This is a genomic window from Streptosporangium pseudovulgare (assembly GCF_014648055.1).
Lineage (GTDB): Bacteria > Actinomycetota > Actinomycetes > Streptosporangiales > Streptosporangiaceae > Streptosporangium > Streptosporangium pseudovulgare.
Window position 1 is genome coordinate 115,344 of sequence record NZ_BMQJ01000001.1, and the last position, 228,923, is coordinate 344,266.

Consider the following 228,923-nt stretch of genomic DNA (forward strand, 5'->3'; position numbering starts at 1 on the left):
GTCGCCGGCCCGCTCGCGGACCAGCGTGTAGGCGCCCGACAGCCACCGCTGGAAGCGCGGCAGCACGATCATCAGGGGCAGGAAGCAGGCCCACACCAGCAGGGTGAGCTGCCAGGAGTAGACCGCCATCAGGACGGTCGCGACCAGGAGCTGCCCCATCGAGATGATGATCATCAGGCCGCCCCACTGCATGAACGTGCTGATCTGGTCCACGTCGCCGGTGACGCGGGAGACCAGGGCGCCGCGGCGCTCGGAGTTCTGGGTGAGCACCGACAGGTCGTGCACATGGCGGAAGCCGCGCACCCGCAACGTGGCCAGGGACGCCTCGGTGACCCGGTAGAGGCGGACGTTCATCAGGTACGCGCACAGCGCGGTGAGCACCACGGCCACCGCGCACAGCAGCACGGCGGAGCGGATGTAGGGCACGTCCGGGACCGACCCCTTGAGCCCCCGGTCGATGGTCTGCTGGACGGCGATCGGCACGATCACCTTGCCGACCGTCGCGACCACGGCCAGGGCGAGCGTCCCGGCCAGGCCCTTGCGGAACTCGGGCGTGAGCGACAGCCCGTGGCGTACGGTGGCCAGCGCCGAGCGCTCGGTCCCCTGAAGCGAACTCACGCTCTGACCTCCTCTTCTTCCGTTTCCTCCGTGACGGCCCCGGTCGCGGCCCCGGGGGTCCCCGTCCCGGCCTCGTCCAGCGCCTCGCGCTCGGCCTCCTCGCGCTCGTAGGCGGTGACGAGGTTCCGGTAGCCCTCGCAGCGGCCGATCAGCTCCTCGTGCGGGCCCCGGTCGACGACGCGGCCGTGTTCCAGGTAGACCACCTCGTCGGCCAGGGCGATGGTGGCCATCCGGTAGGCCACGACGACCACGGTCGAGGCGCGGGCCGCGTCGCGCAGGCCGTACAGGATCTTGGCCTCCACCTGCGGGTCGACGCTGGAGGTGGCGTCGTCCAGGACGAGCAGCCGGGGGTGGCGGACCAGCGCGCGGGCCAGGGCCAGGCGCTGGCGCTGTCCGCCGGACAGGGACGCGCCGCGCTCGCCGAGCCTGGTGTCGAGCCCGTCGGGCAGCGCGCCGACGAAGCCGTCGGCCTGGGCCAGGCGCAGCGCCTCCCGGACCTCCTCGTCGGTGACCGGCAGGCCGAGGGTGACGTTGCCGCGCACGGTGTCGTCGAACAGGAACGTCTGCTGCGGCACCAGCGCGACCGCGGCGCTGACCTCGCCGCGGGCGGCCTCGCGCAGGTCCGTCCCGTCGATCAGGACGGCGCCCTCCGCCGGGTCCACCAGGCGGACGAAGGTCTGCGCGAGCGTGGACTTGCCCGAGCCGGTGGGCCCGACCAGCGCCACGGTGCGGCCGGGCTCGACGGTGAGGTCCACCCCGTGCAGCACCTCGGCGTCGCCGTAGGCGTAGCGGAGGCCGCGGATCTCCAACCTGGCCGGCGCCTCGCCGCGCAACTCGGCGTGGCCGTGGGCCATGGAGCCCGTCGCGGACAGCACGGCCTGGACCCGCTCGTAGCCGACGACCGCGCGGGGCAGCTCGGCCAGCACCCAGCCCAGCGCCCGGATCGGCCAGGACAGCAGGGTGAACAGGTAGGCCACCTCGACGAGGGTCCCCGGGGTGACCGCGCCGCTCTCCAGGCGCATCGAGCCGATCAGCAGCACGGCGAGCACGCCGAGGGTGGGCAGCGCCTCCAGCAGCGGGTCGAACAGGCCGCGGACCCGGCCGACGGCGACGTTGGCGTCGCGCAGCTCCCCGGCGCGGGCGCGGAACCGCGCGGTCTCCTCGTCCTCGCGGCCGAGGGTCTTGACGACCAGGGCGCCGTCGAAGCTCTCGTGCGCGATCTCGCTGACCTCGGCGCGGAGCTGCTGGGCGCGGGTGGCCAGGGGGCTGAGCCGGCGCTGGTAGACCAGGTTCAGCACGGCGATCGCGGGGAAGATCAGGAAGCCGACGAGCGCGAGGACCGGGTCGGTGAGGACCATCGAGACGGCCGCGGTGACCAGCATGACGACCACGCCGACCGCCATCGGCAGCGGCGCCAGCGGCGCCCAGGCGGCCTCGGCGTCGGAGCTCGCGTTGGACAGCAGCTGCCCGGTGGGGTGGCGGTGGTGCCACGCCAGGGGCAGCCTCAGGTACTGGCGGGTGACGCCGCGCCGGGAGGCGGCCTGCATCCGGTACTGCATGACGCCGGCGAAGTAACGTCGTCCGGCCACGCCGAACGCCTTGAGCACCGACACGCCGACGATCAGGGTGGCGCCGAGGGCGAGCGCGCCGCCGCCGACCCCTCCCTGCCGGAACGAGGCGAGCACCACGTGCTCGGTCGCCCAGCCCAGCGCCCACGCCGACGCGACCGTCATCACGCCGTACAGGGCGCTGGCCAGGACGGCGGCCGTGAAGACCGCCTTCTCGGCCCGGATGGCCACCCCGAGGACGCGGAGCCCTTTACGCATGACCGCCGAGGTCACCTTGCTCGCCACTCGGGAGGTGTCCTTTCAGAGAGGAGAAGCGGGGGGTACGTTTCCACGTAAGTCACTATCACGCCAGATCATGTCCTTATTCCCGCCGGGCCTCCTCCGGGCCTTCTCCGGAGCGCCCGTCACCGGCGAAATCGTCCGGGCCCGGGGGGTTGTTAGGATCGCCGAATGACCCACGCCCGCGCCGAACGCGCCGCGCTGAGCGACCTGTTCCTCCAGGTCGGCCCGGACGCCCCCACCCTGTGCGAGGGGTGGACGGCCTTCGACCTGGCGGCCCACCTCGTGCTGCGCGAACGCCGCCCGGACGCCGCGGGCGGCATCGCGATCCGGCGGCTGGCCGGCCGCACCGCCGCGGTGCAGGAGTCCCTCAAGGCCCGGCACGGCTACGCCGGCCTGGTGGAGCTGGTCCGCTCCGGCCCGGCGGGACTGTACGGCCTCGTCCCCGGCCTGGACCGCGCGGTCAACGCCGTGGAGCTGTTCGTCCACCACGAGGACGTACGGCGGGCGCAGCCGGGCTGGGAGCCGCGGGAGCTGTCCCCGGGCTTCGAGGAACTGCTGTGGAAGCGGCTGCGCGGCCTCGGCCGCCTGCTGCTGCGCAGGTCGCCGGTGGGCGTGGTGCTGCGCCGCACCGGCGGCCCGGCCGGCGGGGGCTCCCGCGACGTGCTGCTCGGCGGGCCCCGGGGCGGCGCGCGGGTGGAGGTGTCGGGCCGGCCCGGTGAGCTGGTGCTGTTCTGTTTCGGCCGTCAGCCGTACGCCAGGGTCGAGCCGGCCGGTTCCCCGGAGGCGGTGGCGCGCCTGCGGGACGCCTCCCTGGGGGTCTAGCCGGCCGGACCGTCTGGACCGGCCGGTCCGCTCAGCCGTCCCCGCCTCCGGAGCCGTCCCGGCCCCGCGAACCGTCCCGGGGCCCTGAGCCGTCACCGCCCCGCGGGTCGTCACCGCCCTGGGGACCGCCACCGCCCTTCGGGCAGCGGGGCCCCTCCGAGTCGTCGCCGAACAGGCGGGCCGAGGCCTCGGCCTGGGCGATCCGCCGCAGCGCGGCGACCAGCGCGTCGCCGAGGGAGGTCCCGACCACGACCAGCTCGACCATGCCCTCCAGGTCCGTCCGCTCGGCCACGGCCGCGACGTCGGCCCGCGCGATCAGCTCCGCCGCCCGGGCGTACTCGTCGAGACGGTCCAGCATGCCGTCGTAGCCCAGTCCCGCCGCGGTGAGCAGCACGCCGGTGACGGCCTGCATCGCGGGGCTGTCGGACTCCTCCTCCCAGCCGTGGCGCTCGATCAGCTCCCTGGCCCGGCGCTCGGCCCTGTCCCACTCCTCGCCCTCACCGGGCTCCCTGCGGGGGGTGACCGCCTTCTGCGCGACGCCGAGCTGGTCGTGCAGGCTGCGGCCGGGCTCGCCGAGATGGGCGAGCAGCTCGCGGATGTCGGCGATGGACAGCCCGGCGTAGTCGGCCAGGGCCCGCACCAGCATGATGCGGCGCACGTGCCGCTGATCGTATCTGGCCTGGTTGGGGCTGGTCCGCTCCCCGCTGGGGAGCAGCCCCTCCCGCAGATAGAACTTGATCATCGGCACGGAGACGCCCGTCGTCCGACTCAGCTCCGCCATCCGCACAGCGTCCTCCTCTTGTGGTCCCCTCCGAGTTTAGCTATAGATAATAGATATATCTGTTATCCGTTCGGAAGGACGCCCCGTGCCGCGCCCGCACCGCCCCCTGCTGTTCATGTCCGCCGTCATGGCCGCCCTCGCGGTCGTCGCGACGGGCGGCCTCCTCCTCGACGACCGCACCCTGGACGGCACGCCCGTCTGGGCCAAGCCGCTGAAGTTCGCCCTCTCGCTCGGGATCTACGGGGTCACCTGGTCATGGCTGCTCTCCCTCGTCCCCCCGGCGACGCGGGCCGCCCGATGGAGCCGGTGGCTGGGCACCGCCCTGGCCGCCGCCGCGCTGGCCGAGATGGCGGTCATCGTCATCCAGGCGGCCCGGGGGCGGCGCAGCCACTTCAACGTCTCCACCCCGCTGGACTCCGCCCTGTACTCCGCCATGGGCACCACCATCATCGTGCTGATGGTCGCCAACGTCCTGGCGGCGGTCCTGGTGGCGCGTGGACGGCGGGTGGAGGCGGCGGACACCTGGGCGGTCCGCATCGGGCTGGCCGTCTCCGCCGCGGGCATGGCCCTGGGCTACCTGATGGTCCGGCCCAGCGCCGCCCAGCTCGCCGCCCCCGTGGTCACCGCCGTCGGCGCGCACGGCGTCGGCGTCGCCGACGGCGGGCCGGGCCTGCCCCTCCTGGGGTGGAGCACCACCGGCGGCGACCTGCGCGTCCCGCACTTCGTCGGCATGCACGCCCTGCAGGCCCTGCCGCTGCTCGCCCTCGCCGCCCGCCGCGTCGCCGACCGGACGGCCCGGCTGCGCCTGGTCGCCGCCGGCGGCCTCGGCTACGCCGGGCTGACCGCCCTGGTGACCTGGCAGGCGCTGCGCGGCCAGCCGCTGCTGCGGCCCGACGGCCCGACCCTGGCCGCCGCCGGGCTGCTCCTGGCCGTCACCGCGGCCGTCGCCCTCCCCGCCCTGCCGTTCCTGTCCGCGCCCGCCGCCCGGCGGGCCGTGGCCGCGACCCCCGCCGAGGTGAAGCCGTGACCGAGACCCTCTTCCAGCTCAGCTTCCTGGCCGCCGCGCCCTTCTGGGCCCTGATGATCGTCGCGCCGGCGTGGTCGCGCACCCGGCGGGTCATCGGCTCGCCGCTGATCGTGCTGCCCTCGCTCGCGGTGTGCCTGACGCTGCTCGTCCCCCTGCTGGCGGACTTCTGGCCCGTGGTGACCCGCCCCACCCTGTCCGGCCTCGTCGCGCTGACCCGCGACCCGCAGGCGCTGGCCGCCCTGTGGGCGCAGATCATCTCGTGGGACCTGCTCGTGGGCCGGTGGATCTATCTCGACAGCCGGGAGAGGGGGATCCATCCGCTGGTGACGGCGCCGATCCTGATCTCCGCGATCCTGCTGTCCCCCCTATCCCTACCGGTATATCTGACCCTGAGGGGTTGGACATCGCGGCGTCCCGACCGCACGATAGCGAAGGCGCGTCATGCCGAACCCGTGAAACCGCAATGGCCGGTCGAAGCGGGACAGGTATGATGATCAAAATCCGGGAGCCACTCGGGCCGAAGATGCCAAAGATCATTAAAATCCGGGTATATACGGCTGGGACGGGAACTGCAGGAGGCCCCCAATGCAGGTCAAGAAGATCCTCACCTATGTGGCGATAGCCTTCGTGGCCTTTTATCTCTTCACCAAACCGGCCCAGGCGGCGGAGGCGGTGAACGGCGTCTTCGACGGGATCATCAGGGGGGCCGACCAACTCGCCGTGTTCTTCACACGTGTGCTGACCTAGCCCGGCGGGTCCGCCCCGACCTTCCCAGGCGCTCCCGCCGACCCCGCGGGAGCGCACGGCATCCCGGCACCGCGTCCACCATGACGCCATCGTGACGCCTCCGGCGTCCCCTCAGGCGCCCCCGGGACCACCGGAACGACGCGGGGACACCGCGGAGACGCCGCCGGAGACCCCCGGTGAGTCCACGACGGCCCCATGGCGTCACCGGCGCCGCCCCGATGTGCTTCCGCCGTACCGCCGGACGTGTTACGCACGAGACATGGCAGATCGTCACAGCGTGACCGGAACCCACCCGCTCGACCCGGACGAGCGGCGCGTCCTCGAACGCGCCGAGACCGAGGGCATCGAACTGGTCCGCTTCCTGTACGCCGACCACGGAGGCGTCATCCGCGGCAAGGCCGCCTCCCGCTCCCGGCTCGCCGAGCGGCTCGGCTCGGGCATCGGCCACACCGTGGCGATGATGGCGATGAACATGCTCGACCAGCTCCAGAAGGTCGAGCACCTCGGCCCGGTCGGCGAGGTGCGCATCGTCCCCGACCCGGCCACCTTCGTCGCCCTCCCCTACGCCCCCGGCGCCGCCGCCATGGTGTCGGACCTGCGCCGCCCCGACGGCTCCCCCTGGGAGGCCTGCCCGCGCACCTTCCTGCGGGAGGCGATCGACGCCCTGGCCGCCGAGGGTCACACCCTGGTCGCCGCCTACGAGCCGGAGTTCACCCTCGGCCGCCGCGTGCCGCCCCCGTCCGGCGGCCTCGACCGGCTGGTCCCCGTCGACGACAGCCTGTGCTACGCCACCCCCGGCTTCAACCAGGCCCACGACTACACGATGCGGCTGGTGCGCGCCCTGCAGGGCCAGGGGCTGCACGTCGAGCACTACCACCCCGAGCTGGGCCACGGCCAGCAGGAGCTGTCGATCCGCCACGCCCCCGCGCTGCGCGCCGCCGACAACCACGTGACCTACCGCGAGACCGTCCGCGGCGTGGCCTCCGCCATGGGACTGTGGGCCTCCCTGGCCCCCAAGCCGCTGGCCGACCAGGCCGGCAACGGCGCCCACCTGCACCTTTCCCTGTGGGACCGGGACCTGCGGGTCAACGCCTTCGGTGACGCCGGCGACCGCTACGGCCTCTCGCCCCTCGCCTACCGCTTCATCGGCGGCCTCCTCGCCCACCTGCCCGCCCTGACCGCGCTGACCTGCGGCTCGGTCAACGGCTTCCGGCGGCTGACGCCCGGGATGTGGTCGAGCGCCCACGTCTGCTACGGCATGGACAACCGGGAGGCCGCGGTGCGGATCTGCTCCCCCGTGGGCGGCGACGCCGAGGCGGCGGCCAACCTGGAGTTCAAACCCTCCGACTCCTCGGCCAACCCCTACCTGTCGCTGGGCGCCGTCATCCACGCCGGCCTGGACGGCATCCGCCGCGGCCTCGACCCCGGCGACCCGGTCGACGTCGACCCCGCCACCCTCCCCGAGGGGAGCGTGCCCCGGCTGCCCGCGACGCTCGCGGAGGCCCTGGACGCGCTGGAGGCCGACGAGCTCCTCATGAACGCCCTCGGCCCGCTGCGCGCCACGGCCTACCTGGCCGTCAAACGCTCCGAGGCCCGCGCCTTCGCCCTCCAGGACGCCGACTACGAACTCTTCCACCACTTCCGCGTCTTCTGATCCGCCGGGGCACACCGGTGGCCGCGGGCAGCCCCTCCCACCCATGCGGGTGATCTCCAGCATGGGCATGCCGGAGGCGTCATCGCCGCCGACACGTCGTGGTTTCCGCCCCCGCCGCGGCATATGCCGCGAACCTCATGGTCAACGCGTTGCCCGACTCGTCTCATCTCACTGTGAGACGCCCGGGAATCTCGATACCGTGGCAGGTATGAGCGTTGCACACGAGTCCGAACCCCACGGAGCGCTTCCCTGGGCTCCGCGGTACTGGACCGCGGACGAGTTCATGACCCATGACTTCGGCGACATCGGCCGCCGCTTCGAGCTTGAGGACGGCTGCATCGTCATGACCCCCGCCCTCTCGATCCGCCACCAGCGCATCGCCCGCCGGCTCATCAACGCCATCGAGGCGTGCCTGCGGGACGGCGATCTGGACCTGGACGTGGAGGGACCGGTCAACTACCGCCTCAACGCCGACACCGTGTTCGCTCCCGACATCGCCGTCTTCCGCCGGGACACGGACAGCGACCTCTACGTGGAACCGCACGAGATCGAGATCCTCGCGGAGGTCACATCCACCAACTCCAACCGCGATCGCCTGACCAAGATGAACCGCTACGCGCGGACCAAATGCGAGTGGTACTGGATCATCGACCAGAACACGCTGGTCATCGATGTCCATCGGATCGAGGGTGACATCTACCGGCAGGTGGCCTCCCTCACACCTGGCACCGCCGCCACCCTGCCCGGTCCCGTCCCCCTGACGATCGACCCCGGCACCCTGGTTTGATCGTCCCCCCTCATGAGCCGGCGGACGACGGCCGCCGGCTCTTCCATCGCCTCCGCGCCTTCTGACCCGCCGGAACCCCTCCTCGGGGCACACCGGCGGCGGCCGCGGAAATCTCCTCCCCCGCCCGTCCCCGTAGTGATCGCCCCGCTTCCGTTCGCACGTTCCCGTGGCCGCTCCCTCCCCGCTCGCAGCGCGGCGGACGGCACCGTCCCGGTGATTCCGGGCGGCGCTTTTCCGGGGTTTCACGCCGTAATTCGCAGCGGATTGTCAGAAGGGGGGCGTATGGTGCGCGAATGCACTCTCCGCAGTACCCCGGCCAGTCACCGCAGCCCGACCGGCCCGCACAACCCGGTCAGTGGCCCGGGCAGCACCCGCAGCAACCCGGACAGCAGCCTGGGCAGTGGGCCAACGGACCCGGCGGGCCGGGTGGATCAGACGGACCGCAGCCGCACCGGCAGTCCGGCCAGTGGCCCGGCGCTCCCGGGCAGCCCGGGCCCGCGCAGCAGCCCGGCGGCCAGTGGCCGGGACAGGCCGGTGGCCGGCCCGATGGTCAGTGGCCGGAGCAGGCCGGTGGACAACCCGGCGGTCAGTGGCCGGGGCAGGGCGGCGGACAGCCCGGCGGCCAGTGGCCGGGACAGCAGCCGCAGCCCCCGCAGCAGCCGTACGGCTCGCCGGCCCCGCCGTACGGCCCGCAGGGGCGGCACCCGTACCCGCCCCAGTCCCAGCCGCAGATGCACCCGCCCCGGCAGGACGGCCCGCAGGGCTGGCAGCACCCGCAGCCGAACCCGGCGGCGTGGGCGCCGCCGAGCTGGCAGCCCGGAGCGCAGCCTCCCAGGAAGGGCGGCGGCCGGAAGGCGGCGCTGCTCGCGGCCGGCGGCGTGCTGGTCCTGGCGGCCGCGATCGGCGGTGTGGTGGTCTTCACCGGCGACGACGACCCCGTGGCGGCCCAACCGGCGGTGACCACCGTGCCGCGGGAGGAGCCGACGGGGCGGCCGCGGGCGACCGAGGAGCCTGAGCCCAGCTCGAGGCCGACCTCGGAGCCGGAGTCCAGCTCGGGCGGCGGGCAGCAGGCGGAGAACGAGGAGATCTTCCTGACGACCGTGCGGCAGCGGCCCGCGCTGAAGCAGGCCGACTCGGCCACGCTCCTGCGGCTCGGCCGGTCGATGTGCAAGGCCCTGGACGACGGCAAGAGCCTCACCGACGTCGCGACCGGCAACTCCGACCGCTACGGGCTGGAGACCTCGGCGTTCATGACGGGCGCGGCCATCGTGGCGCTGTGCCCCCGCCACCGCAGCCTGGTCCCGAGCTGAGCCCCCGTCCGCCTGCCGGCGCCCGGGCCGGCCAGGCGGGACCCGCCGGAAGGCGGGAGCGCGGGCCGATGTCTCCGTGCGCCACACATACCGCCATGCCGGACACCGCGAAAACGGTCGCGCGCTTCCGGCGTGAGAAGCGATCCGGGGCCGCCCCGCGGGGCGGCCCCGGCGGCCTCAGCGGACGGGGTGACCCGCCGCGCGCAGGGTGTCCTTCACCTCGCCGATCTTGAGCTGGCCGAAGTGGAACACCGACGCCGCCAGCACCGCGTCGGCCCCGGCCTCCACCGCAGGAGGGAAGTCCGCCAGCTTCCCCGCGCCACCGCTGGCGATCACCGGGATCGACACGACCGCCCGCACCGCCCGGATCATCTCCAGGTCGTAGCCGTCGCGGGTGCCGTCGCCGTCCATGGAGTTGAGCAGGATCTCCCCCGCCCCCAGCTCCTCACCGCGCCGGGCCCACTCCACCGCGTCAATGCCCGTGCCGCGGCGACCGCCGTGCGTGGTCACCTCGAAACCGGACGGCGTCGGCGGCCCGTCCACCACCCGGCGGGCGTCCACCGACAGCACCACGCACTGCGCGCCGTACCGCCGCGACGCCTCCGTCAGCAGCTCCGGCCGGGCGATGGCCGCGGTGTTCAGGCCCACCTTGTCCGCACCGGCCCGCAGCAGCCGGTCGACGTCCTCCACCGAACGCACTCCCCCGCCGACCGTCAGCGGGATGAAGACCTGCTCGGCCGTACGGCGCACCACGTCGTACATCGTCGAACGGTCGGAACTGGAGGCCGTGATGTCGAGGAACGTCAGCTCGTCGGCCCCCTCGGCGTCGTAGCGGCGGGCCAGCTCGACCGGGTCCCCCGCGTCGCGCAGGTTCTCGAAGTTGACGCCCTTGACCACCCGCCCGGCGTCCACGTCCAGGCAGGGGATCACTCGCACCGCGACGGTCATCTCAATCTCCTTGTATCACGCGGGCACTCGTCACGAGCGCCTCGCGGTAGGCGTCGACCTCCACCTCGACCAGCATGCGCGGGTCGATCAGGCCCGCCACCCGCACCCCGGTGCAGGCGGGCCGCACGCCGCCGAACAGCTCGGCGTGCGCCCGGCCGACCTCGTCGTAGTGGTCGTCGTCGACCACGAAGTAGCGGACCCGCACCACGTCGCGGCGCGACAGGCCCGCCTGCTCGATCGCGTCGAGCGCGACGCCGAAGGCGGTCAGCGCCTGCCGGTAGGCGTCGCCGACGTGCCGCACCTCGCCCTCGACGGCGGCCGTGCAGCCCGAGACGATCACCCACGGCCCGGCCACCACCGCGCGGGCGTAGCCGTACCGTTCCTCCCAGACGCCGCCGCTGAACACCCGCGTGCCCGAGCGGCGGCTCGTCGTGTGCCCCCCGATGTGCCGCATCGTCAGGATCTCACCGCCGCCAGCGCGTCCTCCAGGGAGAACGCCTGCGCGTACAGGGCCTTGCCCACGATCGCGCCCTCGACGCCGATCGGCGTCAGCGCGGCCAGGGCCCGCAGGTCGTCCAGCGACGACACGCCGCCGCTGGCCACCACCGGCCTGTCGGTGCGGGCGCAGATCTCCCGCAGCAGGTCGAGGTTGGGGCCGCGCAGCGTGCCGTCCTTGGTCACGTCGGTCACCACGTAGCGGGGGCAGCCGTCGGCCTCCAGACGCTCCAGCACCTCCCACAGGTCGCCGCCCTCCTTGGTCCATCCCCGGCCGGCCAGGGTGGTGCCCCGGACGTCGAGGCCGACCGCGATCCGCTCGCCGTAGCGGGCGATGGCCTTGGCGCACCAGGTCGGGTTCTCCAGGGCGGCGGTGCCGATGTTCACCCGGCGGCAGCCGGTGGCCAGCGCGGCCTCCAGGGAGGCGTCGTCGCGAATGCCGCCGGACAGCTCGACCTTGACGTCGAGCGCGCCCACGACGGTGGCGACCAACTCGCGGTTGGAGCCCCGGCCGAAGGCGGCGTCCAGATCGACCAGATGGACCCACTCCGCGCCGGCCTCCTGCCAGGCGAGCGCCGCCGAGAGGGGGTCGCCGTAGGAGGTCTCGGTGCCCGCCTCCCCCTGGACCAGGCGGACCGCCTGCCCGTCGGCGACGTCCACGGCGGGCAGCAACTCTAGCGACATCTGATCAGGACCTCCGGTCGAAGACAAGGATGACGAAAAGCGGCGCGAACAGCGCCGAAAGCACCAGCACGCCCAGCCGCGCGGCCCACGAGGACCACAGCAGCCAGGCGATCACCTGCACGACGAGGAACAGGACCGCGACCACGCCGTTCTGCGCCCGGCGACGGCGTGCCCGGATGCCGCCCTGCGCGGCGATCCGGACGGGCCTGCGGCGCAGCGGGGCGGTGACCCTGCCGATCCGCCGGCGCCGCCGGGCCAGCCGGGCCTCCCGCTCCGCGCGGAGCGCCGCCTGGCGGGCCTGCTCGGCCTCCCGCTCGGCCCTGCGCCGGGCGCGTTCCCTGCTCACCGCGGCCCGCCCCGGCCCACCGGCCCCGCAGCGGAGCCCGGGGGCCACGCGGAAGACCGCGAGGACCGCACGGGAGGCCGCGGGAGCCCCGCGGAACCGGGAGTGACGGGCCGCGACTCGCCGTGACCGACTCTACCCGCGGCCACCGGCCGCCCACTGCGGTTCGCGGCGGACATCCGCCCCGCCTGCCCGGCCGCTCACCCGAGACTGCCGAGCCAGTTGGCCAGCAGCTCGGCACCGGCGTCACCGGACTTCTCCGGGTGGAACTGGGTCGCCGACAGCGGGCCGTTCTCCACCGCCGCGACGAACGGCGTGCCGTGCTCGGCCCAGGTGACCAGGGGCGGGGTGAAGCCGTCGCCCACCGGCATGTCCCAGGACCGCACGCCGTAGGAGTGGACGAAGTAGAACCGGGTGCCGGGGTCGATCCCGCCGAACAGCACGCTGCCCTCCGGCGCCGCGACCGTGTTCCACCCCATGTGCGGCAGGACCGGCGCCGCGAGGCGCTCGACCGTGCCCGGCCACTCGCCGCAGCCCTCGGTGACCACCCCGTGCTCGACGCCCGTGCCGAACAGGATCTGCATGCCGACGCAGATGCCCAGCACCGGCCGGCCCGCGGCCAGCCGCCGGTCGATGATCTGGTCGCCCCGCACCCCGCGCAGCCCCGCCATGCAGGCGGCGAACGCGCCGACGCCCGGGACGACGAGGCCGTCGGCCTCCATCGCCGCGGTGTAGTCGGACGTCACCGTCACCTCGGCGCCGACGCGGGCCAGCGCCCGCTCGGCCGAACGCAGGTTGCCCGATCCGTAGTCCAGGACCGTTACCTTCTTCACCACCACAGCACCGCCGCCGTCGTCGCCATCGCCGCCAGGACGGCCAGCAGCAGCGCGCCCTTCTTCAGCCCCTGCTTGTAGAACGAGACGATCCCGCCGACCAGGAACAGCGCCACGAAGGCCATGGCGACGGCCGTCCAGTTGTCGCTCACGAGCCCTCCCCCGCGCCCGCGGGGCCCGCGAGGATCACAGGACACCCTTGGTGCTCGGCACCCCGCTGGCGCGCGGGTCGAACTCCGACGCCTCGCGCAGCGCCCGGGCCAGCGCCTTGAACTGCGCCTCCACGATGTGGTGGGCGTTGCGGCCGTAGGGGACGTGGACGTGCAGGCAGATCGCGGCCTGCGCGACGAACGACTCCAGGATGTGCCGGGTCATCGTCGTGTCGTAGTCGGGGCCGATCATCGGGGCCATGCCCGCGGGCTCGGTGTGCACGAGGTACGGGCGCCCCGACAGGTCGACCGTGACCTGCGCCAGCGCCTCGTCCAGCGGGCACGACGCGCTGCCGAACCGCCGGATACCCGACTTGTCGCCCAGGGCCTCGCGGAACGCCGCGCCCAGCGCGATCGAGGTGTCCTCGATCGTGTGATGGGAGTCGATGTGCAGGTCGCCCTCGGTCTTCACGGTCAGGTCGAACAGGCCGTGCTTGCCGAGCTGGTTCAGCATGTGGTCGTAGAACCCCACGCCCGTGGACACCTCGACCTGCCCGGTGCCGTCCAGGTTGACCTCCACCAGCACCGAGGTCTCCTTGGTGCCGCGCTCCACCCGGCCGCGGCGCTCCGGGACGTCTCCGGCGGGACTGCTCACAGGATCTCCTCCAGGGCGGCGCGGAACGCCGCCATCTCCTCGCTCGTACCGATCGAAACCCGCAGCCACCCGGGCGGGCCCACCTCCCGGATCAGCACCCCCCGGTCCAGGAGGGCCTGCCAGGCCGCGTGCCGGTCGTCGAACCGGCCGAACAACACGAAGTTGGCGTCCGAGTCGGCGACCGCGAGGCCCCTGCCGCGCAGCCACGTCACCGTGGCGTCGCGCTCGGCCCGCAGCGCGTCGACCGTGCCGAGCAGCTCGCGGCCGTGGGACAGCGCCACTCGCGCCGCCGCCTGGGTGAGCGTCGACAGGTGGTACGGCAGGCGCACCAGCAGCAGCGCCTCGATCACCGCCGGGTCCGCCGCGAGATAACCCAGCCGGGTCCCCGCCATCGCGAACGCCTTCGACATCGTCCGCGTGACGATGAGCCTGGGGTGGTCCGGCAGCAGGGTCAGCGCCGACGGGGTGCCGGTCCGGGCGAACTCGAAGTACGCCTCGTCCACCACCACCATGCCCGGCGCCGCCCGCACGACCCGCGCGACCACCTCCGGGTCCAGCGCGGTGCCGGTCGGGTTGTTCGGCGAGGTCAGGAACACGATGGCGGGCCGGTGCTCCTCGATCGCCGCCACGGCCTTGTCCGGGTCGATCCCGAAGTCGTCCTCGCGCGCCGCCGGGACCCACTCGGTCGAGGCGCCCAGGGCCAGGAGCCGGTGCACCGAGTAGGAGGGCTCGAAGCCCATCGCGGTGCGGCCCGGCCCGCCGAAGGCCAGCAGGATCTGCTGGATCACCTCGTTGGAGCCGTTGGCCGCCCACACCCGCTCACCGGTCAGGCCGTGCCCGAGATAGGCGGCCAGGTCCGCGCGCAGCGCCGTCGCGTCGCGGTCGGGGTAGCGGTTGAGCTCGCCCGCGCCGCGCCGTACCGCCTCGGCCAGATCGGCGACCAGCGCCTCCGACGGGCCGTAGGGGTTCTCGTTGGTGTTGAGCCGGACCGGGACGTCGATCTGCGGGGCGCCGTACGGCGACAGCCCCCGCAGGTCGTCGCGGATCGGCAGGTCTTCGAGCCTCATGAGGGGATCTCCCAGTCGAACCGGGCACGGACCGCCGCGCCGTGCGCGGGGAGGTCCTCGGCGTCGGCCAGCACGCACACGTGCGCGGCGGACTCGGCGAGGGCCTCGCGGCTGTAGTCCACGACGTGGACGCCGCGCAGGAAGGTCTGCACCGACAGGCCCGACGAGTGGCAGGCGCAGCCGCCGGTGGGCAGCACGTGGTTGGACCCAGCGAGGTAGTCGCCGAGCGAGACCGGGGCGTAGGGGCCGATGAAGATCGCACCGGCGTTGCGGACCCGCGCGGCCAGCGCCGCGGCGTCGGCCGTCTGGATCTCCAGGTGCTCGGCGGCGTAGGCGTCCACCACCCGCAGGCCCGCCTCCATGTCGTCCACCAGGAGGATCCCCGACTGCCGGCCCGCCAGCGCCTCGGTGATCCGCTCGGAGTGCTTGGTCGCGGCGACCTGCCGGGGCAGCTCGCGCTCCACCGCGTCGGCCAGCTCCGCCGAGTCGGTGACCAGCACCGCCGCGGCGATCGTGTCGTGCTCGGCCTGGCTGATCAGGTCGGCCGCGACGTGCACCGGGTCGGCCGTGCGGTCGGCGAGGATCGCGATCTCGGTGGGACCGGCCTCGGAGTCGATGCCGATGCGGCCCTTGAGCAGCCGCTTGGCCGCCGCCACCCAGATGTTGCCCGGACCGGTGACCATGGTGGCCGGCCGGCACTCCTCGGTGCCGTAGGCGAACATCGCCACCGCCTGCGCGCCGCCCACGGCGTACACCTCGTCCACCCCGAGCAGCGCGCACGCGGCCAGGATCGTGGGGTGCGGCAGGCCGCCGAACTCCCGCTGCGCGGGCGAGGTGACCGCCAGCGAGGCCACCCCGGCCTCCTGCGCGGGCACCACGTTCATCACCACGCTGGAGGGGTACACCGCCCGGCCGCCCGGCACGTAGAGGCCCACGCGGTCGACCGGCACCCAGCGCTCGGTCACCGTGCCGCCGGGCACCACCCGCGTGGTGACGTCGGAGCGCCGCTGGTCGCGGTGGACCAGCCGGGCGCGGCGGATCGACTCCTCCAGCGCCTGGCGGACCCGCGGGTCCAGCGACTCCAGCGCGGCGGCGATCGCCTCGGCCGGGACGCGGGTGGACGTGAGCTCGACGCCGTCGAACCTCGCGGTCAGCTCCCGCACCGCCTCGGCCCCGCGATGATGCACGTCCTCGCAGATCGGCCGCACCTTCTCCAGGGCGGCTTCGACGTCGAGCTCGGCACGGGGCAGCACGTCTCGCAGGTCCTCCGGGAGGACTCCGCGCAGGTCGGTACGGGAAATCACCCGTCCAGTCTACGGATGCCCGCCACCGGCCGGGGTTCCGTCCGGCATCCGGACATCGCCTTTACGATGTAGATTTCTACCAGACACTAGACTCCGCCCGTGAGCAAGAGCAGGAACAAGGGCGGCCAGGGCACCCCGGCGACGGTCGCGCTGGCCAAGGCGGGGATCGGCTTCACCCTCCACCCCTACGAGCACGACGCGAACGCCCAGGCCTACGGCGAGGAGGCGGCCGACGCGCTCGGCGTGCCGTACGAGCGGATCTTCAAGACGCTCGTGGCCGAGGTCGAGGGCGGCCTGGCGGTCGCGGTGGTGCCGGTGGCGGGCAAACTCGACCTCAAGGCGTTCGCCGCGGCGCTGGGGAGCAAGCGGGCCGCGATGGCCGACGCCGCCAAGGTCGAGCGCGTCACCGGCTACGTCGTGGGCGGGATCAGCCCGCTGGGCCAGCGCAGGCCGCTGCCGACGGTGGTCGACGCCTCGGCGCTGGGTTTCGAGACGATCTACTTCTCGGCCGGGCGGCGCGGGCTGCAGATCGAGACGGCCCCCGCGGAGCTGGTCCGCCTGACCGCGGCGGTCACCGCGCCCATCGGCAAGACGGGCTGACCCGGGCGGCCACCGCGCCCACCGGCGAGACGGGCCGGCGCCCGGTCCCGCGCGTTGTCGAGGGTTGCCGGTGCCCTCGGCGGTCCCCCCGGGCCAGACTCCGGGCGGGACCGCACACGATCGGGGGAGAAAATGATCTACCTGACCGCCGTCGAGATGGCCCGGCTGCTGCGCGCCCGCGAGATCAGCGCGGTGGAGCTGCTGGAGGTGCACCTGCGCCGGATCGAGGAGGTCGGCCCGCGCGTCAACGCGATCGTCACGCTGGTGGCCGAGCGCGCCCTGCGGGAGGCCGGGGAGGCCGACCGCGACCTGGCGCGCGGCCACTGGCGCGGGCCGCTGCACGGCCTGCCCGTCGCGCACAAGGACCTCGCCGACACCGCCGGGATCCGCACCACGTACGGCTCGCCGCTGTTCGCCGGCCACGTCCCCACCGCCGACGCGCCCATCGTGCGCCGGATGCGCGCGGCCGGGGCGATCACGGTCGGCAAGACCAACACCCCGGAGTTCGGCACCGGCTCGCACACCGTGAACGCGCTGTTCGGCGCCACCCGCAACCCGTACGACCTGTCGAGGTCGGCGGGCGGCAGCAGCGGCGGCGCGGCGGCGGCCCTGGCGAGCGGGATGGTCGCCCTGGCCGACGGCTCCGACATGGGCGGCTCGCTGCGCAACCCGGCCTCGTTCTGCAACGTGGTGGGGCTGCGGCCCACGCCGGGGCGGGTGCCGTCCACCTCGGACACCGCGGCGTGGTTCACCCTCGGCGTGCCCGGCCCGATGGCCCGCACCGTGGACGACCTCGCGCTGATGATGAGCGCGGTGGCCGGGTTCGACCCCGCCTCCCCGCTGTCGATCGCCGAGAGCGGCGCGGTCTTCGCGGGCCCCTGGGGCGAGGAGGACCTGTCCGGGGTGCGGATCGCCTGGAGCCCCGACCTGGGCGGCCTGCCGGTGGACCCGGAGACGGCGAAGGTCACCGCGGAGGCGCCGCGGGTGCTGGAGGGCCTGGGCGCCCGGGTGGAACAGGTGGACCTGGACCTCTCCGACGCGGAGGACGCCTTCCGGACCTACCGGGCCTGGTACTACGCGCTGTCCTACGGCGACCTGCCGCCCGGCGGCCTCGGGGAGAACGTCCGCTGGAACGTCGAACGGGGCCGCGAGGTGACCGGCGCCGACCTGGCCAGGGCCGAGCGGCTGCGCAGCGGCCTGTACCGGCGGATGAGCGACTTCTTCGAGACCTACGACCTCCTGGTCGCGCCGGTCAGCCAGGTGCCGCCGTTCCCGGTGGAGCAGCCGTACGTCTCGGAGGTCGCCGGGCAGGCGATGCCCGACTACCTGGCGTGGATGCGCTCGGCCTACTGGATCAGCGTGCTGCACGCCCCGGCCGCGTCGGTGCCGTGCGGCTTCACCTCCGGCGGGCTGCCGGTGGGCGTGCAGTTCGTCGGGCGGCCCTTCGCCGACCTGCGGGTGCTGCGGCTGGCCCGCGCCTTCGAACAGGCCACCGGCCACGGCCTGCGCCGCCCGCCCTGCCGCTGACGCGGGGGCCGGCGGTCCAGCGGGGCGTAGCAGGGTAGGGGGTCAGCGGTCCAGCGGGCCGTAGCCGGGCAGCGGGCCGTACGGTTCCTCGCCGCCGAAGGGGCGGCGCAGCGGCGAGTCGCGGTAGCCGGCGATGGCCTCCAGCGCGAAGAACAGGCCGGCGGCGAGCGTCGGCCAGACGTAGAGCACGCCGTGGGCGGTGAGGTTCAGCGGCCCCGGCACCAGCTGCACCCCCGCCGGCGCGGAGCCGACGACGTCCGCCGCGCCGAGGTTCAGCGCCCGGCCGGCCGCCAGAGCCAGGTGGGAGCCGAGCAGGCCGCCCGCGGCCAGGCCGAGCACCACCGCGACCGGGCGTCGCCGGCGCGACAGCGCGTATCCGGCGACGCCGCAGGCCACGCCCAGGACGCCGGTGACGACGGCGAACCAGCCGTCGGCCGCGATGAGGGCCTGGGTGGTGGGGTCGGCCAGGACCCTGCCCTGTCCGGTCACCGCGTACGGCGGGCGGGGGGCCAGCAGCGACCACACCGCACCGGCCGCCACGCCCAGCGCCGCGAGCGCCAGCACGGTGACGGCGAAGTCACGCACGTGTCGCAATGTGGTTCCCCTCACCCTCTGTACTGATGCGCCCGATGTTACCCATGACCCGCCCGGTGCTCCCGGTGAGCGGGGGTGAATCCCGTTACGCTGTCCGGGTGAGCGAAGAGGTATGGCTGATCGAACCCTCCGGACCGCTACGGGGCGACGTCGAGGTCCGCGGGTCGAAGAACGGCGTTTCCAAGCACATGGTCGCCGCGATGCTCGGCATCGGGGAGAGCACGATCCACAACGCCCCCGAGGTGGGCGAGGTGGAGATCACCGCGAGGATGCTGCGGGCGCTGGGCATCGACGTGGAGATCACCTCCCGGGCGATCACCATCGCCCAGGGGGAGCAGATCAACCCGCACGTCCCGGCGGCGTTCACCGGTCTGAACCGGATCCCCATCCTGATGCTGGGCCCCCTGCTGCACCTGGCGGGTGAGGCGTTCGTGCCGCTGGTCGGCGGCGACCCGATCGGGCGGCGGCCCGTCGACTACCACGTCGAGGCGCTGCGCGCGATGGGCGCCGAGGTCGAGGTGAGCGACACCGGGGTGTACGCCAAGGCCAAGCGGCTGCGCGGCACCCGGCTGGAGCTCCCGTACCCGAGCGTGGGCGCGACGGAGACGATCCTGATGTCGGCGGTGCTGGCCGAGGGCAAGACCGTCCTCAAGGGCGCGGCCATGGAGCCCGAGGTCGTCGAGCTCGCCCTGTTCCTGCAGCGCATGGGCGCGCGCATCGAGCTCAGCCCGGACCGGCGCATCGTGATCGAGGGCGTGGAGCGGCTGCGCGGCGCGTCCACCTGGCTGAACGGCGACCGGATCGAGGCGTTCTCCTACCTCGCGGCCGGGCTCATCACCGGCGGCGAGGTGCGGGTGCACGGCTGCCCCCAGGACCGCCTGGTCACCGCGATCACCACCCTGGCGCGGATGGGCGCCGAACTGGACATCACCGACGACTACGTGTCGGCCTCGGCCCCGGACGGCCTGCGGGCGGCGGCGGTGCAGACCGACACCCACCCGGGGTTCATGACCGACTGGCAGACGCCGCTGATGGTGCTGTTCACCCAGGCCCAGGGCATGTCCGTGCTGCACGAGACGGTGTTCGAGAACCGCCTGGTCTACGTGCCGGCGCTGCAGAAGATGGGCTGCGAGATCGAGGTCTTCGACGTGTGCCTGGGCGGCCCCGCGTGCCGCTACCACGACACCAACGCCAAGCACTCGGCGGTCGTGCGCGGCGTGTCGAAGCTGCGCGGCGCCGACGTGACGCTGCCCGACATCCGGGCGGGCTTCTCGGCGGTGCTGGCGGGCGCGGCGGCGGAGGGCACCTCCACGCTGCGCGGGGTGCACCACATCGAGCGGGGATACCACCGCCCGTTCGAGCAGTTCGCCTCCCTCGGGCTGAAGATCAGCAGGGAGAACGCCCCCGAACGTTGACTTCCTCCCGGCCCTGAAGGACCGGGATTCCCCGTGCCGCCGGCGCGGCATACTGCCGCGCTCGTGGCCGAGGTGGTTGACGCTTCACAGACCGGGTGGCCCCGAGGTCTCCACGCCCTGACACGGCATGCCCTGCCGCCTTGATGTTCTTGGCCGCGTTCACATCGGCGTGCTCGCGATGGCCGCAGGAGGTGCAGGCGAACCGCGCTTGGCTCTCACGCGATGCCGTATCCACCACCTTGCACGCCGAGCACGTCTGGGACGTGTACGCCGCCGGGACCTTGATTATCTTCGTGCCCGTGTAGCGGGAGGCCGAGGTGACGGCGAGTTCGAGCCCGTACCAGCCCTTATCCAAGATCGCCCGATTGAGGCCGGACTTTTGGGCGACCCCCGATGCGGGCTGCTCGACGGTGCCCTTCGCGGACATCGTCATGTTCCGCGTCCGCAGGTCTTCCAGCACGACCGTGCCGTACCGGCTGGTGAGCGTCGCGGCGAGCTGTGCGTTGAAGTCCGCGCGGCGGGATCGGACCCGCCGCATGACCGTGCCGATCTTCGCGACCACCGTCCTGCGCCGGTTGGAGCCCCTGCGCGTGCGGGCGAGTTGCTGCTGCAAGCGGCGATACCGCTGCGCTTCACCGGAGGTGATGAACGGCCGGTCGTGGAAGTCGCCGTCGCTCGTGGTGGCGGCGACCACAACTCCCCGGTCGACACCCACCGCCGGGCCAGGGTGCGCCTCGGGGGTGGCCAGCCCGTCTTCGACGAGGAAGACGACCGGTCAGCACGTGCCGCCCCCTTCCTGATCAACTCCCCGAATCGAACACATTATCGTCTGGTCCATGGCCAACGCCGCCGAATACCGTCGCGGGCGACACATTGTTTCCGCGCTCCACGCCCATCTGGTCTTTGTCACCAAATACCGGTGGAACGTGTTCGACGACGCGATGCTCCGCCGCTGCGAAGACATCATGGTCGAGGTGTGCGACAGCTTCGCGGCCGAACTGCGCGAGTTCAATGGCGAAGACGACCATGTGCACCTCCTCTTGCGCTGCCCGCCCAAGGTCTCCATCAGCAGACCGGTCCACTCCCTCAAAGGCGTCTCCTCGCACTACCTGCGAAAAGAGTTCACTGGGCGGGTCAACCGGGCCATCATGCACGGCCACTTCTGGTCGCCGTCCTACTTCGCCGCGTCCTGCGGCGGCGCACCATTGACCATCATCAAGGCCTGCATCGAACAACAGCGCCGACCGGCCTGAGGTCACCAATCCGCGCTTCGCGCTCCGATCCGTCCCGGCTCCGCCGGGCCATCCCCCACCGGGGACCGGATTCATCCCCGGCCTGAAGGTCGAGGCTTTCTCCGGATTCCCGGTAAATTCTTCCGGCCGGACGTTTGGCTTTGATCAACCGGACGCACGTTACTATGCGTGACATCGCCACCACCGGAGGTGAGACGAAGCCTCATCGCCTGCCTGCGGGGCCTGCTCATCTGCGGTGTGCTCGGCGGGTTGCTGTCCGCCGTCGCGGTGCTGCCGCTGGCGGGCGGCGCCGGTCTGGCCAGCAACGAGGTGGCCGCCACGCTGCTCGACCTGCCGCCCAGCCCGCACGAGGAGCCGCTCCCCCAGCGGACGGTCCTCCTGGACCGCAACGGCCGCAAGTTCGCGCAGTTCTACACGGAGAACCGCACGATCGTGCCGCTGGAGCGGGTCGCGCCGGTCATGCGGCAGGCGATCGTGGCGATCGAGGACGCGCGCTTCTACGAGCACGCGGGCCTGGACGTCAAGGGGACGCTGCGCGCGCTGATCGCCAACACCCAGGCCGGCGGGGTACGGCAGGGCGGCTCCTCGCTCACCCAGCAGCTCGTCAAGAACATCCTGGTGGAGAACGCCGAGACCGACGCCGAGCGCGACCAGGCCAGGGCGCCGAACCTCAAACGGAAGATCATCGAGCTGCGGTACGCGCTGGCGATGGAGAAGAAGTACAGCAAGGCCGAGATCCTGGAGCGCTATCTCAACATCGCCTACTTCGGCGCGGGGGCGTTCGGGGTGGAGGCGGCGGCCCAGCGGTTCTTCTCGGTCCCGGCCTCGAAGCTGAACCTGCGGCAGGCCGCGACGCTGGCCGGGGCGGTGCGCACGCCGTACGCCACCGACCCGTCGCTGGGCAGGCAGCGGCGGATGCGGCTGCGTGAGCGCCGGAACATCGTGCTGGACCGGATGGCCCAGCTCGGCATGGTCTCCCGGGCGGAGGCCGAGGAGGCCAAGCGGTCCTCGCTGCGGATCCGGCTGAAGTCCGAGCCGGGCGGGTGCGCGGGCAGCGACTACCCGTACTTCTGCCTGTACGTGCACCGGGAGCTTCTGAACAACCCCGTCTTCGGCGCCGGCCGCGCCGAGCGGGAACGCCGCCTGGCCAGGGGCGGCATCGTGCTGCGCACCACGCTGGACCCGGTCGCCCAGCGGGCCGCGCAGCGGGCGATCTCCGCGCGGGTCGGGGCCAGGGACACCGAGGTCGCGGCCGAGGCCATGGTGGAGCCGGGGACGGGGCGGATCCGGGCGATGGCGGCCAGCAAGAAGTACGGCCGCAACTCCGGCAACGCCAACGACGGCCCCCGCACCACCTACAACCTGCCGGCCGACGTGGCGCACGGCGGCGGCCTGGGCTTCCAGGCCGGGTCGACCTTCAAGGCGTTCACCCTGGCCACCGCGCTGAAGCAGGGCTGGCGGTTCGACGACGGCTTCGACACCCCGGGCAGCTTCACCCCCGACCACGGTTTCGTCGACTGCCGGGGCCGCAAGGTCAACGACCCCGGCGCCGAGATCCTCAACGCCAGCGGGGAGGGCACCGGCGGGCCGTACAGCATCTCCACAGGCACGTGGAAGTCGGTGAACATCTTCTACATGATGCTGGAGCAGCGGGTCGGGCTGTGCAACGTGGTCACGACGGCCAAGTCGCTCGGCGTCGCCCGCGCGGACGGCAAACCCCTGCGCGAGGTGCCGACCTTCACCCTCGGGGTGAACGAGATGGACCCGGTGACGGTCGCGGCGTCGTTCGCCGCGTTCGCCGCCCGGGGCCGCTACTGCCACCCGATGGCGATCACCGAGATCGCCGAGCAGGGGGGCCGGCGCATCGAGGTGCCGCCGAGCTGCGGCCGGGCCATCGAGCCCTACCTGGCCGACGCGGTCAACCACGTGCTGTCGGGGGTGTTCACCAAGGGCACCATGACGGGGCAGGGCATCGGCCGGGACGCGGCGGGCAAGACCGGCACCAACAACGGCTACACCTCGGCGTGGTTCGCCGGCTACACCCCCGACCTGGCCGCGGCGGTCAGCCTGGGCGACATCCGCGGCTCCTACCGCTACCCGCTGCGCGACGTGACGATCGGCGGCGAGTACTACGGCCAGGTCCAGGGCGCCTCCCTGCCGGGCCCCATCTGGGTGGCCTCCATGGAGGCCGCGCTGCGCGGCGTCCCCGAGCGGCACTTCCACGCCCCCGACATGCGGCGCTTCGGCGGCGGGCACACCCCGGGCCTGGAGAAGGCCGAGGAGGCCGAGAAGAAGCGGCGTGAGGAGGCCGGCCGGGGCGGCGGGTGGCGCGACGGCGAGCGGGAGCCCATCGGCCGCCGGGAGGGCCGGTGGCGGCGCGGCCACCGGGACCGGTTCTCGGCCGAGCGCGCCTACCGGGTGTGGCGGGAGGAGTGGCGCCGCTGGCGGCGCGACCACGGCTGAGCCCGTACGGCGCCGCGCCCGGCAGCCGCCCCGGCCTGGACGGCGGGAGGCCCTTACCGCTTGACGAGGACCCGGTCGACCGGGAACGGGGTGAAGGGCCGTTCGCCCGCCGCGAGCGTCGTGCCGGAGCCGCACAGCGCCTGGAGCAGGTGGGCTCCGAGCGCGGCGTTGATCGGGTGCGGCTGCGGGACGCCGTTCTCGTCGAAGCGCTCGTACTTCATCAGGTTGAGCCCGGCGGAGACCTGGCGGCGGCCGTCGGGGCTGGACAGGCTGAACGTCCCCATGCCCCAGACGGCCCCGTCGTGGCCCCAGAACCGGCCGCACGGCAGGTCCTGGGCGTAGATGCCGAGGCCGTAGTGCATCACGGTCCGGCCCTGGCCGTCGAGGACCGGCACCGTGGTGCGCATCTGGGCGAGCTGGGCGGGGGCGAGGAGACCGCCGCCCAGCAGGACCCGGTAGAACCGGTCGAGGTCGTCCATCGTCGAGACGATCGCGCCCGCCGTGCCCGCCCAGGACATGTCGTAGACGCTGTAGTCGCGCGGCGGGTCGATGAGGCCGTAGAACGACTCGTAGGCCCCCGAGTGCGGCCCGGGGATCCGCGGGGTGCCCGGGAAGGACGTGTCGCGCAGGCCGGCGGCGCGGATCACGTGCCGGGTGATGTACTCCTCGGCGCCGGTGCCGGTCACCTTCTCCAGGAGCAGGCCGGCGATGACGTAGTTGGTGTTGGAGTAGGACCACCTCTGTCCCGGCTCCCCGGTGGGCGGCGCCTGCAGGCCGTAGGACACCAGTTCCTCCGGGCGGAACCGGCGGAACCGGTTGTCGTCCAGGCTGGCGGTGGACCCCTGGAGGAGGGAGGGGAAGGCGCCGGCGACGTGGTCGCCGATGCCGCTGGTGTGGTTGAGGAGCATGCGCACGGTGATCTTCCGGCCGCGCTCCCCGGGGATCAGGCCGGGCAGGTAGCGGGCGACCGGCGTGTCCAGGTCGATCCGTCCCCGCCCGGCCTGCTGGAGGATCGCCACCGCGGTGAAGGTCTTGGTGATGCTGCCGACCCGGTGGAGCATCCGCGGGTCGGCCGGGCGGCCGGTACGGACGTCGGCGAGCCCGGCCGCGCCGCTCCAGCGCGCGCCGCCGTCCCGCACGGCGGAGTAGAGGCCGTACATCCCGGCTTCGCGGACCGCGTCGAGACTGCGCCGGAGCGCCTCGCGGTCGAGCGCGTCCCGCGTCCCGGCGGGGGTCGTGGCCGGCGGCGCGTCCGGCGCCGCGGCGGGGGTCGTGACGGGCCCGGCCGCCGCGGCGGCCGGGGTCTCCCGGACCGCCTGGACCGCCGCGGCGGGTACGGCGGGCACGGCGGCCCAGGTCAGGAACGCCGCGCTCAGCCCGGCGGTCATCGCTCGTCCACGGCGGGGGGATCGTCCGGAGGTCATCCGTGTGGCTCCTCGTTACGGGGGATGCGACGTTCCGATCATCACACCCCCGATCCCGCCTTTCCTCCCGTTTCCGGATGATCCTGCGGTCATCCGCCGGGACGACGCCTCGCCCCCGCCGGGACGGCGGTCTCAGGCACCCAGGCAGGCCGGGCCGAGGAGTTGCTTCAGGTCGCCCATCAGGGCCGGGGACAGGGCGACGCGCAGGCGGTCGTCGAGCCGCATGACGGTCGTCCGGGGGCCGTTGTGGACCTGCAGGTGGACCTCGGTGGTGCCCGGGTGGGTGGTCAGGACCTCCTTCAGCCGCCCCACCACGGGCGGGGTGCAGCGGGTGAGCGGCATGCTGACGACCAGGGGGCCGCCGCCCTCGACCGAGAGGTCGGGGGCGGTCACCTCCATCGCGATGATCTTGCCGACGTCCTCGCGCTTGTCCAGGCGGCCCTTGACGAAGACGATCGCGTCCTCGGCGAGGATCGTCGAGCAGAGCTGGTACGTCGAGGGGAAGACCATCACCTCGATGGCGCCCGCCAGGTCCTCCAGCGTGGTCAGGACCCAGGTGTCGCCCTTCTTGGTGACCTTGCGCTGCACGCCGCTCAGGATGCCGCCGACGGTGACGATCTGCCCGTCCGGGCGGTTCTCGTCCTGGAGCGCGGCGACCGAGCAGTCCGCGCCGGAGGCGAGGATGTGCTCCACGCCGAACAGCGGGTGGTCGGAGACGTACAGGCCGAGCATCTCCCGCTCGAACGCCAGCAGGGTGGTCTTGTCCCACTCCCCCGGCGGGATCTGCACGTCGAAGGTCTGGTCCTCGGCGCCCTCGACCGCGCCGAACAGGGAGTCCTGGCCGATCGCCTCGTTCCTCTTGATGTCGATGATCGCGTCGACGGCCTGCTCGTGGACCAGGACCAGGCCCTTGCGGACGTGCCCGAACGAGTCGAACGCGCCGGCCTTGATCAGCGACTCGATGACGCGCTTGTTGCAGACGATCGCCGGGACCTTGCGCAGGAAGTCCTTGAAGTCGGCGAAGCGGCCCTTCTCCTTGCGCGCGGACAGGATCCCGTCGACGACGTTGCCGCCGACGTTGCGGATGGCCGACAGGCCGAAGCGGACGTCGGAGCCGCGCGGGGTGAAGTCGAAGTCGGAGTCGTTGACGTCCGGCGGGAGCACCTTGATGCCCATGCGGCGGCACTCGTTGAGGTAGAGGGCCGACTTGTCCTTGTCGTCCTTGACGGAGGTCAGCAGCGCCGCCATGTACTCGGCGGGGTGGTTGGCCTTGAGGTAGCCGGTCCAGTACGCGACGAGGCCGTAGCCGGCGGTGTGGGCCTTGTTGAAGGCGTAGTCGGAGAAGGGCAGCAGGATGTCCCACAGGGACTTGATGGCCGCGGCGGAGAAGCCGTTGTCCTTCATGCCGCGCTCGAAGAACTCGTACTGCTTGTCCAGCTCCGACTTCTTCTTCTTGCCCATCGCGCGGCGGAGCAGGTCGGCGCCTCCGAGGGAGTAGCCGGCGACCTTCTGCGCGATGGCCATGACCTGCTCCTGATAGACGATCAGGCCGTAGGTCGTGTCGAGGATCTCCTTGAGCGGCTCCTCCAGCTCCGGGTGGATCGGGATGATCTCCTGCTGGCCGTTCTTGCGCAGCGCGTAGTTGGTGTGCGAGTTGGCGCCCATCGGGCCGGGCCGGTAGAGCGCGAGGGCGGCGGAGATGTCCTCGAAGTTGTCCGGCCGCATCAGGCGCAGCAGCGAGCGCATGCCGCCGCCGTCGAGCTGGAACACGCCGAGGGTGTCGCCGCGGGCCAGCAGCTCGTAGGTCCTGCGGTCGTCCAGCGGCAGCTTGAGCAGGTCGATCATGGTGCCGGTGTTGGCCTCGATGGCCTTGAGGCAGTCGTCGATGATCGTGAGGTTGCGCAGGCCCAGGAAGTCCATCTTCAGCAGGCCGAGCGTCTCGCAGGTCGGGTAGTCGAACTGCGTGATGATCGCGCCGTCGGAGTCGCGGCGCATGATCGGGATGTGGTCGGTCAGCACCTCCGACGACATGATGACGCCCGCGGCGTGCACGCCGGTCTGCCGGATCAGGCCCTCCAGGCCCCGGCCGAGGTCGACCGCCGCCTTGACGTCGACGTCCTCCTCGTACAGCTTGCGCAGCTCGCCGGCCTCGTTGTACCGGGGGTGGTCCTTGTCGAAGATGCCGGAGAGCGGGATGTCCTTGCCCATCACCGCGGGCGGGAACGCCTTGGAGACCCGGTCGCCCAGCGCGTACGGATACCCCAGGACGCGGGCCGCGTCCTTGATGGCGGCCTTCGCCTTGATGGTGCCGAAGGTGGCGATCATCGCGACCTTGTCGGAGCCCCACTTCTCGGTCACGTAGCGGATCACGTCACCGCGCCGGCGCTCGTCGAAGTCGATGTCGACGTCGGGCATGGAGACGCGCTCGGGGTTGAGGAACCGCTCGAAGATCAGGCCGTGCGGGATCGGGTCGAGGTCGGTGATGCCGAGGGCGTAGGCCACCAGCGAGCCCGCCGCCGAGCCACGGCCCGGGCCGACCCGGATGCCGTTGTTCTTGGCCCACATGATGAAGTCGGCGACCACGAGGAAGTAGGACGGGAAGCCCATCTGGACGATGACGCCCAGTTCCTTCTCGGCCCAGGCGCGGTGCTCCTCGTCGACCCCCTCGGGGAAGCGGCGCTTCATGCCCTCCCAGACCTGCTGCCGGAAGAACTCCTCCTCGGTCATGCCGTCGGGCACCGGGAAGGTCGGCATCAGGTTCTTGAAACCGAACATGCCGGTCGGGTCGACCTTCTCGGCGACCAGCAGGGTGTTGCGGCAGCCCTCGGCCCACAGGTCGGAGGAGTCGACGGCGCGCATCTCGTCGGCGGTCTTGATGTAGTAGCCGCTGCCGTCGAAGCGGAACCGGTCGGGGTCCGACAGCTGCTTGCCCGTCTGGATGCACAGCAGGGCGTCGTGGGAGGAGGCGTCGGACTCGTAGGTGTAGTGGGAGTCGTTGGTGACCAGCGGCGGGATGCCCAGCTCCCTGGAGATGCGGGTCAGGCCGTCGCGGACCCGGCGCTCGATGTCGAGCCCGTGGTCCATGATCTCCAGGTAGTAGTTGTCCCTGCCGAACAGCTCCTGGTACTTCGCCGCGGCGGCGAGGGCCTCGTCGTACTGGCCCAGGCGCAGCCGGGTCTGCACCTCGCCGGACGGGCAGCCGGTGGTGGCCATCAGGCCCTCCGAGTGCTCGGCGAGGATCTCGGCGTCCATCCGGGCCCACTTGCGGACGAAGCCCTCGGTGTAGGCCCGGGAGGAGAGCTTCATCAGGTTCTTCAGGCCGCGCTCGTTGCGCGCCCAGATCGTCATGTGGGTGTAGTAGCCGCCCGCCGAGACGTCGTCCCTCTTCTGGTGCGGCTCGCCCCACAGCACCGGCTTCTTCTGGTGCCGCGAGGCCGGGGCGACGTACGCCTCGATGCCGATGATCGGCTTGATCCCCGCCCCGGTGGCCTGCCTGTAGAAGTCGTAGGCGCCGTGCATGTTGCCGTGGTCGGTGATCGCGATGGCGGGCATGCCCAGGTCACCGACCTGCTTGAACATCTGCTTCAGACGGGCGGCTCCATCGAGCATGGAGTACTCCGTGTGAACGTGAAGATGGACAAACGAGTCCGGCATGCGGCCTCTCCCTCCCCTGGTCGCTTCTCGGCGTGGGAAGCCTACGCGCGTCCGGGCCCTCATCGGGTGCCGCCTCGCGCCGAAGCGGGGTCAACGCTCGGCTACCTTAAGTGATGGCCTATCTGAGCTGGGCGAACAGGGGGATCACGTGAAGACCGACGAGGGCTATCGCCCCGCGCTCGGCAACCGCCAGGTGCAGATGATCGCGATCGGCGGCGCCATCGGCGTCGGGCTGTTCCTGGGCTCCGGCGGGCGCCTGCAGGCGAGCGGGCCGGCGCTGGTGCTGTCGTACGCGGTCGCCGGGCTGGCGGCCTTCTTCGTGATGCGCGCCCTGGGCGAGCTGGTGCTCCACCGGCCCACCTCCGGCTCCTTCGTAGACTACGCCGCCGAGTTCATCGGCCCGTGGGCGGCCTTCGCCAGCGGCTGGATGTACTGGGTCAACTGGGCCTTCACCGGCATCGCCGAGCTGACCGCGATCTCCATCTACGTGCAGATGTGGGCGCCGGACTTCCCCCGGTGGCTCACCGCGCTCGTCGCGCTGGGGTTCGTGCTGATCGTCAACCTGCTGTCGGTGCGGCTCTTCGGCGAGCTGGAGTTCTGGTTCGCGCTGCTGAAGGTGCTGGCCATCTGCGCGTTCCTGGTGGTCGGGCTGGCGGTCGTGCTGCTGGGCACGAAGGTGGGCGGGACGCCCGCGGGGGTCGGCAACCTCACCTCGCACGGCGGTTTCTTCTCCATGGGGTTCCCGCCGGTGCTGATGAGCCTGCAGTCGGTCGTCTTCGCCTACTCGGCGATCGAGCTGGTCGGCATCGCCGCCGGCGAGACGAGGAACCCCGAGAAGGTCATGCCCAAGGCCATCAACAGCGTGATCTGGCGTATCGGGATCTTCTACGTCGGCTCGGTGCTGCTGCTGTGCATGGCGCTGCCGTGGACGTCCTACGGTCCCGGCCAGTCTCCGTTCGTGACGGTCTTCTCCGCCCTGGGCGTGCCCTGGGCCGCCGACGCGATGAACCTGGTCGTGATCACCGCGGCGTTGTCGTCGTGCAACTCGGGCCTGTACTCCACCGGCCGGATCCTGCGGGCCATGGCGGTCAAGGGCGAGGCGCCCGCCGTCGCGGGCCGCCTCAGCTCGCGTCACGTGCCCTTCGGGGGCATCCTCATCACCGCGGGGGTGCTGCTGGCCGGGGTGGTGCTGTACTACTTCGTCCCCGAGCGCGCCTTCAACATCGCCACCGCCGTCGCGTCCCTCGGCGTGATCACCACCTGGGCCACCCTGGTCTACTGCCAGCTGCGGCTGCGCCGCGCCGCCCAGCGGGGCCTCGTCGAGCGGCCGTCCTTCCGGATGCCCGGCTCGCCGTACACCAACTGGCTCACGCTGGCCTTCCTCGCGCTGGTGGTGGTGCTCATGGCGTTCGCCGACCCCGACCAGCGCATCGCCTTCTTCTGCGTCCCGGTCCTGGTCGCGGCGATCGCCCTGGGCTGGCGCGTCGTCGGTTCCCGCCGCCGCGCCCGGGCCCCGCTGGCCGACCACACGCCCGGCTGACCCCGGGCCTCCGCCACGCGCCGCCCGGCCGTACGGCGGGCGCGCGTTCCGGGGCGGCCCACGGCGTCTCAGGACGTACGACGGGCCCACGGCGTACGGCGAGCCCCCCGCGTACGGCACGGCGCGCGGGTCAGCCCCCGTCCCGGGCCCGGTGCTCCTCGGCCACGTGCAGGCCCGCCTCGATGACGGCCTTCATGATGGGCGCGAGCCGCGCCTCGCCCAGGGTGGGGGCGCGGCGGGCCATCTCGGCGACCAGGCGGCGCTCGCGGTCGGGGTCGCGGCCGGCGAAGCCGCCGACCGGCTTGAGCCGCTGGATGACCCCGGCGAGCCCGACCCGGCGCTCCAGCAGGACGGCGAGGGCGGCGTCGACGCGGTCGATGGCGCCGCGGGCGGCCGGGATCGAGCCGGGCGTCTCCGGGCGGGTCAGCGCCCCGACGACCCGGGCGGCCTCCAGCGCCCCGCGGACGGCCTCCCCGGAGGCGCCGGGCGACAGCAGCAGGCCGTCGGCGCCGGCGGCGACCGCCGCCGCGGCCAGGCCCGTGTCCTCCCCGAGGCCCGCGACGACGGGCCGGCCGGACCTCTCGCGGGCGGCGCGCAGCAACGCCAGGTCGGGGGCCGGGTCCGCGACGCGCGCCCGGCCGCCGCTCTCGCACAGCACGATCCGGTCGTTGCCCTCGGCCGCGCACTGCCCGGCCACGGCCAGCCACTCCTCCAGCGTCGCGGCGGGGCCTCGCTGGACCATCACGGGCAGGCCGATCCGGGCGGCCGCGCGGACCAGCGGCAGGTCGCGCGTCCAGGCCGCGCCGACCACCACCGCGTCGGCCGCCGCGGCGATCGCCGGCAGGTCGCCCGCGGCGGACGGCTCGACGAGGAGCGGGCCCTCCCACCCGGCCCGGACCAGGGCCAGCGCCTCGTCCGCCGGCTCCCGGCGGGCCCGCAGGTCGAGCAGCAGCGCCTCGGCGCCCGGCCCGCCGATCACCACGACGGGCCCCTCCCCCACGGTGAGCGCCCCCAGGCGCACGGCCCGGCGTTCCAAGTCTGCGGTCAACATCACGGCTCCCTGGCTGGGCCGGCGCGCCCCGCGAGCCGGCGGATCGGAGAAACAAAAAAGGCAGAGATCTCAATGTCTCTGCCTGTGGCCGGCTCCGGAAGGTCGCTACGTCACGTCGTCACGACCGGCTCCCCGGAGCCGGCCCGATAAACGCGAAGTGGCATGTCATGGCATCGACGATAGGCCATCTTCCGGCGACACGCCAGTTGGTGAGCAGATTTGTCTCATATGCCGAACACACGGGGCGCGAGAGAGTCGATCACCCCACCTGGCCTGTGAGAGTATTCGGTGGCTTAGAAAGGGGTAGGTGCGGTTGATGGCCGAAGCACAACCTGAGGGACGTCGCGTTGCCTCCCGCTACCACCTGCTCGAACCCATCGGCCGGGGTGGCATGGGCATCGTCTGGCGGGCCCACGACGAGCTGCTCGACCGCGAGGTCGCGGTCAAGGAGGTCCGCTACGCCGACACGCTCGGCGAGGACAACCAGGAGAACTTCAACCGGCGGACCAAGCGCGAGGCCCGCGCCGCCGGGCGGCTGACGCACCCCAACGTGGTGGTCGTCCACGACGTCGTCGAGGAGGACGGCCGGCCCTGGATCGTCATGCAGCTGGTGGAGTCCCGCGCCCTCGGCAAGGTGCTGCGGCAGGACGGCCCGCTGCCGCCCGAGCGGGTCGCGGAGATAGGGCTCCAGGTTCTCGACGCGCTGCGCGCCGCGCACGCCCAGGGCGTGCTGCACCGCGACGTCAAGCCCGAGAACGTGCTGCTGGCCGACGACGGCCGCGTGGTCCTCACCGACTTCGGCATCGCGACGCTGGAGGCGGAGACCGCGCTGACCATGACCGGCATCGCGGGCACGCCCGCGTTCATCGCGCCGGAGCGGATCAAGGGCGGCAGCGCCCAGCGCGAGTCCGACCTGTGGTCCCTCGGGGCGACGCTGTACGCGGCCGTGGAGGGCCGGGCCCCGCACGACCGCGGCGGGGCGCTGCCGACCATGCACGCCGTGCTGAACGACGAGCCCGACCCCCCGGCGCGCGCGGGGCGGCTGGCCCCGGTCCTGGAGGGGCTGCTCCGCAAGGACCCGGCGCGGCGCCTGTCGTACGACGAGGCGGAGCGGATGCTGCGCGAGGTCGCCGAGGGCGGTCGGCGGAGCGCGCCGGCCGGGGGGTCCCGGGAGCCCGCGAGGACGGCCGTCATGCCGGTCGCCGAGGCGCCGGACGCCCCGGATCCACGCGAGGCACGGGAGGCGCCGGAGTCCCCCGACGACGCGGCGGCCGCGGCGACCGACCCGCAGATCCGCCTGGAGGCGGGCGGCCCGCCGTCCACCGGGGCCAGGCTCGGCACGACCGCGCCGGCGGCGGAGGAGGACGTCCCGTCCGTCCCGGCGCCGGCGCCGCCCGCGACCCCGGCCCCGACCGGCCGCGCGCCGTCGGCCAAGGCGGGACGCGAACCCGTCCCGCCGGTGCGGCGCGCCGGGCCGGACCCCGCGCCCGCCGCCCGGCCGGAGCGGGAGCCCGAGCCGCGCGAGGCCGTTCCGGCGCCCAGGCCGGAGCCCGTCGTCCCCCCGGCGCGCCGGGAGCCCGCGCGGTCCCGGCCGTCCGCGCCGCCGACCGTGTCGTCCGCGGCGTCGTCCGCGCCACCCACCGTGCCGCCGTCCGCGGCGCCCGACATGCTGCCCACCTCGCCCGGGGGCGGCGGGGGATCCGGGTCCGCGCTGCGGTGGGCCCTGCTGATCGTCCCGGCGATCCTGCTGGTCGGGGCGCTCGCGGCGTGGCTCGGGATGCGAAGCGCCGAGAACGACGGCGACTCCCCGGCCTCGCGGGCCGGCCGGTCGGCCGAGCCCGCCGGCACCTCGAAGACCTCCGGGGCGTCCGGGCAGGCCACCTCCGGCCCCACGTCCTCCGAGTCCCCGGGCGCCGGCGAGAGCCCGAGCGCCGACCCCTCCCCGTCCCCCTCGGCCTCGGAGACCGGCGGAGAGGACGACGAGGAGGAGAAGAAGAAGGACGAGCCCGCGCTGCCCGCGGGCTGGCGCATGCACAAGGACTCCAACGGCTTCTCCATCGGGTTGCCCAAGGGCTGGCACGAGGACAAGCGGGTCGGCAAGCAGGTGTGGTTCCGCAGCCCCGACCGGACGAGCTTCGTGTTCGTCGAGTACGTCGACAAGGCCGGGCCCGACCCCAAGAAGGACTGGGAGAACCAGGAGTCCTACAGCCGCGGCAGGTTCCCCGGCTACAAGCGGGTCCGCATCGAGAACGTCGACTACATGGAGAAGGCCGCCGACTGGGAGTTCACCTGGAACACGAGCTCGGGCAAGGCCCGGGTCCTCAACCGGGGGTTCGTCACCAAGGGCGGCCGGGGGTACGCGATCTACTGGCACACCCTCGCGTCGAAGTGGGACGAGAACATGCACTACTTCAAGGGGTTCACCGAGTCCTTCTCCTCGAAAAAGTGAGATTCGCCCCGACGGGCTACGATGCCTGGGTTTGGGAGGGGCGGCGACAATGACCGAACGGAAGGTGGCGGGCCGGTACCACCTGATCGAACCCATTGGCGAGGGCGGCATGGGCGTCGTGTGGCGCGCCCACGACGAGCTCCTCGACCGGATCGTGGCGATCAAGGAGGTCCGCTACCGCGACGTCGACGGCGCCGCCCGGGCGGACCTGAACCGGCGGACCATCCGCGAGGCCAGGAGCGCCGGGCGGCTCGACCACCCGTCTGTGATCATCATTCACGACGTGGTGGAGGAGGACGGCCGTCCCTGGATCATCATGCAGCTGGTCCGGTCGCGGTCACTGGGACAGGTCGTCCGCGCCGGGGGGCCGCTGCCGCCCGGACGGGTGGCGGCCGTGGGGACGCAGGTGCTGGGCGCGCTGCTCGCGGCGCACACCGCCGGGGTGCTGCACCGCGACGTCAAGCCCGAGAACGTGCTGCTGGCCGACGACGGCCGCGTGGTGCTCACCGACTTCGGCATCGCCTCGATGGCGCAGGAGACGGGGATCACCCGGACCGGCGGGGTCGTCGGCACCCCGGCGTTCCTGCCGCCCGAGCGGCTCCACGGGCTGCCCGCCACCCCCGCGTCGGACCTGTGGTCCCTCGGGGCGACGCTGTACGCGGCCGTGGAGGGCCGCCCGCCGTTCGAGCGCGCCACGGCCGCGGCGACCATGATGGCCGTCCTGCACGGCGAACCCGCGCCCCTGTCGCACGCAGGGCCGCTCGCCACCGCGATCCTGGGGCTGATGGCCAGGGAGCCCGCGGAGCGGATGCCGGCCGATCAGGCCATGGCGCTGCTCACCCGGGCGTCCTCCGCGGCGCCCACCGGAAGCGAGGCGGGCGTTCTCCCGGCGGCGGGCGCCGGGGAGCCCGCCGGGCCCGCCGGGCCCGCCGGGCCGCCGACGAGGCCCTCGGGCCGCGGCTCCCGGGCGGCCCGCTCCGGGGAGCGGTCCCGTCCCGCCGAGACCGCGCCGCAGGGGTCCCACCCGCGGTACGAACCGCGGGACGAGGGGGCGCGGCACGACCTCCAGCCGGGGCGGCACGCCTTCCCCGACGGCCCCGCCGCCGTCCCGGGGCACACGTTCCCGGAGGCCCCGCGGGCCCTCCACGAGGGTCACGGGCACCGGGGACTGCCGGGTCACCCCGGCGCGCCGGCGTACCGGGACGAGGCGCCGTACGGGGGCCTCCCGCCGTACGGCGGCGGCCAGGAGCGGAACGGGCCGCCGCACCCGGGTGGGCACGGCGGCGCCCCGGCGGCGTATCCGGAGGCGCCGCGCCACGTCGGCCCGCACGGCGCCGCGCCGTACACGGGGAGCCCGCACGGAGCCGCGCCCTACGGAGGGGACCCGCACGGAGCCGCGCCGCACGTGGGGAGCCCTCATGGGGCCTCGCCGCACGCGGAGAGCCCCGCTCACCCCGGCCCGCCGCAGCCCGGGACGCCGTACCGGGAGGTCGCGGCGCACCGGGAGGCGCCGCCGTACCCTGGCGGCCCGGCGCACGGCGGCGACCCGGAGCGGCCCGGTTACCGGAGCGCTCCGACGCAGGCCGGGCACGGAGCGCACCCGGACGCCTCGCCGTACCCGGACGGGCGGCCGGACCGCGGGCGGGCCGCCGGGGACGACGCGCCCGGGGACCGGCGCTTCCCGGTGGCGCAGGCCGCGCTGGTGGCCGGTTCCGCCGCGCTCGCCGTGCTGCTCGGTGTCGGCGGCTGGCTGGTGTTCCAGGACTGGCGGCCCGCGACCGGGACGGTCAAGGAGACGTCCGCCCCGTCCGGCGAGGCGACCACCTCCCCCCGGCCCTCCGGGACGCCCCGCCCGACCGCCTCTCCGTCGGCGGGCACGGGCCGGACGACGCCCAGGGGCTGGCGGACCTACCGCGACCGGCTGGGCTTCACGGTCGACGTGCCGCGCGGCTGGACCGCCCGGCGGTTCCCCGACCGGGACCGCGTGGAGTTCCGGGCCCCGGGGTCGAAGACGTTCCTGTGGATCGAGTCGACCGAGGACCCGGAGAAGGATCCGGTCCGGCACTGGCTGAAGGTCGAGCGGAGCGGGCGGGCCAGGCAGCTGTGGCCCGGCTACCGCCGCATCGGCATCAGCGCGCGGACGTACCTCTCCCGGAGCGCCGCCGACTGGGAGTTCACCTACCTCAAGGGCGGGGTCCGCATGCACGTCCTCGACCGGGGGTTCCACACGGCCACCGGCCGCCCGTACGCGATCTACGTGGAGAGCCCCGAGTCCGACTGGAACCGGGCCCTCTTCGACAACATCGTCCGGGGCTTCCGGCCCTGACCGGGACCCGGGGGCGGGGCGCCGCGTGCCCGGACGCGGCGGCACCCCGTCTCACCACCTGGAATGCTGAAATGACCATTTATGACGGCACATAACCTCGATGACATGGATGAAACCACTCGGTCCTCGGCGGTCCGTGACGGCCTCGGGGTGGGGATCGCCGTGGGACTGGCCGGGCTGGCGTTCGGCGCCGCTGCGGCGACCGCCGGACTGACCGTCGCGCAGGCGTGCGCGCTGAGTGTGTTCGCCTTCACCGGGGCCTCGCAGTTCGCCCTGGTCGGGGTGGTCGCGGGCGGCGGCAGCCTCGTCGCGGGCACCGCGGGCGCGCTGCTGCTCGGCGCCCGCAACGGCCTGTACGGCCTGCGCATGGCGGATCTCCTGGGCGTACGGGGCTGGCGGCGGCTGCCGGTCGCACACGGCGTGATCGACGAGACGACGGCCGTGTCCCTGGCCCAGCCCGACGCGAGGGCGGCCAGGACCGGGTTCTTCGTCACGTTCGCCACCCTCTACCTGACGTGGAACGCCACCACGCTGCTCGGCGCGGCCGGGGTCTCCCGCCTGGCCGACCCGGACGTGCTCGGCCTGGACGCCGTGGGCCCCGCGACCTTCCTCGCCATCCTGTGGCCCCGGCTCACCGGGGGCGGGCCCGACGTCCGCACGCTGCGGCTGATCGCGGGCGGCGGCGCGGCGGCGGCGCTGGCCACCACGCCGTTCACCCCGCCGGGCGTGCCCGTGCTGATCGCCGCGGCGGCCGTGCTCGCCGTGGTGCTGAGGAGGCCCGCGTGAGCGGCACGGGCCTCTGGTGGGCCGTCGTGGCGACCTGCGCCGGGTGCTACGTGCTCAAGCTCGCCGGGCTGTCGGCCCCGCGCCGGGTGCTCGACCATCCCCGGGTGCAGCGGTTCGCGGCGCTGGTTCCGGTCGCGCTGCTGGCCGCGCTGGTCGCGGTGCAGACCTTCGCCCAGGGCCGGGCGCTCCACTTCGACCTGCCGCGCACCGCCGGGCTCGGCGCGGCCGTCGTCGCCCTGCTGCTGCGCGCGCCCTTCCTGGTCGTCCTGGCCGCCGCCGCGGTCGTCACGGCCGTGCTGCGCCACCTGCTCGCCTGAGGACGGATCCCGCTCCGGGGTTTCGGGAATGCGATGGTAAATCCTGGGTATTCGGCACCCCATGACCGATTCTCAGGTGATCATCGGCTCCCGATACCGGCTGCTGGAGCAGATCGGCCGGGGAGGCATGGGCACGGTCTGGCGGGCACGTGACGAGGTGCTCGGCCGGGACGTCGCGGTCAAGGAGGTCATCCCCTCCCCCGACCTCTCCAGCCTGGAGCGTGAGATCTTCACCTTACGGACGCTGAGGGAGGCCCGCGCCGCCGGACGCATCGGCCACCCGGGCGTCGCGACGGTCTACGACGTCATCGAGGAGAGCGACCGTCCCTGGATCGTCATGCAGCTCGTGGACTCCAGGACACTGGGGGCCGTGGTCCGCGAGGACGGCCCGCTGCCGCCCAGGCGGGTGGCGGAGATCGCGCTCGACGTGCTCGGGGCGCTGGTCGCCGCCCACCGGGTGGGCGTGCTGCACCGCGACGTCAAACCCGACAACGTCCTGATCGCGAGGAACGGCCGGGCCGTACTGACGGACTTCGGCATCGCGATGCTGGAGGGCGACTCGTCGGTCACCCGGACCGGGGCGCTCATCGGCACCCCGGCGTTCATCGCGCCCGAGCGGGCCGGCGGGGGACCGGCGGAGTTCGCCTCCGACCTGTGGTCGCTCGGCGTGACCATGTACATGGCCGTCGAGGGCCGCTCCCCCTTCGAGCGGGCGCATCCGCTGGCGACGCTCAGCGCCGTCATGCACCAGGACCCGCCGCCGCTGCGGTCCGCCGGGCCGCTGGCGCCGGCGATCTTCGGCCTGCTCGGCAAGGACCCGGCGCGGCGCATGACCGCCGAGGAGCTCCAGATCCACCTGCAGGCGATCGTGAGCGGGGCCGAGCCGCAGCCCACCGCGCCCGTCGCGCTCACGGCGGGCGCGGTCCCGCGGCCCCGGGCCGCGTCCGGCGCCCTGCCCGGCGCGGCGGCCGCGGCGGCGGGAGCGGAGGCCACGCCGCCGCCGGAGTCCCCCGGCCGGCCCCCCGGGTACGCCCCGGGCGGCCCGCCACGGCGGCGGCTGCCGGGTGGCGCCCTGGTGGCCGCGGCGCTCGCCGCGACCCTGGCCTCCGGCGCCTTCGCCTGGGTGAACGTCACCGACCCCGGATCCGCGACCATACGGCAGACCGTCCCGGCGAGCGTCCCCGTCAAGAAGAAGACCCCGGAGAAGACCCCGGAGAAGGCCAAGCCGTCCGAGGCCCCCGCCACGAAGGAGCCGACCGGCACCCGCACCGGCGTCCGCGACGACGGCGGGACCGGGCGCTCCGCCACATCGCCTCCGACGGGGCCCCGGCAGGGCGGCGACGCCCGGCGGGACGGCGCGGGCGGGGCCGAGGACGCCCCGGCCCCGAAGCCGGACGACAAGCCGTCGAATGACCCCGGGAAGGGGGCGGAGAAGGAGGCGGGGAAGAAGCCGGAGAAGAACTCCGGTGAGAAGCCGGAGAAGCCGAAGGACCAGGGAAAAGCACCGGAGGACTCCGGCAAGGACGACAGCCAGGAGTCCGGCAGGGGACCGGCGGAGGAGGACACGCGAAATCAGGGGGAGAACCAGGGCGGGGACTCGGTCGATCCGTACAGCGAACCGAACGCCACGGGGGGAAAGGCGCCGGAGGCCGGCACGGAAAAGGTCACGGTCCTGGCGGGCGGTAGGGGCGCCGGGTGACCCGGGACCGGGAGACCGCCCCGGGGGCGGACGGCCCGGCCGGTCTCCGGGACCCGTCCGGCGGATCGTCACCACGACGAGGGTCCGCCGGGCAGGCCCCGGAGACCGGTCACGGTGAGCCCGCGGACCGGTCCTTTCGGCGCGGGCCCCGGAAGACCGTCAGAAGTCCGCGCCGACGAGCTCCAGCGCGCGCGCCAGGTCCTCGGGGTAGTCGGTCGTGAACGTCATCCACTCCCCCGTCACCGGGTGCTCGAAGGCCAGCGAGACCGCGTGCAGCCACTGCCGGGTCACGCCCAGCCGCGCGGCCAGCTTGGGGTCGGCGCCGTACAGCATGTCGCCGACGCAGGGGTGGCGCAGCGCCGACATGTGGACCCGGATCTGGTGGGTCCGGCCCGTCTCCAGCTTGATGTCCAGCAGCGACGCGGCGCGGAACGCCTCGATCGTGTCGTAGTGGGTGACCGAGTCCTTGCCGCCCGCCACGACCGCGAACCGGCCGTCGCCGACCGGGTGACGGTCGATGGGCGCGTCCACCGTGCCGCGCAGCGGGTCGGGGTGGCCCTGGACCAGCGCGTGGTAGCGCTTGTCGACGGTGCGTTCCTTGAAGGCCCGCTTCAGGCGGGAGTAGGCGATCTCGCTCTTGGCCACGACCATGGCACCGGTGGTGTTGGCGTCGAGGCGGTGCACGATGCCCTGCCGCTCGGCGGCGCCGCTGGTCGCCACCCGGTGTCCGGTGCCGAGCAGGCCGCCGATCACGGTGGGCCCGGTCCAGCCGACGGTGGGGTGGGCGGCCACGCCGACCGGTTTGTTGACGACGACGATGTCGTCGTCCTCGTAGACGATCGTCATGCCGGGGACCGGCTCGGCGACCGGCATCGGCGTGGTGGGCGGGGGCGGCAGCATGACGTCCAGCCACGCGCCCGCGTGGACCCGGTCGGACTTGGCCGCGGGCGAGCCGTCCACCAGCACGTCCCCGGCGGCGACCAGCTCCGCCGCGCGGGTGCGGGACAACCCGAACAGCCGGGACAGCGCCGCGTCGAGGCGCTCGCCCTCCAGGCCGTCGGGAACGGGGAGACTCCGCTGTTCAGCCATCACTTCTCTGCTCTTCCGGTGTCGCGGGTGCCGTCGATCTGGTAGCCCCTCCAGGCGAGGAAGACGGCCAGGATCCCACCGCAGACGATCGCCGAGTCGGCGACGTTGAAGACCGGGAAGTGGCCGGGGAAGGTCTCGATGAAGTCGACCACGTGCCCCTGGAACGGCGAGGGCCGGCCGAAGCCCGAGGGCCAGCGCAGGAGCCGGTCGGTCAGGTTGCCGAGCGCCCCGCCGAGCATCAGCGCGAGCGTGACGGCCCACGGCAGGCTGCGCAGGTGCCGCGCGGTCCGCAGGATGGCGACCACCACGGCGGCGGCGACGAACGTGAAGACGATCGTCATGCCGGTGCCGATGCTGAACGCGGCCCCCGAGTTGAAGATCACCCGGAACTGGAGGAGGCCGGGGATGAGGACGAGGGGATCGCGGCCCTCCAGCGTCCTCAGCACGACCGTCTTGGTGAGCAGGTCCAGGCCGTAGACGATCGGGACGATCGTGGCGAGGACGGCGATCCTCCGCCTGCCCGGCGGGGCGGCCGTCACCGCCCCCTCCGCCGGGCCGCCGGTCAGCGGCGCTCCTCCCGCTGCTTGCAGGCCACGCACAGCGTCGCCCTCGGGAACGCCAGCAGACGTTCCTTGCCGATCTGCTTGTGGCACGATTCGCACACTCCGTAGGTACCCGCGTCGATCCGGGCGATCGCCCGCTCATTCTGCGCGACCAGGTCGCGTGAATTCAGGGTAAGGGCGATCTCACGTTCTCGTTCATACGTCCGCGCCCCGGCGTCCGCCTGGTCGTCCCCCGCTCCGTCGGTCACGTCGCGGGCGGCGATCTCGCTCTCCGCCTTGACGATCTCCTTGGTGAGCTCTTCGATCTCCCCGGCCAGGCGCTCGCGGACCTCCGCCAGTTCCTCGGCCGACCAGGTGGCGGAACCGTCCTGCGACGGCCCCGCGGCGCTCTCGTCTGCGCGCACAGTCGCGGCCATGCCGGCCTCCTCGTTCGATCGGACCGTAACCCGATGCGGTAAACGGTGCGGGCAGCTTAGGTCCGCGATAACAGAACGGCAAACGACCCGCCCACATGTTTACCACTCCCGTACCATCCGGCCCCGTGCTCTCCCTCCCGCGCACGCGGACGATATACGGGAAGCTTCCGGCGGGCGGGTGCGTTATCGTGGGAGTTCGCAAAGGCGTTGACGGGGACGAGTACGTCCGGGCCTCCCTCGCGCGAGCGACCCGGGGACGGTGTGAGCCCGGGGCGAGAACCCGGACGGAAATCACCCCCGAGCCGCCGGAGGAACGGCCCGCGACGGGCTCAGTAGAACCGGCAGCGACCCGAAGGAAGAGGGCCTCCCTCCGCCGTTCCCCGGCGGCGAGGGGCCAAGGAGGGTGGTACCGCGGGGCCGCGAGGTCTCGTCCCTCCACGCCACTGCCAGCACCAGCGTGGAGGTCCCGCCCGTCATGTCAGCCCGCTTCCGTCCCCTTCCCGCGCAGGTCGACCTGCCCGCGCTCGAACACGAGGTGCTCGGCCGCTGGCGTGACGGCAAGGTCTTCGAGCGCTCGGTCGAGCAGAACGCCGGCGGCCCCACGTGGGTCTTCTACGAGGGCCCGCCCACCGCGAACGGCATGCCCGGCGTCCACCACGTCGAGGCCCGCGTCTTCAAGGACCTCTTCCCCCGCTACAAGTCGATGCAGGGCTACAGCGTGCCGCGCAAGGCCGGCTGGGACTGCCACGGCCTGCCCGTCGAGGTGGCGGTGGAGAAGGAGCTCGGCCTGTCCGGCAAGAAGGACATCGAGTCGTACGGCGTGGCCGACTTCAACGCCCGGTGCCGCGAGTCGGTGCTGCGGCACGTGGACGCCTTCGAAGAGATGACCGAGCGGATGGGCTACTGGATCGACCTGTCCCAGGCCTACCGCACGATGGACCCCGACTACGTCGAGTCGGTCTGGTGGTCGCTCAAGGTCGTCTTCGACAAGGGCCTGCTGTTCCGCGACTTCCGCATCACCCCCTACTGCCCGCGCTGCGGCACCGGCCTGTCCGACCACGAGCTGGGCCAGCCGGGCGGCTACGAGACCGTCTCCAGCCCGTCGGTCTACGTCCGCATGCCCGCCACCTCCGGCCCGCTGGCCGACCTCGGCGCCTCGCTGCTGATCTGGACCACCACGCCGTGGACGCTGGTGTCCAACACCGCGGTGGCCGTGCACCCCGACGTCACCTACGTCGCGGCGCGCCCCGCCGGGTCCGACGAGGTGCTGGTGGTGGCCGAGCCGCTGCTGGCCGCCGTCCTGGGCGAGGGGGCCGAGGTGCTGGCCTCCTTCCTGGGCGCCGACCTGGAGCACACCTCCTACTCCCGCCCGTTCGAGCTGGTGGACATCCCCGGCGCCCACTACGTGGTGCTCGGCGACTACGTCACGACCGAGGACGGCACCGGCCTGGTCCACCAGGCCCCGGCGTTCGGCGCCGACGACATGACGACCTGCAAGCGGTACGGCCTGCCGGTGGTCAATCCGGTCGGCCCGGACGGCCGCTTCCTCGACACCGTCCCCCTGGTCGGCGGCCGGTTCTTCAAGGACGCCGACGACGACCTGACCGCCGACCTGGCCGCTCGCGGCCTGCTGTACCGCGGCGGCCACTTCGAGCACAGCTACCCGCACTGCTGGCGCTGCCACACCGCGCTGCTGTACTACGCGCTGCCCGCCTGGTACATCCGGACCACCGCGATCAAGGACCAGCTCCTCGCCGAGAACGAGAAGACCAGCTGGTACCCCGAGACGATCAAGTGGGGCCGCTTCGGCGAGTGGCTGCGCAACAACGTCGACTGGTCGCTGTCGCGGTCGCGTTACTGGGGCACGCCGCTGCCGCTGTGGGTCTGCTCCGCCGACGACTCGCACGTCACGTGCGTGGGCTCGCTGGAGGAGCTGGGCCGGCTGGCGGGCCGCGACGTGTCCGCGCTCGACCCGCACCGCCCCTACGTCGACGACGTCACCCTGCCCTGCCCCGACTGCGGGGCCGAGGCGCGCAGGGTTCCGGACGTGATCGACGCCTGGTACGACTCCGGGTCGATGCCGTTCGCCCAGTGGGGCGCTCCGCTGCGCAACGCCGAGATGCTGGAGAAGGCCTACCCGGCGCAGTTCATCTGCGAGGCCACCGACCAGACCCGCGGCTGGTTCTACTCGCTGATGGCGGTCGGCACGCTGGTCTTCGGCCGGTCCTCCTACGAGAACGTGCTCTGCCTCGGCCTGATCCTCGCCGAGGACGGCCGCAAGATGAGCAAGCACCTCGGCAACGTGCTGCAGCCGATCCCGCTGATGGACCGGCACGGCGCCGACGCGCTGCGCTGGTACATGGCCTGCGCCGGCTCCCCGTGGGCCGCCCGCCGGGTCGGCCACGCGGCCCTGGAGGAGATCGTCCGCAAGGTCCTGCTGACCTACTGGAACACCGCGGCGTTCTTCACCCTGTACGCCGACGCCGAGTCCTGGACGCCGGCGGCGCTCGCCGAAGCCCCCTCCCCCGCCGACCGGCCGCTGATCGACCGCTGGGCGCTGGCCGAGCTGCACCGTACGGTCGCCGAGGTGACGGCGTCGCTGGACGACTTCGACACCGCCCGGGCCGGGCGGCGGCTGACGGAGTTCCTCGACGACCTGTCCAACTGGTACGTGCGGCGTTCCCGCCGCCGGTTCTGGTCCGGCGACGTCTCCGCGTTCGCCACGCTCTACGAGTGCCTGGAGACCGTGACCCGGCTGATGGCGCCGGTGGCGCCGTTCCTCACCGACTACGTCTGGGACGTCCTGCGCGGTGACGACGCCCCCGCCTCGGTCCACCTGGCCTCCTGGCCCGTCGCGGACCCCGCGCTGCTGGACCCGGAGCTGTCGGAGCAGATGGCGCTGGTGCGCCGCCTGGTGGAGCTGGGCCGCTCGGCCCGCGCCTCCAGCGGGGTCAGGACCCGCCAGCCGCTCGGCCGGGCGCTGGTGGGCGCCCGCGGGTGGGCGGCCCTGTCGCCCGAGCTGCGCGAGCTGATCGCCGACGAGCTCAACGTGCAGACGCTGGAGGACCTGTCCGGCATCGGGGCCGACCTGGTCTCCTTCACCGTCAAGCCCAACTTCCGGGCGCTGGGCAAGCGGTTCGGCTCGCAGACCAAGCTCGTGGCCGCGGCCGTCACCTCCGCCGACGCGACCGGGCTCGCCCACGCGCTCCGCGCGGGCTCGGCCGTCACGGTCGAGGCCGCCGAGCTGGGCCCGGTGGAGCTGACCGCCGACGAGGTCATCGTCACCGAGCAGCCGAAGGCCGGCTGGGCGGTCGAGACGGGTGCCATCGGCACCGGGACCGGCGAGACGGTCGCCCTCGACCTGGCGATCACCGACGAGCTGCGCCGCGCCGGCCTGGTCCGCGAGGTCGTCCGCCTGCTCCAGGACGCCCGCAAGTCGACGGGCCTGTCCATCTCCGACCGGATCGACGTGTGGTGGTCGGCCGACGACGCCGACCTGGCCGAGACCCTGCGGGCCCAGGGCTCGGTCGTGGCCGACGAGGTGCTGGCCGTCTCCTTCACCGAGGGGAGCGCCGACGGGCCCGCCGTGCACCGCGACGACGACCTCGGGCTCGCGTTCCAGCTCCGCCGTACGGCCTGAGCCCTTCCGGTGGTCCTCCCGCAGCGGCGGGAGGACCACCGGAGGAGACGCGGGTGAGAAAGCCGAAGGGCCGCCGGGAGGGTCTCCCGGCGGCCCTTCGGCGTCGTTCGGGCTCAGCCCTGGCCGGCGCGGCAGACCGTGCAGCCGCTCAGCCCGGCCTCCTCGGCCTCGGCCACGGTCATCGTCTCGATGCCGTCGTCGTCTCCTCCCCCGACCAGGGGGCAGGACGGGTCGTGGAAGCGGCGGGTGCCGACGATCACCTTGACCGTCCCGGCGGGCGGCTCGTCCCGGACGGCGGGGAACCCCCGGGGCGCGGTGTCGTCGTCGGCGGTGTCCTCTTCGCCGGAGGCGTCGGCGGTCACGGCGGCGTCGTCGCCGTCCGCGGGACCGGAGGAGGCCGAGGACTTTCCGGAGGGATCCGAAGGTCCCGGGGAGTCGCTCTCGCCGGAGCCGGAAGCCTCAGAGGCCTCGGAGTCGTCGGTCCCGCCGGAGGCGCCGGCTTTGCCCGGGGCATCGGTCTCGTCCGGGGCATCGGTCTCGTCCGAGGCGCCGGTCTTGACCGAGGCGTCGGGTTCCGCCGAGGTGGAGTCGGCCGTCGACCGGGACCCGGCGCGCCCGGGAGCGGTCTCGGCCGGCTCCACCGGCTCGGAGTCGCCGGCCGCCCGTGCGGGGGCGGGCCGGCTCGTGGCCTTCCGGCTCTCGGCGGAAGGCGTCCCGGCGGTTTCGCGGTCACCGGGGACGGACCCGCCGCGCTCCGCGGAGCCGTCCGGGGCCGGTTCGGCCTCCTCGTCGGCCGGGGCCTCGTCGTGCGGGACGGGCTCGGCCTCCTCGTCGGCCGGGGCGCCGGCCGCCTGCTCGCCGGCCTCCGCCCGGAGGTCGACGGCCGGGAACTCGCCGGTCTCGGGCTCGGCGTCCTCGGTTCCGCTCTGCTCCGGCTGCTCGATCGCGGTCTTTCCGGACGCGGCCTTCGCGGACCCGGTCGCGGTGGACCCGGCCTCGGCAGGCGCGTCCCCGGACCTGACGGCCTCCGGCTTCGCGGCCTCGGACTCAACGGCCTCGGGCTCGGCCGGCTCGGCCGGCTCGGGCTTGCCGGGCCTCGGCTTCGCGGCCTCGGGCTCGGCGGCCTCGGGCTCAGTGGGCTCGGGCTTGCCGGGCTTCGGCTTGGCGGCCTCGGGCTCGGCGGGCGTGGCACCGGCCGGAGCGGGCCCGGAGGTCGTCCGCTCGGCCGCCGGACCGGCCGCGCCACGGCTGAACCAGCTCGTGGCATCGGGGTCGTCGGAGGTCTCCGGCGCGGGCCGCGGGGGCCGGGCGGGAGACGGCGGGGCGGCCGTCCCCGAGGCGCCGGAAGACGGGCCGGCCTGCGCGTCCGGTGCGGCGGACGCCTGGGCGGCGGGCCGGGTCGCCGGAGCCGGGGGTGCCGGCTCGGCGGGCGAGGCCACGGCGGCGGAGGCCGCCGGGGTCACCGAGGTCGCCGGGGGCACCGGGGCCGCGGACTGGTCGGGAAGGCACGTGGTGCAGGGCGTGAAGCCCTCCTCCCGCGCCTCCTCCTGGGTGAGCTCCTCGTGGTTCCGGCCGGTGAGCTGCCGGCATCCCGCGACGTGGTAGCGCCTGCGCCCCGGGACCACCAGGACGATCGCCCCGGCGTCCGGCAGGCCCCGCCTCGCGGCGGGAGCGGTGGCGGCGACCCGGCCCGGCCGAGGCCGAGCCGGGGCGGTCGCCGTCTGCCGCGCCATCGGGTGGGGGACCGGCGTGGCCGGTCGGCCCGGTGGCATGTGCGGCGCGGGCACGGGGCCGGTGGGCGCCGGCTCCCTGGGCTGGAGCGGAGGGGCCGCTCCGGCGCGCCCGCCGGGGAACAGTTCGTGGCGGCGTAACAACGCCCCGATCACCAGGAAGACCGCGGACAGCACGCTGATCGCGATCGACCACATGACCAGAAAAGGTTTGGCCAGCACGAATCCCACAATGAGCAGGACGATGGCCGTGAGGACCAGACCGGCGCTGATGAGGATCACAGGGGAACTCCCGGATACGGGTCAGGGGGATGACCCGACACCCTAGCGCCGGTCGTTGTGGGGACCGTCAACGCCCTGGAAGGCGCCCGAGTGCTGCGCCGGCTCGCCGCCGAACGGACCCGCGGTGTTCTGCATCGGCTGCGGACCGCCCGGCGTCACGGCGTGGGACATGGCCGGGGGACCGCCCACGATCGGGAACGCGCCGCTGCCCTCGCCCGCGACGTTCAGCTCGGCGAGCTGGTTCTCCAGGTAGAGCTTCAGGCGGCTGCGGTACTCCCGCTCGAAGCTGCGCAGCTCCTCGACCTTGCGCTCCAGCTCGTCGCGGTTCTGCACCAGCGAGCCCATGGCCTGCCGGTGCCGCTCCTGCGCGTCGCGCTCCAGCGTCTCGGCCCGTGCGCGGGCGTCGCCGATGACCTGCTCGGCCTGGCGGCGGGCCTTGCCGAGGATCTCGTCGGCCTCGCGGCGGGCCCGGGTCACCGTCTCGTCCGCCTCCCGGCGGGCGTCGGCGATCGCCTGGTCGGCCGTCTGCTGGGCCAGCGCGAGCACCCGGGCCGCGGTGTCCATGTTGTCCTCGGCCTGCGGCATGCCCATGGCGACGGGGACGGGCTGCTGGTGCTGGACGGGCTCCGGAGCGCGCATCGGCTCCGGCTGCTGCATCATCATCTCGGGCTTGGGCTCGGCGACGGGGGCGGGAGCCATGGCCATGTTGACGTTGCCGGGCACCTTGCCCCGCAGGCACTCCGCCAGCTTGGCGCGGAGCTCCTCGTTCTCCTGGATGAGGCGGTCCAGCTCGGACTCGACCTCGTCGAGGAAGGCGTCAACCTCTTCCTCGTCGTACCCCGGCCTCAGCCGGGTCGTACTGAACTGCTTGTTCCGCACATCAGCGGGCGTCAGCGGCATTTCGGTCTCCTTGGCGCGCTTGGAGTCTGTCCGGAGGGACGGTACCCGATCAACGAAGCGCGGACACGAGTCGGATCAAGACCAAGACCACAATGAACAGCACTGTGAAGCTTAGGTCAAAGGCCACCGTACCCAACCGGAGTGGTGGAATGAAACGGCGGAGGAACTTGAGAGGTGGGTCGGTGACCGTGTACACGGCCTCCGCCAAGACGAGCACGACCCCGGTGGGCCGCCACTGGTGCGCGAACGCCTGCACCGTCTCAAAGATCATTCTGCCGATCAGCAGAACCAGATAGAGGGAGAGGACGATGACCAAGATCTCGCTAACGATCCCCAAGGTCCGCCCTCGTCTCTGATCCGCTCCGCCGCCACCGGTCTTGTCTGGACCTGTCCGGCCGGTCACTGTTCATGGTGGAACTCTAGCTCTGGTTGAAGAACCCGCGTTCCGCGATTCGGGCCTTGTCCTCGGCGGTCACCTCGACATTGGCTGGGGACAACAGGAACACCTTGTTGGTAACACGTTCAATGCTGCCATGTAGGCCAAAGACCAGACCTGCCGCGAAATCCACAAGCCTCTTGGCGTCGCTGTCAACCATCTCGGTCAGATTCATGATGACCGGGGTGCCGTCGCGGAAATGCTCCCCGATTGTCCGGGCCTCGTTGTAGGTGCGCGGATGAAGCGTGGTGATGCGCGCCAGATCGGTCGTACGACGCTCGATGACAGCCGTCGCGGGCCTCGGGGCGGGCACCCCGGGATCGGCGTCGTCCTCGCGGTCCTGGACCGCGCCGGGACGCTCCTCCCCCGTCCGCCGCGAGTCGTCGAACTCCTCGTACTCCTCGTCGGAATAGCTGTCGTATCTGTCGTAGCGGTCGTCCTCCACAAGACCGAGGTAGACCGCCATCTTGCGCATCGCGCCGGCCATCGCTGCTTCTTCCTCCGCCTTACTTCGCTTTGCCTGGGGCGGTAGCCGCACCCCCTTGGAGCTCACCACCGATCGACCTCTATCCGGGTACGCGGACGCCAAGGTCCACTTGAAGGGACATTACCTGACCAAGGGCTTCCGGCGACCGAGCAACGCCGTACCGACACGCAGGTGTGTCGCGCCGTTGGCGATGGCCTCCGTCATATCGCCGCTCATCCCCGCCGATATGACGTCCGCCCCCGGGTGGGTCTTCCGTACGGCCTCCGCGATCTCCCTCAGCCGGGCGAAGGCTCCGGACGGGTCCCCGCCCAGCGGCGCGACCGCCATCACCCCGCCCAGCCTCAGCCCGCCGGTCCCGGCGACCGCGTCGGCGAGCTCCGGGACCTCCTCCGGCCGCGCGCCACCGCGTCCGGGATCGCCGTCCAGCGCGACCTGCACCAGGCAGGTGACCTCCCGGCCCGCCCGAACCGCCTCCCGGCCCAGCGCGGACACCAGCCGGAGCCGGTCCACCGAGTGGACGACGTCGGCGTAGGAGACCACCGATCGGGCCTTGTTGGTCTGCAGCTGGCCGATGAAGTGCCAGGTCAGCCCCAGGTCGGCGCACTCGTGCGCCTTGGCCGAAGCCTCCTGGTCGCGGTTCTCCCCCACGTCGGCCACACCCAGCTCGGCCAGCAGCCGCACGTCGGAGGCCGGGTAGGTCTTGCTCACCGCGACGAGCGTCAGCTCCTCGCGCCTGCGGCCGGCGGCCCGGCATGCCTCGGCGATGTCCGCCTCGACCCTGGCCAGACCGGCCGCGATCTCTTCACGTCGCGTTGTATCCGTCACTTCTCCGCCGCTCGAACCCGACAAACCGGCGGAACCCATTCTTCCCTGTCACGGCCGGGCATCCCGCGGGCCCCCCGGCCGTGAGCAAAGTCACTTCAGGAAGTCGGGAACGTCGAGCTCCTCCTCCTGCTCCTCGAAGACCACCGGACGCCGCCGGGCGGTGTCCGGGATCCGCGCGGAGATCGGCGTGGGAGCGGGCGGTTCGGGCGCCGGGCGCGGGATCGACACCGGCGAGGCCGCCGGCTCCTCGGCGCGCGGCGGCTCGGGCTGCTCGGCCGGCGCGTGGACGGGCGCGGCGGGCTGGACCGGGTGGATCTGCTGGGCCGCCGGGGCCGGCGCGGGCTGGGGCTCGGCCGCCGGGGCAGGCTGCGGCGGGGTCACCGGGCGGACCGGCGCGGGCGGGGGCTCGGCCCGGAACTCCGGCCGCGGCTCGGCCTTCACCGTGGGCGCGGCCGGGCGGGACGGCGGGGCCGCCGCGGGAGCCGTGGCCGGGCGGGCGGGCGGCTGCTGTTGCTGCGGCCGCGCCGCCTGCGGCACGGCTTTCTTCGCCTCCGCGACGGGCTCGTCGAAGCCGGCCGCGATCACGGTGACGCGGACCTCGTCGCCGAGGGCGTCGTCGATGACCGTGCCGAAGATGATGTTGGCGTCCGGCGCCGCCGCGTTGGAGACGAGCTGGGCGGCCTCGTTGATCTCGAACAGGCCGAGGTCGGAGCCGCCCGCGATCGACAGCAGCACGCCGTGCGCGCCGTCGATGCTGGCCTCCAGCAGCGGGCTGGAGACGGCCATCTCCGCCGCCGCGACCGACCGGTCGTCGCCGCGCGCGTGGCCGATGCCCATGAGCGCCGAGCCCGCGCCGGACATCACCGACTTCACGTCGGCGAAGTCCAGGTTGATCAGACCGGGCGTGGTGATCAGGTCGGTGATGCCCTGGACACCGGAGAGCAGCACCTGGTCGGCCGCCTTGAAGGCGTCCAGCACGCTCACCTGCCGGTCGGAGATCGACAGCAGCCGGTCGTTCGGGATCACGATGAGGGTGTCGACCTCCTCGCGCAGGGTCTCGATGCCCGCCTCGGCCTGCATCGCCCGGCGCCGGCCCTCGAAGCTGAACGGCCGGGTGACCACACCGATGGTCAGGGCGCCCAGGGACCGCGCGATGTTGGCCACCACGGGGGCGCCGCCGGTGCCGGTGCCACCGCCCTCACCGGCGGTGACGAAGACCATGTCGGCGCCCTTGAGGACCTCTTCGATCTCCTCGCGGTGGTCCTCGGCCGCCTTGCGCCCGACCTCGGGGTTGGCGCCCGCGCCGAGGCCGCGGGTGAGCTCGCGCCCCACGTCGAGCTTGACGTCGGCGTCACTCATCAGCAGCGCCTGAGCGTCGGTATTGATGGCGATGAACTCGACGCCCTTGAGTCCCTCCTCGATCATCCGGTTGACGGCGTTGACTCCGCCTCCGCCGATTCCTACAACCTTGATGACCGCGAGGTAGTTCTGCGGTGCTGCCACGACGAGGGGCCTTTCCGCTCGTTGACTTGCAATTTCCCGCGGCACGGGGTCCCGTGCCGTCGCTTTCAAAACTCTCACCCTCAAGTTGAGATTTAGATTTATGTCAACCTGAGGAGTGATACGGACAGTAGGAGTTACGCTCCGGGCGGGTCAACTAACCGGGCCGCAAGCGCGCCCGGCGTGTCGCGCGCTGTCCTTTTCCCGGCGCCCGCGGCGGGGACGTCACTTCACCGTCACGACCTCGGGGGAACTCACGTCGTAGGTGTCCGCCCGGCTCCTCAGGAGCGTGGCGAGGATCCGCGCCTTGTCCGCGGAACGGTCGCGCCCGCCCCACACCACCGTGCGGCCGTCCTTCAGCCGCAGCGAGACGGTCTCGGGCGAGGGCGCGGCCACCTCCGCGACCCGCCCGGTCAGGCTCCCCGGCAGCGCCCCGACCACGGCCAGCGCCGCGACGGTCGCCGGATCGCCCGCCCCCGGGCGGTCCACCCGCAGCGTCGGAAGGCCCGGCGGCGCGACGTCCCTGACCTCGATCACCACGCCGTGGCGGTCCACCAGTGCGGCACGGCCCCCCTGCGGCACCACCGCCGCCGGCCTGCGCTCCACGACCCTGACCGCCAGCGTGCCCGGCCAGTCGCGGCTGACGGAGACCGACTCGACCCGGCGGATCGCACCCACCTTGGCCCTGACCTCGGCCACGTCCACGGTGGCGAGCGGCCGGCCGTCGGCCACGCCCGTGGCCCGCCGGATCTCCTCGACCGGCAGGACCGCGTTGCCCGTCACCCGGATCTCCCGCACGCCGAGGACCGGCGAGAAGAACACCAGCCACACGACGCTGCCCACCACACCCGCGGTGAGCAGGCCGAGGAAGGCCGTGCGCCAGACTCCGCTCAAAGGTCGCTCACCGCTCCTCCCTCGCTCCGCGGGCCGCTCGTCCCTCACGGACCACTCCGCTCCCGCGTCCGGCTCGCTCCCGGCTCAAAGGTCGCTCACCGCTCTCCCCAGCCCCCCCTGCCCGGGTCACCGCGTGGCCAGCTCCGCCACGATCCGCGGGCCCAGCTCGGTCACGTCGCCCGCCCCCATGGTGAGCACGATGTCACCGGCCCTGGCCCGCTCCGCCACCAGGGCGGGGACGCTCTCCCGCTGCGGCGCGTAGCTCACCCGTTCCTCCGGGAGCGGCACCTTGCCCGCGACCAGGGCCCCGGAGACGCCCGGCTCGGGGTCCTCCCGCGCGCCGTAGACGTCCAGGACGACCACCTCGTCGGCCAGGCCGAGGGCGGCGCCGAACTCGTCGGCGAAGAACCGCGTCCGGGAGTACAGGTGCGGCTGGAAGACCGCGATGACCCTGCCGGAGCCGGAGAAGGACGCCACCACGTCCCGCGCCGCGCGCAGGTCGGCCGCCAGCTCGGTCGGGTGGTGGGCGTAGCTGTCGAAGACCGCGACCCCGCCGGCCTCGCCCTTGGCCTCGAACCGGCGCTTGGCCCCGGTGAAGGCGGCCAGGCCGTCGCGGATGTCGTCGAAGGAGACGCCCAGCTCGGCCGCGACGGCGATGACCGCGGCGGCGTTGAGGGCGTTGTGCCGGCCCGGTACGGCCAGCCTGACCCGGCCCAGGCCGCCGACCGTGAAGGTGACGCCCAGGCCGTCCGGGGTGATGTCGCCCACCCGCAGGTCGGCGTCCTCGGTCTCGCCGTACGTGACGACCTTCAGGCCGCGGGCGCGGGCCACCGGCGCCAGAGCCGCGGAGCCCGGATCGTCGGCGCAGAGCACCATGGTCCGGCCGACCCGCTCGACGAAGCGGGCGAAGCTGTCGTAGACCGCGCGGGGGTCGCCGTAGTTGTCCAGGTGGTCGGGCTCCACGTTGGTCACCACGGCGATGTCCGGGGCCAGCATCAGGAAGGAGCCGTCGCTCTCGTCGGCCTCGGCGGCGAAGATCTCCCCGGCGCCCTCGTCGGCGCCCAGCCCGGTGGTCACCAGCTGCCCGCCGACGCAGTAGGACGGGTCGGCGCCGCACTTCTGCAGCGCCACCGTCAGCATCGACGTGGTGGTGGTCTTGCCGTGGGTGCCCGCCAGGGCGACACCGGTCCGGCCCGCCATGACCGAGGCCAGCGCGGCGGCCCGCGGGATCACCCGCAGGCCCTGGCGCAGCGCCTCACCCAGCTCCGGGTTGGAGTCGCGGATCGCGGTGGAGACCACGACCGTGTCGACGTTCTGGACGTGCGAGGCGGCGTGGCCGATGTGGACCCTCGCCCCCAGTCCCCGAAGCTCGTTGACCATCTCGGAGCCGCGGGAGTCACTGCCGGAGACCCGCACACCGCGCTTGAGCAGGATGCGGGCGATGCCGGACATGCCGGCACCACCGATCCCGATGAAGTGGACCCGCCCCAGGTCTTCGGCCGCGACCGGATCCACCAACTTGACCAGGCTCATCGGCCGCTCACCACTCCCCGACTCCCGTTCATCGGTCGTTCACCGTTCCCCGCCCAAAAATCGCTCCCCGCTCAAAATCACTCACCACTCCCCGCTCGCTCCGCGGGCCGCTCGTCCCTCACGGACCACTCCGCTCCCACGTCGGGCTCGCTCCCCGCTCAAGGTCGCTCACCACTCCCCGCTCCCCGTCACGCCACGCCCCGCGCGATCTGCAGCACCCGCCGGGCCAGCGCCATGTCGGCGTCCTTGCTGCCCATCCGGGAGGCGGCCTCCGACATGGCGACCACCCGCTCCGGGTCGGACAGCACGGGCAGCACGTTGTGGATGATCCACTCCGCGGTCAGCTCGGCGTCGTCGACCAGCAGGCCGCCCCCTGCCTGCACGATCGGCTCGGCGTTGAGCCGCTGCTCGCCGTTGCCGTGCGGGAGCGGGACGTACGCCGCGGGCAGGCCCACCGCGGTCAGTTCGGCGCAGGTGATGGCGCCGCCGCGGCACAGCGCGAAGTCGGCGGCGGCGTAGGCGAGGTCCATCCGGTCGACGTACTGCAGCACGACGTACTGGGGGTCGCCGGGCGGCGGCTCCTCCTCCAGCGTGTTGTTCGGGCCGATGATGTGCAGCACCTGGATCCCCGCGCGGCGCAGCGCCGGGGCCGCGGCCAGGGCCGCCCGGTTGATCGAGCGCGCCCCCTGGGAGCCGCCGGTGACCAGCAGCGTCGGCAGGTCGGCCTCAAGGCCGAACCAGGAGCGCGCCTTGTCGCCCATGGACAGCCGGTCCAGCGAGGTGATGCCACGGCGGAGCGGGATCCCGATGTGCTCGGCGCCGGACAGCGGCGTGTCCCGCTGGCCGATGAACACGTGGTCGGTCAGCCGCGCGCCCAGCCGGTTGGCCAGGCCGGGCCGCGGGTTGGCCTCGTGCACCACGATCGGCACGCCGCGGCGGCGCGCCCCGAGGTAGGCGGGGGTCGCGACGTAGCCGCCGAACCCGACGAGGACGTCGGCCCGGACCCGCTCCATGATGCCCGCCGCGGCGCCGATCGCGCCCGCCAGGCGGCCGGGCACGGTCAGCAGCTGCGGGGTGAGCGACCGGGGCAGCGGCACGGCGGGCACGAGCTCCAGCTCGTATCCCCGGGCCGGCACCAGCCGCGTCTCCAGGCCGCGTTCGGTGCCGAGGCAGGTGATCCCGATGCCGGGATCGAGTTGGCGCAGCGCGTCGGCCAGGGCCAGCGCCGGTTCGATGTGACCAGCCGTCCCGCCGCCGGCGAGGACCACCCTCATGTCGGTCCCTTCACATATCGTCTTCCGTTGGCCGGCCGCCGTGTGCGGGCCGGACCACCCAGGCCAAGCCAGCTTAGGCCCCGCGCCGCCGGTCCCGGGCCACGCGCGGCCAGGGCCTCACGCGCGCCGGGCTCCTGTTTGGCGAAGCTCAGCAGCATCCCGAGGGCGGCCAGCGTGGGCAACAGGGCCGACCCGCCGTAGGAGACCAGCGGCAGCGGGATGCCGGTGATGGGCACCACGCCGATCACCGCGCCGATGTTGACGATCGCCTGCCCGACGATCCAGGCCACGATGGCGGCGGCGGCGAGCCGGACGAAGGTGTCCTTCACCCGGACGGCCACCCGCAGCCCGGCGTAGCCCAGCAGCCCGAAGAGGGCCACCACCACCAGGGTGCCCATCAGGCCGAGCTCCTCACCGATGATGGAGAAGATGAAGTCGCTCTCGGCGTGCGGGATCCAGCTCCACTTCTGCCGGCTGGAGCCCAGCCCCAGCCCGAACCAGCCGCCGCTGCCCATGGCGATCTGCCCCTGGACGGCCTGGTAGCCCTCCTTCTGGGCGTACTTCCACGGGTTCAGCCACGCCTGGACCCGGTCCAGGCGGTACCCCTCGGTGCTGATCATGACGACGGCCGCCAGCGCCGAGACGGCCATGATGCCGCCGAACAGCCGCAGCGGCGCCCCGACCACCCACAGCAGGGCCAGGAAGATCATCATCAGCACGATCGTGGTGCCGAGGTCGCTGCCCAGCATGACCAGCAGGGCCAGGATGACCGCGCCGGGCATGAGCGGGATGAACAGGTGGCGCCACTCGATCGTCCCGGAGCGCGCCCGGCGCGCCAGCAGGTCGGCCCCCCACAGCGCGAACGCGAGCTTGGCCGGCTCCGACGGCTGGATGGTCAGCTCGCCGATGTAGATCCACCGCTGTGCTCCGAGCTCCGACTGGCCGATGAACAGCACCAGGACCAACCCCAGCACCGCCAGGACCATCAGCGGATAGCCCGCGAGCCGGAAGTACCGGACGGGGAGCCTCGAACAGATCCACATCAGCAGCAGCCCCAGGAGCATCGCGATGAGCTGCCGCCCGAACAGGGCGAACGCCGACCCCCTGGTCTGGAGCGCCTCGATGCTCGACGCCGACAGGACCATCATCAGCCCCAAAGCCATCAGCAGTGCGCTGACGCCTGCGAGCAGGTAATACGAGAAGAGAGGGCGCCCCAACAGCTCCCTCATCCGCGCAAGCTGCTCTCGGGGAGTGTCAGAGTCCGCCGTTCGATCGGATCTGAAGATCATTCACCGCACCCCACGCAAGGCTAAAGAGATCAAATATCCATGTTGATCGGCATGTCCACGAATGATCCTATGAGCGAGCCGGGATCATGGCCCGAACGGCAGGCGAGCCGGTCGGCCGCCGAGTCCAGGTCATCGTCCGCGACCGGTTCGGCGGCGACCGCTACGGCCCGGCACCCGGTCAGGGCTCCACCTCCGCCCCGGCCCTGGGCCGGTACGAGCGGCTCGCCGTCCGCCAGGCGAGGATCTTGAGGGTGTGGTCCCATGCGCTCTCAGGATCCTCGCGGCCCGTGCAGCCGCCTCAGAACGGCTTCGGCGAACGCGGTCCCGCGGGCGCCGTAGTTGGGGAACATGTCGAGGGAGGCTCCGGCGGGGGCGAGCAGCACGGTGTCCCCGGGGGTGGCGAGCCGGGCGGCTTCGGTGACGACGCGATCCATGACCCCAGTGTCTTGCCCCGCCACCTCCACCACCGGGACATTCTCGGCGTGTCGCGCCAGAGCCCGCCGGATCCGCTCGCGGTCGGCGCCCAGCAGCACCGCGCCGCGCAGCCGCGGCGCGGCCCGCCGTACCAGGTCGTCGACGTCGGCGCCCTTGAGCTGGCCGCCGGCGACCCAGACGATCGAGGAGTAGGCGGCGAGCGAGGCGGCGGCGGCGTGCGGGTTGGTGGCCTTGGAGTCGTCGACGTAGTCGACGCCGCCCACGGTCGCGACGTGCGCGATGCGGTGCGGGTCGGGGACGAAGTCGGCCAGGCCCCGCCGTACGGCCTCCGGGGGCACCCCGTAGGAGCGGGCCATGGTCGCGGCGGCGAGCGCGTTGGCGACGTTGTGCGGCGCGAACGGCCGGATGTCGGCGAAGCCCGCCAGCTCGGCGGCCTCGCGCTCCGGGTCGGCGGTGAACGCCCGGTCCACCAGCAGGTCCTCGACCACGCCGACCTGTCCGGGCCGCGGCACGTCGAGCGTGAAGCCGACGACGCGGGCGGCCCCGCCGGCGTACGGCTCGGCCAGGCGGGCCGGCCACTCGTCGTCGGCGTTCCAGACCACCGTGCCGGCCCGCTCGAAGATCCGCCCCTTGTCCCGGGCGTACGCCTCCAGGGAGCCGTGCCAGTCGAGGTGGTCGGGCGCCACGTTGAGCACGGCGGCGGTGTGCGGGGCCAGGCTGGGCGAGCGGTGCAGCTGGAAGCTGGACAGCTCCACGGCCAGCACGTCCCAGGGCTCGCCGACGGCCTCCACGACGGGGGTGCCGACGTTTCCGGCGGCGAGCGCGCGGTGCCCGGCGGCGGACAGCATGGCGGCGAGCATCCGGACCACGGTGGTCTTGCCGTTGGTGCCGGTCAACGCCAGCCACGGCGCCGCGCCGGCCGGGCGCAGCCGCCAGCCGAGCTCGACCTCGCTGATCACCTCGATCCCGGCCGCCGCGGCGGCGGCCATCACGGGATGGTGCGGCGGCCAGCCGGTGGTGACGACCAGGGAGGCGCCGGCGGGCACCCCGGCGGGCTCGCCGAACCGGACCTCGACGCCCAGCCCGGCCAGCTCCGCCGCGGCGGCCCTGGCCTGCTCACCGTCGCGGCCCTCCAGGACGACGACCTTCGCGCCCCGCCCGGCCAGCACGCGGGCGGCGGCGGTCCCGGAGACGCCGAGCCCGGCGACGACGACCGTGCCCCCGGCGCCTCCGTCGCCTCCGTCGCCCCCGATGCCGGTGGGATCCGCGGCCGTCACGGCTTGGGCATCCATTCGACGTAGAACAGCCCGAGGCCGGCGGCGGCGCACAGGGCCGCGATCAGCCAGAAGCGGACCACGATGGTCGTCTCGGCCCAGCCCGACAGCTCGAAGTGGTGCTGGAGCGGCGCCATCCGGAAGACCCGTTTGCCGGTCATCTTGAAGAACCCGACCTGGATGATCACCGACATCGTGATGACCACGCACATGCCGGCGAGGATGATCAGCAGGCCCTGGGTGCGGGTGGTGATGGCCAGGCCCGCGATCACGCCGCCCAGGGCCAGCGAGCCGGTGTCACCCATGAAGATCTTGGCGGGCGGGGCGTTCCACCACAGGAAGCCGACCAGCGCGCCGAGCACGGCGGCGGCGACCACGGCCAGGTCGAGCGGGTCGCGGACCCAGTAGCAGTTGGGGCTGAGCTGGACGGTGCAGCTGTTGCGCAGCTGCCAGTTGCCGATCAGCACGTAGGAGGCGAGCACCACGCCGGTCGCGCCGCTGGCCAGGCCGTCGAGGCCGTCGGTGAGGTTCACCGCGTTGGAGAAGCCCACGATCATGATGAGCACCCAGATCGTGAACCCGATGATGCCGATGGAGGGGCCGAAGTCCCGCAGGAACGACAGCCGGGTCTCGGCGGGGGTGATGAGGTAGGCGTTGGGGAAGCGGGTCACCAGGACCGCGAAGACCGCGCCGACGATGAGCTGGCCCAGCGCCTTGGCGCCGCTGCGCAGGCCCAGGCTGCGCTGCTTGTAGATCTTGATGAAGTCGTCGAGGAAGCCGACCATGCCCAGGCCGGTCATCAGGAACAGCACCAGCAGCGCCGAGACGGTGGGCTGGGTCCAGGCGACCAGGTGGGCGCAGGCGAACCCGATCAGCGCCGCGATCACGATCACGGTGCCGCCCATGGTGGGGGTGCCGCGCTTGTCGTGGTGGCCGGAGGGGCCCTCCTCCCGGATGCTCTGGCCGTAGCCGCGCCGGGAGAACAGGCGGATCGCCAGCGGCGTGCCGAACATGGACAGCAGCAGGCTGACCGCCGCCGCGATGAGGATCTCCCTCATCGGCGGTCACCCCCGAGCAGGGCCTCGGCCACCCGCTCCAGGCCGGCCACGCGCGAACCCTTGACCAGCACCACGTCGCCGGGCGCGAGGAGCGCCGAGACCTCGGCGACGGCCGTCTCGACGTCGGGGACGTGCGTTATCCGGGGGACGTGCCCGCCCGCGGCACGGGCGTCCTCGGCGGCGGCCCTGGCCCCGGCCAGGACGGGCCCGGCGTCGGCGCCGACGACGAACAGGGCTTCGAGGCCCGCGGCGGCGGCCGTCCGGCCCACGCCCTCGTTCAGCTCGGCGCCGTGCTCGCCCAGCTCGCTCGGGGAGGAGATGACCGCGAGACGGCGTCGGCCCCCGGCGATGGCTCCGAGGGCGCCGAACGCGGCGCGCATGGACTCGGGGTTGGCGTTGTAGGCGTCGTTGACGACGGTGACGCCGTCCGCCCGGTCGGTGACCTCCATCCGCCAGCGGCTGCGGGGCTCGGCCTCCGACAGCTCCTCGGCGATGGTGGCGACCGGCAGCCCCAGCTCGTAGGCGGCGGCCGCCGCGGCGAGCGCGTTGTCCACGGCGTGCTCGCCGTACAGGCGCAGGGTGACCGGCGCGGCCCCGGAGGGGGTGCGCAGCGTGAAGGAGGCGCGACCGCGCCCGTCGAGGGTGACGCCCTCGGCCCGCACCGCGGCGGTCTCGCCGCGGCCGTACCAGGTGACCCGGGCGCGGGTCCGGTCGGCCATCGCGGCCACCAGCGGGTCGTCGGCGTTCAGTACGGCGACGCCGTCGGCGGGCAGCGCCTCGACCAGCTCGCCCTTGGCCTTGGCGATGGCGTCCCGGCCGCCGAAGACCCCGATGTGCGCGCTGCCGACGTTGAGGACCACGCCGATCTTCGGCGGGGCGATCCTGGCGAGGTGGGCGATGTGCCCGACCCCCCGGGCGCTGAGCTCCAGCACCAGGTAGCGGGTGCTCTCGTCGGCCCGCAGCACCGTCAGGGGGTGGCCGATCTCGTTGTTGTACGAGCCGACCGGCGCGACCGTGGGGCCGATCCGCGCGGTGAGGCGGGCCAGCAGGTCCTTGGTGGTGGTCTTGCCCGCCGAGCCCGTCACGCCGATGACCGTGGCCGCCGGCAGCCCGGCGCAGACCGCCGTGGCCAGGTCGGCCAGGGCCCCCACGACGTCGCCGACGACGACCGCGGGGGCCTCGACGGGCCGGGAGGCCAGCACGGCGACGGCGCCCGCCTCCACGGCGGCCGCGGCGAAGTCGTGCCCGTCGGACCGCTCGCCCTTGACGGCGACGAACAGCGACCCCGGCTCGACGGCCCGGGAGTCCACGACGACCGGGCCGCGTACGACCGCGCGGGGGTCGGCCATGCCCGCGAGGGCGCCCGAGGTGATCTCGGCGATCCTGCCCAGCGGCAACGGGATCATGATGAGGCTTCCTTACTCTCCATACACGCCTGGCGCCCGGTACGGCTCCGCCGTCTGCCGATCGCGTCGGCCACCACTTGCCTGTCATCGAACGGGAGGACCCGGTCGCCGACGTACTGGCCCTGCTCGTGCCCCTTGCCGGCCACGACGACCACGTCGCCGGGGCCCGCACGGCCGATCGCCAGATCGATGGCCGCGGCCCGGTCCGGCTCAATGATCACATGGGCCCGCTCCTCCGGGGACACGCCGAGGATCCCGTCCATCATCTCGGCCAGGATCCGCAGGGGGTCCTCCGAGCGGGGGTTGTCGCTGGTGAGAATGGCCACATCGGCCAGCCGGGCGGCGGCGGCGCCCATCATGGGACGCTTGCCGCGGTCGCGGTCGCCGCCGCAGCCCAGCACCACGGTCAGCCGGCCCTCGGTGACCTCGCGCAGCGAGCGCAGCACCGACTCCACGGCCCCGGGCTTGTGGGAGTAGTCCACGATGGCCTCGAAGCCGTCGGCGCCCGGCACCCGCTCCATCCTGCCGGGCACCCCGGCCAGCGTGCCGATCCCGGCCGCCGCGGCGCGCAGCGGCACCCCCGCCTCCACCAGGGCGACGATCGCGCCGAGGGCGTTGGCGACGTTGAACGGGCCGGGCAGCGCCACCGTGGCGTCCTCCTCGACGCCGCCGGGGCCCACCACGCGGAAGGAGCTGCCGTCGCCGCTCAGGCGCACGTCGGCGGCGCGCCAGTCGGCCTCCGCGGCCCCCTGGGCGGAGAAGGTGGTCATCGGGATCTTCGCCGTGCCGAGGAGCTCGCGGCCGTGGGCGTCGTCGATGTTGACGACCCCGGCGCGGCTCATCTCGGGGGTGAACAGCCGGGCCTTGGCGGCGAAGTAGTCGTCGAGGTCGCGGTGGAAGTCGAGGTGGTCCTGCGACAGGTTGGTGAACAGCGCGACGTCGTAGAGGATCCCGTCGACGCGGCCGAGGGCCAGCGCGTGGCTGGAGACCTCCATCGCGGCGGCGGTGACGCCCCGCTCGCGCATGAGGGCGAACAGGCCCTGCAGGTCGCTGGCCTCCGGGGTGGTCAGTGTGGACGCGAAGCGCAGGTCGCCGGCGCGGATCTCCACGCCGCCGACCAGGCCGGTGGTGTGCCCGGCGGCCCGCAGCCCGGCCTCCAGCAGGAAGGTGCTGGTGGACTTGCCGCTGGTGCCGGTGACGCCGATGAGCGTGATGGCGGCGGCGGGCGCGCCGTACACCCAGGAGGAGACCTGGCCGAGCACGGCGCGCGGGTCGGGCACGACGAGGACCGGCAGGCCGGTCGCGACCGCCGCCTCCCGGCCCGCCTGGTCGGTCAGGATCGCGGTGGCGCCGGCGGCGAGCGCCTGGGCGCAGAAGTCGGCGCCGTGGGCCGTGGCGCCCGGCAGCGCGACGTAGAGGTCTCCGCGCCGGACCCGGCGGGAGTCGATGGTGACCCCGGACACCGCGGCGAGCGGCGCCCGCGACGTGCCGGAGGGCGCGCCGAGCAGGCTCGCCAGCCCCGACAGTGGCCGGGGCGAACTGGTTGAGGGTCGCATGGACGACGGGGGACGCACGGCGAGAGCGTACCTTCCCTCGTCAGCGGCCGGTGCGGATCGGCACCGAGGCCGACGGCCTGGTCGCGGTGGGCGGGATCTTCTGGCTCTTCAACGCGAACGTCATCACTTTCTTGAATACCGGGGCTGCGACCTCTCCACCGTAGTGGGCTTTCTGAGGATCTTGGACGACCGCCAGGACCACCAGGCGGGGGGCGTCCGCCGGGGCGAAGCCGACGAACGTCGAGGTGTACCCGCAGTATCCCTGGCACTCGGCGTCGTAGCGCATCGCGGTGCCGGTCTTGCCCGCCACCCGGTAGCCATCGATGGCGGCCAGGTTGCCGGTGCCCTCGGCGCCGACCGCGGCCTCCAGCATCCCGGCGACGTCCCTGGCGGCGCGCTCGCTGATGACCCGGGTCCGCGCGGCGGGCGCGGCCGGGGCGAACGCGCCCCGCTCGTCGGTGGTGCCTGCCACGATCGTCGGGGTGACGCGCACGCCGCCGTTGGCGATGGTCTGGTAGACGCTGGCCGTCTGCAGCGCGGTGACCGAGACGCCCTGGCCGTAGGCGATCGTGCAGCGCTGGCTGCCCGACCAGTTCCGCCAGTCGGGCAGCAGGCCGCCCTCCTCGCGGTACAGGCCGCTGCCCGGCTTGGCGCCGAACCCGAAGCGCCGCATCATCTCGTACAGCCGCTGGTCGCCGATCTTCTGCGCGGCCATGATCGTCCCGACGTTGCTGGAGGTCGCGACCACGCCGGAGAAGGTCAGCCGCTCCACGGAGTGCGGGTGGGAGTCGCGCAGCACCTGGTCGGCGCACCGGATGTTGTCCGGGACCCGCATGGCGGTGTCCGGCCGCAGCGCGCCCGACTCCAGGGCGGCCGCCGCGGTGATGACCTTGTTGGTGCTGCCCGGCTCGAACACGTCGGTCACGGCGCGGTTCACCCAGTCCTCGGGCGAGGTCCGCCGCCAGTCGTTCAGGTCGAGCTCGGGGGCGTTGGCCATGGCGTACACGCGGCCGTCGCGGGCGTCCATCACGATGACGCTGCCGGTGCGGGCACCGGTGGCCTTCACCTCCTCGGCGATCGCCTTCTGGGCGGCCCACTGGATGTCGCGGTCGATGGTGAGCCGGACGTCCCTGCCCTCGACGGGCGCCTTGACCGTGCTGCGGGTCATCGGGATGCGCTGCCCAGCGCGGCCGGTCTCGATGATCTGCTCGCCGTCGCGGCCGGCGAGCAGGGTGTCGTAGGTGCTCTCCAGCCCGCTCAGGCCGTTCCCGTCGTCGCCGACGAAGCCGAGGAGGGTCCCGGCGAGGTCGCCGCCGGGGTAGTCGCGCACGTACCGGCTCCGGGTGCCGAGCCCTTTGAACTTGAGCTTCGAGGCCCCCTGCATGATCCGCCCGGCCACGGACGGCTCCACGGCGGAGGCCAGCTTCTGGTAGCGGCTGCCGGGTACGGCGAGCTTGGCCGCGATGTCCTGCTTGGGCTGGCCCAGCTCCGTGGCGAGGAAGGTGGCCATCTGGTCGCGCATGGCCGGCTTGACCTCGGAGGGGTCGACGTAGACCTCGCGCGCCTCCCGGGTCAGCGCGAGCTCGTGCCCGGCCGCGTCGGTGATGGAGCCGCGGCGGGCGGTCAGCTTCTCGCCCTGGACCCGCTGCTTGGCCGCCTCGGCGGCGTAGACCTTGGAATCGAGGCCCTGGAGCTGGATGAGCCGCCCGGCGAAGATGGACAGCACGAAGGTCATCGCGATCAGGCCGACGCTGATCCGCCGGCCGGGGTTGCCCAGGCGCAGCGTCGCGGGCGGGCGCGCGGGCGGCCTGGGCGGCCTGCCGCCGCCTCCGTTCCCGCCGGTCGCCGGGGCGGGCCGGGGCGGGCGCGCCTGGTCGCCGGCCGGGCGGACGCGCGGCCGGCCCGCGGGGCCCGCCGGCTCCTCGGGGCGCGGGGATCGGCCCGGCCTGCGGGGCGCCTCGGGCCCCGGCGGGCGGCCGGGCCTGCCCGCCGCGCCGGTGGGGACGGGCCTGCCGGTCGCGGGCCGGCCGGAGGCCGGGTGCTTCGCTGAGGCCGGGTGTTTCGCGGAGGCGGAGGACTTCGGAGAGGCGGGGGGCTTCCCGGAGGCGGAGCCGGTCCTGGTGGCCGGAGGCTTCGCGGAGGCGGATCCGGGCCGCCCGCCGCGGGCGGGGCCGTCCCCGGTGTCGCGGGCCGGCGACCCGGCGCGGGGCCTGCCCGGCGGTACGGCGGAGCCACCGGTCCGGCCGGCGGAGGCGGATCCGCCCGCGCCGCCGGAGCGGGCGTTCCGGCCCCCGGCTCCCTCCGCGCGGGAAGGCCGCCCGGACGCGGGCTCCGGGCGCGGGGAACGGCCGGACGAGCCCTCGGGGCGCGCGGGCTTGCCGGGCGACCGGCCGCGGGAGGACCCGCCCGCCCCGCCGGTCTCCTCGCGGCGCCCGGATCCCTCGGCGCGCCGGGGCCCGCCGGAGCGCCCGGAGGCGTCCGGGCGCCGGCCGGAGCCCTCCGGGGACGGCTGCCCGCCGGACGGGGAGGACCCGCCCCGGCCGCCGGGGCCGTCCTGCTCGGGACCGCCCCGGCCGGACGTCCCCCTGGAGGCGTCCGGGCCGCCCGGTCTGCCGGGCCGGCCCGGCCCCTTCGGGACCCGGCGGCCGGATCCTCCGGCGGGGCCGCCGGAGCCGCCACGGCCCGGGCCGGAGCCCCGCCCGCCGGTCTCCCTCACCTGCCCGTGCCCTCCACCCGCTCGCGCGTGACGGGCGCCTGGCCCTGGCTGGCGACCCGGCTGTCGATCGTGTTCATGCTGTCCCAGTCGCGGTTCTGGCCCTGCAGCTCGGCTCGCTTGGCGAGCTCTTCGGGCGTGTCGAGCCGGGCGTTCTCGTTCTCGCGATCCGCCTTCTGCTGCTGGAGCTCGCTGATGCCGTCGCGCAGCTCGTTGAGGCGGTAGGAGTCCTGGGCGAGGACGACGTTCAGCAGCAGCAGGCTGACCAGCCCGCCGCAGAGGAGGCCCACCACGAGCAGCACGAAGGGAGCGCGCGGCGGCCGGCCCTGCCGGGACGGCCGCGCCGTACGGGCGGCGGGGGGCCGGGCGGCGGACCTGCTCGGCGCGGACCTGCTCGGCGCGGCCTTGGCGGGCGCGGCGGGCTTGACGGGCGCGGCGGACCGGCCCTGAGCGGGCTTGGCGGGTCCGACGGGCCGGCTCGGGGCGGGCGCGGCGGGCTTGGCGGGCGCGGCGGCCCCGCGTCCCCGCGGCACGGCGCGGGAGACGCGCCCGGGCCGCGCGGCGCGGACGTCTGTGTCACTCCTCGTCAACTGCCTCACGGATCCTCTCTGCAGCCCGGCACCGGGCGGAGGCCGCCCGCGGGTTGCGGGCCACCTCCTCTTCGCTCGGGAGTTCGGCACCCCTCGTCAGCAGCGCGAACCGCGGCTGGTGGGCCGGCAACGGGACCGGCAGCCCGGGAGGGCTGGTGTCCCTGGTCCGGGCCGCCAGGACCTGCTTGGTCAGCCGGTCCTCAAGGGAGTGGTAGGCGAGCACCACCACGCGCCCGCCAAGCGTCAGGGCGTCGAGCGCCGCGGGGAGCGCACGTTCCAGCGCCGTCAACTCCGCGTTCACCTCGATCCTCAACGCCTGGAATGTTCTCTTGGCCGGGTTGCCCCCGGTCCGTCGCGTGGCGGCGGGGATCGCCGTACGGACGATCTCCGCGAGCCGCTTGGTAGACGTTATGGCCTCGTTGCCCCTTTCTTTGATGATTAGGCGCGCGACACGCGGGGCGAATCGCTCCTCGCCGTAATCCCGCAGGATCCGGATGAGCTCGGCGGCCGAGTACGTGTTGACGACCACCTCGGCCGTCAGCTCCTGGTCGGGGTCCATCCGCATGTCCAGGGGCGCGTCGTAGGAGTAGGCGAAGCCCCGCTCGGCCTCGTCGAGCTGGGGCGAGGAGACGCCCAGGTCGAACAGGACGGCGTCGACCCGGGGCCGGCCCAGCCGGGCCAGCACCTCGGGCAGCTCGTCGGAGACCGCGCGGACCAAAGTGATCCGGTCGGCGTACGGCACCAGCCGGGCGGTGGAACGCTCGATGGCGGCGGGGTCGCGGTCGATGCCGATCAGATGCAGCGAGGGGTGGGCGGCCAGCAGCGCCTCGGCGTGGCCGCCGAGGCCGAGGTTGGCGTCGACGGCCACCGGGGCCGGACCCGCCAGTGCGGGGGCCAGCAGTTCGAGCACGCGATCGAGCATCACGGGCACGTGGCCGCCCGGAGCCGCACCCGGGCCCGGAAGATCGGACATGTCGTTGTCAGCGCGCATGAAGCGCAAACCCCCTCTTGCCGCCTCGCTCGCGGATGTGCGGCGACGCTCACCGGTGTTCCTGCTGGTCCCCACCACGGGCCGCCCGGCCAGGTCCCCATCCGCACCCGCGTGCCGGCCCGTCACCTGACACCGGGGAAGGTGCATCAGCTGACGGGCGCGTGGTTGCGGGTGGAGACCTCGCCGAACGACTTTCTCACCGATGAGTCGACCGTGGAGTCACAAGATCCCTGGCAGCACCTCCTCCGACAGGTCGGAAAAGGCCTGCTCCTGCTCGGCCAGATAGGCGTCCCAGGCACCCGAGGCCCAGATCTCCAGGCGGGTGTTGGCGCCGATGACCGCGCAGTCACGGCTCAGGCCGGCGTACTCGCGCAGGGGCTGCGGGACGGTGATCCGGCCCTGCTTGTCGGCGACCTCGTCGGACGCGCTGGCGAAGAGGACGCGGCTGTAGTCGCGGACCGCCTTGGCGGTCACCGGCGCGGTGCGCAGAGCCTCGGTGATGCGCCTGAACTCCTCTACGGGAAAGACGTAGAGGCAGCGCTCCTGGCCTTTGGTGATCACCAGACCCTCCGCCAGCTCCTCGCGGTACTTCGCCGGCAGGAACAGCCGTCCCTTGTCATCGAGACGCGGATGGTGAGTGCCGAGGAACACCGGCCCCACCTCCCGTGCCTTGCGGAGGGCAGACCACTTTCGTCCCTGCTCTCCACTGCGCACCACCATACTCCACTTCTCTCCACCGTCAACTGATTCCGCATCTCCCGGCGATCGACTTCGGCGAAGAAATCCCAGGTCAGGAGGGGTGGAGCGAAGTGGAGGGGGTGGGCGGCCCCGGCACGTCACGGGCGTGTCGGGAAGACGGCCCATGGCCGAACGATCATGAAATCGGCGGACCGGCGGGGATCCGCCGCGGACCCGGCGCGGCCGAGAGCCCGAAATGAGGTTTCATGCCCGCATCGGGTCGCCGGGGAACTTCCGGCATCGTAATGTCGGTACCCACAATGAAAAGGGGCGCTAAAAGCCCCGAAATATGACCCCCGGCGCAAAACCGCCGCACCCTCATGGAGGCCTGGTGGCAGTAACCCATGACGTCTCTCCCCGGCTCGACGAGCTGGTGGTCACGGCCCAGCGGATCCACCAGGCGATCGAGTCGGTGATCGAAGGCAAAGGCGACGTCGTCCGCCTCACCCTCACCGTTCTCCTCGCCGAAGGCCATCTGCTCATCGAGGACGTGCCGGGAGTCGGCAAGACCATGCTCGCCAAGGCGTTGGCGCGGTCCATCGACTGCCCGGTGCGCCGGATCCAGTTCACCCCCGACCTGCTGCCCAGCGACATCACCGGCGTCAGCGCCTACAACCAGCAGACCAGGGAGTTCGAGTTCAAGCCCGGACCGGTGTTCGCCAACATCGTGGTGGGCGACGAGATCAACCGGGCCTCGCCGAAGACCCAGTCGGCGCTGCTGGAGTGCATGGAGGAGCGCCAGGTCACCGTGGACGGCTCGACCTACGTGCTGGAGGGCCCCTTCATGGTGATCGCCACCCAGAACCCCATCGAGATGGAGGGCACCTATCCCCTTCCCGAGGCGCAGCGCGACCGCTTCACCGCCCGGATCGCGATGGGCTACCCCGAGGCGGGCGCCGAGCTGGAGATGCTCGACGTGCACGGCGCCGCCTCCCCGCTGGACAAGCTGGAGCCGGTGGCGACCACCGCCGAGGTGCGGGCGCTGATCGACGCGGTGCGCGCCGTCTACGTCTCCCAGCCGGTCAAGAAGTACGCCGTCGACCTGGTGACCGCCACCCGCACCTCCCCCGACCTGCGGCTGGGCGCCTCCCCCCGGTCGACCCTGCAGCTGGTCCGGGCCGCCCGGGCGCACGCCGCGCTCTCCGGCCGCGACTACGTCATCCCCGACGACCTCCAGGAGCTGAGCGTCCCCGTGCTCGCCCACCGGCTGCTGCCCAGCGTCGAGGCCCAGGGCCAGCGCCGGATGCCCGAGCAGGTGGTGGCCGAGCTGGTCCGGCGGGTGCCCGTCCCCGAGGCCCCGGCCAAGTGACCTCGGGACTCAGGGCCCTGACGTCGCGCGGCCGGTCGTTCATCGCCTCCGGCCTCGCGGCGATGCTGTGCGCCGTCGTCCTCGGGGAGCAGGACCTTCTCAGGATCGGCGTGCTGATCGCCGCCCTGCCGCTGCTGGCGGCCGTGGTGGTGGCCCGCACCCGCTACCGGCTGAGCTGCGCGCGGCGGCTGGACCCGCCCAGGACCGAGACCGGCAGCGACGCCACCGTGACGCTCCGCCTGGAGAACATCACCCGGCTGCCGACCGGCCTGCTGCTGATCGAGGACACCGTCCCCTACGCGCTCGGGGCGCGTCCCAGGTTCATCCTGGACCGGGTCGAGTCGCGCGGCATCCGGGAGATCGACTACCGGGTGCGGTCCGACCTGCGCGGCCGCTTCCCCATCGGGCCGCTGACGGTCCGGATCAGCGACCCGTTCGGCCTGGTGGAGCTGACCAGGTCGTTCACCATCAGCGACACCCTCGTGGTGACCCCGCGGGTGGTGGCGCTGCCGCACGTCCGCCTCTCCGGCGAGTGGAGCGGCGGAGGCGAGAGCCGTACCAGGAGCGTCGCCGCGGCCGGCGACGACGACGTCGCGCCCCGCGAGTACCGGCAGGGCGACGACCTGCGGCGGGTGCACTGGCGCTCGACCGCCCGGTACGGCGAGCTGATGGTGCGGCGCGAGGAGCAGCAGTGGCAGAGCCGCGGCGCGCTCCTGCTGGACACCCGCAGGTACGCGCACCGCGGCGAGGGGCCCCGCTCGTCGTTCGAGGTGGCGGTCTCGGCCGCGGCGTCCATCGGGGTCCACCTCGCCCGCGAGGGGCTGGGCCTGCGGCTGGTCACCGACCAGGGCGCCCAGCACCTGGACGACGTCGGGGCGAGCTGGTCGCTGCTGGACGCCCTGGCCGTGGTGCGCACCGGCTCCGCCCGCTCGCTGGAGTACGGCGTGGGCGCGCTGCGGCAGGGCGGCGGCGACGGCCTGGTGGTGGCCGTGCTCGGCGGGATCGACGTGGAGCAGGCCGAGGCCCTGGCCCGGCTCAGGCACGGCAACATGACCGGGGTGGCCGTGCTGCTGGACGTGGCCGGGTGGGAGCGTCCGGAGCTCGGTTCGAACGAGGAGTACCGGGCGGCGCAGGCCGTCCTCGCCGGGGCGGGCTGGCGCGTCGTGCGCCTGCCGTCCGGTGTCTCGATCGCCGACGTGTGGCCGGAGGCCGGGCAGCGCGGGCGGTTCGCGACCAGTGGAGGTGCCGTATGAGGCTTCAGGGACGGTCCGCACCCGGCGGAGGCGCCGTATGAGGCTCACCGCCGCGGCGGGCGTGGCCACCGGAGCGGTCGCGATCGCGCTCTATCCCCTGTTCTCCGGCGGCGCCTGGTTCTGGTCGAGCCTCGGGGTCATCCTGGTGGTGACCGGGGCCGGCCTGCTGGCCGGCCGCTACACCATGCCGAACTGGCTGGTGCCGCCGCTCCAGCTGCTGGCCGTCCTGATCTTCCTGACCGCGGCCTTCGCCCGGGAGCAGGCGTGGGGCGTCCTGGTGCCCACCGTCTCGTCCGTGCGCGCGCTGGGCGGGTTGCTGGCCACCGGCTTCGCCGACATCCAGCGTTACGCCGCCCCGGTGCCGCCGAACCCCGGCATCGTCCTGCTGACCTGCGGCGGCGTCGGCCTGATCGCGATCGTCGTCGACCTGCTGGCGGTCCGGATGCGCCGGGCCGCACTGGCCGGGCTGCCGCTGCTGACGCTGTTCACCGTCCCGGCGGCGGTGATCGCCGACCCGATCAACTGGCTGGCGTTCATCATCGCGGCCGCCGGCTACCTCGGGCTGCTGGCCGCCGACGGGCGGGAACGGATCAGCCACTGGGGCAGGGCCGTGCTGGTGCGCCGGGCCCCCTCCTTCGTCGCGCCGAGACCGTCCGACGCCGAGGCGGGGACGCTGCGCATGTCGGGCAAGCGCATCGGCTTCGCCGCGGTCGCGCTGGCCGTCCTGGTGCCCGCGCTGCTGCCCGCCCTGGAGCCCGATCCGCTGTTCGGCTTCGGCGTGGGCAACGGCAGGGGGCGGGGCGGCAACTCGATCAGCGTCTCCAACCCGATGGTCAGCATGCGGGGGCTGCTGTCGCTGCCGGAGAACTCCACCGTGCTGAGCTACACGAGCAGCGACGGCCTGTCCCGCTACCTGCGGACGTACGCCCTGGACATCTTCGACGGCGAGCAGTGGACGATGTCGGACCCGCACGGCCGCCCCGAGGACCGCACCTCGGAGGGGCCGCTGCCCGCGCCGCCGGGGCTCGCCCCGGCCACGCCGGTCACCCGGGCCACCACCACGATCGCGGTGAGCGAGGACGTCAGGGGCATGAGTTTCCTGCCGCTGCCGTATCCCGCGGGCCGGGTCGACATCGAGGGCGACTGGCGGTCCGACCGGGACACGCTCATGGTGTTCTCCGCCCGCGAAACCGCCGAGGGGATGACCTACCGGGTCACCACCGCCGAGCCCAGCCCCACCGCCGAGGCGCTCAGGGCGGCCGGGCCCCCGCCCGCCTCGGTCGGCGAGCGCTACCTCCGGCTGCCCCCGGGCCTGCCGCGGGAGGTCCGCGCGCTGGCCAGGCGGGTGACGAAGGACGACGCGGGCCCGTACGAGAAGGCGATCCAGCTCCAGGAGTTCTTCACCAAGGAGGGCGGCTTCACCTACAGCCTCGCCACGCGGGGGCACACCGGCTCCGCGCTGGCGGACTTCCTGCTGCGCAGCCGGACCGGCTACTGCGAGCAGTTCGCCGCCTCGATGGCGGTGCTGGCCCGGGTCCTGGGCATCCCCGCCCGGGTCGCCATCGGCTACACCGGCGGCACCAACGTCTCCGGCGTCTGGCAGGTGCGCGCCCACGACTCGCACGCCTGGCCCGAGCTGTACTTCGAGGGGACCGGCTGGCTGCGGTTCGAGCCCACCCCCGCCGGGTCGGCGGGCCAGGGCACCGCGTCGGTGCCCGTCTACACCCGCCCCCAGGTGACCACGGACGGCTCCGACGGGCCGGATTCCACCCCGGATACGGGTTCGAGCGGCACGGACACGCCGCGCGACCCCTCGGCCCGCTCCCGCGACGACCGGACGCTGCAGCGCGACCTCACCGGGGTGCCGGTCGCGGTGGACGAGGGGGTGCCGGTCGCCGCCTGGATCGGTCTCGGCCTGCTGGCCGTGCTGCTGGTGGCGCTGGTGCCGGCGGCGCTCCGCTGGGAGCTGCGCGCCCGGCGCCGCAGGTCCCTCTCCCGGGGCCCGTCCGGAGCGCCCGGCGGCCCGTCCGGGGTTCCCGGCGGCCCGTCCGCGCCGGCTCCCGCCGGGGCGGCGGAGGTCCGGGCCGGCCGCGGCGCTCCGGAGGGGGCGGTTTCGGCGGCCTGGGCCGAACTGGACGACGCCCTGTGCGACTACGGCATGGGCCGGCTGCCGAGCGAGAGCCCCCGCGCGCTGGCCGGGCGGCTGGCCGGGCAGCATGGGTTCGACGCCGACGAGGCCGCCGCGCTGACCAGGATCGCCACCCTGGTGGAGCGGATGATGTTCGCCCGGACCCCCGGCGAGACCGGCCCGCTGCGGGAGGACCTGCGTCTGGTACGGCGCGCGCTGGCGGCCCGGGTGACGCGGGGCCGGCGGATCCGCGCTGTGCTGCTGCCGCCGTCCACGCTCCTGCGGATGCGCCGGGCGGGCGGACGCCTGCTGGAGGCCACCGAGCGGCTGGAGGGCGCACGGCTGCGGCTGACGGCCAGGCTGGACGGCCTGACCGGCGGGCGGCTGACCGGCCGCGTCTGACCACTGGATCGGAACGGGCCGCCTCCCTGACGGAGGCGGCCCGGACGGACCCTAGCGATCATCGTGCCGGCGGCGCCAGCGCTCCTCCATCCGTTCCATGAAGGTCTGCCGGGGCCCCGGGCGGCGGCCCGCCCGGCCCCTCTGCCGGCCCGGCTTGGCCCCTGAAGCGTCGCCGAAGCCGTTCATCCGCTTCCAGCTGGACAGACCCCAAAGACACGCGGCGAGCATGACCACGAAACCGCCGACGCCGATGGGGATCTTGTTGATCACGACGCCGACCATCAGCAGGGCGATGCCGAGGACGAAGCCGATGGAGGCTTTCACCAGGCGGCGCCGGTAATGGCTGCGCGGGTCACTGATCCTGACGGTGTTGGCCCACTTCGGGTCCTCGGCGTAGAGGGCCTGCTCGATCTGGTCGAGCAAGCGCTGCTCGTGCTCAGAGAGCGGCACGGCGCCTCCCAAGGACAGCCCCAGGACGGGGAAGACGGTGACGGACGACACGGGGTGTCCGAACCTCGCGGTCGGTTATCCCCAGAATACGAGGCTGTAGACGTAGACGAAAGAAAACGTCCAACGTAGTCCAAACCGGAGGTGACGTCATAGATCTATTTCATCAAACGGAGGGCGGACAAGAGAAGCCGGGAGCACCACATCTCGTCCGAACCTGCGGGCCGCCCGGTCCATGGCCCGCTCCGCCTCCCGCCAGCCCTTCTCCCGCTCGTCCAGCCCGAGCTGCCGGGGCGTCTCGGCGGCGGAGCGGAGGTTCTCCACCCGCACCCCGACCAGCCGCAGCGGCGTCCGGCCCAGGCCAGAGGCGGTGTACAGCTCGCAGGCGACGGTGTAGAGGTCACGGGCGACGTCGGTGGGCTCCCGCAGGGTCCGCGACCGGGTGATGGTGCTGAAGTCGGCGCGGCGGAGCTTGACGCTGACCGTGCGGCCCACGTGACCGCCCTCGCGCAGCCGGGCCGCGACCCGCTCCGACAGGCGCAGCAACTCGCGGCGGATCTCCACCGGGTCGCCGACATCTGTGGCGAACGTCTCCTCGGCGCCGATGCTCTTGTCGGGCACGTCGGCCCGCACCGGGCGCGGATCGCGCCCCCAGGCCAGCTCGGCCAGGTGCGTCCCGGCCGCCTGGCCCAGCTCGCGCCGCAGGGCGTCGACCGGGGTGTGGGCGAGGTCGCCGACCGTCTTGATGCCGAGCCGTACCAGGGAGCGCTCGGTGCGCTCGCCGACGCCCCACAGGGCCGCGACGGGCAGGGGGTGGAGGAAGTCGACGACCTCGCCGGCGGGCACCACCAGCAGGCCGTCGGGCTTGCAGTGCTGGGAGGCGAGCTTCGCCACGAACTTGCTGCCGGCCACCCCGACCGAGCAGGTGATCCCGTGCTCCCGGACGACCCGCTCGCGGATCGCCGCGGCGATCACGGCGGGACGGCCGAGCCGCTTGCGGGCCCCGCCGACGTCGAGGAACGCCTCGTCGGAGGCGATCGGCTCCACGTCGGGGGTGATCGAGCGGAAGATCTCCATGACGCCGCGGGAGACCTCCGCGTACTTGTGCCGGCTGGGCGGGATGACCACCGCCCGGGGGCAGAGCCGGCGGGCCCGGGTCATGGGCATCGCCGAGTGCACCCCGAACCGCCTGGCCTCGTACGTCGCGCTGAGCACCACGCCCCGCGCGCCGGGATCACCGATGATGACGGGGACGCCGCGCAGCTCGGGACGCTCACGCAGCTCGACGCTCGCGTAGAAGGCGTCCATGTCGACGTGCAGGATCGGGCAGCCGGTGTCGTCGGTGCCGAGCGCCGGCCCGGGACGTGGCACCTGCTGTTTCCTCGACACCCCGCCATCCTATGGGAACAGGCGTTCGCCACAACCCTCATCGGTGGCCGAGGACGTGCAGCTGGGTCGCGATGTCCCGGAGCACCGGGTGCGCGGCGGCCGCCTGCTCCAGCGCGACCAGCGCGCGCGCCGCGCCCGGCTCGCCGTCGAGCAGCCGGCTGGGCACCAGGTCGGCGAAGATCCGCACGCCGTGGGCGTCGCCGGGGGTGAATCCGGCCCCGGTGAGGAGCCGGGACAGGGCCTCGCGGGTGAAGCGGCGGGGCGTGGGGTCGCGGTCTCCCCAGCGGCCCTCAGGGTCGCCCAGGACCTCGCGGGCCTCGTCGAACCGGCCGGCGACCGAACGGTGCAGCGCGGCGGCGACCGGGTTGGCGGCCAGCACGCTGATCACGCCGCCCGCGCGCAGCAGGCCGCCCATGGCGGTCAGCGCCCCCGCGGGGTCCTCGACGTACTCCAGCACGCTGTGGCACAGCACCAGGTCGGCGGAACCGGCCGGTAGCAGGTCGCCGAGGTCGGCGGCGTCGCCCTGCAGGGCGCGCACGCCCACCCCCGCCTCCGCGGCGCGCCGCTCCAGGGCCGCCAGCGAGTCGGGGCTGGGGTCGACGACCGTGACGGCGTGCCCCAGCTCGGCCAGCGGTACGGCGAAGCCCCCCGTGCCGCCCCCGGCGTCGACGATGTCGAGCCGGTCCCGGCCGGTGGCGGACGACCGTTCGGCGAGCACCGCCCGCAGGACGTCCCAGACCACGGCGGTGCGGACCGCCGGGGTACCTGACTGCCGTGAAGTGCCTACGGCGCGCAACTTCGGATCGCCTCCCTCTGGCCGGTGACCAGCCCAGCCTACGGCCGCTCCCGTGTACGGCCCCCGGCGGCCCTCCGGGGAACCGGGGGCGGCGGGGGCGCAGGGGCCCCGGCCGGAACGGGCCCTACAGCGCCAGGGAGGGCTTGAGCTGCTTGAACCGCGCCATCAGCCCGTTGACGAACTGCGGCGACTCATCGGTGGACAGCTCCGAGGCCAGACCGACCCACTCGCTGATGACGACGCCCTCGGGGACGTCGGGCATCCACAGCAGCTCGTAGGTGCCGCCGCGCAGCAGGTTGCGGTCGACCGCGGGCATGCGGTCGAGGGTCCAGCCCTCGGAGTACGTGGTGATCAGCTCGTCGATGCGGTCACGGTGACGGCACACGCCCTCGACGATCGCCGCGGTGTACTCGTTGACCGGCGGGTCGGCCCGCTCCAGGCGCTCCGCGAGGATCTTGAGAGGGTCCTCGCCGCGCGCCTCCGACTCGAACAGGATGTCGAGCGCGCGCCTGCGCGCCTTACCGCGTGCCGACATCAGGCGCGGCCGAGGTAATCGCCGGTGCGGGTGTCGACCTTGACCTTCTCGCCGGTCGTGATGAACAGCGGCACCTTGATCTCGGCGCCGGTCTCCAGCTTGGCGGGCTTGGTGCCACCGGTGGAGCGGTCGCCCTGCAGGCCCGGCTCGGTCTCGGCGATGGTCAGCTCGACGGCCGCCGGGAGCTCGACGTACAGGACGTTGCCCTCGTTGATCGCCACGGTGGCGAGCATGTTCTCCAGCAGGTAGTTCGCGGCGTCGCCGACCGCGACCCGGGAGACGTTGAGCATGTCGTAGGTCTCGGTGTCCATGAACACGAACTCGTCGCCGTCCATGTAGGAGAACTGCATCTCCCGCTTGTCGACGTTGGCCACCTCGACCTTGACGCCCGCGTTGAAGGTCTTGTCCACGACCTTGCCCGACAGGATGTTCTTCAGCTTGGTGCGGACGAACGCACCACCCTTGCCGGGCTTGACGTGCTGGAACTCCACGACGGTCCAGAGCTCGCCGCCGTCGAGCTTGAGCACCAGGCCGTTCTTGAGGTCGTTCGTCGTCGCCACTAGTTTCTCCTGCGTACGGCCGCTCTTAAAGGACAAGCAGCTCTTTGGTCGTCCGTGTGAGAAGTTCCGGTCCGTCATCACGTGTCACGAGCGTGTCCTCGATGCGGACGCCGCCCCTGCCAGGTATGTAGACCCCGGGCTCAACGGTGACCGGTACTCGATCCTCTAGTCTAGCGTGCCCGCGCCCCGGATCGGTCTTCGCGGCGGCCGGGGCCGGGGACAGGAACGGCACCTCGTGGATCTCCAGCCCGACGCCGTGCCCGAGGCCGTGGCCGAAGTGCCCGCCGTGGCCGGCCGCGGTGATGAGGTCGCGGGCGGCGGCGTCCACCTCGTGGGTGGCGGCGCCGGGCCGTACGGCCTCGCGGCCCGCGCGCTGGGCGGCGCGGACCAGGTCGTACAGCTCGCGCTGCCAGTCGGCGGGCTCGCCGATCGCCACCGTCCGGGTCATGTCGGCGTGGTAGCCGCCGTAGCGCGCCCCGAAGTCCATCGTGACGAGGTCGCCGCGGGCGAGGGGCCGGTCCGAGGGCGAGTGGTGCGGGATGGAGCCGTTGGGCCCGCTCGCCACGATCGTGGCGAAGGCGGGCGCGTCGGCGCCCAGGTCCGTCATGAGGCGCTCCAGCGCCCGGGCGATCTCCCGCTCGGTCAGGCCGGGCCTCAGCGTGGGAAGCAGTTCGGCGAACGCCCGGTCGGTCAGCTCGCACGCGGTGCGCAGCAGGCCGATCTCCTCGTCGTCCTTGACCCGGCGCACCGACTCCACCAGGCCGGACAGCCGCAGCAGGTCCCCGCCCAGCGCGAAGTAGGCGTCCGCCGTCATCCGGTGCGCCTCGACGGCGAGGCGGCCGGGCGGCGAGCCGTCCAGGGCGGCCGTGGCCAGGACCCCGGCGACGTCGCGGTCCTCGATCACCTCGACGTCGGGGCAGACCCGCCGGGCGGTCTCGGCGTAGCGGGAGTCGGTGGCGAGCGCGGCGCGGGCGTCGGCCCGGACGAGCAGGGCCGCGTTGGAGCTGTCCAGGCCGGTCAGGTAGCGGACGTTGACGGCGCCGGTGACCAGGATCGCGTCCGCCTCGCAGGCGGGGAGCAGGGCCGCCAGGCGCTCGCGGCGCCGGGCATGAGTGACGGTCATTAAGGCATGGTATTGCCGGTTTCGCGATTCTTCCCGCGCCACCCGGCCGGGACGGGCACACGCCGTACGGATCACCGGCGGACAGGGGCGGGGCACCCGCGCGGGCGCCCGGTGCGGAACGCGCGGAGGGCGGGCCCCGGTGGACCGGGACCCGCCCTCAGGCGCGAGGCGTCAGGCCGGAACGGGCTCCGCTCCGCCGCGACCGGGGGTGGGAGCGGGGGCGGGGGCCTCGTCCAGCGGCTGCGGCGGGGCGTTGAGGATCGCCTCGTCGAGCCTGCCCTCGGAGCGGGCCACGATGACCGGCACGACCATCTGGCCGGCCACGTTGGTGGCGGTGCGGATCATGTCGAGGATCGGGTCGATCGCCAGCAGCAGGCCGACGCCCTCAAGCGGCAGGCCGAGCGTGCTGAGGGTGAGGGTGAGCATCACGATCGCGCCGGTCAGGCCGGCGGTGGCGGCGGAGCCGACCACGGAGACGAACGCGATCAGCAGGTAGTCGCCGACTCCGAGCGGGACGCCGAACACCTGGGCCACGAAGATCGCGGCGAGGGCCGGGTAGATCGCGGCGCAGCCGTCCATCTTGGTGGTCGCCCCGAACGGCACGGCGAAGGAGGCGTAGTCGCGGTCCACGCCGAGGCGCTCGGTGGTGACGCGCTGGGTGAGCGGCATGGTGCCGACCGAGGAGCGGGAGACGAAGGCCAGCTCGATGGCGGGCCAGGCGTTGCGGTAGAAGGTCAGCGGGCTGACCTTGCCGGCGAGGGCCAGCAGCAGCGGGTAGCTGACGAACAGGACCAGGGCGCAGCCGATGTAGACGCCCGCGCTGAACTTGGCGAGGGGGGCCAGCAGGTCCCAGCCGTAGGTGGCGATGGACTTGCCGATGAGTCCGGCGGTGCCGATCGGGGCCAGCCGGATGATCCACCACAGGGCCTTCTGGACCAGCTCCAGGACGGACTGGCCGAGGTCGAGGAACGGCTTGGCCTTCTCCCCCACCGCGATGGCGGCGGCGCCGAGGACGGCCCCCAGGAAGACGATCTGCAGGACGTTGACCTCGGTGAAGGAGGTCACGATGTTGGTCGGGATGATTCCGGTCAGGAAGTCGACCCAGGTGCCGGCGCCCTCCAGGTCGGGGGCCTTGGCGCCCGCCGTGGAGATGGTGACGCCCTGGCCCGGGTTGAGCAGCAGCCCGAGGCCGATACCGAACGCCACGGCGATCAGCGAGCTGCCCAGGAACCACATCAGCGTCTTGCCTGCCAGCCGGGCGGCGCCGTTGACGTTGCGCAGGTTGGCCACGCTGACGATGACGGCGGTGAAGACCAGCGGCGGGACGGCCAGCTTGAGGAGCTGGACGAAGATCTTGCCGACCTCGGTCAGGGTGGCGGTGAGCCAGGAGACGTCGCCGGCCCGGGCGACGAAGCCGAGGACGATGCCGACGGCCAGGCCCAGCAGTAGTTGCAGGGAGAAGGAGAACTTCTTCATGAAAAGACTTTCGGGAAGAAGGCACGCCGGAGCGGACGCGGTCGTGCCGGTGAGGAAAAGGGGGTGATCGAGGGTGGACCGGGGTCAGCGACAGAGACGGCTGCTGGTGCGGCACAGATCGACGTGCAGCCGCTCGACGAGCCACACGATCACCGGAGAGAACCTCACGAGGGGGTAGAACCGACCCGTTCGCCCCATGATTCCCCCTTTCTCTGTGATCCACCTCACATTTCAGGAAAGATCAGGGGGTTTGTCAACGGCCGACGAGCCGGAGAACGACGGAACCCGGGGCGGTCGCGCGGACGGAGGACGGCGCGGGCGGCGCGATCCGCCGCGGACGGCGCGGGTGATGCGGGTGGCGTGAGCGGTGTGGGCGGCGCGGGCCCGTACGGATGGCGCGAACGGCGTGACCCGGCGCGGGCTCGTGCGGGTGGCGCGGACGGCGTGGCCCGGCGGGCCGCCGGGACACGAGAAGGGGGTACGGCCGGAGCCGTACCCCCTTCGGGAAAAGGCGCGCGGGGTCAGGACGCGAGGTCCCTGACCTTCTCGATCAGCCGGACCCGCTCGGCGTGCGTACGGCCCAGCGGGGCGACGTTGATCGTGGTGACGCCCGAGTCCCGCATCACCTGCAGGCGCTCGCGGACGTGGCTCTCCGGGCCGATCAGCGACATCTGCTCCAGCAGCTCCCTCGGGACGAGCGCGGCGGCCTCGTCCTTCTTGCCGTCGAGGTAGAGGTTCTGGATCTGCTCGGCCTCCTTCTCGTAGCCGTAGCGGCGGGCGAGGTCGTTGTAGAAGTTCTTGCCCTTGGCGCCCATGCCGCCGATGTAGAGGGCGGCCATCGGCCGGCCCAGCTCCAGCCACTCCGACACGTCCTCGCCGATGGCCAGCGGCGCCTGGGCGATGACGTCGAGCTCACCCAGGGCCGGGTCGCGCCTGGCCTTCCCCGCGGCCAGGGACGCCCCCCAGACGTCGGCGGCCTTCTCCGGCATGTAGAAGATCGGCTCCCAGCCCTCCGCCAGCTCGGCGGCCAGCTCGACGTTCTTGGGCCCGATGGCGGCGATCACGATGGGGATGCGGTCCCGGACCGGACGGTTGATGATCTTCAGGGGCTTGCCCAGGCCGGTGCCCTGGTCCGCGGGCAGCGGAACGTTGTAGTACCTGCCCTCGTAGGTCAGGCGCTCGCGCCTCCAGACCCGGCGGCAGATCTCCACGACCTCGCGGGTACGGCCCAGCGGCGCGGTGTACGGCACGCCGTGGAAGCCCTCGATGACCTGCGGCCCCGAGGCGCCCAGGCCCAGGGTGAAGCGGCCGTCGGAGACGTAGTCCATGCCGGCGGCGGTCATGGCCAGCAGGGTCGGGGTGCGGGAGTAGATCGGCAGGATGCCGGAGGCGATCTGCAGCCGTTCCGTCCTCGCCGCGATGTAGCCCATCTGGCTCACCGCGTCGAAGCTGTACGCCTCGGCCACGAAGACGATGTCGAGCCCCGCCTTCTCGTAGTCGGCCAGTTCGGCCACCGTCTCCTTGAAGCCCCCCGAGTAGTTCAGGGCCATGCCGATGCGCATCGTGAGATCGTCCTTCCGCACGCGTCCGGGCCCGCCCGCGGGCCTTTTTCCGGCTTACGCGGTCACCCGGGCGGCCCGGGGAAACCGAATGTTGTTCCGCTGCCTTCGCGGAACAGGCTATCGACTCACCGGCCGGCCACCAAGCGCCCCCCTTCGCGCCGCGAAGCCGGTAGCGTACGCGTTCCGGGGGCAGTGGAGGATCATGGTCAGGCGGGCGGGGAGCAGCGCAGTGCTCGAGCGGATGATCATCGTGTTGGCGGGGGCGCTGGCCCTGGTCCTCGGCGGCCACGGGCTCCTGCCGGACCTCGGCGGGTTCACGCCGGTTCTGGAGAGCGGGCTGCCCTGGCTCGGCGTCGCCGTGCCGCTCCTGCTGCTGGGCGCGCTGCCGGCCCGCTCGTGGAAGGCCGTCGCCGCCGCGCTGGTCCCGGCGGCCGTGTGGGGGGTCATGTTCGGCCCCGCCCTGCTGCGCAGGCCGCCCGGCGGGCCGAGCGACCTGTCGGTCGCCACGCTCAACGTGGGGGTGACCAACGCCGCCTCCGGGCGGGCCGTACGGGCCCTGGCCGAGAGCAGGGACCTCGTCGCCGTGCAGGAGCTCACCCAGGGCGGCCCGGCGGCCAAAGCGCTCGGCGAGGTCCTCCCGTACCACTACCAGGTCACGACGGTGGGCCTGTGGAGCCGGTTCCCGATCATCGAGGCCCGCAAGGCGGACATCGGCCTGGCCTGGGCGCGGGCGCTGCGGGCCGTGCTGAGCACCCCCAAGGGCAGGGTGACCGTCTACGTCATGCACCTGGCCTCGGCCCGTCCCGGCGAGACGGCCATGCGCGACAAGAACCTCTCCTACGTCCGGCGGATCATCGACGCCGACACCAGCCGGCGCCTGCTCCTGCTCGGCGACCTCAACACCGCCACCACCGACCGCAACCGCTCCGGCCTGGTGCCCCCGCTGCTGGACGCCCAGCAGGAGGCGGGGTCGGGGTTCGGCTTCACCTGGCCGGCGTCCTTCCCCGTCACCCGGCCCGACCACATCCTCTACCGCGGCCTGGTCGCCACCGGCGCGGCGGTCGAGGAGGCCGCGGGCAGCGACCACCGCGCGGCCGTGGCCACCCTGCGCTTCTAGGTTCCGTCCACGAGAGGTCCCGCCCGGATCACGGCCGTGACGGCACGGCGGCCGGCACGGCCCGCGGCGTCCGGCGCGCGGGTCACCGCTCCCGCAGCGCCGACAGGTCGGCCGGGGTGTCGATGTCGGCCGGGTCGCCCACGTCGTCGCAGGCCACCGCGACGACCAGCTCGGCGTGGGCCCGCAGGAACGGCCGGGCGCCGACGTCGCCGGTCGCCATCGCGGCGACCCGCCCGAAGTGTTCCCTCGCGATCAGCACCGGGTTCCTCGGCGCCCCGCCGTAGGCGGCGACGGCCACCGACGCGCCCTGCCGCGCGGCCCGGATCAGCCGCCGCACCGCCTCCGGTCCGACGAACGGCTGGTCCACCAGGGCGATCACGACCCGCTCGGCGTCGTCCGGCAGCGCGGCCAGGCCGGCGCGCAGGGAGGAGCCCATGCCGGTGCGCCACCGGGGGTTGCGCACCGTCACCGCCCCGCGCACCTGCGCGGTCGCGGCCCCGAGCACGACGACCACCGGGTGGCAGCCGCCCTCGCGCAGCGTCCGCACCCCGCGGTCGACCAGCCGCTCCCCCCGGAACTCGACCAGCGCCTTGGGCGTGCCGAGCCGCGAGCCCGCCCCGGCGGCCAGCAGCAGCCCGGCGGTGACCGGCTCGGCGGGCCCGCCCGCCCCGTGGATCTCCGGGTCCGGGGTGCCCGGGGCCTCTGGGGCGCCTGGGGCGCTTGGGGTCCCTCGGGTCACCGCCGGACCCCGTCCCCGTGGATGCGCCCGGAGCCGCCGGTGAGCGGCCGCCCTGAACCGCCCCAGCGCAGCTGGACCAGCTCGGCGGCGATGGAGACCGCCGTCTCCTCGGGGGTCCGCGCGCCCAGGTCGAGCCCGATCGGCGAGCGCAACCGCTCCAGCTCGGCCTCCCCCAGCCCGGCCTGCCGCAGCCGCTCCAGACGGTCCTCGTGGGTACGGCGCGAGCCCATCGCGCCGACGTAGCCGGCCGGGGTGCGCAGCGCGACCTCCAGCAGCGGCACGTCGAAGCGGGGGTCGTGGGTGAGCACGCAGATCGCGGTGCGCTCGTCCACGGTGATCGAGGTCAGGTAGTCGTGCGGCCACCTGACCACGACCTCGTCGGCGTCCGGGAAGCGCCTGGCCGTGGCGAAGACCGGCCGGGCGTCGCAGACGACCACGTGGTAGCCGAGGAACTTGCCGATCCTGGCCACCGCGGCGGCGAAGTCGATCGCGCCGAAGACCAGCATCCGGGGCGGCGGGGCGAAGGAGTGCACGAAGACCGCCAGGTCGTCGAGCCGCCGCTCGCCGTGCGGGCCGTACCGGCGGATCCCGGTGATCCCCTGGGCGAGCATGCCGCGGGCGTCGTCGTCGACGGCGTCGTCCAGCCGGTCCCCGCCGAGGGAGCCGGAGGCCCGGTCCGGCCAGACGATCCGGCGGGCGCCGGTCCGGCCGGGCCCGGACAGCACGGTCGCCACCGCCACCGGCTCGCGGGCGGAGACCGACCCGGCCACCTCCCCCAGCTCGGGGAACGCCTCGCGCGAGACCGGCTCGACGAACACGTCGAGGATGCCCCCGCAGGTCAGACCGGCCGAGAAGGCGTCGTCGTCGCTCACGCCGTACCGCTGCAGGACCGGGACGCCGGAGGCGGCCACCTCGCGGGCCAGCTCGTAGACGGCGCCCTCGACGCAGCCGCCCGAGACGCTGCCCTCGGCCTCCTCGCCGGACACGGCCATGGCGGCGCCCGGCGGGCGGGGCGCGCTGCGGAAGGTGCTCACCACGGTGGCCAGGCCGAACGTCTCACCGGCCGCCCACCACCGCACGATCTGCGACAACACGTCACGCATGAGCCCCTCCCAGAAGCGCGGCCAGTTCCTCGAACGCCGCCAGGCTGTGCCCGGCGACGAAGTCGTCGACGTACGGCAGGGCCGCGCGCATCCCGGCGGTGAGCGGCCGGTAGCCCTCCCGCCCCCGGTGCGGGTTGACCCAGACCACCCGGTGCGCCACCCGCGACAGCCGGGCCATCTGGGCGCCCAGCAGCGAGACGTCGCCGCGTTCCCACCCGTCGGAGGCGATGACCACGGTCGCGCCGCGGGCGTCGTTCAGCGCGAGGAGCCGGCGCAGCTCCTCCCCGAGGCGGGTGCCGCCGCTCCAGTCGGGGACGGCGCGGGACACGGCGTCCATCGCGGCGGCGGGGTCGCGGCGGCGCAGCTCGGCGGTGACGCGGGTGAGGCGGGTGCCGGCGCTGAACACCTCGGTGGCCCCGGGCTCGGTGGCGACGAGAGCGTGGCCGAAGCGCAGCAGCGTGTCGGCGTAGGGGGTCATGGAGCCGCTGACGTCGACCACCAGCACGACCCGGCGGGGCCTGGTGCGGTGGACGCGGCGGCGCAGCCGGGCGGTCTCCCCGCCGCGCCGCAGGGTCTCGCGGATCGTCGCGGCGGGGTCGAGCCGTCCCCGCCGGGACGGCCGGGACCGCCGCGACCTGCGCCGCTCGCGCCCGGCCCGGAGCAGGGCCAGCAGCCGGTGCACCTCGGCCAGTTCGGCCGCGGTCAGCCTGGCCACGTCCCGGTTGCGCAGCACCTCCAGCTCGCTGGCGCCGGCCGGCCGCGCCGCGGACTCCCGCTCGCCGCCGTCGCCGGACTCACCGGCGAGGGTGGCGACGTGCCGGGTGACGGTCACCGTCGCGGACCGGGCGGGACCCGCCCGCAGGCCCCCGAAGTAGGCCGCGAACACCCGGTCGTAGCGGGGCAGGTCCTCGGCGGAGGCGCACAGGGTGAGCCGGCCGGCCCAGTAGACGTCCCCGGGCCGGGCGGCGTCCAGGTGGGACAGCGCGCGCAGCAGCCCCTGGGTCCTGGTGTGGTCGGCGGGCACCCCTGCGGCCCGGAGCGTCCGGGCGAAACCGGTCATGACGGCGACCAGGTCGCGGCCGGCCGGATCACGAGCGGCCGGATCACGGGCAGCCGGATCACGGGCAGCCGGATCGCAGGCGGCCGGATCGCGGGCGTCAGCGGCGGAGGTCATCGAACAGCCCGTTCCCGAGCGCGGCCTCGTGGTCCTCCCGGTGCTTGAGCAGGGCGCCGAGCGTGGCGGCGGCCAGGGCGGGGTCGAGGTCGCGGGCGCCGAGGGTCAGCAGGGCCTCGGTCCAGTCGAGGGTCTCGGCGATCCCCGGCGGTTTGACCAGCTCGGCCCCGCGCAGCCGCCCGGCCGCGCGGGCGACCTGCCGGGCGAGCGTCTCGGAACAGGCGGGAAGGCGGCGCAGCAGGATCGCGACCTCCCGGTCGAAGGAGGGGTGCTCCAGCCAGTGGTAGAGGCAGCGCCGTTTCAGGGCGTCGTGCACCTCGCGGGTGCGGTTGGAGGTCAGCACGACGACCGGGGGGCGCTCGGCGCGGATCGTGCCGAGCTCCGGGACGGAGATCGCGAAGTCGGAGAGCACTTCGAGCAGGATCGCCTCGAACTCCACGTCGGCCCGGTCGATCTCGTCGATCAGCAGCACGCTGGGCCAGGTCTCGATCGCCCGCAGCAGCGGCCGGGCGACCAGGAAGCGCCGGTCGTAGACCTCCGTCTCCAGGCGGGCCGGGTCGGCGGCCCCGCCCGCCTCGGCGGCCTTGAGGTGCAGGAGCTGGCGGGCGAAGTCCCAGTCGTAGAGGGCCTGGGGGCCGTCGAGGCCCTCGTAGCACTGCAACCTGATCAGCGGCGCGTCCAGCACGGCGGCCAGGGCCCTGGCCAGCTCGGTCTTGCCGACCCCCGCCGCGCCCTCCAGCAGCAGCGGGCGGCCCATCCGCAGCGCCAGGAAGGCGGCGGTGGCCAGCCCCTCGTCGGCGAGGTACGCCTGCCGGTCGAGCAGCCCGGCCAGCTCGCCGGGCGAGCCGAGGTCTGACGCGTCGGTCGTCCGCACCACATCAGGCTACGCCCGCCCACCCGTTTCCAGGGGTTCCGGCGGTGTCCGGTTCCGGCGGATTCCGCGGTACGGCGGACCCGGCGGATCAACCCGTCCCGGCGGATCAGCCGGTCCCGGCGGCGCTCGACGGATCCCGGATCCGGCGGCCCCATCGGGTGGACCTGGCCCGGCGGCGCTCAGCGACGCCCGATGGCGCTCGGTGGCGTCCGGTGGCACCCGGTGGTGCTCAGCGGCGCTCGTCGGTCTCCCCGCGCTCCCGGATGAGCGCCAGCAGCTCGCGGACCTGCCGTACGGTCCGGTCCTTCTCCGAGCCCTGCAGGCCCATGGCGCCGACGGTCGCGCCGTCGGCGAAGTCGATCTTCGCCCAGGGCTCGCTGTCGACCAGCGTCACCCCCAGGACCTCGGGCCACTCGTAGCGGTGCACCCGCAGCGGGTTGACCACGGTGACGCCCCGCTCGTCGGCCTCCACCCGGCATCTCCCGAGCAGGTGCAGCAGCCAGGCGATCATCCCACCGAGCGCGACCATCGCGATCCGGTCGGCCAGGCCGAACGGCTCGGGCAGCACGAACGCCATCACCAGCGCGCCCAGCACGACCACCCCGGCGAAACCGTAGGCCACGACCCGCCCCTTCTTCGGCCGCCACACGACGGGCAGCGCGGGCGCGGGGACGCTCTCGGGGCTCACTGGACGATCACGATCCTTCGGGAAACCGCCGCTCAGAGCGGTTGTGACGGCTATCACGGCACCTGACGAAATCTATCGCACACCCCGGCGGCCCGTGCCCCCGGCTCGGCCGGGCCGCGCCGCGGCGGACCGGCGGGCGCCCGTACGGCACGGGCCGCCCGGCCGCGGCGGGACCGGCGGACCGGCCCGCGGACCCCGGGAGCGACCGGAGCGACCCTGGAAGCAGGCCGAACGCCCCGGAAGCGGCCGGAGCGATCCCGGAAGCGGGCCGGATCCCGGAAGCGGACCCCGGAAGCGGCCGGAGCGATCCCGGAAGCGGGCCGGATCCCGGAAGCGGGCCCCGGGAGCGGCCGGGACCCGCGGGGTCCCTAGCGGGACGCCTCTCCGGGGGCGAGGTCGCGCAGCAGCAGCGCGGTCTCCAGGGCGGCGACGGTGGCCTCGTAGCCCTTGTCCTCCTTGCTGCCCGGCAGCCCGGCGCGGTCGAGCGCCTGCTGGAGGGTGTCACAGGTCAGCACGCCGTTGCCGACCGGCGTCCGCTCGTCGAGGGAGATCCGGGTCAGGCCGGAGGTCACCGAGTCGCAGACGTAGTCGAAGTGGGCGGTCTCCCCGCGGATCACCGCTCCGAGGGCGACGACCGCGTCGCAGCGGGCGGCCAGCGCCTGGGCCACGACGGGGATCTCCAGCGACCCGGCCACCCGGACCACGGTCTCGGCGGCGCCGCTGTCCCGGGCGGCCTGGACGGCCCGCTCCACGAGCCGGTCGGTGATCTCCGCGTGCCACCGGGCGGCCACGATGCCGACGGTCAGCCCGGCGGCGTCGGCGGCGTCGGCCGGGGGCCTTCCGGTGCCGCTCACGCGTCCTCCCGCCCGCCGCGGACGCCCGGCATGACCGGCACGACCGGCACGTCCGACGCGCCCTCGGCGCCCGGCACGTCCGCCGCGTCCCACGTGCCAGGTGCGCCCTGTATACCCGGTGTGCCCTCTGTGCCCGGCACGACCGGTGCGCCGGGCGCGGTCCGCCCGCCGATCCCCCCTGTCATCGCCCCTCCCGGCGGTTCCTGTCCGATGTCGTGGCCGAGGCGGTCGCGCTTGGCCGTGAGGTACCTCTCGTTGTACGGGTTCAGCGCCACCGGCATCGGCTCGCGGCCGAGCACCTTGACGCCGTAGCCGTCCATCCCGCGCAGCTTGGCCGGGTTGTTGGTGAGCAGCCGGACCGACTTCACGCCCAGGTCGGAGAGGATCTGCCCGGCGTTGGAGAACTCGCGGGCGTCCACCGGCAGCCCGAGCTCCAGGTTGGCGTCCACGGTGTCGCTGCCGGCGTCCTGCAGGCTGTAGGCGCGGAGCTTGGCCAGCAGCCCGATGCCGCGGCCCTCGTGGCCGCGCAGGTACACGACCACCCCGCGGCCCTCCTCGGCGATCATCGACATGGCGTTGTCGAGCTGCACCCCGCAGTCGCAGCGCAGCGAGCCGAGCACGTCGCCGGTCAGGCACTCGGAATGGGCCCGGACCAGGACGTTCTCACCGTCCTCCAGGTCACCGTAGACGAGGGCGAGGTGCTCGCCGCCGTCCAGGGCGCTGGAGTAGCCGTAGGCGCGCCACATGCCGTGCCGGTTCGGCAGCCGGGTCTCGGCGACCCGGGTCACCATCCGCTCGGTCCTGCGGCGGAACTCGGCGAGCTGCTCGATGGAGACCAGCGCCAGGTCGTGCTCGTCGCAGAACTCGCGCAGCTCGGGCAGCCGCTTCATGGTGCCGTCGTCGTTGACGACCTCGGCGAGCGCGCCCGCCGGGGTCAGCCCGGCCAGCCTGGCGAGGTCCACGGCCGCCTCGGTGTGGCCGCGCCGCACCAGCACGCCGCCGTCGCGGTAGCGCAGCGGGAAGACGTGGCCGGGCCGTACCAGCTCGTAGGGCTCGGTCGCCGAGTCGCACAGGGTGCGGATCGTCTTGGCCCGGTCGGCGGCGGAGATGCCGGTGGTCACGCCGTCGCGGGCGTCCACGCTGATCGTGTAGGCGGTGCGCAGCCGCTCGCGGTTGTCGCTGACCATCAGCGGCAGACCGAGCCGGTCGAGGGCCTCACCGGGCATCGACACGCAGATCACGCCGCTGGTGTGGCGGATGGTGAAGGCCAGCAGCTGCGGGGTGGCACGGGCCGCGGCGAAGATGATGTCACCCTCGTTCTCGCGGTTCTCGTCGTCGACGACCACGACGGGGCGGCCGTCGCGGATGTCGTTGATGGCCCGTTCGATCGGGTCGAGCACGGTCACAGCGCCTCCTCGGGGACGAGTGCCGCCCGGGAGGAGCGGTACTCCTTGAGCCAGTTCAGGAACCCGGCCAGGACGAGCACGAAGAACACCCCGTACACCGCCCCGGACACGACGAGTCCGGACTTGAAGGACAGCGGCACGCCGACCAGGTCGACGGCCACCCAGACGATCCAGAAGTCGACCAGCGCCCGCCCCTGCGCCCAGGTGGCGACGGCGCTGCCGACGAAGATGTAGGCGTCGGCGGCGACCAGGTAGTAGCCCTTGGGCGGGGGGACGGCCGCGCCCCACGACAGCTTGGCGACGTAGAAGACGACGCCCACCGCGATCGTGCCGACCAGCAGGGTCGCGATCATCCCGGCGCGTTCGGCGGCCCGCGCGGGCCGTACCGGCAGGCTCCCGCCGTCGCGGGTGCCACGCGACCACCGCCACCAGCCGTAGACCGCGAGGCCGCCGAACATGGTCTGCTTGAGCACGTTTCCGGTGAGGTGGGCGTTCGCGTAGGTGATGAACAGCAGGACCGCGGCGGTGAGCTGCACCGGCCAGGTCCACAGCGACTTGCGGATCGCCAGCAGCACCGTGGCCAGGGCGGCGACGTTGCCGATCAGGTCGGTCCAGAGCACCTTCGTGCCGAAGATCTCGAATCCCGTGTTCGCCCAGTTCACGACGCGGCTCCGGGGACGTAGCCGGCGGTCAGCTTCTCCACGTGCTTGGCGATGACGTCGGCCTCCAGGTTCACCGGGTCGCCCGGCCGCTTGGCGCCGAGGGTGGTGAGCCGCAGCGTGGTAGGGATCAGACTGACGGTGAGGCTCTCGCCGTCCACGCCCGCCACGGTCAGGCTGACGCCGTCCACCGCGATCGAGCCCTTCTCGACCACGTAGCGGTTCAGCTCGGCCGGCAGCGAGATCCTGACGACCTCCCAGTGCTCGCCCGGTTCGCGCGACAGCAGCGTGCCGGTGCCGTCGACGTGGCCCTGGACGATGTGACCGCCCAGGCGCGCGTCGGCGCGGACGGCCCGCTCCAGGTTGACCGGGGAGCCGGGCCGCAGCGCCCCGAGGGAGCTGCGGTCCAGGGTCTCCTTCATCACGTCGGCGGTGAAGACGTCGCCGTCCACCTCCACCACGGTCAGGCAGACGCCGTTGACGGCGATCGAGTCGCCGTGCCGGGCGTCGGCGGTCACGACCGGGCCGCGGACCGACAGCCGCGCCGCGTCCGGCAGCGGCTCGACCGCGGCGATCTCGCCGAGCTCCTCAACGATTCCGGTGAACATCCGCATCTCCTCGAAGGGGTATCGGCCGGGCGGTGAGCCGCAGGTCCGGGCCGGTGGGGGTGACATCCTCGAACTCCAGCCGGTGGGTGCCGGCGATCGTGGCGACGCCGGCCGGTCCGAGCGCGGCGGCCCCCGCGCCCAGCAGCGCGGGCGCGAGGTAGCCGACGACCCGGTCCACCAGGCCCTCGCGCAGGAACGAGCCCGCGAGTGTGGGGCCGCCCTCCAGCAGCACGCCGACGACCTCCCGGCGGCGCAGCTCGGCGAGCAGCTCCGCCAGGTCGAGGCCGTACGGCTCGCGCCGCGGCAGCCGCACCACCTCGGCCCGCCCGGCGACGGCCCTGACCGCGACGGGGTCGGCGTCGGCGGCGACCGCCACCAGGGTGGGCGCCCCGTCGTCCAGGACGCGGGCGCCGGCGGGGGTGCGGGCGGCGGAGTCGACGACCACGCGCAGCGGCTGCCGGGCGGGCGGCCCGCCGGCGGGGCGGGCGGTCAGGAGAGGGTCGTCGGCGAGGACGGTGCCGATGCCCGCCACGACCGCGTCGGCCTCGGCGCGCAGGCGGTGCACGTCGGCGCGGGCCTCGGGGGAGGTGATCCACTGGCTGGTGCCGTCGGCGGCGGCGGAGCGGCCGTCCATCGTCGCGGCGTACTTCCAGGTGACGTGCGGGCGGCCGAGCCGTACGGAGGTCAGCCACTCGGCGTTGCCGCGCTCGGCCTCGGCGGTGAGGACGCCGGTCTCCACCGTCACCCCGTGCCGCCGCAGGCGCTCGGCGCCGCCGGCCGCCTCCGGGTTGGGGTCGCGCACCGCGACGACGACGCGGGCGACGCCCGCCGCCAGCAGCGCGGCGGAGCAGGGCCCGGTGCGCCCGGTGTGGTCGCAGGGTTCGAGGGTGACGTAGGCGGTGCCGCCCCGGGCGCGCTCGCCGGCGGCGCGCAGCGCGACCACCTCGGCGTGGGGGCCGCCGGCGTGGGCGTGGAACCCCTCCCCCGCCACCCGGCCCGAGGCGTCGAGGACGACGCATCCGACCACGGGGTTGGGGCTGGTGGTACCGCGTCCGCGCGCGGCGAGCTCGATCGCCCGGCGCATGTGCGCCAGATCAGTCACCCGGGTCTCCTCGTCGCCAGTAGCTTTGCCTGCCACGGCGGCCCCGGGGGAGATCACGACGGAACGCGCGCCGCTCGCGGCGGCGGCCCGCACCGTCATCGGCGGAAGGGTGCCCGAAGACACTTCTCCCGCTCGCGCGCTTCCTCCCATCCGGACTTTAACCGTCGGTCCCGGAATTCCACCGGGTCAACCGGTCGATGGATTCGACCGGGTCGCGGACTGTAACCGCCGGTTCGGAGTTTCACCGACCCCGGAGCACGCTGCTCTTGCCTTTCGGGGAGCGCCTCGCCGAAGGTCGGCGTCCCCGTACATCAGTGTGCCACGCGCGGCAAACCGCATGGAACACCCCTACCGGATGCCGGAACCCCCTCAAAGGCGGCCCGGACGGCTCAGGCGGCCCGCCCGGCCGTCAGACGCCGCGCCCGGCGGGCGTCGGGGCTGTAGCGCACCGGGGTGGGGACCAGGCCGATGCCGGTCTGCAGTGCCCGCAGGGTGGCGGTGGCCCACAGGTCGCCGAACGGCGTGCCGGGCAGGCCGTACAGCCTGCGTGCCCAGCGCGGCATGGTGGCGAAGGCCAGCACGGTCAGCGCGGGCAGGACCGGCTTGAACGGCAGGAGGTACGGCGGGAGCGGCGCGCTGATGGACTGGGTGATCGACTGGCGCAGCGGGTGCGGCACCTCGGGGGCGAAGTAAAGGCCGGGACGGCGGGCCTCGATGTAGTCGCGCATCTCGCGGACCGAGCCGGGCACGGCGTCCGGGCTGAGGCCGACGACCTCGGCGGCGCGCCGCTGCTCGGCCACGAACCGGTCGGCGTCGGCGTCGCTCAGCCGCACCCCGGCCCGCCGGGCCACCGACAGGTAGGAGTCGACCTCGCCGACGTGGACCCAGGACAGCGCGTCGGGGTCGTCGAGGCGGTAGCGCTCCCCGGTGTCGGGGTCGAAGGCCCGGAGCCGGGAGTGGATCTTCCTGACCCTGGCCCCGGCCGCGGCGACCTCGGCGGTCGTGCCGTAGGTCCGCACCCGGACGAACTCGGAGGTGCGCAGGAAGCGGGACCACGCCTCGGCCGGGTCCATCAACGCGGAGTTCTGCGCGACCCCGCGCATCGCCCTGGGGTGCAGGCCCTGCATCAGCAGCGCCCTGAACCCGCCGACCAGCAGGATCGGCTCGCCCATCACGCGCCAGGTCACCGAGCCCGGTCCGAACAGCCCGTGATCCATGCGTCACCTCCCGTCGTGAACGCGTGGGCACCCCCGGGTGACCGGGGGCGACACGTCTCGGGCCTATGACACAAGCATGACAGAACTCCGGCGGGGGCGGATGGGCCGGTCAGGCGTTCTCCCCGGCCGGGCGCCCACCGGTCAGGCGTTCCCACCGGCCGGGCCGGTCAGGCGTTCTCGCCGGCCGGGCCGGTCTTGGCTGCGACGGAGCGCAGGACGTCCACCGCGTGGGCCGGGTCGTCGGCGCCGTAGACGGCGTTGCCCGCCACGAAGACGTCCGCGCCCGCCTCCGCGCAGCGCTCGATGGTGCTCTCCGACACGCCCCCGTCCACCTGCAGCCAGAGCCGGCCGCCGTGCGCGTCGATCAGCTCGCGGGACCGGCGGATCTTGGGCAGCACCATGTCGAGGAACCTCTGCCCGCCGAAGCCGGGCTCGACCGTCATGAGCAGCAGCATGTCGATCTCACCGAGCAGGTCCTCGTACGGCTCGACGGGGGTGGCCGGGTTCAGCGCGAGGCCCGCGCGCGCCCCGGCGGAGCGGATCTCGCGCAGGGTGCGGACCGGCGCCTTGGCGGCCTCGGCGTGGATCGTCACGCTGCCCGCGCCCGCCTCGGCGTAGGCCGGGGCCCAGCGGTCCGGGTCCTCGATCATGAGGTGGCAGTCGAGCGGCAGCGAGGTGGCCTTGAGCAGCGACTCCACGACCGGCAGGCCGAGGGTCAGGTTGGGCACGAAGTGGTTGTCCATGACGTCCACGTGCAGCCAGTCGGCGTTGGGGACCGCCGCGGCCGCCTCGGCGAGACGGGCGAAGTCGGCGGACAGGATGCTGGGTGAGATCTGTACGGCCATGATGCGGCCGAGTCTATTGGGCGGCCCCCGCCGGCCCTTCCCCGGCCGCCCCGGTCACCCCACCGGCCCTCTTGACCACCCCGCCGGCCCTTCGGCCCTCACGACCACCCCGCCGGCCCTCCGGCCCTCACGACCACCCCGCCGGCCCTCCGGCCCTCACGACCACCCCGCCGACCCGCCGACCCTCCGACCCGCCGACCCTCCGGCCCTTCGGCCCTTCGGCCCTCACGACCATCCCGCCCGGCCCTTCGGCCCTCTTGACCACCCCGCCGGCCCTCCGGCCCCGGTCACGTCACCAGCGGTCCTCCCCGTCCGTTCCACCGCCCTCCGTCGTCTCGCCCCCTCACCGCCCGGCGAGCGCCGTTCCCGCGCCGGGCCGCCCCGGACATCGGACACCGGACGCCGCATCCCGGAACGTCGTAGATGATCTACGTTCGTGGGTGTTCTAATCTGGAAGCCGATGCCGGAGCCGGTGCTCGCCCCCGCTCCCCGCCGGGCCGCGCGGCTCGCCGGGCGCGCCGGGCTCGCCCTGACCGGCTCCGCCGTCGCGGCCGTGCTGCTCCTCTGCCTGGCGGGTCCCTCGGCCGCGGTGCCCGCCCTCGGCGGCGACGGCCCGCCCTGGTCCTTCACGGCCGCGCCCGCCGCCACCCCGGTGATCCTGCTGTGCGCCGCGGCGATCGCCGCCGGCGCGCTGGGGACCGGCGCCGGGCTGTACGCGCTGCGCCGGGGCTGGCGTCCCGCGCCGGGCCCGATGCTCGCGGCCTCGGCGGCGGCCGTCCTCGCCCTCGTCCTCGTACCGCCCGCCGGTTCGACCGACGTGCTCAACTACGCGGTCTACGGGCGCATCGCCGTGCTGGGACACGACCCGTACGTGACGGCCCCGGCGTGGCTGCACGCCGTGGGCGACCCGGTCGGCGCGTTCGCCCCGCCGGCCTGGCGGAACGCCCCGTCGGTGTACGGGCCGGTGGCCACCTGGGCGCAGCAGGCCGCCTCGTGGCTGGGCGGCGCGTCGATGGCCCGCACGGTCTTCGCCTGGAAGGCGATGGCCGGGCTGGCGTTCCTGCTGTCGGCGCTCCTCCTGGACCGGCTGGCCGGGCCCGGTCGCGACCGTCGGGTCCGCGCCCACCTGCTGTGGAGCCTCAACCCGCTGATGCTGTGGCACATGGTGGCCGGCGGTCACGTCGACGGGCTGGGGACGCTCCTGCTGCTCGGGGCCTTCCTCACCGCCCGCCGTGGCGGCCTGGGCACCGGTCCGCGCGGCGACTCGGGCGGCCGGGGCGGCGGTCCGGGAGGCGGCGCGGGCGGCTGGGGCGGAGTGGGCGGCGGCCTGGCGGCGGGCGTGCTGCTCGGCGCGGCGGCCGCCGTCAAGGCGCCGTTCGCGCTGGCCGGGGCCGGTCTGTTCTGGGCGGCCCGCCGGTCGCCCGCCGCGCTGGCGGCCACGGCCGCCGGGACGCTCGCGGCCCTGGCGGCGGCATACGCCACGCGGGGCCCGGAGGCGCTGGCGAACGTCGCCGGCAAGGTCGCCTCCCGCGCGCTGGCCGACCCGTGGCGGGTGGCCGCGGCGGCGCTCGGCGAGGGGCCGGAGGCCGCCGCGCTGGAGGGGCGGCTCGCCCTCGGCGCGGCCGTCCTGGCCGCCGCGCTGCTGTGCCTCCGGCTGCCCGCGGCGCCGTCCGGACCGCAGTCCGTACCACAGACCGGATCGCAGGCCGGATCGCAGGCGTGGTCACGGGCAGGGGCGTACGCCGGGCTGCAGGCCGCCGTACGGCCGGCGCTGGCGTGCTGCCTGGGCTGGCTGCTCACCTCGCCGATGCAGCACCCCTGGTACGACGCCCTGCTGTTCCCGCTCCTCGCGCTCATGCCCGCCTGCCGCCTCGACGGGCTGATGCTGGTCCGCGGCGTCGTGACGAGCCTCGTCTACCTGCCCGGCGCCGTGGGACTGCTCACGCTCCCGCCCACCCCGCTCGTCCGCTGGGTCGCCGAGGTCTACCGCCCCTGGGTGGCCCCGCTGGCCTCCGACGTCGTCATCGCCTGCGTCGTGGCGCTGGCCCTGGCCGGGCGGCTGGGCGCCCGGCCGCTGCCGCCGGGCCCCGCGCTCCCCGCCGGAGCGGGACGCGCGGGTCAGAGGACGAGCTGAACGTCGTACTCCGCCATCCAGGCGTTGAGCTGCAGCAGTCCCTCCAGCTGAGCCCGGACCCCGCCCGGGGCGCCGCCGGGGCCGGCGGGCCGGGCGAGCGCGTCCCTCACCTTGCCGAAATCGATCAGCGGCGCGGCGGGGATGTCACGGCGGTCGAGCAGCCGGGCCGCGCGCTCACGCAGCGCCGCGTCGTAGCCGGGGTCCTGCGTGGAGGGGTAGGGGCTCTTGCGGCGCTCCAGGACCGAGCGGGGCAGCACGTCGGCCGTGGCGGCGCGCAGCAGGCTCTTCTCCCGCCCGTCGAAGGTCTTCATCGACCAGGGCGTGTTGAAGACGTACTCCACCAGGCGGTGGTCGCAGAACGGCACCCTGACTTCCAGCCCCACGGCCATGCTCATGCGGTCCTTGCGGTCGAGGAGGACCTGCACGAACCGGGTGAGGTGCAGGTGGCAGATCTCCCGCATGCGCCGCTCCAGGCCTCTCTCGCCCGGCAGGCGCGGCGACTCGGCGAGCGCCTGGCGGTAGCTCTCGGCGCGGTAGGCGGGCAGGTCGAGCTTGCGCAGCAGGGAGTCGTCGAGGAGGGCGGCCAGCCCGCCGAACCGCCCGGCCCCCGGCGTCACCAGCCACGGGAAGGTGTCGGCGGCGACCGTCTCCGGGTCGTGGAACCAGCGGTAGCCGCCGAACACCTCGTCGGCGGACTCCCCGGACAGCGCCACGGTGGAGTGCCGGCGGACCGCCGTGAACAGCAGCAGCAGGGAGGCGTCCATGTCCCCGATGCCGGTGGGCAGGTCGCGGGCCCGCAGGACCGCGGCGCGCACGGAGTGGTCCATGAGGTCGGCGGAGTCGAGCGTGATGTCGCTGTGGTCGGGGGCGACGTGCCGTACGACGTCGTGGACGTAGGGCGCGTCGGGGGTGTCGCGCATCTCGTCGGGCTGGAAGTTGTCGCTGTAGCCGGCGAAGTCGACGGCGAACGACCGGATGCCGCCCGCGCCGTGCTCCTTCGACGCCTTCGCGGCCAGCGCGGTGATGGCGCTGGAGTCGAGGCCGCCGGACAGCAGGGTGCACAGCGGCACGTCGGAGACGAGCTGGCGCTCGACGATGTCGTCCAGCAGTCCGCGCACGGTCCGGACGGTGGTGTCGAGGTCGTCGGTGTGCTCGCGCGCCTCCAGCCGCCAGTAGCGGCGCCGGGTCAGGCCCCGGCGGCTCACCGTGACGATCTGGCCGGGACGGACCTCGTGCATGCCCCGGTAGATCGCGTGCTCGGGCGTCTTGACGAGTGAGAGCAGCTCGCGCAGGCCGTCGGCGTCGACCGCCGCCGGGCGGGCGAGCGGGTTGGCGAGGATCGCCTTGGGTTCGGAGCCGAACAGCACGCCCGCCGGGGTCGGCCGGTAGTACAGCGGTTTGACGCCCATCCGGTCGCGGACCAGCAGCAGTTCCTCGCGGCGGATGTCCCAGATCGCGAAGGCGAACATGCCGTTCAGCCGGGTGACGAAGTCGTCGCCCCACTGAAGGTAGGCACGCAGCACGACCTCGGTGTCGCTGCGGGTGCGGAAGCGGTGGCCGCGGGCGGCGAGCTCGTCGCGCAGCTCCCGGAAGTTGTAGACCTCTCCGCTGTAGGTGATGGCGGCCAGCGGCCGGCCGTCCTCCTCGGCGACCATCGGCTGCCGGCCGCCCTCGATGTCGATCACGGCCAGCCGCCGGTGTCCCAGCGCCACGTGCGGGGCCAGCCACAGCCCCTCGTCGTCGGGTCCCCGGCAGGCCATGGTGGCGGTCATGGCCAGGGCGGTGCGACCCGCCTGCCCGAGGTCGCGGTCGAAGTCCACCCAACCGGAGATTCCGCACATTTTCCGCACCTCGTCCCGTCGCCGGTCGTCACGCGCCCGGGACGGCCCGCCGTACCCGCCGCCACGTCGGTGCGGCGGCCGGTGAGCGCCCGCGAACGCGCAAAAGACCATTGGAACCCGGTGAGGCCGTCAGGTCCACAGGGACGCGCCAGCGAGTCCGCGGCGCGCCGGACCCGGCCCGGCCCCCCTGTCCCGTCTCCCAGCGTACGGTCGCCCGCCCCGGGGACGGCCGCCACGCCCGGTGCGCGGCCGATCCGCCCGGCGGGCCGGGGAGCGGAAGGCGGTTCGGCGGCCGGGCGGGCCGCCGGGCCGGACGGCCCGGCGGGAAGCGGCTCAGCAGCGGCGCAGCAGGGCCAGGAACATCGCGTCGGTGCCGTGCCGATGAGGCCAGAACTGGGCGTACGGGCCCTCGCCCAGCCCCTCGATCCCGGGGAGGTACGCGCGGGCGTCGAGGGCCTCGACGTCGTCGCGGCGGCGCAGCAGGTCGCCGACCACGGTGGAGGTCTCGGCCAGGTGCGGCGAGCAGGTGACGTAGGCGACGACCCCGCCGGGCCGGACGGCCTCCAGGGCCGAGTCCAGCAGCGCGCGCTGCAGCCGTCCCAGCTCGGGCAGGCTGCGCGGGTCGCGCCGCCAGCGGGCCTCCGGCCGGCGGCGCAGCGCGCCCAGGCCGGTGCAGGGGGCGTCGACCATGACCCGGTCGAACGCCCCGGCCCGCCAGGCGGGGACCGTGCCGTCCGCGGTGATCACCGCCGCCTCGCGGGTGGCCTGCCGGACCAGCCGGGCGCGGTGGTACTGCAGCTCGGCGGCGAGCAGCCGGGCCCCGCCCCCGAAACCGGCCGGCCCCTCCGGGCCGTCCCCGCCGGCTCCGGCCGCCGTGGCCGCGGGCTCCCCGGCTCCGGTGACCGTACCGGCTCCGGCGTCGAGGGCGGCCGGGTCGCCGTGCGTGGCGATCGCGTCGAGCAGGCCCGCCTTGCCGCCGGGCCCCGCGCACAGGTCGAGCCAGCGGGTGTCGCGGCCGGACACCGGGACGCGGGTCAGGGCCAGCGCGACGAGCTGGCTCGCCTCGTCCTGTACGGCGGCGCGCGTCTCGGCCACCGCCGGGACGGAGCCGGGGTCTCCCTCGGGGAGGTGGGCGGCGTAGGGGGAGTACGCGGCGGGCCGGGCGCCGGCCAGGAACAGCTCCTCGACCGACGCGCGGCCGGGACGGGCGACCAGCGTGACGCGGGGGCGCTCGTTGTCGGCGGCCAGCAGCGCGGCCGTCTCGTCGAAGCCGCCGCCCACGGCGTCGCGCAGCGCGGTGACGATCCACCGGGGATGGCTGTGGACCACGGCCAGGTGGCCGACCGGGTCGGCCTCCGGGTCGGGGGCCACGATCTCCAACCACTGCTCGCGCGATCGGGTCGCCACCCTGCGCAGCACCGCGTTGGCGTACTTCGACGCGCCGACGCCGACGCGGAGCCGTACCAGGTCGACGGTGGTGCCCACGGCGGCGTGCGGCGGCACCCGGGTGCCGAGGAGCTGGTGGACGCCGAGGCGCAGGGCATCGAGCAGCGGCGGGTCCACCTCCTCGGGGGCGCGGTCGCTGCAGGCGGCGATGACCTCGTCGTAGGTGCCGAGGCCGCGCAGGGTGCCGTAGGCCAGCTCGGTGGCCAGGCCGGCGTCGCGCCCGGTCAGGCGGCGTTCCCGCAGCAGCGCGGGCATCAGCAGGTTGGCGTAGGCGTCGCGCTCGTCGACGGCGCGCAGCAGGTCGTAGGCGGTGTTGCGCGACTCGTCGCGCACCGGCCGCCGCGGACGGCCGCCGCCCGCGCCCCGGCCGCCCTGGCCGCCCTGGCCGCCGTTCCGGCCGGGACCGTGCCCGCCGCGTCCGCCACCGCGTCCGCCGCCGTGCCCGCCGTTTCCGCCTCGCCCGCCGCCTCCGGCGTTTCCGCCGCGGGACGCGCCGCCGTTCCCCCGGCCGCTCACGACGCGCCGCCCATGAGGTCGTCGTCGCCGGGCCGCACGCCGCGGGCCCACTCCAGGGCGCTCATCACGCGCTTGCCCTGCGGCTGCACCTCGCCCAGCTCGACCGGGCAGGTGGCCGTGCCGACCAGCACGGACCTCTTGGACGCCAGGATCCGGCCGGGGAGCGGGGCGTCCGGGCCGGCGGCCTCGGGGGCGGGCCGCACCGGGCCGAGCTTGAGCCGCTGGCCGCGGAACTCCGTCCACGCGCCGGGGCCGGGCGTGCAGGCGCGGATCAGCCGGTCGATCCGCATGGCGGGCGCCGACCAGTCGACCCTGGCGTCGTCCACGGTGATCTTCTTGGTGAAGCTCACCCCCTCGGGGGGCTGCGGGACGGCCTCCAGCGTGCCGTCCTCGATCCCGTCGAGGGTGGCGGCGAGCAGCCCGGCGCCGGACTCGGCGAGCCGGGCGAGCAGGGCGCCGCTGGTGTCGGAGGCGCGGATCTCCTCGGTGAGGACGCCGTAGACCGGGCCGGCGTCCATCTCCTTGACGAGCCGGAAGGTGGTCGCGCCGGTGATCTCGTCGCCGTGCAGGATCGCGTGCTGCACCGGGGCGGCGCCCCGCCAGGCGGGCAGCAGCGAGAAGTGCAGGTTGACCCAGCCGTGGCGCGGGACGTCGAGGGTGGCCTGCGGCAGCAGCGCGCCGTAGGCGACCACCGGGCAGCAGTCGGGGGCGATCAGGCGCAGCCGCTCCAGGAACTCCGGGTCGCCCGCCTTCTGCGGCCGGAGGATCTCGATGCCCGACTCCTCCGCCAGCTCCGCGACGGGGCTCGGGTGGACCTTCCGGCCGCGGCCGGACTGGGCGTCCGGCCGGGTGACGACGGCGGCCACCTCGTGGCGTGAGGAGTCGAGCAGGGCCCGCAGCGAGGGCAGGGCGATGTCCGGGGTACCGGCGAAGACCAGGCGCAAGGTTCCTACAGAGCCTTCCCGTGGGTGGTGTGCGGGGAGAACTTGATCGCGGGCGCGGCCACCCCGTTCCACTCGGCCTCGCGGATCGCCTTCATGGCGAGCTTGCGCTGCTTCGCGTCCATCCGGTCGATGAACAGGATGCCGTCGAGGTGGTCGGTCTCGTGCTGGAAGCAGCGGGCCATCAGGTCGGTGCCCTCAAGGGTGACGGGCTCGCCGTGCATGTTGAACCCCTTGGCCACGGCCCGGATCGCCCGGGGCGTGGGGAACGACAGGCCGGGGAAGGACAGGCAGCCCTCCTCGCCCTCGGTGTCCTGGTCGTCGGACAGGTCGAGGTTGGGGTTGATCAGGTGCCCGAGCTGGTCGTCCACGTAGTAGGTGAAGACGCGCAGTCCGACGCCGATCTGGGGCGCCGCCAGGCCGGCCCCGGGGGCGTCCATCATCGTGTCGGTGAGGTCCTTGACGAGCTTGCGCAGCTCCTTGTCGAAGTCCTTCACCGGCTCCGCGGGGGTGCGCAGCACCGGGTCGCCGAAAAGGCGGATCGACTGAATGGCCAACAGGCTCTCCTCACGCTTTTAAGGGGATTCCCCCAAGTCTAAGGGCCCGGACCGGGTCCACCGGGCCCGTCGGCCCGGCGCCGGTCCGGCCGGGAACGCGCCGGGCGGAGGCCCGGCGGCGGGGTCGTGTCCCCCGCGGATCGGACCGGCCCGGCCCACCGTGGCCGGGATGTCGCCGGCGAGGACCGCCGCCCCCGGCCGGGCACGCGTCCGTGTCCGCCGTGAACGGGTCTCCCCGGCCGGGCGGCGGGCGGGTCAGCGCGAGCGGGTCTTCATCGCGGCCTTGCGGGCGGCCTTGGCGACGGCCGGCTCGCCGTGCCGGGCGGCCAGCAGGTCGAGTACGGCGAGCGTCTCGGGGTGACCGGCGCGGGCCATCTCCTCGATCACCCGGACCGGGTCCTCGCCGGGTTCGAGCAGGTCGAACTCGCGCGCCACGTCGGCGGCCCGGCCGGGGCAGGTCATCGCGGCGAGGGTGTCGACGGTGAGCCAGGTGCGGTCGGTGAGCGTGAGGGCGGGCGCGGGCAGGTCGCGGATGTGCAGCCAGGAGGCGGCGTAACGCCACATCGCGGGCTCGGCGAGCGCCTCCCGCAGCGGGACCTCGGCCTCGGGGCCGAGCTCCTCCAGGATGGAGCCGACGGTGGCGCGCTGGGCGGCCGTGCCGGACGCGGCGATCTTGACCAGCTCCCGGGCCGCGGCCTCGGGGGCGCGGGACGCGAGCCACACCGCGACGGCGCTGGGGGCGGCCGAGCGGTTGGTGATCGCCTCGACCAGCTCGGCGGCGTCGAGGCCGGCGAAGACCGCGACCTCGGACGCGGTGGGCGCGTCGTGGCCCTCGCGCCGCAGGTCCTGGCGGACGGCCCACATGCCGAGCGGGGTCAGCCGGGGCAGGCCCGCCCCGGAGGTCTCGACGAGCCCGCAGTAGCCCAGCAGCTCCAGCGCCGACTCCAGCTCGGCGGGCAGCGCGGCGGCCAGCGCCCGCATCTCCGCCGGGCGGGCCTGGCAGGCCACCTCGTGGGACTGCAGGATGCCCTTGACGAGCGTGGCGCGGGACAGGCCGTCGTGCACGGCGTACATCGTGGCGAGCATCTCGGCCAGGTGGTCGTCGACCACGGCGGAGCCGGTCAGCGACTCGTCGGCGCGGTCCAGGACGTCCATCACCACGCCGTCCCAGAACTCCAGCAGCGCCGCGGGGGGCAGCGAGGCCGACAGCGCCAGCGGGCCGGGCGACGCCACGCCCCGCATGATGCGGATCATGCGGGTGTTGACCGCGACGACCCACAGCAGGTGCAGCCGCGCCGGGCCGGGCAGGCCGAGCTCGGCGCAGGGCAGGAACGGGTCGGGCAGCAGGCCCTCGGGCGTCACCTGGCGGGTGCCGGTCCACGTGGCCAGCCGCCGGGCGTCGCGCACCAGCGGGACCTCCAGGACGGCGGCCGCCAGCTCCCCGTCGGGGGCGAGCCGGACCGGCGGGAAGCTCAGCGCGTCGGGGCCGCAACCGGGGCAGTCGCAGTCGCCGCCGTCCGCGGCGACCTCGTCGAGGACGGCGGCACGCGCCTCGCGCGACCCCGATCCCAGCTCCTCCACGAGCCTGCGCAGCTCACCGAGATCGAAGACGTTGCCGGAGTTCCCGCTCTTTGCCACCCGAGCAACTTACTGCACTCGGGCCCCACGGGTGTACGGCTAACCGATGGCGCGGGAACGCGCCTTGAAAGCGGCCTTGCGGGCGGCCTTGGCGGTGGCCTGGTCCCGCATGGAGCGGCCGAGCAGCTCCAGGACCTCGACGACCTCGGGGTGGTCCACCCGCCACATCTCCTCGATCACGTGGGCCGGCGGGCCGGAGGCCGAGATGTTCTCGGCGAACGCCTCGGGGTCGTCCTCGGCGGCGGAGATGGCCAGGGCGAGCATGTCCACGCTCATCCACAGCGCCTCGTCGGGGGTGAGCGCCGGCGCGGGCAGTCCTCTGGCGGAGAGCCAGTGGATGGCGTGCGGGCGCAGCTCGGCCTCGTCCAGACGGCCGCGGACCGCCTCCTCGGCCTCCGGGCCGAGCCGGTCGACGATCGACACCGCGACGCCCCTGACGACCGACTGCGCGCCGGAGGCCGCGTCGAGCAGCTCGGCGGCGGCCTCCAGCGGGGGCCTGCCGCTCAGCCAGCCCTCGATGTCGGCCTCGGCCATCTCCTCGGGGATGCCCGACAGCAGCTCCTCGATGAGCTCGGGGGCGCCGACGGCGACCATGTCGGCCACCTCGGGCGCCTCGATGCCGAAGTCACCGTACAGCTTCCGCATGCCCCACACGGCCAGCGGGGTCAGCTCCAGGACCTCCGGGGCCGCGCCGTCGTCCTCGCCGGCGCCGCCGCCGTCCTCGCCGTCGGGGTGGTCGTCCACGCCGGCCTCGGCCAGCCCGCAGTAGGCCAGCCGCCGCACGAGCGCCGAGAGGTCCACCGGCCCGTCGTCCAGCAGCCCGACCCCCTCCAGGTGCTCGGCGACCGCGGGCAGCGGCACGGGCTCCTGGAGGCGGTACGCCATGTCCAGCAGGGTGTAGATCTCCTCGTCGAGGGCCGGGTGCCCGGTGACGGCGCCGCCGGTGCCGGAGGTCAGCAGGAAGCCCACGACCGCCGCCCAGACGTCGAGCGGGCCGGGGTCCTCGCCGTCGAAGACGGCGGTGCGCTCGACCCGCACCAGGCCCGTGTGCACCGCGAGGTCCCACAGCAGGGCCGGGTCGGCCACCCCGAGCTGGGCGCGGGCCTCGGCGGCGTCGCGGACCCGTAGCCGCCCCCTGACGGTCGGCGTGCGGCCCCCGGCCAGCATCCACTGGGCCAGTCGCCGGGCGTCCCGCACCAGGGGCACCCGCAGGGCGTCGGAGGCCAGCTCCTCGCGGGGCGCGAGCCGTACCGGCGGGAGCGGCGGGGAGCAGGCGGGGCAGTCGCACGACCCGGCGTCGTGCTCCCCGTCCGGCCCGTCGACCTCGGCCGCCGACGACACCGACACGTCGCCCTGCTCCAGCGAGTCGGCGCCCATGGCGCTGAACAGGCTCTTGGCCATGCCGAACAGGGAGGTGTCGGCGAGCGCCACCGGCATCTCCGGCTCGATCCGGTCGAGGGTGGAGCGCATCCGCGCGGCCATCTTGCCGCCGATCTCCTCGGTGGCGAGCAGGAAGTCGACGAGCGTCCGGGCGGCGGCGACGGTCTCGGCGGCGCTCTCCGGCGGGGCGATGACCTTCCGCGGATAGATGTCGAGCAGCAGTTCCTCGAAAGTGACCGGGGTGAAATCCCCCAGTTCGTGCACGTTCAGATAGTCGCTCGCGTAGTCGCAGAGCAGCCGGACCTCGTCGACGTCGACGTCGACGCCCCGCGCGCGCCCCCACTCGCGCAGGTCGGCGACGGCCCGATTCACCCATTCGATCGACACAGGGGAAAATTAACGGCTTACCGACGGCACCGCGAATCGGGGAAACACGTCAAATCACATCGAGAGGGTCAATGCACACCCGGACCGGCTCCGGGCTCTTGCGTGCCGAGCGCACTCCGACGGCCCCTTTCAGCGCGGCGGCGAGCGCCGTCCCCGATGCCCATGAGACCCGTACCATGGCGCGTTCCCGCACCTGGTCGCCCCTGTGCGTCTCGACCGGGACGGGTCCCAGGACCTGCGCCCCGTCCGGCAGCGCCACCTCGCCGAGCATCTCCCTGACCGCCGCCGGCGAGCCGGTGAGGGTCGCCATCCGCACCGCCGGGGGGAAACCCAGTTCTGTCCTGTCGGCCAGTTCCCGTTCGGCGTGGGTGATGGGATCCCAGCGCAGCAGCGCCTGCACGGCCGGCACCGCGGAGTCGGCCATGACGACCAGCTCGGCGCGGGGCCGCAGCAGCGCCGCGGCGTTCATCCAGCGGCGCAGCGTCTCCTCGGCGGCCCGCAGGTCGGGCCGGCCGAGCAGGGCCCAGCCGTCCAGCAGCACGGCGGCGGCGTAGCCCTCCTCGGCCACCGGCTCGGCCCCGGGCGTGGCGACCACCAGCGCCCGGCCCGGGCCGACCGTGGTCAGCACGCCGTCCCGGCCGGAGGTCCGCACCGGGACCGAGGGGAAGGCGCGCCCCAACTCCTCCGCCGTCCGGCGGACCCCGACGACCTGCGCGCGCACCCGGGACGCGCCGCAGGCCTCGCAGCGCCAGTCGCCGGCGATCCGCCCGCACCAGCGGCAGTACGGCACGGCGTGACCCGACCGCAGGGCGAGCGGCCCCGAGCAGTGCCCGCAGCGGGCCCGCGCCCGGCAGTTCATGCAGGCCAGCGCGGGGAGATAACCGCGCCGCGGGACCTGCACCAGCACCGGGCCGCGCTCCAGGCCGGCCCGCAGGGCCCGCCAGGCGAGGCTGGGCAGCCGGGCGGCCCGCGCCGCCTCGTCCCTGGCCAGCTCCGCGTCCTCGCCGGCCGGCCGTACCCAGGGCGCCCTGGCACGGGCCGTCTGCCGGGCGGCGACGAGGGCGCCGGCCCAGCCGGTGGCCAGCAGCCGGGTGGCCTCGGCGGTACGGGCGTACCCGCCGACGAGCAGGCCGGCGCGGCTCTGGTGGGCGCGCAGCGCCAGCACCTCGCGGGCGTGCGGGTACGGCGCGAGCCGCTCGGCGTGCAGGTCGTCGCCGTCGTCCCAGATGACCGCCAGCCCGAGGCCGGCGACCGGGGCGAACGCCGCGCCCCTGGTGCCGACGACGGCGCGCACCCGCCCCCGGGCGACCCGCAGCCATCGGCGGTAGCGCTCGGCGGGCCCCAGGTCGGCGGTGAGGGCGACGTGCGCGCCCGGGCCCAGGACGGCCGTCAGCGCCGCGTCGGCCAGCGCCACGTCCTTGCCGTCGGGCACCACCACGAGCGCCCCCCGGCCGCCGCGGAGGGTCTCCCGTACGGCGACCGCGACGGCGCGGGGCCAATCGGGGCCGTCGCCGGTGACGCCGGGCAGCGCGGTCCACACGGCGCGCGGAGCCCGTCCTTCGGCCAGGGCCGAGAGGAACGCCTCCCCGTCGGGGTAGTCGGCCCAGGGGCCGGGGCCGCCGGACGTGTCGTCCCCCGGGGCGGAACCCGCGGGCGTTTCCCCGGAAGCCGGGCCGCCCGCGCCCGGCGCGGAGCCGGGATCGCCGGACGCCTCCCCGGGAGCGAAACCGGGACCGCCGGTCGTCTCCCCGGGAGCGGAGCCGGGACCGCCGGTCGTCTCTCCGGGAGCTGACCCGCCCGGAACGGGACCCGCGCCTCCGGGGGCGTCCCCGGAGGCGGCGCCGCCCGGGGCCGGGGCCGTGCCGGGGCCGCCGGGCGCCTCCGGCCGTTCCTCCGCCTCCACCCGGGCATGGCGCGGGGGCACGGCCAGGCGCAGCACGTCGGCCATGGCCCCGGCGTAGCGGTCGGCCACGGCGCGGGCCAGCGCGGCGATCTCGGGGGTGAGCACCGGCTCCGGGGAGACCACCCGCTCCAGGCGGGCCAGCCTGCCCTGGTGCTCGCTGGCCTCGGTCCGCTCCAGCAGGAACCCGTCCACGAGCTTGCCCGCGAAGCGGACGCGGACCCGCACGCCCGGCACCGCCTCGGCGTCCATGGCGGCCGGGACGAGATAGTCGAACGGCCGGTCGAGGTGGGGCAGCGGGGTGTCCACGGCGACCCTGGCGACCGGCAGCACGGCGGCCGGCTCCGGCACCCCCCTGGCGGGCTCCCCGGCCCGCCGCGCGGCACCCGGCGCGGTCTCTCCGGCCCGTCGCGCCGCACCCGGCGCCGCCTCCCCGGCCCGCTCCCCGCGCACGGCGTCGAGCGGCAGCAGCGCGCCCTCGTCGCAGGAGGGACGGGCGACGGGTGCGGGTCGGGTCTCGGTCACCCACCTGGTCTACCAGACCCGGACGCCCCGCCGGGCACGGGAGAATCACCCCACCCGGCGGCGGGCGCCCGGGCCGCGCCTGCGCCGCGCCACCGGGTGGAAGACGCGTGAAGGCCAGTGGGTCACGCCCGACACGGGGCGCGTCCCGGCGACAATCAGGCGGAAGGGGACCCCTCCCAAGTTCCACCCGAACGCTGCGGAAAGCCGGGACACGCGTGGTGCCCCACTGGCCGCGTCCATGATGACGGCCCGGCCGGGCGTTCCGCATCGGTTGATGTGCCTATACGGAGCTCGTCCCCGACCGTCCCCTGGCCCGTCCCCGGCCGTCCCCTGGCCCGCCCCTGTGCGCCCCCTCGCCCGTCCCTGTGCGTCCTCCGGCCCGCCCCTGTGCGTCCCCGGCCGTCTCCGCGGCCCGGCAGTCTCGGGAGGCGGGGGCCGGTCGCCGTACCGGGGCCGGCCCTGTCACCGGCCGCGTCACCGGCCGTTCAGGCCGGCCGCCGTACGGTGACCGCGCCGTCACCGGTCCCCGGACCGGCGGCCGGGTCACCGTACGGTGTCGTCCCCGGAGGCGCGCGCGGGCGGCGGACGGTCGCTCTCGGCCACCCAGGCGGCCACCTGGGTACGGGAGGCCAGCCCTCCCTTGGCGAGGATGTTGCGGACGTGGGCGTCCACGGTGCGCTTGGCGATGCCCAGCCGCATGGCGATCTGCGGGTTCGACAACCCCTCGGTGATCAGCTCGGCCACCTGGAGCTCCCGGGCGCTGAGCGTCCCGGCGACCGCCTGCCTCGTCCGCGCCGACTGGAGGGCCCCGCAGGCCGGCCGCCACACGCCACGCGGCTGCCGCGACGCGGACGGCCGCACCCGGTGCCCCGCCGGGCGCTCGGAGTGCTCGGCGGACTCGGAGAGCTCAGGGCGCTCCAGGCGCTTCAGGTTCTCAGGGTGCTCCAGGCGCTCCAGGTGCTTCGGGTTCTCAGGGTGCTCGGGGCTCCCCGGACGCTCGAAGTGCCCCGGGTCCTCGGGGCCGAACCGCCGGTAGGACTCCGGCATCCGGTAGCGGTTCCCCGGCTCGCGCAGCACCACCGACGACTCGACCAGCCCGGCCAGCACCGGCGCCACCCGGTCCGCCCCGAGCGCCGCCGCGCAGGCCCGCTCGGCGCCGGCCAGGTCGAAGGGGCCGGGCAGGGCCGCGAGCAGCGACCACATCGTCCGCTGCTCGGCGTCGCACAGCCGGTGGCTCCACTGCACGGCCGCCCGCAGGCCCCGGTGACGCGGCAGCACGCTCCTGCTCACCCCGCCCAGCAGGGTGAACCGGTGGCGCAGTTCCTCCAGCAGGTCCCCGGCCGACATCGAGCGCATCCGGGCGGCGGCCAGCTCGACGGCCAGCGGCAGCCCGTCCAGCCGGGCGCAGATCTCGGCGACCGCCGGCGCGGCGGCGGCGGTCAGCACGAAGCCGGGATCGGCGGCCACCGCCCGGTCCTCGAACAGCCGCACGGCGTCCGCGGGCGGCAGCGGCGCCAGCCGCAGCACCCGTTCCCCCGGCAGGCCGAGCGGCCTGCGGCTGGTGGCCACCACGGTGACCCCGGGCGCGCCGGTCACCAGTGCCCCGGCCAGCCGGGCCGCCTCGCCGAGGACGTGCTCGCAGGTGTCGAGGACGATGAGCGTCCGTCTGTCACGCGGCCTCGGGGCCGCCGGAGCCGCACCCGCCGGAGCCGGGTCTCCGGGAGCCGCGTCCTCGGTGACCGCGTCCCGCGCCGTGCCCGGCGCGGCGTCCCGGAACCCGCCCTCTCCCGCCTCCGGCACCGCGTCCCGTGCCCCGTCCGGCGCCGCCTCCCCCGCTTCGCCCCGCGCCGTGTTCCGTGCCGGGAAGGGCGCGTGCCGCCCCAGCGTCGCGGCGACGGCCGCCGCGGGGTCGTCCGCGCCCGACAGCTCGACCCGCCACACCCCGCCGGGGAACAGGCGGCGCAGGCCGCCGGCCAGGCGCAGCGCGGTGCGGGTCTTGCCCACCCCCGCGGGGCCGGTGACGGTCAGGAGCCGCGCGCCGGCCAGCAGGCGCGCGCCGTCGGCCAGTTCCCCGGCCCGTCCCACGAAGCTGGACAGGTCCACCGGGAGGTTCCCCGCCCGCCGTCTCCCCGGCCGTGCCGTCATCGCCGCACCCCCTCTCCGTCTCCGGCTCTTCGCTTCTCCGGATCTCCGGCGGAACAGAACCTAGCAGCCGGCGCTCACGCGTCCCGGCGGCGCCGGGTCGCCCAGGCCGCGATCTGGGCGCGCGCCGAGAAGCCCAGCTTGGCCAGGATGTGCCCGACGTGCGAGTCGACGGTCCGCTGGACGACCATCAGCCGGTGGGCGATCTGCCGGTTGGTCAGCCCGTCGGCGACCAGTTCGGCCACCTCCCGCTCCCTGCGGGTCAGCGGCGCCCAGTCCCCGGCGTCCCGTACGGCACCGCCCCGCGCGCCCACCGTGTCTCCGGCGTCCCCGGCGGTTCCCCCGGGCTCCTCGCCCAGCGCGTAGGCGACCGCCTCCGTGAGGCCCATCCCCGCACCCTCGCGGGCCGCCCGTTCGGCCTCCCGGGACGGAAGACCCCTGTCCACCACCTCGGCCCAGCGGGCGCTGTCGGCCGTCATCGCCGGGTAGCCCCGCTCCGGCAGCCCCTTGTCGCTCCGGCCGGCCCGCGCCGCGGCGAGCAGCCGCCCCGCCCGGGGCAGATCGCCGTCGCAGGCCGCGGCACAGCCCAGCAGCTCCAGGCAGAAGACGATGCCCACCGCGTCCGCCAGCCGCCGCTTGACCCGCAGGGAGTCGCGCGCGTACGCCGCGGCCAGGCCGGCGTCGCCATCGGCCAGCGCGACCAGGCCCAGGCCGTAGTCGGCGTAGGCGCTCGCCCACTCCTCCCCCAGCTCGGCGCAGATCCGGCGGCACTCCAGGAAGACCTCCCCGGCCCGCGCCGTCTCCCCGCCCCAGGCGAGGCTCGTTCCCAGCTCGATCAGCGCCGGCAGGAACACCTCCGGCACCTCCCCGTCGGGGACGAGCCGCTCGGCCGCCTCGCCCAGCATGCGCTCCGCGCCGCGCGTGTCGCCCTCCAGGAAGGCCACCGTGCCGCTCATCTTGAGATGGACCAGGGGGATCAGGGGATCTCCGGGCGGGGAGTGCCTGTCGCACTCCTCCAGCAGCGACCGGGCCGACTCCAGGTCTCCGCGGGCCTCGGCGATGTAGACGAGGGTGAGCGTCCCCCAGGCGCGGGCGTCGTCCCACGGCCCGGGAAGGGCCAGCAGCCGCTCCAGGTGGTGGCGGCCCTCCCGGAGCATCCCGCAGGCCACCCAGAGGTACCACAGCGCGGCGGCCGTCATCAGGCCGGTCTCGCGCAGGGCGGCGTCCTCGGCGCACAGGTCCAGGGCCGCCCGCAGGTTGGGCCAGTCCCGCCGGACCCGGATCCACATCCGCAGCTGGTCGCCGTACCGGCCGGCGCGCCGGCCCCGCTGCGCCAGGCCGGCGTAGTACTCCAGGTGGCGGCGGCGCAGCCGTTCCCGGTCGACGCCCCCGGCCGCGACGCCGTACTCGCGGATGATGCCCGGCAGCCGGTAGACGGTGTCCTCCTCCTGCCTGACCGGCACGACGATCGACTTGTCCACCAGCCCCAGCAGCGCCGGAAGCACCCGTTCGGGGGGCAGCTCCCCGTCGGCGCACACCGCCTCGGCCGCGGCCGCGTCGAAGGCGGAGACGAAGACCGGCAGCCGCGCCCACAGCAGCCGCTCGTCGGCGGTGCACAGCTCGTGGCTCCACTCGACGGTGGCCCCGACGGTCGGGTGCCGCCCGCCTGCCGTACGGCCCGCCAGCAGCCAGAGCCGGTCATCGAGGAAGCGCAGGATCAGCCCCAGCGGGATCTCGCGGGCCCGGGCGGCGGCCAGCTCGATGGCCAGCGGGATCCCCTCCAGCCTGACGCAGATCTCGGCGATCCTGGCGGCGTCGGCGTCGGTGGGCGCGTAGCCGGGGTTCGCCGCGGTGACCCGCTGCAGGAACAGCGCGACCGCGTCGTGCCGGGCGAGCGCGGCCAGGGAGGTCCCGGCCCGCGGGCCGGGCAGCGCCATCGGCGGCAGCGCCACGATGTGCTCGCCCGGCACGCCGAGCGGCTGCCTGCTGGTGGCCAGGATCCTCAGCTCGGGGCTGTTCTCCAGCAGGGTCTGCGCCAGCGCCGCGCAGGCGTCCACCAGGTGCTCGCAGGAGTCGAGGACCAGCAGCGCCTGCCGGTCACCGAGGTGCCCGGCCAGCCCCGGGTCCCCGGGACCGGCGAGCGTGCCGGTCGGGTCGAGCGCCCGGGCCACGGCCCGCTCCAGGTGGCCGGGGTCGCCGACCCCGGCCAGCTCCACGACGTGGACGCCGTCGGCGAAGGCCCGGCGCACCCCGGAGGCGGCCTCCACCGCCACCCGCGACTTGCCGACGCCCGCCACACCGGTGACGGTGACCAGCCTCGACGCCTGAAGGAGGCGCTTGATCTGGCGGACCTCCTTCTTGCGCCCCACGAAACCTGTGATCTCCACGGGCGGTTCGCCCGCCCCCGACCGCCCGTCCACGTTCTCCCCCAAGATCCTTCAAGGAGAAACTACTCCCCGCCGGTGGCCGGCTCGCGATCAAGGTCGCCGGAACGGCGCAGCCCCCGTGAGCCGTCTCACGGGGGCTGCCGGGCGGATCCGGTCCGCGGTCCGGTCTACAGGCCGGCGGCGGTGCGCAGGGCGTCGGCCCGGTCGGTCGCCTCCCAGGAGAACTCCGGCCGGCCGAAGTGGCCGTAGGCGGAGGTCGCCGAGTAGATCGGGCGCAGCAGGTCGAGGTCGCGGATGATCGCGGCCGGGCGCAGGTCGAAGACCTTGAGCACGGCCTCCTGGATCTTCTCGATCGGCGCCTTCTCGGTGCCGAAGGTCTCGACGAAGACGCCGACCGGGTGCGCCTTGCCGATGGCGTAGGCGACCTGGACCTCGGCGCGGTCGGCCAGACCGGCGGCCACGATGTTCTTGGCGACCCACCGCATGGCGTAGGCGGCCGAGCGGTCCACCTTGGACGGGTCCTTGCCGGAGAAGGCGCCGCCGCCGTGGCGGGCCATGCCGCCGTAGGTGTCCACGATGATCTTGCGGCCGGTCAGGCCGGCGTCGCCCATGGGGCCGCCGATCTCGAAGCGGCCGGTGGGGTTGACCAGCAGGCGGTAGCCCTCGGTGTCGATGTCCAGGCCGGCGAGCACCGGGTCGACCACGTGCTCCTTGATGTCCGGCGCCAGCATCTCCTTGAGGTCGATCTCGGCCGCGTGCTGGGTGGAGACGACGACGGTGTCGAGGCGGACCGGCTTGTCACCGTCGTACTCGATGGTGACCTGGGTCTTGCCGTCCGGGCGGAGGTAGGGGACGGTGCCGTTCTTGCGGACCTGGGACAGGCGCTCGGACAGGCGGTGGGCGAGGGTGATCGGCAGCGGCATCAGCTCGGGGGTCTCCCGGCAGGCGTAGCCGAACATCAGGCCCTGGTCCCCGGCTCCCTGGCGGTCCAGCTCGTCGCCGGCCTCGCCCTCGCGGGCCTCGTAGGCGTCGTCGACGCCCTGGGCGATGTCGGGCGACTGGGCTCCGATGGACACCGAGACGCCGCAGGAGGCGCCGTCGAAGCCCTTGTGGGAGGCGTCGTAGCCGATGTCGAGGATCTTCTCCCGGATGAGACCGGGGATGTCGACGTAGGTCTCCGTCGTCACCTCTCCGGCGACGTGGACCTGGCCGGTGGTGATCAGCGTCTCGACCGCGACGCGGCTCCTGGGGTCACCCTTGAGCATGGCGTCGAGAATCGCGTCACTGATCTGGTCGGCGATCTTGTCCGGGTGGCCCTCTGTGACCGACTCGGAGGTGAACAGGCGACGGGACAAGTCAGTGGCTCCTCATGCAGCGGCTGCTGGCGTTCAGGGCTCTGGCATCGGCACGACGCCAGTAGCGCTTCGCCGAAGTCTAGCCCCACCTGTGACGGCGCCGCGAAACCATCACGTTCGTATCATCTCGTGTCGGGCCCGGCGTCAGCACCTCGTATCGTGCCGCTGTGTTCATGGCGACGCTAGCGCGTCGCGGCTCGGGGCTCTTAGCCCGGCGTCTTCCCTCGTCACTCCGCCGCTCCGCGGCTGCGCTCCTCAGTCCAGACACCGGCGCCCCTCGCGGGCTCATGGCGACACTTCGTGTCGCGGCTCGGGGGCTCTTGATCCGGTGCCTTCCCTCGTCACTCCGCCGCTCCGCGGCTGCGCTCCTCAGTCCAGACACCGGCGCCCCTCGCGGGCTCATGGCGACGCTGCGCGTCGCGGCTCGGGGGTCAGAGGTCAGAGGTCGGGGAGCGGGTCCGGGGGCAGCGTCTCGGGTGCGAAGACCTCGGCGTCCGCGGCGGCGACCACCGCCGCGTACTCCTCCTCGATCTCGAAGACCATGCCGCCCAGCGCGATGGCCGCGCCCACCGAGAACTCGACCGGCCCCAGACGGGTACGGCGCGCGTGCGTGGCGTACACCGAGGTCGGCATGTCCCGGTCGAAGAACCGGGTGGACAGCACGAAGATCGACCGGCTGGAGACCACGATCAGGAACGTGGCCATCCCCGGCGAGCCCACCGACAGGGCGGGCAGGACGTAGCGGATGTCATCACCGGGGGGCAGCAGGGCGCGGCACCGGGCCCGGACGGCGGCGGACACCGGCATGGTCGACTCCTCCCCGCCGGACGCGTTCCACGACCTTCCGGACGCAGTATCCGCCGGGAGGGGAGCCCCGGCAAGCACCGGCGGGCGGCCGGTCAGGCCAGGCGTTCGGCGACGAGGTCCCAGACCACGTCGGCGAGGTCCTCCTTGGGGCCGCGAGGCACCTCCGCCCGCTCCCCGTCCGCGCCCAGCACCACGGCCGCGTTGTCCGGGGTGCCGAAGGCCAGCCCCGCGCCCACCTGGTTGACGACGAGCAGGTCGCAGCCCTTGCGGGCGAGCTTGGCCCGGCCGTTGGCCAGGACGTCGTCGGTCTCGGCGGCGAAGCCCACGATGACCCGCGGGTACGGTTTGAGCCCCTCGCGGCGGCGCTCCCCCAGCTCGGCGAGGATGTCGGGGTTCTCGACCAGGTGGACCGGCTCGGGCCCGGCCGAGGTCTTCTTGATCTTCGAGTCGTGCGGCGCGGCGGGCCGGAAGTCGGCCACGGCGGCGGCCATGACGATCGCGTCGGCGCCCTCCAGCGCCGCCAGGACGGCCTCGCGCAGCTCCAGGGCCGACTCCACCCGGACCACCGTCGCCCCGGCCGGGTCGGGCAGCGAGACGTTGGCGGCCACCAGGGTGACCTCCGCCCCGCGGGCGACGGCCGTGCGGGCCAGGGCGTACCCCTGCAGGCCCGAGGAGCGGTTGCCGATGAAGCGGACCGGGTCGATGGCCTCGCGGGTGCCGCCGGCGGAGACCACCAGGCGGCGGCCGGCCAGGTCGGCGCCGCGCCCGCGCAGCGCCCGGCGGCAGACCTCGAAGATCTCGCGGGGGTCGGGCAGCCGGCCGCGGCCGGTGTCGGCGCCGGTCAGGCGGCCCACGGCGGGGTCGATGACGATCGCGCCGCGCTCGCGGAGCGTGGCGACGTTGGCCCTGGTCGCCGGGTGCTCCCACATCTCGGTGTGCATCGCGGGGGCGAACACCACCGGGCACCGCGCGGTGAGCAGGGTGTTGGTCAGCAGGTCGCCGGCCAGCCCGTGGGCGGCGCGGGCGAGCACGTCGGCGGTGGCGGGCGCCACCACCACCAGGTCGGCGCCCTGGCCGATCCGGACGTGCGGGACCTCGTGCACCGAGTCCCAGACGTCGGTGGCGACCGGGTTGCCGGACAGCGCGGCCCAGGTCGGCTCGCCGACGAACCTCAGGGCCTCGCGGGTCGGGACGACCCGGACATCGTGGCCGGACTCGGTGAACAGGCGCAGCAGTTCGCACGCCTTGTAGGCGGCGATGCCCGCGCTGACGCCGAGAACGACGGAGGGGCGGCGCGGCCGGCCCTCCGCACGCGCCGCGGCGTCCGCGGGAACGCCGGGCGGGTCACCGGCCGGATCGCCGATCGGGCCGGCGTCCGGCGCGGCCGGGCGGCCCGCCGTCACGCCCTCGCCAGACGTCATCGGTGCGACTAGCCCTCGATCGGCTCGGCGGTGAGCAGGCCCTCGCTGACCTCGCGCAGCGCGATGGACAGCGGCTTCTCCTGCGCGTGGGTCTCGACCAGCGGGCCGACGTACTCGAGCAGGCCCTCGCCGAGCTGCGAGTAGTAGGCGTTGATCTGCCGCGCCCGCTTCGAACCGAAGATCACGAGGCTGTACTTGCTGTCGACGATGTCCAGCAGCGCGTCGATCGACGGGTTGGTGATGCCTTCGGAATAGGAGGAGGCGTTGGTAGCCACGTGTGATTTCCCCTAGCTAGGTGAACGGCCGGGGCGCGAGGCCTCGGGAGCATCAGCCATCAAGGCTATCAGCCGGTGGCATACATCCTGGACGGACGTGTTGACAAGGGTCAGGTCGAATTCGCACTCGGCCGCCATCTCGACGCGGCCGGCCGCGAGGCGCCGCTCGATGACGTCCTCGGGCTCGGTGCCCCTGCCGCGCAGGCGCTTCTCCAGCTCCTCCCAGGTCGGGGGGGCCAGGAAGACCAGGAGGGCCTCGGGCATGGTCGCGCGCACCTGCCGCGCGCCCTGCAGGTCGATCTCCAGTACGGCGGGCACCCCGGCTGCGAGCTTCTCCAGCACCGGGCCGCGCGGCGTGCCGTACCGGTTGCCGGCGAACTCGGCCCACTCCAGCAGTTCGCCGGAGGCGACGAGGCGGTCGAACTCCTCGTCGTCGGCGAAGAAGTACTCCACGCCGTGGGTCTCGCCCGGACGGGGCTTCCTGGTGGTCACCGAGACCGACAGCCACACCTCGGGGTGTGCCCGCCGGAGCTCGGCGACGACCGTGGACTTGCCGACGCCCGACGGCCCCGAGAGGACCGTCAGGCGCCTGCCGGTCGGGCCGGGGAGGGCTCGCACCCGCTCCCGGCCCGCGGCCGAGGGGGTGGAGCCGCCGGACCCGCTTTCAGCGGCTTTCCCCGAGGCAGGGCTTCCGCCCTGCCGCGTCGTTCCGGACACTCCAGACCCCCCGTGATGACATTTCCCACCGAAGCGGGGCGAACATGGTCGTACTTGAACCGAGACTAGCTCTCGGCTCCGCCGAACTCACGCTCGAGTGAAGCCCGCTGGTTGGCACCCAGGCCCCGCACGCGGCGGGACTCTGCGATACCGAGCCGCTCCATGAGCTGCTTGGCGCGGACCTTGCCCACGCCGGGGAGCGACTCCAGAAGGGCCGAGACCTTCATCTTGCCGATGACGTCGTCAGCCTGCCCGTCTTTGAGCACCTCAGCCAGAGAGATGGCGCCGTGCTTGAGACGGTTCTTAACCTCGGCACGCTCTCGGCGGGCCTTGGCAGCCTTCTCTAGGGCTGCGGCGCGCTGCTCAGGGGTAAGGGGAGGAAGAGCCACGCCGGGTCACCTCGAATTTCCTGTCGATGTACTCGGACGGGAAGGGAAACTAGCTGGTCATGACGCTTCAAGCAACGTCAAGGCCAGTTTCTCCCCTTAGAAAATCTACTTTGTCGCCCTGCGTGACGAGATTGTGACGCAGTGTCGATGAAAGTACGGTCTACGCGGCGTTTTCAGCGACGAAGATCACACTCGCCGATCGCCCGCCGCGGCGCTCCGCCGGAGGGCCGCGGCGATGCCCGCGGCCGCCGCGCCGGGGTCGGCCGAACCGGTGATCGGGCGGCCGATCACGAGCAGGTCGGCCCCGTCGGCGAACGCCTGCTCCGGCGTGGCCACCCGCGCCTGGTCCTGGCTTCCGGAGCCCGCGGGGCGCACCCCGGGGGTGATCAGGATGATGTCCGGCCCCACCTCCCCGCGCACCGCGGCGACCTCCTGCGGCGAGCAGACGAGCGCCTGGGCGCCCGCGCCGACGGCCATGGCCGCCAGGCGGCGCACCGCGTCGCCGGGCGGGCCGGCGAGGCCGATCCGCTCCAGGTCGGCCTCCGACAGCGACGTGAGCACCGTCACGGCCGCGATCCTCGTGTCCGGAAGGGCCTGTACGGCCTCTGAGATCATCGTGGGGCCGCCCGCGGCGTGGACGGTCAGGATGGCCGGCCTGAGCCGTCCTACGGCCCTCGCGGCGCCGGCGACGGTGTTGGGGATGTCGTGCAGCTTCAGGTCGAGGAAGATGTCGACGCCGCTCGCTCCGCGCACCGAGGCGATCACCTCGGGGCCGTAGCGGAGGTAGAGCTCCAGTCCGACCTTGATCGTGCTGACGTGGGGCGTCACCAGGCTCGCCCAGCGGGCCGCGGTCTCCAGGTCGGGCGCGTCCAGGGCTACGGCGATGGGTGCGGGCCTCACAGGGAACTCTCCTCCAGGTCTGTACGGTGCCGGGTCGACGCACCCGGCGGGCGGTGGGCCAGCCCGACGGCGTCGGCGAGCCGGTTGAACCCCCGGGCCGCCAGCAACTCCTCCAGCTCACGCAGGATCCGTATGCAGGCGTAGGGGTCGTGGAACAGGGCGGTGCCCACGGCGACGACGCAGGCGCCCGCCAGGATGAGCTCGAAGGCGTCCCGGCCGGTCAGCACGCCGCCCATGCCGATGATGGGCACGCTGGGCAGCGCGGCGTGCACCTGCCACACGCAGCGTACGGCCAGCGGCCGCACGGCGGGGCCGGACAGCCCCCCGGTGACCGCGGCGAGCGCGGGCCGCATGGTCTCGGTGTCGATGCTCATGCCGAGCGGATTGTTGATCATCGAGAGGGCGTCGGCGCCGCCGTCCACGCACGCGCGGGCGACGCTGACGATGTCCGGCACGTCCGGGGAGAGCTTGGCCACCACGGGCACGTCGTAGCGCATCACCGAGCGCACCGAGGCGATCACCTCGGCCGAGGCGGCGCCGTCGCGGGCGAAGACCCGGCCGCGGTCCTCGATGTTGGGACACGACAGGTTGACCTCCACGGCGGTCACCCCGGGCGCGTCGGTGAGCCTGCGGGCCAGGGCGGTGTACTCGGCCACGGTGCCGCCGCCGATGGAGACCACCGTCCGGACGCTCCTCTGGGCCAGCCAGGGCAGCTCGCGCTCCAGGAAGGCGTCCACGCCCGGCCCCTGGAGCCCGACGGCGTTCAGCATGCCCGAGGGCGTCTCGGCCATCCTGGGCGTCGGACGGCCCGCCCTGGGGGCCATCGTGATCGACCGCGTGGTGAGCGCGCCGATGCGGCCCAGGTCGAAGAACTGCGCCAGCTCGGCGCCCGACGCGGCGCACCCGGCGGCCGTGGTGATCGGGTTGACCAGCTCCACGTGCCCCAGGTACGTGCGCATGTCAACCGGCATGCCGTGATCCCCCACCGGGCGCTCCCAGCGCGTCGAACGGGATCGTTCCGACGTCGTCGAACCGGACGCGCTCGCCCCGGAAGACCGGGCCCTCGACGCACGAGCGGACCATCCGGGTGACTCCGTCGTCCCCGATGACCGGCAGCACGCACGTCATGCACACGCCGGTCCCGCACGCCATCCGCTCCTCCACGGCCACCTGGACCGGGATGTCGAACTCGACCGCCACGGCGGTGACGCCGCGCAGCATCGCCATCGGGCCGCACGCGTAGACCGCGTCGGCCCGCACGTCGGCGATCACCCCGGGCAGCACGTCGGTGACCTTGCCGCGCATCCCCACCGAGCCGTCCTCGGTGGTCAGCGTGGTGGTCTCCCCCATCCGGCGGGCGCGCAGCGCGCCGAACACCCGGTCGGCGGAGGCCGCGCCGAGCACGAAGTCGACCCGGCAGCCGCGCCGCTGGAGCGCGTCGGCCAGCGGGAACAGCGCGGCCGAGCCGTACTCCCCACCGGCCAGGACGCAGCCCACCGGGTCGCGGGGCAGCGGGAAGGGACGGCCGAGCGGGCCGACCAGGTCGAGCGTGTCGCGGGCCCGGCGCTCGGCCAGCCACTCGGTGCCCGGGCCGCGCACGGTGAAGACGAACTCCACGGTGCCGCCGTAGTCGGGCTTGACGTCGTGGACGAAGAAGACACGGCGGGTCAGCGACGACGTCCGCGCGCCGCCGACCGCCACCGCCACGAAGTGACCGGGCCGGAAGCGCTCGGCGATGCCGGGCGCCACCACGGTCAGCGCATGGTAAGCGTCGACCCGGCGCGTCGTCAGCACCGTGCCGGTCACCTGCACCGGAGTAACAGGCGTCTTCCTCACCTCCGCCTGGGGCGTCCGCCCCGCAGATCCGCCGTGCCCGTGGTCTCCTTCGCTCGCCCCCTGTCCGTCCCCTCCCGGTCACCCCCTCATCCGGCGGTGTCCACGGTCGCGTTCGGCTCCTCGCTCACTTCGCGGACGGCTCATTCTTCACCGGCCACTCCGCTCGCTCATCCCCTCATCCGCCCGCCCACACGGTCGCGTTCGGCTCCTCGCTCACTTCGCGGACGGCTCATTCTTCACCGGCCACTCCGCTCGCTCATCCCCTCATCCGCTCCGCGTGCTCCTGGAGGGACCGTACCCCCACGTCCCCGCGGACGATCGCCTGGATGCCCTGCACGGCGGCGGCCAGGCCCTGGACGGTCGTGATGCACGGGATGCCCCGCAGCACGGCCGCGGTGCGGATCTCGTAGCCGTCCAGCCGCGGCCCGGACTGGCCGGGGCTGCCGAAGGGCGTGTTCACGATGAGGTCCACCTCGCCGTCCAGGATCCGCCGGCCGATGGTCGGTTCACCGTCGGGGCCCGGCCCGTCACTCTGCTTGCGCACGATCTTGGCATGGACGCCGTTGCGGCGCAGCACTTCGGCGGTACCCTCGCTGGCCAGGATCTCGAAGCCGAGATCGGCGAGCGCCTTCACCGGGAAGATCATGGCGCGCTTGTCCCGGTTCGCCACCGATACGAACGCCCGCCCCTTGACCGGAAGCGAGCCGTAGGCGGCGGCCTGCGACTTGGCGAAGGCGATGCCGAAGAACTCGTCGATGCCCATCACCTCGCCGGTGGAGCGCATCTCCGGGCCCAGCACCGTGTCCACCGCGTCGTTCATGCTGCGGATGAACCGGTTGAACGGCAGCACCGCCTCCTTGACCGCGATGGGCGCGTCCAGCGGCAGGGTGCCGCCGTCGCCCTCGGCCGGGAGCATGCCCTCGGCGCGCAGCTCGGCGATCTTCGCCCCCATCATCACCCGGGCCGCCGCCTTGGCCAGCGGCACCGCGGTGGCCTTGGAGACGAACGGCACCGTACGGCTGGCGCGCGGGTTGGCCTCCAGCACGTACAGGATGTTCGCCGACATGGCGTACTGCACGTTGATCAGGCCGCGCACGCCCACGCCGCGGGCGATGGCCTCGGTGGCCGCGCGGATGCGCTTGATGTCGTGGCTGCCCAGCGTCATCGGCGGCAGCGAGCACGCCGAGTCGCCGGAGTGGATGCCGGCCTCCTCGATGTGCTCCATGACGCCGCCGAGGTAGAGCTCCTCGCCGTCGAACAGGGCGTCCACGTCGATCTCGACGGCCTCGTCGAGGAACTTGTCCACCAGCACCGGGTGGTCGCTGACGGCTCCGGCCCGGGACATGTAGGTGACCAGCGTCTCGTCGTCGTAGACGATGGCCATGCCGGCGCCGCCGAGGACGTAGGAGGGCCGCACCAGCACCGGGTAGCCGATCTCGGCGGCGATCTCCAGGGCTTCCTGCTCGCCGGTCGCGGTGCCGTGCCGGGGCGCGGGCAGGCCCGCCTCGGCCAGGACCCGGCCGAACGCGCCGCGCTCCTCGGCCAGGTGGATCGACTCCGGCGAGGTGCCGACGATCGGGACGCCGGCGTCCTTGAGCGCCTGCGCCAGGCCCAGCGGGGTCTGGCCGCCGAGCTGGACGATGACGCCCGCGACCGTGCCGCTCTGCTGCTCGGCGTGGACGACCTCCAGGACGTCCTCCAGGGTGAGCGGCTCGAAGTAGAGCCGGTCGGAGGTGTCGTAGTCGGTGGAGACCGTCTCGGGGTTGCAGTTGACCATGACGGTCTCGTAGCCGGCCTTCGACAGCTCGAAGGAGGCGTGCACGCACGCGTAGTCGAACTCGATGCCCTGGCCGATGCGGTTGGGCCCGGAGCCGAGGATGATGACCTTGGGCCGCTCGCCCGGCGGGACCTCGGTCTCCTCGTCGTAGGTGGAGTACAGGTAGGGCGTCTGCGCGGCGAACTCGGCGGCGCAGGTGTCCACCGTGTTGTAGACCGGCCGCACGCCGAGCGCGTGGCGCAGGTCGCGCACCCGCTCCTCGGTCATGTCGCACAGCTCGGCGATCTGCGCGTCGCTGAAGCCGTTCCGCTTGGCCAGGGTCAGCGCCTCCGCGTCGAGCCGCGGGGTCCGGCGCAGCTCGGCGGCGACCTCCTCGATGGCGAAGAGCTGGTCGAGGAACCACGGGTCCACCGAGGTGGCCTCGAACAGCTCCTCGGGCGTCGCCCCGGCCCGGATGGCCTGCTGCATGGTGCGCAGGCGGCCGTCGTGGGGGTCGCGGCAGGCGGCGAGCAGCGCGCCCTTGTCGCCCGGCTCCCCGGCCCAGGTGAAGACCGCGTCCTTCTTCTCCAGGGAGCGCAGCGCCTTCTGCAGGGCCTCGGGGAAGGACCGGCCGATGGCCATGGCCTCGCCGACCGACTTCATGTGGGTCGTCAGCGTCGCGTCGGCCCCGGGGAACTTGTCGAAGGCGAAGCGGGGGACCTTGACCACGATGTAGTCGAGCGAGGGCTCGAACGACGCCGGGGTCTCCCGGGTGATGTCGTTGGGGATCTCGTCCAGGGTGTAGCCGATGGCGAGCTTGGCCGCGATCTTGGCGATCGGGAAGCCGGTGGCCTTCGAGGCCAGCGCGCTGGAGCGGGAGACCCGGGGGTTCATCTCGATGACGACCATGCGGCCGGTGCTCGGGTCGACCGCGAACTGGATGTTGCAGCCGCCGGTGTCCACGCCGACCTCGCGGATGACCGCGATGGCGACGTCGCGCATGTTCTGGTACTCGCGGTCGGTCAGGGTCAGCGCGGGGGCCACGGTGACGCTGTCGCCGGTGTGCACGCCCATCGGGTCGAGGTTCTCGATGGAGCAGACGATGACGACGTTGTCGGCCCTGTCGCGCATCACCTCCAGCTCGTACTCCTTCCAGCCGAGGATGGACTCCTCCAGGAGCACCTCGCTGGTCGGGGAGGCGTCGAGGCCGGCCCCGGCGATGCGGCGCAGGCCGTCCTCGTCGTGGGCGAAGCCGGAGCCGACGCCGCCCATGGTGAAGGAGGGGCGCACCACCAGCGGGTAGCCCAGCTCCGCCGCGGCGGCCAGGCACTCGTCCATGGTGTGGCAGACGACCGAGCGGGCCGACTCGGCGTTCAGGCCCCGCTCGGCGGCGACCTTGGCGACGATGGCCTTGAACATCTCGCGGTTCTCGCCCGCCTGGATGGCGTCGACGTCGGCGCCGATCAGCTCGACGCCGTACTCCTTGAGCACCCCGGCCTCGTGCAGCGCGATCGCGGTGTTCAACGCGGTCTGACCGCCGAGGGTGGGCAGCAGGGCGTCCGGCCGCTCCTTCGCGATGATCTTCTCGACGATCTCCGGGGTGATCGGCTCGACGTAGGTGGCGTCGGCGAACTCCGGGTCCGTCATGATCGTGGCCGGGTTGCTGTTGACGAGGATGACGCGGAAGCCCTCGGCGCGCAGCACGCGGCATGCCTGGGTGCCGGAGTAGTCGAACTCGCAGGCCTGGCCGATCACGATCGGCCCGGAGCCGATCACCATGACCGACCGGATGTCCGTACGCTTAGGCATCCTTACCACCCTCCGTATTCATGGTCGCGTTCGGCTCCTCACTCGCTGCGCGGCCGGCTCCTTCGTCGCCGCCCACTCCGCTCGCTCGTCCCCTCTCCTGCTCCATCAGGTCGCAGAACCGGTCGAACAGCCCCGCGGAGTCGTGCGGGCCGGCCGCCGCCTCGGGGTGGTACTGGACGCTGAAGGCCGGCCGGTCGACGAGCCGCAGCCCCTCGACGCAGTCGTCGTTGAGGTTGACGTGGCTGACCTCCGCCGGGCCGTACGGCGTGTCGAACGGGCCGTCCAGCGGCGCCCGTACGGCGAAGCCGTGGTTGTGCGCGGAGATCTCCACCTTGCCGGTGCTCCGGTCCTGGACCGGCTGGTTGACGCCGCGGTGGCCGTAGCGCAGCTTGTAGGTGCCCAGGCCCAGGGCCCGGCCGAAGATCTGGTTGCCGAAGCAGATGCCGAAGAACGGCCGGCCCGCGGCGAGGACGCCGCGCAGCGCCTCGACGGCGCCGTCGGCGGTGGCCGGGTCGCCGGGGCCGTTGGAGAAGAACACGCCGTCGGGGTCGACGGCGAGGATGTCCTCGGCGGTGCTGGAGGCCGGCAGGACGTGCACCTCGCAGCCGCGCTCGGCCATCCGGTGCGGGGTCATCGACTTGATCCCGAGGTCCACGGCCGCCACGGTGAAGCGCTTGGCGCCGATCGCCGGCACCACGTACGGCTCGGCGGTGGAGACCTCCTCCGCCAGGTCGGCGCCCTCCATGCCGGGGCTGCGCCGGACCCGCTCGACCAGCTCCTCGACGGGGGCGAGGGCGTCGCCGGAGAAGATCCCGGCGCGCATGGCCCCGCGCTCGCGCAGGTGGCGGGTGAGGGCCCGGGTGCCGGAGATGGCGATGCCGACGACGCCCTGCTCCCGGAGGTAGTCGTCGAGGGAGCGGCGGGCGCGCCAGCTGGAGGAGACGCGGGCGGGCTCGCGGACGACGTAGCCGGCGACCCAGACCCGCGAGGACTCGGGGTCCTCGTCGTTGACGCCGGTGTTGCCGATGTGCGGCGCGGTCATCGCGACGATCTGGCGGTGGTACGAGGGGTCGGTGAGCGTCTCCTGGTAGCCGGTCATCCCGGTGTTGAAGACCATCTCGCCGAAGGTCTCTCCCTCGGCGCCGTAGGGCGCCCCTTGGAAGACGCGGCCGTCTTCCAGCACTAGCACTGCGGTCACTCGAAAACCCCGATCATATCGGTCACTGCTCCGCAAAGTATGAAATATCAGGCATGTTGGTGGAGGCTGCCTCCACGATGTGAGACGCGCCGTTCCGTCCGGCTCCGCCCGCCCGTTCCCCGGGCACGGGCCGGTCGCCGCGCGCCTCCCCCGGCGCTCCGCGCCCTCCGCGGGCCGGGGCCGGGCGGCCCCGTCGCCCGCCGCGCGGGTGGACCGTACGGCGGGCGGCGGGCCGGATGTCAGACGAGCTTGCCGTCCAGGACGGTCGGTCTGCCGCGCAGGAGGGTGGCCACGACCCGGCCGGGCAGGGTCCTGCCCTCGTACGGCGTGTTGCGGCTGCGCGAGGCGAAGGCCGAGGGGTCCACCCCGGCGCGCGCCGAGGCGTCGTAGAGCGTGATGTTGGCCGGGGCGCCCGCCTCGACGGGGCGGCCGTGACCGGCCAGGCGGCCGATCCTGGCCGGGGCGTACGACATGCGCTCGGCGACACCCGACCAGTCAAGCAGGCCGGTCTCCACCATGGCCTCGTGAACCACCGACAGCGCCGTCTCCAGCCCGATCATGCCCATCGCCGCGGCGGACCACTCGGTCTCCTTGTCCTCGACCGGGTGCGGGGCGTGGTCGGTGGCGACGCAGTCGATCGTGCCGTCGGCCAGCGCGAGGCGCAGCGCCTCGACGTCGGCGCGGGTGCGCAGCGGCGGGTTGACCTTGTAGATCGGGTTGTAGGCGCCGACCGGGGAGTCCTCGACGAGGTCGTCGGTCAGCAGCAGGTGGTGCGGGGTCACCTCGGCGGTGACGTCCCAGCCCTTGGACTTGGCCCACCGGATGATCTCCACCGAGCCGGCGGTGGAGACGTGGCAGACGTGCAGCCGGGAGCCGACGTGCGCGGCCAGCAGGCAGTCGCGGGCGATGATCGCCTCCTCGGCGACCGCGGGCCAGCCGGTCAGGCCGAGCCTGCCGGAGACCGCGCCCTCGTTCATCTGCGCGCCGGCGGTCAGCCGCGGCTCCTGGGCGTGCTGGGCGATCACGCCGTCGAACGCCTTGACGTACTCCAGGGCGCGGCGCATGAGCACCGCGTCGGAGACACACTTGCCGTCGTCGGAGAAGACCCGCACCCGGGCCGCGGAGTCGGCCATCGCGCCGAGCTCGGCGAGCCGCTCGCCCTCCAGGCCGACGGTGACGGCGCCGACCGGGCGCACGTCGCAGTGGCCGGCCTCCTGGCCCAGGCGCCAGACCTGCTCGACGACGCCGGCGGTGTCGGCCACCGGGTCGGTGTTGGCCATGGCGTGCACGGCGGTGTAGCCGCCCAGGGCGGCGGCGCGGGTGCCGGTCTCGACGGTCTCGGCGTCCTCCCGGCCCGGCTCGCGCAGGTGGGTGTGCAGGTCGACGAGGCCCGGCAGGGCGATGAGGCCCCGGGCGTCGATCGTCTCGTCGCCGGTCAGCCCCTGGCCGACCTCCTCGATGATCCCGTCGCGGATGAGGATGTCGGCCGGCTCGCCGCCGAGGATCCTCGCTCCCTTGACGACGGTGCTTCGCTGCTCGCTCACTGTCGGATCTCCCCCCCGAGGTCGGCGCCGCCCAGCAGCAGGTACAGGACGGCCATGCGCGTGGTCACCCCGTTGGCGACCTGCTCGACGATCGTCGAGCGCGGTGAGTCGGCCACCTCGGCCGCGATCTCCATGCCCCGGTTCATCGGGCCGGGGTGCATCACGATGGCGTCGTCGTGCATCCTGGCGACGCGGTCGCGGTCGAGGCCGTAGCGGCGGCTGTACTCCCGCTCGGTGGGGAAGAACGCGGCGTTCATCCGCTCGCGCTGGACGCGCAGCATCATCACCACGTCCGACTTGGGCAGCATGGCGTCGAGGTCGTAGGAGACCTCGCAGGGCCAGGAGCCGACGTTCACCGGCAGCAGGGTCGGCGGGGCGACCAGGGTCACCTCGGCGCCGAGCGTGCTCAGCAGCAGCACGTTGGAGCGGGCCACCCGGCTGTGCAGCACGTCACCGACGATGGTGACCCTCCTGCCGTCCAGCGGGCCCAGGCGGCGGCGCATGGTGAAGGCGTCGAGCAGCGCCTGGGTGGGGTGCTCGTGGGTGCCGTCGCCGGCGTTGACGACGCTGCCGCGGACCCAGCCGGCCAGGCGGTGCGGCGCGCCGGAGGCGCTGTGCCGGATGACGACGGCGTCGGCGCCCATCGCCTCCAGGGTCAGCGCGGTGTCCTTGAGCGACTCGCCCTTGGAGACGCTGGAGCCCTTGGCCGAGAAGTTGATCACGTCGGCCGACAGGCGCTTGGCCGCCGCCTCGAAGGAGATGCGGGTCCGGGTGGAGTCCTCGAAGAAGAGGTTCACCACGGTACGGCCGCGCAGCGTCGGCAGCTTCTTGATCGAGCGGTCCGAGATCTTGGCCAGCTCGTCGGCGGTGTCGAGGATGAGCAGGGCGTCGTCGCGGCTCAGGTCGGCCGCGGAGATGAGGTGGCGCTTCACCGTTCCTCCCCCTTCAGCAGCAGGACGGCGTCGCGGCCGTCGTTCTCCTCCAGGTAGACCTTGACGATCTCGGACTTGGAGGTGGGGAGGTTCTTGCCCACGTAGTCGGCGCGGATGGGCAGCTCGCGGTGGCCGCGGTCGACCAGGGCGGCGAGCTGCACGGCCTGCGGGCGGCCCAGGTCGTTGAGCGCGTCGAGCGCGGAGCGGACCGTGCGGCCGGAGAAGAGGACGTCGTCGACGAGGACGACGACCTTGCCGTCGATGCCGTCGGCGGGCAGTTCGGTGCGGCCGAGGGCCCTGGCCGGGCGCAGCCGCAGGTCGTCGCGGTACATCGTGATGTCGAGCGATCCGACCGGCACCGGGCGGCCCTCGAAGCGCCCGATGTGGCCGGCCAGGCGGCGGGCCAGGTGGACGCCCCGGGTGGGGATGCCGAGGAGGACGATGTCCTCGGCGCCCTTGGTGCGTTCGAGGATCTCGTGGGAGATGCGGATCAGGGCGCGGTTGATGTCGGGTCCCTCGAGGACCGCGCGCGCGTCCTGGGCATGCGAAACGGCGTCAGCCAAAAGAACACCACCTTTCCCGCCTCACGGGACGGGTCTTAAAGGAAGTTGACGGCTTCACGGTAGCAGGCGCGCCGCGATGCCTCCCAACCAGCCCCTCCATACCCCCAACAGCACCATACTGGGATATAGATCATTTAAAGTCACATAAATGACCTTAAGTCTCATCGGATGATAAATAACCCAGCGGTTCCCGCATTCCCGGGCACGGCCGGGGGGCCGGCCCGCGGCGCGCCCCCTCACAGCGAATCCTCTTTATGGCAATACATGGTGTTTCGCCCGTTACATCCCCGGGGACCCCTTCCTTGCCGCCGGCGAACTCCGAGGACAGAGGCGACACGTGCGCGGGGGGCGCGAGATGGAGCGATCGTCCGAGGGCCGTCCGCCGGGTGCGGCGGCCGGGCCCGCACCCGGCGGCGGTGAGGCGGGGGCCTCCGGCGCCGGGCGCGGCACGCTCGGTCTCCCCGCGGCCGTCTCCCTGGTCGTCGGCAACATCGTGGGCACCGGCGTGTTCCTGCTGCCGGCCGCGCTCGCCGCCTACGGCACCGTCAGCATCCTGGCGATGGCCCTGGTGTCGGTCGGCGCCATCGCCCTGGCGATGGTGTTCGGCAGGCTCGGCGCGCGGGTGCCCACGGACGGAGGGCCGTACGCCTACGCCAAGGACGCCTTCGGCGAGTTCCCCGGCTTCTGGAACGCCTGGTCGTTCTGGCTCACCGCCTGGATCGGCAACGCCGCGATCGCCGTCGTCTGGGTCAACTACGCCGACTACTTCCTGGGCTGGGAATCCCCGGCCGGGCAGACCCTGCTCGCGCTCGCCGCCCTGTGGGTCCCCGCGATGGTCAACCTGAGCGGTGTGCGCAACATCGGCGCCTTCGCCGTGGTCACCACGGTCCTGAAGTTCATCCCGCTGGTCTTCGTCGCCGTCGCCGGGATGTTCTTCGTCCGCGCCGCCAACTTCGGCTCCTTCAACGCCACCGGCGGCAGCTGGCTCGCCGCCCTGTCCACCGCGGGCGCGCTCGCCCTGTTCATCTACTCCGGCGTCGAGAGCGTCACCATCGTGGCCGAGCGGATCAGGGACCCGGCCCGCAACGTCGGCCGGGCCAGCGTCTACGGCGTGCTGATCTGCACCGCGATGTACCTGCTCAGCACCATCGCCATCTTCGGGATCATCCCTCAGCAGACGCTCGCCCACTCCAGGGCGCCGTTCGCCGACGCGATCAACGCCATGTTCGGCGGCGGCGTCGGGGGCGGCGTCATGGCGGCCTGCGCCGTCGTCTCCGGGATCGGCGCGATCAACGGCTGGACCATGCTGGTGGCCGAGATGCCCATGGCCGCGGCCAGGGACGGGCTGTTCCCCCGCGTCTTCGCCCGGGAGTCGCGGCGCGGCTCCCCGTGGTTCGGCGTCGTCGTGGGCACCGTCCTGACCTCCCTGGTCGTGGTCTACAACTACTTCGGCACCACCCGGGGCTTCGAGAAGATCCTGTTGATCGGCACCTTCACCACCGTCGTCCCCTACTTCTTCTCCGCCGCGGCCCAGCTCTTCTGGCTGGTCACCGGGGCACGCCGGGTCAGCGGGGCCCGGCTGGGCCGCGACCTGGCCATCGCCGTCACGGCGCTGCTGTTCGGCTTCTGGATGCTGTACGGCGCCGGCCAGGAGGCCGCCTTCATCGGCTTCCTGATGATGCTCGTGGGTATCCCCGTCTACATCTGGACGAAGGCGAGACGCGGGGAGTACGGCACCCGGGAGACGGCACCCGCCCCGCCGCGCGGGCGGCCCGGATGACGACCGCCGGGGAAAACCCGGAAAACCGGGAAGACCACGGAGAACCGGGCCGAGACGCACCCGGGGAGCATCGAGGAACACGGAGGATGAAAGAGATGACCTTCCACGTCGACTCCGAGGTGGGCAGGCTCCGCCGGGTCCTGCTGGACCGGCCCGAACTGGCCCTGCGCCGCCTCACCCCCTCCAACAAGGAGGACTTCCTCTTCGACGAGGTGCTGTGGGTGGAGCGCGCGATGGAGGAGCACCGGGAGTTCGAGCGCATCCTGCGCGAGCGGGACGTCACCGTGCACCTGCTGGCCGACCTGCTGCGCGAGACCATCGAGATCCCCGAGGCGCGCAAGTACATCCTCGACAACATCATCGACGAGCGCTACTTCGGGCCGATGGCCGTCGACGCGCTGCGCAACGCGCTCGACTCGATGGAGGCGGCCGACCTGCAGCGCTACCTCGTCGGCGGCATCACCAAGCGCGAGCTGGTGGAGCGGGGCACCGATCCCAAGAGCCTGGCCTTCCACACGCGCGACGCCGACGGGTTCGTCCTGCCGCCGCTGCCCAACCACCTGTTCACCCGCGACACCTCCTGCTGGATCTACGGCGGCGTGTCGATCAACGCCATGCGCAGGAAGGCCCGCCAGCGCGAGACCGTCAACTACCAGGCGGTCTACCGCTACCACCCGATGTTCGCCCCCGGCTACGACCGGCCGGGCGACGACGGCTACGACGTCTGGATGCCCGGCATGTCCGCGGCGCCCGCCACCATCGAGGGCGGCGACGTCCTGGTCATCGGCCGGGGGGCGGTCCTGGTCGGGATGAGCGAGCGCACCAGGCCGGAGGCGGTCGAGATGCTCGCGCGCAGCCTGTTCGCGCGGGGCGGGGCCGAGCGGATCGTCGCGCTGCACCTGCCGAAGGCCAGGGCGTTCATGCACCTGGACACCGTCATGACGAACGTGGACGTCGGGGTGTTCACCAAGTTCGCCGGTCTCGGCATGCTGCCCTCCTACACGGTCGAGCCCGGCGACACCGAGAAGGAGCTCAAGATCACCGACCACGCCCCCGAGGACATGCACCGGGCCATCGCCCGCGCCATCGGGCTGGACGACATCGAGATCCTCACCCCCACGCAGGACGTCTACGCGGCCGAGCGGGAGCAGTGGGACGACGGCTGCAACATGCTGGCCGTCGAGCCGGGCGTGGTCATCGGCTACGAGCGCAACACCACCACCAACGAGCACCTGAGGGCCAACGGCATCGAGGTGATCACGACCCCGGGCGGCGAGCTCGGCCGGGGCCGGGGAGGCCCGCGCTGCATGAGCTGCCCCCTCGAACGCGACGGCATCTGAGGTTCCCGGCGGCCGCCCGGACGCCGCGGCGGGACGGCGGAGGGACAGGAGAGACAGGAGAGACGGGACGACATGGCACTCAACCTGCGCAACCGCAGCTTCCTCAAGGAGCTCGACTTCACCCCTGAGGAGCTGGCCTTCCTGGTCCGGCTGTCGGCCGTTCTCAAGGCCGCCAAGTACGCCGGGACCGAGAAGCCCCGCCTCACGGGGAAGAACATCGCGCTGATCTTCGAGAAGACCTCCACCCGGACCCGGTGCGCGTTCGAGGTCGCCGCCCACGACCAGGGCGCCCACGCCACCTACCTCGACCCCGCCGGCACGCAGATGGGCCACAAGGAGTCGGTCAGGGACACCGCCCGGGTGCTGGGCAGGATGTTCGACGGCATCGAGTACCGCGGCAGCAGGCAGGCCGACGTCGAGGAGCTCGCCGCCTGCTCCGGCGTGCCGGTCTGGAACGGCCTCACCGACGAGTGGCACCCCACGCAGATGATCGCCGACATGCTCACCATGCGCGAGCACGGCGACCGGCCGCTGCGCAAGGTCTCCTTCGCCTACCTCGGCGACGCCCGCAACAACATGGGCCACTCGCTGCTGGTCACCGGCGCGATGTTCGGCATGGACACGCGGATCGTGGCGCCCCGGGCGCTGTGGCCGGACGCCGAGGCGGTCGTCCGGCCCGCCGAGGAGATCGCCGGGCGGACCGGCGCCCGGCTCACCGTCACCGAGGACGTGGCGGAGGGCGTGCGGGGCGTGGACTTCCTCTACACCGACGTGTGGGTGTCCATGGGCGAGCCCAAGGAGGTCTGGGACGAGCGCATCGCGCTGCTCATGCCGTACCAGGTGAACGCGGAGACGGTGCGGGCCACGGGGAACCCCGGGGTGCGGTTCATGCACTGCCTGCCGGCCTTCCACAACCGCGAGACCCGCGTCGGCGCGGAGCTGTACGCCAGGACCGGCCACGAGGCCCTGGAGGTCACCGACGAGGTCTTCGAGTCGCCCCGGTCGATCGTCTTCGACCAGGCGGAGAACCGCCTGCACACCATCAAGGCCATCATGGTGGCCACCCTGGGAGGCTGAGCGTGCGCGTCCTGGTAGCCCTCGGAGGAAACGCCCTGCTGCGGCGGGGACAGCGGCCCGACGCCGACGCCCAGCGGGAGAACGTCCGCCTCGCCGCGGCGTCGCTGGCGAGGCTGGCCGTCGAGCACGAGCTCATCGTCACCCACGGCAACGGCCCCCAGGTGGGCGTGCTGGCCCTGGAGAGCGCCCACGACCCCAACCTGAGCCGGCCGTACCCGCTGGACACGATCGGCGCCGAGACGCAGGGCATGATCGGCTACTGGCTGCTGCAGGCGCTGCAGAACGCCCTGCCGGGGCGCCAGGTCGCCTCGCTGATCAACCAGACGCTCGTCTCGGCGGTGGACCCCGCCTTCGACGACCCCACCAAGTTCGTCGGCCAGGTCTACGAGAAGGAGGAGGCGGAGAAGCTGGCCGCCGAGTACGGCTGGACCGTCAAGCGGGACGGCGCCCACTGGCGCAGGGTGGTGCCCTCCCCGGCCCCGCAGCGGGTGGTGGAGACCCGGCTCATCCGCCGCCTGGTCCGCGACGGCGTCCTGACGATCTGCGCCGGCGGCGGCGGCGTCCCGGTCATCCGCAACGAGGTCGGCCGGCTCCAGGGGATCGAGGCGGTGGTGGACAAGGACCTGACGGCCTCGGTGCTCGCCGAGGCGCTGGAGGCGGACGTGTTCATGTCGCTGACCGACGTGCCGCGGGTCGCCAGGCACTTCGGCACCCCGCGGCAGGAGGAGATCGGCCACACCACGCCCCACGAGCTGCGCGCCGAGCACTTCCCGGCGGGCTCGATGGGGCCCAAGGTCGAGGCGGTCGCCCGGTTCGTCGAGACGACCGGCGACATGGCGGCGATCGGCAGGCTGGAGGACGCGGCGCTGATCCTGGAGGGGAAGGCCGGCACGATCGTCACGCCCAACGCCACCTGGCCGCTGGCCAGCACGCTGTGACCGCGCGGGACCGGCCGCGGCGGCGTCCGGGGCCTGCCGTACGGCCCGGCGGCGTTCGGGGCGCCCGGCCGGGGTAGTGCCCTCCGCGAAGGACGAGAGGGACGAGAAGGGCGCGGGCCGCGCGCCGCGCGGGACGAGGGGAAGGGGGGCCGGATGGTCTCCATGGCGCGCCGGCTGCTGCGCACCAAGCCGGCCGACGAGATCGTCGCCGAGGGCGGTCACGGCGAGGGCGGCGAGCTCCGCCGGACCATGACCATGTGGCAGCTGACCCTCTTCAGCGTCGGCGCCACCCTCGGCACCGGCATCTTCGTCATCCTCGGCCAGGCCGTGCCGAAGGCGGGCCCGGCGGTGGTGACCTCCTTCGTGCTGGCCGCCGTCACCGCGCTGTTCTCCGCGCTGTCCTACGCCGAGCTGGCCGGCACGATCCCGGTCTCCGGTTCGTCGTACTCCTACGCCTACGCGACGATGGGCGAGCTGGTGGCGTGGGTGTGCGGCTGGTGCCTGATGCTGGAGTACGCGGTCTCGGTGGCGGCCGTGGCGGTCGGCTGGGGCGAGTACCTCAACCGTTTCCTTTCGGACCTGGCCGGCACCCGCCTGCCCGACGCCATCACCCACTCCCCCGGCGACCAGGGCGGCGTGCTCAACCTCACCGCGATCCTGATCGTGCTGCTGGCCACCTGGCTGCTGCTGCGCGGCGCCTCCGAGAGCGCCACCGCCAACGCCTTCTTCGTGCTCATCAAGATCGCGGTGCTGGCGTTCTTCTGCGTGGTGGCCTTCAGCGCGTTCAGCACGGGCAACCTCACGCCGTTCGCCCCGCTGGGCGTGGCCGGCGTCACCGCCGCCGCCTCGCAGGTGTTCTTCTCCTACATCGGCTTCGACGCCGCCTCCACGGCCGGCGAGGAGGCGCGCGATCCCAGGCGCGACCTGCCGCGGGCGATCATCCTGTCCCTCGTCATCGTCACGACCGTCTACGTCGCCGTGGCGCTGTCGGCCGTCGGCGCCATGCACTGGCGGCTGTTCGACCCGAAAACCACCGAGGCCAGCCTCGCCCTGGTCGCCGACCGGGCCACCGGCGCGACCTGGCCGGGGATCATCATCTCCTTCGGCGCGGTCGTCGCCATCGCCAGCGTCGTCCTCACCGTCCTGTACGGCCAGACCCGCATCCTGTTCGCGATGTCGCGCGACGGCCTGATCCCGAAGGTCTTCCAGAGGGTGGACCCGCGCCGCCAGGTCCCGGTCGCCAACACCCTCATCGTGGCCCTGTTCGTCTCGGTGCTGGCCGGGTTCGTCCCGCTCGGCCAGCTCGCCGAGGCGACCAGCATCGGCACCCTGTTCGCCTTCGCGATCGTCAACGCGGGCGTTCTCGTGCTGCGCCGGACCCGCCCGGAGCTGCCGCGCAGTTTCCGGACGCCGTTCTTCCCGGTCACCCCGATCCTCGGCGTGATCTTCTGCTTCGTCGTGATGGCCGGGCTCGCGTCCGTCACCTGGCTCGCGTTCGCGGCCTGGATGGCCGTCGGCCTGCTCGCCTACCTCCTGTACGGCTACCGCCACTCCCGTCTCAACCGGAGCGTCCGATGAAGATCGAGCACATCCTCGCCGGGTTCATCCCCGAGACACGGGGCAGGGACGGGCTGGCGCTGGCCGTGCTGCTGGCCAGGCAGGCCGGGGCGCGGCTGACCGTCGCCCACGTCCATCCGCCCGCCTGGCCCACGCCGGGCCCCGGGAAGGTCGACGCCGAGTGGCGGGCCTACATCACCGCGCAGGCCGCCCAGGCGCTGCAGCAGGCACGGCTGGCCCTGGCCGACGTGCGGGACGTGCCGATCGACTACGTCCTGGAGGCGGACCGCGGCAGCGGGCGCGGGCTGGTCAGGCTCGCCGGGCGGCTCGGCGCCGACGCGGTGGTCATCGGCTCCGCGCCCCGGGGCGCCCGGAGCCGCATCGCGCTGGGCAGCACCGCCGACCAGCTCCTGCACGCCTCCCCGGTGCCCGTCGCCCTGGCCCCGCGCGGGTACGCCGAGGACCGCCCGCCCGCGATCCGGCGGCTGGCCGTGGCCTACCGCCGCGACCCCGCCTCCGACGCCGCCGTACGGCCGGCCGCGGAGATCGCCGCGGCGCTGGGGACGCCGCTGCACCTGATCACCCTGGTCGTGAGCCGGGGGATGCGGGTGAAGGCGGCCGAGCAGACGCTCGACCGGCTGCGCGAGCGGGCCGCCGCCGACCTCCGGGAGGCCGCGCGCGGGTGCGGCGCCGAGGTCACGACGCAGGTGCTGGAGGGCGGGGACGTCGCGGCCGCGCTCGGCGGCGCCGAGTGCGGGGGCTCGCTGCTGGTCTGCGCCTCCAGCACGACCGGCCCGCTGCGCCGGGTCTTCCTCGGCGACACGTCGATGAAGATCATACGCGCGTCGGCGTGCCCGGTGATGATGCTGCCCCGCACCCCGCCGCCGAGGCCCGCCGAACCGGCCGGAAGCGCCCGGAGCGCCGTGCCGTCCGGCACGGCGACCCATGGGGCCGTATCGCCCATGCGGGACAACTGCGGCCTTTGAGGCGGAACCCATCGGACCGGATTCCGCATCTTTTTTCCAATCAGCTTGACCTTGGGCGTCCACAGCTTTACCGTCACTGTCCGTAACCGCACCTCGCGGCCTTATCGGGTAAACCCTGACGCTCCAGTCACCGAAGGTCCCTGCCCCGCGCACCAACCCAGCGGGTTGGGGCATAAGTTGCGAGGGAGCACAATCAAGTGAAAGCAGTGCATAACAGAGCCGGGGGGCCACACTATGCCGTCTGAGTACGCCAAGTCGCTGGGTGCACGACTCCGTGCCATCCGCACCCAGCAGGGCCTGTCCCTGCACGGAGTCGAAGAGAAGTCCCGTGGGCGCTGGAAGGCGGTCGTGGTCGGCTCCTACGAGCGCGGCGACCGCGCCGTGACGGTCCAGAAGCTTGCCGAGCTGGCTGATTTCTACGGTGTGCCGGTTTCGGAGCTGCTGCCCGGCGGCGCCGCCCCGAGCCCGCTCGGCCCGACGCCGAAGCTTGTCATCGACCTTGAGCGCCTTGCCCAGCTCCCCAAGGAGAAGGCCGGCGCGCTGGCCCGTTACGCCGCCACCATCCAGAGCCAGCGTGGTGACTACAACGGCAAGGTGCTGTCCATCCGCCAGGAGGACCTCCGCTCCCTGGCGGTGATCTACGACAAGTCCCCGGCCGAGCTCACCGAGGAGCTCATCAACTGGGGCGTGCTCGACCCCGAGGCGCGCCGCGCCGTCGAGTCGTTCTGACCCCTTCCGTGGGCGCGCCGCCGATGGCGCGCCCACGGCCGCGGAGCGCGACACGCCGTCTCTCCGGGAGATCACTCGCATCTCGCCACGGAGGACCTCCACTGTGGTAGGAAAAGGCAAATACGGCGTTTAGCGAGATGTGGTGAACATGGCACGGAGAGAGGATCGGCACGATCACTCTCCTCCGTCCCCGAAAAGCCGCCTCGACGTCGTCATGGCGGTGCTCGGCTCGACCAAGACACGTGCCTTCCTGCGCCTGCTGACCTCCGTCGGGGCCAGCAGGACCCAGGACACCCTCCGGCTGCTGCCCTTCGTCGTCATGGCCGTGGTCGCCCTGGCCGACCTCGGCTCGGGCCCGGAGACCGGACTGCTCCCCCTGCTGGCCCTCGGCCCGGCCTTCGCCAGCGTCGCCTGCGGCCTGGGCAGGACGACGGTGGTCGGAATCGTCGCGCTGGCGCTGTGCGTCGCCCTCGGCCTGCACTACCAGGTCCTGTGGAGCTCCCGCACCAACATCACCATGATGGCCATCCTGGGCGTCACCGTGGCCGGGGTGCTGGCCAGCGCCGGCCGGCTCCGCCACGAGCGGCAGCTCGCCGACGTCCGCTCGGTGGCCGAGGCCGCCCAGCGGGTGCTGCTGCGGCCGGTGCCCCGCCGGGCCGGACCCGAGATCGGCGTGGCCGTCTCCTACACCTCCGCCACCGCCGAGGCCCGGATCGGCGGCGACCTGTACGACGTGGTCACCACCCCGCACGGGGTGCGGATCGTCGTCGGGGACGTGCAGGGCAAGGGCCTGGAGGCGGTGGAGACGGCCGCGGTGGTGCTGGGCGCCTTCCGGGAGGCCGCCCACGACGAGACCGGGCTGCTGGGCGTGGTGACCCGCCTGGAGAACGCCCTGAGCAGGGAGCTGTCGGGCGAGCAGTTCGTGACGGCGATCCTCGCCGAGATCACCGGCGACGCCTCCATCACCGTCGTCAACTGCGGTCATCCGCCGCCCATGATGCTGGGAGCCGACGGCAGGCAGTGGTTCGCCGAACCACCCGAGGAGGCGCTGCCCCTGGGCATGGGCGCGCTGCGGGTCAGCGAGCCGAAGCCGCACCGCGTCCCCTTCGAGCCCGGGGAGCAGGTGCTCTTCTACACCGACGGGGTCATCGAGGCGCGCAACGGGGCGGGCGACTTCTATCCGCTGGAGGCTCGGGCGCACCTGCTGAGCGGATCGGATCCGCAACTGGCACTGGACGCCCTGCGCGCCGACCTGCTGCGGCACGTGGGCCGTCCGCTGGGCGACGACGCCGCGATGCTCCTGCTGCGCCACCGGGCGGACCGTCAGGCGGACGCCTCGGCCCCCTCGGCGGTCTCCTGAGCGCCCGGCCGGGCGCGCGGCGGGAAGGGGTCAGCCGGCCAGCGGGACGCTGCCGGGCAGGGTGGGCTGGACGGGCACGCCGAGCATCTTCTCGACGGTGGTGACGAACCGCTCCGCCTCGGAGATCAGCTCCTCGGCGTCGCGCGCCGACACCACGCGCGTCATGCCGGCCTCGGCCGAGGCGCGCTTGGTGGCGCTCATCTCGAAGTAGGGGGCCCAGTCGGCCAGCCGGGGCTCCGCCTCGGGCAGCAGCTCCCAGGCGCTGCGCAGCCTGCGCCTGCGGCCGTCCATGGGGCGCGGCCGGGCGGCCAGGACCGCGGCGGCGGCACGCAGGGCCGCCAGGTGGGCCGCGACGTAACGGGTGGCGGGGGTCGTCGCGGCGGCGGCCTCCTCCAGGCAGTCGCGCGCATCGGCCAGATGCGCCCGGACCGTGGGCGACAGCCGGGGCCCGCCCGAGTCGCCGGGTCGATGGATCATGCGCTTCAACCTCCTTGGTCGCAAGCGGCTCCCGGCGTTCTCACCGGTGATGTCAAGGCTCGCAGACACCACCGACAAATCCGCCGGGCGGCCGGACGAGGAGCTTCCCCTCTCCCCGTCCGGTTCCGGTGCGCCGGCGCCGCCGTGACGGCGGCGCCGCCGGACGGCCGCCCCTGGACGCGAGCCGCGAGTCTCACGCCTTTACATCGAACATAAATTCGATCATCTGTGCTGTCAAGCAAAGCAGCGAACAAAGGTTCGATCCCCCGGAGAAGCGAAAACCCCGGGAGACGGGGATCTCCCGGGGTTCTCCGCCCCGAGCAGGGGCTCGGAGACGGCCGGAGGGCCTCTCCGCGGGGCCGCCGCGCCGGTCCCGCGACGGGAACGGCGGACGCGCCCCGCGGGGCTACCGCGCGAACCTCCCGCGCACGTGCACCGGCACCCCGGTGCCGAGCAGCTTGGGCAGCGCCGACGCGACGTTCATCGGCAGCCGCACGCAGCCGTGCGAGGCCGGGGCCAGCGGCACCGACAGCGCGCCGTGCAGGGCGATGCCGCCGTTGAAGAAGATCGGGTTGTACAGCTTGCCGAGGTAGGAGGTGTGCCAGCCGCTCCGCCGCCAGGTCGTCCGGTAGTCGCCCGTCGGCGTGCGGGCGTCGCCGCAGAACCGCTGGGTCCGGCCGTTCCAGGTGGCCGTCTCGCAGTAGGGGATCCCGCTGCCGGAGGAGATGTGGCTGATCAGCCGCACCCTCCCGCCGACGTACAGGACCATCACCTGCTGGGTGAGGTTCACCTCGACCCGGGTCGCCCGGCCGCCCGGCACGAGCACCCTCGGGGCGCGCGGGGCCTCCAGCGCCCGCCACGTCCTGCTCGCCACGGTGCTGGTCGGCGCGATGCCGTTGACCTTCTGGAAGGCCCACAGCGCGGTCAGAGTGCTCCCGCCGTACCGGCCGTCGACGGTTCCCGGCAGGTAGCCGAGCTGCCGCAGCCGCGTCTGGAGCATCCTGACCTCGGCCCCCTTGGCGCCGAGCCGGAGCGTCCGGCCGGGCGCGGTGAACGCGGGCGCCGCCATCGGGGCCGCGGCCGCGGCGGCCGGGGCCGTGGCGACCACGGCCGCGGTGACCGGGACCGCGGCGGCCGGAAGGGCGCCCGCCGGGGTCCGGGGAGCCGCCGCGGCGCTCGCGAGGCCGGGCGAGGAGACGAGGAGGGCCGCCGCCGCCAGCGCGGCCGCTCCGAGCCGCCGTCGGACTCTCATTCGCGTCATCTCCCTCTTCACTGCGATTTTCGGATCAAGGGACCATAGTGCACCGGCGTCTCGTCCCCGTCACGGGTAAATGAGACGGCATGCGCTGGTCGAACGTTTAGAGTGGCCGCGTGCCAGAAAAGTTGCATCCGAACGTGGAGAAGGTCGCCGCGGTCCTCCGCGAGCACGGCGCCACCGGTGAGATCGTGGTGTTCGAGGAGGCGACCCCGACCGCGGCGACGGCCGCGGCCCGGCTGGGCTGCGAGGTCGGCGCGATCGCCAACAGCCTGGTCTTCGACGCCGACGGCGAGCCGCTCCTGGTGCTCACCAGCGGCGCGCACCGGGTGGACACCGCCCTGGTGGCCCGGACGGTCGGCGTTGCGAAGGTACGGCGTGCGAGCCCCGACTTCGTCCGCGCGGCCACCGGCCAGGTGATCGGCGGGGTGGCTCCGGTCGGCCACCCCGCCCCCCTGCGGACCCTGGTCGACACCTGGCTCGACCGGTACGAGACGGTGTGGGCGGCGGCGGGCCACCCGCACACGGTCTTCCCCACGTCCTTCGCCGAGCTGCTCCGCCTCACCGGGGGCGTCGCGGCCGAGGTGGAGGAGAAGACCACCGCCGGGTAGGAGTGCCGCACCGCCGGGGAGGCCGCCGGGCGTTCTTTTCCCGGCTCAGTCCGGTTCGGGCGGCATCGTCCCTGCTAGGGTGCGTAAGGTGATCGGACTGCGCCGGGTCGGCCCCACTGAGTTCACCGCCCGGCTGGACGCGGTCCTCGCCGTCTACACCGCGGCGATGCGCCCGCCCGAGGACCAGGTCCCCGGCCGCAGGACGATCATGGAGAACCACTCCGTCCAGCCCGGATTCTCCTGCGTGTTCGCGGAGGACGCCGCGGGCACGCCGGTAGGCCTCGCCTACGGCTTCCACGGGGTCCCCGGGCAGTGGTGGCACGACGTGGTCATGCGGGCCCTCGCCGACCGGAACGGCGAGGGGAGCGCGCGGGGCTGGCTGGGGGACGCCTTCGACCTCGCCGAGGTCCACGTCCACCCCGACCACCAGGGCAGGGGAATCGGCCGGGCGATGGTCGTCGCGGTCTGCGGCGGCCGCCCGGAGCGCACCGCCGTGCTGTCGACCCGCGACCGGCCCACCACGGCCAGGCACCTCTACCACAGCATGGGCTTCGTCGACCTGCTCACCCGGTTCGTCTTCCCGGGCGGCCACGAGCGCTACGCCATCCTCGGGACGGTGCTCCCCCTCAAGCCGATGGCCGGACGGCCCGCGGACACGTGAACCGGGCGACCCGGGGGCGCGTGACGCGTGAACCGGGCCCGGGCGTCGATGCCGCCACCGTCTGCCACCCGGGACGGCCCGCGGGCGCGTGAACCGGGCTGCCCGGGGGGCGCGTGAGGCCGCCCGCCGCGCCGTCCGGACTCCGCCCGCGTGCCCCGCGACCGGCCTGAGGGCCTGAGACGCCTCAGGCGGTCAGGGAGGCGGCCTGCGGGGCGGCGGGGGCGCCGGGGACGATGTCGAGCGCCCGGAAGACCTCGCGGGTCGCGCTGGAGCGGTTGAAGGTGATGAAGTGGATGCCCGGCGCGCCCTCGGCGAGGAGCGTCCGGCACAGCTCGACGGCGTGCTCGATGCCCAGGCGGCGCACGGCGGCGGGGTCGTCGGCGACGGCCTCGAACCGCGCCGCGACCTCCGGCGGGAACGGCGCTCCCGACAGCTGCTCGGACCGGGCGATCGTGCTCATCTGCGTGACGGGCATGATGCCCGGGATGATCGGCGTGTCGCAGCCGGCGGCCGCCACCCGGTCGCGCAGCCGGAGGTAGTCCTCGGCGCGGAAGAACATCTGGGTGATCGCGTAGTCGGCGCCCGCGCGGCACTTGCGCACGAAGTACTCGGTGTCGGCCTCGATCGTGGCCGACCTGGGGTGCTTGTAGGGGAAGGCGGCCACGCCCACGCAGAAGTCGCCGGCCTGACGGATCAGCCGGACGAGCTCCTCGGCGTACTGGACGCCCTCGGGGTGGCGCACCCACTCGCCGGCGGGGTCGCCGGGCGGGTCGCCCCGCACCGCGAGGATGTTGCGCACGCCCGCGCCGGCGAACCGGCCGACCAGGTGACGCAGCTCACGCAGGGAGTGGTTGACCGCGGTGAAGTGGGCGACCGGGGTCAGCGTGGTCTCGTGGGCGAGCCGCTCCACGATCTCCACGGTGCGGTCGCGGGTGCCGCCGCCCGCGCCGTAGGTCACCGACACGAAGGTGGGGCGCAGCGCCTCCAGCTCCCGGATGACGCGCCAGAGCTGGCGCTCGCCCTCGGCGTTCTTCGGCGGGAAGAACTCGAAGGAGAAGGAGCGGCCACCGGCGGCGAGAAGCTCGCGGACGGTGGGCACGCGATCGGGGAGGACGGACGGGCGACCCAGAGCCATGCCCCTAGGGTACTTGGCGCGCCGCCGCCCGCCGTACTTGTCGGATGCGCTTCGTGACGCGTCGCCCTGTTTCCGGGGGCGCGGTCGCGCCGCGTCACCGGATCCGCGGTGGCGAGGTCGCCCGCGCGGCCCGGTTCCCGGCGCCTCCCCTGCTCGGGCGGCCTTTCGGGCGTTCCTTCCCCCGGTAACGGCGCGTGCGAAACGCCGTAGTGTCCCGCCGATAGGAATCCGTCCGCTTGGACCGATAATGTCTGGGCATGACCACTTCCGCAGCCACGCTCGACATCGTCCGCCTTGAGGTGGATCGCGCCCTCCGGGAGTTCGTCGACCGGCAGCGGCCCCAGGTCAGCGCACCTGAGGCGGCCCCGCTCATCTCCGCCGCCGAGGACTTCCTCTCCTCGGGGAAGCGGCTGCGCCCGGCCTTCTGCTACTGGGGCTGGCGCGGCGCGGGCGGTGAGAACGACCCGGCGTTCTTCAACGCGGCCGCGTCCCTGGAGCTCCTCCAGGCGAGCGCGCTGGTCCACGACGACGTGATGGACGCCAGCGACATGCGCCGGGGCATGCCGGCGGCGCACCGCAGGTTCCAGTCACTGCACGAGGACGCCGGCTGGCACGGCTCGGCCGAGCAGTTCGGCCTGGGCGCCGCCATCCTGCTGGGCAACCTGATGCTCATCTGGTCGGGTGAGATGTGGCGGTCCAGCGGACTGCCGCCGGCCGCCCTGGCCGCGGCCCAGGACGTCCACGACCACATGCGCACCGAGCTGATGTGCGGCCAGTACCTGGACCTGCTGGAGCAGGCCCACGGCGAGGGCACCTTCGACAGCGCGCTGCGGGTCGCCCTGTTCAAGAGCGGGAAGTACTCGGTGGAGCAGCCGCTCAGGCTGGGCCTGGTGCTGGCCACGCGGGGACGCGAGCCGTGGATCGACCGGCTCTGCGAGGAGTACGGCCAGTGCGTGGGCATCGCCTTCCAGCTCCGCGACGACATCCTCGGCGTGTTCGGCGACCCGCTGGAGACCGGCAAGCCGGCCGGCGACGACCTGCGCGAGGGCAAGCGGACCATGCTCATCGCCCGCACCCTCGCCGCGGCCTCCCCCGCCCAGGCCGCCCAGGTGCGCGCCATGCTCGGCGACCCGGCGCTGGACGCGTCCGGGGTGGACCGGCTGCGGCAGATCATCCAGGAGACCGGGGCGCTCGCCGCGTGCGAGCGCCTGATCCAGGAGTACCTCGACGACGCCCTGCGCTCGCTGGAGCACGCCCCGATCACCTCGGAGGCCCGCACGGCGCTGGCCGAGCTGGCCGTGGCCGCGACGTCCCGCCGCACCTGACCGGCCCGCCGTACGGCGCGCAAGGACCACCCGTCCGGGCACGCACGCCCCGTCGTGCGGGCACCGGCGGACCGCCGTACGGCCCCGGGGCATGGCACACGCGGATCGGGGCACAGCGCGACCGGGCGCGGCCGGGCCGTACGGCCGGCTCGGCCGCGTGCGGTCAGACCCCGGCGGTCAGCCGCCGCCTGAACTCCTCGGCGGCGGCCTTGGGGTCGTCGGCCTCGGTGATGGCCCGTACCACCACGACCCGGCGCACGCCGTACGACATGACCTCGTCGAGGTTGGCGAGGTCGATGCCGCCGATGCCGAACCAGGGCCGGTCGGTCGCGAGGGCCGCGGCGTGCCGGAGCAGGCCGGGGCCCGGGGCGGGCCGCCCGGGCTTGGTGGGCGTCGGCCAGATCGGGCCGCAGCAGAAGTAGTCGACGCCGGGCTCGACGGCCGCGGCGGACGCCTCCTCGGGGGCGTGGGTGGAACGCCCGATGAGGATGTCGTCGCCGAGGATGTCGCGGGCGACCGGCACGGGCAGGTCGTCCTGGCCGAGGTGGAGCACGTCGGGCCGGGCCGCGTAGGCGATGTCGGCGCGGTCGTTGACCGCCAGCAGCCGGCCGTGCCGGTCGCAGGCGTCGCGGAAGACCTCCAGCAGCGCCAGCTCCTCGCGGGCCTCCAGGCCCTTCTCGCGGAGCTGGACGATGTCGACGCCGCCGCTCAGGGCGGCGTCGAGGAAGTCGGCGAGGTCACCGCGGTCGCGGCGGCCGTCGGTGCAGAGGTACAGGCGGGCGTCAGAAAGCGAGGGCCTGGGCACGTCTCTTGACCTCGGTGTGGCGGCCCGCGGCGATCGCCTCCACCGGCGATCCCGGCAGGCTGTCGTCCGGAGTGAAGAGCCAGCGCAACGACTCGACGTCGTCGTATCCGGCGTCGAGCAGCACGGTGAGCGTGCCCGGCAGTCCCTTCAGGACGTCGCCGTCGGACAGGAACACGGCCGGGATCTGGGGTTCTCCCCCGCCCCGGCGCACCCCGATGAGCTTGCGGTCCTTGAGGAGCTGCTTGGCGCGGCCGGCACTGAGGCCGAGCCTCCGGGCCACCTCGGTCAGGGTGAGCCACTCGCCCACCAGCTGGTCGGTCTCCCGGTCGATCTGCGCAACAGAAAGCGTCACGAATCCACCACTACCACATCGAGCCTTTCGCCAAACACCGGTGCGGGTCACGCCGCGCAGTCGCGCAACGCTACCGCAGGGTCGGCCAGGCGCTCGACGTCGAGGGGCCGGCCGCCCTCGATGAGGCGCCTGCCCTGGACCAGGTCGCGGGGCCGGTCGACGGACAGCACCGCGACGAGCCGGTCGCGGTCGTCCACCCAGCAGGCCCCCCACTTCGGATCGGCCCCGGGGTCGCCGCGCATGACCAGGCGGCCGCCGTCGTGCCGGCCGGCGTACTGGACCATGTGGCCGAACTGCTCCGACCAGAAGTAGGGAACCGGGTCGTAGACCGCCTCCTCCCCCATCAGGGAGGCCACGGCCACCTCGGGGGCGTTCAGCGCGGTGTCCCAGTGCTCGACCCGCAGGCGGCGGCCGTAGCGGCGCGACCACCAGGCGGCGCAGTCGCCCACCGCGACGACGCCGGGCAGCGAGGTGCGCAGGTGCTCGTCGGTGACGACGCCGTCGTCGAGCCCGACGCCGGAGCCGGCCAGCCACTCGACCGCGGGGCGGACGCCGACACCGGTGACGACCACGTCGGCCTCGACCGCCGAGCCGTCGGCCAGAGTCAGCCCGCCGTGGTCGACGGAGGCGACCGCGGTGCCGAGCCGCAGGTCCACGCCCGCCTGCTCGTACCAGGGGACGGTCCAGGCGCCGACCGGGCCGAGCGCGGCGGCCAGCGGGACGTCGGCGGCCTCGACCACGGTGACCTCGCAGCCGGCCCGGCGCGCGGCGGTGGTCACCTCGGCGCCGATCCAGCCCGCGCCGACGACGGCGATCCTGACCCCCGGCGCGAACAGGGCGCGCAGCCCGAGGGCGTCGTCGATCGTGCGCAGGACGTGCTGCGGGCCGTCGCCGAGCAGCCGGACCGGGCGGGCGCCGGTGGCGATGACCAGCCCGTCGTAGGGAAGCTCGCCCTCGGTGGTCTCCACCACGCCGGGCCGCAACCCCTTGGCGGCCGCTCCCGGGCGGAAGGAGACCTCCAGGGCGCCGAGATCGGAGTCGACGACCGTGGAGTCGGTGCCGCCGAGCAGGACAGCCTTCGACAAGGGGGGGCGGTCGTACGGCCGGTGCCGCTCCTCCCCGATCAGGGTGATCGTGCCGGCGAACCCGTGGGCCCGTAACGCCTCGACGCTGCGCACGCCGGCCAGGCCGGCGCCAACCACCACGACATGATTCACACCTCATCAGCCTAGGCGTCCGGAGGACCCTCGGCTATCTGCTACGTGCGCTGAAACCGGCATTCAACCCACACGGGGCGCTACACCCGCGTCGGGGCGGCCGGAGGCACCCCTTATGGTTGGGATGTCAAGACGCGCGGGAGCCCGGCACGCACCGGGCTGAGAGGAGGGCCGCGAGACCGCCGAAGAGCGCGGAGCCACGCACCGCGACCGGAATCGCCCCTGATGGGCGCGGCCGGGCGACGCGGGCGGGCCGCGACCGGGCGTGACCGCGAGCGGGCCCTCGACCGCCAGGAACCTGATCCGGGTCATGCCGGCGAAGGGAGCGGGATGGGAATGCCGCAGCGGTTCGACCTCCTGGTCGTGGGCGGAGGGGTGATCGGTCTCTCGGTGGCCTGGCGCGCCGCCAGAGGGGGCCTGCGGGCCGCGGTGATGGACCCGGCCCCCGCCTCCGGCGCCTCGCACGCGGCGGCGGGCATGCTGGCGCCGGTGAGCGAGGTCACCTACACCGAGGAGCCCCTGCTGCGGCTGGGCCTGGCCTCGCTGGACAGGTGGCCGTCGTTCGCCGCGGAGCTCGCCGCCGACGCCGGCTGCGAGGTGGGCGACCTCGACTACCGCGACGGCGGCACCCTCGATGTCGCCTTCGGCGCCGACGACATGGCGGCGCTGGAGGAGATCGCCGCGTTCGCCACCGGGCTGGGGCTGCCCGCCCGGCGGCTGACCGGCCGCGAGTGCCGCCGCCTGGAGCCGATGCTGGCCCCGTCCGTCCGCGGCGGCATGCTCGCCGAGAGGGACGCCTGGGTGGACCCCAGGAAGGTCACCGCGGCCCTGCTGACGGCCCTGGAGCGCCGGGGCGTCACCCTGCTGCGGACGCGCGCCGCCGCCCTGGAGACGTCCGCCGGGCGGGTCACCGGGGTACGGCCGGCCGCCGGCGGGACCGTCGGGGCCGACCGGGTGGTCCTGGCGACCGGGGCGTGGTCCGGGGGCCCCGGCGGCGCGGGCGCGCCCGCCGCGATCGAGGGCCTGCCGCCCGGGATCCTGCCGCCGGTACGCCCGGTCAAGGGCCAGATCATGCGGCTGCGCTCCCCCGAGCCGATCCTGGGGCGCTGCGTGCGCGGCACGGTCCACGGCTCGCACGTCTACCTCGTCCCGCGCGCGGACGGCGAGCTGGTCGTCGGGGCCACCCAGGAGGAGATGGGCTTCGACACCAGGGTGACGGCCGGCGGGCTGTGGGAGCTGCTGCGCGACGCCCGGGAGCTGCTCCCCGGGGTGACCGAGCTGGAGCTCTCGGACGCGGTCGCGGGCCTGCGCCCCGGCACGCCGGACAACCTCCCGGTGATCGGCCCGGCCGGCCCGCCGGGCCTGTGGCTGGCCACCGGCCACCACCGCAACGGGGTGCTGCTCGCCCCGCTGACCGCCGACCTGTGCGCCGGCGACGGCGACCCCGGCCTTCTGAAGATCTGCTCACCTCTCCGCTTCCAGGAGCATCGTTGAACGTGACCATCAACGGCGTCGCGCGCGAGCTGCCCTCCGGGGCCACCGTCGCCGAGGCCGTGAAGACCCTGACCGAGACCCGGAACGGGGTGGCCGTCGCCGTGAACGGCGAGGTCGTCTCGCGGGGCGCGTGGGACTCCACCGCGCTCGCCGACGCGGACGCGGTCGAGGTGCTCACCGCGGTGCAGGGAGGCTGAGGGACGTGGACGACGACCTGATCATCGGCGGCGAGAAGTTCGCCTCCCGGCTCATCATGGGCACCGGCGGCGCGCCCTCGCTGGAGGTCCTGGACGCCGCGCTGGCCGCCTCGGGCACCGAGCTGACCACGGTGGCGATGCGGCGGCTGGACCCGTCGGCCCGCGGCTCCGTCCTCGACGTGCTGCGCCGCCGCGGCATCAGGGTCCTGCCCAACACCGCCGGCTGCTTCACCGCCCAGGAGGCGGTGCTGACCGCCCGGCTGGCCAGGGAGGCCCTGGAGACGGACTGGGTCAAGCTGGAGGTCATCTCCGACGAGCGCACCCTGCTGCCCGACCCGATCGAGACCTTCGACGCGGCCGAGCGGCTGGTGGCCGACGGGTTCACGGTGCTGCCGTACATCGGGGACGACCCGGCCCTGGCGCGCCGGCTGGAGCAGGCGGGCTGCGCGGCGGTGATGCCGCTCGGCGCGCCGATCGGCTCCGGCCTGGGCATCCGCAACCCGCACAACATCGAGCTGATCGTGGAGGCGGCCGGGGTGCCGGTGATCCTGGACGCCGGGATCGGCACCGCCAGCGACGCGGCCCTGGCGATGGAGCTGGGCTGCGACGCGGTGCTGCTGGCGACCGCGGTGACCCGGGCCCAGCGGCCCGACCTGATGGCGCAGGCCATGCGGTCGGCGGTCGCCGCGGGGCGGGCCGCCCGCCTGGCGGGCCGGATCCCCCGGCGCCGCTACGCGGAGGCGTCCTCTCCCATGACCCCCTGAGCGGGCCTCCCCGCCGCCCGGGCGTATGGCGGCGGGCGGCGGTACGCCTCGTGGGGGGTGCGCGGCGGCGGGCGGTGCACCCCTCATGAGGGCCGTCCCCGGGCCCCGGCCGGGGACGGCCGGCCGGGGGCGGAGCGTCGGCGACGGGTACAGTGATCCGCCCCGTGGACCTCGGAATGCCCTGGGAATCCGCAGAAAACAGTCAACTTCTCGGCATCGGTTTGGAACACCGGCACCCTGTGGACGCCAAAACGCCCGTAAACTCAGCCGGGTGGACACGACGGTTACTGACCCCCTGGTCGGGAGACTCCTCGACGGGCGTTACCGCGTCGAGTCCCGGATCGCCCGAGGCGGGATGGCGACCGTCTACCTGGCCATGGACATCCGGCTCGACCGCACGGTCGCCGTGAAGGTGATGCACCGATCCCTCGCCGAGGACCCCTCCTTCGTCCGGCGGTTCATCGGCGAGGCGAAGTCGGTGGCGAGCCTGTCGCACCCCAACGTGGTGCACGTCTTCGACCAGGGCACCGACGGCGGCAACGTCTACCTGTCGATGGAGTACGTCCCGGGGCGCACCCTGCGCGACGTGCTCCGCTCCCGCGGCAGGCTGCCCGCCCGCGAGGCCCTGGAGGTCATCATCCCGGTGCTCGCCGCGCTGGGCGCCGCGCACCAGACGGGGATGATCCACCGCGACGTCAAGCCGGAGAACGTCCTCCTCAGCGACGACGGCCGGATCAAGGTGGTGGACTTCGGCCTGGCCCGCGCGATCGAGGCGACCAACCAGACGCGGACCGGCGTCATGATCGGGACCATCGCCTACATGTCGCCCGAGCAGGTGACGGCGGCGGCCGCCGACGCCCGCAGCGACGTCTACGCGGCCGGGATCATGCTGTTCGAGCTCCTCACCGGCAGCCAGCCGTACGAGGGCGACACCCCGATGTCGGTGGCCTACCGGCACGTCCACGACACCGTTCCGCTGCCGTCCAGCCTGCTGCCCGACATCCCCCCGCAGCTCGACGCTCTGGTGGCCAGGGCCACGGCCCGCGACCCCGAGGGCCGTCCGGCGGACGCCACCGCGATGCTGGTCGCCGCGGTGGAGGCGCACCGGGCGCTGCCCATGGACAGCGGCCCGGCGCCGCAGGTCCCGGTCGCCCCGGTACGGCCCGCGGAGCACCCGGGGCCGGCGGGCGCCACCATGGTGCAGCCGGCCGTCAACCACACCCTGGTCCAGCCGCGCGGCGAACTGCTCACCACCCCCGCCGCAGGCCACCCCGGCACCCCGGCCGGGCCGGAGCCGCGGGCGGCCGCGCGGCGCGGCGGGTCCCGGCGGCCCACGTGGTTCCTGATCGCGCTGGCCCTGGTCATGGTGGCCGGGATCGGCCTGACCGGCTGGTGGTTCTCCCAGACCCGCACGATCAAGGTGCCCGACTCGCTGGTGGGCATGAACGTCAAGCTGGCCCAGAGCGAGGCCGAACGGCTCGGCTTCACCGTCGTGGTCGGCCAGGCCCAGTACGACGAGAAGGTCCCCAAGGACAACGTCCTGTCGACCGACCCGGTCGGCGGCACCGAGGTCGAGCCGAAGTCGCGGCTCACCCTGGTCGCCTCGGCGGGCCCCAAGCGGGTCCCGGTGCCCAACGTCGTCGGCATGGACCAGAACGCGGCCCGGTCGAAGCTCGCCGAGGTCAAGCTGGTCACCGGGAACATCCGGCGGCAGGGCAGTGACACCGTGCCGCGCAACCAGGTCATCCGGACCATCCCGGCGGTGGGCAACCCCGTCAAGGAGGGCAGCAAGGTCTCCCTGGTGGTCAGCGCGGGCCTGCTCCTGCCGGACGTCAAGGGCATGCCCCGCGACCAGGCCGACGCCACGCTGCGCACCGCGGGCTTCCTGCCGGAGTTCGTCGAGCAGACCGACGCCGCCACCCCCTGCACGGTCATCGCGCAGGACCCCCAGCCCGGGGCCGAGGTGGACAAGGGCGCCGTCGTGCGGATGACCCTCTCCCAGTGCAACAACCCCGGCTGGCACTGGCCGTGGGAGAACGACGGCCAGCCCGGCGAGGGCGACGGCAAGCAGGTGGTCGTCATCCCCAACGTGATGTTCAAAGAGGTCAAGGCGGCCCGCGACGAGCTGCGCGCCGCGGGGGTGACGGTGAAGATGCGCAAGGGCCTGGGCCGGGGGATGGTGGTGGCGCAGCTCCCGGGGGCCGGCCAGCAGGTCCCGCCGGGCACCGAGGTGACGCTCTGGTTCTGAGCGGCGCGCGCTTCGACCGGTCGCGTGCTCGGCGGGTCGCGGGCCTGTCCGTCCGTACGGCTCGCGGCCGGTCACGCCGTTCCGGATGGCACGGCTCGCCACCGGTCGCGCGTCACGGCCGGCCGTACGGCTCAGGGCCGGTGGAGCAGGCCGTGCAGGCGGACCCGGGCGAGGCCGCCGTCGGGGAAGACGTCCACCCTGACGTGGGTGGTCACCGGCGCGTCCGCGAGGCGGAAGCGGTGGCGCGTGTCGGGCAGCAGCGGGGTCCTGGGCAGCAGCTCCGTCCAGGTACGGCCGTCGGCCGTCCCCCGGAGCGACACGGCGGCCGGGGCGTTGAACAGCAGGTTCGTCGTGTCGATCTCGGCGAGCCGGATGACGCCGGGCCCGGCCAGGCGGATCACCAGCCAGTCGTTGCCGCCGTCGCGGCGGCGGGCCGTCTCCCAGCCCTCGGCCTGGTGCCGGGCGAGGCCGGGGGCTATGACGTTGCCGGGCGGGGAGTAGAACCCGTCGGAGCAGCCGGTGACCAGCCCGCCGTTCTCCAGCGCGGCCAGGTCCAGACCCAGGCCGTCGTAGACCGTCAGGTCCGGCCTGGCCTCGCCGTGCACGCGCAGCCGGGCCACGCCGCCGTCGGGGAAGATGTTCAGCCGCACGTGGGTGCGGCGCCGTTCCCCGGTCACCGTGAAGCGGTGCTCGGCGTCCCCGGTGAGTGCGGCGCGCGGGACGATCTCCTCCCATTCGGCGCCGGCCAGCTCCGCCGCGGTGGGGTGGCCGGTCACCTCGGCCGCCTCGACGGAGGCGTGCGCCGGGTGGTTGGCCCTGAACCAGGCGGTGTCGATCACGACGCCGCGGACCACGCCGGGCACGCCGAGGCGGACCACGGCCCAGTCGTGGCCGGGCTCGCGCCGCCGCCGGGTCTCCCAGCCGTCGTAGACCTGGCCCTTGGCGCCGAAGGTGTGCGCCTGGAAGCCGGGCGGGCCGGGCCGGATGAGGTTCTCCCGCTCGGCGAAGGACTCGTCGCTGGCCGCGACGACCGAGCCGCCGTGGGTGCGCAGCGCCAGGTCGGGCAGGGTGGTGAAGTCGTTCACGACGGGGTCCTTCCGGTGCCGGGGCGGGAGGGCGTGCGAGGACGCGCCGCGGGCGGCTCCGACCGGCCTGGCTCGGGCTCGCCGGGTCCCGGGGCGCCGGGGCCGAGCTCGGGCTCGGGCTCGGGCTCGGTCCGTTCCGGGGTGCCGGTGCCGGGCTCGGCCCGTTCCGGGGCGGGTCGCCGCAGCAGGACCCCGCCGGGCTCGCCGTCGGACCCGCTGTCGGACCCGCTGTCGGACCCGCCGCCCGTGAGGCGGCCGCGCAGCCAGGTGGCGCGGACCGCGCCCCGCAGCGTCCTGCCGTGGTACGGCGTGACCGGATTGCGGTGGTGCAGGGCGGCGGCGTCCACGGTGTGCTCGGCGTCGGGATCGAAGGCCACCAGGTCGGCGTCGCGGCCCGCCTCGATCACACCCTTGCGGGTCAGGCCGGCCAGCGCCGCGGGGCCGGCGGCCATCCACCGGACGACGTGCTCCAGGCCGTATCCGCGCCGCGCCGCCTCGGTCCAGACGACGGACAGGCCGAGCTGGAGGGAGGAGACACCACCCCAGGCACGGGCGAAGTCGGGCACCTTCAGATCCGGCGTGGACGGCGAGTGGTCGGAGACGACACAGCTCAGCACCCCCTCGGCGAGCCCGCGCCAGAGCGCGTCGCGGTTGGCCGCCGAGCGGATCGGCGGACAGCACTTGAACGCGGTGCCGCCGGGCGGCACCTCCTCGGCGGTCAGCGCCAGGTAGTGCGGGCAGGTCTCGGCGGTGATCCGCACGCCCCGCGCCCGTGCCGCGGCCAGCGGCTCCAGGCACAGCGCCGAGGACACGTGCAGGATGTGGACCCGCGCGCCGGTCTCCCCGGCCAGCGCCACGACCCGCTCGACCGCCCGCCGCTCGGCCTCGCCGGGCCGGGAGCCGAGGAAATCGGCGTAGCCGGGCCCGGCGGGATCGGCGAGCAGCGCCGGGTCCTCGGCGTGGACGACCAGCAGGCCGTCGAAGGAGGCGATCTCCGCCATGGCCCGCCGCAGCCCCGCGTCGTCGAGCGGCGGGAACTCCTCCACGCCCGACGGCGACAGGAAGCACTTGAAGCCGAACACGCCGGCCTCGTGCAGCGGCCGCAGGGCGGCGGCGTTCCCGGGGATCGCGCCGCCCCAGAAGCCGACGTCCACCGCGCACCGGCCCCCGGCGGCCCGCCTCTTGACGTCGAGCGCGGCCACGTCCACGGTCGGCGGCAACGAGTTGAGCGGCATGTCCACGATCGTGGTGACGCCGCCGGCCGCGGCGGCCCGGGTGGCCGACGCGAAGCCCTCCCAGTGGGTCCGGCCGGGCTCGTTGACGTGCACGTGGGTGTCGACCAGGCCCGGCAGCAGCGCGACGTCGCCGAGGTCGACCCGTTCGGCGGCGTCCGGGGGCGCGTCGTGGGGGTGCAGGCCGGTGATCCTGCCGTCCCATACGGCCACCGCCGCCGGGGCCTGGCCGCCGGGCAGCACCACCCGGCGGGACCGGACCACCAGGTCCGGTCTCCGCTCGTCCGCTCCCCGGCTCTCGCGGGCCCCGGCGATGGTCACAGGTGTTCCGCGGTGATCCGGCGCGCGAGGCGCTCCAGCAGCGGGCCCGCCTGCGCCATGCACACCTCCGGGTCGGGTTCGAGGTCGGTGAGGGCGTAGGCGGCCGAGATGCCGGCCGCGGCCAGCTCCTCGTCGCCCAGCGTCCGGCGCCCGCACACCGCGACGACCGGGACCCCCGCCTTGGCCGCCGCCGCCGCGACGCCCGCGGGGGCCTTGCCGCGCAGGGTCTGCTCGTCCAGCGACCCCTCCCCGGTGACCACCAGGCGGGCGCCGGGGAGCCGGTCGTGGAAGCGCAGCAGGTCGAGCAGGTACTCGATGCCCGGCCGCAGGTCCGCCCCGAGGAAGGCCAGCGCGGCGAAGCCCACTCCCCCGGCGGCGCCCGCGCCGGGCCGGGCGGCCACGCCCATGGCGCGCACGACGCCGTCGTGCTCGGCGGCGCCGGCCAGGCCGTGGGTGTGCGCGGCGACCGCGGCGAGCCGTACCAGGCCCTTCTCCAGCAGCGCGACGTCCTCGGGGCCGGCGCCCTTCTGCGGGCCGTACACGGCGGCGGCGCCGTGCGGGCCGAGCAGCGGGTTGTCCACGTCACCGGCGACGACATACTCCACGCCGCCGGACGGGCCGAGCCCGGACGCCTCGAACCCGGAGGCGTCGATCCTGTCGAGATCGGTCAGGGCCGCGCCGCCCGGGGGCAGCTCCCGCCCGTCCGCGTCCAGGAACCGGACGCCGAGCGCCGCCATCATGCCGGTGCCGCCGTCGGTGCAGGCGCTGCCGCCCAGGCCGAGCACGATCCGCCGCGCGCCGCGCCGTACGGCGTGGGCGATCAGCTCGCCGGTTCCCCGGCTGGTCGCGGTGAGCGCCCGCGGCCCGTCCGGCAGGCGGCGCAGCCCGGACGCCTCGGCCAGCTCGACCACGGCCGTCGGCGTCCCGCCGGCCTCGCGCCAGGCGTAGGCGGCGCGGACCGGTTCCCCGGTGGGCCCGGTGACCTCGGCCTCGACACGGCCGAACCCGGCGGCGACGGCCGCGTCCACGGTGCCGTCACCGCCGTCGGCCACCGGCACCGCGACCGTGGCGACGTCCGGGCCGAGCCCGGCGGCCACCCGCGCCGCGACCTCGGCCGCGGTCAGCGACCCCTTGAACTTGTCCGGGGCGATGACGACGTGTCCCGACGACTCAGACAACCCTGCTCCCTGGTGTACGGCGGGCCGGTGCGGCCCGCCCGGCACACCCGGGCGGCACCGGTCCCGGCCCGGTGAGGTGGGCCACCATCATCACATCCCTTCGGAAAGGGGTTTCCAGGGTGTCCCGGGTTCTCCGGGCGTCCCGGATTCTCCGGGCGTCCCGGGTTCTCCGGGCGTCCCGGGTTCTCCGGGCGTCCCGAGTTCTCCGGGCGTCCCGAGTTCTCCGGGCGTCCCGGGTTCTCCCGGCGTCCCGGATTCTCCGGATACCACGGACGTCACGGGCGCGGGGGCGGGGGCGGGACGCCCCGCTCGCCGGCCAGGCGCATGAGGCGGCGATGGGCCTCGACGCCCGCCCGGCCGAGCTCGTCCTGCGGCGCCGTGCGCAGCTCGTCGTCCGCCACGACCGTCTCGCCGCCCACCAGAAGCCGGGCCAGCGGCGGTTGCCGGGTGCCGAGGACCAGGGCGTGCACCGGGTCGGCGACGGCCCCGGCGAAGGAGTCGATCCGCCACAGCGCGATGTCGGCGAGCTTGCCCGGCTCCAGGGAGCCGAGCTCCGCCTCGCGGCCCAGGTTCCGCGCCCCGCCGAGGGTGGCGGCCGAGAGGGCCTGCCGGGCGGTCAGCGCCGTGGGACCGTACCTCGCCCGCTGGAACAGCAGCGCCTGGCGCATCTCCCCGGCCAGCGAGGTCAGCTCGGCCGAGGCGCTGCCGTCCACGCCGAGGCCGACGTTCGCGCCGCGGCGGAGCAGCTCCGAGACCCGGGCGATCCCCGCGCCGAGCCGCCCGTTGGAGCTGGGGCAGTGCGCGGTGCCGGTGCCGGTGCCGGCGAGCCGGACGATGTCGGCGTCGCTCAGGTGGACGGCGTGGGCGAACCACACATCCGGGCCGAGCCAGCCGAGCTTCTCCATGTGGTCCACCGGGCGCACGCCGTACCGGGCCAGGCAGTGCTCCTCCTCGTCGAGGGTCTCGGCGAGGTGGGTGTGCAGGCGCACGCCCCTGTCCCTGGCCAGCGCGGCGGACTCGGTCATCAGCTCGGTGCTGACCGAGAACGGCGAGCAGGGCGCGACCGCCACCCGCAGCTTCGAGGAGAAGGAGGGGTCGTGGTGGGCGTCGATCGCCTCGGCGGTCGCGGTGAGGATCGTGTCGAGGTCCTCCACCACCTCGTCCGGGGGCAGGCCGCCGTCGGAGACGCCGCGGTCCATGGAGCCCCGGGCGGGGTGGAAGCGGACGCCGACCGCGCGGGCCGCGTCGATCTCGGCGGCGAGCAGGTCCCCGCGCCCGGCGGGGAAGACGTAGTGGTGGTCCGCGGAGGTGGTGCAGCCGGACAGGGCGAGGTGGGCCAGGCCGGCGCCGGCCGCCCCCCTGACGACCTCGGCGTCCATCGCCGCCCAGACGGGGTAGAGCGCCACCAGCCACTCGAACAGCGTGGCCTCCCGGGCGAACCCCTGGGAGGCCCACTGGTAGAGGTGGTGGTGGGCGTTGACCAGGCCCGGCGTGGCCAGGCAGCCGGTGCCGTCGACCCGGCGCGCGCCGGGGAGGTCCGGCGCCGGCCCCGGGCCGATCGACTCGATCCGGTCGCCCCGGACGACGATGTGGCCCGAGGGGATCTCCGGGCCGGTCACCGGGACGAGGTAGGCGTTCTCGATCACCAGCACGCCGCCCGGGAGGTCGCCGGGGAGCCTGTGGCCGGTCACGGGGTCGCCGCCTTCCGCGTGGCGGCGAGCCGTACCGCGTCGAGGATCTTCTCATAGCCGGTGCATCGGCACAGGTTGCCCGCCAGCGCCTCGCGGATCTGGGCGTCGGTGGGCCGGGGCGTCCGGTTCAGCAGGTCGTGGGCCTGCACGACGAGGCCGGGGGTGCAGAAGCCGCACTGGACGGCGCCGCACTCGGTGAACGCCTCCTGCACCGGGTCGAGCCGGCCGTCCCCGGCCAGCCCCTCGACCGTGCGGACCTCGCGGCTCTCCGCCTGCCCGGCCGCGACCAGGCAGGCACAGACGGGCAGGCCGTCGAGGTAGACCGTGCAGGAGCCGCACTCGCCCTGCTCGCAGGCGTTCTTGGAGCCGGGCAGCCCCAGCCGCTCGCGCAGGACGTACAGCAGGCTCTCGCCCTCCCAGACGTCGTCGGCCGTACGGTGCCGGCCGTTGACGGTGAGGCTGACGCGCATCAACCCGCCTCCCTTCGGGGTTTCTCCGGATCACCGGGGTCTCCGGGTGCCACGGGGCCGCCGGGCCGCCGCACCCGGCCGCGCGGCCCATCGTGCGGCCCCTCGTGCGGACCGGCCGCCCACAGGTCGTGCCAGGCCCAGGTCAGGGTGCGGCGCGCCAGCACGGCGACGGCGTGCCTGCGGTAGGCGGCGGTGCCGCGCACGTCGTCGATGGGCGAGGCCGCCCCGGCGGCCAGCTCGCCGAACCGCCGGGGCAGCCCGGGGTCGAGCCGGCCGGTGTCCCAGTCGAGCTCGGCGGCGAGGAACTCCTCGGCCGCGACCGCCCGGCGCGGGGTGGGGGCGGCCGACCCGATGCCGGTGCCGGCCCGCCGCTCGGCGGGGTGCAGGGCCAGCGCGAACGAGCAGACCGCGATCACCATGGCGTTGCGGGTGCCGACCTTGGAGAAGTACTGCGGGCCGCCCGCCGGGCGCGTCCAGAACGCCCGGATCAGCTCGTCGGGCTCCAGGGCGCTGCGCTTGACACCGAGGTAGAACTCCTCCGCCGGGATCATCCGCACCCCCCGGGCGGCCGACTCGACCTCGATCTCGGCGCCGGCGGCGAGCAGCGGCGGGTGGCCGTCCCCGGCGGGCGAGGCCGCGCCGAGGTTGCCGCCCACGGTGCCCCGGTTGCGGATCTGCGGCGAGCCGACCGTGCGGGCGGCCTGCGCCAGCCCGGGCAGCCGGTCCCCCAGCTCGGCGATCAGCCGCGCGTACGTCACGCCCGCGCCGACCCGGAGCCGCCCGTCCTCCTCGGCGCTCCACTCGCCGAGTGCGGCCACCCGGTTCAGGTCGAGCAGCGCGTCGGGCCGGCGGACGTCGAAGTTGAGCTCGACCATCACGTCGGTGCCGCCCTGGACGGGCACGGCCCCGGGCCGCTCCGCCTTGGCCTCCAGCGCCTCGGCCCAGGTCGCGGGTCTCAGGAAGTCCATCGTCATTCCCAGGCGAAGCGGGCGTCGGGGGCCGCGTCGTCGAGGACGGTGCCCTCGATCAGCCCGTAGGGGCGGTCGGCGGCGTGGAAGACCTCGCCCGGGTTGTCCAGTCCGAACGGGGTCAGGTCCACCGCGAAGTGGTGCCGGTTGGGCATCGCCAGCCGTACCTCGCAGATCCCGGGGCACGTCCGGAGCACCAGGCCGCCCATCGCGTAGAGGGTCTGCTGCAGCGAGAGGCTGTACGTCCCGGCGAACGCCTCCAGCAGGCGGTTCCGCACCTCCTCGTACGACTCGCCGAAGCCGTACGGCCGGGGCGGCACGGGTGGGCCGGGCTGCGCGGACGGCCTGGACGCCCCGGGCGGCGCGGACGGTCCGGACGCCCCGGACGGTTCGTGCGCTCCGGATGCTCTGGACGCTCCGGATGATTCGGGCCGTTCAGGCGGTTCGGGCGGTTCGGTGGCGGGCCGGAAGCCGTCCGGCAGGTGCCGCCACCGGGCCGAGACCTCGGTGGCCAGGACGCGGTCCCGGGTGGGCGGCAGGGTGGTGTACTCGTCCTGGATGAAGCCGTGGAACTCCGAGCCGGTGGAGTTCAGCACCACCAGGTCCCGCAGGCCCGAGACCACGGTGGAAGTGCCGTCGCGGTCGTGGTGGACGACGCAGGTGCGCACCTCCCGCCCCGAGCGGACGAAGGAGTGCCGCTCGTCCCCGCCGTCCGGCGGGGGGACGCGGTCCCAGAAGTACTCCTCGATCTCCACCCGGGCGTGGTGGATCGAGGGGTGGGCGTCCACGTGGTGGCGGGCCAGCAGCAGCGCGAAGTCCTCGATCTGGTCCACGCCGTGTTTCCTGGCGAAGGCGTAGACGACGTTCTTCTGCGTGTCGGTCGGCAGGACCGCGGAGTTGTCCCCGGTCAGGTGCGCGTCGTCCATGGCCCCGGAGAGGGACGTGCGGACGTTGAGGTCCTTGATGTGGTGGACGACGCCGTCCCGGACGACGCGGACCAGGCGGATCTCCGCCTTGCCGTAACGGTTGGGTCCCAGCACGACCGCCATGCCTCGTCTCAGCTCCCTCGGTACGTCGAATAGGCGAACGGGCTCAGCAGCAGGGGGACGTGGTGGTGCTCGGCGGGGTCGGCGACGGTGAAGTCGACCGTCACCTCCGGGTAGAAGGTCACGATCCCCTGGGCGGCGTAGTACTCGCCGGTGGCGAAGACCAGCCGGTGGGCGCCCGTCTCGGTCGTCGTCCAGCCGCCGATCCGGCCGTCGGCGCCGGTGACGCCGTCGGCCAGCACCTTCCCGCCGTGCTCCAGCCGTACGGCGACGCCCGCCGCGGGACGGCCGAGTGAGGCGTCCAGGACGTGGGTGGACAGGCTCACGCGACTCCCTCCCCCGCGTCCGGGCGGGCTCCCGCCCCGGGGCTCCCGTGTCTCCCCGGCCCGGCCGCCCGGTGGGTCCCCGTCCCGGGGCGTCCGGCCGTCACGCCGTCCCCTCCGGGTCCTCCAGCAGCCGCGCCACGCGCAGCCGGGCGATCCCGGCCAGTTCGGTCCGCACGACGTCCCGCTCGGTCTCCTCGTCGTTGCGCAGCCGCGCCCGCAGGCGGTCCAGCATCTCCCCGGCGGTCAGGCCGGCGGCGCGGACCAGGTAGATGTGGCCGAAGCGCGCCTCGTAGGCGCGGTTGCCCTCGGCCAGCGCGGCGAGCACGGCGGGGTCCGCTCCCGCCACCCCGGACTGCTCCCGCCGCGACCAGGACGCCTCCCGCCCGCCCGCGCCGGGCGGCGCCGGGCCGCAGCCGTCACCTGCCGCGTCCCGGCTCGCCGCGCCCGCCCCGCCCGCGCCGGGACCGGTCACACCGTGAGCGACGGTGCCGGGACCGGTCGCGCCGGACGCGGCTCCGCCGTCGCGGGGCGGTTCGCCGATCCTGGGGTGGGCGGCCAGCGCCGTCAGCACCTCCGGCCAGGGCAGGCCGAGCACGGCCGCCTCGACCGCCGACTCCAGCGCGGCGAGGTCGCGGTAGGGGCGCCGGGCGGCCACCTCCCGGGCGAAGACCGGGGACGCGCAGCACGCCAGCAGCCCGGCCTCGGCCCCGGCGGCCCCGAGCGCGTTGAACCCGGCGGGCCCCGCCGGCGCGGCGGCGTCGATGTTCGGCATGTGAGCAGTACACACAGCGCCGCCGCCCCGGTCCAGCAGCGGGAACTCCCAACCGGGCTAAAGGTTCGTCCCGGATTTTCGTGTCATGCTCCAAAAGGCCGGCGACGGGACGGCGGGCCGCGGGAAGGCGGCCCGGCCCCGCGACGGGCTCGCGGGCCGCAACGGGACGGCGGGCCGCGACCGGCCCCCGGGTCACAGCGGGGCGGCGGGCCGCGACCGGCCCCCGGGTTCCGGGCCGCCTGTCGGAGCGGTGACGAACCGGTCACCTCCGGAGGACGCCCGGGATGTCGCCGGGGAGCGGCCGGGAGACGTCGGATCCAGCGCCTAAACTGACGGCACCATGTCTTCTCTCTCCCTCATCGGCGGACACGTCTCCGTCACCGGCGGCCTGGGCAAGGGCGGCCTGAAGTGCGCCGCCGACATCGGCGCCGAAATGATCCAGGTGTTCGTCACCAACCCGCGCGGCTGGGCGCTCGCCGACGGCGACCCCGCCCAGGACGCCCTGCTGCGCGAGTCGGGCATGCTGTCCTTCATCCACCTTCCCTACCTCGTCAACATGGGCACGCCGAGCGCCGAGACCCTGGAGAAGTCCGTGGCCGTCGTCCGGCACGGCCTCCGGCGGGCGTACGCGATCGGCGCCCCCGGCGTGGTGGTCCACACCGGCTCGGCGGTCAGCCAGTCGCGTGACGACGCCATGCGCCAGCTCCACGAGTACCTGCTCCCCCTGCTCGACGAGATCCCCGAGGACGGCCCCGACCTGCTGCTGGAGCCGATGGCCGGGCAGGGCGCGATGCTGTGCGCGACCGTCCAGGACCTGGAGGCCTACCTCGCGGCCCTCGACTGGCATCCCAAGGCGGGCGTCTGCCTCGACACCTGCCACGCCTTCGCCGCGGGCCACGACCTCTCGACCGCCGAGGGGGTCACCGAGACGCTCGACGCGCTGCACGCGGTCGCCCCCGGACGGCTCCGGCTGATCCACGCCAACGACTCCAAGGACCCCCACGGGTCGAAGAAGGACCGCCACGAGAACATCGGCGCCGGTCACATCGGCATCGACCCGTTCGCCGTCCTGATGCGCCACCCGGTCGCGGCGGGCATCCCGCTGTGCGTGGAGACCCCGGGCGGCCCGGAGAAGCACCGCGAGGACATCGAGCTGCTGAAGAAGCTCCGCGACACGCCCGGCGCCTGACACCCGGCGTCTTCGGTACGGCGGGCCGCGGCGCGGGCCCGCCGTACCGCGGGAGCCGTGATCACCGCGCGAAGAGGCCGCCGCACCGCGGGAGACGGGGGTCGTCACCACCGCGTGAAGAGGTCACCGCGCGAAAGAGCCGCCGTACCGCGGGAGACGGGGGTCGTGACCACCGCGTGAAGAGGACACCGCGCGAAGGGATCGGCCGGCCCCGCCGTTCAGCGCAGCCCGGCGGCGCTCAGCGCCAGCGCGACGACGGCCCCGTCGGCCGGGGCCCGCACGTCCCGCCCGGTCAGCTCCCTGAACCTCGCGAACCGGTGCTGGACCGTGTTGCGGTGGCAGTACAGCGCGGCGGCGGTGTCGGCGATCGACCCGGTGCCCGCCAGGTGGGTCCGCACGGTCTCCAGCAGCCGGTCGCGCTCGGCCTCCCCGACGGCGGCCAGCGGGCCCAGCACCCGGCCGGCGAGTTCGGCGGCCAGTTCGGGGCTGTGCGCGGCGAAGACGTCCAGCCAGCGGTCCTCCAGGCGCAGGGGTCCCCCGGCGCCCGGCCGGACGGTCCGCGCCGCCGCCGCGGCCAGCCGTACGGCGTGCGGGACCTTCGCGAGGCCGTCCACCGGCGGCGACACCCCGCAGGGCACCTCCCGCAGAAAGCCCAGCACGGCCTTCTCCGGGTTGGCCGGCCTGGCGGAGAGCTGGACGACGAGCACGTCGCCGGTGGGCGATTCGTGGCGGTGGCCGCGCAGGCCCGAGGCGGCCACCGCGGTGGCGGCGGCGCGCAGCCCGGCGCCCATCACCGGGTCGGCCACCGCCACGGAGAACCGCCCCGCGACGTCGAGGCCGAGCACCCGCCCGGCGTCGCGCACCACGTCGGGATTGCGGCCATCGTTGTCGAGCAGCCGGGCGAACCACGCGCGCCGCTGGTCCTCGCGCTGCCGTCCCATCTCCAGCACCGCCCGCTGGTAGCCCGCCATCAGGCCGGTGACGTGCTGCTCCACCGCCTCCCAGACCAGGTGGGCGCCGCCCAGCAGCTCGGTCAGGTCGTCGGGACCGGCCCGTTCGACGAGGCTCTGCCACAGCGCCCGCGCGTCCAGCCGGCCCGCGGCCAGCAGGGACTGAAGCGGCACGCCCTGGCCGGCGCGCCGCTCCCCCAGCCACTCGGAGTGCGCGGCCAGTTCGGGCGGGGTGGTGCCCTCGGCGAGGCGGCGCAGGATGAGCGCGAACCCGATCCGCGCGCCCTCCTCGACCTCCTCCCGCGGCACCAGCCCCCGGTCGTACGGCGAAAGCGCCATCACCTTGTCGGCCCAGGCCGTGATGACCTCCTCCAGGTCGGCGAGGCGGGCGAGGGCGAGCCGGGAGAGCACGGGATTGGTCACATGCACAATTTAGCGGCCGGTTCACGCGGTGTATGACCGTTGGCTACCCATTTGACCTGCCCATACGGTGGGCGGAAACCCCAGGCCATCGGAGGGCGGTACCGGCGCTGTGCACCTGACACCCCGTGAGCAGGAACGGCTCACCATCTTCACGGTCGCCGAACTGGCGCGCCGCCGCAGGAGCCGGGGCCGCCGCCTCAACGCCCCCGAGGCGATCGCCCTGATCTGCGACGAGATCCTGGAGCGGGCCTGGGACGGGGAGAGCCTGGAGGAGGTCGTCTCCGCGGCCCGGACCCTCCTGACCGCCGACGACGTGATGGACGGCGTGCCGTCCCTGGTCACGCACGTGCAGGTGGAGGCGCTGTTCCCCAGCGGCACCGCCCTGGTCGCGGTGGACGCGCCGTTCGGCGCCCCCGCCGGGCGGGGACCCGGCTGGGTGGAGACCGGCGAGGGGGCGGTGGAGCTCAACGCCGGGCGCGAGCGGTCCGCGCTGACCGTCCGCAACGAGGGCGACCGCACCGTCTACGTCTCCTCGCACTTCCCGCTGACCGAGGTGAACGCCGCCCTGGTCCTTGACCGGGAGCGGGCCGCGGGGATGCGGCTGGACATCCCGGCGGGGACGGCGACGGCCTTCCCGCCGGGCGAGACCGTGGAGGTTCACATCGTGCGGAGGTCGTCATGAGCCAGGTCACCCGCGGCACCTACAACGCGCTGTACGGCCCGACCGCCGGCGACCGGATCCGGCTGGGCGACACCTGCCTGTGGGTCGAGGTCGAGCACGACGACGTCGTCCACGGTGACGAGCTGCTGGGCGGCTGCGGCAAGACCCTGCGCGACGGCCTGCTGGCCGCCCCGCGCGGCGACCGCGAGTCCGCGCTCGACCTGGTGGTGGCCGGGGTCGTGCTGATGGACCCGGTGCTGGGCGTGCGCAAGACCCACATCGGCGTCAAGGACGGCCGGATCGTGCCGTTCGAGGGCGCGGTCATCGACTCCCACACCGCGATCGTGACGGGCGAGGGGCTGATCGCCACCCCCGGCGTCGTGGACTCGCACGTGCACCTGTCGTCGCCCGAGATCGCCCCGGCGGCGCTGGCCTCCGGCGTCACGACGGTCGTGGGCATGGGCCTGGGCGGGGTGTGGGACGTCGGCTGCAACCCGGCGCACAACCTGCACACGCTGATGAGCTCCTGGCGCGGCACCCCGCTGAACGTCGCGTTCCTGGCCCGGGGCTCCTCCAGCTCCGCGACGCTGCTGGAGGAGGCGGTGCTGGCCGGGGCCGGCGGCTTCAAGATCCATGAGGACTTCGGGGCGACCCCGCGCATCGTGGACACCTGCCTGGGCGTGGCCGAGCAGGCGGACCTGCCGGTGGCGCTGCACTCGGACTCGATGAACGAGTCGGGTTATCTCGCCGACACGGTCGCCGCCACGCGGGGCCGTACGGTGCACGCCTACCACGTCGAGGGCGGCGGCGGCCACCCGGATCTGCTGGAGGTCCTCTCCGAGCCGCACATCCTGGCCTCCTCCACCACGCCGACCATCCCCTACACGGTCAACACGGCCGGCGAGCTGTTCCCGATGACCATGACCGTGCACCGGCAGAACCACCACATCGACAGCGACGTGGAGGTCACGATGAGCCGGCTGCGGGTGCACGGCATCGCCGCCGAGAACGTGCTGCACGACCTGGGCGCGATCAGCATCGTCAACTCCGACTCGATGGGCATGGGCCGGGTGGCCGAGACCGTCCGCCGCACCTGGCAGGTCGCCCACCTGCAGGCGCTGCGCGCCGGTGAGGGCGGCCCCGGCCTGCCGGACGGCCGGGCCGGCAACGAGCGGGTGCTGCGCTACCTGGCCAAGCTGACGCTGAACCCGGCGGTCGCGCACGGCATGGCCCACGAGGTCGGCACCCTGCTGCCGGGGCGGCTGGCCGACATCGTGCTGTGGCACCCGGCGTGGTTCGGCACCAAGCCCGAACTGGTGCTCAAGGGCGGCTTCGTGGCCCACGGCGTCTCGGGCAGCGGCTCGGGCTCGACCCGGCTGACCCAGCCGCGCTCCTACCGCCCCTACTTCGGCGGGCTCGGCGACGCGCCGAGCCTGCTGTCACGGATCTTCGTCGCCCACGAGGCGCTGGAGTCCGCCGAGGCCCGCGACGCGCTGCCCACCGGCGTGCGGTACGCGGCCGTCCGGCGGTCACGCGGTCTGACCAGGGCCGACATGTGCCGCAACACCGCGACCCCGCGGGTCGAGGTGCCCCGCGAGCCCGGCCCCGTCCTGGTGGACGGCGCCGAGGTGGACCTGGCGCCCGCGACCGAGGTCCCGCTCGCCCGTCTCCATCACTTCGCCTAGACCCCCTGGTGATCCCCATATGAGTTCCCCGAACGCCCGCGGCGCGGGCATCGCGTCCTTCGTCGGCACCTCCATCGAGTGGTACGACTTCTACATCTACGGCACCGCCTCGGCCCTGGTCTTCGGCAGGCTCTTCTTCCCCGAGGCCAGCCCGGCCGCCGGGGTGATGGCCTCCTTCGCCACCTTCTGGGTGGGCTTCCTGGCCCGCCCGCTGGGCGGCGTGGTCTTCGGCCACCTCGGCGACCGCATCGGCCGCAAGCGCACCCTGGTGGCCACGCTGCTGCTGATGGGCGGCGCGACCACGCTGGTGGGCGTGCTGCCCACCTACGCGACGGCCGGGGTGCTCGCCCCGGTCCTGCTGGCGGCGCTGCGCCTGGTGCAGGGCATCGCGGTCGGCGGCGAGTGGGGCGGCGCGGTGCTGATCGCCGCCGAGCACGCCGGGCCGAAGCGGATCTTCTACGCGGCCTTCGCCCAGCAGGGCTCCCCCGCCGGGTCGATCCTCGCCACCGGCATGTTCGCGCTGGTCAGCCTCATGCCCGACGAGAGCTTCATGTCGTACGGCTGGCGCCTCCCGTTCCTGGCGTCGGCCGTGCTGCTGGTGGTGGGCCTGGTCATCCGGCTGCGGGTGGAGGAGTCGCCGGAGTTCGTGCGGATGCGCGAGCAGCGCGAGGTCGCCAAGCTGCCGGTCGCGGAGGTGTTCCGCTCGGCGTGGCCGCTGGTGCTGCTGGGCATCGGCGCGAGCGGCGTCGGCATCGCCTCCGCCTACTTCACCAACACCTTCATCCTGTCGTGGGCCACCACCGACCTGGGCATCGCCAAGAGCACCATGCTGAACGTGCTGCTCATCGTGGCGGTCGTGCAGTTCGTCACCCAGCCGATCGGCGCGGTGCTCGGCCAGCGGATGGGCGCCGCCCGCTTCATGCTGGCCGTCCTCGGCGTGCTGATCGTCTGTACCCCGGTCACGTTCGTCATGGTGGGCACCGGCAGCCCGGTGCTGGTCACGCTCGGCCTGGCGCTGAGCATCGTGTTCAGCGGCTCGTCCTACGCGGCGCTGGCCGGGTTCCTCGCCGAGGCGTTCCCCGCGCGGGTCCGCTACACCGGCATCTCCCTGGCCTACCAGCTCTGCGGCGCGCTGATCGGCGGCACCACCCCGATGATCGCCCAGGCGCTGCTGGAGTCGACCGGGTCGATCTGGCCGGTCGTCGCGCAGTACCTCGTCATCATCGTGCTCACCATGGCCTGCGTCGCCGCGCTGCGCCGCCGTTCGGCGGTCGCCGCGGAGCCGGTCCCGGCGAGCGCCTGAGAAGAAGAAGTCCGAGCACGGCCCCTTCGCCGAAGGGGGCGGAGGGAAAGGATCGTCATGCGCCTGGACGCCCTGTTCGTCAACGGCCGGTTCGCCACGCTGGACCCCGGCCGGCCCGAGGCCACCCGGCTGGGGGTGTTCGGCGGCCGGGTCGCCGGCCTGGACGAGGAGCTGGACGGGGTCACCGCCGACGTGGTGGTCGACCTCGGCGGCGCCCGGGTGGTGCCGGGCTTCAACGACGCCCACCACCACCTGAGCATGCGCGGGCAGCGGCTGCGCGAGCTGAACCTGCGGGCCGGCCAGGTCTCCTCGCTGGAGGAGCTGTACGCCAAGGTCGCCGAGCGGGCGGCCGGGCTGCCGCCGGACGCGTGGGTGCGCGGCGCCGGCTACGACCAGAACAAGCTGGGCGGGCGGCACCCCACCCGTGAGGCCCTCGACAAGGCGTCGGGCGGGCGGCCGGTCTGGCTGCAGCACGTCTCGGCGCACATGGGCGTCGCCAGTACCGCGGCGTTCGCCCTGATGGGCTTCTCCCGGCTGGAGGACGTCCCGGACGTCCCCGGCGGCACGGTCGGTCGCGACGCGGCGGGCCTGCCGGACGGCCTGCTCGCCGAGCAGGCCCAGGACCTCGCCCTCCGGGTGCTGCGGCCGGTCCCCCACGACGACTTCGTCGAGGGCATCGGGCTCGCCAGCCGGGTGGCCGCTGCCGAGGGCCTGACCAGCTTCGCCGAGCCCGGCGTGGGCCGCGGCCTGGCCGGCAACGGCGCCTGGGACGTGGCCGCCTTCCAGGAGGCCGTACGGCGCGGCCTGCTGCTGCAGCGTGCCACCCTCATGCCGGGCTCGCCCAACCTGCACGAGGTGGGCCCGGAGGAGTTCGGGCTGGACCTCGGGATCGGCACCGGGCTCGGGGACGAGCGGCTGCGGATCGGCCCCGTCAAGCTGTTCTCCGACGGCTCGCTGATCGGCAGGACCGCCGCCATGTGCTGCGACTACCAGGGCGAGCCGGGCAACCGGGGGCTGCTGCAGGAGGAGGCCGAGGCACTGCGCGCGTTCGTCCTGCGCGCCCACGCCTCCGGCTGGCAGATCGCCGCGCACGCCATCGGCGACCACGCGGTCGAGGTGATCCTGGACGCCTACGAGGAGGCCCAGGCCGCGCGTCCGCGGCCCGGGATCCGCCACCGGATCGAGCACTGCGCGGTCACCAGTGAGGAGCAGGTGGCCAGGATCGCCCGGCTGGGCGTGGTCCCGGTCCCGCAGGGCCGGTTCATCTCCGAGCTGGGCGACGGCATGCTCGCCGCGCTGGGCCCGGAACGCTCGCGCGGCTGCTACCGGCAGCGGTCGTTCCTCGACGCGGGGATCACGCTGCCCGGCAGCTCCGACTGCCCGGTGGCCGACGGCGCGCCGCTGCTCGGCATCCACGACCTCGTCAACCAGCGGACCGCGTCCGGCGCCCCGTTCAACCCGGACGAGGCGCTGACCGTCACGCAGGCGCTGCGCGCCTACACGGTCGGCTCGGCGTACGCGGAGCACGAGGAGCACCGCAAGGGCACCCTCGCCCGGGGCATGCTCGCCGACTTCGCCGTGCTGTCGGACGACCTGCTCGCGGTGCCCGCCGAGCGCATCCGCGATCTGACGGTGCTGGCCACCGCGGTGGGCGGCGTCCTGGTCCACGACGCGGCGGGGTTCGCCCGCTGACACCGTCCCCTCCGGACCGCCGCGCCACCCCCCGTGACGCGGCGGTCCCCCGCCGCCCGCGCCTTCCCCCGGTGGCGCGGGCGGCCCCCGCGCCGCCGGACGGGTCGCGCCGGTCGGCGAAGCCGAGCGGGACGCCCGTTCCCGCGATCCGGCCGCCCCCGCGGACCGGATCACGGCTCCCCGCCGCCGGAGGCGGCGCGGGCGTCCCGTCGCACCGGAGCCGGCCGGGCCCTCCCCCGAGCCCGGCGCGGGTGGCGCGAGGAATCGGCCACCCGGAATCCCGCCGCGTCAGACCACGTCAGGGGCCTTCCGGCCCCTCGTCCCCCCCGCTGACCCGGCGGTTTCGGCTCTCCGGTTGTGAGAACACTAGAGCGGCGCCCCCGCGGGTGAACCGGGGTTCACGCGCAGCGCGGTCAGCGGCGCGTAGTTGTCGCCGTACGGAGGGTGCCGACGCGACGAGCGGCGTCCGGGAGACGACGAACGGTCGCCGGAGACCCCATGAGCCCCGTCCGCACCATGAGACACATGAGCATCGAGGTCCGGGACTCACGATCCGCCGGCCGCGCCGGAGGGCACCGGCCGGTCCTGGAACTGGCGGACGAGCCGCTCGCGGACCTGCCGGGTGTGGCGGCGGCTGACCGGCAGGGTCTCCTCGCCCACCTGGAGCACCACCCGGCCGCCGTCGAAGCGCAGCTCGCTGACGTGCCGCGCCGACACCAGCGTGCTGCGGTGGACGCGGATGAAGCCGGAGGCGGCCCAGCGCCGCTCCAGCGCGGCCAGCGACATCCGTACGAGGTAGGCGCCGTCCACGGTGTGCAGCCGGACGTAGTCGCCCTTGGCCTCGGCGAACCGGACGGTCTGCCGGGCCACGAACCTGGTCCGGCCGCCCAGTTCGACCGGGATGACGTCCTCGGCGGGCGGCTCCCCCTGGGGCGACGGGGACGCGGCGGACTCCAGGCGGCGCACGGCCTCGGCCAGCCGGTCGGTCCGCACCGGCTTGAGGAGGTAGTCGACCGCCTCCACCTCGAACGCCTGGAGCGCGCAGTCCTCGTGGGCGGTGACGAACACCAGGCGGGGCGGGTTGGGGAAGGCGCCGATGAGCCGGGCCAGGTCGAAGCCGCCGAGGCCGGGCATCCGGACGTCGAGGAACACCCCGTCGAGCCGCTCTCCGGAGCCGACCATCTGCACCATGTCCTGGAGCGCGGTGACCCCGCCCTCGGCGGTGGTGACGTGCTCGATGCGGGGGTCCTGGCGCAGGAGGTGGGCCAGCTCCTCCAGCGCGGGGACCTCGTCGTCGACGGCCAGGACTCGCAGCATGCCCCCACGCTGCTCTGGAACCGCGCTCACCGCAAGAGACATGTCAACTTTAGGTAATGCTATGACTACAAATAGCTATTGAAGGGGAGGGGCTCAGGGGAGGAGCTTGGGGACGCGCAGCCGGACGGTCGTCCCCGCGCCCGGCGCGGTCTCCAGGACCAGCCCGTACTCCTCACCGTAGATGCGGCGGAGCCGCACGTCCACGTTGGACAGGCCGATGCCGCCCCCGTCCCTCCGGTCACCCGGTTCGGCGCCCAGGAGCGTCCTGGCGCGCTCCGGGTCCATCCCGAGGCCGTCGTCGGCCACGCTGATGTGGGCCTCGCGCCCGGCGTCCACGGCCACCACCCGCACCCGCCCCGCGCCGCCGCACAGGGCGGTGCCGTGCTTGATGGCGTTCTCCACCAGCGGTTGCACGCACAGGAACGGGACCGGCACCGACAGCACCTCGGGGGCGACCTCGACGGTGAAGCGGAGCCGGTCGCCGAACCGGGCGCGTTCCAGCTGCAGGTAGCGGTCCACGCAGTGCAGCTCGTCGGCCAGGGTGGTGAGGTCGCCGCCGCTGCGCAGCGCGTACCGGGTGAAGTCGGCGAAGTCGACCAGCAGCTCGCGGGCGTGCTCGGGGTCGGTGCGCACGAACGAGGCGATGGTGGTCAGGCAGTTGTAGACGAAGTGCGGGGAGATCTGCGCGCGCAGCGCCCGGGTCTCCGCCTCCGTCGCGCGCCGCCTGGAGGCGTCCAGCTCGGCCAGCTCCAGCTGGCCGGAGACCCAGCGGGCCAGTTCGGCGACGGTCCGGGCCAGCGGCTCGCCGGCCTCGGCGCCGTAGGCGGCCAGCGCGCCCACCGCCCGGCCGTCCACCGTCAGCGGCGCGACCGCCGCCCCCCGTACGGCGCAGCCCGGCGTGCCGCAGGCCGCGGCGTCCCCCGCCACGGTGAGCGGACGGCCCGCGGCGAGCGCGGCGCGGGCGTGCCGGACCGCGTGGCCGCGGTGGCAGCCGGCCGCGCCGTCCCAGGCGAGGACCCCCTCGGTGTCGGTCACCGCGACGGCGTCGGCGCCCAGCAGGGTGCGCAGGTGGCGGACCGCCTCGCGGGCGGAGCCGCGGTTCAGGCCGGTCCGCAGCGACGGGGCCGCCCGCGCCGCGACGTGCAGGGTGGCGAAGGTGGCCTCAGCCGCCTCGGCCGCCTCCTCCGGTGGCCCCTGCGGCCCCCGGTGGGCGGCCGCCCACCGGGACAGGACGAACCCGAGGAGCACACTGGCGGCGCACAGGAGCGCCCAGCCGCTGGTCGACATGGCACAAACCGTAGTCAAACCATTACGGCCCATCACGGGAAAACCCGGATCAGGGTGGGCCTTCGCCTGGTTCCTCCTGATACGAGTAGCGCTGCTCGCTCCAGGGATCGGCGACGTTGTGGTAGCCGCGGTCCTCCCAGAAGCCGCGCCGGTCCTCGACCATGTACTCCACGGCCCGCACCCACTTGACGCTCTTCCACGCGTACAGGTGGGGGACGACCAGCCGGACCGGGAAGCCGCGCTCGGGGGAGAGGGGCGTGCCGTCCAGCTCCAGCGCGAAGATCGTGTGATCGCGGGTGAAGTCGGCCATGCGCACGTTGGCGCTGTAGCCGTACTCGGCCCAGATCATCACGTGCCTGGCCTCGGGCGCCGGCGGGGCCAGCTCCATCAGCGTCGTGGCGGCCACCCCGCCCCACTCGTTGCCCATGATCGAGAACTTGGTGACGCAGTGGAAGTCGGCGAGGACCGTGGTGCGGGGCAGCTCGGAGAACTGCGGCCAGGTGAACCGGTGCTGCCCGCCGGAGGCTGTCGCCCCCATGACCTGGAACTCCCACGTCGCCGGGCGGAACGTCGGCACCCTGCCGTAGTGGATCACCGGTCGGCCCCGGGGGACGTACTGTCCCGGAGGCAGGCGAGGTTCCTCCCGTGGAGGTTCGGACTGCTCCACCATCATTCCCCTCGCCTTCCCCGACGGCACGGGGTAATCCTGCCACCGCGCCTCCGGCGCCGTTCCGGTGCCCCCTCCCGCGGTTCACGGCGCGGACCGGCCACCGGGGCGCGGGGCGGCGGCTCACGGGGTGGAGCGGCGTGGTTCGCGGGCCGTCGGCGTGGTTCGCGGGCCGTCGGCGTGGTTCACGGGCCGTCGGCGTGGTTCACGGGCGGGCCGCGGTTCGCGGGCCGTCGGTGGTTCACGGGGCGGACCGGCGCCGGTCGTGCGCTAGTATTGCCCGCGATGCGTACCGCGTTCTGGTTTTGGTATGGCGACGGACCCGTAGGTCGGACCGATCGCCACCGGATGCTGCGCTGACATCCAGGCGAACGAAGGCCCCGGGTCCACCAAGGACCCGGGGCCTTCGCATTTCCCCGGGGCCCTTCGGAGGATCTCCCGCCGGTCTTCGGCGAACTTCCACCAAGGAGAGACATGGTCATCGTCATGAGTCCCGGCGCGACCCCCTCGGACGTCGAGGCGATCGTGGAGGTCATCGGCACGGCCGGCGGCGAGGCGTTCGTCAGCCGGGGCGTGAGCCGCACGATCATCGGCCTGGTGGGCGACGTCGCCCGGTTCGAGGCCCTCGACCTGCGCGCCATGGCCGGGGTGGCGGACGTGATGCGGGTGAGCACGCCGTACAAGCTGGTCAGCCGGGAGAACCACCCCGAGCGGTCCACGGTCCGGGTCGGCGGCGTGCCCATCGGACCCGGCACGGTGACCCTCATCGCCGGGCCGTGCGCGGTGGAGACGCCCGAGCAGACCCTCCAGGCCGCCGAGATGGCGAAGGCGGCGGGCGCGACCCTGCTGCGGGGCGGCGCCTACAAGCCCCGCACCTCCCCCTACGCCTTCCAGGGCCTCGGCGAGGCGGGCCTGCGCATCCTGGCCGACGTGCGCGAGGAGACGGGCCTGCCGGTGGTGACCGAGGTCGTCGACGCCCACGACGTCGAGCTGGTCGCCTCCTACGCCGACATGCTCCAGGTCGGCACCCGCAACGCGCAGAACTTCGCCCTGCTGCAGGCGGTCGGCGCGTCGGGCAGGCCGGTCATGCTCAAGCGCGGCATGAACGCCACCATCGAGGAGTGGCTGATGGCGGCCGAGTACATCGCCCAGCGCGGCAACCTGGACGTCGTGCTGTGCGAGCGCGGGATCCGCACATTCGAGACCGCCACCCGCAACACCCTGGACGTCTCGGCCGTGCCGGTCGCCCAGCGCCTGTCGCACCTGCCGGTGATCGTCGACCCGTCCCACTCCGGCGGCCGGCGCGACCTGGTGCTCCCGCTCACCCGCGCCGCCGTCGCGGTGGGCGCCGACGGCGTGATCATCGACGTCCACCCGCACCCGGAGCAGGCGCTCTGCGACGGACCCCAGGCGCTGGTGGACGGCGACCTCGCCGAACTGGCCGACGTCATGCGGCGGTTCCCGGCGCTGCTGGGCAAGACGGCCGCCGGCGAGCTGCTGACGTCCGCCTGACACCCGCTCCCGCGCCCCGCCGGACCGGCTCAGTCTTCGATCTTGTACTCCTGGAGGGAGCCGGCGAGCTGTACGGCGAGCTCCTCGGCGTCGAGCCGCCGCTCGATCTGCTTCAGGTCGGCGATCTTCGCGGCGGTCTCGGCCCGGCGGGGCGCCAGGAGGGTGCAGCAGTCCTCGTCGGGGAGCTCGGAGATCTCCAGGGTGCCGATGCGCCGGGCCTCGGCCATGATCTCCGTCTTGTCCAGGCCGATGAGCGGGCGCAGGATCGGCATGTCCACCGCGTCGTCCTGGGCGGTGATGTTCTGCAGGGTCTGCGAGGAGACCTGGCCGAGGGAGTCGCCGGTGATCAGCGCTCCGGCGCGGAGCCGGCGGGCGACCTCCTCGCCCGTCTTGAGCATCAGGCGCCGCTGGGCGATGACCGCCAGGCGGTCCTGCCCGGACGCCTTGATCGACTGCTGGGCCTTGCCGAACGGCACCACCCACAACCGGGACCTGCCCTGGAACCTGTCCAGCGCCCGCACCAGCGCGTACGCCTTGTAGATCGACTCCGAAGTGGTGAACGGGATGCCGGAGAAGTGCAGGAAGTCGACCCGCAGGCCGCGGCGCATCATCCGGTAGGCCGCGACGGGCGAGTCGATGCCGCCGGACATCAGGACCAGGCCGCGACCGCTGACGCCGACCGGCAGGCCGCCCTGGCCGGGCAGGCCGCCGGTGAAGACGAACACCTCGTCGCGGTCGACCTCGATGGAGACCACCAGGCCGGGGTTCTTCAGGTCGACCGGCAGGCCGTAGATGTCGTTGATCTCCCCGCCGACCGTGCGGTCGAGCTGCATGGACGTCAGCGGGAAGCGCTTGTCACGGCGGCGGGAGCGGACGGCGAAGGAGACGCCGCGCCTGACGTCCTCCCGGTCGGCCAGCAGCTCGATCGCCGCCTTGGTCACCGCGCCGGGGTCCTTCTCCACCCGCCAGGCCCGGTGGACCCAGACCAGACCGGGGACGCAGGCGACCCGCCGGGCCACCTCGTCGGCGACCTCGACGCCGGTGCCGTCCGGCAGGAAGATCGCGATGACGCCGTGTCGCTGGCGCACGTCCAGCTTCAGGCCGAAGCCCTTCAGCGCCGCCTTGATGTTGGACTGAAGCTGCCGCTCGAAAAGCTCGCGGTTGTCTCCCTTGAGGACGACCTCGCCCAATTTGAGCAGCACGCAGGGCTCGCCCAAGGCGGACATGGTCATGGTGCAACCTCCGGTGGCGCTTCGAGGGGAATGTAGGGGCATGGCCAAGTCTGGCGCGGTACCGCGTAAAGGCAATGGCTCGACCTCGCCACTTTAGTCGCCGTCATGACCTGTCAGCGCCCGCACAGCGCCCGCACGGAGGCGGGACGGAGGCGGGACGGAGGTGGACAGGCGGGCACGCGGAGGGACACGGGCGGGTTCGGGGCCGAGGCGGGGCGGGATCGGGAACGGAGGGCACAGAGGGCACACGGAGGGCACAGAGGGCACACGGCGGAGGGCACGGAGGGCGCCGGAGGCGCGGGCGGCACGGGGCGGCGGGCCGGACCGGCCGCCCGCACGGCACGGGAAAACGCCGCGCAGGAGGACCCGGCGCGGGAAAAGCGGCGCGGGGATACGCCGCACGAGGACACGCGACATGACACGCACGCGACACGTGACGCATGCGACGCGAGAGTGCCGGAGCGAAAAGCCCAGCCGAAAGTCCCGGCGCGAAGGGCGCGGCGGAGAACCGGCGAGAAAGACCGGTCCCGAAAATTCGACCTCGAAATGCGGGCTCCGGGACGCGGAACGGCCCGGGACGCGGAACGGCTCCACGGTGCGGGCGCTCCTTTTCCACGCGCCCCTCGGGGCGGGAGGAAAAGGAGCGCCACGGCCGTTCAGCGATTCTTCGGCATCGGTGCCGACCGGGGCGGATCAGCCGCCTCCGCCACCACCGCCACCACCACCGCCGCCGCCACCGCCACCACCGCCGCCGCCGACGGTGTTGATGTTGGTGTTGGTGTTGGAGACGTTGGCGCCGCCGCCGCCACCTCCGCCGCCGCCGCCTCCACCGCCACCACCGCCACCACCGCCGCCTCCACCGCCTCCACCGCCACCGCCGCCACCGCCGCCTCCGCCGCCGCCGCGACGGGCGAAGCACCTCTCAGGGTTCCTCTTCCTCCAGCAGGGCGTCGCCGCGGAGACGAGGGCGGACGTGGAAGCGGTCTCGACGGTGGTTCCGGCACTGGCCGGCTGGGCGGACATCGTCACGGGGACGGCGAGGGCGGAGGCCAGCAACGCGCCGGCGGCGATCGCGTTCTTCGTCTTGGTCATCGGAGATCACTCCATGTCGTACGGGGCCGGCCCGGCCGACACCCGGGGCTGAGTGAGACGTGGAATCGGCGCCGAAGACGGCGCCGAAGCGGCTCAGAACCGCAAGTCCCACGGTAAGTCGCGGAAAGTCCGGCGCTTATCACACCGAAGCAAAAGCATTGATCCGCACGAATTACCTTTCGATTCAACCCGGAAACCGAAAGAAATCACTCGGTCACCGTATGTAGCGACCATTCGATGACGGGCTTTCTCCGCGAAGATTCTCCACGCCCCCGGGACGCAATGGCCGGGTAGGTCATCACGGCCCGTTCCCGCGGCCTGGGGGAAATGATTCCGCCCGGCTTCTGAAGCGGAAAGACGGGAGTTACCGCCGTTTGGGGATGGCGACGGCGGTGTCCGGCCCGGGCGCGCGCGTCGCCCCGGATGCGCGCGTCGCCCGCACCGGGACCGCCGTCACCTTCGCGCCGGGACCGCCGTCGCCGTGACGCGGACGCCGGTCACGACGAGGCCCAGGCAGACCAGCGCCACGACGGCCACCACCGTCAGCATGACCGGGTAGGAGAGCCACGCCGCCAGGCTGGCCAGCACGGTGGGGAGCAGGAAACCCGAGTAGGCGAGCGTGTAGTAGACGCCGGTCAGGCCGGCCAGATCGTCCGCGCCGGCCATCCGCTGTATCTCCTGCAGCCCGGAGACCATCGCGATGCCGTAGCCGGCTCCCAGGGCGATGGCGGCGGCCGCCGCCAGCCACGGCGACAGCAGCAGCGCGTTCGCCGCGCACAGCGCCGCGCCGAGGAGCATCACCGTCATCGCCGCCACCGGAGCCCGTCCCGTACGGGTGGCGCCCTCCTCGCCGTGCAGCCTCTTGGCCACCGGCTGCACGGCCACGCCCACGCCCAGGGTCAGCACCGTGAGGCCGGTCGCGTACGCCAGCCCCCAGTGCCCCACGCGGAAGCCGACCAGCTGGGGCATGACCGCGTACGCCAGCCCGGCCGCGCCGAACACCCACGGCGCCATCGGCAGGATCACGAGCCGGAACCGCCTGCGGGCCGGCGCGGGGACGCGCAGGTCGCTCGCGAGCGCCGCGAGGAGGTCCCGGACCGAGCCCGTGGCGTGCGGGAGCGGCGGCCGGGTCTCCGGCACCCGCAGGAGCAGCACGGGGATCGCCGCGGCGAGGAGAAGGTGGACGACGTACGGGGTCACCATGGGCCACGGCCCCCACTGGGCCAGCGCGCCCGCGACACCCGCGCCGAGCGCGAACCCGGCCGTCTGGCACAGCGCGGCACGGCGCGCGGCGAGCCCGCTGTCCGCCCCGGTCGACAGTTCCTTCACCCAGCTGCTGCCGACCGACATGGCGGTGCCGACCGCGACGCCGATGATCAGCCGGCCCGCGTAGATGGCCCAGGCGCTCTGGCCGCCGAAGCAGAGCACCAGGCTCGCGACGGCCGAGGCGACGGCGCCCGCCACCAGCACGGGGCGCCGCCCGCGCCGGTCCGAGACGGGCCCGGCGAGCAGGAGACCCGGCACGAGCCCGACGACGTACGCGCCGAGGAAGGCGTCGACGCTGAGCGCGGAGTAGCCGCCCAGCCGGCGGTACATCAGCAGCAGCGGGGTGAACTGGTTGCCGCCCCAGCCGCAGGCGAACATCGCCGCGGCGACGATCCGCCAGGAGTCCGATCGGGGTGCGGTGGCAGGCGACGGGACGGCCTGCTGGGTTTCGAGCATGGGGAGGGTAGAACCTTACGCGTCGTTTGCCGGGTACGGCTGAGGCCGTACGGAATGGTGGACGGCCGGGGCTTCGTCGCTTGCCCCGGACGGCCACGGCGAGCCGTGCGTCGCCGTGAGGTGGCCCAGCAGGGCCGAGGCGAAGGCGGCGCCGTCGCCGTCGCGGAGGTGGCCGAGGAGGGCCTCGTGCTCGTCGGCCAGCAGGGAGAGCCGCTCCGGCCGCGGTCTCAGCGCGGAGATGCTCATGCGCCGCTGCCGGTCGCCGAGGGTGGCGTAGAACCGGCCGGCCAGCCGGTTCCCGGACGCTTCGACGATGCAACGGTGGAACGACTCGTCGGCGTCGGCGAACCGGTCGACGTCGGCGGTCTCGGCGAGGGCGCGCTGGCGTCGCAGCAGCTCCCGCATCCTCTCGTGGTGCTCGTCCGGCAGGCCGGTGCGCGCGATGCGCTCCGCCGCGGACCGTTCGAGCGCCAGCCGCAGCTCCAGCACGTCCGCCGCCTCTCCCGGCGGCACCGGCGCCACCACCGCGCCGCGCTTGGGGTGGAGCGTCAGCAGCTCCTCCGACTCAAGGCGCAGGAACGCCTCCCGGACGGGCGTCCTGCTCACGCGCACCCGCTCGGCGATCTCCCCCTCGCTGATGAGGCTGCCGCCGGGCAGTTCGCCGGAGAGGATCAGCTCCTTGGTCACCGTGTACGCGGTGTGGGCGGCGGAGGGGCGCTTCGCGGATTCGGCCATGCAAAAGAGCCTACCAGCATAGATACAGTGTTGTATCTATGCTGATAGGCAAGAGACCCGGCGACTCCCGTCAGCCGAAGAAGACCTCCGCCTCCTCGTAGCGTCCGACCGGCACCGTCTTCAGCTCCTTGGTGGCCTCGCCGAGGCCGGCCCGGACGATGTCGGTGCCCCGGAGCGCCACCATGACGCCGAACTCGCCGTCGTGGACGGCGTCGATGGCCTGCAGACCGAACCGGGTGGCCAGGACCCGGTCGAAGGCCGTGGGCGTGCCGCCGCGCTGGATGTGGCCGAGCACGGTGGTGCGGGCCTCCTTGCCGGTCCGCTTCTCGATCTCCTTGGCCAGCATCTCGCCGATGCCGCCCAGCCGGACGTGGCCGAACGCGTCGAGCTCGCCGGCCTGGAGGGTCATCTGGCCCTCGATCGGGTGGGCGCCCTCGGCGACCACGATGATCGGCGCGTACCGGGTCTGGAAGCGGGACTCGACGTAGGCGCAGACCCGGTCGATGTCGAACGGCTTCTCCGGGATGAGGATGACGTTGGCGCCTCCCGCCATGCCCGCGTGCAGGGCGATCCACCCGGCGTGGCGGCCCATCACCTCGCAGATCAGCGCCCTGTGGTGGGACTCGGCGGTGGTGTGCAGCCGGTCGATCGCCTCGACGGCGATGTTGACGGCCGTGTCGAACCCGAAGGTGTAGTCGGTGGCGTTCAGGTCGTTGTCGATGGTCTTCGGCACGCCGACGACCTTGACGCCCTGGTCGAAGAGCCGCTTGGCGACGCCGAGGGTGTCCTCGCCGCCGATGGCGATCAGGGCGTCGACCCCGGCCTCGGCCAGGTTGCCCTTGATCTTCTCGACACCGCCTTCGATCTTGAGGGGGTTGGTCCGGGAGGAGCCCAGGATGGTCCCGCCGCGTGGCAGGATGCCCCGGACCGCCTGGATGTCCAGCGGCACCGTCTCACCTTCGAGCGGGCCGCGCCAGCCGTCGCAGAATCCGACGAACTCGTGTCCGTAGACGCCCACACCTTTGCGCACGACGGCGCGGATCACGGCGTTCAGTCCGGGGCAGTCGCCGCCCCCAGTTAGCACTCCGATACGCATGGCATCCTCCGGTGGTTCCGAAACAAGACAGCCAGAACGAGTGGGGTGACACGACCGGCGGGGTCTCCCGCGCCGACCTCACGCATTCTGCCTGCTGAAAGACCAATGGTCTAGACCAAATGGAGGAGACTTCGACGTTGTCCGCGCCTCCCCTGGCCGGTGCGCCCGCGGGCCCGTTTCCAGGCGTCAGCGGCACCGGGCCGGGCCGGTGCGGCCGGGGAGACACGAGGGGGTACCTTCCCCCATCCGGGCCGCGCGACACGGGCCCCGCCGCGTGATCCGGGCCGGGTCAGCGCGCGCCGAGGCCCACCGTGGCGAGGTTGTCCTCGGCCGGGTGGCTGCGCCCGGCCGGACCGGCGGCGAAGGCCCGCAGGATGTTCACCGTGCTGCGGCGGACGAACGCCCTGGCCTGCCCGGTGACGCCGTGCCCGCAGCGGGCGCCGCGCAGCGCGCAGACCCAGCGCATCGTGCCGGAGTTGAACACCCCGGCGCCGCTCGGCGCGGTGTAGTAGGCGCTGTGCGCGACCGTGGACCGCCCGCCGCAGTCGACGGGCGAGACCGACAGCACCTCCATGGGGCGGGGCGCGTCCCGGCCGATCCGGTCGGTCTCCACCCCCGCCATGCCGGGGAAGCGGGTGCCGCGCCGTACGCCGGTGCCCCGGAAGATCCAGCTCCCCGGGCGGTGGACCACGTAGGCGGCCTCGGCGGGAAAGCAGTCGTACATCGGCCCGGTCAGCGAACTCTCCGGGCGGTGGTCGCGCCACAGGTCGGTACGGGGGTCCTCGGCGGCGTCCTTGTGGCAGACGACCAGCCGGCCGGGGCCCAACCGCGTCGCGGCGAACCTGATCCGCCAGTAGACGGCGTTGGCGCCGAGGAAGGCGACGTTGACGCCCCGGTCACGGGCGGTCTCGACGGCGCGGCGCATGCGCGGCGACCAGTACTCGTCGTGCCCCAGGGAGACCAGGCCCCGGGCGCCGTCGAGGGCGTGCGGGTCGTCGTCCAGGTCCACGCTGGTGAGGTAGGCGAGCGGGACGCCGGTGCGCTCGGCGAGGGCGATGGCGTCGTACTCCATGTCCAGGAACAGCCGGGCGCCGGAGGTGTCGTAGGGGCGGTCGAAGCTGACCGCCCGGGAACGGTCCTCGAACCCCCCGGGACCGACGTAGAGGCTGCGGCCGCCCCAGTAGTTGTACGCCTGCCAGGTGGTGACCGCGTTGACGACCGCCATGCTCCCCCGCGCCGAGGCGGACCTGACGGTGACGGGGACGTAGCGGCTGCCTCCGGTGGCGGCGTCCAGGCGGACCAGGTAGGAACCCGCGGGCCAGCCGGTGGTGTCCACCTCCGGTCCCGGCGTCCAGTGGGCGGCGGTCACCGTGCGGGTCGCGGCGACGACCTTCGGGGCCGGCTGCCGGACGCCTGGCAGCCCGGCCACCCGCCACACCCGCCGCGCGCCGGCCCCGCCGTACCAGCCCATCCGGAAGGCCGTGGCGGTGTAGCGGTCGGCCGTGGTCGAGACGTACAGCCGGAACCTCTCCCCCGGCAGCACGCTGACCCGGTCGGCGAACCCCTCGATCTCGTGCGCGGTCCCGAGGCGGCGCACCCGCCAGTTCGGATCGCCCGGCCTGGCGTTCTCGGCGGCGGTGGCGCCCCCGGCGGGGTCCCCGGCGTCCCCGGGGTTTCCCGCGGCGGCGGGCCCGCCGCGGGGATCACCGGGCGCGGCGGAGCGGGAGCCGGAGGGCGCGAGGGTGCCGGCGGGGTGACGGGTGGCGGCCGCGCACCCGATGACCAGAGCCATGGTCACCAGCAGGGTGACCGCCAGATGCGAGGGCACGCGAGACATGCCCGGCATCATCGCCGCCCGCCGGGCGCCCCGCCCGCGACTTGACCGGTCCTTGGCCCACCCGTGGAGGAACCGTCAGGACGGCGGCAGGACGCACGAGGGCGTGCCGACGGCGAACACCTCCGCGGCCTCTCCCGGGACGCCGTCCCTCATCGGCAGTACGGCCACGCCCGCGGACCGCTGGTTGGCCACGTACATCCGGTCCCCGGCGACGGCGAAGTGCCGGGGCCACGCGCCGCCGCAGGGCACCTCGGCGACCCGCTCCAGGCCGGGCGCGGAGAACACCGCGATCGTGTCGGGGCCCCGGTTGGCGACGTAGACGAAGCGCCCGTCCCCGGACGCCTCCAGGTGCGAGGGGTGGTTCTCGCCGCCGGCCGCGCTGGCCGGGACGGCCCGGACCTCCCGCCAGCCGTCGTCGCCGGCGTCGTAGGCGCGGACCGTGCCGTCCAGCTCCCCGGCGACGTACCAGCGGTCCCCCATCCGGGCCATGTGCCGGGGGCCCATGCCCCCGGCCAGCCGTACCGGGCCGCCGGGGTGCGGCGTCACCCGGGCCCCGGCCCGGCCGGGGTCCGCGACCAGGTAGCGGCGGATCTCGTCGGCGCCCAGGTCGGAGACGTACAGGACGCCGTCGGGCCCGAAGACGGACTGGTGGGCGTGGGAGTCCTCACGGTGCGGGAACACCTGGGGGGCGGCGATGGCGCCGGCCTCGTCGATCGGGTACACGCTGACCACGCCGTCGCCGTAGTTGGCCACCGACAGCAGGGTCCCGGAGGGGTCGAGGGCCAGGTGGCAGGGGGTGTTCCCCTCGCTGGGCCGCCGGTCGGTCTCGGTGAGCGTCCCGTCGGCGGCGCGGGCGAAGACGGCGACCGTGCCGGGCTCGTCCTCGCCCACCGCGTACAGGACCGGCAGCCGGGGGTGGACGGCGAGGAACGACGGGCTCGGGGCGGGCGTCTCCGCGACCCGGGTGAGGCCGGCCGGCTCCATCAGGGTGATCCCCGGGCCGGTGCCCTCGGCCCCCGGCGTGCCGCCCGGTGTGTAGCCGCCGATGTACGTGATCTCCGCCATCATGCTCCCGCCGCCGTGGGGCCGGCGCGCGCCGCCCCCGAACCCTTTCTGACTCCCGTGCCGTTCCGGGCCTTCCCGGGCCCTCCCGGGCGCTTCCGGACCCTCCCGGGCGCTCCCGGACCCTCCCGGGCCTTTTCGCCCGTCCCGGCCAGTCTGCGAAACTAGCGCACCCTCTGCCCGTTCCGGGAGGCGCCCCTCCGAGGAGGACCGGAAGGCCCACCGCCGCCCCGGGGCGGTTCGGCGGGCCCGCACCCCCTCCGCGGGAGACCGGACGGTCCCGGCTGATGCCGGGCGATCCGGCTCACACGGGCGGTTCGGGTTCATGCCCACCCGGAGGACACCCGGAGGACACCGGGAAGACACCGGGAAGACACCGAGAGGACGTCGGGAGGACGTCGGGAGGGCACCGCGTACCACCTTCCCGTGAGGATTCGATCAATTCGTTGACTCGATCATAGGAATGATTGATCCTGTCATGCATGGTTTCGGACATCGACCGCCGCGTGGCGGAGATCCGCGCGTTCAACCGCTTCTACACGGGCGTCATCGGCGTGCTCCACCAGGGCATCCTGGACACCCCCTACTCCCTCACCGAGGTGAGGGTGCTGTTCGAGCTGAACGGCGGAGACCGGACGGAGACCGGCGAGCTGCGGCGGCTGCTCGGTCTCGACGCCGGTTACCTGAGCAGGATCCTCGGGCGGTTCGAGAGCGACGGCCTGGTCACCCGCGAACGGTCGGCGGCCGACGCGCGGCGGCAGGTGGTCTCGCTGACCGCCGCCGGCCGCGCCACGTTCGCGACCCTCGACGAGCGCTCGGCGGCCGAGGTGCGGGGCCTGCTGGAGGGGATCACCGAGGAGGACGCGCGGCGGCTGGTGGCGAGCATGGCGGCCATCCGGGAGGTCCTCGCCCCCGCCCGGCGGGCGGAGCCGTACGTCATCCGCCCGCCGCGCCCCGGCGACCTGGGATGGGTGGTGCACCGGCACGGCGTGCTCTACAGCCAGGAGTACGGCTGGGGCGCCGACTTCGAGGCGCTGGTGGCCAGGATCGTGGCCGACTACGTGGACCACCACGACCCCCGGCGCGAGGCCGGATGGATCGCCGAGGTGGACGGCGAGCGGGCCGGGTGCGTGTTCTGCGTCCGCAAGGACGACAGGACGGCGCTGCTGCGCATGCTGCTGGTCGAGCCGTCCGCCCGGGGGCTGGGGATCGGCGGGCGGCTCGTCGGCGAGTGCGTGGCCTTCGCCCGGGCGACGGGTTACCGGCGCATGGAGCTGTCGACCAGGAGCGTGCTGACCACCGCCCGGCGGATCTACCGCGCGACGGGCTTCGAACCGGTCGAGGAGCGGGTGTCCGGGGACGTCGTCGAGGAGATCTGGGCGATGGACCTCTGACGCGCTCCGCCCGGGAGACGTGGCGTGGCGGAGACCGGGCCGCCCACCGGGGCGCGCGCCGGGCCGCGCGCCGGGCGAGGGCAAAGTTCCCGTAAGCACGCGGGCGGGAGTCCTTCAAATCGGGCCGCCCTATCCTCAAGATCCGCATCCGGGGACGCCCGCGGGTCCACAGTGGATCCACCATGGATCTCACGCGGACCCGCGTGGATCTCGCGTGGACCGTGGACCCCCGTGCGGGTCCCACGGACCCCGCGTGGGTCCGGCGTGAGACCCCCCGCCGCCGCCCCGGGAGGACCGTTGAGCGAGGGACTCGCGTTCGCCGACCCGATCCCCGAGACCCCCGGGACCGCCACCCGGACGGGCGCGCGACGGGCCCTGGTCTTCCTGGACTCGCCGCCCGCCACACCCGACCGGCCCTTCGACCCCCCGGCCGCCGGGCGGCCGGACACCCGCCTGGCGGCGGTGCTGCGCGCCGAGGGCTTCACCGTCGACGCCCGCCCCGGCGAGGGCGCGCGGGCCGACGGCGGCCGGGTATGGGACTTCCTGCGGTCGGCCGGGGACGGCGACGTGCTGATGATCCGGCTGCCCGGCGGCAACGCCTGGACCTCCGGCCAGCTCGGCTCCATGATCGGCGCGTTCGGCCGGCGGGTCGGCGAGTCGGCTGCGGCGGCCGTGCTGCTGGTCATGGACTTCGGCTGGAGCGCACTGGACGGCTCGGCCCCGCCGGTCAGGCAGCTCGGCGTGGCCGGTGAGCCCCGCCTGTCCGCGGCGGCGCTCACCCTGGCCCTGCGCTTCGGCGAACCCGCCCACGGCCCCGCCCCCAGCCTGACCGGCGTCCTGGCCGACGGCCTGGCCGCCCTGGCCGCCGATCCGGCGCGCGGCGCGGTCACCGTCGGCGATCTGCACGCCCACGCGCTGCGCCACTACGCCGCCGTCTCCTCCCCCCGCACCCCCATCCTGCTGGCGTACGGCCCCGCCGCGGACGTCCCGCTGACCCGGCTCCGTCCCCCGGCCGCGCCCGCGCCCTCGCCGGTGCACGCCGCCTTCGCCCGCACCCTCACCGTGCTCGGCGACCCCGCTCCCCCGGTCTCGGGCACCGAGATCGTCCGGCGGGTCTACGAGCTGCACCTGAGCGAGCACGCCCGGCAGGTGCTGCGCGGCGCCTCCCTGCTGGAGGAGGGCGAGCCGGTCGAGGAGATCCTCGGCGACGCCGCCGAGCTGCGGCACTGGGGGCTGCTCGGCGAGAAGGCCCTGTTCGCCCACCCCGACGTGCGGGCCTTCGGCTACTCCCGGCTGAGCCCGGCGGAGCGGGCGCGGACGTCGGCTCTGCTGCGGCGGTGGCGGGCCGGGCGGCGGGCCGTACAGCCCCGGGCCAGGCTCACCGCCGACCGGTGGACCACCGACGACCAGCTCGGCCACCGGATCTACGCCGAGGCGATCGCCGCGTTCGTCCGCCACCCCGAGACCCGGCCGCCGCTCACCATCGGCGTCAAGGGCCCGTGGGGCGCCGGCAAGACCTCCCTGATGCGGATGATCCAGGACCTCCTGGACCCTGGGGCCGCCGGGGACGGCCCCGCCGAGATCCACCTGCCGGACCCCGGCGGGGCGGGCGACCTGACCAACGCCGAGGTGCTGTCCAGGGCCGGTCGGCGGCGGCGCGGCGGCGCGGGCCGGGCCGAACCCGGGGCCCTGCCGGTGCGGCGGGCCGACTGGCGGCCGACGGTGTGGTTCAACCCGTGGATGTACCAGAGCGGGGAGCAGGTCTGGGCCGGGCTGGCTCACGAGATCATCAGCCAGGTCACCCGGCGGCTGCCCCGCACCGAACGGGAGCGGTTCTGGCTGGAGCTGAACCTGTCCAGGATCGACCCCGAGGCGGTCCGCCGCCGCGCCTACCAGCTCGCGGTGACCCGGCTGGTGCCGCTCGCCCTCGGCCTGATCGCCGCCCTGGTCCTCACCGGCGCGCTGCTCGCCGGGGCCGCGCTGCTGCCGGCGTTCGCCGTCCTGCTGCGGAACGCGGCCGCCGCGGTCGGCGCGGCCGGGGCGGTCACCGCCGTCGGGGCGGGAGCCGTACGGCTGGCGAGGTTCTTCGGGGAGTCGGCCGGCAACGCCTTCTGCGACCTGGTCAGCCAGCCGGACCTGTTCGCCCCCGGCTCGGCCGACGGCCCGGCGGGCGAGCTGCTGAGCGGCCCCGGTTACCGGTCCAGGGCCGGTTTCCTGCACCTGGTGCAGACCGACATGCGGCAGGTGCTCGACCTGGTGGCCACCGAGGAGCGGCCCCTGGTGGTGTTCGTCGACGACCTGGACCGGTGCTCGCCGGGAACGGTGGCGCAGGTCATCGAGGCGATCAACCTGTTCCTCGCCGGGGAGTTCCCCAACTGCGTGTTCGTGCTGGCCATGGAGCCGGAGGTGGTGGCCGCGCATGTCGAGGCCGCCTACCGGGAGCTGGCCGAGACGCTGCCGGACGACGGGCGGTCCGGGCTGGGCTGGCGGTTCCTGGAGAAGATCGTGCAGCTGCCGCTGAGCGTGCCGCTGCTGGACGACGCCGACCGGCTGCCGGCCTTCGTCCGGGCGCTGCTGGGCATGCCGGAGGTCACCGACGCCGCGGGGACGGGTTCCGGCGGGGAGGCCGGGGACCGGCGCTCCGCGGGGCACGGCGGGGCCGAAGGCGGGCGATGTGAGGGCGGTCACGGCGAAACCGGCGGTCACGGTGGGATCGACGGAGCCGGGCGCGGGAACGGCTCCGGGCATTCGGCCGGGAACGGGGCCGGCGGGGACGCCGAGGACGGGAGTGGCGACGGGGACGCCGAGGACGCGGGCGGGGACGGGAACGCCGCCGGGACGCCCTGCCCCGACGTCCCCGGGGCGCGCGCACCGGTCGACGTGCCGCTCGCCGTACCCCGGCCGGGGCCGGTGAGGCCGCCGGACCCGTCGCTGGTGAGCCGCCTGGAGGACGCGATCTGGGCGCTCCGGCCGACGGCCGCGACCCTGGACGAGGCGGCGCGGCGGGCCCAGGAGGAGCTGGGCGTGGACTGCTCGGACGCGATCGGCGGGCTGGCCACCGCGACCCGTGAGGCGGCCGACAGGGTCTTCGACGAGCTCTACAGCGACGAGAACGCCTACCGGGCCATCGAGTTCGTCCTGCCTGCCCTGATGTTCTTCAACCCCCGGGAGATCAAGCGCTACGTCAACGTCTTCCGCTTCTACTCGTTCATCGCCTACCGGCGGACGCTCGCCGGGGCCGCCCCCGCCTCCGACGGGGAGGTCGCCAAGCTGGCGGCGCTGACCATCCACTGGCCGCACCTGCTGACCTCCCTGGCCCGGGAGACGGGCGGGACGACCGCGCTGGAGCGGCTGGAGGCGGCCGCGGGCGACGACGCCGCCTGGGAACGGGCCGTACGCGAGTGCGGGCTGGCGGCGGTCCGAGAGGCGGGACCCCCGGGGCCGTACGGATCTCCGGGACCGTCCGGGCCGTGGGGGCCGCCGGGGACGCCGGGGGCGGACGGCGACGGGGACGTCGCCCACCTGGATCCGCTGCGGAACCTGCTGCGCTTCCCGCACCCCGTCGCCGCCCTGGCCCGCCACCTTCTCTGAACGCCCCGCCTCCCGGGGCGGCCGGCGCCGTACGGCCGGCCTACTTGCGGCCCCGGGCGGAGGGTCCCCGCCAGGCGGGGACGTTCCCGGATCCGCGGCCGGGCTGGCGCAGCGTCTCCTTGCGGGGACCGGCGGCCTGGTCGCGGCGGCGCTTGCGCATGATCAGCCATCCGGCCCCGAGAACGGCGAGCCCGAGGGGCGTTCTGGAGAGCCAGCGGGTCGCCACGAGCTGCAGAATCCTCTTCATCTTCTCCCTCTCTCAGCTAGCCTCCGTCCCCTCTACCCCGGCCCCCGCCCCGCATGCCAGGCGGCGGCCTCGGCCGCCCGGCCCGCGGTCATGGCGGCCGACCTGCCCGGACCTGCCCGGACCTGCTATTACCGTGAACGGGTGCGCGCAGTCCTCCCCCGACGACCCCGCCCCCGGACCGGAAGCGGCACGGCCGCCCCATGGCGCCGCCGGGTGGCCGTCGCCGTCCCCCCGACGGTGGCCGCCGCCATCGCCGGATGGGGGATCACCGTGCCGTCGCTGTGGCGGGACGAGTCGGTCACCGGCATGGCCGCCCGCATGTCCCTGCCCGAACTGCGGGCGCTCCTCGCCGACATCGACACCGTCCACGCCCTGTACTACCTGCTCATGCGGCCGTTCGCCGCGCTCGGCGCCTCCGGCCCCGTCGAGCTGATGCTGCGGCTGCCGTCGCTGCTCGCATTCGCCGCCGCCGCGTACGGCGTGGCCGTCCTGGGCCGCCGCCTCGCCGGTCCGGCGGCCGGCCTGTGGAGCGGCCTGCTGTACGCCGTCCTGCCGATCATGTCCCGCTACGCCCAGGAGGCGCGCGGATACGCGCTGGTCAGCGCGGTCGCCGTGCTGGCCACGTGGCTGCTCGTCGCGGCGCTGGAGCGGCCGTCACGGCGGCGGTTCGCCGGGTACGGGGCGGCGGTCGCCCTGCTCGGGTGGTTGCACCTGTACGCCCTGCTCCTGCTGGCCGCGCACGCCGTCGCCGTACTCGCCGCCGGACGGGCCGTCCCCGGGACGCGGCCGCCGCGGCGACCCCGGTCCTCTCCCACGTCGCACCCGCCGCGAGGGCCGCTGCGGCCGCCATGGCCGTCGTGGCTGCTCGCCGTGGCCGGCGCCGGGGTCGCGCTGGCGCCGCTCGTGGTGGTCGCGGCCGGGCAGCGGGACACCCAGCTGTTCTGGCTGCGCTCCCCCGGCCCGCCGGAGCTGGCGGCCTTCCCGATCGAGGTGGCCGGGAGCGCGGCCGGGGCGGCGGCGGTGTTCGGCCTGGCGATGTGGGGCGGGTGGTCGGCCCGCCGTACGCCGCTCGTCGCGGCCTGGGCCGTCCTGCCGTTCGCGATCTCGTTCGCCGTGTCGCAGGTGGTGCCGGTCTACCATCCCCGGTACGTGCTGGTCGTGGTCCCCGGGGTCGCGCTCGCCGCAGGGATCGGCCTGACCCGCCTCGCCGCGGCCGCGGGCCGATGGCGGTTCGCGGTCGCCGTGCCCGCCGTCCTGCTCGTCGCCGCGACGGCCCTCCCGGCGCACGAGGCGCTCCGCACGCCGGACAGCCGCCCCGACGACCTGCGGTCCCTGGCCGCCACCCTCGACGCCGAGGTGCGGCCCGGTGACCGGGTGCTCTTCGTGCCGTACCGGTACCGGCTGTTCGTCGCCGTCTACGGCGGGCCGTACGAGCGTCTGGTGGACCTCACCCGGGCGCCCGGCCGGTACGGCCCGCGCACCGCCGCCGAGTTCACCGCCGCGGCGGCCGGGGCGAGCCGGATCTGGCTGGTCTCGGCGCGGATCGGCAAGGTCTACGCCGCCGACCCGCGCCTGGTGACGCTCCGGAGCGCCTTCTCCGCCGCCGGACCGGCCAGGCGGTTCGGCTCCGTCCGTCTCACGCTCTACCGGCCCCGCGAGGCCGAGCGGCGCCGCGCCGGGGTGGAGCGGCGGCCCGCCGCGTCACCGGCCTCCCCCGGCGCCGTCACCTCCGCCCCCGCGCCGCCCGCCTGACGGACGACGGCCGACTCCGCTGCCGCATCGCCGAAGAGCAGGTGAAGCCCCATTCCGGACGGGTCCGGGACCCTGCTCCGGACGCCCTGTGGGCACGCTCCCATATCCCAGGAGAGCGCTTTCTCCTATCCTTGGCCGATGGAGCTAGCGGAGATCCGCACCTACCCCGTCAAGTCCGCCAAAGGCATCCTCCGCCCATCCGCCCGGGTCCTCCCCTGGGGTCTGGAAGGCGACCGCCGCTGGGGCGTGGTGGACCCGCTGGGAGAGCTGATCTGGGTGGGCGAACACCCCCGGCTCCTCTCCGTCTCGGCTGCCGAAACCCCCGACGGCGGCCTCCGCCTGTCGGCGAAGGGCATGGGCGACCTCGAGGTCCCCCCGGCCACCGGCGGCACGATCCGGATGGGTTGCTCCAATCTCGACCGGGCCGTGCTCGCCCACGCCGACGCCCATGAATGGTTCACCCGCCTGCTCGGCAGGCCCGCCCGCCTCATCTGGCTGGACGAGCCCGGGCCCCGGACCGGCACCGGGGAGTACGGCGGTCTCTGGGACGGACCCCTTCATCTCGTCTCCAGGAGTTCGCTCCAGCGCCTGGACGACTGGATCGCCGAAGGCGCCATGGAACGCCGGGAGCATCCCCCGGGCCCCCTCGACATCGCCCGCTTCCGGCCCAACGCCGTCATCGACGGTGCGGAACCCTTCGCGGAGGACGCCTGGACGTCGGTCCGCATCGGCGGGATCGACTTCCGCGTCTCGGAGTCGTGCGACCGCTGCGCCGCCACCATCTGGGATCCCGCCACCCAGGAGCGCGGCAAGGAACCCCTGAGGACCCTGGCCGAGCACCGCCGCTGGGACGGAAAGACCTGGTTCGGCATCCGCCTGGTGCCCAGGAACCTCGGCGAGCTGAGAGTCGGCGACGACGTCCGGCCGGGCTAGCCGGTCAGGCGCTCCGGGACTGCCCGGGGCCGCCTTCGACGGCGGACGAGCCCCCGGACGGCTCCGCGGCCTAACCCTTCGGGCCCGGCTTCCACTCCTGGGCGAGGAGACCGAGCAGCACCTGGTCCAGGAACTCGCCCATCACCCAGGCCGACGAGCGCAGCACGCCCTCGCGGACGAATCCGTTGCGCTCGGCGGAGCGCAGCATCGCGGCGTTGTCCGCCAGCGTCTCGACCTGCAGCCGCTGCAGGCCGCGCACGACGAAACCGTAGTGGCACAGCACCGCGACCACGTCGGTGCCGTAGCCCTTGCCACGGGCCGCCGGCCGCAGCCCCAGCCCGATGTGCGCCGACCTGTTGTGGTCGTCGATGCCCCACAGCGTCGCGGCGCCGACCAGCGTGCCGCCGTCCAGCTCCACGACCGAGAAGGAGGCGTGCCCCTGCTCCTTGTCGTCCACCGCGAACTGTGAATCCTTCGAGCCGGGCGTGATCGGCCGCCACGGCCGGCCCACGGCCCGCGAGGTGTTGGCCACGTCGTCGTAGAGCTCGGTCTGCAGAATCGGGATGTCGTCCTCGTGCCGGGCCCTGAGCCCGACCCTGTCACCTCTCAGCACGCGAGCTTCCTATCGGACCCGGACGGCCGGCGGCAAACCGATAGGAACCCCCATCCGCCGGCGACACCTCCAGCGCTCACCGCATCAGGAATCTCCAAGCCGCTTTCCGGAACTCCACTCGCGCCCTTACGGCGGCACGACATCAACAGTACTGTTGATGTATGGCCATGCCCTTGGAAGAAGTGCCGTTCACCGAGCTTCTCCGTCAGCCCGGCGAGACAGCCGAGCGGTTGTCGCGTGTGCGCGCCGTACGGCTGCGCCGGCGCGACTCCGACGACCTCGTCCTCATGACCGCCGAACGCGCGGAGGGCGAGAACGAGGTGATCGGCCTCACCGCGAAGCTTCTCGCCGCCCTCTTCCACGACGATGCGGGCGGCGCCGAGATCCTGCGGCGCGTCTTCCCGGACGTCCTGCCCTGGACCCGGTTCCTCCCCGCCCCGGCCGTGGAGGAGTTGCTCGCCTCCCTCAGCGAGATCGCGCCCGCCGCCGCCAGCCTGGGCAATCTCGCCCCGGTCACCCAGCTCCTCGTCGAGTGGCGGCACACCGCCGAGATCTACGCCGATCCCCAGCTCTTCGCGGCTCTCACCACACCACGCGGGGACGACTTCGGCCCGGTCCCCCGTCCCGGCGACGAGGCCACCGGCGGAGCGAGTTTGTGAGCCCCCGGCGTGGCGACCGGGCGGCCCCTCCACCTCGTGGGGGCGAATGGACCCTGCGGTTTGAGAACTCCCAGGCCGCAGACGACTGGGAGATGCTGTGCAAGCAGGCTCCGGGCAACACCCGGCGGGCCTGGGACGAGATTTCCGCCGATCCCCGACCCACGCCGAGCCATCGCCATCATCCGCTCCACCATGATCTGGCCACCGTCTCCTTCAAGGGACGGGTTCTGGACCAGTGGCAGTACGAGGTGACGGGCGGTGGACGTGTCTGGTATCTGATCGACGACACCACCCGCACAGCTTGGATCACCTATGCCAGCCCCGCTCATCCCAGAGCCACGGATCGCTGAAGGGTCAGGCGACCGGCCACTGCCTGATGATCCAACAGCGGATCGACCGCGGGGAACGGCGCTCCGGTCGTCATGGCGGCCGGAGCGCCCGGGAGCGCGCTCCGGCCCCGATCGGGGCCGGAGCGCCGGGGACGCGCCGGGCGGATCCGGCGCGGCGCGGCGAACCTAGCGCTGGGCCTCCAGCATCCAGTGGTGCTTCTCCAGGTCCTGGGTGATCTCGATGAGGATGTCCTGGGTCACCGGGTCCGGCTTCTCGGTGGCGGCGACGCGCTCCCGCATCCGGCGGATGATGGACCCGAGGATGTCCGTCATCGCGGCGACGACCTTGCCGTCGTTGATGTAGCCCGCTTCCAGCTGCGGCAGCTCGTTCGTGTTGGCCAGCGTGGACGGCCGGCCGTCGGGGTTGCATCCCAGCGCCACCGCGCGTTCGGCGACGGTGTCGGCGTGCTCCCGGGCGGCCGCGACGATCTCGTCGAGCTGCAGGTGCAGGGAGCGGAAGTTGTGGCCGATCACGTTCCAGTGCGCCTGCTTGCCCAGGAGCGAGAGGTTCAGCAGGTCGACGAGCGACCCCTGGAGAGTCTCGCCGATGACCTTCTTGTTCTCGGGAGTGAGCGGGCTGGTGATCGTGGACATGAGATATCTCCCCGTTCTCGTCTTATGTCCTTCTATGTCCCAAACGCCCATACCCACCGAACGGCTCCTTATGTTGACAGTGTCACATTGACAGTGTCACTGTGGAAGCATGGAGTGGACGATCGGCGAACTGGCCGAGCAGGCGACGGCCCTGCTGGGTCCCACCGCCCAGCTCAGCGGGCGCGTCAGGGACGTGCCCAACGAGCGCCTCATCCGGTGGTACGCCACGATCGGGCTCCTCGACCCGCCCCTGACCCGCCGGGGCCGCGTCGCCCTGTACGGCAGGCGCCACCTGCTCCAGCTCGTCGCCGTCAAGCGGCGCCAGGCCGAGGGCCGGACCATCGCCGAGATCCAGGCCGAGCTGGCCGGAGCCACCGACCGGACACTGGAGGCGATCGCCGACATCCCCGAGCCGTCCGCGGGGTCACCCGCCGGGCCGTCCGCCGAGCCACCGGCCGCGCCGCGCGCCGCGCGCCCGCGCTTCTGGGCCACGCCGCCCGCCGCGACCGGAGCCGCGCCCGCCCCTCCCCCGCGCCCGGCGGCGCCCGGGGCCACCGGGCGATCCCTCCGGCGTGCGCCTCACCCGGCCGGGGCGCGACCCGCACCCCTCCCGGAGGCCGCACCGCCTGCCCCCGCATCCACATCCACCGCGCCGCCGCCGGCCGTGACCGTCCACGGCGTACGGCTCGCACCGGGCGTGACGCTGCTGCTCGACGGCGGCCGCGCGCCCTCCCCGGACGACCTCACCGCGATCGGCGCCGCGTCCCGGGCGCTCCTCGCGGTCCTGCGTGAACACGACCTCATCCCTCCGGAAGGAGAGCAGCGATGATCAGCTCGATAGGAACGCTCAGCCCGGAGGAGTACGCGCCGGTCCCGGACGCCGGGCTGGGCGCGCTCGCCACCGAACGCGGCAACCTGCCGCTGGAGAGCGTGGACGTCACCGCCGCGGTGTCCGGGCTGGTCGCCGGGGCCGAGGTGACCCAGGTCTTCCGCAACCCGCACGACGTGGCGCTGGAGGCCACCTACGTCTTCCCACTGCCCGACCGGGCCGCCGTCACCGCCTTCCGGATGGAGGCGGACGGCCGGGTCGTCGAGGGGATCCTCAAGGAGCGGGGGCAGGCCAGGGCCGACTACGACCGGGCCCTCGCCGAGGGCAGGCGGGCCGCGATCGCCGAGGAGGACCGGCCCGACGTCTTCACCATCAGGGTCGGCAACATCGTGCCCGGCGAGCGGGTCACCGTACGCCTGACGCTCAGCCAGCCGCTGCCGTACGAGGACGGAGCCGCGACCTTCCGCTTCCCGCTGGTCGTGGCCCCGCGCTACATCCCCGGCGCCCCGCTCGACGGCGAGCGGGCCGGCGACGGCCGGTCACCGGACACCGACGCGGTCCCGGACGCCTCCCGGATCACTCCCCCGGTGCTGCTGCCCGGTTTCCCGGCCCCGGTACGGCTCTCGCTCGCGGTCACCGTCGATCCGGCCGGGCTGGAGCTGCGGGAGATCCGCTCCAGCCTGCACGCGGTCCTCCAGGAGGACGGCGCGGAGGGCGTGACGGTCGGCCTGCGGCCCGGCGAGCGGCTGGACCGCGACTTCGTCCTGCGCCTGGCCTTCGACGCCTCGACCTCCCTGACGCTGGTCCCCGACCCGGCCGGATCGGCCGGCGGAGCGCGCGAACCGTCCGCCGGAGCGGACGGGACGGGCGCCGAGGCGGCCGGGCAGGTTCCCGGTACGGGCGGAACGCCTTCCGGCACGACCGAACCGGCCGGGGGGACGTTCGCGCTGACCGTCGTGCCCGGTCCCGCGCCCGCCGCGACCGGTTCCAAGGACGTCGTGCTCGTCCTCGACCGCTCGGGCAGCATGGGCGGCTGGAAGATGGTCGCCGCCCGGCGGGCCGCCGCGCGCATCGTCGACACCCTCACCGACGGCGACCGGTTCGCCGTGCTGTCCTTCGACCACGTGGTGGAACGGCCGGCCGGGCTGGGCGAGGGACTGGTGGAGGCGACCGACCGCAACCGCTACCGGGCGGTCGAGCACCTGGCCCGGCTGGAGGCGCGCGGCGGCACCGAGATGCTGGCCCCGCTGGAGGAGGCCGTCGCGCTGCTGAACGGCCGCCCGGGTCCCGTGTCCCCCGGACGCCCCGGAGCGCCCGGGGACCCCGCCCGGACGGCCGGCGCCGTACCCTCCGCCGGTTCCGCGCCCTCCGGCGGCCCCGCCGGTCCGGCCGGTGCCGTCGGTTCTGCCAACGCCGCCGGTCCGGCCGACCGCGTCCTGGTCCTGGTGACCGACGGTCAGGTCGGCAACGAGGACCAGATCCTGGAGCGGATCGGCGGCGGGCTGGCGGGGGCGCGGGTGCACACGGTCGGCATCGACCGCGCGGTCAACGCCGGGTTCCTCGGCAGGCTGGCCGGGCTCGGCGCGGGCCGCTGCGAGCTGGTGGAGTCGGAGGACCGGCTGGACGAGGCGATGGAGCACATCCACCGCAGGATCGCCGCCCCGCTGGTCACCGACCTGTCCCTCGAGGCCGACGGGCTGAGCCTCGTCCCGGACACGACCGGCCGCCTCGGCTCGATCCACCACGGCGTGCCGCTGACCGTCCACGGCCGGTACCGGGGGGACGCGGCCGGAGCGCTGACCGTCCGGGGACTGGACGCCGCCGGGCGGCCGTGGGAGCGCAGGGTCACCGGCGTCCGGGGGAGCAACCCGGCCGTGCGGGCGATCTGGGCGCGCGCCCGGCTGCGCGAGCTGGAGGACCGCTACGCCGCCGGGGACCGATCCCTGGAGGAGGAGATCGTGGCGACCTCCCTCGGGTACGGCGTGCTCTGCCGGTTCACCGCCTTCGTCGCGGTCGACTCCAGGGTCGTCGCCGAGGGCGGCCCGGAGCACCACGTGATCCAGCCGGTGGAACCGCCCTCCGGCTGGGCGGGATCGGGCGGCGCGCCGATGGCGATGATGCAGGCCGCGATGCCCATGATGCCGGTCGCGGTCACCGGGCCGATGCCGGCGCCCGGCGGCCCGGCCCCGTCCGGCCCTTCCCCGGAGTTCGGCGGCCCCGCCCCGGCCTTCGCGTCCGCCCCGGGCTTCGCCCGCGCGGCGAAGGCGCCGGCCACGCGGGTGTCCGGTACGGCCCGGCCGTCGGAGACGTTGCGGGTCAGGCTCGGCGAGGAGCTGGAGCGGCTGCGCGCCGCGGAGTCCCTCCCGGCGGCGGCGAAGCTGCGCTACCTGGACGACCTGGGCAGCCGCCTCGCCGCCCTCGCCGCGTACCTGGGCGGCCACACCGGGCTCGCGGCCCTGGCCGAGGAGCTGCAGGCCGGCGGCGACCCGGACGCGCTGTGGCGCCGGGCCGTCGAGGTTCTGTCCGCCCTCCGTGACTCCGCCGGATCCGGCGGGCCGGGTGAGCCGGGTAAACCGGGTGAGTCGGGCGGGCCGGGCGGGACCGGCGGCTCCGGGGACTCCGATGGGCCCGGCCGGCGCCGGCCGTTCTGGAAGCGCTGAGAAACGGTCCCTCCGGACGGCCGGGCCGGGTGCCCGGCCGCCCGGAAAACGCCGGGCTCCCCGGCTGACCGGTGGGTTACAGTGCCGGGGTGACCAGCCCGATTTTTGCGCTTTGCGATGAGTATGTGACCCGCTCGGCGGCCCTCGACCCGGTCCACGCCGGCATGGAAGGCGTGGACGTCCCGTTCGCCCCGGCCACCGACTACAGCCCGGAGGGCCACGCCGCCCGCGCGTCGCTGATGAAGGAGACCCTGTCCAGGCTCTCCTCCCTGGAGCCGCTCGGCGAGGCCGACGTGCGGGCCGCCGCCCACCTGCGGGAACGGCTGGAGGCCGAGCTGGCCCTGCACGAGACCGGCGAGCACCTCCGCGCGGTGTGCGCGCCGTTCGGGCTGGTCTGCGAGCTGTGGGAGAGCACCGACCTGCTGCCGCACCGCACCGAGGACGAGTGGCGCGACGTCGCGACGCGGCTCGCGGCCATCCCCGGCATGCTCCGGGGCTGGCAGACGAGCCTCTCCACGGGTCTGGACCAGGGGCTGCGGGCCGCGCGCCGGCAGGCGCTGGAGGCCGCGGTCCAGGCCGCGCGTTTCGCGGAGGACCGCACGCACGGGTCCCTGGTGGACGCCTACGGCGACGGTCCGCTCCGGGACGAGCTCGCCGAGAGCGCCGCCGCCGCGCACGCGGGCTACGCCGAGGCCGCCCGCTACCTGCGCGAGGAGTACGCGCCCCGGGCGAGCGAGGCCGACGGGGTCGGCGCCGAGCGGTACGCCGTGCACTCGCGCCTCCAGCTCGGCGCCGACATCGACCTGGTCGACGCATACGAGTGGGGCTGGGCCGAACTGGCCCGCATCGAGGCCGAGCTGGCCGCCGAGGCCGACCGGGTGCGGCCGGGCGCCTCGGTGGAGGAGGCGACCGCGATCCTCAACGAGACCTACTACGTCGAGGGCCGGGACGCCTACCGGGAATGGCTGCAGGAGCGCCACGACCGGGCGATCGAGCAACTGCACGGCACCCACTTCGACATCGCCGAGCCGCTGCGCCGGGTGGACGTCGTGCTGTCCTTCGACGCCAGCGCGGGCGCGGCCTCCTACATGAGCCCCAGCGAGGACCTGTCCCGGCCTGGTCGCACCAACTGGCCCGTGACCCCGGGACGGGACCGGTTCGAGGTCTGGAACGAGCTGACCACCGTCTTCCACGAGGGGGTCCCGGGCCACCACCTCCAGATCGGCACCACGCGGGTGGTCGGCGACGGCCTGTCGCGCTTCGGCCTGGCCTCCTGGGTGAGCGGGCACGGCGAGGGCTGGGCGCTGTACGCCGAGCGGCTGGCCGACGAGCTGGGCTGGTTCGACGAACCGGGCACCCGGCTGGGCATGCTGGCCGGGTCGGCCCTGCGGGCGGCCCGGGTCGTCATCGACCTCGGCGTCCACCTGGACCTGCCGCTGCCCGACGGCTCCCGGTGGACCTTCGAGCGGGCGTGCGAGGTGCTGCGGGACCGCGGCCGCTGCGAGCCGCACCGGGTGCACAACGAGGTGGTCCGCTACTTCGGCTGGCCCGCGCAGGCCCCCTCCTACAAGCTCGGCGAGCGTGCCTGGCTGGCCGCCCGTGAGGAGGCCCGGCAGCGGCTGGGCGCCGGCTTCGACCTGCGGCGCTGGCACACCGCGGCGCTGGAGCTGGGCCCGGTGGGCCTGTCGAGCCTCACCGAGGCCCTGCGCCGGCTCTGACCGGTGGGGCGGACCGGTCCGCCCCACCCCGCCCCGGCCTCGCGGGCCGGTCCGCCTACGCCCGGACCCGCCGTACGGCGCGGCCCGGCGTACGGCGCGGCGTCGCGGACCGGCCGCCGGACGGGCGGGTGGCCGGTCCGCGGTAAACCCACGTCGATCACATGGATTTATTACCTCCGCCCCCAGTTATCCGCGGGGTGGCGGGAATGCTGTCCTCCCGGCCCGGGCGGGCCCTTTCCGAAGATCTTCCGGACGGCGGGACGTCGCCTCCGGTGCCTTAGGGTGGCGAGATGGTGATTCTGGACGGCGGACTGGCCACACATCTGGAGACGCTCGGCGCGGACCTCAAGGACGAGCTCTGGTCGGCGAAACTGCTGGTGGAGGACCCTTCGGTGATCCGGCGGGCGCATCTCGACTACTTCCGCGCCGGAGCCAACGTCGCGATCACGTCGAGTTACCAGGCCAGCGTCCCGGCGTTCATGCGCCGCGGGCTGAGCGCCGCCGAAGCCGAGAACCTGATCCTGCTGTCCGTTCGCCTGGCCATGGAGGCCCGCGACCAGTACGGCGAGGGCACCGTGGCGGCGAGCGTGGGACCGTACGGGGCCTCCCTCGCCAACGGCGCCGAGTACACCGGTGACTACGACCTCGACGAGGACGGTCTGGCCGACTGGCACCGGGACCGCTGGCACATCCTCGCCGGCAGCGGCGCCGACCTGATGGCCTGCGAGACCATCCCCTCCTACACGGAGGCCAGGGCGCTGGCCCGGCTGTTCGCCGAGACCCCCCGGATGCGGGGATGGGTGAGCTTCTCCTGCCGGGACGGCGAGCACATCAACGACGGCACCCCGCTCAAGGAGGCCGCCGCGCTGTTCGCCGGCACCCCGCAGGTGATCACGGTCGGCGTGAACTGCACGGCGCCGCGGCACGTCAACAGCCTCATCGGGCAGATCCAGGGCAAGCCCGTGATCGTCTACCCCAACTCCGGTGAGACCTGGGACCCGGCGGGCCGCCGCTGGCTCGGCCTGGCCGACCCGGTCGAGTTCGGCGCCGCGGCGGCCGAGTGGCACGCCGCCGGCTCGAACTTCATCGGCGGCTGCTGCCGTACCACGCCGGAGCACATCCGCCAGATCCGGCGGCACCTGAGGACCGGATGAGCGGCGGGCCCTCCCGGGCGGTTCCGGGGAAGCCGCCCATCCCTGGCGCAAACGGCGGCCAATCGCGACAATAACCCCAACAATACCGTTTCGTACCGCCGGTACGGCGCGGCACCGGCCGGGTCCTCCCGGCCTCCGCGCACGCCCCGATCCCGGGAGACCTCTTGTTCGTCGACATGCCGCTGGCCCAGCTGCTGGAGTACCGCCCCGACCGTCACGAGCCCGAGGGGTTCGACGCCTTCTGGGAGCGCACCCTGGCCGAGACCCGCGCCCACGACCTGGGCGCGGTCTTCACCGAGGTGGAGACCGATCTCGCGCTGGTGCGCGTCTTCGACGTCCGCTACGCGGGTTTCGGCGGGCACGAGATCCGGGGCTGGCTGCTCGCTCCGGCCGCGGCCGAGGGGCCGCTGCCGTGCGTGGTGCAGTACATCGGCTACGGCGGCGGCCGGGGCCTGCCGCACGACTGGCTGACCTGGCCCGCGGCCGGCTGGGCGATCTTCGTGATGGACTCGCGCGGGCAGGGCGGCGGCTGGCGCGTCGGCGACACCCCCGACCCGGTGGGCGGCACCGGCCCGGAGGTGAGCGGCAAGCTCACCCACGGAGTGCTCGACCCGGACGACTACTACTACCGGCGCCTGTACACCGACGGGGTCCGGGCCGTCGAGGCCGCCCGGACCCACCCCCTGGTGGACCCCTCCCGCGTGGTCGTCTCGGGCGGCAGCCAGGGCGGCGCCATCGCGATGGCGGTCAGCTCGATGGTCCCGGACCTGCTGTTCGCCTTCATCGACGTGCCGTTCATGTCCCACATCCGCCACGCCGCCGTGATCACCGACGAGGACCCCTACGCCGAGCTCGGGCGCTTCCTGAAGTCGCACCGCCACCGCTTCGACCAGGTGTTCGCCACCCTCGACCACTTCGACGGCGTGAACTTCGCGGCCCGCAACACCACCCCGGCGCTCTTCTCGGTGGGGCTGCGCGACGGCGTCACCCCGCCGTCCACGGTGTTCGCGGCCTACAACCACTACGCGGGCCCGAAGGACATCCGGGTCTGGCACTTCAACGGGCACGAGGGCGGCGAGTCCGCCCAGGTGACCGAGCACCTGAGGGTGGCGCGGAAGCTGCCGGACGGCCGCTGAGCGCGGCGGGGCCGCCGGTCCGGTCTCCCGTACGGAAGACCGGACCGGAGCCCGTACGGGAAGCCGGATCGGCGGCCGTCGGGAGGCCGGGCGGAAATGGCGGCGGCGGTCAGCCGGTGAAGGCGCGGGCCAGCGCGAAGCCGACGGTCGCCGCGCCCAGGCCGGCGGCGACCGAGGCGGCGACGTTGGCGGCGGCGAGCGTCCTGGACCCGCTCTCGGCCAGCCGCAGCGTCTCGTAGGAGAACGTCGAGTAGGTCGTCAGCGCGCCGCAGAGGCCGGCGCCGAGCAGCAACTGCGGGCCGGTGCCCACGGCCCCGGACAGCACCGCCCCGGTCAGCGCGCCCAGCATCAGCGAGCCGGCCATGTTGACGACGAGGGTGCCCCAGGGGAAGGCCGTGGCGTGGCGGGCCTGGACGGCGCGGTCGGTGAGGTAGCGCAGGGGCGCGCCGAGGGCGCCCCCGAGCAGCACCAGCAGCCAGCTCATCGCGACCTCCCGCCGGTCCTCGGCCTCCCCGGCCCCTCCCCGGCTCCCCCTGATCCCCGCGCCCTCTCCGCCTCCCGCGTCCTCCGCGCCTCCGACGGCGTCCGCCGCTCCGCCGCTCCGGCACCGCTTCCGGCTCCGGCACCGCTTCCGGCCTCGCTCCCCGAACCGGCTCCGGGCAGGAGCCTGCGGGTGACACGCGACCCGGCGGTCACCGCGATCAGGGCCGCCACGGGGGTGGCCGCGAGGTAGGCGAGGGCGACGCCGGACCGCCCGCCGAGCAGCAGGCCCTGGATGTCCACGGAGAAGGTGGAGAAGGTGGTGAACCCGCCCAGCACCCCGGTGCCCAGGAACGGCCGGACCCAGGCCGGTGCCGCCGGCGCGGCGGCCAGGACCGCCATGAGGACGCCGATCAGCAGGCAGCCGACCGCGTTGACGCCCAGTGTGGTCCACGGGAAGGAGCCGTCCGGGGTGGGCCACAGCAGGCCGGCGCCGTACCGGGCCGTCGCTCCGGCGGCACCGCCGACGGCGACGAACGCCAGGACGACGTGGTGCGAGCGGCTCAGTTCGCCCCGCTGGCGTTCGTCGGTGAGATCGACGTCGGGATCGATGGGCTCGGCGGCCATGACAGCCAGCTTAGGGTCCGCCCGGCGGGCTTCCTCCACTCCCGGGCCCTCCCCGGCGGCCGTCCGGGGCCGCTCCCGTCACGGCGAGGAGTCACCGGACGGAGGTCCTAGTCGTGCCCGGGGTCCTTGGCGCTCTTGGCCGCCTTGGCCTCCTTGGCCGCGCGGGCGGCCTCCTTCGCCGCCTCCTTGGCGGCACGGGCGGTGTCCTTGGCGGCGCGGGCCGCCTCGGCCTTGGCGGTGGCGGCGTACTTGTCGACGTACTCCTGGCCGGAGAGCTCCATCAGCGCGTACATGATCTCGTCGGTGACGGCCCGCAGGACGAGGTGGTCCTCCTCCATCCCGTAGTAGCGGGAGAAGTCGAGCGGCTTGCCGAACCTCACCCCCGGGCGGATGCCCAGCTTGGGCAGCGGGCGGCCGGGGGGCATCATCTCGAAGGTGTTGACCATCACCCACGGGACGACCGGCACGCGGGACTCCAGCGCCAGGCGGGCCACACCGGTCTTGCCCTTGTAGAGGCGGCCGTCGTGGGTACGGGTGCCCTCCGGGTAGATCGCGAGCACGTGCCCCTCGGAGAGGATGCGCTTGCCGGTGCGCAGCGCCGCCTCGCTGGCCTTGCCGCCGGAGCGGTCGATCGGGACGGTGCCCACGCCGCTGAAGAACGCCTTGCTGGCGAGCCCCTTGAGGCCGCTGCCGGTGAAGTAGTCGGACTTGCCGAGGGAGATCACCTTGCGTGGCAGGGGCAGCGCCCCGAAGAAGTGGTCGGCGAACGACAGGTGGTTGCCGGCCAGGATCACCGGCCCTTCGACGGGTACGTTCTCCACCCCTTCCGCCCAGGGGCGGAAGATGAGATGGAGGAAGGGCCAGAGGATGGCCTTCAGCACCCAGTAGAACACGCGGGGCTCCTTCGGTTGACAGGCGTGGAACTGGAGTTATCTTCGCACTTTCGGACTCAGCCAACTACACCGCGAAACCACCCAAATCCACCCCTCGCAAAACACGGTCCACTCGTGCGACGATCGGGCGGACCTGACAAGGAGCTGCGATGCCAGTCATGCCTGGTGCGGAACCGTACCACCACAGAGGTGGGCAGATCGGCGTGCTGCTCTGTCATGGTTTCACCGGTTCGCCCCAGTCGCTGCGCCCCTGGGGCGAATATCTCGCCGCGGCCGGTCTGACCGTGTCGCTGCCCCGGCTGCCGGGCCACGGCACCACCTGGCAGGAGATGAGCCACACCCGCTGGGAGGACTGGTACGCCGAACTGGACAAGGCACTGGCCCGGCTGCGGGCCGACTGCGCCGAGGTGTTCGTGATGGGCCTGTCGCTGGGCGGCTGCCTGGCGCTGCGGCTGGCCGAGGTGCACGGCGAGGGGATCAGGGGCGTGGTGGTCGTCAACCCTTCGGTGGCCAACGACGTCCCACTGCTGAGGCTCGCGCCGCTGCTGCGGCTGGTGGTCTCCTCCGTGCCGGGAGTGGCCGGGGACATCAAGAAGGAGGGGGTGTCCGAACTGGGGTACACGCGCACGCCGGTCAAGGCCGCCGCCACCCTCCCCCGGCTGTGGGCCCTGACCCAGGCCGACCTGGGAAGGATCACCCAGCCGGTGCTGGTCTTCCACAGTCCGCAGGACCATGTGGTGAAACCGACCAGTGTACGTATTCTGCGTGAGAGGCTGACGAGGGGGAATCTCGATGTGGTGGAACTCCGCGACAGCTATCACGTCGCGACGCTCGACAACGACGCCGAACAGATCTTTGCGAGGAGCCTGGAGTTCATCGACACGAACGCCTCTGTACCCTTGCAGGGAAGTTGAACGCGGGTGGGGGATGTGCGGTTTCCGGGAGAAAGAGGCCGCCCGATGAGTAACGGGCCCAGCTAAGTGACACCGCAGAGCGATGAGGACGAGGTCTGGCGTCAGATCGTCGCGTCCTTCAACGACACCGCCGAGCGCGACTCGGCGGATCAGCCGTGGCCGGACAGCGAGAACCTCCCGGCGGAGCCTTCCCGGCGGGTGGTCAAGCGCTCGGACGAGGAACTCCTCGCCGAGGCCGAATACGGCGACGGCGACGCTCCCGGCGGCGACGGCCAGGAGGACCGGGAGAACCGGGAGGACCCGGACGACGAGGGCCACTACGTGCCCCCGCCGCCGCCCCCGCTGCCCAAGACCGACGCCACCACGAAGATCGCCTGGCTCGGCCTGTTCGGCGGTCCCGCCTACCTGCTGCTCAGCGCCGCCCTCGACTGGAGCCTGCCCGGCTGGGTGCTCTTCACCGCGGTCGCCGCGTTCATCGGCGGCTTCGTGGCGCTGGTGGTGCGGATGGGCGACGGCCCGCCCAGCGATTCCGGCTGGGACGACGGCGCCGTGGTCTGACCCGGCGCGGCCGGGACATCACGGTACGGCGCCGGCCGGACGACGGCGGCCGGAGAACGGCCGCGGCCGGGGGAACGGCGGCCGGGCGGGAAAGCTCGGCCGGGCGGGCCCGGAGCGGTCAGGACTTGGCCCGCTCCGGGACGCCGAACCGCTCGATCACGTCGGTGTAGCGGCCCTTGGGGTCCACGACGTGGCCCACGGCCAGCACGCCGCCGTCCTTGGGGAGGTAGGCGACCGACTGGAGCCGGACGGTGCGCCGGGACTCGGCCGGGGCGCCGTGCACGGACTTGATCGTGCGGCCGTCGTAGCGCAGCAGGAACGCCTCCCCCGGCCGCTTCAGGTCCACGCCGGAGATCCAGAAGTGCCCCTTGTGGTCGCCGGTGACCCCGTACAGGTTCATCCGGTCGCCGCGCACGCGCACCCGGGACCACTTCTTGCCGTTCCACGACAGGATCAGCGGGCCGGCCTCGCCGGACTCCCCCCGGTAGACGCCGCCGACCGCCAGCGCCCGCTTCGGCCCGTCGATGTGGATGTCGCGGAGGTAACCGTCGGGGATGTCGGGGGCCTTGACGGTCTTCCACCGCCCGTCGGAGAGCCGGGCGAGCAGCGGCCCGTCGCCGTCGTCGCCCACCGCCCAGCCGTCGTCCTTGCCGGAGAGCGCCACGCCGTACAGCGTGCCCTCGTTCTTGAGCTTGGTGACCTTCCGCTTGGCGGAGGTCACCGTGAGGATCATCGGCTGCTTGCCGCGGCGGCCGACCGAGACCATCCGGCCGCCGCCCGCGGCCACCCCGCCCAGCCAGTCGCCCACGCGCAGCTCGTCGACGGCGAACCGGTCGAAGCCCGTGCCGTCCCCCCGCGCCAGGTACGGCAGGCCGTCGTGGCCCTCGCCGACGGCCCACAGCTCCGTCGGGGAGGCCGCGGCGATCGAGCGCAGGACGCCGGCTCCGGTGGGGTCGTTGCGGACGCCGACCTCGCTCCAGGCCGAGCCGTCCCAGTGGGCGATCGCCCCGCGACTCTGCCAGATGTCCCAGACGCTCTGCTGGCCCACGGCCCAGGCGCTGCTCGCCGAGAGCCCGACCACGTCGGACAGCGACCCGTCACTGCTCAGGCGGGCGCTGGTCGGCGTCTGCCAGACGCCCCCGGCCGAGGGCGGGTCGGCGGGCTCGGCGAGTGCGGCGGGCGGGTGCGAGGACAACAGGAGCATGCCTCCCGCGCACAGCGCCAGCGCACGCCGCGGAAGGCGACGGGTCATGCACCAAATGGTACGGGGCCCGAGGGGATCACGTGCGCCGCTCCCCCGTCCGGGGCGCCGGGGAGGGGCTCAGCCGCTCCGGCCGGCCGTACGGCTCAGCTCCGCGACCACCGGAAGGTGGTCGGTGGCCGCCACCAGGTCGGCGGGGTCGGCCTCGCCCCCGCCGCAGGACACGACCCGCAGGTCACCGGCGGCGAAGATCGCGTCGATGCGCAGCCGCGGCCCGCGCGCCGGGAAGGTGAGGCCGTCGCCGCGCGGCGAGACGGGGTGGCAGTCGGTCAGCCGCCCGGCGAGGTAGCGCCAGGTCGGCTCGTGGGACTGCTCGTTGAGGTCCCCGGCGAGCACCGGCAGGGCGTCGAAGCGGCTGGCCGTCGCGCGCAGCAGGGCCAGCGCCTCGACCGCGTGGTACAGGCGGGCGCCCCGGTCGAGGTCGAGGTGGACCGAGCCGACCGCCAGCCGCTGCCCGCGCGCCTCCACCACGGCGATCGCGACCGCGCGCCGCTCCAGGCCGGGGAACCACCGCAGGTGGTGCCCTGTGCCGTGCAGCACCCGCACGTCCGGGCCGACGAGGACGGCCACCCCTCCGGAGCGGCGGCCGGCGGCCGGTGTCAGCCCTCCGGAGGAGGCCAGCTCCCGGCGCCTGCGCCGCCAGCGCAGGAAGCGGGGCGCCTCCTGCACGCAGAGCACGTCGGCGCGGAGTGCGGCGATCACCCGGCTCAGCGCGGCGGTGTCGTCCTTCATGGAGCGCACGTTGTAGCCGGCGATCCTGATCGTCACCGCGTCACCGCCCGGCGTCCGCCGCCGTCCCGCACCGTCACGGTCCGGCACCTGCCCCGCGTCCGCCGCCCGACACCTTTCGGCGCCCGGCGCCCGTCAGAGCCGCCTGGCGAGGTCGGCCGCGCCGACCAGGCCCGCGGAGGCGCCCAGCTCGGCGAGGCGGATCTCGACCGGCGGGCGGTGCCCCCTGCCGGTCACGATCCGCGCGTAGGTGTCGCGGACCTCGTCGAACCAGAACTCCGCGGCACGCGAGACGCCGCCGCCGAGCACGAAGCAGCCGGGGTCGAGGACCGCGGTGAGGTCGGCCAGTCCCTGGGCGAGCCACCCGGCGATCGAGGAGAACGCGGCCAGCGCGGCCGGGTCTCCCTCGCCCGCCGCCTGGGTGACCTCCTGGCCCTCGATCCGGTCGGGCGTGCCGCCGGCGATCTCCAGCAGCCGGGCCGCCCGGCCCGGCTCGGCCGTGGCGATCTCCTTGGCCTCGTGGACCAGGGCGTTGCCGCTGGCGTACTGCTCCCAGCAGCCGAGGTTGCCGCATCCGCACAGGCGTCCGCCGGGGACCGCCTGTATGTGGCCCAGCTCGGCGCCCATGCCCCAGCGCCCCCGGTAGAGGGCGCCGTCGAGCACGATGCCACCGCCGATGCCGGTGCCGACGGTCACGCACACCAGGTGGGTCTCGCCGCGCCCGGCGCCGAACCGGGACTCCGCCCAGGCCATCGCGTTGGCGTCGTTCTCCACCACGACGGGCAGGCCGACGAGGTCGGAGACCTTCTTCTGCAGCGGCTCCTCCCGCCAGGCCAGGTTGGGGGCGAAGCGCACGACGGAGCGCGTCTCGTCGACGAACCCGGCGGCGCCGAGCCCCACGGCCTCGACCGAGCGGCCCTTCGACAGCTCCCTGACCACCTCGGCGATGGTCTCGGCGACCTTCTCGGGGCTCTGGGCCGGGGTGGGCCTCAGCAGGTTCTCGACGATGCGGCCGTCCTCGTCGACCACGCCCGCCGCGACCTTGGTGCCGCCGATGTCAACGCCGATGGTCAGCGCCATTTTCTCAACCTCTCTCGCCGGGGTCCGCCCCCGGTCGTTCCGCTCCGGGGGTCACCCCAGGTCGATGTGCTCCACCGGGGTCTCGTCACGACGGCGCTCCCGGGCCCGCTGCGCGGGCGAGGGCCGGTTGAGGCCGTCCACGGCGGTCCTGAAGGCGGCGAACAGCTCGCTGCCCGCCTGCACCAGGTGGTCGGTGACCGCGACGCCCGACTCCCGTTCCCGGTCCCGCCGGTCCGCCATCGCCCGGCAGACGGGGCAGGCCCGGCAGATGTACTCGTCGTGCCCGGACACCGCCTCCTCCCAGACGTCCCGGCCGGCCGTGCGGCCGCCGCCGAAGACGCCGCCCACGGTGTCCCGGACGTCCCGGACGGCGCCCTTGACCAGGGTCCTGCCCAGCTCCCTGGCGGCCCGCTGCTGGAGGGAGTCGAAGAGCTTGAACGCCTCCTCGACGGCGCTGCCCAGCGGGTCCCCGGCGTCGCCGCGCGCGTCGCTCCGCGCGCCGCGCGCCTCGTCCCGCGCTCCGCCGCGTGAGTCGTCCCGCACGTCGTCCCGCACCGCGTCGCTCACGTCGCCCCACACGTCGTCCCGCGCGTCGGCCCCGGCGTTCTCCGCCTTGCCGGTCTTGTCGGTCATGTCAGTCATCTGGCCCTCCCGACTCGAACCGTACCCGGAGAAACCCGTCGCGGAGCACGGCCTCGCGCACCCGCCTGCGGGACAGGGCCGCGGGCAGAGCCAGCACCCGCCGGTGGGAGCCGGCGGTGACGATCAGCTCGTCGCCCTTGCGCGCCAGGTCCACCTCGCCCCGCTCGGCGAGCGGCAGCGCCAGGACCAGCTCTCCCTCGGGGGTGATCCGCAGCGGCGGGTCCCCGGCGGGCGGCGCGAAGGGGTCGGTCCGGCCGTACACGGCCTCGGCGACCTCGGCGAGGGCGTCGGCGCCGACCGGCTCGGCGTCGAGGTAGGGCACAGTGTGCAGGGGCAGCGGGGAGAACGACTGGCGGATCTCCGCCAGGTGGCCGGTCTGGGCCTTCACCCAGCCGCGCCGCCACGGGTCGGCCCCGCCCGCGGGGAAGACCCGGTTGGCGATCACCGCGTCGACGCGGTAGCCGTACAGGCTGAGCGAGGTGAGCGTGCGGCGGGCCTCGGCCAGCACGACGGCCTCGGGGGTGAGGACCAGCCGGACGCTGGCGTCGGGGCCGGTGAGCAGCTCCCGGACCTCCATCAGGCTCCGGTGCAGGCGCTCCCCCGCGCCGAGCACGTGATCCTCGGGCACGTTCACCTGGGCCACCCTGCGGACCACCGGCGAGAGCGCGCGCAGCAGCCGCCGGCCGGTCGGCAGCAGCCGGTTCACGTGCCAGTCGAGGGCCTCGGGCAGGGCGAGCAGCCGGAGCGTCTCGGCGGTGGGCGCGCAGTCGACGACGATCACGTCCCACCGGCCGTCGCGGGCCTGCTCGCGCAGCTCCAGCAGCGCGATGACCTCCTCCGCGCCGGGCAGCACCGTGATCTCCTCGGCGGTGATCTCGTCCAGGCCGAGGTCGGCGAGGACGTCCCTGGCGTAGTCGCGCAGCTCGCCCCACTGGCGCTCCAGCGCCTTCTGGGTGTCCACCTGGTACAGGTGCAGGCCGGGCTCGACCTCGGCGGGGCCGTCCCCGGCCGTCACGCCCAGCGCGTCGGCCAGCGAGTGCGCGGTGTCGGTGGAGAGCACCAGCGTCCTCCGCCCCGAGCGGGCGGCGAGGGTGGCGGTGGCGGCCGCCACGGTCGTCTTGCCGACGCCGCCCTTGCCGGTGAACAGCAGGACCCGGCTCACGCGGCCTCCCGGCCCGCCGCCGCACCGCCCGAGACGGCCGTCCCGAGGCCCGGCACGACCGGGACGGCCGCCGTACGGCCCGGCGCGGCCGTACGGCCCGCCGCCGGAGCCCGGCCGCCGCGCCTCATGAGGCCTCGACGCGCTTCTTCAGTCCCTTCAGGGCGGTGTCGACGATGACCTTCTCGGCCTTCCGTCTGATCATGCCGATCATCGGGACCTTGAGGTCCGCGGCGAGCTCGTACGTCACCTCGGTGCCGCTGCCCCGCTCGGCCAGGACGTAACGTCCGGTGAGCCCGGAGATCATCCGGCCCTCCTTCGCGATCCGCCAGCCGACGGACTCCTCGCCTTCCCAGGTGTAGGCGAGGGTGTACTCGTCGTTGATGACGCCCGCGTCCAGGACGAACCTGACCTCGGCCGGGCGGCCGTCCGGCCCGGTGGACAGGACCTCGGCCTCCTTCACCTGGCCGGCCCACCGGGGATAGGAGGAGAAGTCGGCGATCACGGCCATGACGGCCGGGCGGGCGGCGTCGATCGTGATGCTGGAGGAGGTGCGATCAGCCATGGGGTTACCGTACTCGTTCCCGGTTTCCCCGCGGACCTCCGGCGCACCGCGCCGTTCCCTCCCGGATGACGCCGATCCTCCCTCCCGGATGGCGCCGGTCCGGCCGCCCGGACCGCGTCGCCCTCCCCCGGGCCACCGTCGCGGCGTCCGGCTCACCACTCCAGGACGAAGGGCGTCCCCCGGCCGCGGAAGTGGCCCACGTTGAGGCACTCGGTCCGGCCGATCCGGGTGCGGGGCGACAGGGGCTGGTGGACGTGGCCGAACAGGGCGTAGCGCGGCTGGGTCCGCCTGATCGCCTCCAGCGTGGCCTCGCTGCCCCGCTCGAAGCGCCGGGCGACCACGTCGTAGAGCAGCTCGGGGACGGCCGGGGGGATGTGGCAGCAGAGCACGTCCACCTCGCCGACGGCCTCCACCTTGCGGGCGAACTCCTCGTCGTCGATCTCGTTCGGCGTCCGGTACGGCGTGCGCAGCCCGCCCCCGACGAAGCCGAACCGCAGGCCGCCGATCTCCACCGTCTCCCCGTCGAGCACGCGGTGGCCCTCCCGCAGGTAGTCGGGCCACAGGCGGGGCAGGTCCACGTTGCCGTGGGTGAGGTAGGCCGGGACCGGCATCGCGGCGAAGATCTCCTCGTACTGCCGGCGGACGGCGCGCTCGATGTGGTCGCGGGGGTCGCCGCCGAGGGAGGCCCACAGCGCCGCCGACATCTCCCGCGCCTCGCCGAACCGCCTGGCGGTGCGCAGCGTGATGAGGCGGGCGGCCTGCTCGGCGCCGAACAGCTCGGCGAAGATGCCCCGGGAGTGGTCGTCGTAGTCGACGAACAGGATGAGGTCCCCGAGGCAGAGGAGCGCGTCGGCCCCCTCTCCCGCGCGGGCCAGGACGTCGGTCCTACCGTGCACATCACTGACGACATGAACCCGCATGACCGACATACTAACCAGCCCAAGAAAGCGGACATAAGTAACAACTAAGCCGCGACCGGTACGGCGCGGCCGCCCCGGACGGTCGGGCTGATAGCGTGAATCCGCCTCGGACAACGCCTGTTTGGCGGGCCTTACCCACGCGTAACATGTCGCGTCGAACCTTCAGGCAGACCCATCGATCCGTGCGACCTCGAGGAGTGCCCGTGCGCGAGTACAGCGTCCCCGTGCTGGTGGACGTCCCCCCCTCCGCCAATCTGACCGACACGCTCTTCCAGCGCGCCGATCGGGAGCCGGGCACCGTGGTCATGCGCCGCAAGGTCGGCGAGGAGTGGAGGGACGTCACCGCCGGGGAGTTCCGCGACCAGGTCGCCGCCCTGGCCAAGGGCCTGATCGCCGCCGGGATCGAGCCGGGCGACCGGGTCGCCCTGATGTCGCGCACCCGCTACGAGTGGACCGTCGCCGACTACGCGATCTGGGCCGCCGGCGCGGTCGGCGTGCCGATCTACGAGACCTCCTCCGCCGACCAGGTGAGGTGGATCGTCTCCGACAGCGGCGCCAGGGCCGCCTTCGTGGAGCTCGCCTCGCACGAGGAGACGGTCCGCGAGGTGATGGACGAGCTGCCGGGCCTCAAGGACGTCTGGCGCATCGACGACGGCGCCCTGGAGGAGCTGGGCACGGCCGGCGCAGAGGTGTCCGACGAGACCCTGACCGAGCGCAGGACCTCCCGCGGCATCGCCGACCTGGCCACCATCGTCTACACCTCCGGCACCACCGGACGGCCCAAGGGCTGCCGGCTGACCCACGACAACCTGCTGTTCACCGCGCGGAACGTGGCGGCCGGCCCGCTGGAGGCCCTGTTCACCAGCGAGGACCGGGCGGCGCTGCTGTTCCTGCCCCTCGCGCACGTCTTCGCCCGCATGATCGAGATCGTGCTCGTCGAGACGGGCACGATCATCTCCCACACCCCCAACATGAAGAACGTCGCGCCCGACCTGCAGGGCACCCGGCCGACGTTCCTGCTGGGCGTGCCCCGGGTCTTCGAGAAGGTCTACAACAGCGCCGAGCAGACGGCCGCCGCCAGCGGCAAGGGCAAGATCTTCCACGCCGCCGTCGACGTCGCCATCGCCTGGAGCCGCGCCGAGTCCGCGGGCGGCGCCGGGCTCGGCCTGCGGATCAGGCGCGCCGTGTTCGACCGGCTGGTGTACCGCAGGCTCCGCGCGGCCACCGGCGGCAGGCTGTCGGCCGCGGTGTCGGGCGGCTCGGCACTGGGCGAGCGGCTCGGCCACTTCTTCCGCGGCGCGGGCATCGAGGTCTTCGAGGGCTGGGGCCTGACCGAGACCTCCGCGCCGTCCGCGGTCAACATGCCCGGCGCCAACAAGATCGGCACCGTCGGCAAGCCGTTCCCGGGCGTCACGCTCGCCGTCGCCGACGACGGCGAGATCCTGATCAAGGGCCGCCACGTCTTCCACGGTTACTGGAAGGACGAGAAGGCCACCGCCGAGGTGATCGACGCCGACGGCTGGTTCCACAGCGGCGACGTCGGCGAGCTGGACAAGGACGGCTACCTCCGCATCACCGGCCGCAAGAAGGAGATCATCATCACCGCCGCCGGCAAGAACGTCGCGCCCGGCCCGCTGGAGGACCTCATCCGCGCCCACCCGCTGGTCAGCCAGGCGATGGTGGTCGGCGACGGCCGGCCGTTCGTCTCCGCGCTCGTCACCCTCGACCCCGAGGCGCTGGAGCAATGGAAGAAGACCAACGACAGGGAGGGCGCCTCCCTGGCCGAACTCAGCGCCGACCCGGCCGTCCTCGCCGAGGTGCAGAAGGCGGTGGACACCGCCAACCGCTCGGTGTCCAAGGCCGAGCAGATCAAGAAGTTCACGGTGCTCGACACCGACCTCACCGAGGAGACCGGGCACGTCACGCCCAGCCTCAAGATCAAGCGCAACATCGTGATGCGCGACTTCGCCGACCGGATCGACGCCCTGTACGGCTGACACCGCACGGCCGGCGCGGCCCCGCCCCGCCGCACGACCGGCGTCCGACCCGCCGCGGGCCGGGCGCCGCCGTACCCGACGCCCGGCTCACGGCCCGGCGGGCGCCGGATCCCGCAGCAGCTCGGCGAAGCGGGCGGACACCAGGTCCCAGCCCCACTCGCGGGCGACCCAGTCGCGCCCCCGCTCGCCCATCTTCCGCGCCCGCTCCGGGTCCTCCAGCAGCCCGGTCACGGCCCGCGCCACCTCCCGCGGGCGGGTGCCGTCCACCACCACGCCGGTCTCGCCCGGCAGGACCGCGTCCGGGGCCCCGCCGGAGGAGCCCGCCACCACGGGCAGTCCGCTGGCCGACGCCTCCAGGTAGACGATGCCGAGCCCCTCGACGTCGATGCCGCCCAGCCGGGTACGGCACGGCATGGCGAACACGTCCCCGGCGTCGAGGTGGGCCGGCAGCGCCGCCCACGGCACCGGCCCGGTGATCCGCACCGCGTCGCCCAGCGGCCGGGCCAGCCGTTCCAGGGTGCGGCGGTACGGGCCGCCGCCGACGATCAGCAGCACGGCCTCCGGCACGGCCCGCAGCACGAGCGGCCAGGCCCGCAGCAGGACGTCCTGGCCCTTGCGCGGCACCAGCCTGGACAGGCAGACCACGACCGGCCGCTCCCCCAGGCCCAGCGCCGCGCGCACCTCGTGCCCACCCGCGCCGGGCCGGAACGCCCCGGTGTCGACGCCGGGCGCGAGCCGGGCCAGCCTGTCCGCGGGGATCACCCGCTCCAGCCTCCGCCGGGTGTACTCCCCCAGATAGGTGACCACGTCGGCGTGCTCGCCGATCCTCGCCAGCAGCCCGCGGGCGCCGGGGACGCCGGCCCAGGCCGCCTCGTGCCCGTGGGTGACCATGACGATCCGGCGGGCCCCGGCGGCGCGCATCGCGGGCGCGAGCATCCCGAGCGGGGCCGCCGCCCCGAACACCACCGTGTCGCAGCCGTACGCGGCCACGGCCTCGGCGGCCCGGCGGGCGACCCCGCGGGTGGGCAGCATCAGCGAGGTGGGGTGCCGCACGACCGGGTACGGCCTGCGGGCGTCGAAGTCCTCGCAGCCGGGCCAGCGCGGGGCGTAGACGACCACCGACCCCGGCGGGCGGCCGGCGGCCAGGCCGTGCACGAACGCCTGGATGCCCCCGGGCCGGGGCGGGAAGTCGTTGGTGAGGAACAGCGCGCGGCTCACGGCTCCGGGACGCCGTTCAGCAGGGCCCATGAGCGCGCCATGGCGATCCGCTGCGGCGTCGTCGGGTGAGAACCATAGAGAACATATTCCAGGAGGTCGGGCGAGAGATCGGAGATATTGGTGACCGCCAGGCGCCGCTGCATCGCGACGAACGTCTCCGGGTCCCGGGTCAGCTCCAGCGCGTGCGCGTCGGCGCGGGCCTCGATCTGCCTGCTGACCAGGTTCTGCGCCGGCCCGGACAGCACCGTGGCCAGGCTCAGCAGCCCCATGATCAGCCCCACCGCCCGCGGGTCGGCCGCCGAGGCGACGCCGGCGCGCCGCCGCACGGGGCCCGCGGCGAGCGCCAGGTACAGCAGGCAGGCGCCGAAGGCGGCGCCCAGCCCCCCGACGAGCGTGCCGTACAGCACGTCGCCCGCCTTGGCGTGGCCCAGCTCGTGCGCCACCACCAGCTCGACCTCCCTGGCGGGCGCCCGGAGCAGGGTGTCGTAGACCACGATCCTGCGGGTCGCGCCGAACCCGGAGACGTAGGCGTTGAGCGCGGTGGTGCGCCGGGAGGCGTCGGCGACCAGGACGTCCTCGACGGGCACGCCGTCGCGGGCGGCCATGGCCAGCAGGTCGTCGCGCAGCGGCCCGGCGGCCATCGGCGTGAAGTCGTTGAAGATCGGCTCGATGACCACCGGGTAGGCGAAGGACGCGGCCACGGTCAGTGTGAACGCGCCGATCGCGGCGGGTATCCACCAGCGCCGGAAGCGCCGGGCCAGCGCCACCACCGCGAGCACCATGACCGCGAGCAGCGCGGTCCGGACGCCGATGTCCTTGAGCCGGTCCGCGGTCCACGACGGCCACGTCTGAGTGGACAGGCCGTAGGCGCGCAGTTGCGTCTCCGACCACATGCCCAGCGGCCAGCGCAGGGCCTCGACCGCCGCCGACAGCCCGGCGACGCCGAGCAGCGCCCGCACCCACCAGGGTCCGCGCAGCCGGCCGAGCAGCCGGGCGCCCAGCGGAGTGGCCACCAGTACCCCGGCGGCCAGGAGGGTCAGCCCGAGCGACAGGTAGGCGGGCGCGGCGAGCGCGGCGTCGAACGCCTCGGAGCGGGCGATCCGCCCGGCGGTGAAGTCGCGCGCCGGGTCCGGCGCGACGGCCGGGGCGGCGGACGGCAGGGCCCGCCAGGGGGTGGTGAGCGCCACGACCGCGAGCGTGGCCGCGCCCAGGGCGGCCAGCGCCCATCCGGCGGCCCGCACTCCCACGGGCACGACTGCCGTCGCTGCCGTCGCCGCCGCGTCCGGCGTGTCCGGCGTGTCCGGCGTCGCCGGGCCCGTCGCGGGGTCCGTCATCGGGTCCCTCCGAGCCGCGGGGACCCCGCTCTCGGGCATGGGGAGGACGTCAACCCAGCTCCCTTCTCAGGTGGTCGCGCCAGCCGGCGGTGAACTCCGCCGGGGACAGGCCCGGCACGCCGCCGACATCGCTACCGTAGAGCCTCACCAGGGCCCGCTCGCCGTACCGCTGCGCGACATAGCGGCAGGCGAGCCACGCCTCCTCGTACGCCTGCGCCCGCCGCGGGGCGCCCGCCGCGAAGTCGGCGGGGCCGGGGAGCCGCGCGGGCAGCCGGCCCGCGCGCACCTCGGCGGCCAGTTCGGCGGCGGCCGTCGCGGTCGCGATCCCGGCGTCACGGTAGCCGACGTAGTCGGCGAACCCCTCCGACAGCCAGACCGGCACCCGGCCGCCGCGGGTGGCGCCGGTGGCCACGTGGGTGAGCTCGTGGGCGAGCACCACGTCGCGGCCGGTCCCGCTCAGCCTGGCGTACCCCGACGGCAGGACGATCACCCGGCCCGCGTCCGCCAGCGCGGCCAGGCCGGCGACGGCGGCGGGCGCGGCGCCGGCCAGCGCCGCCGCCTCGGCGTCGTCGGCGGGGAACAGGACCACCGCCCGGACCGGCCCCCAGACCTCGAGGACCGTACGGCGGGCGCGGTCGGCCCTGGCCGCCAGGTCGGCGAGGCGGGACGGCGGGACGCGGTGGCCGATCACGACCGAGTGCTCGCCGCGGACGGTGACGGAGTCGCCGGGCCACGGGTCGCGCGGCGCGGGAGACGGGCTCGCACCGGTGACCAGGGCGGCGCCCGCCAGCGTCAGGATCCCGGCGAGCACGGCACGACGCTCCGCCGGGCCGCGCAGCTCTGTCGGGACGCGCACACGCCCGATGGTAGCGACGGGCCCCGGACGCCGACCGGCGGCGTCCCGGTGGCGCGGCGGGCGCGCCGCGGGGTCCGGCGACGTCGCGGTCCGGCCCGGACCGGACCGGACCCGGACACGCGGCGGCCCCGCCCGTCCCTTCGCGGGACGGGCGGGGCCGTCTTCCCGGTCACCCCCTGGCGGGCGGCGGCCGGGATCCGTCAGGCTCCGGGCCGGACCGCCCCGGAGAAGGCGGACCGGTAGTACCCCTTCAGGGGGACGACCCTGACGGTCTTGCCGCTGCTCGGCGAGTGGACCATCCTGCCCTTGCCGACGTACATGCCCACGTGGCCCTTGCCGTAGAAGAACAGCAGGTCACCGGGGCGCAGGCTGCTCCACGAGACCTTCTTCCGCACGGATCGGTACTGGCTGGTCGTGACCCTGGGGAGGGAGACGCCGGCCTTGCGCCACGCGTACCGGACGAGACCGGAGCAGTCGAACGCGCCGGGACCGGAGGCTCCCCACCGGTACGGATCGCCGATCTGCTTCTTGGCCGTCGAGACGGCCCTCGCGGCCTTCACCTTCTGCAGCGCGGCCCTGCTCAGCGTGGTCTTCTTCTTCGCCTTCGCCGTCTTCTTGGCGCTGGTGTGCGCCGTGGAGGCGGCGGAGGCGGCGACCGGGCTCTCAACCCGAGAGGCGGTGCTTCTGACCTGGAGAACGGAGCCGGTTTCCGTGTCGGCCAGCGCGGCCGTGGAGCCCATTGTGACCGCTCCGGCGGAGGCGGTCACGGTGAGGGCGAAACCACTGGCGCAAACGCGAAAAAGGCGCGACGAACGGGGGTTACGCAGGGTGGTAGACAGGATTTCTCCTTGGGACTTCCGCTGACGCCTACCGGGTTAGCTGACGGGTTCGGGCAGGGAAGAAGCCCTACGGCGCGTCGGACGCGCCGATTCACCCCTGGCCGCGTTCCGCGGCCGGTGGGTCCCCGGTTCCGTGCCTCCTGGCTGCACGGATTCGGCCAGCCGCCGCAGGTGGGAGTGTCTCTCGCAGGGCGCGGCGGCCGTATGGATCTTTTATGGGCTCCGGCATGACGGGCCGGGCTCGGCGCGGCGGCATGGCTTGCTCGCCGCGACGCCAGAAGTTACCCCCGCCCCTCGGGATTCGGCAAAGGAATCGCAAAAGATACATAGATCGACAACGCTTCCGATGATCGCCGAGTCGCTGTTCAGAGGCCGATTTCACCGGACGAATATGATGCTCGTCACACTTCTGTGATCAGCCGTAAAAATCATGATTTCTGTGACGCATATCACGTAATGGTTAAGATCATTGGCGGAATGGCCGGCCGACCCGGGGACGGACGCGCCACGGAGACGACAAGCCCGGGGACGGGCGCGCGGGCTCTGGCGCTCCATGTCGCCGTCGCGGCGTTCCGGGCGGGGGTGATGAGCTCCGTTCCCAGGTCGCCGGGCCAGGCGACGCGACCATCATGCCGCCGCCTCCTCATGCCCGGCTCGCGGGGGGACTCCGTGTATCGCGGACGTATCGAAAACCGCATACGCCGCTGCAACGGTCCGGCGTCTTCGGTGAAGGCGTGAACCATCACGCATCACCGTCGGCGCCGGCTTCGGTGTCCGGGAAAGGACCATGATCATGAATTCGGATTCGGTACCTGGCATCGACCGGCGGCGGCTGGTCAAATGGGGCGGGCTGGCGGCCGCCGGCGTGGTGGCGGCCGGCACGCCGCTGGTGAGCGCCGGGACCGGCCACGCCGACTCGTCCGGGCCCGGCCGGATCCCGCCGGACACCCTGCCCGGCGGGGCCTATGACCGGTACGTGGCGCGGCTGGCCGCCGAGGGCAGGTTCTCCGGTGTGGTGCTGCTGTCGCACCGGGGCCGGACGGTGCTGTCCCGCAGCTACGGCATGGCGGACGAGAAGAGAGGGATCCGCAACCACGAGGGCACCGCGTTCAGTCTCAGTTCGGCCGGCAAACCGTTCCACGCGGTGGCCGTTCTGCAGCTGGCGCAGCGAGGCAGGTTGCAGCTGACCGACACGGTGGGCGAACACCTGACGGGCTTCGCCCCGGAGATCGCCGACCGGGTGACCATCCACCACCTGCTGTCCGGCACCTCGGGGCTGGACATGCCGGACGAGGACGTGCAACGCGTCTTCCAGAGCCGGGACGAGGTGCACGACCACTACGTGCGGCGGGCCCGGCAGGCGAGACCGGTGGGCGTCCCGGGCACTCCCACCACCGCTCACGCGGAGGCCGAGGTCACCATTCCCGCGCTGATCGTGGAGGCCGTGACCGGCATGACGTACTGGGACTACGTCCAGGAGAACATCTTCAAGCGCTGCGGCATGACCGGCTCGGCGTTCCGCACCAGGCCGCAGTGGCTCACCGGCGAGCACATCGCGCACCCGTACATGAAGCTGGCCGACGGCAGCGTGGTGGACGCCCTCCGCAACCTGGACAAGGGCAGCCCGTACCCGTACGTACTGGGCAAAAATCCGGGCCGCAGCTTCATCGACGCCCCCGGGGACGGCGGCTTCGCCACCGCGCCGGATCTGGTCCGGTTCGCACACGCGCTGCGCGACGGCACGGTGCTGGACCGGCCCTGGGCCGACGTGCTCACCGCGGCCAAGATCCCCCACCAACCGGCGTCGTTCGGGTCGTACGGGATCCCGGTCAGCATCGTCAACGGCCAGTGGGTGTTCCAGCGTGCCGGCGGCAACCCCGGCGTCGGCGCCAACTGGAGCATCTACCCCGGCACCGGCTGGGTCGGCGTCATCCTCTCCAACCGCGACTCCGACGGCGTGTCGCTGCAGGACATGATCGGGCGGGAGACGCAGGCCGTCACCGGGGCTTCGCCCGGCGACGGGGGTGGTGGCTGAAACGGTCCGGCGGCGGAGGTGCCGGGCGGAGGTGCCGGGCACTCCGTGTATCGCGGACGTATCCGAAATCGGATACGTCACCGCAACGGCCCTCCATCTCCAATGGGAGACATGAACCGAAGTGCATCCCTGTCAGCACCGCTCCGCCGCGCGCGCGGCATCGTGCTCGCCGACCTGGCGGTCCTCGGCCTGGCGGGGCTGGTGTTCGTCGTACGGCGGCCGCTCATGATGTCCGCCCCGACATGCATGGCCGGCCGATGGCACGGCTGCCTCGACACGGAGAACGGCGTGCTGCTCATGACGCTGGTCGCGCTGCCGCCGGCCGCTCTGGCGGCGTGGGCTCTGGCGCGCCGCCGGCGTGCCGCCGGCGCCGCGTCGGCGTGGCGGACGTCGCTGGCCGAGGTGGGCATGGTCTACGGGACGGTGCCGTTCGTATGGATGACCATGATGCCGGGCCCGGGGGCGGGCATCGTCCCCGGCCGGGTGAGTCTGGTCCCGCTGCGGGATCTGCTCACCATGGGGCCCGTCGGCATCGGCGGCAACCTGCTGGTGTTCGCGGCGCTGGGGTTCTTCGCCCCGATGCGGTTCGCGGCGCTGGCGTCCGCGCCGCGGATCCTGGCGCTCGGGGCGGGCTGCTCGGTCGTGGTCGAAACCGCACAGTACGTCCTGTGGCTGGACCGGGTGTCGTCGGTGGACGACGTGCTGGTCAACGCCGCCGGCGCCGCGCTGGCCGCGCTGGCGTCGCGCCGCTGGTGGCGCACCACCGCGGAAGCGCCGCCGGACCGGTCTCGCCCCGCGCCGGCGTCGGCGGACTGAGCCGCGTGTCCGATGTGCGCGTCTTCGCATACCCCGGCGATATGTCGTGCTGCCTAGGCTTCAGACATGCGCGTACTGATCGTGGAGGACGAGCCCTACCTGGCCGAGGCCGTCCGTGACGGTCTGCGGCTGGAGGCGATCGCCGCCGACATCGCCGGCGACGGCGACTCCGCCCTGGAACTGCTCAGCGTCAACTCCTACGACCTCGCGGTCCTCGACCGCGACATCCCCGGCCCCTCCGGCGACGAGATCGCCCGGCACATCGTCGCCTCCGGCAGCGGCATCCCGATCCTCATGCTCACCGCCGCCGACCGGATCGACGACAAGGCTTCCGGATTCGGGCTCGGCGCCGACGACTACCTCACCAAACCGTTCGACCTTCGAGAGCTCGTGATGCGGCTGAGGGCGCTCGACCGCAGGCGCGCGCACGCCCGGCCCCCGGTCAGGGAGATCGCGGGCCTGCGGGTGGACCCCTTCCGCCGGGAGGTCTTCCGGGACGGACGCTACGTGGCGCTCACCCGCAAGCAGTTCGCCGTGCTCGAAGTCCTCGTCGCCGCCGAAGGCGGTGTCGTCAGCGCCGAAGAGCTGCTGGAGCGGGCCTGGGACGGGAACGCCGACCCCTTCACCAACGCCGTCCGCATCACCGTCTCCGCATTGCGCAAACGACTCGGCGAACCATGGCTCATCGCCACGGTGCCCGGCGTCGGCTACCGAATCGACACCGGCATCGACACCGGCACCGGCGCCGGCACAGGGCACGGACCCCGCCCGCCCCGGCGGCACCCGTGACCAGGCGCCCGGGGCTCAGCGCCCGGCTGAGACTCACCATCAGCTACGCCGGGTTCCTCCTGCTCGCCGGCGCTCTCCTGCTGGCCGTGGTGTGGGTGTTCCTGCTGCGCTACGTGCCCGACGGCACGCTCATGACCGGGCCGAGGGGCGGCGGGCCCGGGGCGCCGGCCCCGCGGCTCATCCCCAACCGCACCGACCTCCAGCGCGCCTTCGTCCCCCGCGCGGCCCAGGCACTGGCCTTTCTGCTGGCGTTCGGCCTGCTGGGCGGATGGGTCCTCGCCGGCCGGATGCTCGCGCCGCTCACCCAGATCACGGACGCGGTCCGGGCGGCCGGGAACGGGTCGCTGTCCCACCGGATCCGCCTGAAGGGCCGCCAGGACGAATTCCGGGAACTCTCCGACGCGTTCGACTCGATGCTCGAACAACTGGAGTCCCATGTCGCCGAGCAACGGAGGTTCGCCGCGAACGCCTCCCACGAGCTGCGAACCCCGCTGGCGATCTCGCGGACGCTCCTCGACGTCGCCCGCCGGGACCCCACGCGGAACCGGGACGAACTCATCGAACGCCTGCGCACCGTCAACCAGCGGGCGATCGGCCTCACCGAGGCCCTCCTGCTGCTCGGCCGCGGCGACCGCGGGAACTTCACCCGCGAGGGCGTCGACCTCTCCCTCCTCGCCGAAGAGGCCGCCGAGACCCTGCTTCCCCTCGCCGAACAGCGCCGGATCACGCTGGACGTCACCGGCGGGGCGGCCCGGACCGACGGCTCCGCCGAGCTCCTGCTGCGGATGGTGACGAACCTCGTCCAGAACGCCATCGTCCACAACCTCCCCTCCGGCGGCACCGTGACGGTCCACACCGAGGCGCACGACGGCACGAGCGTGCTGCGGGTCGAGAACACGGGTCGCCGGCTCCCACCGGAACTGGTGCCGACCCTCACCGAACCCTTCCGGCGCGGAACGGAGCGTGTACGCACCGGCGAACACGCCGGCGTCGGGCTCGGCCTGGCCATCGTGCGCAGCATCGTCCGCGCCCACGACGGGGCCCTCGACCTCGTCCCCCGCCCCGACGGGGGTCTCCTCGTCACGGTGCGGCTTCCCGGCACGCCGACGGCCGGGACCGGCCCGGCCTCGTCGGCCTCGCGGTCGACGCGCCCCGGAGAGGGCCGGCTCAGGGACGGACGGCGCCGACCAGGCCGCTGCGCAGGGGAGAGATCTTGACGACGTCGCCGGTCTGCGGGGCGTGGACCATCTTCCCGCCGCCGACGTAGATGCCGACGTGCCCCAGGCCGTGGCTGAAGACGAGGTCCCCGGGCTGGAGGGAGCTCACCGGCACCCGGCGGCTCGCCCCCCAGCTCCACTGCTCCCAGGTCGTGCGGGGCAGGCTGACGCCCCCGCTGCGCCAGGACGCCTGGACGAGCCCGGAGCAGTCCCAGCCGCCCGGCCCCGTCCCGCCGAACCGGTAGGGCTTGCCGATCTGGGCGTAGGCGAAGGCGAGGGCGGTGCGGGCGTTGCCGGAGGCCGGGCCGTTGTACTTCATCCCGGTGCTGTTGGGATCGCCCTGCTGGTAGGTGCCCAGCTCGTTCAGGAGCTTGGTCTGGGCCCTGACCATCTTCTCGACCTTGGCCTTCTCACCGGCCAGCTCGTCACGTGTCTTGTCGGCCTCGCTGAGGGCGGCCTTGGCCTGATTCCGGTTGTCGCGCAGCGTCTTGGTCGCCTCGTCGAAGGCGTTGAGGTACCGGGCGCGGGCGGCGGCCATCTGGTCGGCCGCGGCCATGCTGCTCAGCAGGGCCCCGGGGTCGCCCTGGTTGATCAGGCCCTCCCAGCCGGTCACGGAGCCGTACTGGTAGGAGCTGACCGCCATCATGATGAGCTCCTTGCGCAGGTCGGCGACCTTGGCCGTCTGGCGGGCGAGGTCACCGTCCAGCGCCTTGTACTTCTTGCGGGCCTTCTTCCACTTCTCGCCCGCCTGGTTGTACTTCTCAACGATCTTGTCCGCCTGGTCGTTGAGCTTCGCCAGCTTCCGCTTGGCCTCGGCGAGCGTGGGCCTCGGATCGGCGGCCGCGCCGCCCATCGGCACCAGGAACAGCGCGAGGGCGAGCCCCGCGGCCACCGGTACACGTCCGAACCAAACCGGCTTACCCGCCACGGCCACAGTGCCGCCTCCCCAGTGCGAAGACCTGGGGCGAAATAGTACAGAACAGGTAAGGACTGGCTCACCTTTTTGGGGGTTTTACTTGGTTTCGAAGCGATCTCTCCCGATGGTCCGGCGCCCCCGGCCGGCCGGCCCGCCCGGCGCGGCGGCGCCGGCGCGGGAGAGGCGGGCACGGAAGGGGCCGGAACGGCCCGGGAAGGGCCCCGGAGCCCCGGGGGGACCATCTCCCGTGGCCGTCGGCGGCGTGCGAGCCTCAGGTGCGCCCGAGACGCCGCAGCAGCAGCACCGAGGGCACCGGCCGGGCGCCCATCCGGCGGACCGACTCGGCCACCTCCCGGTCGGAGGAGACCACCGCGACGGCGCGGCCGACCGGCTCGGCGCGGACGAGCTGGCGGATGAGGTCGTCGGCGATCTGCCCCGGGGAGCTGAACATCACCCGCACCCCCCGCGGGGCCGACACCGGCACCGGGCCGTTCAGCTCGGCGCCGTCGAAGACGCAGGTCAGCTCGACCCGGGTCTGCGCGTACAGCGCACCGAGGCCGGTGAGCAGCCGGGCGCGCTGGTCGGCCAGGGTGAGCGTGCCGTACCCGGTCTTGGTGACGTTGTAGCCGTCCACGATCACGTGGATCTGCGGCAGCGCGAGCAGCTGGTCGAGCAGGGCCGGGTCGTCGTCGGCGAGCGCCCGCGCGGGCACCGCCTGGGCCCCCTGCCCGCCGGGCGCCACCGAGAGCACCGAGTCGGCGGGCCGGTTGATGCCGGAGGGCAGGGCGAGCTCCCGGCGCAGCCCGGCGGCGGCGTCCTGAAGGGCGTCGAGCAGCATGCGGACCTTGGCGTCCTCCAGGCTGCGGCCCTCGCGGGCGGCCCGGCGGCTGGTCTCCAGCTGCCGCTCGGCGTCGGCGAGGCGCTCGCGCAGGCGGCGCAGCTCGCTCTCCCCCGCGCTGCCCGCCGACGCGGCGGCGGCCTTGGCCTCGCGGGCCTCCTCCTCCGCCTCGGCGGCCCGCGCCTCGGCGGCCCGGGCGCGCTCACGGGCGTCGTGCAGCCGGCGGCGCAGGTCGGAGATCTCCGAACGGGCGCCCTTGAGCTGCTCGCGCAGCCGTTCGCCCTCCTCCTTGGCGGCGGCCTTCTGCGCGGCGAGCTGCTCGCGCAGCCGGGTGACGGTCTGCTCCATCGCCGAGCCCTCGGCCACGGCGGCCGACCGCTCCAGGTCGTCGCGGGCGGCCTCGACCATGTCCGCCCAGCCGGGCGGGCGCGTGAGGTAGGCCGCGGCGGCCACCAGGGACGGCTCTGCCGCCGGCGGCGCCACGCCCTCGGCGAGGCTCGCCACCAGGTCGGGCCACTCGGCCGCCAGCGCCTCGGCGACCAGTTCCCGGAACTCCTTGTCGTTCTCCAGCTGGGCGGCGATCGGCGCGCCTCCCAGCCTGGCCCGCTTGCGCGGGTCGAACCTCGCGATCCCCTTGAGCTGGGAGGGCACGGCGGCGGCGGGCATCGCCCCCAGGATCTGCGCCGCCAGCTCCACGACGTGTGAGCGGACCTGCTCGGGTAACGGACGAGACAGGCCCTCTCCGGCTGAACTCATCACGGGCCCCTACTCGGATCGGTCTTGACGTCAAGGGTACGGCCAGCCCGCGACGGCACCGACCTGAGCGGAGATCACCGGCTCCGGCCCGACCGGCGCGCGCCGGGGGCCGGACGGCGAATGTCGGTGGCGGCTTCTATGGTCTTGAGCCGTGGAGTACGCCGTACAGGGAACGCTGGACGAGCTGGGCACCCCCCTCGACCAGATCACGTTCGTCGTGTTCGACCTGGAGACCACCGGTGTCTCCGCGGCCGAGCACGCGATCACCGAGATCGGAGCGGTCAAGGTCAGGGGCGGCGAGATCCTGGGCGAGTTCGCCACGCTGGTCGACCCCGGGTCCCCCATCCCGCCGTTCATCTCCGTGCTGACCGGCATCACCGACAGCATGGTCGTGGCCGCCCCGAAGATCGAGGCGGTGCTGCCGTCCTTCCTGGAGTTCGCCCGCGGGACGACGCTGGTGGCGCACAACGCCGGGTTCGACGTGGGCTTCGTCAAGGCGGCCTGCGCCGCCCACGGCCATCCCCCGCCCGACCACCCGGTGGTCGACACCGTCGTGCTGGCCCGCCGGCTGCTGACCCGCGACGAGGCCCCCAACTGCAAGCTGGCCACGCTGGCCCGGCTCTTCAGCGGCACCGAGCCCCGCCACCGCGCCCTGGCCGACGCCCGCGCCACGGTGGACGTGCTGCACGCGCTGCTGGAGCGGGCCGGCTCCTTCGGCGTGCACACCCTGGAGGAGCTGCGCGGCTTCACCCGCGCGCCCACCCCCGAGCAGCGCCGCAAGCGCCACCTCGCCGACGCGGTGCCCGCCGCCCCGGGTGTCTACGTCTTCGAGGACCACCGCGGCGACCCGCTGTACGTCGGCAAGAGCGTCGACCTGCGCACCCGCGTGCGCAGTTACTTCACCGCGAGCGAGACCCGTCCGCGGATCCGCGAGATGGTCGGGCTGGCCGAGCGGGTCCGGCCCATCGTCTGCGCGACCCCGCTGGAGGCCGAGGTCAGGGAGCTGCGGCTGATCGGCTCGGCCAAACCGCGCTACAACCGCCGCTCGCGCTTCCCCGAGCGGGCGGTCTGGCTGAAGCTGACCGTCGAGCCCTTCCCCCGCCTGTCGATCGTCCGCGAGGTCAGGGACGACGGCGCCGCCTACCTCGGCCCGTTCGGCGGCTCCCGCGCCGCCGAGGACGCCCGCGTCGCCCTGCACGAGACGTTCCCGCTGCGGCAGTGCGCCGAGCGGATCACCGTCCGCACCCGGCGCCCGGCCTGCGCCCTGTTCGGCATCGGCCGGTGCGGCGCGCCCTGCGAGGGCCGCCAGAGCGCCGAGGAGTACGGCGAGCTCGCCGAGGCCGCGCGCCGGGCGATGGAGCTGGACGCCTCCGCGGTCTTCGCCGCGATGGAGACGCGGATGACGCGCCTGTCGCTCGACCAGCGCTACGAGGAGGCCGCGGCCGACCGCGACCGGCTGGCCGCCTACGTCCGGGTCGCCGCGCGCATGCAGCGGCTGCGGGCGCTGACCGCCCTCCCCCAGCTCGTCGCCGCCGCCCCCGTGGCGGACGGCGCCTGGGAGGTCCACGTCGTACGGCACGGGCGGCTGGTCTCGGCCGGGGTCATGGCCCGCGGCGTCCACCCCACGCCCTTCGTGGAGGCGCTGGTGGCCACGGCCGAGACCGTCGTGCCGGGGCCCGGCCCGCTGCCGGCCGCCCTGGCCGAGGAGACCGAGTGCGTGCTGCGCTGGCTGGAGGGCCCCGGCGTGCGGCTGGTGCAGGTGGAGGGCACCTGGAGCCTGCCGGTGCGCGGGGCGGGGCGGCTGCGGGCCCGCATCGACCACGCCTACCGTGGAATCGAGTCCCACCGGCCGCGTGAGGGCCGCCCGGAGCGCTGATAGCTTCTGAGACTGCAAGCCGCACTCAACGAGGAGGAAGCCCGTGGTCACCGCGATCGTGCACATCACCGCCGAGGTGGACCGGATCCCCGAGGTCGCCCAGACGATCGCCGAGCTCGACGGGGTGAGCGAGGTGTACTCCATAACCGGTGAGTACGACCTGATGGCGATGGTGCGCGTCCCCACCTACGAGGAGATCGCCGAGGTCATCCCGGGCCGGATCAACAAGGTGCCCGGGGTGCTGCACACCGAGACCAACGTCGCCTTCCGCACCTACTCCCGGCACGACCTCGACGCCGCCTTCTCGATCGGTCTCGGCGAGTCCGACTGACGTCTCCCCGGCCGGCTTCCGCGAGCCGGGCCCGGCCGGTTCGGGGCCGGGCTCCCGGCCGGGCGCGGGTCCGGGCCCGGCCCGCGGGAGCCCGGCCCGGGGCTCAGGCCCGCTTCAGCGACCGGCTGGCGGCGATCCAGCGGTCGAGGAGGGCGGCGGCGGCGCCGGAGTCGACGGCCTCCACGGCGCGGGCGTAGGCGGCCGTCATCGCGGCGTCCAGGTCGTCACCCGGGCCGTCGTGGGCGACCAGCGCGGCGGCGGCGTTGAGCAGCACCGCGTCGCGGACCGGCCCGGTCCTGCCGCCGACCAGGTCGCGGACGGCCTGGGCGTTGAAGACCACGTCGCCGCCGCGCAGCGCGTCCGGGGCCGACCTGGGGATGTCCAGCACGGCCGGGTCGAAGACGGTCTGCGTGGCGGCGCCCTCGCGCACCACCCAGACCGTGGAGGTGGTGGCGGTGGTGAGCTCGTCCAGCCCGTCGTCGCCCCGGAAGACCAGCGCCGACACCCCGCGCTCGGCGAACACGCCGGCGATCACCGGGAGCATGCGCGGCTCGAAGATGCCGATCGCCTGGGCCTGGGGCCGGGCCGGGTTGGTCAGCGGGCCCAGGAAGTTGAACACCGTCGGGACGGCCAGCTCCTTGCGGGCCGGGCCGGCGAAGCGCAGCGCCGGGTGGTAGAAGGCCGCGAAGCAGAAGGCGATGCCCACCTCGGCGGCCAGCCGGGCGGTGGCGGCGGGCGGCAGGTCGAGCACGATCCCGAGGTGCTCCAGCACGTCGGCGGCGCCCACGGAGGAGGACGCCGAGCGGTTGCCGTGCTTGACGACCCGCGCGCCCGCGGCGGCGGCCACGATCGCGGCCATCGTGGAGACGTTGACGGTGTGGGCGCGGTCGCCTCCGGTGCCGACGATGTCGACGACGCGGCCCTCGACGGTCAGCGGCGTGGCGTGCTCCAGCATCGTGCGAGCCAGGCCGGTCACCTCCGCGACCGTCTCCCCCTTGGCCCGCAGCGCCACGGCGAAGCCGGCGACCTGCGCGGGCGTGGCCGTACCGGACATGATCTCGTTCATCGCCCAGGCGGTCTCGTCCGCCGTCAGGTGCTCACCGGCGATCAGGGCCGACAGCAGCGCGGGCCAGGTGGTGCGCGCGTCCATGAGGGGTCTCCAGCGGGTGGGTCAGTGGGCGGTCAGGCGGTCGGACAGCCGCCGGCGCATCAGACCGGCGATGGCGTCGGCGAGCGTCACCGGGTCGATCGGCTGCGGTACGACGGCGTCGGCCCGCGACCACTCCGCCAGCCAGCGGTCGTCCCGGCGGGCGATCAGCAGGCAGATCGGCGGGCAGTCGTAGACCTCGTCCTTGGCCTGGCGGGCCACCCCCATGCCGCCGGCCGGCTGGGCCTCCGCGTCGAGCACCGCCACGTCGATCTCGCCGGAGTCGAAGTGCTGGACGACCTTGGCGTGGGTGGCGCACTCCACGATCTCCACGAGGGGCACGTCGGCGGCCGGGCGCCTGCCGACGGCCTGCCGCACCTTCTCCCGGGTGGCGGCGTCGTCGCTGTAGACGAGGACCCTCATCTTGTCGTCGGTGCTCACGGTCTGCGCTCACTCATCCCTTGTCGATGTATGGTCACCTGGGATGCTACCGGTCACCTCGCCTGCGGACCCAGGGCGGAGGTGCTGACGGACGGAAAACTCCGTTCGTCCTGTTTAAGATGGCATTCAGGCCCCCTATCGGGGGGCCGTGCGGCGACCCGACCAGGGGAGCCGCAATAATGCTGGGCGTGGCGACAGCATCCGCAATCTCAACGACGACGACAGCACACTCGTCCCGCAGGCCCGACCTGGTCAGCGTGGGGACGATCGTCTGGCTGTCCTCCGAGCTCATGTTCTTCGCGGCGCTGTTCGCGATGTACTTCACCATCCGGTCAGTGAGCATCGGCCGGGGCATGCCCTGGCCCGAGGCTCATCTGAACGTCCAGTTCTCGCTGGTCAACACGATCATCCTGGTCCTGTCGAGTGTGACCTGCCAGCTTGGCGTGTGGGCGGCCGAGAAGGGCCAGGTCGCCAAGCTGCGCTTCTGGTACATCGTCAGCTTCCTGATGGGCGCCGTGTTCGTCGGCGGCCAGCTGTACGAGTACAGCCAGCTGGTCCACGAGGGGCACACCCTGTCGCACTCCGCGTACGACTCGGTGTTCTACCTGACCACGGGCTTCCACGGCCTTCACGTGACCGGTGGACTGATCGCGTTCCTCTTCATGCTGGGACGCACGTACGCCGCGAAGCGCTTCACCCGTGAGCAGGCGACCAGCGCGATCGTCGTGTCCTACTACTGGCACTTCGTCGACGTGGTCTGGATTGGCCTTTTCGTGACCATCTACGGCATTCACTAAGGAATCGGGGATCTCTGTGACTAGGATCACCGCTGGACGGCGGCATCCCCTCGCGAGATACGCCGTCCTGCTTCTGGCTCTCGGGCTGCTCGGAGGTCTCTACACCTTCGTGGCCTCGACGACGGGGCGCGCCGACGCCTCCATCGCGGCGGGCCGGGCCGACGACGTAGCCGAGGGCAAGAAGCTCTTCCAGCAGAGCTGCGCCAGCTGCCACGGCCTCAACGCCGAGGGCAGCAACGTGGCCCCGTCGCTGGTCGGCGTCGGCGCCGCGGCCGTCGACTTCCAGGTCAGCAGCGGCCGCATGCCGCTGGCCAGGCCCGAGGCCCAGGCGCCGCGCAAGCCGCCGCCCCCGTGGGTCAACGAGACGACCATCCGCCAGCTCTCGGCCTACGTCGAGTCGCTGGGCGGCGGCCCCACCGTCCCCGCGCCCGAGCAGGTCGACCCGGCCAAGGGCGACCAGGCCAAGGGCGGCGAGCTGTTCCGGGCGAACTGCATCCAGTGCCACAACTTCGTCGGCGCCGGCGGCGCTCTGACCCGGGGCAAGTACGCCCCGAACCTGTCGGAGTCCACCCCGACGCAGATCTACGAGGCCATGATCACCGGCCCGCAGGCCATGCCGGTGTTCAACGACAGCATCATCACGCCCGAGCAGAAGCGGGACATGATCGCCTACATCACGGGCGTCCGCAGCCAGGTCGACCCCGGCGGCGCGGGCCTCGGCCGCATCGGCCCGGTCACCGAGGGTCTGACGGCCTGGATCGTCGGTCTCAGCCTGCTCGTCCTGGCCGCCATCTGGATCACCGCGAAGAAGCGACAGGCCAAATGACTGACAACAACCACGACATCGAACAGCCCGAGGGCCGCGTCCCCAAGCGCGTGATCGGCACTCCCTCACCCGCCACGGGCACGTCCGTGCTCGGCGGCGACGAGCGCCCCGGGGACCGGGGTGTCCCCGGGGTCGTCCCGCAGAGCGAGGAGACCGCGAGGAAGGGCGAGCGGATCGCCGCTTTCTGCTTCCTGCTGACCCTGCTCGGGGGCATCGCCTTCATCGTCTCCTACGTGGTCTTCCAGGTCGGGGACATCGACTCCGCGCGCACCTCCAACGTGGCCCTGGGCGGCTCGCTCGCCCTCGCGCTGCTGTCCATGGCCGCCGGCATGGTGGTCTGGGTCCGCCTGGTCATGCCGAAGTACAACATGGTCCAGGAGCGCCACACCATGGCCTCCGACGGCCAGACCCGCGAGTACGTCACCGAGACGTTCAAGCACGGCGTCGACGAGAGCGGCTTCGTCAAGCGGCCGCTGCTGCGCCGTACGCTGCTGCTCGCCGCGGCCCCGCTGGGCCTGGTGCCGCTGGTCGTCCTGCGCGACCTCGGCCCCCGCTACAGCGACTTCCCCGAGAAGCTCCGGCACACCGTCTGGGGCGAGAAGACCAAGAACGGCAAGCCGCGCAGGCTCGTCGTCGAGGGCACCGGCGCGCCGATCCGCGCGGCGGACTTCAACTCCCCCGGCGGCATCCTCTCCGTGGTGCCCGAAGGGTACGAGCACGACCTGAACGCGCTGGCCAAGGCCACGCTGATCCTGCTCAAGTTCCGGCCGGAGGAGCTCAAGTCCGGCACGAACCTGAACTGGACGCACGACGGCATCGTGGCGTACTCGAAGATCTGCACGCACGTCGGCTGCCCCGCGGCCCTGTACGAGCAGACCACGCACCACATCCTGTGCCCGTGCCACCAGTCCACCTTCGACGCCGCCGACGGCGCCAAGGTGATCTTCGGCCCGGCCGCCCGGCCTCTGCCCCAGCTCCCCATCGCCGTCGACGAGGAGGGCTTCCTCGTCGCCACGGCGGACTTCGCCGTCCCGCCCGGTCCCAGCTTCTGGGAGCGCGGGGACGCCGAGGCGACGGTCCGTGAGAACGGAGGCCACGCGTGAGCATCACGACCGTTCCGAAGCCCATCGCGGGAACGAGTTCCTTCCTCGACGACCGCCTGGGGGCCGGAAACTTCCTCAAGCGCAACCTGAGGAAGATCTTCCCCGACCACTGGTCCTTCCTGCTGGGTGAGATCGCCCTCTACTCGTTCATCGTCCTGCTGCTGACCGGCACGTTCCTGACGTTCTTCTTCAAGCCCAGCATGGGCGAGGTCCCCTACGAGGGCTCCTACGAGCCGCTCCAGGGCATCATGATGTCCGAGGCGTACGCCTCGTCGCTGCACATCAGCTTCGACGTGCGCGGCGGCCTGCTGATGCGGCAGATGCACCACTGGGCGGCCCTGCTGTTCATCGGCGGCATGATGGTGCACTCGCTCCGCGTGTTCTTCACCGGTGCGTACCGCAAGCCGCGCGAGCTGAACTGGCTGATCGGCGTCCTGCTGCTGACGCTGGCCCTGTTCGAGGGCCTGACCGGCTACTCCCTCCCCGACGACCTGCTCTCCGGCGCCGGTCTGCGGATCACCGAGGGTGTGGCGATCTCGCTGCCGCTGGTCGGCACCTGGATCACGTTCTTCCTCTTCGGTGGCGAGTACCCCGGCGAGGACGTGATCTCCCGGTTCTACTCGCTGCACATCCTGCTCATCCCGGGCATCCTCCTGGCGCTCATCACCGCCCACCTGATCCTGATGTGGGTGCAGAAGCACACCCAGATGCCGGGCAAGGGCCGGACGAACGAGAACGTCGTCGGTGCCCCGTTCTACCCCGCCTTCATGGTCAAGGCCGGCGCCTACACCATGTTCACCTTCGGTGTCATCGCGCTGCTGGGCGCCTTCGCCCAGATCAACCCGATCTGGTTGTTCGGCCCCTACACCCCGGCGGACATCTCGGCCGGCTCGCAGCCCGACTTCTACATGGGCTTCCTGGAGGGCTCGCTCCGCCTGATGCCCGCGTGGGAGATCAACATCGCCGGCTTCACCCTGCCGATGAGCGTGCTGATCCCGGCGCTGGTCCCGATGGGGATCATCATGACGGGCCTGGCGCTGTACCCGTTCATCGAGCAGTGGGTCACCGGCGACCGGCGCGAGCACCACATCGCCGACCGTCCCCGCAACAACCCGCACCGCACCTCGATCGGCATGGCGGCGGTCACCTTCTACGGCGTCCTGTGGCTGCTGGGCGCCAACGACGAGCTGGCCTCGTTCTTCCACATCTCGCTGAACGCGACCACCTACGTCGGCCGGGTGCTGGTCTTCCTCGGCCCGGCGATCGCCTACTACATCACCTACCGGATCTGCCTCGGCCTGCAGCGCAGCGACGCCGCGGTCATCGGGCACGGCGTGGAGTCGGGCGTCATCAAGCGCCTGCCCACCGGTGAGTACATCGAGGTCCACGTCCCGCCGAACCCGGGCATCGAGGCCCACATGCGCGGCAAGGCGCCGGTCCCGATGCTCCCCGGCGCCGACGGCGACGGTGACGGCGAGCGCAACGGCGTGCCGCCCAAGCAGTTGCGCGGCCCGCTCGGCAGGCTCCGCGTCAAGATGAGCCGGGCCTACGGCGGTGAGAAGATCCCGCTGGACGACGGCCACGGCCACGGCGAGGAGCACGCCGCGATCGGGTCGGGCGAGGACAGGTCCCTCACCCACTGACCCACCGCTGATCCGCCACGGCAGAAGGGCCCGGACACCGCCACGGTGTCCGGGCCCTTCTCCGTCTCCGCACGGCCTCTCAGGGCTCTTCCGCGGGGGTCCCGGACCCCGGCGTCCTCACGGCCGCCCGGTACGTCCGTACGGGCTCGTCGGCCCCTCGATCGGGGCGAGCCCCCTCAGGGCCACCCAGGACGTCCGTACGGGCTCACCGGCCGTTCTCCCGGGAGTGGGGCGGCGGTCGCCCGTACGGCCCGCTCAGGGCGTCCGGCAGACGGTCACAGCTCCTCGGTGACGAAGTGCTTGGTGCTGCTCCACTTCAGCCATTCCTTCCAGTTCTCCTGCCACTGCCCCCAGCCGTTGGTGGGCTCCAGCGGGCGCGGCGAGCCGGTGATGATGATCGGGTCGCCGATCAGCGTGTTGTCGAGGAACCACTTGGCGTCCGCCGGGCTGACGTTGACGCAGCCGTGGCTGACGTTGGAGTTGCCCTGCGAGCCGACCGACCAGGGCGCGGCGTGGACGTACTCGCCGCTGTTGGAGATCCGCACCGTGTCGTAGACGGTCATCTGGTAGTAGCCCGACTCGCCGGGGCCGATCCCGGGCGAGGTCATGACCGTGACGTTCTCCCGCGACATGGCCAGGTGGATGCCGTTGGTCGTGTAGTACTTCCACACGCCGCCCTGGCCGGCGCTCATCGGCATCACCCGCACCTTCCTGCCGTCGCGTCTGACGGTCAGGTAGTGGGTGTCGGTGCTGCCCCGGGTGATCTGCGAGCGGCCGATCTTGAAGTCCAGCGTGAGGTTCCGCTTGCCGTACAGGCCCTTGCCGCCGCGAACCCCGGCGAGGCGGGCCTCCAGCCTGACCTTGGTGTGGGCCGGCCAGAAGGTCTTGGGGCGGAAGTGGACGGTCTTGTCGTCGAACCAGTGCCAGGCGCCGGAGACCGGCTTGGACGCGGTGACCACCAGGTTCCGCTCGACCGAGACGCGGTCGGTGATCGGCTTGTCGAAGGTGAGCATGATCGGCATGCCGACGCCGACGGTCAGCCCGGTGTCGTTCTTGTTCGGCTGGACGCTCTCGATCGAGAAGGCCTCCTGGGGCTTGACCGTCGAGAAGGAGCTGGTGGTCTGGGTGAGCTTCCCGTCGGGGTTCACCGCGGTCACCGTGACCCGGTAGGAGGCCCCCGGCGGGATCGTGCCCCAGCTGTGCCAGCGGGTGCCGTCGGCGCTCAGCGCGCCCCGCAGGGGGCCCTTCCGGCCCGTGACGGTGACGTCCTTCAGGGTGCCGCCGCGCGCGGAGACCAGGATGGTCGCGTCGGTCGGCACGTTGACGGCCCCGTTGAGAG

At 73.9% G+C, this 228,923-nt stretch carries 198 protein-coding genes, 2 pseudogenes and 2 riboswitches (2 of these 202 cut by a window edge); of the genes and pseudogenes, 69 read left to right on the forward strand and 131 right to left on the reverse strand.

Going from position 1 to position 228,923, the window contains the following annotated elements; genetic code table 11:
• Positions 1 to 618, reverse strand: partial view of an ABC transporter ATP-binding protein gene (locus IEZ10_RS00385; RefSeq protein WP_189244430.1) — the beginning only. Its footprint begins 1,155 nt before the window's first position; only the first 618 of its 1,773 coding nucleotides appear in the window; the start codon lies at positions 616 to 618; its stop codon lies beyond the left edge, outside the window.
• Positions 615 to 2,444: an ABC transporter ATP-binding protein gene (locus IEZ10_RS00390; protein WP_189244431.1), complete on the reverse strand. Its 1,830-nt coding sequence runs from the start codon at positions 2,442 to 2,444 to the stop codon at positions 615 to 617. The genes IEZ10_RS00385 and IEZ10_RS00390 overlap by 4 nt, the downstream gene beginning before the upstream one ends.
• A gap of 192 nt (positions 2,445 to 2,636) precedes the next feature.
• Here IEZ10_RS00390 and IEZ10_RS00395 point away from each other — a divergent pair, with 192 nt between their 5' ends.
• Complete coding sequence (locus tag IEZ10_RS00395; protein WP_189244432.1) at positions 2,637 to 3,290, forward strand: TIGR03085 family metal-binding protein; 654 nt, start codon at positions 2,637 to 2,639, stop codon at positions 3,288 to 3,290.
• Positions 3,291 to 3,321: 31 nt separating this feature from the next.
• On the opposite strand, the gene IEZ10_RS00400 is transcribed toward IEZ10_RS00395, so the two are convergent.
• Positions 3,322 to 4,071 carry a MerR family transcriptional regulator gene (locus IEZ10_RS00400; protein ID WP_229810800.1) on the reverse strand — a complete coding sequence of 250 codons (750 nt, stop codon included), beginning with the start codon at positions 4,069 to 4,071 and terminating at the stop codon, positions 3,322 to 3,324.
• A gap of 85 nt (positions 4,072 to 4,156) precedes the next feature.
• Between IEZ10_RS00400 and IEZ10_RS00405 the strand changes: the two genes are divergently transcribed.
• The 5 genes from IEZ10_RS00405 (at position 4,157) to IEZ10_RS00425 (ending at position 8,286) form a co-directional block, all read left to right on the forward strand.
• Positions 4,157 to 5,098, forward strand: a complete 942-nt coding sequence (locus IEZ10_RS00405) for a hypothetical protein (protein ID WP_229810801.1) — start codon at positions 4,157 to 4,159, stop codon at positions 5,096 to 5,098.
• A complete protein-coding gene (locus IEZ10_RS00410; protein WP_189244434.1) occupies positions 5,095 to 5,589 on the forward strand; it encodes an ABA4-like family protein in 495 nt (164 codons plus the stop codon). Before IEZ10_RS00405 ends, IEZ10_RS00410 begins: the two co-directional genes overlap by 4 nt.
• 94 nt (positions 5,590 to 5,683) lie before the next feature.
• The gene (locus IEZ10_RS00415; RefSeq protein ID WP_179818369.1) at positions 5,684 to 5,845 is read left to right on the forward strand and encodes a hypothetical protein; all 162 of its coding nucleotides are present in this window, start codon (positions 5,684 to 5,686) and stop codon (positions 5,843 to 5,845) included.
• A 259-nt stretch (positions 5,846 to 6,104) separates the two neighbouring features.
• A complete protein-coding gene (locus IEZ10_RS00420) occupies positions 6,105 to 7,499 on the forward strand; it encodes a glutamine synthetase family protein (RefSeq protein ID WP_189244435.1) in 1,395 nt (464 codons plus the stop codon).
• A 208-nt stretch (positions 7,500 to 7,707) separates the two neighbouring features.
• Positions 7,708 to 8,286 (forward strand): Uma2 family endonuclease, encoded by a 579-nt coding sequence (locus tag IEZ10_RS00425; RefSeq protein WP_189244436.1) that lies wholly within the window; start codon positions 7,708 to 7,710, stop codon positions 8,284 to 8,286.
• A gap of 431 nt (positions 8,287 to 8,717) precedes the next feature.
• On the opposite strand, the gene IEZ10_RS00430 is transcribed toward IEZ10_RS00425, so the two are convergent.
• Complete coding sequence (locus IEZ10_RS00430; protein WP_189244437.1) at positions 8,718 to 9,023, reverse strand: hypothetical protein; 306 nt, start codon at positions 9,021 to 9,023, stop codon at positions 8,718 to 8,720.
• Here IEZ10_RS00430 and IEZ10_RS00435 point away from each other — a divergent pair.
• On the forward strand, positions 9,018 to 9,596 hold the full coding sequence (locus IEZ10_RS00435) for a DUF732 domain-containing protein (RefSeq protein ID WP_189244438.1): 579 nt from the start codon (positions 9,018 to 9,020) through the stop codon (positions 9,594 to 9,596). The two genes, IEZ10_RS00430 and IEZ10_RS00435, sit on opposite strands and share 6 nt — an antisense overlap.
• Before the next feature lie 177 nt (positions 9,597 to 9,773).
• Here the strand turns inward: IEZ10_RS00435 and hisF are convergent, their stop codons facing one another.
• The 9 genes from hisF to hisD form a co-directional block, all read right to left on the reverse strand.
• Entirely contained in the window at positions 9,774 to 10,544 is a 771-nt protein-coding gene (gene hisF, locus IEZ10_RS00440; RefSeq protein ID WP_189244439.1) for an imidazole glycerol phosphate synthase subunit HisF, read from the reverse strand.
• Between the two features lies 1 nt (position 10,545).
• Positions 10,546 to 10,998 carry a RidA family protein gene (locus IEZ10_RS00445; RefSeq protein ID WP_189244440.1) on the reverse strand — a complete coding sequence of 151 codons (453 nt, stop codon included), beginning with the start codon at positions 10,996 to 10,998 and terminating at the stop codon, positions 10,546 to 10,548.
• Positions 10,999 to 11,000: 2 nt separating this feature from the next.
• Positions 11,001 to 11,723 carry a bifunctional 1-(5-phosphoribosyl)-5-((5-phosphoribosylamino)methylideneamino)imidazole-4-carboxamide isomerase/phosphoribosylanthranilate isomerase PriA gene (priA, locus tag IEZ10_RS00450; protein WP_189244441.1) on the reverse strand — a complete coding sequence of 241 codons (723 nt, stop codon included), beginning with the start codon at positions 11,721 to 11,723 and terminating at the stop codon, positions 11,001 to 11,003.
• Between the two features lie 4 nt (positions 11,724 to 11,727).
• Entirely contained in the window at positions 11,728 to 12,069 is a 342-nt protein-coding gene (locus tag IEZ10_RS00455; RefSeq protein ID WP_189244442.1) for a hypothetical protein, read from the reverse strand.
• Between the two features lie 197 nt (positions 12,070 to 12,266).
• Positions 12,267 to 12,902 (reverse strand): imidazole glycerol phosphate synthase subunit HisH, encoded by a 636-nt coding sequence (gene hisH / locus IEZ10_RS00460; protein ID WP_229810802.1) that lies wholly within the window; start codon positions 12,900 to 12,902, stop codon positions 12,267 to 12,269.
• Positions 12,896 to 13,051 (reverse strand): CG2302 family histidine operon protein, encoded by a 156-nt coding sequence (locus IEZ10_RS00465; RefSeq protein ID WP_179817687.1) that lies wholly within the window; start codon positions 13,049 to 13,051, stop codon positions 12,896 to 12,898. Before IEZ10_RS00465 ends, hisH begins: the two co-directional genes overlap by 7 nt.
• Positions 13,052 to 13,085: 34 nt before the next feature.
• Positions 13,086 to 13,703, reverse strand: a complete 618-nt coding sequence (hisB, locus tag IEZ10_RS00470; protein WP_189244444.1) for an imidazoleglycerol-phosphate dehydratase HisB — start codon at positions 13,701 to 13,703, stop codon at positions 13,086 to 13,088.
• Positions 13,700 to 14,770, reverse strand: a complete 1,071-nt coding sequence (locus IEZ10_RS00475; protein WP_189244445.1) for a histidinol-phosphate transaminase — start codon at positions 14,768 to 14,770, stop codon at positions 13,700 to 13,702. The genes hisB and IEZ10_RS00475 overlap by 4 nt, the downstream gene beginning before the upstream one ends.
• Positions 14,767 to 16,074, reverse strand: coding sequence for a histidinol dehydrogenase (hisD, locus tag IEZ10_RS00480; RefSeq protein ID WP_189244446.1), 1,308 nt, complete (start codon positions 16,072 to 16,074; stop codon positions 14,767 to 14,769). Before hisD ends, IEZ10_RS00475 begins: the two co-directional genes overlap by 4 nt.
• Before the next feature lie 99 nt (positions 16,075 to 16,173).
• Between hisD and ybaK the strand changes: the two genes are divergently transcribed.
• Together ybaK and IEZ10_RS00490 are read left to right on the forward strand one after the other, a co-directional pair.
• The gene (gene ybaK / locus IEZ10_RS00485) at positions 16,174 to 16,674 is read left to right on the forward strand and encodes a Cys-tRNA(Pro) deacylase (RefSeq protein ID WP_189244447.1); all 501 of its coding nucleotides are present in this window, start codon (positions 16,174 to 16,176) and stop codon (positions 16,672 to 16,674) included.
• 132 nt (positions 16,675 to 16,806) lie between these two features.
• The gene (locus IEZ10_RS00490; protein WP_189244448.1) at positions 16,807 to 18,201 is read left to right on the forward strand and encodes an amidase; all 1,395 of its coding nucleotides are present in this window, start codon (positions 16,807 to 16,809) and stop codon (positions 18,199 to 18,201) included.
• 42 nt (positions 18,202 to 18,243) lie between these two features.
• Here IEZ10_RS00490 and IEZ10_RS00495 read toward each other — a convergent pair whose 3' ends face one another.
• Positions 18,244 to 18,786, reverse strand: coding sequence for a hypothetical protein (locus tag IEZ10_RS00495; protein WP_229810803.1), 543 nt, complete (start codon positions 18,784 to 18,786; stop codon positions 18,244 to 18,246).
• 107 nt (positions 18,787 to 18,893) lie between these two features.
• Between IEZ10_RS00495 and murA the strand changes: the two genes are divergently transcribed.
• Entirely contained in the window at positions 18,894 to 20,210 is a 1,317-nt protein-coding gene (gene murA, locus IEZ10_RS00500) for a UDP-N-acetylglucosamine 1-carboxyvinyltransferase (protein ID WP_179818384.1), read from the forward strand.
• Here the strand turns inward: murA and IEZ10_RS00505 are convergent.
• Positions 20,182 to 20,958, reverse strand: a complete 777-nt coding sequence (locus IEZ10_RS00505) for an RNA-guided endonuclease InsQ/TnpB family protein (RefSeq protein ID WP_268246269.1) — start codon at positions 20,956 to 20,958, stop codon at positions 20,182 to 20,184. The two genes, murA and IEZ10_RS00505, sit on opposite strands and share 29 nt — an antisense overlap.
• 88 nt (positions 20,959 to 21,046) lie before the next feature.
• Here IEZ10_RS00505 and tnpA point away from each other — a divergent pair, with 88 nt between their 5' ends.
• Both tnpA and IEZ10_RS00515 read left to right on the forward strand, forming a co-directional pair.
• Positions 21,047 to 21,463, forward strand: coding sequence for an IS200/IS605 family transposase (gene tnpA / locus IEZ10_RS00510; protein ID WP_189244450.1), 417 nt, complete (start codon positions 21,047 to 21,049; stop codon positions 21,461 to 21,463).
• 168 nt (positions 21,464 to 21,631) lie between these two features.
• A complete protein-coding gene (locus tag IEZ10_RS00515; RefSeq protein ID WP_189244451.1) occupies positions 21,632 to 23,926 on the forward strand; it encodes a transglycosylase domain-containing protein in 2,295 nt (764 codons plus the stop codon).
• Positions 23,927 to 23,979: 53 nt separating this feature from the next.
• Here IEZ10_RS00515 and IEZ10_RS00520 read toward each other — a convergent pair whose 3' ends face one another.
• Both IEZ10_RS00520 and dnaE read right to left on the reverse strand, forming a co-directional pair.
• Positions 23,980 to 25,314: a serine hydrolase domain-containing protein gene (locus tag IEZ10_RS00520; RefSeq protein WP_189244452.1), complete on the reverse strand. Its 1,335-nt coding sequence runs from the start codon at positions 25,312 to 25,314 to the stop codon at positions 23,980 to 23,982.
• A gap of 168 nt (positions 25,315 to 25,482) precedes the next feature.
• A complete protein-coding gene (dnaE, locus tag IEZ10_RS00525; protein WP_189244453.1) occupies positions 25,483 to 29,004 on the reverse strand; it encodes a DNA polymerase III subunit alpha in 3,522 nt (1,173 codons plus the stop codon).
• 148 nt (positions 29,005 to 29,152) lie between these two features.
• Between dnaE and IEZ10_RS00530 the strand changes: the two genes are divergently transcribed.
• Positions 29,153 to 30,544, forward strand: a complete 1,392-nt coding sequence (locus IEZ10_RS00530; protein ID WP_229810805.1) for an amino acid permease — start codon at positions 29,153 to 29,155, stop codon at positions 30,542 to 30,544.
• A 130-nt stretch (positions 30,545 to 30,674) separates the two neighbouring features.
• Here IEZ10_RS00530 and IEZ10_RS40210 read toward each other — a convergent pair whose 3' ends face one another.
• Positions 30,675 to 31,595, reverse strand: coding sequence for a chorismate mutase (locus tag IEZ10_RS40210; protein WP_189244455.1), 921 nt, complete (start codon positions 31,593 to 31,595; stop codon positions 30,675 to 30,677).
• Positions 31,596 to 31,911: 316 nt separating this feature from the next.
• Between IEZ10_RS40210 and IEZ10_RS00540 the strand changes: the two genes are divergently transcribed.
• From IEZ10_RS00540 to IEZ10_RS00560, 5 genes are all read left to right on the forward strand, one after another.
• Complete coding sequence (locus IEZ10_RS00540; protein WP_189244456.1) at positions 31,912 to 34,044, forward strand: serine/threonine-protein kinase; 2,133 nt, start codon at positions 31,912 to 31,914, stop codon at positions 34,042 to 34,044.
• 49 nt (positions 34,045 to 34,093) lie between these two features.
• The gene (locus IEZ10_RS00545; protein ID WP_189244457.1) at positions 34,094 to 36,370 is read left to right on the forward strand and encodes a serine/threonine-protein kinase; all 2,277 of its coding nucleotides are present in this window, start codon (positions 34,094 to 34,096) and stop codon (positions 36,368 to 36,370) included.
• A gap of 105 nt (positions 36,371 to 36,475) precedes the next feature.
• A complete protein-coding gene (locus IEZ10_RS00550; protein WP_189244458.1) occupies positions 36,476 to 37,156 on the forward strand; it encodes an AzlC family ABC transporter permease in 681 nt (226 codons plus the stop codon).
• A complete protein-coding gene (locus IEZ10_RS00555; RefSeq protein ID WP_189244459.1) occupies positions 37,153 to 37,473 on the forward strand; it encodes an AzlD domain-containing protein in 321 nt (106 codons plus the stop codon). Before IEZ10_RS00550 ends, IEZ10_RS00555 begins: the two co-directional genes overlap by 4 nt.
• Positions 37,474 to 37,534: 61 nt before the next feature.
• Positions 37,535 to 39,172 (forward strand): serine/threonine-protein kinase, encoded by a 1,638-nt coding sequence (locus IEZ10_RS00560; protein ID WP_189244460.1) that lies wholly within the window; start codon positions 37,535 to 37,537, stop codon positions 39,170 to 39,172.
• Positions 39,173 to 39,331: 159 nt separating this feature from the next.
• On the opposite strand, the gene IEZ10_RS00565 is transcribed toward IEZ10_RS00560, so the two are convergent.
• The 3 genes from IEZ10_RS00565 to IEZ10_RS00575 are packed head-to-tail and all read right to left on the reverse strand — an operon-like array spanning position 39,332 to position 41,228.
• The gene (locus tag IEZ10_RS00565; protein WP_189244461.1) at positions 39,332 to 40,261 is read right to left on the reverse strand and encodes an RluA family pseudouridine synthase; all 930 of its coding nucleotides are present in this window, start codon (positions 40,259 to 40,261) and stop codon (positions 39,332 to 39,334) included.
• Positions 40,261 to 40,800 (reverse strand): signal peptidase II, encoded by a 540-nt coding sequence (gene lspA, locus IEZ10_RS00570; protein ID WP_229810806.1) that lies wholly within the window; start codon positions 40,798 to 40,800, stop codon positions 40,261 to 40,263. Before lspA ends, IEZ10_RS00565 begins: the two co-directional genes overlap by 1 nt.
• A 23-nt stretch (positions 40,801 to 40,823) precedes the next feature.
• Positions 40,824 to 41,228 carry a TraR/DksA family transcriptional regulator gene (locus tag IEZ10_RS00575; protein ID WP_229810913.1) on the reverse strand — a complete coding sequence of 135 codons (405 nt, stop codon included), beginning with the start codon at positions 41,226 to 41,228 and terminating at the stop codon, positions 40,824 to 40,826.
• A 487-nt stretch (positions 41,229 to 41,715) separates the two neighbouring features.
• Here IEZ10_RS00575 and ileS point away from each other — a divergent pair, with 487 nt between their 5' ends.
• Positions 41,716 to 44,880, forward strand: a complete 3,165-nt coding sequence (gene ileS / locus IEZ10_RS00580) for an isoleucine--tRNA ligase (protein ID WP_189244462.1) — start codon at positions 41,716 to 41,718, stop codon at positions 44,878 to 44,880.
• Between the two features lie 113 nt (positions 44,881 to 44,993).
• Here ileS and IEZ10_RS00585 read toward each other — a convergent pair whose 3' ends face one another.
• The 18 genes from IEZ10_RS00585 to mraZ form a co-directional block, all read right to left on the reverse strand.
• Positions 44,994 to 46,892, reverse strand: coding sequence for a hypothetical protein (locus IEZ10_RS00585; protein ID WP_189244463.1), 1,899 nt, complete (start codon positions 46,890 to 46,892; stop codon positions 44,994 to 44,996).
• 42 nt (positions 46,893 to 46,934) lie between these two features.
• Positions 46,935 to 47,792, reverse strand: a complete 858-nt coding sequence (locus IEZ10_RS00590) for a DivIVA domain-containing protein (RefSeq protein ID WP_189244464.1) — start codon at positions 47,790 to 47,792, stop codon at positions 46,935 to 46,937.
• 49 nt (positions 47,793 to 47,841) lie between these two features.
• Positions 47,842 to 48,129, reverse strand: a complete 288-nt coding sequence (locus IEZ10_RS00595) for a YggT family protein (protein ID WP_189245024.1) — start codon at positions 48,127 to 48,129, stop codon at positions 47,842 to 47,844.
• Between the two features lie 82 nt (positions 48,130 to 48,211).
• Positions 48,212 to 48,715, reverse strand: a complete 504-nt coding sequence (locus IEZ10_RS00600) for a cell division protein SepF (protein ID WP_189244465.1) — start codon at positions 48,713 to 48,715, stop codon at positions 48,212 to 48,214.
• Between the two features lie 120 nt (positions 48,716 to 48,835).
• Positions 48,836 to 49,579, reverse strand: coding sequence for a YggS family pyridoxal phosphate-dependent enzyme (locus tag IEZ10_RS00605; RefSeq protein ID WP_373287362.1), 744 nt, complete (start codon positions 49,577 to 49,579; stop codon positions 48,836 to 48,838).
• Positions 49,580 to 49,630: 51 nt separating this feature from the next.
• Entirely contained in the window at positions 49,631 to 51,043 is a 1,413-nt protein-coding gene (gene ftsZ / locus IEZ10_RS00610) for a cell division protein FtsZ (protein WP_189244467.1), read from the reverse strand.
• Between the two features lie 222 nt (positions 51,044 to 51,265).
• A complete protein-coding gene (locus tag IEZ10_RS00615; protein ID WP_189244468.1) occupies positions 51,266 to 51,934 on the reverse strand; it encodes a cell division protein FtsQ/DivIB in 669 nt (222 codons plus the stop codon).
• A 126-nt stretch (positions 51,935 to 52,060) separates the two neighbouring features.
• Positions 52,061 to 53,467 (reverse strand): UDP-N-acetylmuramate--L-alanine ligase, encoded by a 1,407-nt coding sequence (murC, locus tag IEZ10_RS00620; RefSeq protein ID WP_189244469.1) that lies wholly within the window; start codon positions 53,465 to 53,467, stop codon positions 52,061 to 52,063.
• 188 nt (positions 53,468 to 53,655) lie between these two features.
• Entirely contained in the window at positions 53,656 to 54,741 is a 1,086-nt protein-coding gene (locus IEZ10_RS00625) for a UDP-N-acetylglucosamine--N-acetylmuramyl-(pentapeptide) pyrophosphoryl-undecaprenol N-acetylglucosamine transferase (RefSeq protein ID WP_189244470.1), read from the reverse strand.
• A complete protein-coding gene (gene ftsW, locus IEZ10_RS00630; RefSeq protein ID WP_229810807.1) occupies positions 54,738 to 55,970 on the reverse strand; it encodes a putative lipid II flippase FtsW in 1,233 nt (410 codons plus the stop codon). The genes IEZ10_RS00625 and ftsW overlap by 4 nt, the downstream gene beginning before the upstream one ends.
• Positions 55,971 to 56,299: 329 nt before the next feature.
• On the reverse strand, positions 56,300 to 57,757 hold the full coding sequence (murD, locus tag IEZ10_RS00635; protein ID WP_189244472.1) for a UDP-N-acetylmuramoyl-L-alanine--D-glutamate ligase: 1,458 nt from the start codon (positions 57,755 to 57,757) through the stop codon (positions 56,300 to 56,302).
• Positions 57,739 to 58,797, reverse strand: coding sequence for a phospho-N-acetylmuramoyl-pentapeptide-transferase (gene mraY / locus IEZ10_RS00640; protein ID WP_179818413.1), 1,059 nt, complete (start codon positions 58,795 to 58,797; stop codon positions 57,739 to 57,741). Before mraY ends, murD begins: the two co-directional genes overlap by 19 nt.
• Entirely contained in the window at positions 58,794 to 60,203 is a 1,410-nt protein-coding gene (locus IEZ10_RS00645; protein WP_189244473.1) for a UDP-N-acetylmuramoyl-tripeptide--D-alanyl-D-alanine ligase, read from the reverse strand. The genes mraY and IEZ10_RS00645 overlap by 4 nt, the downstream gene beginning before the upstream one ends.
• Positions 60,200 to 61,759 carry a UDP-N-acetylmuramoyl-L-alanyl-D-glutamate--2,6-diaminopimelate ligase gene (locus tag IEZ10_RS00650; protein WP_189244474.1) on the reverse strand — a complete coding sequence of 520 codons (1,560 nt, stop codon included), beginning with the start codon at positions 61,757 to 61,759 and terminating at the stop codon, positions 60,200 to 60,202. Before IEZ10_RS00650 ends, IEZ10_RS00645 begins: the two co-directional genes overlap by 4 nt.
• A 40-nt stretch (positions 61,760 to 61,799) precedes the next feature.
• Positions 61,800 to 63,494, reverse strand: coding sequence for a peptidoglycan D,D-transpeptidase FtsI family protein (locus IEZ10_RS00655; RefSeq protein ID WP_229810808.1), 1,695 nt, complete (start codon positions 63,492 to 63,494; stop codon positions 61,800 to 61,802).
• A 977-nt stretch (positions 63,495 to 64,471) separates the two neighbouring features.
• Positions 64,472 to 65,062, reverse strand: coding sequence for a cell division protein FtsL (gene ftsL / locus IEZ10_RS00660; RefSeq protein WP_189244475.1), 591 nt, complete (start codon positions 65,060 to 65,062; stop codon positions 64,472 to 64,474).
• On the reverse strand, positions 65,049 to 66,053 hold the full coding sequence (gene rsmH / locus IEZ10_RS00665) for a 16S rRNA (cytosine(1402)-N(4))-methyltransferase RsmH (protein WP_189244476.1): 1,005 nt from the start codon (positions 66,051 to 66,053) through the stop codon (positions 65,049 to 65,051). Before rsmH ends, ftsL begins: the two co-directional genes overlap by 14 nt.
• Before the next feature lie 219 nt (positions 66,054 to 66,272).
• A complete protein-coding gene (mraZ, locus tag IEZ10_RS00670; protein WP_179818419.1) occupies positions 66,273 to 66,704 on the reverse strand; it encodes a division/cell wall cluster transcriptional repressor MraZ in 432 nt (143 codons plus the stop codon).
• A gap of 376 nt (positions 66,705 to 67,080) precedes the next feature.
• Here mraZ and IEZ10_RS00675 point away from each other — a divergent pair, with 376 nt between their 5' ends.
• The 3 genes from IEZ10_RS00675 to IEZ10_RS00685 are packed head-to-tail and all read left to right on the forward strand — an operon-like array spanning position 67,081 to position 71,883.
• A complete protein-coding gene (locus IEZ10_RS00675) occupies positions 67,081 to 68,100 on the forward strand; it encodes an AAA family ATPase (protein WP_373287363.1) in 1,020 nt (339 codons plus the stop codon).
• Positions 68,097 to 69,353, forward strand: coding sequence for a DUF58 domain-containing protein (locus tag IEZ10_RS00680; protein ID WP_189244478.1), 1,257 nt, complete (start codon positions 68,097 to 68,099; stop codon positions 69,351 to 69,353). The genes IEZ10_RS00675 and IEZ10_RS00680 overlap by 4 nt, the downstream gene beginning before the upstream one ends.
• A gap of 37 nt (positions 69,354 to 69,390) precedes the next feature.
• Positions 69,391 to 71,883, forward strand: a complete 2,493-nt coding sequence (locus IEZ10_RS00685; protein WP_189244479.1) for a transglutaminase TgpA family protein — start codon at positions 69,391 to 69,393, stop codon at positions 71,881 to 71,883.
• Between the two features lie 51 nt (positions 71,884 to 71,934).
• Here the strand turns inward: IEZ10_RS00685 and IEZ10_RS00690 are convergent, their stop codons facing one another.
• From IEZ10_RS00690 to IEZ10_RS00725, 8 genes are all read right to left on the reverse strand, one after another.
• The gene (locus IEZ10_RS00690) at positions 71,935 to 72,333 is read right to left on the reverse strand and encodes an SCO2097 family morphological protein (protein WP_189244480.1); all 399 of its coding nucleotides are present in this window, start codon (positions 72,331 to 72,333) and stop codon (positions 71,935 to 71,937) included.
• Between the two features lie 147 nt (positions 72,334 to 72,480).
• Entirely contained in the window at positions 72,481 to 73,719 is a 1,239-nt protein-coding gene (gene dinB / locus IEZ10_RS00695; RefSeq protein WP_189244481.1) for a DNA polymerase IV, read from the reverse strand.
• Between the two features lie 37 nt (positions 73,720 to 73,756).
• Positions 73,757 to 74,515 (reverse strand): methyltransferase domain-containing protein, encoded by a 759-nt coding sequence (locus IEZ10_RS00700; protein ID WP_189244482.1) that lies wholly within the window; start codon positions 74,513 to 74,515, stop codon positions 73,757 to 73,759.
• A gap of 124 nt (positions 74,516 to 74,639) precedes the next feature.
• Complete coding sequence (gene nusB, locus IEZ10_RS00705; protein ID WP_179818426.1) at positions 74,640 to 75,050, reverse strand: transcription antitermination factor NusB; 411 nt, start codon at positions 75,048 to 75,050, stop codon at positions 74,640 to 74,642.
• Positions 75,050 to 75,610 carry an elongation factor P gene (gene efp, locus IEZ10_RS00710; RefSeq protein ID WP_179818427.1) on the reverse strand — a complete coding sequence of 187 codons (561 nt, stop codon included), beginning with the start codon at positions 75,608 to 75,610 and terminating at the stop codon, positions 75,050 to 75,052. The genes nusB and efp overlap by 1 nt, the downstream gene beginning before the upstream one ends.
• A gap of 25 nt (positions 75,611 to 75,635) precedes the next feature.
• On the reverse strand, positions 75,636 to 76,733 hold the full coding sequence (locus IEZ10_RS00715; RefSeq protein WP_189244483.1) for a M24 family metallopeptidase: 1,098 nt from the start codon (positions 76,731 to 76,733) through the stop codon (positions 75,636 to 75,638).
• Between the two features lie 171 nt (positions 76,734 to 76,904).
• A complete protein-coding gene (locus IEZ10_RS00720) occupies positions 76,905 to 78,209 on the reverse strand; it encodes a dicarboxylate/amino acid:cation symporter (RefSeq protein WP_189244484.1) in 1,305 nt (434 codons plus the stop codon).
• A gap of 521 nt (positions 78,210 to 78,730) precedes the next feature.
• The gene (locus tag IEZ10_RS00725) at positions 78,731 to 79,771 is read right to left on the reverse strand and encodes an LLM class F420-dependent oxidoreductase (RefSeq protein WP_189244485.1); all 1,041 of its coding nucleotides are present in this window, start codon (positions 79,769 to 79,771) and stop codon (positions 78,731 to 78,733) included.
• A gap of 229 nt (positions 79,772 to 80,000) precedes the next feature.
• On the opposite strand from IEZ10_RS00725, the gene IEZ10_RS00730 reads away from it, so the two are divergent.
• Entirely contained in the window at positions 80,001 to 80,888 is an 888-nt protein-coding gene (locus IEZ10_RS00730) for an endonuclease/exonuclease/phosphatase family protein (RefSeq protein WP_189244486.1), read from the forward strand.
• A gap of 82 nt (positions 80,889 to 80,970) precedes the next feature.
• Here IEZ10_RS00730 and IEZ10_RS00735 read toward each other — a convergent pair whose 3' ends face one another.
• The 12 genes and pseudogenes from IEZ10_RS00735 to rpe form a co-directional block, all read right to left on the reverse strand.
• On the reverse strand, positions 80,971 to 81,564 hold the full coding sequence (locus IEZ10_RS00735; RefSeq protein ID WP_189245026.1) for a nucleotidyltransferase family protein: 594 nt from the start codon (positions 81,562 to 81,564) through the stop codon (positions 80,971 to 80,973).
• Between the two features lie 59 nt (positions 81,565 to 81,623).
• Positions 81,624 to 82,730 (reverse strand): XdhC family protein, encoded by a 1,107-nt coding sequence (locus IEZ10_RS00740; protein ID WP_189244487.1) that lies wholly within the window; start codon positions 82,728 to 82,730, stop codon positions 81,624 to 81,626.
• Positions 82,723 to 83,790: a vWA domain-containing protein gene (locus IEZ10_RS00745; RefSeq protein ID WP_229810809.1), complete on the reverse strand. Its 1,068-nt coding sequence runs from the start codon at positions 83,788 to 83,790 to the stop codon at positions 82,723 to 82,725. The genes IEZ10_RS00740 and IEZ10_RS00745 overlap by 8 nt, the downstream gene beginning before the upstream one ends.
• A gap of 97 nt (positions 83,791 to 83,887) precedes the next feature.
• Positions 83,888 to 84,778 (reverse strand): AAA family ATPase, encoded by an 891-nt coding sequence (locus tag IEZ10_RS00750; protein WP_229810810.1) that lies wholly within the window; start codon positions 84,776 to 84,778, stop codon positions 83,888 to 83,890.
• A gap of 229 nt (positions 84,779 to 85,007) precedes the next feature.
• Positions 85,008 to 85,466, reverse strand: coding sequence for a PH domain-containing protein (locus tag IEZ10_RS00755; protein ID WP_189244490.1), 459 nt, complete (start codon positions 85,464 to 85,466; stop codon positions 85,008 to 85,010).
• Positions 85,467 to 85,834: 368 nt separating this feature from the next.
• Positions 85,835 to 86,320 (reverse strand): 6,7-dimethyl-8-ribityllumazine synthase, encoded by a 486-nt coding sequence (gene ribH / locus IEZ10_RS00760; protein WP_189244491.1) that lies wholly within the window; start codon positions 86,318 to 86,320, stop codon positions 85,835 to 85,837.
• A gap of 209 nt (positions 86,321 to 86,529) precedes the next feature.
• Positions 86,530 to 87,726 (reverse strand): annotated as a pseudogene (locus IEZ10_RS00765) (bifunctional 3,4-dihydroxy-2-butanone-4-phosphate synthase/GTP cyclohydrolase II); the annotation flags it as partial.
• Positions 87,723 to 88,388 carry a nicotinamide mononucleotide transporter family protein gene (locus tag IEZ10_RS00770; protein WP_189244492.1) on the reverse strand — a complete coding sequence of 222 codons (666 nt, stop codon included), beginning with the start codon at positions 88,386 to 88,388 and terminating at the stop codon, positions 87,723 to 87,725. The gene IEZ10_RS00770 and the pseudogene IEZ10_RS00765, both read right to left, overlap by 4 nt.
• Positions 88,385 to 88,993: a riboflavin synthase gene (locus tag IEZ10_RS00775; protein ID WP_189244493.1), complete on the reverse strand. Its 609-nt coding sequence runs from the start codon at positions 88,991 to 88,993 to the stop codon at positions 88,385 to 88,387. The genes IEZ10_RS00770 and IEZ10_RS00775 overlap by 4 nt, the downstream gene beginning before the upstream one ends.
• A complete protein-coding gene (ribD, locus tag IEZ10_RS00780) occupies positions 88,974 to 90,095 on the reverse strand; it encodes a bifunctional diaminohydroxyphosphoribosylaminopyrimidine deaminase/5-amino-6-(5-phosphoribosylamino)uracil reductase RibD (protein ID WP_229810811.1) in 1,122 nt (373 codons plus the stop codon). Before ribD ends, IEZ10_RS00775 begins: the two co-directional genes overlap by 20 nt.
• A 132-nt stretch (positions 90,096 to 90,227) precedes the next feature.
• Positions 90,228 to 90,358, reverse strand: a riboswitch (FMN riboswitch).
• Positions 90,359 to 90,484: 126 nt separating this feature from the next.
• Complete coding sequence (locus IEZ10_RS00785; protein ID WP_189244494.1) at positions 90,485 to 91,312, reverse strand: oxygenase MpaB family protein; 828 nt, start codon at positions 91,310 to 91,312, stop codon at positions 90,485 to 90,487.
• A gap of 167 nt (positions 91,313 to 91,479) precedes the next feature.
• A complete protein-coding gene (gene rpe, locus IEZ10_RS00790; protein WP_189244495.1) occupies positions 91,480 to 92,157 on the reverse strand; it encodes a ribulose-phosphate 3-epimerase in 678 nt (225 codons plus the stop codon).
• Between the two features lie 436 nt (positions 92,158 to 92,593).
• Between rpe and mptB the strand changes: the two genes are divergently transcribed.
• Positions 92,594 to 94,291: a polyprenol phosphomannose-dependent alpha 1,6 mannosyltransferase MptB gene (gene mptB / locus IEZ10_RS00795; RefSeq protein WP_189244496.1), complete on the forward strand. Its 1,698-nt coding sequence runs from the start codon at positions 92,594 to 92,596 to the stop codon at positions 94,289 to 94,291.
• Here mptB and asnB read toward each other — a convergent pair.
• The 23 genes from asnB to pyrR all read right to left on the reverse strand — a co-directional run bounded on the left by asnB (position 94,276) and on the right by pyrR (position 125,453).
• Complete coding sequence (gene asnB, locus IEZ10_RS00800; protein WP_189244497.1) at positions 94,276 to 96,132, reverse strand: asparagine synthase (glutamine-hydrolyzing); 1,857 nt, start codon at positions 96,130 to 96,132, stop codon at positions 94,276 to 94,278. The two genes, mptB and asnB, sit on opposite strands and share 16 nt — an antisense overlap.
• A gap of 333 nt (positions 96,133 to 96,465) precedes the next feature.
• A complete protein-coding gene (locus IEZ10_RS00805) occupies positions 96,466 to 97,911 on the reverse strand; it encodes an RsmB/NOP family class I SAM-dependent RNA methyltransferase (protein WP_229810812.1) in 1,446 nt (481 codons plus the stop codon).
• Between the two features lie 179 nt (positions 97,912 to 98,090).
• Positions 98,091 to 99,038 carry a methionyl-tRNA formyltransferase gene (gene fmt, locus IEZ10_RS00810; RefSeq protein ID WP_189244499.1) on the reverse strand — a complete coding sequence of 316 codons (948 nt, stop codon included), beginning with the start codon at positions 99,036 to 99,038 and terminating at the stop codon, positions 98,091 to 98,093.
• A gap of 5 nt (positions 99,039 to 99,043) precedes the next feature.
• Complete coding sequence (gene def, locus IEZ10_RS00815; RefSeq protein ID WP_179818445.1) at positions 99,044 to 99,592, reverse strand: peptide deformylase; 549 nt, start codon at positions 99,590 to 99,592, stop codon at positions 99,044 to 99,046.
• Between the two features lie 255 nt (positions 99,593 to 99,847).
• Positions 99,848 to 101,230: a hypothetical protein gene (locus IEZ10_RS00820; RefSeq protein WP_189244500.1), complete on the reverse strand. Its 1,383-nt coding sequence runs from the start codon at positions 101,228 to 101,230 to the stop codon at positions 99,848 to 99,850.
• A 39-nt stretch (positions 101,231 to 101,269) separates the two neighbouring features.
• Entirely contained in the window at positions 101,270 to 102,997 is a 1,728-nt protein-coding gene (locus IEZ10_RS00825) for a hypothetical protein (protein WP_229810813.1), read from the reverse strand.
• A 49-nt stretch (positions 102,998 to 103,046) separates the two neighbouring features.
• Entirely contained in the window at positions 103,047 to 105,422 is a 2,376-nt protein-coding gene (locus tag IEZ10_RS00830; protein ID WP_229810814.1) for a primosomal protein N', read from the reverse strand.
• Between the two features lie 543 nt (positions 105,423 to 105,965).
• Positions 105,966 to 107,567: a LuxR C-terminal-related transcriptional regulator gene (locus IEZ10_RS38560; protein ID WP_229810815.1), complete on the reverse strand. Its 1,602-nt coding sequence runs from the start codon at positions 107,565 to 107,567 to the stop codon at positions 105,966 to 105,968.
• Between the two features lie 74 nt (positions 107,568 to 107,641).
• Positions 107,642 to 109,933, reverse strand: a complete 2,292-nt coding sequence (locus IEZ10_RS38565; protein ID WP_229810816.1) for an ATP-binding protein — start codon at positions 109,931 to 109,933, stop codon at positions 107,642 to 107,644.
• Positions 109,934 to 110,118: 185 nt separating this feature from the next.
• Positions 110,119 to 111,306, reverse strand: a complete 1,188-nt coding sequence (gene metK / locus IEZ10_RS00845; RefSeq protein WP_189244501.1) for a methionine adenosyltransferase — start codon at positions 111,304 to 111,306, stop codon at positions 110,119 to 110,121.
• A gap of 438 nt (positions 111,307 to 111,744) precedes the next feature.
• Entirely contained in the window at positions 111,745 to 112,113 is a 369-nt protein-coding gene (locus IEZ10_RS00850) for a hypothetical protein (RefSeq protein WP_189244502.1), read from the reverse strand.
• 92 nt (positions 112,114 to 112,205) lie between these two features.
• The gene (coaBC, locus tag IEZ10_RS00855) at positions 112,206 to 113,534 is read right to left on the reverse strand and encodes a bifunctional phosphopantothenoylcysteine decarboxylase/phosphopantothenate--cysteine ligase CoaBC (RefSeq protein WP_229810817.1); all 1,329 of its coding nucleotides are present in this window, start codon (positions 113,532 to 113,534) and stop codon (positions 112,206 to 112,208) included.
• An 8-nt stretch (positions 113,535 to 113,542) separates the two neighbouring features.
• Positions 113,543 to 113,809 carry a DNA-directed RNA polymerase subunit omega gene (gene rpoZ, locus IEZ10_RS00860; RefSeq protein WP_179818449.1) on the reverse strand — a complete coding sequence of 89 codons (267 nt, stop codon included), beginning with the start codon at positions 113,807 to 113,809 and terminating at the stop codon, positions 113,543 to 113,545.
• A gap of 12 nt (positions 113,810 to 113,821) precedes the next feature.
• Positions 113,822 to 114,427: a guanylate kinase gene (gene gmk, locus IEZ10_RS00865; RefSeq protein ID WP_189244503.1), complete on the reverse strand. Its 606-nt coding sequence runs from the start codon at positions 114,425 to 114,427 to the stop codon at positions 113,822 to 113,824.
• Between the two features lie 164 nt (positions 114,428 to 114,591).
• A complete protein-coding gene (mihF, locus tag IEZ10_RS00870) occupies positions 114,592 to 114,915 on the reverse strand; it encodes an integration host factor, actinobacterial type (RefSeq protein ID WP_012889515.1) in 324 nt (107 codons plus the stop codon).
• Between the two features lie 186 nt (positions 114,916 to 115,101).
• On the reverse strand, positions 115,102 to 115,815 hold the full coding sequence (gene pyrF, locus IEZ10_RS00875) for an orotidine-5'-phosphate decarboxylase (RefSeq protein ID WP_189244504.1): 714 nt from the start codon (positions 115,813 to 115,815) through the stop codon (positions 115,102 to 115,104).
• Positions 115,812 to 116,786, reverse strand: a complete 975-nt coding sequence (locus tag IEZ10_RS00880) for a dihydroorotate dehydrogenase (RefSeq protein WP_189244505.1) — start codon at positions 116,784 to 116,786, stop codon at positions 115,812 to 115,814. Before IEZ10_RS00880 ends, pyrF begins: the two co-directional genes overlap by 4 nt.
• The gene (locus IEZ10_RS00885; RefSeq protein WP_189245033.1) at positions 116,776 to 117,627 is read right to left on the reverse strand and encodes a dihydroorotate dehydrogenase electron transfer subunit; all 852 of its coding nucleotides are present in this window, start codon (positions 117,625 to 117,627) and stop codon (positions 116,776 to 116,778) included. The genes IEZ10_RS00880 and IEZ10_RS00885 overlap by 11 nt, the downstream gene beginning before the upstream one ends.
• A 280-nt stretch (positions 117,628 to 117,907) precedes the next feature.
• The gene (gene carB / locus IEZ10_RS00890) at positions 117,908 to 121,216 is read right to left on the reverse strand and encodes a carbamoyl-phosphate synthase large subunit (protein ID WP_189244506.1); all 3,309 of its coding nucleotides are present in this window, start codon (positions 121,214 to 121,216) and stop codon (positions 117,908 to 117,910) included.
• The gene (gene carA / locus IEZ10_RS00895) at positions 121,209 to 122,414 is read right to left on the reverse strand and encodes a glutamine-hydrolyzing carbamoyl-phosphate synthase small subunit (RefSeq protein WP_189244507.1); all 1,206 of its coding nucleotides are present in this window, start codon (positions 122,412 to 122,414) and stop codon (positions 121,209 to 121,211) included. Before carA ends, carB begins: the two co-directional genes overlap by 8 nt.
• Before the next feature lie 239 nt (positions 122,415 to 122,653).
• Positions 122,654 to 123,958: a dihydroorotase gene (locus tag IEZ10_RS00900; protein ID WP_189244508.1), complete on the reverse strand. Its 1,305-nt coding sequence runs from the start codon at positions 123,956 to 123,958 to the stop codon at positions 122,654 to 122,656.
• Positions 123,955 to 124,890, reverse strand: a complete 936-nt coding sequence (locus IEZ10_RS00905) for an aspartate carbamoyltransferase catalytic subunit (protein ID WP_189244509.1) — start codon at positions 124,888 to 124,890, stop codon at positions 123,955 to 123,957. The genes IEZ10_RS00900 and IEZ10_RS00905 overlap by 4 nt, the downstream gene beginning before the upstream one ends.
• Positions 124,887 to 125,453 carry a bifunctional pyr operon transcriptional regulator/uracil phosphoribosyltransferase PyrR gene (pyrR, locus tag IEZ10_RS00910; RefSeq protein ID WP_189244510.1) on the reverse strand — a complete coding sequence of 189 codons (567 nt, stop codon included), beginning with the start codon at positions 125,451 to 125,453 and terminating at the stop codon, positions 124,887 to 124,889. The genes IEZ10_RS00905 and pyrR overlap by 4 nt, the downstream gene beginning before the upstream one ends.
• 355 nt (positions 125,454 to 125,808) lie before the next feature.
• Here pyrR and IEZ10_RS00915 point away from each other — a divergent pair, with 355 nt between their 5' ends.
• The 8 genes from IEZ10_RS00915 (at position 125,809) to IEZ10_RS00950 (ending at position 135,220) form a co-directional block, all read left to right on the forward strand.
• The gene (locus IEZ10_RS00915; protein WP_189244511.1) at positions 125,809 to 127,233 is read left to right on the forward strand and encodes an amino acid permease; all 1,425 of its coding nucleotides are present in this window, start codon (positions 125,809 to 125,811) and stop codon (positions 127,231 to 127,233) included.
• 95 nt (positions 127,234 to 127,328) lie between these two features.
• Positions 127,329 to 128,573, forward strand: coding sequence for an arginine deiminase (locus IEZ10_RS00920; protein ID WP_189245034.1), 1,245 nt, complete (start codon positions 127,329 to 127,331; stop codon positions 128,571 to 128,573).
• Positions 128,574 to 128,645: 72 nt separating this feature from the next.
• Positions 128,646 to 129,650, forward strand: a complete 1,005-nt coding sequence (argF, locus tag IEZ10_RS00925) for an ornithine carbamoyltransferase (protein ID WP_189244512.1) — start codon at positions 128,646 to 128,648, stop codon at positions 129,648 to 129,650.
• Positions 129,651 to 129,652: 2 nt separating this feature from the next.
• Positions 129,653 to 130,588: a carbamate kinase gene (gene arcC / locus IEZ10_RS00930; RefSeq protein WP_189244513.1), complete on the forward strand. Its 936-nt coding sequence runs from the start codon at positions 129,653 to 129,655 to the stop codon at positions 130,586 to 130,588.
• A 153-nt stretch (positions 130,589 to 130,741) separates the two neighbouring features.
• A complete protein-coding gene (locus tag IEZ10_RS00935) occupies positions 130,742 to 132,166 on the forward strand; it encodes an amino acid permease (protein ID WP_189244514.1) in 1,425 nt (474 codons plus the stop codon).
• A complete protein-coding gene (locus IEZ10_RS00940) occupies positions 132,163 to 133,131 on the forward strand; it encodes a universal stress protein (protein ID WP_189244515.1) in 969 nt (322 codons plus the stop codon). Before IEZ10_RS00935 ends, IEZ10_RS00940 begins: the two co-directional genes overlap by 4 nt.
• A 234-nt stretch (positions 133,132 to 133,365) precedes the next feature.
• Positions 133,366 to 133,860: a transcriptional regulator BldD gene (gene bldD / locus IEZ10_RS00945; protein WP_179818469.1), complete on the forward strand. Its 495-nt coding sequence runs from the start codon at positions 133,366 to 133,368 to the stop codon at positions 133,858 to 133,860.
• A gap of 148 nt (positions 133,861 to 134,008) precedes the next feature.
• Complete coding sequence (locus IEZ10_RS00950; RefSeq protein WP_229810818.1) at positions 134,009 to 135,220, forward strand: PP2C family protein-serine/threonine phosphatase; 1,212 nt, start codon at positions 134,009 to 134,011, stop codon at positions 135,218 to 135,220.
• A gap of 30 nt (positions 135,221 to 135,250) precedes the next feature.
• Here IEZ10_RS00950 and IEZ10_RS00955 read toward each other — a convergent pair whose 3' ends face one another.
• On the reverse strand, positions 135,251 to 135,697 hold the full coding sequence (locus IEZ10_RS00955; protein ID WP_189244516.1) for an SAV_6107 family HEPN domain-containing protein: 447 nt from the start codon (positions 135,695 to 135,697) through the stop codon (positions 135,251 to 135,253).
• Between the two features lie 406 nt (positions 135,698 to 136,103).
• Positions 136,104 to 136,949 carry a L,D-transpeptidase family protein gene (locus tag IEZ10_RS00960; RefSeq protein ID WP_189244517.1) on the reverse strand — a complete coding sequence of 282 codons (846 nt, stop codon included), beginning with the start codon at positions 136,947 to 136,949 and terminating at the stop codon, positions 136,104 to 136,106.
• Between the two features lie 119 nt (positions 136,950 to 137,068).
• Between IEZ10_RS00960 and IEZ10_RS00965 the strand changes: the two genes are divergently transcribed.
• Positions 137,069 to 137,563, forward strand: coding sequence for a YbaK/EbsC family protein (locus IEZ10_RS00965; protein WP_189244518.1), 495 nt, complete (start codon positions 137,069 to 137,071; stop codon positions 137,561 to 137,563).
• An 88-nt stretch (positions 137,564 to 137,651) separates the two neighbouring features.
• Entirely contained in the window at positions 137,652 to 138,224 is a 573-nt protein-coding gene (locus tag IEZ10_RS00970) for a GNAT family N-acetyltransferase (RefSeq protein ID WP_229810819.1), read from the forward strand.
• 184 nt (positions 138,225 to 138,408) lie between these two features.
• On the opposite strand, the gene metF is transcribed toward IEZ10_RS00970, so the two are convergent.
• On the reverse strand, positions 138,409 to 139,359 hold the full coding sequence (metF, locus tag IEZ10_RS00975) for a methylenetetrahydrofolate reductase [NAD(P)H] (RefSeq protein WP_189244519.1): 951 nt from the start codon (positions 139,357 to 139,359) through the stop codon (positions 138,409 to 138,411).
• Positions 139,360 to 139,616: 257 nt separating this feature from the next.
• On the opposite strand from metF, the gene IEZ10_RS00980 reads away from it, so the two are divergent.
• On the forward strand, positions 139,617 to 140,684 hold the full coding sequence (locus tag IEZ10_RS00980; protein WP_189244520.1) for a polyprenyl synthetase family protein: 1,068 nt from the start codon (positions 139,617 to 139,619) through the stop codon (positions 140,682 to 140,684).
• A gap of 163 nt (positions 140,685 to 140,847) precedes the next feature.
• Here IEZ10_RS00980 and thiE read toward each other — a convergent pair whose 3' ends face one another.
• Genes thiE through IEZ10_RS00995 form a run of 3 tightly spaced genes read right to left on the reverse strand, consistent with a single transcriptional unit; the run spans position 140,848 to position 143,046 of the window.
• Positions 140,848 to 141,489, reverse strand: coding sequence for a thiamine phosphate synthase (gene thiE, locus IEZ10_RS00985; RefSeq protein WP_189244521.1), 642 nt, complete (start codon positions 141,487 to 141,489; stop codon positions 140,848 to 140,850).
• Positions 141,467 to 141,841: an Rv2175c family DNA-binding protein gene (locus IEZ10_RS00990; protein WP_189244522.1), complete on the reverse strand. Its 375-nt coding sequence runs from the start codon at positions 141,839 to 141,841 to the stop codon at positions 141,467 to 141,469. The genes thiE and IEZ10_RS00990 overlap by 23 nt, the downstream gene beginning before the upstream one ends.
• 47 nt (positions 141,842 to 141,888) lie before the next feature.
• Positions 141,889 to 143,046 carry an NAD(P)/FAD-dependent oxidoreductase gene (locus IEZ10_RS00995; protein WP_229810820.1) on the reverse strand — a complete coding sequence of 386 codons (1,158 nt, stop codon included), beginning with the start codon at positions 143,044 to 143,046 and terminating at the stop codon, positions 141,889 to 141,891.
• Positions 143,047 to 143,394: 348 nt separating this feature from the next.
• On the opposite strand from IEZ10_RS00995, the gene thiO reads away from it, so the two are divergent.
• From thiO to pknB, 4 genes are all read left to right on the forward strand, one after another.
• Complete coding sequence (thiO, locus tag IEZ10_RS01000; RefSeq protein ID WP_189245037.1) at positions 143,395 to 144,552, forward strand: glycine oxidase ThiO; 1,158 nt, start codon at positions 143,395 to 143,397, stop codon at positions 144,550 to 144,552.
• Between the two features lie 2 nt (positions 144,553 to 144,554).
• Positions 144,555 to 144,749 carry a sulfur carrier protein ThiS gene (gene thiS, locus IEZ10_RS01005; RefSeq protein WP_373287369.1) on the forward strand — a complete coding sequence of 65 codons (195 nt, stop codon included), beginning with the start codon at positions 144,555 to 144,557 and terminating at the stop codon, positions 144,747 to 144,749.
• 5 nt (positions 144,750 to 144,754) lie between these two features.
• Positions 144,755 to 145,513 carry a thiazole synthase gene (locus tag IEZ10_RS01010; RefSeq protein ID WP_268246264.1) on the forward strand — a complete coding sequence of 253 codons (759 nt, stop codon included), beginning with the start codon at positions 144,755 to 144,757 and terminating at the stop codon, positions 145,511 to 145,513.
• Between the two features lie 271 nt (positions 145,514 to 145,784).
• Positions 145,785 to 147,761, forward strand: a complete 1,977-nt coding sequence (gene pknB / locus IEZ10_RS01015; RefSeq protein WP_189244525.1) for a Stk1 family PASTA domain-containing Ser/Thr kinase — start codon at positions 145,785 to 145,787, stop codon at positions 147,759 to 147,761.
• Positions 147,762 to 147,892: 131 nt separating this feature from the next.
• On the opposite strand, the gene alc is transcribed toward pknB, so the two are convergent.
• From alc to IEZ10_RS01065, 9 genes are all read right to left on the reverse strand, one after another.
• Positions 147,893 to 148,846: an allantoicase gene (alc, locus tag IEZ10_RS01020; RefSeq protein WP_189244526.1), complete on the reverse strand. Its 954-nt coding sequence runs from the start codon at positions 148,844 to 148,846 to the stop codon at positions 147,893 to 147,895.
• Positions 148,843 to 150,399 carry an allantoinase AllB gene (gene allB / locus IEZ10_RS01025; RefSeq protein WP_229810821.1) on the reverse strand — a complete coding sequence of 519 codons (1,557 nt, stop codon included), beginning with the start codon at positions 150,397 to 150,399 and terminating at the stop codon, positions 148,843 to 148,845. The genes alc and allB overlap by 4 nt, the downstream gene beginning before the upstream one ends.
• On the reverse strand, positions 150,396 to 151,577 hold the full coding sequence (locus IEZ10_RS01030) for a glycerate kinase (protein WP_229810822.1): 1,182 nt from the start codon (positions 151,575 to 151,577) through the stop codon (positions 150,396 to 150,398). Before IEZ10_RS01030 ends, allB begins: the two co-directional genes overlap by 4 nt.
• A gap of 275 nt (positions 151,578 to 151,852) precedes the next feature.
• Entirely contained in the window at positions 151,853 to 153,268 is a 1,416-nt protein-coding gene (locus tag IEZ10_RS01040; protein WP_229810823.1) for an 8-oxoguanine deaminase, read from the reverse strand.
• Positions 153,265 to 153,738: a (2Fe-2S)-binding protein gene (locus tag IEZ10_RS01045; protein ID WP_189244528.1), complete on the reverse strand. Its 474-nt coding sequence runs from the start codon at positions 153,736 to 153,738 to the stop codon at positions 153,265 to 153,267. The genes IEZ10_RS01040 and IEZ10_RS01045 overlap by 4 nt, the downstream gene beginning before the upstream one ends.
• Positions 153,738 to 154,706: an FAD binding domain-containing protein gene (locus tag IEZ10_RS01050; protein ID WP_189244529.1), complete on the reverse strand. Its 969-nt coding sequence runs from the start codon at positions 154,704 to 154,706 to the stop codon at positions 153,738 to 153,740. Before IEZ10_RS01050 ends, IEZ10_RS01045 begins: the two co-directional genes overlap by 1 nt.
• 2 nt (positions 154,707 to 154,708) lie before the next feature.
• The gene (gene pucL / locus IEZ10_RS01055; RefSeq protein WP_189244530.1) at positions 154,709 to 155,755 is read right to left on the reverse strand and encodes a factor-independent urate hydroxylase; all 1,047 of its coding nucleotides are present in this window, start codon (positions 155,753 to 155,755) and stop codon (positions 154,709 to 154,711) included.
• A gap of 8 nt (positions 155,756 to 155,763) precedes the next feature.
• A complete protein-coding gene (gene uraH, locus IEZ10_RS01060) occupies positions 155,764 to 156,078 on the reverse strand; it encodes a hydroxyisourate hydrolase (RefSeq protein WP_189244531.1) in 315 nt (104 codons plus the stop codon).
• A 100-nt stretch (positions 156,079 to 156,178) separates the two neighbouring features.
• Entirely contained in the window at positions 156,179 to 156,850 is a 672-nt protein-coding gene (locus IEZ10_RS01065) for a 2-oxo-4-hydroxy-4-carboxy-5-ureidoimidazoline decarboxylase (protein ID WP_189244532.1), read from the reverse strand.
• Positions 156,851 to 157,190: 340 nt separating this feature from the next.
• Between IEZ10_RS01065 and IEZ10_RS01070 the strand changes: the two genes are divergently transcribed.
• Entirely contained in the window at positions 157,191 to 158,039 is an 849-nt protein-coding gene (locus IEZ10_RS01070) for a deoxyribonuclease IV (protein WP_189244533.1), read from the forward strand.
• 218 nt (positions 158,040 to 158,257) lie between these two features.
• Here IEZ10_RS01070 and IEZ10_RS01075 read toward each other — a convergent pair whose 3' ends face one another.
• Positions 158,258 to 159,412, reverse strand: coding sequence for a PucR family transcriptional regulator (locus tag IEZ10_RS01075; protein ID WP_229810824.1), 1,155 nt, complete (start codon positions 159,410 to 159,412; stop codon positions 158,258 to 158,260).
• Positions 159,413 to 159,521: 109 nt separating this feature from the next.
• Here IEZ10_RS01075 and IEZ10_RS40215 point away from each other — a divergent pair, with 109 nt between their 5' ends.
• From IEZ10_RS40215 to IEZ10_RS01095, 4 genes are read left to right on the forward strand one after another with little or no spacing between them, the layout of a single operon-like run.
• Positions 159,522 to 160,094, forward strand: a complete 573-nt coding sequence (locus IEZ10_RS40215; protein WP_179818498.1) for an urease subunit gamma — start codon at positions 159,522 to 159,524, stop codon at positions 160,092 to 160,094.
• Positions 160,091 to 161,758: an urease subunit alpha gene (locus IEZ10_RS01085; protein ID WP_189244535.1), complete on the forward strand. Its 1,668-nt coding sequence runs from the start codon at positions 160,091 to 160,093 to the stop codon at positions 161,756 to 161,758. Before IEZ10_RS40215 ends, IEZ10_RS01085 begins: the two co-directional genes overlap by 4 nt.
• Positions 161,759 to 161,777: 19 nt before the next feature.
• Positions 161,778 to 163,061: an MFS transporter gene (locus IEZ10_RS01090; protein WP_189244536.1), complete on the forward strand. Its 1,284-nt coding sequence runs from the start codon at positions 161,778 to 161,780 to the stop codon at positions 163,059 to 163,061.
• 57 nt (positions 163,062 to 163,118) lie between these two features.
• A complete protein-coding gene (locus IEZ10_RS01095; protein ID WP_189244537.1) occupies positions 163,119 to 164,753 on the forward strand; it encodes an amidohydrolase in 1,635 nt (544 codons plus the stop codon).
• 546 nt (positions 164,754 to 165,299) lie between these two features.
• On the opposite strand, the gene IEZ10_RS01100 is transcribed toward IEZ10_RS01095, so the two are convergent.
• The 3 genes from IEZ10_RS01100 to IEZ10_RS01110 form a co-directional block, all read right to left on the reverse strand.
• The gene (locus IEZ10_RS01100; protein WP_189244538.1) at positions 165,300 to 166,070 is read right to left on the reverse strand and encodes a LytR/AlgR family response regulator transcription factor; all 771 of its coding nucleotides are present in this window, start codon (positions 166,068 to 166,070) and stop codon (positions 165,300 to 165,302) included.
• Positions 166,071 to 166,163: 93 nt separating this feature from the next.
• Entirely contained in the window at positions 166,164 to 167,357 is a 1,194-nt protein-coding gene (locus IEZ10_RS01105) for a histidine kinase (protein ID WP_189244539.1), read from the reverse strand.
• A 49-nt stretch (positions 167,358 to 167,406) separates the two neighbouring features.
• A complete protein-coding gene (locus IEZ10_RS01110; protein ID WP_189245041.1) occupies positions 167,407 to 168,027 on the reverse strand; it encodes a molybdopterin-dependent oxidoreductase in 621 nt (206 codons plus the stop codon).
• A 471-nt stretch (positions 168,028 to 168,498) separates the two neighbouring features.
• Here IEZ10_RS01110 and aroF point away from each other — a divergent pair, with 471 nt between their 5' ends.
• A complete protein-coding gene (gene aroF / locus IEZ10_RS01115) occupies positions 168,499 to 169,536 on the forward strand; it encodes a 3-deoxy-7-phosphoheptulonate synthase (protein WP_189244540.1) in 1,038 nt (345 codons plus the stop codon).
• Positions 169,537 to 169,565: 29 nt separating this feature from the next.
• Here the strand turns inward: aroF and thiI are convergent, their stop codons facing one another.
• From thiI to IEZ10_RS01150, 7 genes are all read right to left on the reverse strand, one after another.
• Positions 169,566 to 170,768 carry a tRNA uracil 4-sulfurtransferase ThiI gene (gene thiI, locus IEZ10_RS01120; protein WP_179818508.1) on the reverse strand — a complete coding sequence of 401 codons (1,203 nt, stop codon included), beginning with the start codon at positions 170,766 to 170,768 and terminating at the stop codon, positions 169,566 to 169,568.
• A 693-nt stretch (positions 170,769 to 171,461) separates the two neighbouring features.
• Positions 171,462 to 171,860: a hypothetical protein gene (locus IEZ10_RS01125; RefSeq protein ID WP_189244541.1), complete on the reverse strand. Its 399-nt coding sequence runs from the start codon at positions 171,858 to 171,860 to the stop codon at positions 171,462 to 171,464.
• A gap of 453 nt (positions 171,861 to 172,313) precedes the next feature.
• A complete protein-coding gene (locus tag IEZ10_RS01130; RefSeq protein WP_189244542.1) occupies positions 172,314 to 173,582 on the reverse strand; it encodes an MFS transporter in 1,269 nt (422 codons plus the stop codon).
• Positions 173,583 to 173,597: 15 nt separating this feature from the next.
• The gene (locus IEZ10_RS01135; protein WP_189244543.1) at positions 173,598 to 174,317 is read right to left on the reverse strand and encodes a GntR family transcriptional regulator; all 720 of its coding nucleotides are present in this window, start codon (positions 174,315 to 174,317) and stop codon (positions 173,598 to 173,600) included.
• Between the two features lie 70 nt (positions 174,318 to 174,387).
• Positions 174,388 to 175,413 carry a 6-phosphofructokinase gene (locus tag IEZ10_RS01140; protein ID WP_189244544.1) on the reverse strand — a complete coding sequence of 342 codons (1,026 nt, stop codon included), beginning with the start codon at positions 175,411 to 175,413 and terminating at the stop codon, positions 174,388 to 174,390.
• 289 nt (positions 175,414 to 175,702) lie between these two features.
• A complete protein-coding gene (locus IEZ10_RS01145; RefSeq protein ID WP_229810825.1) occupies positions 175,703 to 177,250 on the reverse strand; it encodes a N,N-dimethylformamidase beta subunit family domain-containing protein in 1,548 nt (515 codons plus the stop codon).
• A gap of 75 nt (positions 177,251 to 177,325) precedes the next feature.
• The gene (locus IEZ10_RS01150; protein WP_189244545.1) at positions 177,326 to 178,315 is read right to left on the reverse strand and encodes a lactonase family protein; all 990 of its coding nucleotides are present in this window, start codon (positions 178,313 to 178,315) and stop codon (positions 177,326 to 177,328) included.
• Positions 178,316 to 178,794: 479 nt separating this feature from the next.
• Between IEZ10_RS01150 and IEZ10_RS01155 the strand changes: the two genes are divergently transcribed.
• A complete protein-coding gene (locus IEZ10_RS01155; RefSeq protein WP_189244546.1) occupies positions 178,795 to 179,706 on the forward strand; it encodes a bifunctional helix-turn-helix transcriptional regulator/GNAT family N-acetyltransferase in 912 nt (303 codons plus the stop codon).
• A 297-nt stretch (positions 179,707 to 180,003) separates the two neighbouring features.
• The gene (locus tag IEZ10_RS01160; protein ID WP_189244547.1) at positions 180,004 to 183,297 is read left to right on the forward strand and encodes a KAP family P-loop NTPase fold protein; all 3,294 of its coding nucleotides are present in this window, start codon (positions 180,004 to 180,006) and stop codon (positions 183,295 to 183,297) included.
• Between the two features lie 40 nt (positions 183,298 to 183,337).
• On the opposite strand, the gene IEZ10_RS01165 is transcribed toward IEZ10_RS01160, so the two are convergent.
• Complete coding sequence (locus IEZ10_RS01165) at positions 183,338 to 183,544, reverse strand: DUF6203 family protein (RefSeq protein ID WP_189244548.1); 207 nt, start codon at positions 183,542 to 183,544, stop codon at positions 183,338 to 183,340.
• Positions 183,545 to 183,757: 213 nt separating this feature from the next.
• On the opposite strand from IEZ10_RS01165, the gene IEZ10_RS01170 reads away from it, so the two are divergent.
• Both IEZ10_RS01170 and IEZ10_RS01175 read left to right on the forward strand, forming a co-directional pair.
• Positions 183,758 to 185,296 (forward strand): glycosyltransferase family 39 protein, encoded by a 1,539-nt coding sequence (locus tag IEZ10_RS01170; protein WP_189244549.1) that lies wholly within the window; start codon positions 183,758 to 183,760, stop codon positions 185,294 to 185,296.
• Positions 185,297 to 185,434: 138 nt separating this feature from the next.
• The gene (locus tag IEZ10_RS01175) at positions 185,435 to 186,229 is read left to right on the forward strand and encodes an MOSC domain-containing protein (RefSeq protein WP_189244550.1); all 795 of its coding nucleotides are present in this window, start codon (positions 185,435 to 185,437) and stop codon (positions 186,227 to 186,229) included.
• A 70-nt stretch (positions 186,230 to 186,299) separates the two neighbouring features.
• Here the strand turns inward: IEZ10_RS01175 and IEZ10_RS01180 are convergent, their stop codons facing one another.
• On the reverse strand, positions 186,300 to 186,842 hold the full coding sequence (locus IEZ10_RS01180; protein WP_189244551.1) for a GNAT family N-acetyltransferase: 543 nt from the start codon (positions 186,840 to 186,842) through the stop codon (positions 186,300 to 186,302).
• A 161-nt stretch (positions 186,843 to 187,003) separates the two neighbouring features.
• On the opposite strand from IEZ10_RS01180, the gene IEZ10_RS01185 reads away from it, so the two are divergent.
• A complete protein-coding gene (locus IEZ10_RS01185) occupies positions 187,004 to 187,501 on the forward strand; it encodes a hypothetical protein (protein ID WP_189244552.1) in 498 nt (165 codons plus the stop codon).
• Between the two features lie 92 nt (positions 187,502 to 187,593).
• On the forward strand, positions 187,594 to 187,851 hold the full coding sequence (locus tag IEZ10_RS01190; RefSeq protein ID WP_229810826.1) for a hypothetical protein: 258 nt from the start codon (positions 187,594 to 187,596) through the stop codon (positions 187,849 to 187,851).
• 165 nt (positions 187,852 to 188,016) lie between these two features.
• On the opposite strand, the gene IEZ10_RS01195 is transcribed toward IEZ10_RS01190, so the two are convergent.
• Complete coding sequence (locus IEZ10_RS01195; protein ID WP_189244554.1) at positions 188,017 to 188,484, reverse strand: Dps family protein; 468 nt, start codon at positions 188,482 to 188,484, stop codon at positions 188,017 to 188,019.
• A gap of 109 nt (positions 188,485 to 188,593) precedes the next feature.
• Here IEZ10_RS01195 and IEZ10_RS01200 point away from each other — a divergent pair, with 109 nt between their 5' ends.
• The 5 genes from IEZ10_RS01200 to IEZ10_RS01225 all read left to right on the forward strand — a co-directional run bounded on the left by IEZ10_RS01200 (position 188,594) and on the right by IEZ10_RS01225 (position 195,981).
• Positions 188,594 to 189,313: a MerR family transcriptional regulator gene (locus IEZ10_RS01200; protein ID WP_189244555.1), complete on the forward strand. Its 720-nt coding sequence runs from the start codon at positions 188,594 to 188,596 to the stop codon at positions 189,311 to 189,313.
• Complete coding sequence (locus IEZ10_RS38580; protein WP_229810827.1) at positions 189,310 to 191,973, forward strand: VIT domain-containing protein; 2,664 nt, start codon at positions 189,310 to 189,312, stop codon at positions 191,971 to 191,973. Before IEZ10_RS01200 ends, IEZ10_RS38580 begins: the two co-directional genes overlap by 4 nt.
• Before the next feature lie 125 nt (positions 191,974 to 192,098).
• The gene (locus tag IEZ10_RS01215) at positions 192,099 to 193,691 is read left to right on the forward strand and encodes a DUF885 domain-containing protein (RefSeq protein WP_229810828.1); all 1,593 of its coding nucleotides are present in this window, start codon (positions 192,099 to 192,101) and stop codon (positions 193,689 to 193,691) included.
• A gap of 290 nt (positions 193,692 to 193,981) precedes the next feature.
• Positions 193,982 to 194,845, forward strand: coding sequence for a homocysteine S-methyltransferase (gene mmuM, locus IEZ10_RS01220; protein ID WP_189244557.1), 864 nt, complete (start codon positions 193,982 to 193,984; stop codon positions 194,843 to 194,845).
• A gap of 164 nt (positions 194,846 to 195,009) precedes the next feature.
• Entirely contained in the window at positions 195,010 to 195,981 is a 972-nt protein-coding gene (locus IEZ10_RS01225) for an acetylxylan esterase (RefSeq protein ID WP_189244558.1), read from the forward strand.
• Between the two features lie 193 nt (positions 195,982 to 196,174).
• Here the strand turns inward: IEZ10_RS01225 and IEZ10_RS01230 are convergent.
• The 3 genes and pseudogenes from IEZ10_RS01230 to IEZ10_RS01240 form a co-directional block, all read right to left on the reverse strand.
• Positions 196,175 to 196,465 (reverse strand): annotated as a pseudogene (locus tag IEZ10_RS01230) (fluoride efflux transporter FluC); the annotation flags it as partial.
• Positions 196,462 to 197,088: a fluoride efflux transporter FluC gene (locus tag IEZ10_RS01235; protein ID WP_189244560.1), complete on the reverse strand. Its 627-nt coding sequence runs from the start codon at positions 197,086 to 197,088 to the stop codon at positions 196,462 to 196,464. The gene IEZ10_RS01235 and the pseudogene IEZ10_RS01230, both read right to left, overlap by 4 nt.
• 107 nt (positions 197,089 to 197,195) lie before the next feature.
• Complete coding sequence (locus tag IEZ10_RS01240) at positions 197,196 to 197,981, reverse strand: lysophospholipid acyltransferase family protein (protein WP_189244561.1); 786 nt, start codon at positions 197,979 to 197,981, stop codon at positions 197,196 to 197,198.
• Positions 197,982 to 198,130: 149 nt separating this feature from the next.
• Between IEZ10_RS01240 and IEZ10_RS01245 the strand changes: the two genes are divergently transcribed.
• A complete protein-coding gene (locus tag IEZ10_RS01245; RefSeq protein ID WP_189244562.1) occupies positions 198,131 to 198,895 on the forward strand; it encodes an alpha/beta hydrolase in 765 nt (254 codons plus the stop codon).
• Between the two features lie 66 nt (positions 198,896 to 198,961).
• Positions 198,962 to 199,453 carry a DMT family transporter gene (locus tag IEZ10_RS01250; RefSeq protein WP_189244563.1) on the forward strand — a complete coding sequence of 164 codons (492 nt, stop codon included), beginning with the start codon at positions 198,962 to 198,964 and terminating at the stop codon, positions 199,451 to 199,453.
• A 118-nt stretch (positions 199,454 to 199,571) separates the two neighbouring features.
• On the opposite strand, the gene IEZ10_RS01255 is transcribed toward IEZ10_RS01250, so the two are convergent.
• The 8 genes from IEZ10_RS01255 to IEZ10_RS01285 form a co-directional block, all read right to left on the reverse strand.
• The gene (locus IEZ10_RS01255) at positions 199,572 to 200,705 is read right to left on the reverse strand and encodes a hypothetical protein (protein ID WP_189244564.1); all 1,134 of its coding nucleotides are present in this window, start codon (positions 200,703 to 200,705) and stop codon (positions 199,572 to 199,574) included.
• A 69-nt stretch (positions 200,706 to 200,774) separates the two neighbouring features.
• On the reverse strand, positions 200,775 to 201,482 hold the full coding sequence (locus IEZ10_RS01260; RefSeq protein ID WP_189244565.1) for an endonuclease/exonuclease/phosphatase family protein: 708 nt from the start codon (positions 201,480 to 201,482) through the stop codon (positions 200,775 to 200,777).
• A 96-nt stretch (positions 201,483 to 201,578) separates the two neighbouring features.
• On the reverse strand, positions 201,579 to 202,523 hold the full coding sequence (locus IEZ10_RS01265) for an ROK family glucokinase (RefSeq protein WP_189244566.1): 945 nt from the start codon (positions 202,521 to 202,523) through the stop codon (positions 201,579 to 201,581).
• A gap of 51 nt (positions 202,524 to 202,574) precedes the next feature.
• The gene (locus IEZ10_RS01270; RefSeq protein ID WP_189244567.1) at positions 202,575 to 203,165 is read right to left on the reverse strand and encodes a hypothetical protein; all 591 of its coding nucleotides are present in this window, start codon (positions 203,163 to 203,165) and stop codon (positions 202,575 to 202,577) included.
• Positions 203,158 to 204,327 carry an ArsA family ATPase gene (locus IEZ10_RS01275; protein ID WP_189244568.1) on the reverse strand — a complete coding sequence of 390 codons (1,170 nt, stop codon included), beginning with the start codon at positions 204,325 to 204,327 and terminating at the stop codon, positions 203,158 to 203,160. Before IEZ10_RS01275 ends, IEZ10_RS01270 begins: the two co-directional genes overlap by 8 nt.
• Positions 204,324 to 204,455 (reverse strand): hypothetical protein, encoded by a 132-nt coding sequence (locus tag IEZ10_RS39730; protein WP_268246265.1) that lies wholly within the window; start codon positions 204,453 to 204,455, stop codon positions 204,324 to 204,326. The genes IEZ10_RS01275 and IEZ10_RS39730 overlap by 4 nt, the downstream gene beginning before the upstream one ends.
• The gene (locus tag IEZ10_RS01280) at positions 204,452 to 204,889 is read right to left on the reverse strand and encodes an SRPBCC family protein (protein WP_189244569.1); all 438 of its coding nucleotides are present in this window, start codon (positions 204,887 to 204,889) and stop codon (positions 204,452 to 204,454) included. Before IEZ10_RS01280 ends, IEZ10_RS39730 begins: the two co-directional genes overlap by 4 nt.
• A 152-nt stretch (positions 204,890 to 205,041) precedes the next feature.
• Positions 205,042 to 205,809: a metallophosphoesterase family protein gene (locus IEZ10_RS01285; protein ID WP_189244570.1), complete on the reverse strand. Its 768-nt coding sequence runs from the start codon at positions 205,807 to 205,809 to the stop codon at positions 205,042 to 205,044.
• Between the two features lie 203 nt (positions 205,810 to 206,012).
• Between IEZ10_RS01285 and IEZ10_RS01290 the strand changes: the two genes are divergently transcribed.
• Positions 206,013 to 207,806 carry an AMP-dependent synthetase/ligase gene (locus IEZ10_RS01290; RefSeq protein WP_189244571.1) on the forward strand — a complete coding sequence of 598 codons (1,794 nt, stop codon included), beginning with the start codon at positions 206,013 to 206,015 and terminating at the stop codon, positions 207,804 to 207,806.
• An 87-nt stretch (positions 207,807 to 207,893) separates the two neighbouring features.
• On the opposite strand, the gene IEZ10_RS01295 is transcribed toward IEZ10_RS01290, so the two are convergent.
• From IEZ10_RS01295 to IEZ10_RS01310, 4 genes are all read right to left on the reverse strand, one after another.
• Positions 207,894 to 209,024, reverse strand: a complete 1,131-nt coding sequence (locus IEZ10_RS01295; protein WP_189244572.1) for a glycosyltransferase family 4 protein — start codon at positions 209,022 to 209,024, stop codon at positions 207,894 to 207,896.
• Positions 209,021 to 210,358, reverse strand: a complete 1,338-nt coding sequence (locus IEZ10_RS01300; protein WP_189244573.1) for a M48 family metallopeptidase — start codon at positions 210,356 to 210,358, stop codon at positions 209,021 to 209,023. The genes IEZ10_RS01295 and IEZ10_RS01300 overlap by 4 nt, the downstream gene beginning before the upstream one ends.
• A 49-nt stretch (positions 210,359 to 210,407) precedes the next feature.
• Positions 210,408 to 211,214, reverse strand: coding sequence for a hypothetical protein (locus tag IEZ10_RS01305; protein ID WP_189244574.1), 807 nt, complete (start codon positions 211,212 to 211,214; stop codon positions 210,408 to 210,410).
• 200 nt (positions 211,215 to 211,414) lie between these two features.
• Positions 211,415 to 211,954 (reverse strand): C40 family peptidase, encoded by a 540-nt coding sequence (locus tag IEZ10_RS01310; protein WP_189244575.1) that lies wholly within the window; start codon positions 211,952 to 211,954, stop codon positions 211,415 to 211,417.
• Positions 211,955 to 212,063: 109 nt separating this feature from the next.
• A riboswitch (cyclic di-AMP (ydaO/yuaA leader) is annotated at positions 212,064 to 212,223 on the reverse strand.
• Positions 212,224 to 212,846: 623 nt separating this feature from the next.
• Between IEZ10_RS01310 and IEZ10_RS01315 the strand changes: the two genes are divergently transcribed.
• The 4 genes from IEZ10_RS01315 to IEZ10_RS01330 all read left to right on the forward strand — a co-directional run bounded on the left by IEZ10_RS01315 (position 212,847) and on the right by IEZ10_RS01330 (position 216,910).
• On the forward strand, positions 212,847 to 214,088 hold the full coding sequence (locus IEZ10_RS01315; RefSeq protein ID WP_189244576.1) for a serine hydrolase domain-containing protein: 1,242 nt from the start codon (positions 212,847 to 212,849) through the stop codon (positions 214,086 to 214,088).
• Positions 214,089 to 214,199: 111 nt separating this feature from the next.
• Positions 214,200 to 214,904, forward strand: coding sequence for a VanZ family protein (locus IEZ10_RS01320; protein ID WP_189244577.1), 705 nt, complete (start codon positions 214,200 to 214,202; stop codon positions 214,902 to 214,904).
• A 66-nt stretch (positions 214,905 to 214,970) separates the two neighbouring features.
• Entirely contained in the window at positions 214,971 to 215,693 is a 723-nt protein-coding gene (locus IEZ10_RS01325; RefSeq protein WP_189244578.1) for a response regulator transcription factor, read from the forward strand.
• Complete coding sequence (locus tag IEZ10_RS01330; protein WP_189244579.1) at positions 215,690 to 216,910, forward strand: sensor histidine kinase; 1,221 nt, start codon at positions 215,690 to 215,692, stop codon at positions 216,908 to 216,910. Before IEZ10_RS01325 ends, IEZ10_RS01330 begins: the two co-directional genes overlap by 4 nt.
• Here the strand turns inward: IEZ10_RS01330 and IEZ10_RS01335 are convergent.
• Complete coding sequence (locus IEZ10_RS01335) at positions 216,861 to 217,802, reverse strand: C40 family peptidase (RefSeq protein ID WP_229810829.1); 942 nt, start codon at positions 217,800 to 217,802, stop codon at positions 216,861 to 216,863. The genes IEZ10_RS01330 and IEZ10_RS01335 overlap by 50 nt on opposite strands.
• Positions 217,803 to 218,097: 295 nt before the next feature.
• Entirely contained in the window at positions 218,098 to 219,420 is a 1,323-nt protein-coding gene (locus IEZ10_RS01340) for an NYN domain-containing protein (protein WP_189244581.1), read from the reverse strand.
• 151 nt (positions 219,421 to 219,571) lie between these two features.
• Between IEZ10_RS01340 and IEZ10_RS01345 the strand changes: the two genes are divergently transcribed.
• Together IEZ10_RS01345 and IEZ10_RS01350 are read left to right on the forward strand one after the other, a co-directional pair.
• On the forward strand, positions 219,572 to 221,296 hold the full coding sequence (locus IEZ10_RS01345; RefSeq protein WP_189244582.1) for a DEDD exonuclease domain-containing protein: 1,725 nt from the start codon (positions 219,572 to 219,574) through the stop codon (positions 221,294 to 221,296).
• A 43-nt stretch (positions 221,297 to 221,339) separates the two neighbouring features.
• On the forward strand, positions 221,340 to 221,627 hold the full coding sequence (locus tag IEZ10_RS01350; RefSeq protein WP_189244583.1) for an Lrp/AsnC family transcriptional regulator: 288 nt from the start codon (positions 221,340 to 221,342) through the stop codon (positions 221,625 to 221,627).
• 103 nt (positions 221,628 to 221,730) lie between these two features.
• Here IEZ10_RS01350 and trpD read toward each other — a convergent pair whose 3' ends face one another.
• Positions 221,731 to 222,777 carry an anthranilate phosphoribosyltransferase gene (trpD, locus tag IEZ10_RS01355; RefSeq protein ID WP_189244584.1) on the reverse strand — a complete coding sequence of 349 codons (1,047 nt, stop codon included), beginning with the start codon at positions 222,775 to 222,777 and terminating at the stop codon, positions 221,731 to 221,733.
• 21 nt (positions 222,778 to 222,798) lie between these two features.
• Complete coding sequence (locus tag IEZ10_RS01360; protein ID WP_189245043.1) at positions 222,799 to 223,197, reverse strand: response regulator; 399 nt, start codon at positions 223,195 to 223,197, stop codon at positions 222,799 to 222,801.
• Between the two features lie 197 nt (positions 223,198 to 223,394).
• Between IEZ10_RS01360 and ctaE the strand changes: the two genes are divergently transcribed.
• From ctaE to qcrB, 4 genes are read left to right on the forward strand one after another with little or no spacing between them, the layout of a single operon-like run.
• Positions 223,395 to 224,012, forward strand: coding sequence for an aa3-type cytochrome oxidase subunit III (gene ctaE / locus IEZ10_RS01365; RefSeq protein ID WP_179818552.1), 618 nt, complete (start codon positions 223,395 to 223,397; stop codon positions 224,010 to 224,012).
• A 16-nt stretch (positions 224,013 to 224,028) separates the two neighbouring features.
• Entirely contained in the window at positions 224,029 to 224,838 is an 810-nt protein-coding gene (gene qcrC, locus IEZ10_RS01370) for a cytochrome bc1 complex diheme cytochrome c subunit (protein ID WP_189244585.1), read from the forward strand.
• Positions 224,835 to 225,941: a cytochrome bc1 complex Rieske iron-sulfur subunit gene (gene qcrA / locus IEZ10_RS01375; RefSeq protein WP_189244586.1), complete on the forward strand. Its 1,107-nt coding sequence runs from the start codon at positions 224,835 to 224,837 to the stop codon at positions 225,939 to 225,941. Before qcrC ends, qcrA begins: the two co-directional genes overlap by 4 nt.
• Positions 225,938 to 227,584 carry a cytochrome bc1 complex cytochrome b subunit gene (qcrB, locus tag IEZ10_RS01380; protein ID WP_189244587.1) on the forward strand — a complete coding sequence of 549 codons (1,647 nt, stop codon included), beginning with the start codon at positions 225,938 to 225,940 and terminating at the stop codon, positions 227,582 to 227,584. The genes qcrA and qcrB overlap by 4 nt, the downstream gene beginning before the upstream one ends.
• A 275-nt stretch (positions 227,585 to 227,859) precedes the next feature.
• Here qcrB and IEZ10_RS01385 read toward each other — a convergent pair whose 3' ends face one another.
• Positions 227,860 to 228,923, reverse strand: partial view of a L,D-transpeptidase gene (locus IEZ10_RS01385; RefSeq protein ID WP_229810830.1) — the 3' portion only. The gene runs 115 nt beyond the window's last position; the window shows 1,064 of its 1,179 coding nt (coding positions 116-1,179); its start codon lies beyond the right edge, outside the window; the stop codon is at positions 227,860 to 227,862.

Excerpts from the sequence above, each read along its gene's own strand:
- murC (WP_189244469.1), bottom strand. The coding sequence starts at position 53,467 with ATGAGCCTGGTCAAGTTGGTGGATCCGGTCGCGGCCGAAGACCTGGGG.
- thiI (WP_179818508.1), bottom strand. The coding sequence starts at position 170,768 with ATGACCATGTCCGCCTTGGGCGAGCCCTGCGTGCTGCTCAAATTGGGC.
- IEZ10_RS00740 (WP_189244487.1), bottom strand. The coding sequence starts at position 82,730 with ATGCGTGACGTGTTGTCGCAGATCGTGCGGTGGTGGGCGGCCGGTGAG.
- IEZ10_RS01175 (WP_189244550.1), top strand. The coding sequence starts at position 185,435 with ATGGAGCTAGCGGAGATCCGCACCTACCCCGTCAAGTCCGCCAAAGGC.
- IEZ10_RS01235 (WP_189244560.1), bottom strand. The coding sequence starts at position 197,088 with ATGGCCGCCGAGCCCATCGATCCCGACGTCGATCTCACCGACGAACGC.
- bldD (WP_179818469.1), top strand. The coding sequence starts at position 133,366 with ATGCCGTCTGAGTACGCCAAGTCGCTGGGTGCACGACTCCGTGCCATC.
- IEZ10_RS01065 (WP_189244532.1), bottom strand. The coding sequence starts at position 156,850 with ATGCCGAACATCGACGCCGCCGCGCCGGCGGGGCCCGCCGGGTTCAAC.
- IEZ10_RS00675 (WP_373287363.1), top strand. The coding sequence starts at position 67,081 with ATGACCCCCGGCGCAAAACCGCCGCACCCTCATGGAGGCCTGGTGGCA.
- IEZ10_RS01280 (WP_189244569.1), bottom strand. The coding sequence starts at position 204,889 with ATGGCTGATCGCACCTCCTCCAGCATCACGATCGACGCCGCCCGCCCG.
- IEZ10_RS00655 (WP_229810808.1), bottom strand. The coding sequence starts at position 63,494 with ATGACCTTCGTGCTGTCCATCTTCGCCGGGCGGCTCATCCAGCTCCAG.
- IEZ10_RS01255 (WP_189244564.1), bottom strand. The coding sequence starts at position 200,705 with ATGACCCGTCGCCTTCCGCGGCGTGCGCTGGCGCTGTGCGCGGGAGGC.
- ileS (WP_189244462.1), top strand. The coding sequence starts at position 41,716 with ATGTCAGCCCGCTTCCGTCCCCTTCCCGCGCAGGTCGACCTGCCCGCG.
- IEZ10_RS01270 (WP_189244567.1), bottom strand. The coding sequence starts at position 203,165 with ATGACTGACATGACCGACAAGACCGGCAAGGCGGAGAACGCCGGGGCC.
- IEZ10_RS01145 (WP_229810825.1), bottom strand. The coding sequence starts at position 177,250 with ATGTCTCGCGTGCCCTCGCATCTGGCGGTCACCCTGCTGGTGACCATG.
- IEZ10_RS40210 (WP_189244455.1), bottom strand. The coding sequence starts at position 31,595 with ATGTTGACCGCAGACTTGGAACGCCGGGCCGTGCGCCTGGGGGCGCTC.
- IEZ10_RS00590 (WP_189244464.1), bottom strand. The coding sequence starts at position 47,792 with ATGCCGCTGACGCCCGCTGATGTGCGGAACAAGCAGTTCAGTACGACC.
- carB (WP_189244506.1), bottom strand. The coding sequence starts at position 121,216 with ATGCCTAAGCGTACGGACATCCGGTCGGTCATGGTGATCGGCTCCGGG.
- IEZ10_RS01360 (WP_189245043.1), bottom strand. The coding sequence starts at position 223,197 with ATGAGGGTCCTCGTCTACAGCGACGACGCCGCCACCCGGGAGAAGGTG.
- mmuM (WP_189244557.1), top strand. The coding sequence starts at position 193,982 with ATGGTGATTCTGGACGGCGGACTGGCCACACATCTGGAGACGCTCGGC.
- IEZ10_RS01070 (WP_189244533.1), top strand. The coding sequence starts at position 157,191 with ATGTCTTCTCTCTCCCTCATCGGCGGACACGTCTCCGTCACCGGCGGC.
- IEZ10_RS00420 (WP_189244435.1), top strand. The coding sequence starts at position 6,105 with ATGGCAGATCGTCACAGCGTGACCGGAACCCACCCGCTCGACCCGGAC.
- IEZ10_RS01140 (WP_189244544.1), bottom strand. The coding sequence starts at position 175,413 with ATGCGTATCGGAGTGCTAACTGGGGGCGGCGACTGCCCCGGACTGAAC.
- IEZ10_RS00520 (WP_189244452.1), bottom strand. The coding sequence starts at position 25,314 with ATGACCGCCGGGCTGAGCGCGGCGTTCCTGACCTGGGCCGCCGTGCCC.
- qcrA (WP_189244586.1), top strand. The coding sequence starts at position 224,835 with ATGACTGACAACAACCACGACATCGAACAGCCCGAGGGCCGCGTCCCC.
- rpe (WP_189244495.1), bottom strand. The coding sequence starts at position 92,157 with ATGGCCGTACAGATCTCACCCAGCATCCTGTCCGCCGACTTCGCCCGT.
- IEZ10_RS00400 (WP_229810800.1), bottom strand. The coding sequence starts at position 4,071 with ATGGCGGAGCTGAGTCGGACGACGGGCGTCTCCGTGCCGATGATCAAG.
- ctaE (WP_179818552.1), top strand. The coding sequence starts at position 223,395 with ATGCTGGGCGTGGCGACAGCATCCGCAATCTCAACGACGACGACAGCA.
- trpD (WP_189244584.1), bottom strand. The coding sequence starts at position 222,777 with ATGGACGCGCGCACCACCTGGCCCGCGCTGCTGTCGGCCCTGATCGCC.
- IEZ10_RS01050 (WP_189244529.1), bottom strand. The coding sequence starts at position 154,706 with ATGGACTTCCTGAGACCCGCGACCTGGGCCGAGGCGCTGGAGGCCAAG.
- pucL (WP_189244530.1), bottom strand. The coding sequence starts at position 155,755 with ATGGCGGTCGTGCTGGGACCCAACCGTTACGGCAAGGCGGAGATCCGC.
- aroF (WP_189244540.1), top strand. The coding sequence starts at position 168,499 with ATGGTCATCGTCATGAGTCCCGGCGCGACCCCCTCGGACGTCGAGGCG.
- coaBC (WP_229810817.1), bottom strand. The coding sequence starts at position 113,534 with ATGACGTCTGGCGAGGGCGTGACGGCGGGCCGCCCGGCCGCGCCGGAC.
- IEZ10_RS01045 (WP_189244528.1), bottom strand. The coding sequence starts at position 153,738 with ATGCGCGTCAGCCTCACCGTCAACGGCCGGCACCGTACGGCCGACGAC.
- hisF (WP_189244439.1), bottom strand. The coding sequence starts at position 10,544 with ATGACCGTCGCGGTGCGAGTGATCCCCTGCCTGGACGTGGACGCCGGG.
- IEZ10_RS39730 (WP_268246265.1), bottom strand. The coding sequence starts at position 204,455 with ATGAGGCGCGGCGGCCGGGCTCCGGCGGCGGGCCGTACGGCCGCGCCG.
- dnaE (WP_189244453.1), bottom strand. The coding sequence starts at position 29,004 with ATGCCGGACTCGTTTGTCCATCTTCACGTTCACACGGAGTACTCCATG.
- IEZ10_RS00980 (WP_189244520.1), top strand. The coding sequence starts at position 139,617 with ATGACCACTTCCGCAGCCACGCTCGACATCGTCCGCCTTGAGGTGGAT.
- IEZ10_RS00490 (WP_189244448.1), top strand. The coding sequence starts at position 16,807 with ATGATCTACCTGACCGCCGTCGAGATGGCCCGGCTGCTGCGCGCCCGC.
- IEZ10_RS00565 (WP_189244461.1), bottom strand. The coding sequence starts at position 40,261 with ATGGCTGAACAGCGGAGTCTCCCCGTTCCCGACGGCCTGGAGGGCGAG.
- IEZ10_RS00880 (WP_189244505.1), bottom strand. The coding sequence starts at position 116,786 with ATGCCGGTTGACATGCGCACGTACCTGGGGCACGTGGAGCTGGTCAAC.
- ftsW (WP_229810807.1), bottom strand. The coding sequence starts at position 55,970 with ATGAGGGAGCTGTTGGGGCGCCCTCTCTTCTCGTATTACCTGCTCGCA.
- IEZ10_RS01110 (WP_189245041.1), bottom strand. The coding sequence starts at position 168,027 with ATGGTGGAGCAGTCCGAACCTCCACGGGAGGAACCTCGCCTGCCTCCG.
- IEZ10_RS01105 (WP_189244539.1), bottom strand. The coding sequence starts at position 167,357 with ATGTCGACCAGCGGCTGGGCGCTCCTGTGCGCCGCCAGTGTGCTCCTC.
- IEZ10_RS00720 (WP_189244484.1), bottom strand. The coding sequence starts at position 78,209 with ATGAAGAAGTTCTCCTTCTCCCTGCAACTACTGCTGGGCCTGGCCGTC.
- IEZ10_RS01340 (WP_189244581.1), bottom strand. The coding sequence starts at position 219,420 with ATGAGTTCAGCCGGAGAGGGCCTGTCTCGTCCGTTACCCGAGCAGGTC.
- IEZ10_RS01195 (WP_189244554.1), bottom strand. The coding sequence starts at position 188,484 with ATGTCCACGATCACCAGCCCGCTCACTCCCGAGAACAAGAAGGTCATC.
- IEZ10_RS01095 (WP_189244537.1), top strand. The coding sequence starts at position 163,119 with ATGCGCCTGGACGCCCTGTTCGTCAACGGCCGGTTCGCCACGCTGGAC.
- thiO (WP_189245037.1), top strand. The coding sequence starts at position 143,395 with ATGCCGCAGCGGTTCGACCTCCTGGTCGTGGGCGGAGGGGTGATCGGT.
- IEZ10_RS01320 (WP_189244577.1), top strand. The coding sequence starts at position 214,200 with ATGAACCGAAGTGCATCCCTGTCAGCACCGCTCCGCCGCGCGCGCGGC.
- IEZ10_RS01245 (WP_189244562.1), top strand. The coding sequence starts at position 198,131 with ATGCCAGTCATGCCTGGTGCGGAACCGTACCACCACAGAGGTGGGCAG.
- IEZ10_RS01155 (WP_189244546.1), top strand. The coding sequence starts at position 178,795 with ATGGTTTCGGACATCGACCGCCGCGTGGCGGAGATCCGCGCGTTCAAC.
- IEZ10_RS01265 (WP_189244566.1), bottom strand. The coding sequence starts at position 202,523 with ATGGCGCTGACCATCGGCGTTGACATCGGCGGCACCAAGGTCGCGGCG.
- IEZ10_RS00550 (WP_189244458.1), top strand. The coding sequence starts at position 36,476 with ATGGATGAAACCACTCGGTCCTCGGCGGTCCGTGACGGCCTCGGGGTG.
- IEZ10_RS00435 (WP_189244438.1), top strand. The coding sequence starts at position 9,018 with ATGCACCCGCCCCGGCAGGACGGCCCGCAGGGCTGGCAGCACCCGCAG.
- IEZ10_RS01150 (WP_189244545.1), bottom strand. The coding sequence starts at position 178,315 with ATGGCGGAGATCACGTACATCGGCGGCTACACACCGGGCGGCACGCCG.
- IEZ10_RS00600 (WP_189244465.1), bottom strand. The coding sequence starts at position 48,715 with ATGGCCGGCGCGATGCGCAAGATGGCGGTCTACCTCGGTCTTGTGGAG.
- metF (WP_189244519.1), bottom strand. The coding sequence starts at position 139,359 with ATGGCTCTGGGTCGCCCGTCCGTCCTCCCCGATCGCGTGCCCACCGTC.
- IEZ10_RS38580 (WP_229810827.1), top strand. The coding sequence starts at position 189,310 with ATGATCAGCTCGATAGGAACGCTCAGCCCGGAGGAGTACGCGCCGGTC.
- IEZ10_RS00650 (WP_189244474.1), bottom strand. The coding sequence starts at position 61,759 with ATGCGACCCTCAACCAGTTCGCCCCGGCCACTGTCGGGGCTGGCGAGC.
- IEZ10_RS01165 (WP_189244548.1), bottom strand. The coding sequence starts at position 183,544 with ATGAAGAGGATTCTGCAGCTCGTGGCGACCCGCTGGCTCTCCAGAACG.
- IEZ10_RS00475 (WP_189244445.1), bottom strand. The coding sequence starts at position 14,770 with ATGAGGCTCGAAGACCTGCCGATCCGCGACGACCTGCGGGGGCTGTCG.
- IEZ10_RS00715 (WP_189244483.1), bottom strand. The coding sequence starts at position 76,733 with ATGACCGTCACTCATGCCCGGCGCCGCGAGCGCCTGGCGGCCCTGCTC.
- IEZ10_RS00915 (WP_189244511.1), top strand. The coding sequence starts at position 125,809 with ATGGAGCGATCGTCCGAGGGCCGTCCGCCGGGTGCGGCGGCCGGGCCC.
- IEZ10_RS01090 (WP_189244536.1), top strand. The coding sequence starts at position 161,778 with ATGAGTTCCCCGAACGCCCGCGGCGCGGGCATCGCGTCCTTCGTCGGC.
- IEZ10_RS00850 (WP_189244502.1), bottom strand. The coding sequence starts at position 112,113 with ATGCCGGTGTCCGCCGCCGTCCGGGCCCGGTGCCGCGCCCTGCTGCCC.
- IEZ10_RS01325 (WP_189244578.1), top strand. The coding sequence starts at position 214,971 with ATGCGCGTACTGATCGTGGAGGACGAGCCCTACCTGGCCGAGGCCGTC.
- murD (WP_189244472.1), bottom strand. The coding sequence starts at position 57,757 with ATGGATGCCCAAGCCGTGACGGCCGCGGATCCCACCGGCATCGGGGGC.
- argF (WP_189244512.1), top strand. The coding sequence starts at position 128,646 with ATGGCACTCAACCTGCGCAACCGCAGCTTCCTCAAGGAGCTCGACTTC.
- IEZ10_RS00560 (WP_189244460.1), top strand. The coding sequence starts at position 37,535 with ATGACCGATTCTCAGGTGATCATCGGCTCCCGATACCGGCTGCTGGAG.
- IEZ10_RS00395 (WP_189244432.1), top strand. The coding sequence starts at position 2,637 with ATGACCCACGCCCGCGCCGAACGCGCCGCGCTGAGCGACCTGTTCCTC.
- IEZ10_RS01185 (WP_189244552.1), top strand. The coding sequence starts at position 187,004 with ATGGCCATGCCCTTGGAAGAAGTGCCGTTCACCGAGCTTCTCCGTCAG.
- IEZ10_RS38560 (WP_229810815.1), bottom strand. The coding sequence starts at position 107,567 with ATGACGGCACGGCCGGGGAGACGGCGGGCGGGGAACCTCCCGGTGGAC.
- IEZ10_RS01200 (WP_189244555.1), top strand. The coding sequence starts at position 188,594 with ATGGAGTGGACGATCGGCGAACTGGCCGAGCAGGCGACGGCCCTGCTG.
- IEZ10_RS01190 (WP_229810826.1), top strand. The coding sequence starts at position 187,594 with ATGCTGTGCAAGCAGGCTCCGGGCAACACCCGGCGGGCCTGGGACGAG.
- IEZ10_RS00390 (WP_189244431.1), bottom strand. The coding sequence starts at position 2,444 with ATGCGTAAAGGGCTCCGCGTCCTCGGGGTGGCCATCCGGGCCGAGAAG.
- IEZ10_RS00415 (WP_179818369.1), top strand. The coding sequence starts at position 5,684 with ATGCAGGTCAAGAAGATCCTCACCTATGTGGCGATAGCCTTCGTGGCC.
- nusB (WP_179818426.1), bottom strand. The coding sequence starts at position 75,050 with ATGTCGGCACGCGGTAAGGCGCGCAGGCGCGCGCTCGACATCCTGTTC.
- IEZ10_RS00775 (WP_189244493.1), bottom strand. The coding sequence starts at position 88,993 with ATGTTCACCGGAATCGTTGAGGAGCTCGGCGAGATCGCCGCGGTCGAG.
- IEZ10_RS01085 (WP_189244535.1), top strand. The coding sequence starts at position 160,091 with ATGAGCCAGGTCACCCGCGGCACCTACAACGCGCTGTACGGCCCGACC.
- tnpA (WP_189244450.1), top strand. The coding sequence starts at position 21,047 with ATGGCCAACGCCGCCGAATACCGTCGCGGGCGACACATTGTTTCCGCG.
- IEZ10_RS00935 (WP_189244514.1), top strand. The coding sequence starts at position 130,742 with ATGGTCTCCATGGCGCGCCGGCTGCTGCGCACCAAGCCGGCCGACGAG.
- IEZ10_RS00625 (WP_189244470.1), bottom strand. The coding sequence starts at position 54,741 with ATGAGGGTGGTCCTCGCCGGCGGCGGGACGGCTGGTCACATCGAACCG.
- IEZ10_RS01315 (WP_189244576.1), top strand. The coding sequence starts at position 212,847 with ATGAATTCGGATTCGGTACCTGGCATCGACCGGCGGCGGCTGGTCAAA.
- IEZ10_RS00955 (WP_189244516.1), bottom strand. The coding sequence starts at position 135,697 with ATGATCCATCGACCCGGCGACTCGGGCGGGCCCCGGCTGTCGCCCACG.
- IEZ10_RS00950 (WP_229810818.1), top strand. The coding sequence starts at position 134,009 with ATGGCACGGAGAGAGGATCGGCACGATCACTCTCCTCCGTCCCCGAAA.
- rsmH (WP_189244476.1), bottom strand. The coding sequence starts at position 66,053 with ATGCGCGCTGACAACGACATGTCCGATCTTCCGGGCCCGGGTGCGGCT.
- IEZ10_RS00960 (WP_189244517.1), bottom strand. The coding sequence starts at position 136,949 with ATGAGAGTCCGACGGCGGCTCGGAGCGGCCGCGCTGGCGGCGGCGGCC.
- IEZ10_RS00785 (WP_189244494.1), bottom strand. The coding sequence starts at position 91,312 with ATGGATCACGGGCTGTTCGGACCGGGCTCGGTGACCTGGCGCGTGATG.
- IEZ10_RS00920 (WP_189245034.1), top strand. The coding sequence starts at position 127,329 with ATGACCTTCCACGTCGACTCCGAGGTGGGCAGGCTCCGCCGGGTCCTG.
- IEZ10_RS00445 (WP_189244440.1), bottom strand. The coding sequence starts at position 10,998 with ATGCGGCACATCGGGGGGCACACGACGAGCCGCCGCTCGGGCACGCGG.
- IEZ10_RS00745 (WP_229810809.1), bottom strand. The coding sequence starts at position 83,790 with ATGACCGGTTTCGCCCGGACGCTCCGGGCCGCAGGGGTGCCCGCCGAC.
- IEZ10_RS01100 (WP_189244538.1), bottom strand. The coding sequence starts at position 166,070 with ATGCTGCGAGTCCTGGCCGTCGACGACGAGGTCCCCGCGCTGGAGGAG.
- IEZ10_RS00725 (WP_189244485.1), bottom strand. The coding sequence starts at position 79,771 with ATGCGCATCGGCATGGCCCTGAACTACTCGGGGGGCTTCAAGGAGACG.
- IEZ10_RS00685 (WP_189244479.1), top strand. The coding sequence starts at position 69,391 with ATGAGGCTCACCGCCGCGGCGGGCGTGGCCACCGGAGCGGTCGCGATC.
- priA (WP_189244441.1), bottom strand. The coding sequence starts at position 11,723 with ATGTCGCTAGAGTTGCTGCCCGCCGTGGACGTCGCCGACGGGCAGGCG.
- IEZ10_RS00605 (WP_373287362.1), bottom strand. The coding sequence starts at position 49,579 with ATGGGTTCCGCCGGTTTGTCGGGTTCGAGCGGCGGAGAAGTGACGGAT.
- IEZ10_RS00645 (WP_189244473.1), bottom strand. The coding sequence starts at position 60,203 with ATGATCCCGTTGCCGCTGGGCAGGATCGCCGAGATCACCTCGGGCGCC.
- IEZ10_RS01310 (WP_189244575.1), bottom strand. The coding sequence starts at position 211,954 with ATGGGCTCCACGGCCGCGCTGGCCGACACGGAAACCGGCTCCGTTCTC.
- IEZ10_RS00545 (WP_189244457.1), top strand. The coding sequence starts at position 34,094 with ATGACCGAACGGAAGGTGGCGGGCCGGTACCACCTGATCGAACCCATT.
- IEZ10_RS01130 (WP_189244542.1), bottom strand. The coding sequence starts at position 173,582 with ATGCTCGAAACCCAGCAGGCCGTCCCGTCGCCTGCCACCGCACCCCGA.
- mraY (WP_179818413.1), bottom strand. The coding sequence starts at position 58,797 with ATGAGGGAGATCCTCATCGCGGCGGCGGTCAGCCTGCTGCTGTCCATG.
- IEZ10_RS00425 (WP_189244436.1), top strand. The coding sequence starts at position 7,708 with ATGAGCGTTGCACACGAGTCCGAACCCCACGGAGCGCTTCCCTGGGCT.
- IEZ10_RS00940 (WP_189244515.1), top strand. The coding sequence starts at position 132,163 with ATGAAGATCGAGCACATCCTCGCCGGGTTCATCCCCGAGACACGGGGC.
- IEZ10_RS01285 (WP_189244570.1), bottom strand. The coding sequence starts at position 205,809 with ATGCGGGTTCATGTCGTCAGTGATGTGCACGGTAGGACCGACGTCCTG.
- IEZ10_RS01125 (WP_189244541.1), bottom strand. The coding sequence starts at position 171,860 with ATGACCAAGACGAAGAACGCGATCGCCGCCGGCGCGTTGCTGGCCTCC.
- IEZ10_RS01135 (WP_189244543.1), bottom strand. The coding sequence starts at position 174,317 with ATGGCCGAATCCGCGAAGCGCCCCTCCGCCGCCCACACCGCGTACACG.
- IEZ10_RS00540 (WP_189244456.1), top strand. The coding sequence starts at position 31,912 with ATGGCCGAAGCACAACCTGAGGGACGTCGCGTTGCCTCCCGCTACCAC.
- asnB (WP_189244497.1), bottom strand. The coding sequence starts at position 96,132 with ATGTGCGGAATCTCCGGTTGGGTGGACTTCGACCGCGACCTCGGGCAG.
- IEZ10_RS01300 (WP_189244573.1), bottom strand. The coding sequence starts at position 210,358 with ATGACGGACCCCGCGACGGGCCCGGCGACGCCGGACACGCCGGACACG.